200 protein-coding genes and 3 pseudogenes (2 of these 203 only partly in view) are annotated in these 230,686 nt (G+C 45.4%); 176 read left to right on the forward strand and 27 right to left on the reverse strand.

What is annotated here, in order from left to right:
• From C6P39_RS13635 to araA, 11 genes are all read left to right on the forward strand, one after another.
• Positions 1-221, forward strand: partial view of a GTP pyrophosphokinase gene (locus tag C6P39_RS13635; RefSeq protein WP_095172223.1) — the end only. The gene continues 370 nt to the left of window position 1, outside the view; the window shows 221 of its 591 coding nt (coding positions 371-591); its start codon lies beyond the left edge, outside the window; its stop codon occupies positions 219-221.
• Positions 222-644: 423 nt separating this feature from the next.
• Positions 645-1,136 carry a SpoVA/SpoVAEb family sporulation membrane protein gene (locus C6P39_RS13640; protein ID WP_242987043.1) on the forward strand — a complete coding sequence of 164 codons (492 nt, stop codon included), beginning with the start codon at positions 645-647 and terminating at the stop codon, positions 1,134-1,136.
• Positions 1,133-2,158, forward strand: coding sequence for a stage V sporulation protein AD (locus tag C6P39_RS13645; RefSeq protein WP_095172222.1), 1,026 nt, complete (start codon positions 1,133-1,135; stop codon positions 2,156-2,158). The genes C6P39_RS13640 and C6P39_RS13645 overlap by 4 nt, the downstream gene beginning before the upstream one ends.
• Positions 2,159-2,183: 25 nt before the next feature.
• The gene (spoVAE, locus tag C6P39_RS13650) at positions 2,184-2,540 is read left to right on the forward strand and encodes a stage V sporulation protein AE (RefSeq protein WP_065543208.1); all 357 of its coding nucleotides are present in this window, start codon (positions 2,184-2,186) and stop codon (positions 2,538-2,540) included.
• A gap of 175 nt (positions 2,541-2,715) precedes the next feature.
• Entirely contained in the window at positions 2,716-3,483 is a 768-nt protein-coding gene (locus C6P39_RS13655) for a tRNA threonylcarbamoyladenosine dehydratase (protein WP_095172221.1), read from the forward strand.
• 72 nt (positions 3,484-3,555) lie between these two features.
• Positions 3,556-4,467, forward strand: a complete 912-nt coding sequence (murB, locus tag C6P39_RS13660; RefSeq protein ID WP_095172220.1) for a UDP-N-acetylmuramate dehydrogenase — start codon at positions 3,556-3,558, stop codon at positions 4,465-4,467.
• A gap of 24 nt (positions 4,468-4,491) precedes the next feature.
• The gene (rapZ, locus tag C6P39_RS13665) at positions 4,492-5,382 is read left to right on the forward strand and encodes an RNase adapter RapZ (protein WP_095172219.1); all 891 of its coding nucleotides are present in this window, start codon (positions 4,492-4,494) and stop codon (positions 5,380-5,382) included.
• Positions 5,361-6,320: a DNA-binding protein WhiA gene (whiA, locus tag C6P39_RS13670; protein ID WP_065543204.1), complete on the forward strand. Its 960-nt coding sequence runs from the start codon at positions 5,361-5,363 to the stop codon at positions 6,318-6,320. The genes rapZ and whiA overlap by 22 nt, the downstream gene beginning before the upstream one ends.
• Complete coding sequence (locus C6P39_RS13675) at positions 6,317-6,571, forward strand: HPr family phosphocarrier protein (RefSeq protein WP_018597868.1); 255 nt, start codon at positions 6,317-6,319, stop codon at positions 6,569-6,571. Before whiA ends, C6P39_RS13675 begins: the two co-directional genes overlap by 4 nt.
• Positions 6,572-6,674: 103 nt before the next feature.
• Positions 6,675-7,928, forward strand: coding sequence for a BTAD domain-containing putative transcriptional regulator (locus C6P39_RS13680; RefSeq protein ID WP_104804149.1), 1,254 nt, complete (start codon positions 6,675-6,677; stop codon positions 7,926-7,928).
• A 136-nt stretch (positions 7,929-8,064) separates the two neighbouring features.
• Entirely contained in the window at positions 8,065-9,561 is a 1,497-nt protein-coding gene (araA, locus tag C6P39_RS13685; protein WP_104804150.1) for an L-arabinose isomerase, read from the forward strand.
• A 508-nt stretch (positions 9,562-10,069) separates the two neighbouring features.
• On the opposite strand, the gene C6P39_RS13695 is transcribed toward araA, so the two are convergent.
• The 4 genes from C6P39_RS13695 to C6P39_RS13710 all read right to left on the reverse strand — a co-directional run bounded on the left by C6P39_RS13695 (position 10,070) and on the right by C6P39_RS13710 (position 12,834).
• Complete coding sequence (locus C6P39_RS13695; protein ID WP_104804152.1) at positions 10,070-10,594, reverse strand: hypothetical protein; 525 nt, start codon at positions 10,592-10,594, stop codon at positions 10,070-10,072.
• 131 nt (positions 10,595-10,725) lie between these two features.
• Positions 10,726-11,298 carry a hypothetical protein gene (locus tag C6P39_RS13700; protein WP_095172213.1) on the reverse strand — a complete coding sequence of 191 codons (573 nt, stop codon included), beginning with the start codon at positions 11,296-11,298 and terminating at the stop codon, positions 10,726-10,728.
• On the reverse strand, positions 11,291-11,923 hold the full coding sequence (locus tag C6P39_RS13705) for a TetR/AcrR family transcriptional regulator (protein WP_104804153.1): 633 nt from the start codon (positions 11,921-11,923) through the stop codon (positions 11,291-11,293). Before C6P39_RS13705 ends, C6P39_RS13700 begins: the two co-directional genes overlap by 8 nt.
• Positions 11,924-11,988: 65 nt before the next feature.
• Positions 11,989-12,834, reverse strand: coding sequence for a GNAT family N-acetyltransferase (locus C6P39_RS13710; RefSeq protein ID WP_330407073.1), 846 nt, complete (start codon positions 12,832-12,834; stop codon positions 11,989-11,991).
• 154 nt (positions 12,835-12,988) lie between these two features.
• Here C6P39_RS13710 and C6P39_RS13715 point away from each other — a divergent pair, with 154 nt between their 5' ends.
• The 8 genes from C6P39_RS13715 to C6P39_RS13750 all read left to right on the forward strand — a co-directional run bounded on the left by C6P39_RS13715 (position 12,989) and on the right by C6P39_RS13750 (position 26,096).
• Complete coding sequence (locus C6P39_RS13715) at positions 12,989-14,836, forward strand: cache domain-containing sensor histidine kinase (RefSeq protein WP_242987044.1); 1,848 nt, start codon at positions 12,989-12,991, stop codon at positions 14,834-14,836.
• A gap of 12 nt (positions 14,837-14,848) precedes the next feature.
• Complete coding sequence (locus C6P39_RS13720) at positions 14,849-16,366, forward strand: response regulator transcription factor (protein ID WP_095172211.1); 1,518 nt, start codon at positions 14,849-14,851, stop codon at positions 16,364-16,366.
• Positions 16,363-17,619, forward strand: coding sequence for an ABC transporter substrate-binding protein (locus C6P39_RS13725; RefSeq protein ID WP_104804154.1), 1,257 nt, complete (start codon positions 16,363-16,365; stop codon positions 17,617-17,619). The genes C6P39_RS13720 and C6P39_RS13725 overlap by 4 nt, the downstream gene beginning before the upstream one ends.
• Positions 17,620-17,725: 106 nt before the next feature.
• Positions 17,726-19,123 carry an extracellular solute-binding protein gene (locus C6P39_RS13730; RefSeq protein ID WP_095172401.1) on the forward strand — a complete coding sequence of 466 codons (1,398 nt, stop codon included), beginning with the start codon at positions 17,726-17,728 and terminating at the stop codon, positions 19,121-19,123.
• Positions 19,124-19,225: 102 nt separating this feature from the next.
• Positions 19,226-20,110: a carbohydrate ABC transporter permease gene (locus C6P39_RS13735; protein WP_095172209.1), complete on the forward strand. Its 885-nt coding sequence runs from the start codon at positions 19,226-19,228 to the stop codon at positions 20,108-20,110.
• Between the two features lie 13 nt (positions 20,111-20,123).
• Entirely contained in the window at positions 20,124-20,945 is an 822-nt protein-coding gene (locus tag C6P39_RS13740) for a carbohydrate ABC transporter permease (protein ID WP_095172208.1), read from the forward strand.
• A 24-nt stretch (positions 20,946-20,969) separates the two neighbouring features.
• On the forward strand, positions 20,970-24,113 hold the full coding sequence (locus C6P39_RS13745; protein WP_104804155.1) for an alpha-mannosidase: 3,144 nt from the start codon (positions 20,970-20,972) through the stop codon (positions 24,111-24,113).
• A gap of 612 nt (positions 24,114-24,725) precedes the next feature.
• Complete coding sequence (locus C6P39_RS13750) at positions 24,726-26,096, forward strand: aminopeptidase (RefSeq protein WP_104804156.1); 1,371 nt, start codon at positions 24,726-24,728, stop codon at positions 26,094-26,096.
• Positions 26,097-26,244: 148 nt separating this feature from the next.
• Here the strand turns inward: C6P39_RS13750 and C6P39_RS28750 are convergent, their stop codons facing one another.
• Positions 26,245-26,355 (reverse strand): DUF6783 domain-containing protein, encoded by a 111-nt coding sequence (locus C6P39_RS28750; protein WP_369861327.1) that lies wholly within the window; start codon positions 26,353-26,355, stop codon positions 26,245-26,247.
• Positions 26,356-26,357: 2 nt separating this feature from the next.
• Between C6P39_RS28750 and C6P39_RS13755 the strand changes: the two genes are divergently transcribed.
• The 47 genes from C6P39_RS13755 to C6P39_RS13990 all read left to right on the forward strand — a co-directional run bounded on the left by C6P39_RS13755 (position 26,358) and on the right by C6P39_RS13990 (position 63,088).
• Complete coding sequence (locus C6P39_RS13755) at positions 26,358-27,524, forward strand: sortase family protein (RefSeq protein WP_104804157.1); 1,167 nt, start codon at positions 26,358-26,360, stop codon at positions 27,522-27,524.
• 551 nt (positions 27,525-28,075) lie between these two features.
• Positions 28,076-28,453: a hypothetical protein gene (locus tag C6P39_RS13760; RefSeq protein WP_104804158.1), complete on the forward strand. Its 378-nt coding sequence runs from the start codon at positions 28,076-28,078 to the stop codon at positions 28,451-28,453.
• A 58-nt stretch (positions 28,454-28,511) separates the two neighbouring features.
• Positions 28,512-29,456: an L-lactate dehydrogenase gene (locus tag C6P39_RS13765; RefSeq protein WP_104804159.1), complete on the forward strand. Its 945-nt coding sequence runs from the start codon at positions 28,512-28,514 to the stop codon at positions 29,454-29,456.
• A gap of 767 nt (positions 29,457-30,223) precedes the next feature.
• Positions 30,224-30,541: a 30S ribosomal protein S10 gene (gene rpsJ / locus C6P39_RS13775; RefSeq protein ID WP_018597892.1), complete on the forward strand. Its 318-nt coding sequence runs from the start codon at positions 30,224-30,226 to the stop codon at positions 30,539-30,541.
• Positions 30,542-30,680: 139 nt separating this feature from the next.
• The gene (rplC, locus tag C6P39_RS13780; RefSeq protein WP_095172201.1) at positions 30,681-31,316 is read left to right on the forward strand and encodes a 50S ribosomal protein L3; all 636 of its coding nucleotides are present in this window, start codon (positions 30,681-30,683) and stop codon (positions 31,314-31,316) included.
• 29 nt (positions 31,317-31,345) lie between these two features.
• Complete coding sequence (rplD, locus tag C6P39_RS13785; protein ID WP_095172200.1) at positions 31,346-31,966, forward strand: 50S ribosomal protein L4; 621 nt, start codon at positions 31,346-31,348, stop codon at positions 31,964-31,966.
• A complete protein-coding gene (gene rplW / locus C6P39_RS13790) occupies positions 31,966-32,265 on the forward strand; it encodes a 50S ribosomal protein L23 (RefSeq protein WP_033143882.1) in 300 nt (99 codons plus the stop codon). Before rplD ends, rplW begins: the two co-directional genes overlap by 1 nt.
• Before the next feature lie 131 nt (positions 32,266-32,396).
• The gene (rplB, locus tag C6P39_RS13795) at positions 32,397-33,242 is read left to right on the forward strand and encodes a 50S ribosomal protein L2 (RefSeq protein ID WP_104804161.1); all 846 of its coding nucleotides are present in this window, start codon (positions 32,397-32,399) and stop codon (positions 33,240-33,242) included.
• Between the two features lie 14 nt (positions 33,243-33,256).
• Positions 33,257-33,538 carry a 30S ribosomal protein S19 gene (gene rpsS, locus C6P39_RS13800; protein ID WP_018597897.1) on the forward strand — a complete coding sequence of 94 codons (282 nt, stop codon included), beginning with the start codon at positions 33,257-33,259 and terminating at the stop codon, positions 33,536-33,538.
• A 23-nt stretch (positions 33,539-33,561) separates the two neighbouring features.
• Positions 33,562-33,948 carry a 50S ribosomal protein L22 gene (gene rplV / locus C6P39_RS13805; protein ID WP_018597898.1) on the forward strand — a complete coding sequence of 129 codons (387 nt, stop codon included), beginning with the start codon at positions 33,562-33,564 and terminating at the stop codon, positions 33,946-33,948.
• A gap of 11 nt (positions 33,949-33,959) precedes the next feature.
• A complete protein-coding gene (rpsC, locus tag C6P39_RS13810) occupies positions 33,960-34,616 on the forward strand; it encodes a 30S ribosomal protein S3 (protein WP_065543187.1) in 657 nt (218 codons plus the stop codon).
• Positions 34,617-34,618: 2 nt separating this feature from the next.
• On the forward strand, positions 34,619-35,056 hold the full coding sequence (gene rplP / locus C6P39_RS13815; RefSeq protein WP_018597900.1) for a 50S ribosomal protein L16: 438 nt from the start codon (positions 34,619-34,621) through the stop codon (positions 35,054-35,056).
• Positions 35,046-35,258, forward strand: coding sequence for a 50S ribosomal protein L29 (gene rpmC / locus C6P39_RS13820; protein WP_033143878.1), 213 nt, complete (start codon positions 35,046-35,048; stop codon positions 35,256-35,258). Before rplP ends, rpmC begins: the two co-directional genes overlap by 11 nt.
• 16 nt (positions 35,259-35,274) lie before the next feature.
• Complete coding sequence (rpsQ, locus tag C6P39_RS13825; protein ID WP_033143877.1) at positions 35,275-35,529, forward strand: 30S ribosomal protein S17; 255 nt, start codon at positions 35,275-35,277, stop codon at positions 35,527-35,529.
• Between the two features lie 21 nt (positions 35,530-35,550).
• On the forward strand, positions 35,551-35,919 hold the full coding sequence (gene rplN, locus C6P39_RS13830) for a 50S ribosomal protein L14 (protein ID WP_018597903.1): 369 nt from the start codon (positions 35,551-35,553) through the stop codon (positions 35,917-35,919).
• 11 nt (positions 35,920-35,930) lie between these two features.
• Positions 35,931-36,242, forward strand: a complete 312-nt coding sequence (rplX, locus tag C6P39_RS13835) for a 50S ribosomal protein L24 (protein WP_018597904.1) — start codon at positions 35,931-35,933, stop codon at positions 36,240-36,242.
• 22 nt (positions 36,243-36,264) lie between these two features.
• Positions 36,265-36,804, forward strand: coding sequence for a 50S ribosomal protein L5 (gene rplE, locus C6P39_RS13840; protein ID WP_095172199.1), 540 nt, complete (start codon positions 36,265-36,267; stop codon positions 36,802-36,804).
• Between the two features lie 18 nt (positions 36,805-36,822).
• Positions 36,823-37,008 (forward strand): type Z 30S ribosomal protein S14, encoded by a 186-nt coding sequence (locus tag C6P39_RS13845; RefSeq protein ID WP_018597906.1) that lies wholly within the window; start codon positions 36,823-36,825, stop codon positions 37,006-37,008.
• Between the two features lie 90 nt (positions 37,009-37,098).
• Positions 37,099-37,500 (forward strand): 30S ribosomal protein S8, encoded by a 402-nt coding sequence (gene rpsH / locus C6P39_RS13850; protein WP_104804162.1) that lies wholly within the window; start codon positions 37,099-37,101, stop codon positions 37,498-37,500.
• A 223-nt stretch (positions 37,501-37,723) separates the two neighbouring features.
• Positions 37,724-38,263: a 50S ribosomal protein L6 gene (gene rplF / locus C6P39_RS13855; protein WP_018597908.1), complete on the forward strand. Its 540-nt coding sequence runs from the start codon at positions 37,724-37,726 to the stop codon at positions 38,261-38,263.
• A 17-nt stretch (positions 38,264-38,280) separates the two neighbouring features.
• The gene (gene rplR, locus C6P39_RS13860; RefSeq protein ID WP_033143872.1) at positions 38,281-38,649 is read left to right on the forward strand and encodes a 50S ribosomal protein L18; all 369 of its coding nucleotides are present in this window, start codon (positions 38,281-38,283) and stop codon (positions 38,647-38,649) included.
• Positions 38,650-38,668: 19 nt separating this feature from the next.
• The gene (gene rpsE, locus C6P39_RS13865) at positions 38,669-39,178 is read left to right on the forward strand and encodes a 30S ribosomal protein S5 (protein WP_065543182.1); all 510 of its coding nucleotides are present in this window, start codon (positions 38,669-38,671) and stop codon (positions 39,176-39,178) included.
• Between the two features lie 12 nt (positions 39,179-39,190).
• Positions 39,191-39,373, forward strand: a complete 183-nt coding sequence (rpmD, locus tag C6P39_RS13870) for a 50S ribosomal protein L30 (protein ID WP_095172198.1) — start codon at positions 39,191-39,193, stop codon at positions 39,371-39,373.
• Between the two features lie 23 nt (positions 39,374-39,396).
• Positions 39,397-39,837 carry a 50S ribosomal protein L15 gene (gene rplO / locus C6P39_RS13875; protein WP_018597912.1) on the forward strand — a complete coding sequence of 147 codons (441 nt, stop codon included), beginning with the start codon at positions 39,397-39,399 and terminating at the stop codon, positions 39,835-39,837.
• Entirely contained in the window at positions 39,837-41,153 is a 1,317-nt protein-coding gene (secY, locus tag C6P39_RS13880; protein ID WP_095172197.1) for a preprotein translocase subunit SecY, read from the forward strand. Before rplO ends, secY begins: the two co-directional genes overlap by 1 nt.
• A gap of 280 nt (positions 41,154-41,433) precedes the next feature.
• Positions 41,434-42,078, forward strand: coding sequence for an adenylate kinase (locus C6P39_RS13885; RefSeq protein WP_095172196.1), 645 nt, complete (start codon positions 41,434-41,436; stop codon positions 42,076-42,078).
• A 3-nt stretch (positions 42,079-42,081) separates the two neighbouring features.
• Positions 42,082-42,837, forward strand: a complete 756-nt coding sequence (gene map, locus C6P39_RS13890; protein WP_095172195.1) for a type I methionyl aminopeptidase — start codon at positions 42,082-42,084, stop codon at positions 42,835-42,837.
• 8 nt (positions 42,838-42,845) lie between these two features.
• A complete protein-coding gene (locus tag C6P39_RS13895; RefSeq protein ID WP_104804163.1) occupies positions 42,846-43,121 on the forward strand; it encodes a KOW domain-containing RNA-binding protein in 276 nt (91 codons plus the stop codon).
• 3 nt (positions 43,122-43,124) lie between these two features.
• Entirely contained in the window at positions 43,125-43,343 is a 219-nt protein-coding gene (infA, locus tag C6P39_RS13900) for a translation initiation factor IF-1 (RefSeq protein WP_003022750.1), read from the forward strand.
• 1,438 nt (positions 43,344-44,781) lie between these two features.
• On the forward strand, positions 44,782-44,895 hold the full coding sequence (gene rpmJ, locus C6P39_RS13905; protein ID WP_003022746.1) for a 50S ribosomal protein L36: 114 nt from the start codon (positions 44,782-44,784) through the stop codon (positions 44,893-44,895).
• A 323-nt stretch (positions 44,896-45,218) separates the two neighbouring features.
• The gene (rpsM, locus tag C6P39_RS13910; RefSeq protein ID WP_095172193.1) at positions 45,219-45,590 is read left to right on the forward strand and encodes a 30S ribosomal protein S13; all 372 of its coding nucleotides are present in this window, start codon (positions 45,219-45,221) and stop codon (positions 45,588-45,590) included.
• A 97-nt stretch (positions 45,591-45,687) separates the two neighbouring features.
• Complete coding sequence (gene rpsK / locus C6P39_RS13915; RefSeq protein ID WP_018595061.1) at positions 45,688-46,080, forward strand: 30S ribosomal protein S11; 393 nt, start codon at positions 45,688-45,690, stop codon at positions 46,078-46,080.
• An 18-nt stretch (positions 46,081-46,098) separates the two neighbouring features.
• Positions 46,099-46,692 carry a 30S ribosomal protein S4 gene (gene rpsD / locus C6P39_RS13920; protein WP_065543176.1) on the forward strand — a complete coding sequence of 198 codons (594 nt, stop codon included), beginning with the start codon at positions 46,099-46,101 and terminating at the stop codon, positions 46,690-46,692.
• 26 nt (positions 46,693-46,718) lie between these two features.
• Entirely contained in the window at positions 46,719-47,678 is a 960-nt protein-coding gene (locus C6P39_RS13925) for a DNA-directed RNA polymerase subunit alpha (protein ID WP_018595063.1), read from the forward strand.
• Positions 47,679-47,769: 91 nt separating this feature from the next.
• A complete protein-coding gene (locus tag C6P39_RS13930) occupies positions 47,770-48,306 on the forward strand; it encodes a bL17 family ribosomal protein (protein ID WP_095172192.1) in 537 nt (178 codons plus the stop codon).
• A 650-nt stretch (positions 48,307-48,956) separates the two neighbouring features.
• Positions 48,957-49,877, forward strand: a complete 921-nt coding sequence (locus C6P39_RS13935) for a diacylglycerol/lipid kinase family protein (RefSeq protein ID WP_095172191.1) — start codon at positions 48,957-48,959, stop codon at positions 49,875-49,877.
• 61 nt (positions 49,878-49,938) lie between these two features.
• Complete coding sequence (locus tag C6P39_RS13940) at positions 49,939-50,493, forward strand: manganese efflux pump MntP (protein ID WP_065543173.1); 555 nt, start codon at positions 49,939-49,941, stop codon at positions 50,491-50,493.
• A gap of 332 nt (positions 50,494-50,825) precedes the next feature.
• Complete coding sequence (locus C6P39_RS13945; protein ID WP_095172190.1) at positions 50,826-52,940, forward strand: glutamine synthetase III family protein; 2,115 nt, start codon at positions 50,826-50,828, stop codon at positions 52,938-52,940.
• A 279-nt stretch (positions 52,941-53,219) separates the two neighbouring features.
• Entirely contained in the window at positions 53,220-54,140 is a 921-nt protein-coding gene (locus tag C6P39_RS13950) for an AAA family ATPase (RefSeq protein WP_095172189.1), read from the forward strand.
• Entirely contained in the window at positions 54,137-55,918 is a 1,782-nt protein-coding gene (locus C6P39_RS13955; protein WP_104804164.1) for a cobaltochelatase CobT-related protein, read from the forward strand. Before C6P39_RS13950 ends, C6P39_RS13955 begins: the two co-directional genes overlap by 4 nt.
• Positions 55,919-56,063: 145 nt before the next feature.
• Positions 56,064-57,224, forward strand: a complete 1,161-nt coding sequence (gene rlmD, locus C6P39_RS13960) for a 23S rRNA (uracil(1939)-C(5))-methyltransferase RlmD (RefSeq protein WP_104804165.1) — start codon at positions 56,064-56,066, stop codon at positions 57,222-57,224.
• 652 nt (positions 57,225-57,876) lie between these two features.
• Positions 57,877-58,542, forward strand: coding sequence for a hypothetical protein (locus tag C6P39_RS13965; RefSeq protein WP_104804166.1), 666 nt, complete (start codon positions 57,877-57,879; stop codon positions 58,540-58,542).
• Between the two features lie 57 nt (positions 58,543-58,599).
• Entirely contained in the window at positions 58,600-59,607 is a 1,008-nt protein-coding gene (locus tag C6P39_RS13970; protein ID WP_095172186.1) for a PDDEXK nuclease domain-containing protein, read from the forward strand.
• 544 nt (positions 59,608-60,151) lie between these two features.
• Positions 60,152-60,523, forward strand: coding sequence for a hypothetical protein (locus C6P39_RS13975; RefSeq protein ID WP_104805931.1), 372 nt, complete (start codon positions 60,152-60,154; stop codon positions 60,521-60,523).
• Between the two features lie 62 nt (positions 60,524-60,585).
• Positions 60,586-61,017 (forward strand): GNAT family N-acetyltransferase, encoded by a 432-nt coding sequence (locus C6P39_RS13980; protein ID WP_104804167.1) that lies wholly within the window; start codon positions 60,586-60,588, stop codon positions 61,015-61,017.
• A gap of 75 nt (positions 61,018-61,092) precedes the next feature.
• Entirely contained in the window at positions 61,093-61,245 is a 153-nt protein-coding gene (locus C6P39_RS28755; protein ID WP_408608522.1) for a GNAT family N-acetyltransferase, read from the forward strand.
• A gap of 151 nt (positions 61,246-61,396) precedes the next feature.
• The gene (locus C6P39_RS13990) at positions 61,397-63,088 is read left to right on the forward strand and encodes a methyl-accepting chemotaxis protein (protein WP_104804168.1); all 1,692 of its coding nucleotides are present in this window, start codon (positions 61,397-61,399) and stop codon (positions 63,086-63,088) included.
• Here C6P39_RS13990 and C6P39_RS13995 read toward each other — a convergent pair.
• Positions 63,082-64,527: a GntR family transcriptional regulator gene (locus tag C6P39_RS13995; RefSeq protein WP_242987045.1), complete on the reverse strand. Its 1,446-nt coding sequence runs from the start codon at positions 64,525-64,527 to the stop codon at positions 63,082-63,084. The genes C6P39_RS13990 and C6P39_RS13995 overlap by 7 nt on opposite strands.
• 256 nt (positions 64,528-64,783) lie before the next feature.
• Here C6P39_RS13995 and C6P39_RS14000 point away from each other — a divergent pair, with 256 nt between their 5' ends.
• From C6P39_RS14000 to C6P39_RS14025, 6 genes are all read left to right on the forward strand, one after another.
• On the forward strand, positions 64,784-68,629 hold the full coding sequence (locus C6P39_RS14000) for an ATP-binding protein (protein WP_104805933.1): 3,846 nt from the start codon (positions 64,784-64,786) through the stop codon (positions 68,627-68,629).
• Positions 68,630-68,755: 126 nt separating this feature from the next.
• Positions 68,756-70,807: a methyl-accepting chemotaxis protein gene (locus tag C6P39_RS14005; RefSeq protein WP_104804170.1), complete on the forward strand. Its 2,052-nt coding sequence runs from the start codon at positions 68,756-68,758 to the stop codon at positions 70,805-70,807.
• A gap of 24 nt (positions 70,808-70,831) precedes the next feature.
• Positions 70,832-71,974, forward strand: a complete 1,143-nt coding sequence (locus C6P39_RS14010; protein ID WP_104804171.1) for an aldo/keto reductase — start codon at positions 70,832-70,834, stop codon at positions 71,972-71,974.
• 46 nt (positions 71,975-72,020) lie between these two features.
• Positions 72,021-72,656, forward strand: a complete 636-nt coding sequence (locus C6P39_RS14015) for an endonuclease III domain-containing protein (RefSeq protein WP_095172181.1) — start codon at positions 72,021-72,023, stop codon at positions 72,654-72,656.
• Between the two features lie 2 nt (positions 72,657-72,658).
• Complete coding sequence (locus C6P39_RS14020; RefSeq protein ID WP_104804172.1) at positions 72,659-73,363, forward strand: hypothetical protein; 705 nt, start codon at positions 72,659-72,661, stop codon at positions 73,361-73,363.
• Positions 73,279-75,159: a sensor domain-containing diguanylate cyclase/phosphohydrolase gene (locus C6P39_RS14025; protein ID WP_158661568.1), complete on the forward strand. Its 1,881-nt coding sequence runs from the start codon at positions 73,279-73,281 to the stop codon at positions 75,157-75,159. Before C6P39_RS14020 ends, C6P39_RS14025 begins: the two co-directional genes overlap by 85 nt.
• 21 nt (positions 75,160-75,180) lie before the next feature.
• Here the strand turns inward: C6P39_RS14025 and C6P39_RS14030 are convergent, their stop codons facing one another.
• The 3 genes from C6P39_RS14030 to C6P39_RS14040 are packed head-to-tail and all read right to left on the reverse strand — an operon-like array spanning position 75,181 to position 79,378.
• Positions 75,181-77,358, reverse strand: coding sequence for a transglutaminase TgpA family protein (locus C6P39_RS14030; protein ID WP_104804174.1), 2,178 nt, complete (start codon positions 77,356-77,358; stop codon positions 75,181-75,183).
• A complete protein-coding gene (locus tag C6P39_RS14035; protein WP_095172178.1) occupies positions 77,355-78,443 on the reverse strand; it encodes a DUF58 domain-containing protein in 1,089 nt (362 codons plus the stop codon). The genes C6P39_RS14030 and C6P39_RS14035 overlap by 4 nt, the downstream gene beginning before the upstream one ends.
• Complete coding sequence (locus C6P39_RS14040) at positions 78,440-79,378, reverse strand: AAA family ATPase (RefSeq protein ID WP_104804175.1); 939 nt, start codon at positions 79,376-79,378, stop codon at positions 78,440-78,442. The genes C6P39_RS14035 and C6P39_RS14040 overlap by 4 nt, the downstream gene beginning before the upstream one ends.
• A 202-nt stretch (positions 79,379-79,580) precedes the next feature.
• Here C6P39_RS14040 and C6P39_RS14045 point away from each other — a divergent pair, with 202 nt between their 5' ends.
• From C6P39_RS14045 to C6P39_RS14085, 9 genes are all read left to right on the forward strand, one after another.
• Positions 79,581-80,573, forward strand: coding sequence for an alpha/beta hydrolase (locus C6P39_RS14045; protein ID WP_104804176.1), 993 nt, complete (start codon positions 79,581-79,583; stop codon positions 80,571-80,573).
• 142 nt (positions 80,574-80,715) lie between these two features.
• Positions 80,716-81,417 carry a WecB/TagA/CpsF family glycosyltransferase gene (locus C6P39_RS14050; protein WP_095172175.1) on the forward strand — a complete coding sequence of 234 codons (702 nt, stop codon included), beginning with the start codon at positions 80,716-80,718 and terminating at the stop codon, positions 81,415-81,417.
• Position 81,418: 1 nt separating this feature from the next.
• Positions 81,419-82,291: a YitT family protein gene (locus tag C6P39_RS14055; RefSeq protein ID WP_095172174.1), complete on the forward strand. Its 873-nt coding sequence runs from the start codon at positions 81,419-81,421 to the stop codon at positions 82,289-82,291.
• A 225-nt stretch (positions 82,292-82,516) separates the two neighbouring features.
• Positions 82,517-83,605, forward strand: a complete 1,089-nt coding sequence (locus C6P39_RS14060) for a PucR family transcriptional regulator (protein ID WP_065544814.1) — start codon at positions 82,517-82,519, stop codon at positions 83,603-83,605.
• 40 nt (positions 83,606-83,645) lie between these two features.
• Positions 83,646-84,332 (forward strand): cell division ATP-binding protein FtsE, encoded by a 687-nt coding sequence (ftsE, locus tag C6P39_RS14065; protein ID WP_018595098.1) that lies wholly within the window; start codon positions 83,646-83,648, stop codon positions 84,330-84,332.
• Positions 84,322-85,233, forward strand: coding sequence for a permease-like cell division protein FtsX (gene ftsX / locus C6P39_RS14070; protein ID WP_095172173.1), 912 nt, complete (start codon positions 84,322-84,324; stop codon positions 85,231-85,233). The genes ftsE and ftsX overlap by 11 nt, the downstream gene beginning before the upstream one ends.
• Before the next feature lie 267 nt (positions 85,234-85,500).
• Positions 85,501-86,682, forward strand: a complete 1,182-nt coding sequence (locus C6P39_RS14075; RefSeq protein ID WP_095172172.1) for a S41 family peptidase — start codon at positions 85,501-85,503, stop codon at positions 86,680-86,682.
• Positions 86,683-86,742: 60 nt separating this feature from the next.
• On the forward strand, positions 86,743-87,612 hold the full coding sequence (locus C6P39_RS14080) for a DegV family protein (RefSeq protein ID WP_104804177.1): 870 nt from the start codon (positions 86,743-86,745) through the stop codon (positions 87,610-87,612).
• Positions 87,613-87,828: 216 nt separating this feature from the next.
• Positions 87,829-88,881: an HD-GYP domain-containing protein gene (locus C6P39_RS14085; RefSeq protein ID WP_104804178.1), complete on the forward strand. Its 1,053-nt coding sequence runs from the start codon at positions 87,829-87,831 to the stop codon at positions 88,879-88,881.
• A gap of 74 nt (positions 88,882-88,955) precedes the next feature.
• Here C6P39_RS14085 and C6P39_RS14090 read toward each other — a convergent pair whose 3' ends face one another.
• Complete coding sequence (locus tag C6P39_RS14090; protein ID WP_104804179.1) at positions 88,956-89,930, reverse strand: AraC family transcriptional regulator; 975 nt, start codon at positions 89,928-89,930, stop codon at positions 88,956-88,958.
• 215 nt (positions 89,931-90,145) lie between these two features.
• Between C6P39_RS14090 and rhaB the strand changes: the two genes are divergently transcribed.
• The 7 genes from rhaB (at position 90,146) to C6P39_RS14125 (ending at position 100,482) form a co-directional block, all read left to right on the forward strand.
• On the forward strand, positions 90,146-91,546 hold the full coding sequence (gene rhaB, locus C6P39_RS14095; protein ID WP_104804180.1) for a rhamnulokinase: 1,401 nt from the start codon (positions 90,146-90,148) through the stop codon (positions 91,544-91,546).
• A 46-nt stretch (positions 91,547-91,592) separates the two neighbouring features.
• Positions 91,593-92,846: an L-rhamnose isomerase gene (locus C6P39_RS14100; protein ID WP_104804181.1), complete on the forward strand. Its 1,254-nt coding sequence runs from the start codon at positions 91,593-91,595 to the stop codon at positions 92,844-92,846.
• 68 nt (positions 92,847-92,914) lie between these two features.
• On the forward strand, positions 92,915-93,742 hold the full coding sequence (rhaD, locus tag C6P39_RS14105) for a rhamnulose-1-phosphate aldolase (RefSeq protein ID WP_104804182.1): 828 nt from the start codon (positions 92,915-92,917) through the stop codon (positions 93,740-93,742).
• Positions 93,743-93,907: 165 nt separating this feature from the next.
• Entirely contained in the window at positions 93,908-97,186 is a 3,279-nt protein-coding gene (locus C6P39_RS14110) for a hybrid sensor histidine kinase/response regulator (RefSeq protein WP_104804183.1), read from the forward strand.
• Positions 97,187-97,227: 41 nt separating this feature from the next.
• Entirely contained in the window at positions 97,228-98,262 is a 1,035-nt protein-coding gene (locus C6P39_RS14115; RefSeq protein WP_104804184.1) for a Gfo/Idh/MocA family protein, read from the forward strand.
• Positions 98,263-98,479: 217 nt separating this feature from the next.
• A complete protein-coding gene (locus tag C6P39_RS14120; RefSeq protein WP_095172396.1) occupies positions 98,480-99,409 on the forward strand; it encodes a DUF2156 domain-containing protein in 930 nt (309 codons plus the stop codon).
• Between the two features lie 8 nt (positions 99,410-99,417).
• On the forward strand, positions 99,418-100,482 hold the full coding sequence (locus C6P39_RS14125; protein WP_104804185.1) for a GNAT family N-acetyltransferase: 1,065 nt from the start codon (positions 99,418-99,420) through the stop codon (positions 100,480-100,482).
• 90 nt (positions 100,483-100,572) lie between these two features.
• On the opposite strand, the gene C6P39_RS14130 is transcribed toward C6P39_RS14125, so the two are convergent.
• Complete coding sequence (locus C6P39_RS14130; protein WP_104804186.1) at positions 100,573-100,962, reverse strand: desulfoferrodoxin family protein; 390 nt, start codon at positions 100,960-100,962, stop codon at positions 100,573-100,575.
• A gap of 136 nt (positions 100,963-101,098) precedes the next feature.
• Between C6P39_RS14130 and C6P39_RS14135 the strand changes: the two genes are divergently transcribed.
• The 16 genes from C6P39_RS14135 (at position 101,099) to C6P39_RS14205 (ending at position 124,031) form a co-directional block, all read left to right on the forward strand.
• Positions 101,099-102,193 (forward strand): 2-oxoacid:acceptor oxidoreductase family protein, encoded by a 1,095-nt coding sequence (locus tag C6P39_RS14135; protein WP_104804187.1) that lies wholly within the window; start codon positions 101,099-101,101, stop codon positions 102,191-102,193.
• Positions 102,193-104,418, forward strand: a complete 2,226-nt coding sequence (locus C6P39_RS14140; protein ID WP_207657130.1) for a thiamine pyrophosphate-dependent enzyme — start codon at positions 102,193-102,195, stop codon at positions 104,416-104,418. Before C6P39_RS14135 ends, C6P39_RS14140 begins: the two co-directional genes overlap by 1 nt.
• Positions 104,419-104,620: 202 nt before the next feature.
• Entirely contained in the window at positions 104,621-105,574 is a 954-nt protein-coding gene (locus tag C6P39_RS14145) for a calcium/sodium antiporter (RefSeq protein WP_104804189.1), read from the forward strand.
• A gap of 109 nt (positions 105,575-105,683) precedes the next feature.
• Positions 105,684-107,591: a DUF975 family protein gene (locus tag C6P39_RS14150; protein ID WP_242987047.1), complete on the forward strand. Its 1,908-nt coding sequence runs from the start codon at positions 105,684-105,686 to the stop codon at positions 107,589-107,591.
• Positions 107,592-107,762: 171 nt separating this feature from the next.
• On the forward strand, positions 107,763-109,142 hold the full coding sequence (locus C6P39_RS14155; protein ID WP_104804190.1) for an MFS transporter: 1,380 nt from the start codon (positions 107,763-107,765) through the stop codon (positions 109,140-109,142).
• 439 nt (positions 109,143-109,581) lie between these two features.
• A complete protein-coding gene (locus tag C6P39_RS14160) occupies positions 109,582-110,469 on the forward strand; it encodes a DUF4007 family protein (protein WP_104804191.1) in 888 nt (295 codons plus the stop codon).
• A gap of 1 nt (position 110,470) precedes the next feature.
• Positions 110,471-114,031: a hypothetical protein gene (locus C6P39_RS14165; protein WP_104804192.1), complete on the forward strand. Its 3,561-nt coding sequence runs from the start codon at positions 110,471-110,473 to the stop codon at positions 114,029-114,031.
• A 12-nt stretch (positions 114,032-114,043) separates the two neighbouring features.
• Entirely contained in the window at positions 114,044-115,693 is a 1,650-nt protein-coding gene (locus tag C6P39_RS14170; protein WP_104804193.1) for a phosphoadenosine phosphosulfate reductase domain-containing protein, read from the forward strand.
• A 34-nt stretch (positions 115,694-115,727) separates the two neighbouring features.
• Positions 115,728-116,870 (forward strand): aminotransferase class V-fold PLP-dependent enzyme, encoded by a 1,143-nt coding sequence (locus C6P39_RS14175; RefSeq protein ID WP_158661569.1) that lies wholly within the window; start codon positions 115,728-115,730, stop codon positions 116,868-116,870.
• On the forward strand, positions 116,851-117,051 hold the full coding sequence (locus tag C6P39_RS14180; RefSeq protein WP_104804195.1) for a putative Se/S carrier-like protein: 201 nt from the start codon (positions 116,851-116,853) through the stop codon (positions 117,049-117,051). Before C6P39_RS14175 ends, C6P39_RS14180 begins: the two co-directional genes overlap by 20 nt.
• 18 nt (positions 117,052-117,069) lie before the next feature.
• Positions 117,070-118,521, forward strand: coding sequence for a DEAD/DEAH box helicase family protein (locus tag C6P39_RS14185; RefSeq protein ID WP_104804196.1), 1,452 nt, complete (start codon positions 117,070-117,072; stop codon positions 118,519-118,521).
• On the forward strand, positions 118,514-118,663 hold the full coding sequence (locus C6P39_RS27495; RefSeq protein ID WP_158661570.1) for a hypothetical protein: 150 nt from the start codon (positions 118,514-118,516) through the stop codon (positions 118,661-118,663). Before C6P39_RS14185 ends, C6P39_RS27495 begins: the two co-directional genes overlap by 8 nt.
• Positions 118,660-120,621: an AAA family ATPase gene (locus C6P39_RS14190; RefSeq protein ID WP_104804197.1), complete on the forward strand. Its 1,962-nt coding sequence runs from the start codon at positions 118,660-118,662 to the stop codon at positions 120,619-120,621. Before C6P39_RS27495 ends, C6P39_RS14190 begins: the two co-directional genes overlap by 4 nt.
• Complete coding sequence (locus tag C6P39_RS14195; RefSeq protein ID WP_158661571.1) at positions 120,618-121,163, forward strand: hypothetical protein; 546 nt, start codon at positions 120,618-120,620, stop codon at positions 121,161-121,163. Before C6P39_RS14190 ends, C6P39_RS14195 begins: the two co-directional genes overlap by 4 nt.
• 30 nt (positions 121,164-121,193) lie before the next feature.
• Positions 121,194-121,994, forward strand: coding sequence for a hypothetical protein (locus tag C6P39_RS14200; protein ID WP_104804199.1), 801 nt, complete (start codon positions 121,194-121,196; stop codon positions 121,992-121,994).
• Positions 121,995-122,036: 42 nt separating this feature from the next.
• On the forward strand, positions 122,037-124,031 hold the full coding sequence (locus C6P39_RS14205) for a DUF262 domain-containing protein (protein WP_104804200.1): 1,995 nt from the start codon (positions 122,037-122,039) through the stop codon (positions 124,029-124,031).
• A 422-nt stretch (positions 124,032-124,453) separates the two neighbouring features.
• Here C6P39_RS14205 and tnpC read toward each other — a convergent pair whose 3' ends face one another.
• The 4 genes from tnpC to C6P39_RS14225 all read right to left on the reverse strand — a co-directional run bounded on the left by tnpC (position 124,454) and on the right by C6P39_RS14225 (position 126,749).
• Positions 124,454-125,401, reverse strand: a complete 948-nt coding sequence (gene tnpC / locus C6P39_RS14210) for an IS66 family transposase (RefSeq protein ID WP_242987048.1) — start codon at positions 125,399-125,401, stop codon at positions 124,454-124,456.
• Positions 125,373-125,732 (reverse strand): IS66 family insertion sequence element accessory protein TnpB, encoded by a 360-nt coding sequence (gene tnpB / locus C6P39_RS14215; protein ID WP_104804201.1) that lies wholly within the window; start codon positions 125,730-125,732, stop codon positions 125,373-125,375. Before tnpB ends, tnpC begins: the two co-directional genes overlap by 29 nt.
• Positions 125,722-126,117 (reverse strand): IS66 family insertion sequence element accessory protein TnpA, encoded by a 396-nt coding sequence (tnpA, locus tag C6P39_RS14220; RefSeq protein WP_104804202.1) that lies wholly within the window; start codon positions 126,115-126,117, stop codon positions 125,722-125,724. The genes tnpB and tnpA overlap by 11 nt, the downstream gene beginning before the upstream one ends.
• Before the next feature lie 164 nt (positions 126,118-126,281).
• Positions 126,282-126,749: a helix-turn-helix domain-containing protein gene (locus C6P39_RS14225; protein ID WP_104804203.1), complete on the reverse strand. Its 468-nt coding sequence runs from the start codon at positions 126,747-126,749 to the stop codon at positions 126,282-126,284.
• Positions 126,750-127,189: 440 nt separating this feature from the next.
• Between C6P39_RS14225 and istA the strand changes: the two genes are divergently transcribed.
• The 7 genes from istA to C6P39_RS14260 all read left to right on the forward strand — a co-directional run bounded on the left by istA (position 127,190) and on the right by C6P39_RS14260 (position 135,488).
• Positions 127,190-128,749: an IS21 family transposase gene (istA, locus tag C6P39_RS14230; RefSeq protein ID WP_104804204.1), complete on the forward strand. Its 1,560-nt coding sequence runs from the start codon at positions 127,190-127,192 to the stop codon at positions 128,747-128,749.
• A gap of 6 nt (positions 128,750-128,755) precedes the next feature.
• Positions 128,756-129,532 carry an ATP-binding protein gene (locus C6P39_RS14235; protein WP_104804205.1) on the forward strand — a complete coding sequence of 259 codons (777 nt, stop codon included), beginning with the start codon at positions 128,756-128,758 and terminating at the stop codon, positions 129,530-129,532.
• A gap of 243 nt (positions 129,533-129,775) precedes the next feature.
• A complete protein-coding gene (locus C6P39_RS14240; protein WP_242987049.1) occupies positions 129,776-130,654 on the forward strand; it encodes a helix-turn-helix transcriptional regulator in 879 nt (292 codons plus the stop codon).
• A 352-nt stretch (positions 130,655-131,006) separates the two neighbouring features.
• Positions 131,007-131,933 (forward strand): sugar phosphate isomerase/epimerase family protein, encoded by a 927-nt coding sequence (locus C6P39_RS14245; protein WP_104805936.1) that lies wholly within the window; start codon positions 131,007-131,009, stop codon positions 131,931-131,933.
• A 35-nt stretch (positions 131,934-131,968) separates the two neighbouring features.
• Complete coding sequence (locus C6P39_RS14250; protein WP_104804206.1) at positions 131,969-133,132, forward strand: Gfo/Idh/MocA family protein; 1,164 nt, start codon at positions 131,969-131,971, stop codon at positions 133,130-133,132.
• Positions 133,133-133,151: 19 nt separating this feature from the next.
• On the forward strand, positions 133,152-134,072 hold the full coding sequence (locus C6P39_RS14255) for a sugar phosphate isomerase/epimerase family protein (RefSeq protein ID WP_104804207.1): 921 nt from the start codon (positions 133,152-133,154) through the stop codon (positions 134,070-134,072).
• Positions 134,073-134,096: 24 nt separating this feature from the next.
• Positions 134,097-135,488: an MFS transporter gene (locus C6P39_RS14260; RefSeq protein WP_095172146.1), complete on the forward strand. Its 1,392-nt coding sequence runs from the start codon at positions 134,097-134,099 to the stop codon at positions 135,486-135,488.
• A gap of 125 nt (positions 135,489-135,613) precedes the next feature.
• On the opposite strand, the gene C6P39_RS14265 is transcribed toward C6P39_RS14260, so the two are convergent.
• Positions 135,614-137,299: a methyl-accepting chemotaxis protein gene (locus C6P39_RS14265; protein WP_104804208.1), complete on the reverse strand. Its 1,686-nt coding sequence runs from the start codon at positions 137,297-137,299 to the stop codon at positions 135,614-135,616.
• A gap of 248 nt (positions 137,300-137,547) precedes the next feature.
• Complete coding sequence (locus tag C6P39_RS14270; RefSeq protein WP_104804209.1) at positions 137,548-139,020, reverse strand: GntR family transcriptional regulator; 1,473 nt, start codon at positions 139,018-139,020, stop codon at positions 137,548-137,550.
• Between the two features lie 208 nt (positions 139,021-139,228).
• Between C6P39_RS14270 and C6P39_RS14275 the strand changes: the two genes are divergently transcribed.
• From C6P39_RS14275 to C6P39_RS14285, 3 genes are read left to right on the forward strand one after another with little or no spacing between them, the layout of a single operon-like run.
• A complete protein-coding gene (locus C6P39_RS14275; RefSeq protein WP_104804210.1) occupies positions 139,229-139,831 on the forward strand; it encodes a substrate-binding periplasmic protein in 603 nt (200 codons plus the stop codon).
• A 38-nt stretch (positions 139,832-139,869) separates the two neighbouring features.
• Positions 139,870-141,426 carry an ATP-binding protein gene (locus tag C6P39_RS14280; RefSeq protein ID WP_104804211.1) on the forward strand — a complete coding sequence of 519 codons (1,557 nt, stop codon included), beginning with the start codon at positions 139,870-139,872 and terminating at the stop codon, positions 141,424-141,426.
• 4 nt (positions 141,427-141,430) lie between these two features.
• Positions 141,431-141,964: a response regulator gene (locus tag C6P39_RS14285; protein ID WP_104804212.1), complete on the forward strand. Its 534-nt coding sequence runs from the start codon at positions 141,431-141,433 to the stop codon at positions 141,962-141,964.
• A gap of 100 nt (positions 141,965-142,064) precedes the next feature.
• On the opposite strand, the gene C6P39_RS14290 is transcribed toward C6P39_RS14285, so the two are convergent.
• Together C6P39_RS14290 and C6P39_RS14295 are read right to left on the reverse strand one after the other, a co-directional pair.
• Complete coding sequence (locus tag C6P39_RS14290; protein WP_104804213.1) at positions 142,065-143,438, reverse strand: MFS transporter; 1,374 nt, start codon at positions 143,436-143,438, stop codon at positions 142,065-142,067.
• Positions 143,439-143,460: 22 nt separating this feature from the next.
• Positions 143,461-145,473, reverse strand: coding sequence for a right-handed parallel beta-helix repeat-containing protein (locus C6P39_RS14295; RefSeq protein WP_104804214.1), 2,013 nt, complete (start codon positions 145,471-145,473; stop codon positions 143,461-143,463).
• 143 nt (positions 145,474-145,616) lie between these two features.
• Between C6P39_RS14295 and C6P39_RS14300 the strand changes: the two genes are divergently transcribed.
• The 22 genes and pseudogenes from C6P39_RS14300 (at position 145,617) to dnaJ (ending at position 176,282) form a co-directional block, all read left to right on the forward strand.
• The gene (locus C6P39_RS14300) at positions 145,617-146,735 is read left to right on the forward strand and encodes a helix-turn-helix domain-containing protein (protein ID WP_158661572.1); all 1,119 of its coding nucleotides are present in this window, start codon (positions 145,617-145,619) and stop codon (positions 146,733-146,735) included.
• Positions 146,736-146,955: 220 nt separating this feature from the next.
• Positions 146,956-148,332, forward strand: a complete 1,377-nt coding sequence (locus C6P39_RS14305) for a Wadjet anti-phage system protein JetA family protein (protein WP_104804216.1) — start codon at positions 146,956-146,958, stop codon at positions 148,330-148,332.
• Between the two features lies 1 nt (position 148,333).
• Entirely contained in the window at positions 148,334-148,963 is a 630-nt protein-coding gene (locus C6P39_RS14310; RefSeq protein WP_095172387.1) for a DUF4194 domain-containing protein, read from the forward strand.
• A complete protein-coding gene (locus C6P39_RS14315; protein ID WP_104804217.1) occupies positions 148,917-149,603 on the forward strand; it encodes an ATP-binding protein in 687 nt (228 codons plus the stop codon). Before C6P39_RS14310 ends, C6P39_RS14315 begins: the two co-directional genes overlap by 47 nt.
• Positions 149,604-149,618: 15 nt before the next feature.
• Positions 149,619-152,156 (forward strand): SbcC/MukB-like Walker B domain-containing protein, encoded by a 2,538-nt coding sequence (locus C6P39_RS14320; protein ID WP_104804218.1) that lies wholly within the window; start codon positions 149,619-149,621, stop codon positions 152,154-152,156.
• Positions 152,143-153,369 carry a Wadjet anti-phage system protein JetD domain-containing protein gene (locus C6P39_RS14325; RefSeq protein WP_158661573.1) on the forward strand — a complete coding sequence of 409 codons (1,227 nt, stop codon included), beginning with the start codon at positions 152,143-152,145 and terminating at the stop codon, positions 153,367-153,369. The genes C6P39_RS14320 and C6P39_RS14325 overlap by 14 nt, the downstream gene beginning before the upstream one ends.
• A 557-nt stretch (positions 153,370-153,926) precedes the next feature.
• Positions 153,927-154,610 (forward strand): annotated as a pseudogene (locus C6P39_RS14330) (PDDEXK nuclease domain-containing protein); the annotation flags it as partial.
• 163 nt (positions 154,611-154,773) lie between these two features.
• A pseudogene (locus C6P39_RS28505) lies at positions 154,774-155,043 on the forward strand (DEAD/DEAH box helicase family protein); the annotation flags it as partial.
• A 464-nt stretch (positions 155,044-155,507) separates the two neighbouring features.
• On the forward strand, positions 155,508-156,761 hold the full coding sequence (locus C6P39_RS14340; protein WP_104804220.1) for an ATP-binding protein: 1,254 nt from the start codon (positions 155,508-155,510) through the stop codon (positions 156,759-156,761).
• Between the two features lie 483 nt (positions 156,762-157,244).
• A complete protein-coding gene (locus tag C6P39_RS14345) occupies positions 157,245-157,868 on the forward strand; it encodes an ISAs1 family transposase (RefSeq protein WP_278278000.1) in 624 nt (207 codons plus the stop codon).
• Positions 157,869-158,164: 296 nt separating this feature from the next.
• Positions 158,165-159,340, forward strand: a complete 1,176-nt coding sequence (locus C6P39_RS14350) for a hypothetical protein (RefSeq protein ID WP_242987051.1) — start codon at positions 158,165-158,167, stop codon at positions 159,338-159,340.
• An 11-nt stretch (positions 159,341-159,351) separates the two neighbouring features.
• Positions 159,352-161,070, forward strand: coding sequence for an ATP-binding protein (locus tag C6P39_RS14355; protein WP_104804222.1), 1,719 nt, complete (start codon positions 159,352-159,354; stop codon positions 161,068-161,070).
• 11 nt (positions 161,071-161,081) lie between these two features.
• Positions 161,082-162,668, forward strand: coding sequence for an ATP-binding protein (locus tag C6P39_RS14360; protein ID WP_104804223.1), 1,587 nt, complete (start codon positions 161,082-161,084; stop codon positions 162,666-162,668).
• Complete coding sequence (locus C6P39_RS14365) at positions 162,665-164,545, forward strand: hypothetical protein (protein ID WP_104804224.1); 1,881 nt, start codon at positions 162,665-162,667, stop codon at positions 164,543-164,545. The genes C6P39_RS14360 and C6P39_RS14365 overlap by 4 nt, the downstream gene beginning before the upstream one ends.
• Positions 164,546-165,321: 776 nt before the next feature.
• Complete coding sequence (gene uvrB, locus C6P39_RS14370; RefSeq protein ID WP_104804225.1) at positions 165,322-167,322, forward strand: excinuclease ABC subunit UvrB; 2,001 nt, start codon at positions 165,322-165,324, stop codon at positions 167,320-167,322.
• Positions 167,323-167,566: 244 nt separating this feature from the next.
• Entirely contained in the window at positions 167,567-169,078 is a 1,512-nt protein-coding gene (locus tag C6P39_RS14375) for a Na+/H+ antiporter NhaC family protein (protein WP_104804226.1), read from the forward strand.
• A gap of 205 nt (positions 169,079-169,283) precedes the next feature.
• On the forward strand, positions 169,284-169,802 hold the full coding sequence (locus C6P39_RS14380) for an RNA polymerase sigma factor (protein WP_095172386.1): 519 nt from the start codon (positions 169,284-169,286) through the stop codon (positions 169,800-169,802).
• Positions 169,799-171,001 (forward strand): DUF4179 domain-containing protein, encoded by a 1,203-nt coding sequence (locus tag C6P39_RS14385; RefSeq protein WP_104804227.1) that lies wholly within the window; start codon positions 169,799-169,801, stop codon positions 170,999-171,001. The genes C6P39_RS14380 and C6P39_RS14385 overlap by 4 nt, the downstream gene beginning before the upstream one ends.
• Positions 171,002-171,271: 270 nt before the next feature.
• A complete protein-coding gene (hrcA, locus tag C6P39_RS14390; protein WP_207657131.1) occupies positions 171,272-172,309 on the forward strand; it encodes a heat-inducible transcriptional repressor HrcA in 1,038 nt (345 codons plus the stop codon).
• Between the two features lie 17 nt (positions 172,310-172,326).
• Entirely contained in the window at positions 172,327-173,001 is a 675-nt protein-coding gene (grpE, locus tag C6P39_RS14395) for a nucleotide exchange factor GrpE (protein ID WP_104804229.1), read from the forward strand.
• 146 nt (positions 173,002-173,147) lie between these two features.
• Positions 173,148-175,025, forward strand: a complete 1,878-nt coding sequence (dnaK, locus tag C6P39_RS14400; protein ID WP_095172132.1) for a molecular chaperone DnaK — start codon at positions 173,148-173,150, stop codon at positions 175,023-175,025.
• Positions 175,026-175,112: 87 nt separating this feature from the next.
• On the forward strand, positions 175,113-176,282 hold the full coding sequence (gene dnaJ / locus C6P39_RS14405) for a molecular chaperone DnaJ (protein WP_104804230.1): 1,170 nt from the start codon (positions 175,113-175,115) through the stop codon (positions 176,280-176,282).
• Between the two features lie 74 nt (positions 176,283-176,356).
• Here dnaJ and C6P39_RS14410 read toward each other — a convergent pair whose 3' ends face one another.
• Genes C6P39_RS14410 through C6P39_RS14420 form a run of 3 tightly spaced genes read right to left on the reverse strand, consistent with a single transcriptional unit; the run spans position 176,357 to position 180,371 of the window.
• Complete coding sequence (locus C6P39_RS14410) at positions 176,357-176,785, reverse strand: MarR family winged helix-turn-helix transcriptional regulator (protein WP_158661574.1); 429 nt, start codon at positions 176,783-176,785, stop codon at positions 176,357-176,359.
• Between the two features lie 5 nt (positions 176,786-176,790).
• On the reverse strand, positions 176,791-178,644 hold the full coding sequence (locus tag C6P39_RS14415) for an ABC transporter ATP-binding protein (RefSeq protein WP_104804232.1): 1,854 nt from the start codon (positions 178,642-178,644) through the stop codon (positions 176,791-176,793).
• On the reverse strand, positions 178,644-180,371 hold the full coding sequence (locus C6P39_RS14420; RefSeq protein ID WP_104804233.1) for an ABC transporter ATP-binding protein: 1,728 nt from the start codon (positions 180,369-180,371) through the stop codon (positions 178,644-178,646). Before C6P39_RS14420 ends, C6P39_RS14415 begins: the two co-directional genes overlap by 1 nt.
• Before the next feature lie 278 nt (positions 180,372-180,649).
• On the opposite strand from C6P39_RS14420, the gene C6P39_RS14425 reads away from it, so the two are divergent.
• The 4 genes from C6P39_RS14425 (at position 180,650) to C6P39_RS14440 (ending at position 186,617) form a co-directional block, all read left to right on the forward strand.
• Complete coding sequence (locus tag C6P39_RS14425) at positions 180,650-181,645, forward strand: GntR family transcriptional regulator (RefSeq protein WP_104804234.1); 996 nt, start codon at positions 180,650-180,652, stop codon at positions 181,643-181,645.
• Positions 181,642-182,670 carry a FadR/GntR family transcriptional regulator gene (locus tag C6P39_RS14430; protein WP_104804235.1) on the forward strand — a complete coding sequence of 343 codons (1,029 nt, stop codon included), beginning with the start codon at positions 181,642-181,644 and terminating at the stop codon, positions 182,668-182,670. The genes C6P39_RS14425 and C6P39_RS14430 overlap by 4 nt, the downstream gene beginning before the upstream one ends.
• Positions 182,671-183,105: 435 nt before the next feature.
• On the forward strand, positions 183,106-185,067 hold the full coding sequence (locus C6P39_RS14435; protein ID WP_104804236.1) for an oxidoreductase: 1,962 nt from the start codon (positions 183,106-183,108) through the stop codon (positions 185,065-185,067).
• Positions 185,068-185,261: 194 nt separating this feature from the next.
• Positions 185,262-186,617, forward strand: coding sequence for an APC family permease (locus C6P39_RS14440; RefSeq protein WP_104804237.1), 1,356 nt, complete (start codon positions 185,262-185,264; stop codon positions 186,615-186,617).
• Here C6P39_RS14440 and C6P39_RS28760 read toward each other — a convergent pair.
• A pseudogene (locus C6P39_RS28760) lies at positions 186,598-186,684 on the reverse strand (DUF6783 domain-containing protein); the annotation flags it as partial. The gene C6P39_RS14440 and the pseudogene C6P39_RS28760 overlap by 20 nt on opposite strands.
• A 142-nt stretch (positions 186,685-186,826) precedes the next feature.
• The gene (locus C6P39_RS14445) at positions 186,827-187,669 is read right to left on the reverse strand and encodes an AraC family transcriptional regulator (protein ID WP_104804238.1); all 843 of its coding nucleotides are present in this window, start codon (positions 187,667-187,669) and stop codon (positions 186,827-186,829) included.
• 255 nt (positions 187,670-187,924) lie between these two features.
• Here C6P39_RS14445 and C6P39_RS14450 point away from each other — a divergent pair, with 255 nt between their 5' ends.
• From C6P39_RS14450 to thiI, 10 genes are all read left to right on the forward strand, one after another.
• Positions 187,925-189,220: an ABC transporter substrate-binding protein gene (locus C6P39_RS14450; RefSeq protein ID WP_104804239.1), complete on the forward strand. Its 1,296-nt coding sequence runs from the start codon at positions 187,925-187,927 to the stop codon at positions 189,218-189,220.
• Between the two features lie 67 nt (positions 189,221-189,287).
• Positions 189,288-190,175: a carbohydrate ABC transporter permease gene (locus C6P39_RS14455; RefSeq protein ID WP_104804240.1), complete on the forward strand. Its 888-nt coding sequence runs from the start codon at positions 189,288-189,290 to the stop codon at positions 190,173-190,175.
• Positions 190,176-190,187: 12 nt separating this feature from the next.
• Positions 190,188-191,015: a carbohydrate ABC transporter permease gene (locus C6P39_RS14460; protein WP_104804241.1), complete on the forward strand. Its 828-nt coding sequence runs from the start codon at positions 190,188-190,190 to the stop codon at positions 191,013-191,015.
• A 91-nt stretch (positions 191,016-191,106) separates the two neighbouring features.
• Positions 191,107-193,185, forward strand: coding sequence for a glycoside hydrolase family 36 protein (locus C6P39_RS14465; RefSeq protein WP_104804242.1), 2,079 nt, complete (start codon positions 191,107-191,109; stop codon positions 193,183-193,185).
• 16 nt (positions 193,186-193,201) lie between these two features.
• Complete coding sequence (locus C6P39_RS14470; protein WP_104804243.1) at positions 193,202-194,464, forward strand: MFS transporter; 1,263 nt, start codon at positions 193,202-193,204, stop codon at positions 194,462-194,464.
• 368 nt (positions 194,465-194,832) lie between these two features.
• The gene (locus C6P39_RS14475; protein WP_104804244.1) at positions 194,833-195,750 is read left to right on the forward strand and encodes an AEC family transporter; all 918 of its coding nucleotides are present in this window, start codon (positions 194,833-194,835) and stop codon (positions 195,748-195,750) included.
• Between the two features lie 47 nt (positions 195,751-195,797).
• Positions 195,798-196,751 (forward strand): 50S ribosomal protein L11 methyltransferase, encoded by a 954-nt coding sequence (prmA, locus tag C6P39_RS14480; protein WP_104804245.1) that lies wholly within the window; start codon positions 195,798-195,800, stop codon positions 196,749-196,751.
• A 12-nt stretch (positions 196,752-196,763) separates the two neighbouring features.
• On the forward strand, positions 196,764-197,501 hold the full coding sequence (locus tag C6P39_RS14485) for a 16S rRNA (uracil(1498)-N(3))-methyltransferase (protein WP_104804246.1): 738 nt from the start codon (positions 196,764-196,766) through the stop codon (positions 197,499-197,501).
• A 1-nt stretch (position 197,502) separates the two neighbouring features.
• The gene (locus tag C6P39_RS14490) at positions 197,503-198,657 is read left to right on the forward strand and encodes a cysteine desulfurase family protein (protein WP_104804247.1); all 1,155 of its coding nucleotides are present in this window, start codon (positions 197,503-197,505) and stop codon (positions 198,655-198,657) included.
• Positions 198,658-198,676: 19 nt separating this feature from the next.
• A complete protein-coding gene (thiI, locus tag C6P39_RS14495; protein WP_104804248.1) occupies positions 198,677-199,855 on the forward strand; it encodes a tRNA uracil 4-sulfurtransferase ThiI in 1,179 nt (392 codons plus the stop codon).
• A gap of 118 nt (positions 199,856-199,973) precedes the next feature.
• On the opposite strand, the gene C6P39_RS14500 is transcribed toward thiI, so the two are convergent.
• Positions 199,974-200,210 (reverse strand): HPr family phosphocarrier protein, encoded by a 237-nt coding sequence (locus tag C6P39_RS14500; protein WP_018596059.1) that lies wholly within the window; start codon positions 200,208-200,210, stop codon positions 199,974-199,976.
• Positions 200,211-200,373: 163 nt separating this feature from the next.
• Between C6P39_RS14500 and mtaB the strand changes: the two genes are divergently transcribed.
• The 9 genes from mtaB (at position 200,374) to C6P39_RS14545 (ending at position 207,365) form a co-directional block, all read left to right on the forward strand.
• Complete coding sequence (gene mtaB, locus C6P39_RS14505; RefSeq protein ID WP_104804249.1) at positions 200,374-201,678, forward strand: tRNA (N(6)-L-threonylcarbamoyladenosine(37)-C(2))-methylthiotransferase MtaB; 1,305 nt, start codon at positions 200,374-200,376, stop codon at positions 201,676-201,678.
• A gap of 106 nt (positions 201,679-201,784) precedes the next feature.
• Positions 201,785-202,057 (forward strand): IreB family regulatory phosphoprotein, encoded by a 273-nt coding sequence (locus C6P39_RS14510; RefSeq protein WP_018596061.1) that lies wholly within the window; start codon positions 201,785-201,787, stop codon positions 202,055-202,057.
• Positions 202,058-202,059: 2 nt separating this feature from the next.
• Positions 202,060-202,494, forward strand: coding sequence for a Holliday junction resolvase RuvX (gene ruvX / locus C6P39_RS14515; RefSeq protein WP_033142399.1), 435 nt, complete (start codon positions 202,060-202,062; stop codon positions 202,492-202,494).
• Positions 202,495-202,594: 100 nt separating this feature from the next.
• Complete coding sequence (locus tag C6P39_RS14520) at positions 202,595-202,861, forward strand: DUF1292 domain-containing protein (RefSeq protein WP_104804250.1); 267 nt, start codon at positions 202,595-202,597, stop codon at positions 202,859-202,861.
• A 23-nt stretch (positions 202,862-202,884) separates the two neighbouring features.
• On the forward strand, positions 202,885-204,552 hold the full coding sequence (locus tag C6P39_RS14525) for a ribonuclease J (RefSeq protein ID WP_029470224.1): 1,668 nt from the start codon (positions 202,885-202,887) through the stop codon (positions 204,550-204,552).
• A 4-nt stretch (positions 204,553-204,556) separates the two neighbouring features.
• Positions 204,557-204,895 carry a YlbF family regulator gene (locus C6P39_RS14530; RefSeq protein WP_018596065.1) on the forward strand — a complete coding sequence of 113 codons (339 nt, stop codon included), beginning with the start codon at positions 204,557-204,559 and terminating at the stop codon, positions 204,893-204,895.
• A 16-nt stretch (positions 204,896-204,911) separates the two neighbouring features.
• Positions 204,912-205,451: an endolytic transglycosylase MltG gene (locus tag C6P39_RS14535; protein WP_104804251.1), complete on the forward strand. Its 540-nt coding sequence runs from the start codon at positions 204,912-204,914 to the stop codon at positions 205,449-205,451.
• Between the two features lie 14 nt (positions 205,452-205,465).
• A complete protein-coding gene (locus C6P39_RS14540) occupies positions 205,466-206,107 on the forward strand; it encodes an O-methyltransferase (protein ID WP_095172110.1) in 642 nt (213 codons plus the stop codon).
• A gap of 16 nt (positions 206,108-206,123) precedes the next feature.
• Positions 206,124-207,365 (forward strand): peptidase U32 family protein, encoded by a 1,242-nt coding sequence (locus C6P39_RS14545; RefSeq protein ID WP_104804252.1) that lies wholly within the window; start codon positions 206,124-206,126, stop codon positions 207,363-207,365.
• On the opposite strand, the gene sigK is transcribed toward C6P39_RS14545, so the two are convergent.
• Positions 207,333-207,959 (reverse strand): RNA polymerase sporulation sigma factor SigK, encoded by a 627-nt coding sequence (gene sigK, locus C6P39_RS14550; RefSeq protein WP_065543105.1) that lies wholly within the window; start codon positions 207,957-207,959, stop codon positions 207,333-207,335. The two genes, C6P39_RS14545 and sigK, sit on opposite strands and share 33 nt — an antisense overlap.
• A gap of 98 nt (positions 207,960-208,057) precedes the next feature.
• A complete protein-coding gene (locus tag C6P39_RS14555; RefSeq protein WP_095172108.1) occupies positions 208,058-208,282 on the reverse strand; it encodes a helix-turn-helix domain-containing protein in 225 nt (74 codons plus the stop codon).
• A gap of 129 nt (positions 208,283-208,411) precedes the next feature.
• Between C6P39_RS14555 and C6P39_RS14560 the strand changes: the two genes are divergently transcribed.
• The 17 genes from C6P39_RS14560 to C6P39_RS14645 all read left to right on the forward strand — a co-directional run.
• Positions 208,412-209,260, forward strand: coding sequence for a helix-turn-helix domain-containing protein (locus C6P39_RS14560; protein WP_095172107.1), 849 nt, complete (start codon positions 208,412-208,414; stop codon positions 209,258-209,260).
• 201 nt (positions 209,261-209,461) lie between these two features.
• The gene (locus tag C6P39_RS14565) at positions 209,462-210,988 is read left to right on the forward strand and encodes a YifB family Mg chelatase-like AAA ATPase (RefSeq protein WP_104804253.1); all 1,527 of its coding nucleotides are present in this window, start codon (positions 209,462-209,464) and stop codon (positions 210,986-210,988) included.
• Between the two features lie 5 nt (positions 210,989-210,993).
• On the forward strand, positions 210,994-211,872 hold the full coding sequence (gene dprA / locus C6P39_RS14570; RefSeq protein ID WP_104804254.1) for a DNA-processing protein DprA: 879 nt from the start codon (positions 210,994-210,996) through the stop codon (positions 211,870-211,872).
• A 1-nt stretch (position 211,873) separates the two neighbouring features.
• Entirely contained in the window at positions 211,874-213,964 is a 2,091-nt protein-coding gene (topA, locus tag C6P39_RS14575) for a type I DNA topoisomerase (RefSeq protein WP_095172104.1), read from the forward strand.
• Between the two features lie 735 nt (positions 213,965-214,699).
• Complete coding sequence (gene codY, locus C6P39_RS14585) at positions 214,700-215,491, forward strand: GTP-sensing pleiotropic transcriptional regulator CodY (RefSeq protein WP_018596076.1); 792 nt, start codon at positions 214,700-214,702, stop codon at positions 215,489-215,491.
• Between the two features lie 394 nt (positions 215,492-215,885).
• Entirely contained in the window at positions 215,886-216,170 is a 285-nt protein-coding gene (locus C6P39_RS14590; protein WP_065543099.1) for a co-chaperone GroES, read from the forward strand.
• Positions 216,171-216,240: 70 nt separating this feature from the next.
• Positions 216,241-217,866, forward strand: coding sequence for a chaperonin GroEL (gene groL / locus C6P39_RS14595; RefSeq protein WP_095172103.1), 1,626 nt, complete (start codon positions 216,241-216,243; stop codon positions 217,864-217,866).
• A 102-nt stretch (positions 217,867-217,968) separates the two neighbouring features.
• Positions 217,969-218,472, forward strand: coding sequence for a DUF6106 family protein (locus C6P39_RS14600; protein WP_095172102.1), 504 nt, complete (start codon positions 217,969-217,971; stop codon positions 218,470-218,472).
• 58 nt (positions 218,473-218,530) lie between these two features.
• The gene (guaB, locus tag C6P39_RS14605) at positions 218,531-219,985 is read left to right on the forward strand and encodes an IMP dehydrogenase (RefSeq protein ID WP_095172101.1); all 1,455 of its coding nucleotides are present in this window, start codon (positions 218,531-218,533) and stop codon (positions 219,983-219,985) included.
• A 250-nt stretch (positions 219,986-220,235) separates the two neighbouring features.
• Positions 220,236-220,985 carry a peptidoglycan recognition protein family protein gene (locus C6P39_RS14610; RefSeq protein WP_104804256.1) on the forward strand — a complete coding sequence of 250 codons (750 nt, stop codon included), beginning with the start codon at positions 220,236-220,238 and terminating at the stop codon, positions 220,983-220,985.
• Between the two features lie 16 nt (positions 220,986-221,001).
• Positions 221,002-222,867, forward strand: a complete 1,866-nt coding sequence (locus tag C6P39_RS14615) for a cache domain-containing sensor histidine kinase (RefSeq protein WP_104804257.1) — start codon at positions 221,002-221,004, stop codon at positions 222,865-222,867.
• Positions 222,842-223,582, forward strand: a complete 741-nt coding sequence (locus C6P39_RS14620) for a response regulator transcription factor (protein WP_104804258.1) — start codon at positions 222,842-222,844, stop codon at positions 223,580-223,582. Before C6P39_RS14615 ends, C6P39_RS14620 begins: the two co-directional genes overlap by 26 nt.
• Before the next feature lie 218 nt (positions 223,583-223,800).
• The gene (locus C6P39_RS14625; protein ID WP_104804259.1) at positions 223,801-225,201 is read left to right on the forward strand and encodes an ABC transporter substrate-binding protein; all 1,401 of its coding nucleotides are present in this window, start codon (positions 223,801-223,803) and stop codon (positions 225,199-225,201) included.
• 101 nt (positions 225,202-225,302) lie between these two features.
• Positions 225,303-226,196, forward strand: a complete 894-nt coding sequence (locus C6P39_RS14630; RefSeq protein ID WP_104805938.1) for a carbohydrate ABC transporter permease — start codon at positions 225,303-225,305, stop codon at positions 226,194-226,196.
• Between the two features lie 2 nt (positions 226,197-226,198).
• Positions 226,199-227,071, forward strand: a complete 873-nt coding sequence (locus tag C6P39_RS14635; protein ID WP_104804260.1) for a carbohydrate ABC transporter permease — start codon at positions 226,199-226,201, stop codon at positions 227,069-227,071.
• 44 nt (positions 227,072-227,115) lie between these two features.
• Positions 227,116-229,182, forward strand: a complete 2,067-nt coding sequence (locus tag C6P39_RS14640) for a glycoside hydrolase family 31 protein (RefSeq protein WP_104804261.1) — start codon at positions 227,116-227,118, stop codon at positions 229,180-229,182.
• A 157-nt stretch (positions 229,183-229,339) separates the two neighbouring features.
• Positions 229,340-230,686 carry the 5' portion of a glycoside hydrolase family 31 protein gene (locus C6P39_RS14645; protein WP_104804262.1) on the forward strand. The gene runs 645 nt beyond the window's last position, so only the first 1,347 of its 1,992 coding nucleotides appear in the window; its start codon is at positions 229,340-229,342; the stop codon falls past the right edge of the window.

Raw genomic sequence — 230,686 nt, forward strand, 5'->3', positions numbered from 1 at the left:
TTCTGGGCATTCAGGTCTGCACCATTGACAGCACGGAATATTATCCGGTGGAAGTGCAGATCAGGACTATTGGTATGGATTTCTGGGCCAGCATGGAGCACCGGGTGTGCTATAAGCAGGAGCGTGATGACAAAGAGGAAATCCAGAAAGAACTTCTCAGATACGCGAAAATTTTAAAAGAGATTGAAGAAGGATTTGAGCAGTACAATGACAGGCGCTGACTGCCCGGAAACATTGACTGCGTAAGAAATACTGACGATCGCTGTGTTGAGGCAAATCTGCATATCCGCGGATTTGCCTTTCTTTTTTCATGATCGGTTAAGGTGTCAAAACGCATACTCTGCTTACTCGTTAATTTTCCAGGACATCCGATCAATATATAGCGAATACACCTCCGACACACCTACTATATATTGACCGGATGTCCTGAAAAATTTTCTGCGAAATCGAAGTATGCGTTTTGACAACTTAATCATAATTTTTTCCCGCACATATTTTTATCATAACATTCTCATACTATCTGAAAGCGTAATCATTCAGTAAAGGCCTGGTGTTCCGTTTCGTCCGGTTTCGGGCCGGATGGAGCACTGGACCGGCTGGATGGTTACAAGCAGCTTCTATGATCATGAAGCAGGAAAAAAAGGATGGTGAAAGTTATGGCAACTGCAGCGGAGCAGGAAAAACAGAAAAAAGCCAAAGAATATGAAAAATATGTAAAACAGGTGACACCCACCCACAACCTCTTTAAAAACATGTGCCGTGCTTTTCTATGCGGCGGCGCAATCTGCGTACTGGGTCAGGGGATCATGAATATCTGTATGAGCCAGGGACTGGATAAAGAGATCAGCGGCGGCTGGACCTCTCTGATCCTGGTACTTTTAAGCGTACTTTGTACCGGTTTCAATATTTATCCCAAAATTGCAAAGTGGGGCGGTGCCGGAACCCTGGTGCCTATTACCGGCTTTGCCAATTCTGTGGCAGCACCGGCCATTGAGTATCAGAAAGAGGGACAGGTATTCGGGATCGGCTGTAAGATTTTCGTTATTGCAGGTCCGGTGATCCTTTATGGTATCCTGACTTCAGCAGTATTGGGAGCCGTCTATTATGTTCTTAAATTATGGGGGATCGTGGGATGACAGAAGTGAGAAAACAGACAATCGGCAAACAGAGTATTCAGTTTGAACATGCGGTTCATATTTTAAGCGGAGCATCCATTGTAGGAAAGAAGGAGGGGGACGGCCCTCTGGGAAAATGCTTTGACGTCATAGGCGGCGAGGACGGCATGTTCGGATGCCAGTCCTGGGAGGAAGCGGAGAGTGTCCTGCAGAAGGAGGCTGTCACCATGGCAATCGGGAAGGCAGAGCTGGAGAACTGGCAGATCCGCACCATTTACGTGGGGGACCTTCTGGCCCAGACCATTGCCTCCTCTTTTGGTATTATAGGGTTTGACACACCCGTTTACGGGCTGTATGGAGCCTGCGCCACTATGGGGGAGGCACTGTCCCTGTCCTCCATGGCTGTGGCGGCAGGATACGGCGACTATGTGGTGGCTGTCACCTCCAGCCATTTCGGCAGTGCGGAGAAAGAATTCCGTTTTCCTCTCGGATACGGAAACCAGCGTCCCCTGTCCGCCACCTGGACGGTAACGGGAAGCGGAGCCTGTGTCTTGGGAACAAAAGGGGGAAAGGCCCGGATCACCGGCATTACCACAGGAAAGATCATTGATTTCGGCCTCAAGGATTCCCTGAATATGGGAGCCTGTATGGCCCCGGCTGCCTGTGACACCATTTACCAGAACCTGATGGACTTTAACCGTATGCCTGAGGATTACGACAGGATCATTACAGGTGACCTGGGTGAAGTAGGGCAGCATATCCTCTTTGACATGCTGAAGGAAAAAGGCTTTGACATTGAGAAGCAGCATATGGACTGCGGCATAGAGATCTATGACAAGGAATCCCAGGACACACATGCAGGCGGAAGCGGCTGCGGCTGTTCAGCCGTAACCTTTGCGTCTTATATTCTCCCCAAGATCGAGAAGGGGGAATGGAAACGTGTACTTTTTGTCCCCACAGGAGCGCTTTTGTCCAAAGTCAGTTACAATGAGGGAAAAAGTGTGCCGGGAATCGCCCAGGCTGTTGTGGTGGAGCATTGCTAAAGCAGGATAACAGGAGGCAGTTAATATGGATTATATCAATGCATTTTGGGTCGGAGGGCTGATCTGTGCCCTAGTTCAGATACTTTTAGACAAGACAAAGCTGCTGCCGGGCCGCGTTATGGTACTTCTGGTATGCACAGGAGCTGTTCTGGGGTCAGTGGGAATCTATGACAAGCTCATGGATTTTGCCGGCGCAGGCGCCAGCGTTCCCCTTCTCGGATTTGGAAATCTTCTCTGGAAAGGCGTAAAAAAGGCCATCGGAGAGCAGGGATTCATTGGAATCTTCATGGGAGGCTTTACTTCCAGCGCTGTGGGAATCTCCGCAGCCCTCATATTCGCATACCTGGCCAGCCTTATTTTTAAGCCAAAGATGAAAAACTAGTTCTATACAATTAAGGGATTTAATAGTATAATGAAGAATAACGGCGAGCCCGCGAAGCGAGCCGTTATTCGATACGGCTTGACTTAGGTCAAGGCGGTACATGAAAGAAGCGGCGAGCCCGGGAAGCGAGCCGTTATTCGATTAAAATAGTTTTTACTTAGGAGGAACCGCAAGTATGCTGCATGCATTTTCCCGTTCAGAAGGATTAATAGGAAAAGAGGGACTGGAGATCCTTGCCGATTCCAAGGTCGCAGTGTTTGGCCTGGGCGGTGTGGGGTCCTATGTGGTGGAGGCACTGGCAAGAGCCGGTGTGGGGAACCTGATCTTGGTGGACCACGATGAAGTTGCAGTAACAAACCTGAACAGACAGCTGGTAGCGCTTCGTTCTACGATCGGAAGAAAAAAAGTACAGGTAGCAAAAGAGCGCATTGCTGATATCAATGAGGACGCAGTGGTTCATACCTATGAGACTTTTTTTTCTGCTGAGACAGTCAGTTTATTTGATTTTTCCAGTTATGATTATATTGTTGACGCAGTGGACACGGTCTCTGCTAAGATCCTTCTCATAGAGAGGGCAAAGGCCTGCAATAAGCCGGTCATATCCTGTATGGGGACCGGAAACAAGCTGGATCCGTCCTGTTTTCAGATCGCGGATATTGCGAAGACCAGTGTATGTCCCCTGGCAAAGGTCATGCGGACGGAATTGAAAAAAAGAAAGATAAAGAAGGTTAAGGTGCTTTTTTCCACAGAGCTTGCGCCGAAAGAAAAAAAACGCCGGATGGGCCTAAAAGAGGAAAAGGTACAGACACAGGAGACCAGGCCGTCCACAGGAAGGCCGGTGCCCTCCAGTATATCCTTTGTTCCGGGAGTTGCCGGACTGATGATCGCCGGAGAGGTGATAAAAGATTTAATTGGGATGCGACAGAAGACAGACAGAAAATAAAATTTCTGTCTGAAACTGTTTTTGCTGTGTCATTTGGATTTATATAATATTATCAGAGCAAGAGGTAAGAGAGTGAATAAAAAAATAGAAAATGAGTTTTGTCAGTGTCTGGGCAGTGACAATGTCAATGTCTATGAACCAATGAAAAAACATACAACATTTCGTATTGGAGGACCGGCGGAATATTACCTTCGTCCTCACAGCGTGGATGAACTGCGGAAGATTTTACATATCTGTAAAAGGGAGGATCTGCCGTTTTTCATTTTAGGAAATGGGAGCAATCTCCTTGTGAGCGACAAGGGGTATAAGGGCGTTGTCATTCAGCTCTGGAAGAATATGAGTGATATTGAAGTCAGCGGTCAGGTCATACGGGCTAAGGCGGGGGCACTCCTCTCCAAGATCGCAGCGGTGGCTCTGGACCACAGTCTGGCCGGGTTTGCATTTGCAAGCGGTATTCCGGGGACCCTGGGAGGCGCTGTTGTTATGAATGCAGGTGCTTACGGCGGAGAGATGAAGGATGTCCTGGAGGAAGTCACAGTCATGGATGCAGAGGGCAGTGTGATATGCCTGAAGAGAGAAGAACTGAATCTGGGGTACCGGACAAGTATCGTAAAGGAAAAAGGATATATTGTACTGGAAGCAGTGCTCAGGCTGAATAAAGGCGAGGCAACCCACATTAAGGAACAGATGGATGACTTCAAAGAGCGCCGTACCAGCAAACAGCCGCTGGATATGCCAAGTGCAGGGAGCACCTTCAAGCGGCCCGAGGGGTATTTTGCAGGTAAACTGATCATGGATACAGGCCTTCGCGGTTTTCAGGTGGGCGGGGCGCAGATTTCTGAGAAGCACTGCGGATTTGTTGTCAATACCGGAGATGCCACTGCCGAGGATGTGAAGAACCTAATAGAGGAAGTACAAAGGAGAGTCCGGGAGAAGTTCGGCGTTACCCTGGAGCCGGAAGTGAAGTTCCTGGGCGAGTTTTAAAGTGGTTACCAGAGAGGATCTTATATGCGTTTTGTAATTGTGACGGGAATGTCAGGTGCCGGTAAGAGTACGGCCTTGAAGATGCTGGAAGACATGGAATATTTTTGCGTGGATAATCTGCCTATACTCTTAATAGAAAAGTTTGCGCAGCTTGTAAAGGACGGAAGTTCAGGAGAGATCGAGCGTGTAGCCGTGGGTGTGGATATCAGGAGCGGCAAAGCTTTATCGGAACTGGAACACGTTTTGGAGCGGCTGCGGCTGCCGGGGTTCCAGCCTGAAATCCTTTTTTTAGATGCGGACGACAAGACTCTTGTAAAACGATACAAAGAGACGCGGCGTTCCCATCCGCTTTCCGGCAACGGCAGGGTGGATGAAGGGATCAAGCTGGAGCGGTCCAGGCTGGCATTTCTGCGGGAATTTGCGGATTATATTCTGGATACCAGCCAGCTCCTTACCAGGGAGCTGAAGGAAGAGCTGGAGAAGATCTTTGTGGAGAACCAGAAGTTCAGAAACCTGATGATCACAGTTCTGTCCTTTGGGTTTAAGTACGGGATCCCCGGGGACTCTGACCTGGTGTTTGATGTGAGGTTTCTGCCGAACCCCTATTATATAGAAGGAATGCGTTTTCTGAGCGGCAACGACAAGCCGGTCAGTGACTATGTGATGGGATTTGAACTGGCACAGGAGTTTTCTGATAAACTGGAGGATATGCTGCGTTTTTTGATCCCCAATTACATATCCGAAGGGAAATCTCAGCTTGTGATCTCCATTGGATGTACCGGTGGTAAGCACCGCAGTGTGACTCTGGCCAATGAGCTTTACAGACGGCTTAAAAAGTCAGAAGAATACGGAATACGGATCGAACATAGAGATATAGAAAAGGATGCGAAGAAATGTCATTCTCCGGAAGCGTAAAACGTGAGCTGGAGCGCTTGGTCAGCCCTGCGCGGCATTGCCAGATAGCAGAGCTTTCGGCCATTTTCAGCTTTTGCGGTGAGATACAGAGGACAGAGAAAGGCGATGCGTTTCTCTGTTTTTCTACAGAAAATGAAAGTGTTATAAGAAAGTGCTTTACTTTATTGCAAAAAACATTTAAAATAGATAGAGAAATTTCTATAGATAAACGTTTAATAAAAAGAAACAACAGATTTGTGATTGAAGTACGAGGTCAGGAAGATACCGTGAGAATTTTGCAGGCAGCAAAGTATCTGACAGCAGACAGGCAGCCAATGCCCTGTGCCGCTCTTGTGAACCCTCTGGTTGTCCAGAAGAGCTGCTGCAGGAGAGCATTTTTGCGGGGGGCATTTTTATGTGCCGGATCCATCAGTGACCCAGAGAAGTTTTATCACTTTGAAATCGTATGTTCCACATTGTCAAAAGCTCAGCAGCTTCAGGAACTGGTGCAATCCTTTGAAGTGGATGCAAAAGTTGTAAGCCGCAAGAAGCACGAAGTTGTTTATGTAAAAGAAGGCGCACAGATCGTAGAAATTTTAGGCCTCATGGGGGCCAATGTATCCTTGATGAATCTTGAGAATGTCAGGATACTGAAAGAAATGCGCAACAGCGTGAACCGTAAGGTTAACTGCGAAACGGCGAATATTAACAAGACTGTAAATGCTGCAGTAAAACAAATGGAGGATATAGCCTATATCCGTGACACCATTGGGTTGGAACGGCTTCCGGATAATCTGGAAGAGATCGCACAGATAAGGCTGGAATATCCACAGGCTTCTTTGAAGGAACTTGGCATGTTATTAACACCGCCAGTGGGAAAATCAGGAGTCAATCACAGACTGCGGAAGATCGGCAGCATAGCAGAGGAGCTCAGAGGGAACAAGGAGGAACAGATATGATCAGTAAACCAATTACCATCGGTATTTCAAACGGCTTGGAAGCAAGACCGATTGCATTACTCGTGCAGGTAGCTAGCCAGTATGCCAGCAATATCTATCTGGAGAGTCAGGAAAAGAAGGTAAATGCAAAGAGCATCATGGGTATGATGAGTTTGGGATTAGACGCTGGTGAGAGCGTGACTGTATCAGTTGAAGGCGAAGACGAAGTCGAAGCTATGAAAAGTATCGAGGAATATTTGAGCAACAAATAAATATGGAACATTTAAGGAAAAAAGAGCAGATATGAAAAAGAGAGGCCGTCCTGGATGAGGGGCGGCCTTTTTTACGGCACACAGATTGCAGGAGATATAAAAGATGGAGAGAGAAAGAAATACCGGAATTATGAGGGTCCGGATGCTGGGTGGTTTTTCTATTTCTTATGAGGGGGCTGCCGTTGTTTTCGACAGGAGCAGCCCGGCAAAATTTGTCCAGTTGTTTCAGCTTCTTATGCTGCACCTGAAGGATGGGATAGGCAAGACAGAACTGATTGATAATCTTTATGGCAAAAATGGTGTGGAGAATGGAAACAGCAGCCTCAACAACACCATTTTCAGACTCCGCAGACAGCTCAAAAAAGCAGGTATGCCTGATGATCCCTACATCACCGTGCAGAGAGGCGTCTGCAGGTGGAATGAGCATATAAAGGCAGTCGTGGATGTCCATCAGATGGAGGCATTGATCGAGGAGGCCCATACCGCAAGCGGTGAGAAGAAGGAGGAGCTTTTAAAGGAGGCCTGCAGTCTTTATAAAGGGGAATTTTTATCCACCGTCACCTCAGAGGCATGGGCAGTGATCGCGGGTGTAAAGTATAGGGACCTTTATTTTAATTGCCTGCGGGAGCTTTTTTCTATTTTGAAAAACCGGAGGGAATATGAGGAGATTTTGTATATCAGTACCCGGGCCGCTTCTATTTATCCCTATGAGGAGTGGCAGCTTTGGCGGATCGACAGCCTGCTGGCCCTATACCGGCATAAGGAGGCGCTGAAGGTCTATGAGGAGACGGCATCCCTGTATTATAACGAGTTTGGACTGACCCCATCGGATAAAATGCAGGAGCGTTTTCATGCCATGAGCAGCCAGATCCGGGGCGTTACCTCTGATATGTGGGAAATACGCAGAGAATTAAAGGAAAAGACAAAAGGGAAAGGGGCTTATTTCTGCTCCCTGCCCAGTTTTATTGATACATACAGGATCATTGTACGCATGACAGAGCGAACGGGGATGTCGATTTTTCTCATGCTGTGCACACTGACAGACAACACGGGTACTCCCATTGAAAATGAGGAGAAGATCAGTAAGGCAGCGGAAAAATTCCAGACTGCCATTAAACTGTCCCTGCGCCGGGGAGACTTATATACCCGGTATAGTTCCTGCCAGTTTCTGGTCATGCTTCCGGGCATTACGCAGGAAAACTGTTTCCGCGTGGCGGAACGTATCAGCCGTCTGTTCAAAGATGCAGGGGGCGGAAGCAACAGGATCAAATGTTATGTCAGTTCCCTTATTGATGTAAATGAGGAGCCGGGGGATTTTGCCCACGGTTTTTCCTCCCCGGGAAACTGGTTCAAGTAAAGGCGTACAACTAAAAAACTTGTACCCTTCCTGTGAATACAACTTGTAAAGATAACCGTACAAGCTCTATGATAAAAGAAAAATATCATACATTTGAAGAATAACAAGTGAAGACATTAACAGGAGGGTGATATTAATGAAAACAGGCAGAAATTACAAGTTTTGGTTTGCCACAGGGTCTCAGGATCTGTACGGGGATGAATGTCTCAGAAAAGTGGCTGAACATTCCAGGATCATCGTAGAGGAATTAAATAAATCGGGGATGCTTCCTTATGAAGTGATCCTGAAACCGACTTTGATCACAAATGAAATTATCAGAAAAACATTCAATGAGGCAAATGCAGATGAAGAATGCGCAGGTGTTATCACATGGATGCACACCTTTTCACCGGCTAAGTCCTGGATCCTGGGTCTGCAGGAGTACAGAAAACCGCTGATGCATCTGCATACACAGTTCAATCAGGAGATCCCTTACGATACTATTGATATGGATTTCATGAATGAAAACCAGTCTGCTCACGGAGACCGGGAGTATGGCCATATTGTGTCCCGCATGGAAATTGAGCGGAAAGTGGTGGTCGGCCATTGGAGTGACAAAAAGGTACAGGGCAAGATTGCGTCCTGGATGCGCACAGCAGTGGGTATTATGGAGAGCAGCCATATCCGTGTCATGAGAATTGCAGATAACATGAGAAACGTAGCTGTGACAGAAGGGGACAAGGTAGAGGCCCAGATTAAATTCGGCTGGGAAATTGACGCTTATCCGGTGAATGAGATCGCAGAGGCAGTGGAGGCTGTGTCAAAAGGTGATACAGACGCGCTGGTGGAAGAGTATTATGACAAATATGAGATCCTTCTGGAGGGAAGAGACCCGGAGGAGTTCAGACGTCATGTGGCAGTCCAGGCCCAGATTGAGATTGGATTTGAAAGGTTCCTGGAGGAGAAGGATTATCAGGCCATTGTCACTCATTTTGGCGATTTAGGCTCACTGAAACAGCTTCCGGGACTGGCAATCCAGAGATTGATGGAAAAAGGATACGGATTCGGCGGGGAAGGTGACTGGAAGACAGCTGCCATGGTTCGTCTGATGAAGATCATGACAGCCGGGATGGAAGGCGCCAAGGGTACTTCTTTCATGGAGGATTATACTTATAACCTGGTTCCGGGTAAGGAAGGGATCCTGCAGGCGCATATGCTGGAGGTATGCCCTACCATTTCGGATGGTCCGATCAGTATTAAGGTGAACCCTCTGAGCATGGGGGACAGGGAGGACCCGGCTCGTCTTGTGTTTACGGCTAAGACAGGTCCTGCCATAGCAGCTTCTTTGATCGATCTGGGGAATCGGTTCCGTCTGATCATTAATGATGTGGACTGCAAGAAGACGGAGAAGGCTATGCCTAAGCTGCCAGTGGCTACGGCGTTCTGGACACCAAAGCCGGATCTGGCTACCGGTGCGGAAGCGTGGATCCTGGCCGGAGGAGCGCATCATACGGCGTTTTCTTATGATATTACGGCGGAACAGATGGGTGACTGGGCTGCGGCTATGGGAATTGAGGCGGTTTATATTGATGGGGATACTCGGATTCGGGAGTTTAAGAGGGATTTGCAGTTAGGGGGGTTGTTTTTTCGGTAGGGTGAGTTAGAAGGGGGACGGCGGAACAGTGGATGGGAAGGCGGGGGACCGGTTGGTGTGGAGCGAAGCGTTCCGCTGCCCGGGAGCTAACCTGCTCCCAGTCACTAAGTTCATCGCGAGAGCGCTCTTCACTAAGTGTCTGGGGCAGGTGGATCTCCCGGGCGCTCCACGAACATCGCTCCACACCAACCGGTCCCCCGCCTTCCCATCCACTGTTCCGCCTGACGTTCTAATGCGGTTGTGGATGAAAAAGATGTGAAAGAAAAAAATGTTAAAGAAAAAAAGACTTAGAAGAAAATAAGACTTAGAAGAAAATAAGACTTAAAAGAAAAAAGATTAAAGAGAAAAAAGATTTAAAAGATTAAAATTAAATTTTATATCTAATTTTTGATTATCCTCATAAATACTATACTTTCGATTGAATGATCCTTGATATGACACTAAAACAATATGGGAGATAGCACAAAACATCTGTCTATCTCCCGTTTTTCTTAATTTTACTTACCACTTAATTAGTATTATCTTTTTCTGATTGTTCTTGAACAAATTTAATACTATTTTGAATATATTTTTTGTCTTTTTCTGTTGCAACTTCTTCTAATTGTTTGAATAAAGCAATGCATTCATTTCGTTTACCTAATACATTAAATGCAGTTGCAATATTGAGATACCATGTCATTTCATCATTCATATCTTTTGGTTTCATATCCATTGCAAGTAGTTTTTCTAAAAAGAGTTCTCCATTTTTGTTTTCGTGATATTCTCTTACAATATCGTTGTTCATTTTTCTGAACTGACGTCCTCTCCGCATTAAAACATAGAATACAGTAAAGAAATAAATAATAGTAATAACGGCAATACCACCAACAATAATACCTAAAAAGCCAATTGTTGATTTTACATAGGGAATTACTATGTTCACATAAAGGAATAACAACACTGCCCAAAATAAAAATGCTAATCTAATGAGCCATTTATCTCTTTTTTCATACATTGCTTTTTTATTTTTTAGATTTTCGGGTTCGTAAATCATTTTATTTCACTCCTTTATTACCACATCAATCAGAATTTGTTTCATTGTTCTGATTTTGTTTCTTAGGAAGGATTTGTCTGATAAATGTTATATCTCTTTTGAGGGGATATCGGGTGGTTAATGGAGGGTGTTTATTGGCGGGGGTGGGAGTGGTTGGCGGCGGTGGTGATTAGGCCTATCAGGAGGAAGAGGGCGGCGGCGGAGAAGTAGAGGAGGGGGTAGTGGTCGGAGAGGCGCCAGGACTCGTTTAAACCTGTGAAGGCATCTATTTGGTTGTTGGTGTAACGTTCTGCAAAGTAGAAGGCAAGGATAAAGCAGCCGGTTGTCAGGAAAGCGTTGGCGTGTGTCAGGGCTCTGAGAAGGGCGGTGACTGCAAGGGCGGCCAGCCAGGCAAGGCTTATGGGGATGCCTAATTTTGTGACCCAGTAGATGGGCTGGGGGATGTAGAGGTTGGCTGTGTATTCTGTGATGTACAGGAAGGGGATCAGCAGGATACAGATGACCAGGTAGGTGAGAAGGATGCGGTGTTTTCCGCCGAATATCAGGGTGTATAGTGCCAGATAGCCGAAGAGACAGCTTGCGGCTACCAGCAGAGACCAGTTAAATTGCTGCTCCAGGGCGAAGTTTACGATGAAACAGGTTAAGACTGCAAGGATAAATGGGATTGCAAGGATGATGCTCCAAAAGTTTCTTTTTTTAGTCATTTGGTTCCTCTTTTCTGGTTGATGGGGGTTTTAGGAGTTGGTCTAATACGGAAAAAATAATGGCCCTGGATACTTCCGGTTTTTCGGAGGAGACCAGGAGATTCTGAAAGGCCAGGCCGTCGATGGCTCCTGTGATGAATTTGGACAACTCCCCGGCAGGTAAGTCGGAATGGAACTCGCCGCTGTGGAGGCCTTCTTCCAGCAGGGCTGTGATGAGGGAATTGTATCTTTCATAGCCGTTTTTGACGAGGGTCTTTACCGCATGGCTTTCTGAGTAGGAGTCCAGGTAGAATTTGATGGGAAACACGCACATCAGGGCAGCCTGAAGAGTATCCTCCTCCCCCAGGACTATCAGCCTGAGTTTCTCATAGGAACTCAGATCGCTGCTGCTTATTTTTTCTATGTATCCGATATAGGTGTCGTAAATGTTTTGGACAACCTGGTCAATCAAAGCGTTTTTGTTTGGAAAATACCAGTAGAGGGCAGCTTTGGACAAACCCACCTTCTCTGCCACATCTGTCAGGCTGAAGTCTGTTATACTGCCTTTTACCATGAGCTCTATAGCAGCCGTTATAATGCCCTGCCTCATTTTTTCGTAATTCTCCGGTATCTTTTTTCTTGCCATAGGACCGCCTTCCGTAATTAATTGACTTATCGTTTAATTAATTATTGCATAGAATGGGTCTGGCGTCAACCCCGGGAAATTGTGTCGGGATATTTATCCTGGGAGAAAGGCCGGCAGCTTTCCTGCCGGAACCAATAAGTATAAAAATATGCAAATCCCAGCCGCTCATAAAGTTTCCGCGCCCCCACATTGCCTTCCACAACCTGGAGATAGGCTTCCGTGGCCCCTTCGTCGATGGCTGAATTTAAGATAGACCTGCATATGGACTCTCCTAAATGCTGCCGCCGGTATTCTTCCGCCACATGTATGGCGTATATCCCCACATGATCCCTGTCTAATATGCCCAGACCTGTCCCTATGATCTTTCCCCCGTCATAAATGGACGCAAATATGGTGTCTTTCGGAATGGCCCTGTACATAGAGGGCACGATCTTTTTATGTATCTCATTTTCCGTTCCCTTTAAAGAAAACAGTCCGTTCAGCCAATCCGGTGATATTTCCCGGCTTAAGAATACGGGCCTTAATGGTTTCTGCACCATGTACTTCTCCAGGTTCATGGTCATGACCTCTGTAGTGTGGGCAATGTGATACCCGCGCTCCATGAGCTTTTGGTCAAAGGAACTGTCCATCAGGGGATTGATCTTAAAGATGGTGGGAGTTCCCCATCTTGCATAAATCTCCTCGCAGTATGCGATCTTATCCATGAGTGGAATGGCAGACGGCCCAATCTGTTCCACACAGTTGGTCCTGTGGGTGTAAAAATAAGAAAACCGGAGGATCCATCCATCATAGATCTGCATCTGATGTGAGGGCCAGGCATTCAGGGAAAGGTCTTCGATAATTTTAATCTTGCTGTTCATATGCGTTTCCGCCTTATCTTCAAAAGATACCACAAGGGGCATCTCTGTCATTTTATATCTCTCATTATATATAGATTACTCCCCAAAAGTCAAATATCTCCACCTTGGCACAGGATAAAACATACTGTAAAATGATAAAGTATCTCATTATGGGAAAATCTGCATTTTTTTAGCCGGCAGAGAGGATCGCCCATGATGTACAGATATGATCCTGACAGCAAAGACAAAGGAGGAGAAGAGAGAGATTTTGAAAAAAAGACTGCAGAGACTGGGGATTGGCAGGCGGATGCTTATGCTTCTTTTAGGTGTTTCCCTGGTCCCGATCATATTTGTCCTGCTGATCTCTTACAAACAGAGCGCAGCTACCATAACCAGGCAGACCGGAGAGCTGATTGAAGCCAACCTGGAACAATCCTCCGGAAACGTACAGAATTTTCTGGATACCTTTGAGAATCTGATCCAGGATATCTATACGGACCAGACATATGTGGATAACCTGAAGCCTATTAATATCTGGGACAGCAGCAGATATTACTTGGCAAAACATAAGATAGAGGAAAATCTGCAGAATATCGTATACATAAATAAAGATATACTGGGGATCGCCGTCACCGGCATTTACGGGGATGTATGTTTTTATGACAGCATGACCTTGTCCGGTGCAGAGAGCTTCTGTTTTGACCTGGATGATATCAGAAACAATGAGATGGTCAAACAGGCCTATGCCGAGAAACAGACGGTCTATTCCAAGACGTATCATAAGCTGGACACCAGATATGGGGAGAAAGATTATTTTTATGTAGCGCATCAGCTCACAGACTTTAATGATTACGAAGAGGGACCTGTGGGATGTATCCTGCTGTGTGTGGATGAGAAGGCGCTGTGCGACGTGTACAGGCAGGGCAGCACAAAGTCAAACATTACGTTCGTTGTGAACCGGTACGGGGATATTATCTCCTACCCGGAGGGGAATTACGGGGAGAGGAATATATTTGCCGGGGAGGAGAAGAAGGAGCGGGGGAAGAAGGAAATAGAGCAGGCAGCCCAGAAGTTTGTGGAGGACAACCGGTATCCCGGGGGCGCAAGCCTGTCCGTGCGCAGCAAAGGGGTACAGGATCAGGAGTTTTATGTGGTGAATGTGCGGGATCTGAATTATGTGCTGAAAGACCTTCATAACCTGGCATATCTCATTGTGCTGGTGGGCCTTCTGGCCGGTGTGATCTGTGTGCTGATAGCAGTATCCTTCTCAAAAGAGATGGACCGTTCCGTAAAACCGATCCTGAATGCCATGGATAGGGCCAACAATGGGGATATGGATGTACAGGTCCCGGAGGAGGGCATGGATGAGTTTGCAAGGATCGGCAGACACTTTAACAGTATGCTTCGGCAGATCCGCTCGTCCAATGAGCAGGAAAAGGAAGCCCTTGTACGGGAAAAATATGCGGAGATAAAATCCCTGGAAGCGCAGATAAACCCCCATTTTCTGTACAATACTCTGGATGCCATCAACTGGGTCGCCATTGACCGGAAAGAGTACAGCATCAGTAAAATGCTAACCAGCCTGGCCCTGATCCTCAGGTACAGCATCCACAAAAGCAATGAGATCGTGGAAATCCGGGATGAACTGGAATACCTGAAAAAATATGTGTATCTGCAGCAGCAGAGATTTGAATATTCTTTTATCTGTACAGTGGAGGCTGACGAGAATCTGATGAAGTGCAGGATCCATAAGCTGCTGATACAGCCCCTTCTGGAAAACACCTTAGTCCACGGTTTTCCGGGAAATACGGGCATGGATGAAATCAATATCTGTCTGACAAAAGCCGGGGAACACAAAATATCCATTGTGGTGAAAGATAACGGAAAAGGTATGAGGGAGGAGCAGGCGGAGTATTTCAATCATTTTGACTATAAGAAAGAGCGCATAGAATCCAGTATCGGCGTGCGCAATGTCATAACCAGGATCAAACTTTATTACGGGGAGCATGGAAGCTTCCATGTGGAAACAAGCCAGGAGGGGACTGTTATAACCATTCTGATTCCCTATGAGTAGGAGGAATACAATATGAAGATAATAGTAGTAGAGGATGAACCGAAATCCAGAGAAGGAATCTTAAATATACTCGCCAGGAATACAGAGTATGAGGTGGCAGCAGTCTGCGGAAACGGAAAAGAAGGGCTTGAGGCCGTGAAAAAATACAGGCCGGATCTGGTCATCTCTGACATCAAGATGCCGGTCATGGGCGGCCTGGAAATGCTGGAAAAGATCCTGGAGGAGGGAATAAATGTCCAGGCCATTCTTCTTACAGGGTATTCTGAATTTGAGTATGCAAGAAGGGCGCTAAAACTCCAGGTGGTGGAGTATGTGCTGAAGCCTCTGGAGGTGGAAGGATTTCTGGAGGTGCTGCAGAGGGCAGAGGGAAACATTAAGAAAAACAAGGTGGAGAAAGTATCTGCGGAACAGCTTCTGTGGACGTACTTCACAGGTACGGATATGGACAGGCAGCAGACAGATCCTATCCTCAGAGAGACCCTGCAGGTGGATGACAGGACGCAGATCTCTCTTTTCCTGATCTATCCGTGCAGTCTTGCCAATGAGACGGGAAGCGAGCTGCAGAAGCACACCACAGAACTGCTGGATTCTCTGTGCATGGAAAATTATTACGTCATGTCTCTGCCCAGACAGCAGGGGTTTTTAGTGATGCTCACCGACACGGAGAGAAATAAAAACCTGTTCAAGATCTTCAAGACCAGAATTTACCACTCTCTCTGCCAGATCACGGAATGCCACTGCAGTTACGGGATACTTTACGGATTTGCCGGGCTGAACGAAAGGCTGGCAGAGCTTAAGGATATGATGCAGTACGCATTTTCCCTGCCGGAGGAAACCATTCTGAGCCGGGAACTTGTGGATTCCGTTACATACAAAGAACTGGAATACCCGGATTATCTGGAACAGAGCATTTACAGGGAAATACGCAGCGGGCGCTATGAAAAAGTGCGCATGATCGGGGAACAGTTTGCCAAAACCGTCATAGACAGTGAGGGAAGGCCTGCCTGTATCCGGGAATATGTCCTTAGGTTTGCGGCGGGGATCCTTCGGGTGGCAGGGGAGACCAGGGGCAGTCTGGAAGCGGGGGAGGATACCTCGTATATCATGGAAAATATAGCCAGAAGCACTTCAAAAAGAGAGGTGAGGTATCAGTTTGAAAAGATCATGAATGCGGTTGCCAGCAGCAGGGAGACCCTTGATATTACAGAAAACGGCATGATACTGAATGTGATCGATTTTATCCGCAGCAATTATCAGAGAGATATCACCTTGTCTGAGGCTGCTGAGGGGTGTTGTGTCACGCCGGAATATTTAAGCCGTATTTTCTGCAGGGAGACCGGGGTGAATTTTACCTCCTTTCTGCAGAATTTCCGGGTCAGCACAGCCAAGCGTCTGCTGCTCTCGGGAAATTATAAGGTATATGAGGTGGCGGAGATGGTGGGATTCCATGACCAGAAATATTTTGTGAAGGTATTTAAGAAGCTTTGCGGGGTCACACCTTCTGAATACAAAAGGGAGAATGCGAAATGAAAAAGAAATGGTGTTTTGCCGCCTTTTTTCTGTGCGTGGGCCTTGCAGCGGCGCTCCTCTTTTGGCAGGGGGAGGAGGGAAAGGAAGTACAGGAAATAGAGGAAGAGCAGAAAAAACAGATCTATGTGCTCTGTGCCTATGAGACGAAGCTGCATCAGCAGATCCTAAATGAGGTGGCAGAGTATTACTCAAAACGCTCCGGATGTGCTGAGGTGCATATGGAGTTCATCCCGAAGGAGAATTTTAAAAAAGAGATCTGCCTCCGTATGGATAACGGAAAAACCGCGGATTTGATCATCTGTGACAACGGGATGATGCCTGCCCTGATCGACATGGGGGTGTTTGCGGATATCTCAGCGTATGTGGAGGAGCATTGTCAGGACAGCATGAACTTCCAGAAGCTGTGGAATACAACCATGGATGACGGAAAATATTATGGGATTCCCTTTACCTGCGATCCTTATGTACTGTTTTACAACCGGGATGTCTTTACGGAGAAAGGCCTGTCCGCTCCGGAAGACTGGGACGGGCTTTTAGATACCTGCAGTGCCCTGCAGGACAGCGTTGGGGACAAGTTTGGATTCGCGGCAAAGCGGCCGGAGGAGATTTACGCCTTTTACAGGGCACTGCTGTACGCCTGCGGGGGGAGCCTTAATACCATGGACCAGGAGGGCGGGGTTAAGGCAGCCCATATACTGGAGGAACTGAAAAGGAGCCGGTACATAGGAAAGCAGACCATTAACCTTACGGAAGCGGATGTAGCCCGCTCTTTTGCCGAGGGAAAAGTGCTGATGATGGCAAACAGGCTCAGTGCCTCCACCATTCTGCGCAGCTCCAGAATGGAATTTTCAGCAGGCATCATACCGCTGCCCGGGGATGTAAGGGAATCCCTGATGCTGTCAGGGGAGAACATCGGAGTGACAGAGTATGCGGACCGGGAAGCCTATCGTTTTCTCACCTACCTTTACCAGGATGATATCCAGGAAAGGATCTGCAACGCCATGGACACCCTGCCCGTAAAAGCAGCAGTGCCCTACCAGTCAAAACGCATAGGTCCGGATGAAGGCACCGGGTTTCTCAACCGTTACATTAATGAGGGATGGTGTGCCGAGACCAATAATTCCTGGTTTGAGATCGCCCAGCAGGTATCAGAGAGCCTCTATAACCTGCTGGAGGTCAGAGGGACCAAGCCAGAAGATACATCGGAAGAACTTCAGAATGCGGTAAAACTCATTATTATAAAAAAACGTTAAGGGGTGGTCAAAAATGCCCCCCTTTTTTAAATATGTGGAATATACCCAACCGGGAAAAAATGATATTCTTATTTCATCAAATAACACCGAAAAGGAGAGAACGAGTATGAAGATGAAAAAAGTGATGGGCCTGTTTCTGGCAGCTGTAATGGTTGCGGGGCTGACAGCCTGCGGAGGAGGAAATGACAAAGAAGCCCAGGCGGACGGCGGCGGCAAAAAGGAAGCGGACAGCGGAAAGAAAACCATTACCTTCTGTTTCAGGGATGACGGTCAGGGCGAGGACGGTGCGCTCTGGAAATGGATACAGGACGGATATGACACCTGGGACAAAAAAGATACGGTGGAACTGAATATTGCCCCAATCGTAGCGCAGGAGGGCGATTATTTCACAAAGGTGGCTCTCCAGCTTGCGGATAAAAAGACATGCCCGGACCTGGTTTGTGAGGATACTTTCCAGCTTCCCAATGATGTGAGCGCAGGCTATCTGACAAAATTAGATGATTATGTGAAGGATTATGAGGACTGGAACACATCCTACTATGAATCCATGAAAAAAGGCGTGACCGGCTCAGACGGCTCTGTATACGGCATTCCGTACTGTACAGATACAAGGGGCCTGTGGTACAACAGGGACATTCTGGCACAGGCCGGCGTGATCAGTGAAGGACAGGACTGGGAGCCGAAAAGCTGGAATGACATTCTGGACGCCTGCAAGGCTGTGAAGGAAAAATGCCCGGATGTAGTGCCGTTCTGGTGTAACTCCGGTGTGGCAACCGGTGAGGCAACTTCCATGCAGACATACGAAATGCTGCTCTACGGAACCGGAGAGAGACTTTTGGATGATGACGGGAAATGGATCGTAAAGAGCCAGGGTATCCTGGATTCCCTGAATTTCCTGCAGGATATCTACACCAACGGATACGGACCTGACCTCTCCCTTGTATTAAACGGACAGGCTTCCAACACATCCGCCAGAGAATACCTGCCGGAAGGCAAACTGGCTATCTCTCTTGACGGAAGCTGGGTGACCGGAAACTGGGCAGATACAGGCGCAGCACCGTGGCCGGAGGCGAAGGACGTGCTGGGATTCGCAGCTATGCCTACCTCTGAGGGACAGGACCCGGGAACCATTACCCTTGCAGGGGGCTGGGCATTATCCATTCCGGAGAATGCAGATGCCAAAGATGAGACTTTTGAGTTCATCAAACATCTTATGGACCCTGAGGTTTACACAGACGCTGTCATTGCACAGGGAAATATTGCCACCAGACAGGATGTAGCCACCGATGAAACCTATTCCGCACAGCCCTTCAAACAGATTGCCACAGAGTTCCTGGAGAGCGCTGATTTCAGACCGCAGAATGATAAATACTCCACTGTCACCACCAGCATTCAGACTATGGTGGAATCCGTGGTATCCGGCACGTCTCCGGAAGATGCCATGACACAGTACGCTACCGATGTGGCACGTGCTGTGGGGGATGACAATGTAACTGAGAAATAAAAGGCTGTCCGGAGAAAATCCGGCATGATCAGCAACTGGGCGGTTTTGGCACCGTAAAGTGCCGCCGCCCATATTTTTTCACGATTGAAGGGAGGGTGCTTTATGGCAAGACCAAGCCGTGCGGCTGTCATAAAAGATGAGGCCAAAAAATCTATCCTGCTGCTTCCGGCAGTGCTGCTGCTTTTATGCTTTTTTATCATACCGATCGTACTGACCGTATATTATTCCTTTACCAATCTGGCCCTGAGCGGTGCCAATGCCAAGAATGTGGAATTTATCGGTTTTGAAAATTATAAGAGAATGCTCACAGACCCCAGTACCATGACCAGTATCAAAAACACACTGCTCTTTTTGGTGGGCAGCCTTTTGGGGCAGAGTGTCCTGGGATTTTTGATCGCCTATTTCATGAAAGGAAAACCCAAGGGTCTGCGAAGCTTTGTGGGACCCTGTATCCTGGCGGGATGGGTTATGCCGGAGATTGTGGTTGCCCTGTGCTGTATGGCATTTTTTAAGGACAATGGAACCATGAACATGATTCTGGGGGCTGTACATATTCCGGCAGTTTCCTGGCTGTTCAAGCATCCTATGATGACCGTGGTGATCGCCAACGTATGGCACGGAACTGCGTTTTCCATGCTGAACTTCCAGTCAGCTCTTGACAACGTGTCAGGGGATATTGAGGAGGCTGCCAGGGTGGACGGTGCCAATCGTTTCCAGACACTTATCCGTATTATTGTGCCCTGCATCAAGGACACCATTGCAACCAATACCATGCTGAACACGCTGTCCACACTGGGTGTTTTCGGTCTGATCTATGCTATGACAGGAGGAGGGCCGGGTTCCTCAACCACAACTCTTCCTATATTCATGTATAATCAGGGATTGAAAGGGCTGCAGTTAGGATACGGCACCGCCATCGGTATGCTGATATTGATCGTAGGCGCTGTGTGCAGTGTGATCTATACAAGAATTTTGAAGGACCAGTAAGGGAGGGAGTCTAATGAGTGAAAAAATGGTAAAGAGCCTGCATTGTGTATTCCTGGTGATCGTGGGAATCGTGTTTATCCTTCCCCTTCTGTGGGTGGTGATCGCATCTCTGGATACAAATGCGGGTGAGGCATTAAAGTGGCCCACACAGTGGACCTTCAGCAACTACAGTGACGTACTGACAAACTCGGATAACCTGAGAGGCTTTGGCGTGGGGCTTGTGATCTCCTTTGCCCAGTCCCTGATCGTGGTACTGATCTCAGGGCTTGCCGCTTATCCTTTATCCAGATATCATTTAAGCTACAAAAAAGGTTTCATGTATGTTATTCTGTTTATGACAGCGCTTCCGATGATCGCCGTCACGGTACCTGTATATAAGATCTTTCTCAGTGTGGGGCTGCTGGACAGCATTCCGGGACTGGTGCTGTTTCTGTCCGCATCATCCCTGCCCTATGGAATCTGGCTCATGAAGAACTTTATGGACGGAGTGCCCGTGGAACTGGAGGAAGCTGCCTGGGTGGATGGCGCCACAACCATGAAATCCATCCGTAAGATCGTGGCGCCGCTTATGTTTCCGGGAATCTGTGTGGTATTTATCTATACCTTTTCCGGAAGCTGGGGGAACTTCTTTATTCCCTACATATTGTTAAGTTCACCGGAGAAGATGCCGGCATCGGTAATGCTGTACCAGTTTTTCGGACAGCACGGAACCATCCAGTACGGCCCTCTTGCCGCATACTCCGCGATTTATGCACTGCCTTCCATCCTTCTGTATATTCTCTCACAGAACTATATGTCAAAAGGATTTACCATGGCAGGTGCAGCAAAAGGATAACGTGAAAACGGGAGGAATTTTTACATGGTGTTAATGAGAGAACGGATCGGCAAACTGCTGGAATACCTGCAGGAGCAGATTTATCCCAGGTCCTTTCAGATCCAGGACTACAGGATGACGAAGACGGAAAAGAGGTTCACCGATTTAGAGAATCTGGATACCGCCGGCTGGGACATGCTGACAAGAGAGCAGCTTTGGGGCGGTCACAGGGAGTATTACTGGTTTGAGACAAAGGTTACGATTCCTGCGGATTTTGACGGGGAGTGCGTGGTCTATGAGCTGATGACCGGCAGAGAAGGGGAGTGGGATGCTACCAACCCGCAGTTTTCTGTGTTTGTAGACGGAAAGAGGATCCAGGGGCTGGACGTGAATCACAGGGAGATCATCCTTACGGAAAAAGCCTGCGCAGGCCGGGAGTACCGCATAATCCTGTCAGCCTTCACAGGGGACCAGAACTTTGCCCTCAGGCTCTGCTCCGCCATCAAGGTGCTGGACAGAAAGACAGAGAAATATTTTTATGATCTATCGGTTCCCTTTGAGGTGGCAAGGCTTCTCCCTGAGGATGACAAGGCATACCTGACCATCCTGGGCTGCCTGAATGAATCCCTGAACCTGCTGGATCTCAGGAAAGAGGGGTCAAAGGAATACTATCAAAGCCTGGATAAAGCACAGGAGTATATTACCCGGGAATTCTATGAAAAACACTGCGGGGACAGTGACGCTTATATTTACTGCGTGGGCCATACTCATATAGACTGTGCCTGGCTGTGGACTTTGAAGGTCACGGAGGATAAGGCTGTGAGGAGCTTTTCCACTGTTCTGGAGCTTATGCGCAGGTATCCGGAGTACATCTTCATGTCCAGCCAGCCGCAGCTCTACAAATATGTAAAGAAAAATGCACCGGAAGTATATGAGGAGATCAAGGAACGTGTGAAGGAAGGCCGCTGGGAAGTGGAGGGCGGCATGTTCGTGGAGGCTGACTGTAATATTGCCTCCGGTGAGGCTTTGGTCCGCCAGTTTGTGCACGGGAAACGTTTTTTCAGGGACGAGTTCGGGAAAGACAATGAGATCCTGTGGCTGCCGGATGTGTTCGGCTACTCTGCAGCCCTGCCGCAGATCATGGAAAAATGCGGTATCCGCTATTTCATGACAACAAAGATAAGCTGGAATGAATTTAACAAAATGCCCTGCGACACGTTTGAGTGGGAAGGCATTGACGGCACCAGGATACTGACTCATTTTGTGCCCACCAGGGATTACAACAAAGGGGCAGTGGAGGGCGGTTTCGAGACAGAACATTTTACCACTTATAACGGATATATCAACCCGTCCCAGATGAAGGGCGCATGGAAGCGCTACAGCCAAAAGTATCTGAACGATGAAGTCCTGTGCAGCTTTGGATACGGGGATGGCGGCGGCGGTCCCACAAAAGACATGCTGGAAAACCAGAGGCGTCTGGCAAAGGGGATCCCTGGCTGCCCCAAAACGGTCATGAGCACTTCCCGGGAGTTCTTCCATGTGCTGGATGAGAACGTGAGAGGAAAGAAATATCTGCCTTCCTGGGTGGGAGAACTCTATCTGGAGTACCACAGAGGAACCTATACCTCCATGGCCAGAAATAAAAAGTACAATCGAAAGTCCGAATTTGCTTACCAGAACATGGAGCTGTACGGCATCCTGGGAGAACGGCTTCTTAAAGAATCCTATCCTGACCAAGAGATACATGAGGGCTGGGAAGTGATCCTGAGGAACCAGTTCCACGATATTCTGCCCGGGTCATCCATCAAAGAGGTTTACGATGACTCCAAGGAGGAATACGAGGCGATCCTCTGTGCAAACAGGGCCTATACGGACAGGAGGCTGGGCAGCCTGGCAGAACAGATCGACGCGCCGAAACATTCCGTTGTGGTTTACAACCCGAACAGCATGGAGGCTGAGGATGTGGTGTGTTTCCGGTGCCCGGAGGACCTCCTGCACCCTGCAGTGAAGGCCGGGGAGGAGATCCTTCCTGTACAGAAAAAGGATGACGGTACCTGTATATTTACCGCAAAGGCTGTTCCCTCAAAGGGATACCGGACCTTCCTGCTGGAAGACAATGAGGAGAAATGCGAAGCCGAGATCCGGGTGACAAAAAACCATATGGAGAATGGATTTATCTCTATTGACCTGAATGAAAAGGGACAGTTCATCAGCATATATGACAAGAAGGCAGCCCGTGAGCTTCTGCCCGAAGGCCAGGCAGCCAATGTACTTATGAGTTATGAGGACAGGCCCCACAACTATGATGCCTGGGATCTGAACAATTATTATACGGAAAAATCCTGGGAGATTGATGATGTGGCAGAGATTCAGGTAGAAGAGTGCGGTCCGGTGCGTGGCTGCCTGAAGGTTACCAGGAATTATCTGGATTCCGTTATCAGCCAGTATATCTGTATTTACCAAAATACGGCCCGCATTGATATTAAGAATGAAATTGACTGGAAAGAGCATCAGATTTTTGTGAAGGCTCTGTTTCCGGTGGACATTCACACCGGTGAGGCATCTTTTGAGATCCAGTACGGTAATGTGAAGCGCCCCACCCATGCCAATACCTCATGGGATTTTGCGAAATTTGAGGTATGCGTGCACAAGTGGATGGATGTATCGGAGGATGGCTATGGAGTCAGTGTTTTAAATGACTGCAAGTACGGCTGCAGTGTTCGGGACGGTGTGATCGGTATCTCCATGCTGAAATCTGCCGTCTATCCAAATCCTGATGCGGATAAAGAGCACCATAGCTTTACCTATTCCATCTATCCCCACAGGGGAAGCTGGAAAGAAGCGGGAACTGTGGAACAGGCATATCTGCTGAACAATCCTCTGGAGGCATCTGTGAAGGGGAATGAGGGCGGCACTCTGCCGGATACCTACTCCTTTGTCACCTGCAGCCAGGAGAATGTGGTTGTGGAGGTTGTGAAAAAGGCCGAGGAAGAGGATGCGGTAATTGTCAGACTCTATGAATGCTTTAACAGAAGGACAGATGTTACCCTGACATTTGCGGAGGACATTAAGACCGTCTGCGAATGTGATATGCTGGAAGCTGATATGGAGGAACTGAGACCTGAGGGAAGAAAAGTGTCCTTCCGGATGAGGCCCTTTGAGATCAAGACCCTGAAACTTAAATTTTAAGCTATTATAATAAGAAGAAAAACAGTCAGGCCGGGATTTTGGCAGACAGCGCCTCTTCAGGTGCCATGCCGGATTCCCGGCCTGATACTGTTTGTTTCTCTATGAACGTTACGGTTCACTCCGTGACCGGCAACACGCTTCGCGATGCACAGATATGGAGCATTCTGCCCCATATCGCGCAGGCTGCCTCGGGAATTTCGTGCTTCCGGCATGAAAACGCCTCCCGCTGCCCCATATCGCGCAGGCTGCCTCGGGAATTTCATGCTTCCGGCATGAAAACGCCTCCCGGTACAGTGGCCTGTGTACAGTAACCGTGAACAGTTACTGTACACTCCGTGACCAGTAACACGCTTCGCGATGCACAGATATGGAGCATTCTGCCCCATATTGCGCAGGCTGCCTCGGGATTTTCATGCTTTCAGCATGAAAACGCCTCCCGGTACAGTGGCCTGCGTACGGTAACCTGTGAACATTCCTATACTGCCTGTGAAGCGAAACAATCTTGCATTTCCGGTCTTTGTGTAGTAATCTTTAATAAGAGAAAGGCAGAGACACGGTATCCGTGAAGGTACGAAACAGCTGTGTTGCCTGTATGGAAAGGTGGTTAATCAATTGACAGAAAATGCTTGGAAGAAATATGAGGACAAAAGTGAGATCTTCGCTTTCTGTGAGGATTACAGGAAATTTATATCTGACTGCAAGACAGAGCGTGAATGTGTTGCCTGGATGGTCCGGAAAGCCAGGAATGCAGGATTTAAAAATCTTGACGATATTGTGGAGGCCGGGACAGAACTGAAGGCCGGCGATAAGGTATATGCTGACAATATGGGAAAAGCCCTGGCTCTTTTTGTGATCGGGGAAGAACCCATGGAGAAAGGGATGCGCATCCTGGGAGCCCATGTAGATTCCCCCAGGCTTGACCTGAAACAGAATCCCCTCTATGAGGAGGCAGAGCAGGCCCTCCTTGACACACATTACTATGGCGGCGTGAAGAAATACCAGTGGGTGACACTGCCCATGGCACTGCACGGTGTGGTGGTAAAAAAGGACGGTACTGTGCTCCCCATAGTCATCGGTGAAGATGCAGAGGACCCGGTTGTGGGAATCTCAGACCTGCTGGTGCATCTTTCCGGAAAACAGATGGAGAAGAATGCCAGGGAAGTCATTGAAGGGGAGAGCCTGAATGTACTTGTGGGCAGTATTCCGCTTAAAGGGGTGGAGACTGAGGCGGTAAAGGCACAGATCCTTTCTATATTAAAGGAGAAGTATCAGGTGGAGGAGGAGGATTTTATCTCTGCCGAACTGGAAGTGGTCCCTGCGGGGGCAGCAAGAGACTTTGGCCTGGACCGCAGTATGCTTATGGCATACGGGCATGATGACAGGGGGTGCGCCTATCCCTCCTTTGAGGCGATTGCGGCTGCAGAGAAGGTGAAGTATACCTCTGTATGCCTGCTGGTGGATAAAGAGGAGATTGGCAGTGTAGGTGCAACCGGGATGCAGTCACGTTTCTTTGAGAACACAGTGGCAGAGGTCATGAACGCCTGCGGGCAGTACAGCGAACTGCTGGTCCGCAGGGCGCTGAGGAATTCCAGGATGCTGTCCTCAGATGTGAGCGCAGCCTTTGACCCGAATTACCCGGAGGTAATGGAGAAGAAGAATTCAGCCTATCTTGGACATGGGATTACCTTCAATAAATATACCGGTTCCAGGGGAAAAAGCGGTTCCAACGATGCCAATCCCGAGTATATAGCACAGCTCCGCCATATTATGGATGAGAACAACGTATCGTTCCAGACAGCAGAGCTGGGTAAGGTAGATGCAGGGGGCGGCGGAACGATTGCCTACATTCTGGCCAACTATAATATGGAAGTCATTGACTGCGGCGTGCCTGTGCTGAATATGCATTCCCCCTGGGAAATAGCCAGCAAAGTGGATATCTATGAGGCCTATCAGGGATATTTGGCATTCCTCAGAAACTGCTGAAATGCGGGCGGACCCGGGATTCTGTGCTTGGGCGCAGGGGACCCTGAGACTTGATCCTGTCCGGGTTACCGGTCATGGAGTGAACAGTGACCTGCTTGACCGGGTTAAAATTTTTGCGATTTCCTATGTACATCTCAGCCGGAAAATGTTAATATAAAATATGCATGGACTTCAGCAAAAAATCAGAGTGTGTTTGAAAATTGCTTTCGGCAAGCTGTATATCACACTCTAGCACGAGATTACGAAATGAGGAATACACACATGTCTAAGTTTTTGAAATTTATTGTGAATCTGGTTGTGATCTGCGCAATACTTGTGGCAGCCGCCCTGCTCGTTCCTCCCTTTGCAGGGGTCAACACAGTAATGAATGACAACAGCAGTAAGGAGACAAATCTTCCGGTGGGTTCTGTTGCCTACGGAAGAGAGATAGAAGCCGCAAATCTGAAAAAGGGCGATAAGATTATTTATACCAGCAACAATAAGGCATATGTCTATAAAGTTACGGATATGGATTCCTCCGCCGGTTCGTACAAAGTAAAAAGCGTGTACGACAAGAATGCCAAAGAGGAGACTGTCCAGCTGATCAATAATGCGGTGAAAGTCGTTGTGGTAGTTCCCTACATTGCATATGCGGCCATTGCCCTGCAGAGCAAAGAAGGGCTGATCGTAGTAGGTCTTGGTGTGATCTTTCTGATCATTCTCTTTATCCTGGCCGAGTTATGGCGTAAGGATGAAGCAGATGATGATGACGACGAAGAGGATGAAGACACTTCGGATGAGGATGACAGCGAGGAAGACGAGGATGATGACGAAGAAGAAAAGCTGAGCCGCAAGGAGCGTAAGCGCCTCAAAAAAGAGGAGAAGCGCCGCAGAAAACTTGAAAAGAAGGGTCTTCTGGATGAGGAAGAGACAGAAGAGGAGGAGGAAGCTCCCATTTTGAAAGCTGCTCCCATACCGGAAAAGCAGCCTGATGAATATGACAGCGCTATGAAAGATGCCATGGCATCTATTGCAGAGAGTATTGCAAAGGTACAGAGTGGAGAGATTGAAGCACCTGAGGAGGTACAGGAAACTGTAGTGCCCCAGGAGACTGCGGAAATCCTTCTGAACATGGATGAGGCGGAAGAAGCGGGAGTTTCGGAGGCTTCTGAAATGGAAACGGTATCTGATGACAGCGCTGCTTTGGAGACAGCAGATGAGGAAGCTATGCAGCCGCAGGAAGAAACGGCTGCCGAAGAAGAGGTACAGCAGGAAGAGGAGATTGAACCTGAACCTGAGGAGGTGCCTGTAGTGGATAAGGAAGCCGTACTTCCTGCCCCGTCTGTGACTGAACTGCTTTCTAAGGCAGAGGCAGCGGGGGAGACGCCGGAAGTGATCGAGGATAAGGATAATGAGGTGACACTTCTGGATTATTCTAAATTGATATAGACTAGATTGAAAAGGGATGACGTTCGTTTGGGCGTTGTTCCTTTTTTTTCGATGCGGACGGGATGGAGGGGGAGGCTGCAGTTCTCTTTTGGCAGCCAGCTTCGTTCCCCTTCAACTAAGCCCTAACTGCGACTAAGACGCTCAGTAAAGACTTCGCGCCTAAGTCTCCGTAAGGGCTGGATTTTCAGGCTCACTATCGCAATGTCTGCCAAAAGAGAACTGCAGCCTCCCCCTCCATCCCTGGTTTTCGCTCCGGTAGGTAAGGATAGGATCTCGCCATTTTATTTGGAGAAAAAAGATATTTCGCTATTTACTCATTGTCACTGTATCTGGAACGGAAGGTGTTTGTTTCAACGAAATATTGTGGGACAGTGTAGGATAGGAAGAGGGCGGGAGCGGGTCTTCACCTCCTCTGGTCCGTTCCCGTTTTCTTTTGTCCGTTTTCAACAAATCTTTTGTACGCTCTGTCCGAATAAAGTGTTGAAAAAATCAAGGGTCTGTATTATGATGGAACTGTATTTTGAAAATATGGTAGCGGAGAAAGCACATAGGTGAAAAGAATAAAAAAGAAGACAGGTACCGTTCTGAAACTGCTTCTGATTCTGGCTGTGGTCCTTTCTGGGATTCTGGGGACATATGCAGAGCAGGAAGTGCGGTGGGATCCACTGGAGGAGAAGACTGGGGTTTCTGTTGAACATCAGGTTTTTCATTATAAAAATGACTGTATTACGAAAGAATCTTCCCGGGACAGCCTTCACAGGCAGGAAAAAAGAAAGGTATCGTTGTTGTCCTGGGGGCTTCCTGTGTCTGCAGTGTGTGCGGCTTTTGGGCTGTACTTTAAGAGGGAAAGTGTCTGCAGGGAAGCTGCGGATGGCTGTGAGAGGAGATATGCCCTTTGGAAGAGGCGGGGGCCTCCGTTGTCTGTCTGAAATTTTAGGAGAACATAAAAACATATACTGAATATAACATTTCAGACAGGAGAATAAGATGAAAGAATCCCATAGAGACAAAATTGTAGTGATAGGTGCAGGTAATGTAGGTGAGGCTATTGCGTATACTTTGATGGTGCGTGTGCAGGCAAATGATATCGTGCTGGTGGACTTGAATGAGGAACGGGCACAGGGGGCGGCTCTTGATATTGCCCATGGAACCAGCTTTTTTAAGCAGGTTTGGGTCAGAAAGGGCGGATATGAGGAGTGCGCTGATGCGAAGATCATTATTATCACAGCGGGAATTGCCAGGAAGCCGGGGCAGACACGGCTGGACCTTGCAAAGACAAATGTTTCAATTGTAAAGAGTATTACGCAGAATATTATGAAATATGCCAAGAATCCGCTGATCCTGGTAGTGTCTAATCCTGCGGATGTGACAACCGCGGCAGTGTATAAAGAGTCGGGGCTTCCCTCCGGGCGGGTGATCGGCAGCGGTACGTCCCTGGATACGGCACGGTTCCGCCATATTTTAAGTGAGAAGCTGCATGTTAATGTTGAGGATATCAATGCCTATATTTTGGGAGAACATGGTGACAGCCAGGTGCCAATCTTCAGTTCTGCCAATATTGGCGGATTTCCGCTTTATGATTATGCACAGCAGGTTGGCATCACATTGGATGAGGAGGAGATCGCCCGCAGGACAAAGGACGGCGGTGCGGAGGTGATCAAGCTGAAGGGTGCCACTTTCTATGGGATCGCCATGGCGGTTTCCAACATTGTGGAGACTATTATGAAGGATGATGATGCCATACTTCCGGTTGCCCATGTACTGGATGAGAGCTTTGATGCGTGGTGTGGAGTGGCTGTTTCTCTTCCGTGCAGGATTGGATGGGAAGGGATCGAGCAGACGCTGCGTATTCCCATGAACGAGAAAGAGAAGACAGACATGGATAAATCCGTAGGTATTCTGAGAGAATTTACGGAGCAGGTGATCGGATAGAAGCGAGGCGGGGAAATGGATAAGAAAGAACAGGCACTGCGGCAGCATGAGGAATGGCACGGAAAGATCGAAGTGGTGAGCAGGGCAAAGCTGGAGACACCGGAGGATTTATCAATTGCCTAGACTCCCGGGGTGGCAGAGCCCTGCCTGAAGATCGCAGAGGACAGAGAACTTTCCTATTAAGGAATTACCCCATCCTCTTTCCCATGGCGAATCCGGTGCCGGAAATCATGCCTGACCTTGCCAGGAAGGATCTGAATCCTGATTATATTATCCCCCAATCCTTTTGACAGCAGGGTGGCAAAAGCAGTTGCCGCAGCCGTGGCAGAGGCGGCCAGAACGTCAGGAGTGGCGGAAAAGTAAGAGATATCGGTAAAGACAGACAGCAATATGGCGGCACATTTTCCAAAAAAGCGGAAATGTGCCGCTGATTCCGGTATTTATAGGAGAAAAAAACCGTGTACGGGAAAAAATGCAAACTTTTTTCAAAAAAAGAAAAAAATACCTTGCATTCTGGAAAAACATCCTGTATACTAACTAGTGCTGTGACATTGATAGCTGTGAAGCGTGAGGTTGCTGCCGAAATGGCAGGTTTTCCGTGGAGCGAATGTCAAGTTAGGAAACTGACGACAAGTCACTGTACAAAATCTTGAAGACTTACCACGGGAATGTGGGAGTGTGTGAAACGTTAGATGACACACACGGGAATGTGTACAGTCGCCGCTTGTCGTACTACTTATAAGTGCGAAAAGGAGGAGACTTTTTTTATGGCAAGTCAGGTAATGAGAATCACATTAAAAGCTTACGATCATCAGTTGGTAGATGCTTCCGCAAGCAAGATCATCGAGACTGTAAAGAAGAATGGAGCAACTGTTAGCGGACCGGTGCCGCTTCCCACTAAGAAGGAAGTAGTAACTATCCTGCGTGCGGTACACAAATACAAAGACTCCAGAGAGCAGTTCGAGCAGAGAACTCATAAGAGACTCATTGATATCATCACACCAACTCAGAAAACAGTTGATGCCCTGTCTCGTTTAGAGATGCCGGCCGGTGTTTACATTGATATCAAAATGAAACAGAAATAAGTCTTACTTAACGGGGGCTTCCCGGTAAGAGATGAGATTATCCTTACAAGGTTGATATATAGTCTATATTGACTGTCTGTCTAGGATGATTGCACAACGCAGTGTAATCCGCTGTAGATTCACAGGAGGTAAAGAAAAAATGAAGAAAGCGATTTTAGCTACCAAAGTCGGAATGACTCAAATCTTCAATGAAGACGGAGTTTTAACTCCCGTAACAGTGCTGCAGGCTGGTCCTTGTGTAGTAACACAGGTTAAGACACAGGATAACGACGGCTACAGTGCAGTACAGGTTGGTTTCGCAGACAAGAGAGAAAGCCTTGTCAACAAACCACTGAAAGGACACTTTGACAAAGCTGGTGTTTCCTGCAAGAGATTTGTAAGAGAATTCAAATTAGACAGTGCAGAAGAAATGGCACTGGGCCAGGAGATCAAATGCGATGTTTTTGAAGCAGGCGATAAGATTGACGCTACTGCGATCAGCAAAGGTAAAGGATTCCAGGGCGCGATCAAGAGACACGGACAGTCCAGAGGACCTATGGCTCACGGTTCCAAATTCCATCGTCATGCAGGTTCCAACGGTGCAGCATCTGATCCGAGCAAGGTATTCAAAGGCAAAAAGATGCCAGGCCAGATGGGACATGTAAAAGTAACAGTTCAGAACCTGGAAGTTGTTAAAGTTGATACTGACAACAACCTGCTCTTAGTAAAAGGCAGCGTTCCGGGACCGAAGAAATCCTTAGTGACAATTAAAGAATCTGTTAAAACCGTGAAATAAAGTTTTTCTGGGAAAGGAGGACCACACAGATGGCAAACGTATCTGTTTATAATATGGAAGGCAAAGAAGTTGGAACAATGGAATTAAACGATGCAGTGTTTGGCGTTGAGATCAACGACCATTTAGTGCACCTGGCTGTTGTTCGTCAGCTTGCAAATAAACGTCAGGGAACTCAGAAGGCAAAAACCCGTTCTGAAGTAAGCGGCGGCGGAAGAAAACCGTGGAGACAGAAAGGAACCGGTCATGCAAGACAGGGTTCAACAAGATCTCCGCAGTGGACAGGCGGCGGTGTTGTATTCGCTCCGGTTCCAAGAGATTATGAGATCAAAATGAACAAGAAAGAAAGAAGACTTGCTCTTAAGTCCGCTCTGACAAGCAGAGTACAGGAGAACAAGCTCATCGTTCTTGATGACCTGAAATTAGATGAAGTAAAAACCAAGGCAATGCAGGCAGTTTTAAAGAACCTGAATGTTTCCAAAGCAATGGTAGTGCTGGCTGACAATGATCAGAATGTAGTATTATCCGCAAGAAACATCCCGGATGTGATCACAGCATTACCGAACACCATTAATGTATATGATGTTCTGAAATACAATACGGTGATCCTGACAAAATCTGCTGTAGCTTCAATTGAGGAGGTATACGCATAATGGCAAACGTACAGTATTATGATGTAATCCTGAAACCGGTTATTACCGAGAAGAGCATGGCTGCTATGGGCGAGAAGAAATATACTTTCTTAGTTCATCCGGAAGCAAATAAGACCATGATCAAAGAAGCTGTTGAGAAAATGTTCGAGGGAGCAAAAGTGAAAACCGTCAACACCATGAATTTAGATGGCAAGACAAAAAGACGCGGAATGACCTTCGGCAAAACAGCAAAGACCAAAAAAGCTGTTGTTACTTTAACTGAGGACAGCAAAGATATCGAAATCTTCGAGGGACTTTAATCAGCCCTTAACCAATAGTAACTAAGCGCAGTCAAGAAAAATTAATCCGATATTTGACTGCCGGCATGAAAACGCCAGGATGCGTTGTGAACACAACGCTTGCGGCGTGGAGAATGAAAGGAGAGACAGAAATGGGAATTAAATCCTATAGTCCATATACACCTTCCAGAAGACACATGACAGGTTCTGATTTCTCTGAGATCACTACTGCAACACCTGAGAAGTCTCTGGTAGTGTCCTTAAATAAAAACGCTGGACGTAATAACCAAGGTAAAATTACAGTTAGGCACCGCGGCGGCGGAAGCAGAAGAAAATACAGGATCATCGACTTCAAGAGAAGAAAAGATGATGTTCCGGCAACAGTAAAAACAATCGAGTACGATCCGAACAGAACTGCAAACATTGCGCTGATCGCATATACAGACGGTGAAAAAGCATACATCCTTGCTCCGGAAGGATTAAAGGTTGGCATGAAGATTCAGAACGGCGCAAACGCCGAGGTTCGTGTAGGCAACTGCCTGCCTCTGTCAGAGATCCCGGTTGGTACTATGATCCACAACATTGAGCTGTACCCGGGCAAAGGCGGCCAGTTAGTTCGTTCCGCTGGAAACGGTGCACAGTTAATGGCAAAAGAAGGCAAATACGCAACCCTTCGTCTGCCGTCAGGTGAAATGAGAATGGTTCCGATTAACTGCCGCGCTTCTATCGGCGTAGTAGGTAACGGCGAGCACAGCCTTATCAATATTGGTAAAGCAGGACGTAAACGTCACATGGGTATCAGACCTACAGTTCGTGGTTCTGTTATGAACCCGAATGACCATCCGCACGGTGGTGGTGAAGGTAAGACCGGTATCGGCCGTCCGGGTCCGTGTACACCATGGGGCAAACCGGCTCTTGGCTTGAAGACAAGAAAGAAAAACAAACAGTCTAACAAGTATATCGTAAGAAGAAGAGATGGTAAAACATTAGCGAAATAAGGAGGTAAGGCTAAATGGCTCGTTCATTAAAAAAAGGACCGTTCGCAGATGAAAGCTTACTGAAAAAAGTAGACGCTCTGAATGCGGCTGGAAATAAAACAGTTATCAAAACCTGGTCACGTCGTTCAACAATCTTCCCGTCCTTCGTAGGACACACATTCGCTGTCCATGACGGAAGAAAACATGTGCCGGTATATGTAACAGAGGATATGGTAGGACACAAACTCGGTGAGTTCGTTGCTACCAGAACCTACAGAGGACATGGCAAAGACGAGAAAAAATCAGGTGTTCGTTAATATTTTAGAAGGAGGCTTTTATCATGGCTAAAGGACATAGAAGTCAGATTAAAAGAGCAAGAAATGCTAATAAAGATACAAGACCGTCTGCGAAGATATCCTACGCTAGAATGTCCGTACAGAAAGCATGCTATGTACTGGATGTGATCCGTGGGAAAGACGTTCAGACTGCTCTTGGTATCCTGACATATAACCCAAGATACGCTTCAAGCGTGATCAAAAAATTACTGGAATCAGCAATCGCAAATGCTGAAAACAACAATGGTATGAACCCGGAAAACCTTTATATCGCAGAGTGCTACGCAAACAAAGCTCCGACTATGAAGAGAATCAAACCGAGAGCACAGGGCAGAGCTTACAGGATCGAAAAGAGAAACTGCCATGTTACCGTTGTGTTGGATGAGAGATAAGGAGGACAATCATGGGACAGAAAGTTAACCCACATGGACTGAGAGTCGGCGTTATCAAAGATTGGGATTCCAAATGGTACGCTGAAGGCGACTTCGCTGATAACTTAGTGGAAGATTATAATATCAGGACATTCCTGAAAAAGAAATTATATAGCGCAGGTGTTTCTAAGATCGAGATCGAGAGAGCATCTGACAGAGTAAAAGTGATCATCTATACTGCAAAACCGGGCGTTGTTATCGGTAAAGGCGGTTCAGAGATCGAAAAAGTGAAAGCTGAATTACAGAACTACACAAACAAAAAACTGATCGTTGATATCAAAGAAGTAAAAAGACCGGACAAAGATGCTCAGTTAGTAGCTGAAAACATCGCATTACAGTTAGAGAACCGTATTTCCTTCCGCCGCGCCATGAAATCTACAATGCAGAGAACCATGAGAGCCGGAGCAAAAGGAATCAAGACTGCTGTATCAGGACGTCTTGGCGGTGCAGATATGGCACGTACAGAATTCTACAGCGAGGGAAATATTCCGCTGCAGACACTTAGAGCAGATATCGATTACGGTTTCGCTGAAGCAGATACCACCTACGGCAAAGTTGGCGTTAAGGCATGGATCTACAATGGCGAAGTACTTCCAACTAAAGGAACTAAGGAAGGGAGCGATAAATAATTATGTTAATGCCTAAAAGAGTTAAACGTCGTAAACAATTCCGCGGATCCATGAAAGGAAAAGCATTAAGAGGAAATAAGATCAACTATGGTGAGTACGGTTTAGTATCAACTGAGCCGTGCTGGATCAAATCCAACCAGATCGAGGCAGCCCGTGTTGCTATGACCCGTTACATCAAACGTGGTGGTAAAGTTTGGATCAAGATTTTCCCGGATAAACCAGTAACAGCAAAACCAGCAGAAACACGTATGGGTTCCGGTAAAGGTGCCTTAGAATACTGGGTAGCAGTTGTAAAGCCAGGCAGAGTAATGTTTGAAATCGCAGGTGTGCCAGAAGAGACAGCACGCGAAGCGCTGCGTCTTGCTATGCACAAGTTACCATGTAAATGTAAAATCGTTTCTCGTGCAGACTTAGAAGGCGGTGATAACAGTGAAAATTAAAAATTATGTAGAAGATTTAAAAACAAAATCAGCTGCAGAATTACAGGAAGAATTAGTAGCTGCTAAAAAGGAACTCTTCAATTTGAGATTTCAGAATGCAACCAATCAATTGGACAATACAAGCAGAATCAAAGAGGTTCGTAAAAATATTGCCAGAATTCAGACACTGATTGCCCAGAACAAGGCAAAAGCAGCAGAGTAATAAGGGAGGCATAACCGTGGAAAGAAATCTTAGAAAAACACGTGTTGGTAAAGTTACAAGTAATAAGATGGACAAAACCATCGTTGTAGCTATCGAAGATCACGTTAAACATCCTCTTTACAAAAAAATTGTGAAGAGAACATATAAATTAAAAGCGCATGATGAAGAAAACACATGCAATATCGGTGACACTGTAAAAGTTATGGAAACAAGACCTCTGTCAAAAGACAAGAGATGGAGACTTGTTGAAGTAGTTGAAAGAGCCAAATAATTCGTAAGGAGGAATCCAAGCATGATTCAACAGGAAAGTAGACTTAGAGTCGCTGACAATACAGGTGCAAAAGAAATCCTCTGCATCCGTGTTATGGGTGGTTCTACGAGAAGATATGCTAACATCGGTGATATAATCGTTGCTACTGTTAAAGATGCAACACCAGGTGGTGTTGTTAAAAAAGGTGATGTTGTGAAAGCCGTTGTTGTTCGTACTAGAAAAGGCGCTCGTCGTAAAGACGGTTCCTACATCAAATTCGATGAGAACGCTGCAGTCATCATCAAGGATGATAAGACTCCGAGAGGAACCCGTATTTTTGGACCAGTAGCCAGAGAGCTTCGTGAGAAACAGTTCATGAAAATTGTTTCCTTAGCTCCCGAAGTATTATAGGAGGTAACCTGATGTCAACATTTAAGATTAAAAAAGGTGATACTGTTAAAGTGATCGCCGGTAAAGATAAAGACAAAGAAGGAAAAGTAATCTCTGTTAATCCGAAAAAAGGTGCTGTTCTGGTTGAAGGCGCAAATATGGTAACAAAGCACACAAAACCTTCCATGGCTAATCAGCAGGGCGGTATTGTAGAGAAGGAAGCATGGCTGGATGTATCTAACGTTATGTTAGTACATGAAGGCAAAGCTACCAGAGTCGGCTTCAAGATGGAAGGCGACAAGAAAGTGCGTTTCGCCAAAGCTACAGGCAAAGTAATCGATTAATAAGAGAGGAGGCCATTTTAAAGTGAGCAGACTGAGAGAAGTATACAAAAATGAGATCGTAGATGGTATGATCAAAAAGTTTGGTTATAAAAATATCATGGAAGTGCCGAAACTCGACAAAATCGTTGTGAATATGGGTGTAGGCGAAGCAAAGGAAAACGCAAAACTGTTAGATGCAGCTGTTGCTGACATGGAATTAGTCACAGGTCAGAAAGCTGTAACAACGAAAGCGAAAAACTCCATTGCTAACTTCAAACTCCGTGAAGGCATGCCGATCGGTTGTAAAGTAACCTTAAGAGGCGAAAAAATGTATGAATTTGCTGATCGCCTTATCAACTTAGCACTGCCCCGAGTACGTGACTTCCGCGGCGTTAACCCTAACGCATTCGATGGAAGAGGCAACTATGCACTCGGTATCAAAGAGCAGTTAATTTTCCCTGAAGTGGAATACGATAAAGTCGATAAAGTAAGAGGTATGGACATCATTTTCGTTACAACTGCTAAGACAGACGAAGAAGCCCGCGAATTATTGACATTATTTAACATGCCATTTGCAAAGTAATTATAGGAGGGAAAATTCATGGCTAAAACAGCAATGAAATTAAAACAGCAGCGCAAACAGAAATTCTCTTCAAGAGAATATAATCGTTGCAGAATTTGTGGCCGTCCACATGCTTACTTAAGAAAATACGGAATCTGCAGAATCTGCTTCCGTGAATTAGCATACAAAGGCCAGATTCCGGGAGTTAAGAAAGCATCCTGGTAAAAAGCCCGCACATTATTTTGTGCGCAGTGAATCTAATCAGTTCATCCGCCATTGCGGATATGGGATAAAGAATAGAAGGAGGAAACTCTAATGACAATGAGTGATCCAATTGCAGATATGCTTACAAGAATCCGTAACGCTAATACTGCAAAACATGATACAGTAGATGTTCCGGCATCTAAAATGAAACTTGCTATTGCAGATATCCTGGTTAAAGAGGGATATATTGCAAAATACGACGTTCTGGAAGACGGCGCATTCAAAACAATCCGTATCACCTTAAAATACGGTGCGGACAAGAGCGAAAAAATCATCACAGGTCTGAAAAGGATTTCCAAACCGGGCTTACGTGTATACGCAGGCAACCAGGAGATTCCGAGAGTTCTGGGCGGACTGGGTATTGCGATCCTGTCCACAAACCAGGGTGTTATCACAGATAGAGAAGCAAGAAAGCTGCACGTTGGCGGCGAGGTATTAGCATTCGTATGGTAGGCTGAAAGCAGCTTAGTGAAGTCGAGCCGTCAGGTGAAAACTGAACTTAGTGCGAAGCCGTTCGCGAACCTTAACGAATCCGAGCCGCAGGCGACAGATGAGTTTAGATGAGCGAACATACCCCTTCTTTACGGAACGGGGATACTGTGTAGATAGAGATACTGAAAACAGAAAGGAACCATAATAGGCCTTTCCGAAAATTTAAGTAAGGAGGACAACAGGTATGTCACGTATTGGAAGACAGCCAGTAGCTGTTCCGGCAGGCGTAGAAGTTAAAATTGCTGAGAACAATTTTGTGACCGTAAAAGGCGCAAAAGGAACACTTGAAAAAGCGTTACCAACAGAGATGTCAATCAAATTAGAGGATGGTCAGGTAGTTGTTACAAGACCAAACGATTTAAAGAAAATGAAATCTTTACACGGTTTAACAAGAACACTGATCCAGAACATGGTGATCGGTGTAAGCCAGGGATATGAAAAAACTCTGGAGGTTAACGGTGTAGGTTATAAAGCTGCAAAACAGGGTAAAAAACTGGTTCTCTCCTTAGGATATTCACATCCGGTAGAGATGGAAGATCCAGAAGGACTGGAATCTTCTGTAGACGGCAATAAGATCGTCGTAAAAGGAATTGATAAAGAAAAAGTTGGCCAGTACGCTGCTGAAATCAGAGATAAGAGAAGACCGGAGCCATACAAAGGTAAAGGTATTAAGTATGCTGATGAAGTTATCAGACGTAAAGTTGGTAAAACTGGTAAGAAATAATTAAGGAGAGTGTAAAAATGGTTAGTAAAGTATCAAGAGCGAAAGTTCGCGCAAAAAAACATAGAAGATTACGTAATCATCTGAGCGGCACCGCTACAACTCCACGTTTAGCAGTTTTCCGCAGCAATAATCATATGTATGCTCAAATTATTGACGATACCGTTGGAAAAACTCTGGTTTCCGCTTCTACCACTCAGAAAGAGGTAAAAGCAGAATTGGAAAAAACCAATAACGTTGATGCTGCAGCATATTTAGGAACTGTGATCGGTAAGAAAGCTATCGAAGCAGGCATCAAAGAGGTTGTCTTTGACAGAGGCGGCTTTATATATCACGGAAAAATTCAGGCATTAGCAGACGCAGCACGTGAAGCTGGGTTAGAATTCTAATAAGGGAGGAAATGAACACATGAAACGTTCTATCATTGATGCTAGTCAGTTAGAATTAGAAGAAAAAGTAGTGTCAATCAAGCGTGTAACAAAGGTTGTTAAAGGTGGTCGTAACTTCCGATTCACAGCTTTAGTTGTTGTAGGTGACGGTAATGGTCACGTAGGCGCTGGTTTAGGTAAGGCAACTGAAATTCCCGAAGCGATCCGCAAGGGAAAAGAGGATGCTATGAAGAAACTTGTAACAGTAGCAAGAGACGAAAACGGAAGTATCACACATGACTTCATCGGAAAATTCGGAAGTGCTGAGATGCTGCTGAAGAAAGCTCCGGAAGGTACCGGTGTTATCGCCGGCGGCCCGGCCCGTGCGGTGATCGAGCTTGCAGGCATCAAAAACATCCGTACCAAATGTATGGGTTCCCGTAACAAACAGAACGTAGTTCTGGCTACCATCGCAGGTTTAAGTCAGTTAAAGACTCCGGAAGAAGTAGCAAAACTTCGTGGAAAATCTGTTGACGAGATTTTTGCGTAGGAGGATTGAAAAATGGCAGATAAATTAAGAATCACTCTGGTGAAATCTACAATCGGTGCTGTTCCGAAAAACAGAAAAACAGTAGAAGCTTTAGGCTTAAGAAAACTGAACAAGACAGTGGAAATGCCTGACAATGAAGCCGTTCGCGGTATGGTTCGCCAGGTAAGACACTTAGTGAAAGTAGAAGAGATCTAATCATTGAAGAAGGAGGTGCAGTCATGGATTTATCAAATTTAAAACCAGCTGAAGGCTCCAGACAGAGCGACAACTTCAGAAGAGGCCGTGGTCACGGTTCAGGAAACGGTAAGACCGCAGGTAAAGGCCATAAAGGACAGAAAGCCCGTTCCGGAGCTAAGAGACCGGGATTTGAAGGCGGTCAGATGCCTTTATACAGAAGACTTCCTAAGAGAGGCTTCAAATGCAGAAACTCCAAAGACATCGTAGCGATCAATGTCAGCGAGTTAAACAGATTCGAGGATGGAGCAGAAGTAACACCGGCAGCTTTACTGGCATCCGGAGCTATTTCCCGTCTTGGTGACGGCGTTAAGATTCTCGGAAACGGTGAGATCACAAAGAAGATTAATTTAAAGGTTAATGCTGTAAGCGAAACCGCTAAAACTAAAATCGAAGCTGCAGGTGGAACAGTCGAGGTGATTTAATGCTTGAGACTCTTAGGAACGCTTTTAAAATAAAAGATGTAAGACGTCGAATTTATTATGTATTGTTAATGCTGGTTATTGTCCGGATTGGCTCTCAGCTGCCAATTCCGGGCGTAGACAGGGACTTTTTTAAGAACCTGTTTGCTAGCCAGTCTAATGATGCGTTCAATTTCTTCAATGCATTTACAGGCGGTTCATTTGAACAGATGTCTATCTTTGCGTTGAGTATTACGCCATATATCACATCATCTATCATCATTCAGCTTCTGACAATTGCCATTCCGAAATTGGAAGAAATGCAGCGTGACGGAGAAGAGGGCAGGAAGAAAATGACTGCCATCACCCGTTATCTGACTGTAGGTCTGGCTCTGTTCCAGTCTGTTGCTATGGTAATCGGATTCGGTAACCGCGGCTGGCTGACAGAGATGAATTTCACCAGTATTGTAGTTGCGGTGGTAACGTTAACCGGCGGTTCCGCAATGCTGATGTGGATTGGTGAGCAGATCACTGAAAAAGGTGTGGGCAACGGTATCTCTATTGTCCTGATGATCAACATTGTATCCAGAATTCCCAGCGATCTGGCATCCCTGTTCGAGAAGTTCGTAAAAGGGAAAACCATCGCCAGAGGCGGTCTGGCAGCTATCATTATCATGGCCATCATTGTAGTGGTAGTGGTACTGGTACTTATCCTGAACGGTGGAGAGCGGAAGATTCCGGTCCAGTATTCCAAGAAGATGGTAGGAAGAAAAATGATGGGCGGACAGTCCAGTGCGATTCCTTTAAAGGTAAACACTGCCGGCGTTATCCCCATTATCTTTGCATCCTCCCTTATGTCTTTCCCGGTAGTCATCGCAAGCTTCCTGGGTAAGGGCGGCGGTACGGGAATCGGAAGCAAGATTTTAAAAGGTCTGACTTCAAGCAACTGGTTCAAGCCAGAGGAGCCGGTTTATTCCGTTGGTCTGGTAGTTTATATCGTTCTTGTTATTTTCTTTGCTTATTTCTATACGTCCATCACCTTCAACCCGATGGAAGTTGCGGATAACATGAAAAAACAGGGCGGTTTTATTCCGGGTATCCGTCCCGGTAAGCCGACACAGGAGTATCTGGAGAAGATTTTAAGTTACATTATCTTCATCGGTGCCACAGGCCTGGTAATTGTAGCCGTCATCCCATTCTTCTTTAATGGTGTGTTCGGTGCAAATGTTTCCTTCGGCGGTACATCCATCATCATTGTGGTGGGCGTTGTCCTGGAGACGATCAAGCAGGTTGAGTCCCGTATGCTGGTTCGTAACTACAAGGGATTTTTAAGTGAATAAGCATATATGATTTAAGTGTACCCACTTTTGTGGGTGCACTAAAATGCTATATAAGGACATCACCCTTCGGGGGGTCTGCACAGTGTCTCATGGGCATATGCCGCAGAGCGGCAGGGGCATTGTAATACGGGCTTGTTTATGACAGACTGGTTTTTAAAGCAGTAAAATTCCAGCCTTTTAGAGAAATGCCGGGGATCTTGCCTGTGGTACAGATTTAGCAGCGCGGGGATTCTTCGGTATACTCTTAAGGATACAGGGTATTTACGAAAGGGGAAAAAGTATGAAGATTATTATGTTAGGCGCGCCGGGCGCAGGAAAAGGAACACAGGCCAAAAAGATTGCCGAGAAATACCAGGTTCCGCACATCTCCACGGGAGATATCTTCCGTGCAAATATCAAGAACGGAACAGAGCTGGGTAAAAAGGCAAAAACCTTTATGGATCAGGGACTGCTGGTTCCGGATGAACTGGTTGTGGACCTGGTAGTGGACAGAGTGGCACAGGATGACTGTGAGAATGGTTATGTGCTGGATGGATTCCCCAGAACCATTCCCCAGGCAGAGAGTCTGGACGCAGCACTGGCTAAAGTAGGCCAGAAGGTGGATTATGCCATTGATGTGGATGTTCCAGATGAGAATATTGTGAACCGTATGTCAGGCAGAAGAGCGTGTGTAGGATGCGGCGCTACTTACCACATCAAGTACAATCCCCCGAAAACAGAGGATGTATGTGATATCTGCGGTGAGAAGCTGATCCTGAGGGATGATGATAAACCGGAGACTGTTTTAAAACGTCTCACAGTATATCATGACCAGACACAGCCCCTGATTGACTACTATACCAAGTCCGGTGTATTAAAACAGGTTGACGGAACCGTTGATATGGAAGATGTGTTCCAGGCGATCGTCAAAATATTAGGAGCGTAAAAAATGTCAGTATCGATAAAAACTGCCAACGAAATTGAACTTATGAGAGAGGCCGGAAGGCTTCTGGAAAAGGTACACGACGAGCTGAGGGATTTTATCCGTCCGGGTATTTCCACACTCGACATTGACCAGTATGGAGAAAAGCTTATCCGTGAGATGGGCTGTATACCGAATTTCCTCAACTATAACGGATATCCGGCTTCTATCTGTGTCTCTGTCAATGATGAGGTAGTACATGGGATCCCGCGCAAGGACCATATTCTCCAGGATGGGGATATTGTGAGCCTTGACGCCGGATTGATCTACAAAGGATACCACTCAGATGCGGCGCGTACTCATGCGGTGGGTGAAATCGCACCGGAGGCACAGAAGCTCATAGATGTGACCAGACAGAGTTTCTTTGAAGGAATCAAGTATGCCAGGGCAGGACAGCATTTATATGAAATCTCCGCAGCCATCGGCGCATATGCGGAGAAATTCGGTTACGGTGTAGTCAGGGATTTGGTCGGACATGGAATCGGCACAAGCCTGCACGAGGACCCGCAGATACCGAATTTCCGTCAGAAGCGCAGAGGGCTGAGACTTCAGGCAGGTATGACTCTTGCGATCGAACCGATGATTAATGAAGGCAGAGCCGATGTGGTTTGGCTGGATGATGACTGGACTGTGGTGACAGAGGATGGTTCCCTGTCAGCTCATTATGAAAATACCATTCTCATCACAGACGGCGAGCCGGAAATACTGACCTTGAGTGAGTAGGTGACCCTATGAGCGAGGTAAGAACAGGAATGGCAGCCGTTTCCATGGCTGGCCATGATACCGGCAGATATTATATCATCGTCAGGGCGGAGGACGGATATGTCTATCTGGCTGACGGAACGCTTAGGACTTGTGAGCATCCCAAGAAGAAGAAATTGAGGCATGTCCGGATTCACCGCAGGATTTCCCCGGAAATTGAGAGGAATCTCAGTGAGGCTGGGGAGTTGAAGAATGAAATTATCAAGAGAGTGATCAAAGAATATAGGAGTAAACAGGAGGTTTGATTTATGTCAAAGGCAGATGTAATTGAAGTAGAAGGAACAGTGCTGGAAAAGTTGCCGAATGCTATGTTTAAGGTGGAATTGGAGAATAAGCATGTGATTTTGGCGCATATCAGTGGGAAGCTGAGGATGAATTTTATTAGGATTCTTCCGGGTGATAAGGTTACGATTGAGATGTCACCGTATGATCTGAGTAAGGGCAGGATTATCTGGAGAGACAAGTAGGAATAGTTTCGGAATTGGAATTGGAGTGGAGATGCGGGCTTCTGATGGGAGGCGTGTCTCTGCTTTTTTGTATTTAGGGGGGACGGGGAGAACGTTTTTTGGGTATAGGGCGGACGGGGAGAACGTTTTTTGTATTTAGGGCGGACGGGGAGGCCGTAGGAGGCAGGGGAGGGAGAGGGATTGGGGGGAGCGGCGCACTGCGCTTGTCAGGGAGCTAACCTGCTCCCATTCACTAAATTCATCAGCAGTGGCTTCTTCATTAAGTGACTGGGGCAGGTGGATCTCCCAGACGCTCCGTGAAACGCCGCTCCCCCCAATCCCTCTCCCTCCCCTGCCTCCTACGGCCTCCCCTGGTGTTCTCTGATGCGATAGTATTAAGAAGAGACTGGCTATTGTTCTCTGGTGTGATAGTATAAGAAGGCGGCGGTCGCTCTCAGAAGAGACAGTATACGGAGGTGGCTGTCGCTCTCAGAAGAGGTAGTATAAGAAGGTGGCTGTCGCTTTTAGAAGAGATAGTATAAGAATGCGGCGGTCGCTCTCAGAGAAGATAGTATAAGAATGCGGCGGTCGCTTTCAGAAGAGATAGTAAAAGAAAGCAGCGGTCGCTCTCAGAAGAGATAGTATAAGAAGGTGACTGCCGCTCTCAGAAGAGGTAGTATAAGAATGCGGTTGTCGCTCTCAGAAGAGGTAGTATAAGAAGGTGACTGTCGCTCTCAGAAGAGGTAGTATAGGAAGGCGGCGGTCGCTCTCGGAAGAGGTAGTATAAGAAGGCGAGTGGTGCTCTTAGAAAAGGTAGTATAAGCAGGCGGCTGTCACTCTCGGAAGAGGTAGTATAAGAAGGCGGTTGTTGCTCTCAGAGGAAATAGTATAAGAAGGCGGCTGGTGCTCTCAGAAGAGGTAGTATAAGAAGGTGGCTGTCGCTCTTGGAAGAGGTAGTATAAGAAGGCGGTTGTCGCTCTCAGAGGAGATAGTATGAGAAGGCGGCTGGTGCTCTCAGGAGAGGTAGTATAAGAAGGTGGCTGTCGCTCTCGGAAGATGTAGTATAAGAAGGCGATTGTCGCTCTCAGAAGAGATAGTATAAGAAGGCGGCGGTCGCTCTTAGAAAAGGTAGTATAAGAATGCGGCTGGTGTACTCAGAAGAGTTAGTATAAGATGATGGTCGACGTTCTTGAAAATTAGGATATAGGTTGTTTGCAGTGAAGTTGGGGGGCCGGAGGGGTTGGGAAGCGATGGAATATAATATAGAAGGAATGGGTTTTTGGGGAGGTTTTTTGGAGAAGATTTATAGGGGAGTGAATAGGGAGAGAAAATGGGGTTAAAATTTAAAAAAGTGCTTGCGTTCTTGTAAAAAGAGTGTTATCATTAAAAACGTACTTTTGTGCTCGTACGTGGACTTTTTATGCCCATGTGCAGAGAAATTCAGAAAGGAGGGTTATCCGTGAAGGTAAGATCATCTGTAAAACCGATTTGCGAAAAATGCAAGGTCATCAAAAGAAAAGGCAGTATCAGAATTATCTGTGAAAACCCGAAACACAAACAGCGTCAGGGTTAAGCATGAGACTCTTATGGAATGCCTGTCAGATAGGTGTGAGATTAGAGTGAATGTTTGATGGATGTGATTTGTGTGAATTATTTTAGTGCGGCTGCAGTATGAAACGCGCGGTTGCGTTGTTCGTACTGATCAAATATAGTAATATATCACGTTTGTCGTCCTGCCGAGAGGACGATTGCAGAATATTGCTTAATACCGTCACACTGCCGTGACGGAAAGGCTGCGTAAAATTTTATTTTGCGGCTGGATGCATAGAGACCCGTCATTTTTATGTGTCCCAATTAGGAACAATATTTATTTAAGAACAATGGAGGAACAAGTACATGGCTCGTATAGCTGGTGTAGACTTACCAAGAGAAAAACGTGTTGAAATTGGTCTGACTTATATCTACGGAATTGGTAGAACAAGTGCTGACCGTATCTTAGTAGAGGCAGGTGTAAACCCTGACACTCGCTGCAGGGATTTAACTGACGAAGAAGTAGGAAAGATCCGTGATGCAATCGATGAACTGAATATCAATGTAGAGGGTGATCTGAGAAGAGAAATCGCTCTGAACATCAAGAGATTACAGGAGATCGGATGCTACAGAGGAATCCGTCACAGAAAAGGACTTCCGGTTCGTGGACAGAAGACTAAGACAAATGCTAGAACCAGAAAAGGCCCGAAGAGAACTGTTGCTAACAAGAAAAAATAATTTATGACAATGGAAAGAACGCCCGGCGTGCTTTCTGCGGTTGATATAAGAAACATGATAATTTTTTGATTAAGTGAGAAAGTAGGTTAGTTTAAAAATGGCTAAAGTTACAAAAAAAGTGACAAAAAAGCGTATTAAGAAAAACGTTGAACGCGGACAGGCACATATCCAGTCATCTTTCAACAACACGATCGTAACATTGACAGATGCTGAAGGAAATGCTTTATCATGGGCAAGTGCCGGTGGTCTGGGATTTAAAGGTTCAAGGAAATCTACTCCGTATGCAGCACAGATGGCTGCAGAGACTGCTACAAAAGCAGCGTTAGTTCATGGTCTGAAGACTGTTGACGTTTTCGTAAAAGGACCGGGATCAGGAAGAGAAGCAGCAATCCGTGCGCTCTCAGCTTGTGGTCTGGAAGTTACAAGTATTCGTGACGTAACACCGGTTCCGCACAACGGATGCCGTCCACCAAAACGTAGAAGAGTCTAATTAGGAGGTTAAGAAATCATGGCAGTAAATAGAGTACCAGTTCTGAAAAGATGCAGATCCCTGGGTCTGGATCCGGTATATATGGGAATTGACAAGAAATCCACCAGACAGTTAAGAAGAGCAAACAGAAAAATGTCTGAGTACGGACTTCAGTTAAGAGAAAAACAGAAAGCTAAATTCATCTACGGCGTTCTGGAGAAACCTTTCCGTAACTACTATGTGAAGGCTGACCAGAAACAGGGCCAGACAGGTGAAAACCTGATGATCATGCTGGAGACACGTCTGGACAATGTAATCTTCCGTATGGGATTAGCAAGGACCAGAAGAGAAGCAAGACAGATCGTTGACCATAAACACGTAATGGTAAACGGCAAACAGGTAAACATTCCGTCTTACCTGGTAAAAGCCGGAGATACAATCGAAATCAAAGAAAAATGCAAATCTTCTCAGAGATATAAAGACGTACTGGAAGCAACAGGCGGACGTCTTGTACCGGCTTGGTTAGATATGGACCAGGAGAATCTGAAAGGTGAAGTAAAAGCACTTCCGACAAGAGAGGAAATCGACGTTCCTGTTGACGAGATGTTAATCGTCGAGTTGTATTCTAAGTAATATGCACGTAGCAAGGAGGGCTTTGCATGTTCGATTTTAACAAACCCAAAATTCAAATCACAGAAATGTCTGATGATAAGAGATATGGGAAATTCGTTGTGGAACCACTGGAGAGAGGATATGGTATCACTCTTGGCAACTCTTTAAGAAGAATTATGCTTTCTTCTTTGCCGGGTGCTGCAGTGAGCCAGGTCAAGATTGACGGCGTTCTGCACGAATTCAGTTCGATTCCGGGTGTAAAAGAGGATGTGACACAGATCATCATGAATCTGAAAAACCTGGCGATCAAGAACACAAGCGACAGCACAGAACCCAAGACCGCTTATATCGAGTTTGAAGGCGAAGGTGTTGTCACAGGCGCAGATATCCAGGTAGACCAGGATATCGAAGTCCTGAACCCAGAACAGGTAATTGCCACCTTAAACGGCGGCACAGGATGCAAATTCAATGCAGAACTGACAATTACCAAGGGTCGCGGATATGTCAGCGCTGACAAAGGAAAAACAGACGATATGCCGATTGGTGTGATTGCTGTTGATGCAATTTATACTCCGGTAGAGCGTGTGAACATGACTGTTGAAAATACCCGTGTCGGTCAGGTTACTGACTTTGATAAACTGACACTGGATATTTACACCAATGGTACCCTGGACGCCGATGAGGCAGTCAGCCTTGCGGCTAAAGTACTGAGCGAGCATTTAAGCCTCTTTATTGACCTTTCTGAAAGTGCAAAGACTGCAGAAGTCATGATCGAGAAGGAAGATGACGAGAAAGAAAAAGTTCTTGAGATGAATATCGATGAACTGGAGCTGTCCGTTCGTTCCTACAACTGCTTAAAACGTGCTGGTATCAATACAGTAGAAGAACTTTGCAACCGTACTTCTGAGGATATGATGAAGGTCCGTAACCTGGGTCGTAAATCTCTGGAAGAAGTGCTTGCGAAGCTGAAAGAATTGGGCTTACAGTTAAATCCCAGCGAGGAGTAAGCCTCTGATAAGAATTTATGGGCAAAAAGCAGTATGTCAGTAAGACCGAAGAAGCATGGCATATTGTTCCACAAATGGAGGAAATATTGAGATGGCAAAATATAGAAAATTAGGCAAGACATCTGATCAGAGAAAAGCATTACTGAGAAATCAGGTGACAAACCTGTTATACCACGGAAAAATCGTTACCACTGAGACCAGAGCGAAAGAAGTTCGCAAGATTGCTGACGGATTGATCGCTATGGCAGTGAAAGAAAAAGACAACTTTGAGACAGTTAAAGTTATGGCAAAAGTTCCGCGCAAAGATGCTGACGGAAAGAGAGTAAAAGAAGTTGTTGATGGTAAGAAAGTTACCGTATATGACGAAGTGGAAAAGGAGATCAAAAAAGATGCTCCTTCCAGATTACATGCAAGAAGACAGATGTTAAAAGTTTTCTATCCTGTAAAGGAAGTTCCGGCTGCAGCTGCTGGTAAGAAGAAGAATACCAAGAATGTGGACATGGTTGAGAAAATGTTTACTGAGATCGCTCCGAAGTATGTTGATCGTAATGGTGGTTATACCAGAATCGTTAAGATCGGACCGCGTAAGGGCGATGCTGCTATGGAAGTTGTATTGGAATTAGTTTAATATGGATTTTTGGGCCTCTGGGGGAACCTGGGGGTCTTTTTTTGTGTGTGGGGGGGACGGGGAACCCGCGGCAGGGTGTGGCAGAGGTAATATCCTGTGAACGGTGCACTGCGCTTGCCAGGGAGCTAACCTGCTCTCATTCGCTAAATTCGTCAGCAATGGCTTCCTCATTAAGCGACTGAGGCAGGTGGATCTCCCAGGCGCTCCGTGAACACCGTTCACAGGATATTACCTCTGCCACACCCTGCCGCGGGTTCCCCTGAGAGCGTCGCGCGGGGGGAATAGATGTTGAAAGGGTGTCGTGTTGGAGAAGAAATGTTGAAAGAGCGTCGTGCGGGAGGAATAGATGTTGAAAGGGCGTCGTGTTGGGCAAGAAATGTTGAAAGAGCATCGTGCGGGAGGAATAGATGTTGAAAGAGCATCGTGTTGGGGAATAGATGTTGAAAGAGCGTCGTGCGGGGGAATAGATGTTGAAAGGGCGTCGTGTTGGGCAAGAAATGTTGAAAGAGCGTCGTGCGGGGGGAATAGATGTTGAAAGAACGTCGTTTGGGGAAAAGTTGGGGGAGGGAAAAGATGGTGGTGGGAAATGTGGGTTGTATATTTGGGGGTTCGGTAGTAAAATAAGCTGAGATGGAAAGGGAGGATTGGTTATGGGTAAGAGGATGTTGTTTATTTTTAATCCTAGGGCTGGGAAGGGGAGTATTAAGAACCGGCTGGTGGATATTTTAGATATATTTGTGAAGGCTGGGTATGAGGTGACCGTGCATCCTACGCAGGCTTACAGGGATGGACAGAGAGTGGCCCGGCGTAAGGGCGGGGAGTATGATCTGCTGGTTACCAGCGGAGGAGATGGGACCCTGGATGAGATTGTGACGGGAATCATGGAAGGGGGGCATTCTACGCCGGTGGGGTATATTCCTGCGGGGAGTACGAATGACTTTGCTAACAGCCTGCATGTGTCTAAAAATATGCTGGAGGCGGCTGTGGATATTGTGGAGGGAAGGGCTCACGCTTTTGATGTGGGGAAGTTTAATGATGACTTTTTTGTGTATATTGCGGCGTTTGGGCTGTTTACAGATGTTTCTTATGAGACGAACCAGGATCTGAAGAATATTTTGGGACATGCGGCTTATATATTAGAAGGAACGCAGAGGTTGTTTAATATCAGATCTTATAATATGAGGATTGAAAGCCGGGAATGTGCCATGGATGGGGAGTTTATTTTTGGGATGGTGAGTAATGCTACCTCCGTGGGCGGATTCCGGAAGCTGACAGGGCCGGATGTGATGCTGGATGACGGGGTGTTTGAGGTTATGCTGGTACACAGACCTAAAAATATATTGGAACTGAATGAGATCATTGCATCTCTGCTGGGGGGAGCGGATACAAAGCTGATCGAGTCGTTTAAGACGTCATCACTGAAAATTTCCTGCGAGGGACCTGTTTCCTGGACTCTGGATGGGGAGTTTGGAGGCGAACACAGGGAGGTGGAGATTACAAATATGAAACATGCGGTACAGATCATGATCGCGGAGGATGATACGGTTCCTCTGATCAATACGCAGGTATAGGGATACCATTTCTGCACACACCGGAATACTATAATAGAAACAGAAACTAATCAGGTGTGCAATGAATTCTCTAGCTGTTTTAAAGGGTATATTGTTGATTCTTGCACTGACCATGGATTCTTTCGTGGTCAGTTTTGCTTATGGGGTTAGTAAGACTAAAATGCCTTTGGGTATTGTGGTTTGTATGAACCTGCTGATGAGTACGATCTTAGGTACAGCCATTTTTATGGGAAGCCGTCTGGCTTCGCTGCTTCCGGAAGGAGTTACGGGGAGGCTTGGGTTTCTTCTGCTGTTTGGTATTGGATGTTACAGGCTTTTCTCCTATTTTTTGAAGAAAGGGGAAGCGGAGTCGGAAAAGGTGAAGGCGCTGAATCTGCTGGAAGGTCTGGGGCTTGCTTTTATATTGTCCCTTGACAGTATTGCAGTGGGGATTGGGACCGGGCTGGTGCAGTCCGGGCAGGTGCTGCTGGTTATTGGCTCTTTTCTGGCAGGTATTGTTGTGATGGAGGCCGGCTGGATGCTTGGGCACGGAACCCGGCACATTTTGAACCGGGATCTGTCCTGGCTCAGCGGAGTGTGTCTTCTTTTGCTGGCTATTGGCTCCCTGCGTGGCTAAATCATAAATTTTTTCTTGATTTTTGGCTGTTTTTGCGGTATCGTAGAAACAGTTTCAATGACTAGTACAGCATTGCGTAAGTTTCGCTGATAGAGTGCCTGATATTTTCATCAGTGCAAGGCGCCGAAGCGACGGCGTAGCGGTTCCTACGACTAGCTTCGGCAACGCGGCACTGGCGTAAATAGCGGGTGCTTATATCACTGAAACTTATGCAACGCTGTACTAGGTATCTCCGCGGCTCTCAGGTGCGGGGATGTATGGCTTATAAGGGAAAAAATATGGGGCCTGGGAGAGATGTAGTAGGGGCAACACAGTAAGGAAAGGAAAAACATATGAGCGAGTATACAAACGTAGCTGAAATTTTCGGAGAGGATGTGTTTAATGACACGGTCATGCAGCAGCGTCTTCCGAAAAAGGTTTACAAGGATTTGAAACAGGCAATCCTGGAGGGAAAAGAACTGTCCCCTGAGATCGCGGATGTGATTGCCCATGAGATGAAAGAATGGGCTATGGAAAAAGGGGCAACACATTATACTCACTGGTTTCAGCCGCTGACGGGCGTGACTGCTGAGAAACATGATTCTTTTATTACTGCGCCGCTTCCTAGCGGGAAAGTCCTGATGAGTTTTTCAGGCAAAGAGTTGATCAAAGGGGAACCGGACGCGTCTTCCTTTCCGTCCGGCGGACTGCGCGCCACCTTTGAGGCCAGAGGATATACGGTTTGGGACTGTACTTCTCCGGCGTTTGTAAGGCATGATGCGGCAGGTGCCACACTCTGTATTCCTACAGCGTTCTGTTCCTATACAGGGGAAGCCCTTGATCAGAAAACCCCGCTGCTGCGTTCTATGCAGGCTATTAATAAACAGGCACTGCGCCTGATCCGCCTTTTCGGTGATACAACGGCCAAGAAAGTTACCCCCTCCGTGGGAGCGGAGCAGGAATATTTTCTGGTGAGTGATAAGAATTTTATGCAGAGAAAGGACCTGACCTTTACGGGACGCACGCTTTTCGGCGCTATGCCTCCGAAGGGCCAGGAGATGGATGACCATTATCTGGGAACCATCCGGCAGAAGATATCTGCATACATGAAGCACGTAAATGAGGAACTGTGGAAACTGGGTGTTACTTCCAAGACACAGCATAACGAGGCAGCTCCGGCACAGCATGAGCTGGCACCTATCTATGCGGAAGTCAATGTGGAGGTTGACCACAATCAGATCATTATGCAGACATTGAAGCGCATCGCTTCCCAGCACGGAATGAAATGCCTGCTCCACGAGAAGCCTTTTGCCGGTGTGAATGGTTCCGGTAAGCACAACAACTGGTCTCTGACTACAGATACCGGAGTGAATCTGCTGGACCCGGGCATTACGCCCCACCAGAATATCCAGTTTCTTCTTGTTTTAAGCTGTGTGTTAAAGGCTGTGGACAGACACGCTGCTCTGCTTCGGGAATCTGCTGCGGATGTGGGAAATGACCATCGTCTGGGGGCAAATGAGGCTCCCCCGGCTATTATCTCGGTATTTTTGGGTGACCAGCTTACGGATGTTATGAATCAGTTGATCACAACAGGTATGGCTGACCACAGTATTGAGAGTGAGAAGCTGGAGACAGGCGTGAAATCTATTCCTGAGTTTATGCGTGATACCACAGACAGGAACAGGACCTCACCCTTTGCATTTACCGGCAATAAGTTTGAATTCCGTATGGTTGGTTCCAGGGATTCCATTGCCCCTGCCAATATGGTGTTGAATACCATTGTGGCCCAGTCCTTCAAGGAAGCCTGTGATGTGCTTGAAAAGGCGGAAGACTTCGATATGGCGGTCCATGACCTGATCAAGAGGAACTTCACCCAACATCAGAGAATCGTGTTTAACGGCAACGGATATTCTGAGGAATGGGTGGAAGAGGCAGCAAAGAGAGGCCTTCCAAATATCGGATGCATGGTGGAAGCTGTGGAGGCTCTGACTTATGAGGAGTCTGTGAGTCTGTTCGAGGAGTTTGGCGTCTTTACAAAGGCAGAGCTGGAGTCCAGAAAAGAGATTAAATACGAGACATATTCCAAAGCCATCAATATTGAGGCCAGGACTATGATAGATATTGCCAGCAAGCAGATCATCCCCGCAGTGATCAGATATACAAAGAATCTGGCAGATTCCATCAATGCCGTGGTTTCCGCAGGAATCCTGGATGTGGATGTGCAGACAGAGCTGCTCAGGGATACATCTGCCCTTCTGAAGGATACCAGAGATGCTCTGAATCATTTAAAAGAGGTGGCAAAAACAGCCGCAGCCATGGAGGAAGGAAAAGAACGTGCCTTCTATTACCGGGAGAAAGTAATGCCCGCAATGGAGGCTCTGCGCCGTCCGGTGGATGAGCTGGAAATGATCGTGGATAAAGATATGTGGCCAATGCCTTCTTATGGGGATTTGCTGTTTGATGTATAATTCAGAAAAGGTGTTCCGGATGCAGATTCGGAGCACCTTTTGTGTTATAATAAAAATGCGGTGTTGCAGATGCAACAGACGGCTGTTAGTTGAAATGCTATAATTAGATAAAAGCGAAGGTGCCATATTAGATATAGGAAGTGTATGATAATGATGCGGATGCGTGTTAAGAGAAACCGGAATCGTGTCAGTGAACAGCAAGAATGAGTTATTATTTATAAAAGCTGCGCTTTGGGCAGAGTAAGCAAGAGAAGAATGAGCAGACGAGAGGAATTGAAAATGGATAAAGAATTGGAATTTTTACGGGAACAGGGTGTGGACCGCGGCCTCATTGACGGGGTGGAGGAATTTCGGTCAAGGTATGACGTGGCGGAGGAGGCGAAAGGGCGCGTGATCTGCCCGGACATGCCATTTTACGGCAGAGAAGTGCTGGAAATGGGTATTGCCGCACTTTTGGAGGGGGAGAACCTGCTTCTGACAGGTCCTAAGGCTACAGGGAAAAATATGCTGGCAGAGAATCTGGCATGGATTTTCGCCAGGCCGGTATACAATGTTTCCTTCCATGTAAATACCAACAGCGGTGATCTGATCGGCACAGACACCTTTGTGAATAATGAAGTGGAACTGCGCAAGGGAAGTATTTACCGATGCGCGGAATTCGGCGGCTTTGGGGTTTTGGATGAGATCAACATGGCAAAGAATGATGCGGTTTCTGTTCTTCACGCTTCTTTGGATTACAGGCGCTGTATTGATGTGCCGGGATATGACAAGATAGATCTGCATGACGCCGCACGTTTTATCGGAACCATGAATTACGGATATGCAGGTACAAAAGAGTTGAACGAGGCGCTGGTTTCCCGTTTCCTTGTGATCGACATGCCGCCTCAGAATGAGGAGACCCTGGAATATATATTCCGCAGAAAATTTCCACAGATCAAAGAAAATGCGCTGAAGCAGTGGATCGGACTTTTCATGGATTTACAGACAAAGGCAGGCAACAGTGAGATCACCACAAAGTCTTTGGATCTGCGGGGAATGCTGGGAGCATTGAAGGCAGTTTCCTGTGGACTCCATCCGGCGCTTGCGGTGCGCATGGGTGTAGTTAACAAATGTTTTGATGTGTTTGAAAAAGAGATTGTCCAGGATGTGGTCATGACACGGATACCGGAATCCTGGACCACAGGGGATGTATTTCAATGAGAGAAGAGTTTGAGCTGGAGCTGGAAAACAGAATACGCAACTTGATGTGGACAGTAAGCGGGGATTATACCCTGGATGTAAAACCGGATTTGGAGAGTTTCCGGCGTTCCAGGTATATCGCCCTTTATGACGGCATCAAACAGGGCGCCTTTGCCCGCTATTTTGACAGGGAAGAGCTTTCCCTGTATCTGGTTAAGAAAATATACCTTCACGCCCAGGAAGGGGAATTGATCAGCCTTGCACAGCTTTGTATTGAGTGGGCGGTCTGTGACCGCATCATGGAGGAGAGGGAAGGCGTAGGGGAGATCAGGACAAAAGCTTTTGAGGACACCTTGGAGCTGGATTTTTCCCAATTAGTGGGGTATGAGGCAGGCCGGTTGAAAATATCCCTTTTTAAGGAAGCTCTGAATGGGGAGGAACCGGCCACAAACAGACTTCGGGGTTTTATGGAGAGAGTTTATGAGCTGAAAAATGCTGTGGACACCATGGAAGTCATACGGACAGTGGATTTTCTTTATAATGAGATTGTGGACCCTCAGTTTGTAAAGCAGCACGGTTCTCTGGAGCGCGTGCTGGCTGTCACTTTGGAGGAATTGACAGAGTTTTCCTGGAAAGATTATCTGGAGGAGGAGGCTTTGGAGGAGACCTTTTCCGCTTATCTGGATAAAGTGACGGAAAGCATGACAAACCTGGACATGATGGAGCAGGCAAAACAACAGGAACAGGAGGAGGACAGGGAAGAGGAGAGCACCAATAAGAAAAAGGTTCTGCTGGTTGATGAAAAAGCCCTGGAACGTATGTACAGTTATGTACAGAGAAATTACGGGAAGACCTATTTGACCGAGCCGGAGGAAAAACGCCTGAATTATTTATTGTGCAGAGGTATCCACGCGGACTGCAGCCTGTATTTTACGGAGGGGGTTTTAAAGAATCCCGTTCTCCGCAATTACCAGTATGAATACGCCAAAAAGCAGAAAGATAAAAATCTATATGCTTACCACAACAATCACAGGATGGTGAAGAATAATATCTGGACACTCACCGATATGCTGAAAAAGGCATTTACCATGCGGGATGAAACAGATGAAGTGCTTTCAGACAGAGGAAAGATCATTCCCTCCCGTCTGTGGCGGATTGGCAGGACACAGGACGCAAAATTTTTTGTGCGGGAGCTGAAGCAGGATAACAGTGATTTTGTGGTAGATGTGTTGATTGACGCCAGCGGGTCTCAGAGAAGCAGGCAGGGACAGGTTGCCATGCAGGCTTACATTTTAAGCGAAGCACTGAGTAATGTGAATATTCCTCACCGGGTCATGAGTTTCTGTACTTTTTGGGACTACACTATTATGCAGCGTTTCCGCAGTTATGAAGATGACAGGAGTGCAAACAGCAACATTTTTGAATATATTACATCCTCCAACAACAGGGATGGTCTGGCTCTGAAAGCCGCGGGTCACGAATTGCTGAACCGGGATGAGGAGCATAAGGTACTGATCGTGTTAAGTGACGGGCGGCCATACGATGTGATCCTGAACCGCCCAAACGCCAGAAATCCGCAGCCATACCAGGGAAAATACGCCATATCGGATACCGCTTTTGAGGTGCGGAGGCTGAGGAACCAGGGTGTGTGTGTACTCGGTGTTTTTGCCGGGGAAGAAAAAGATTTGCCGGCAGAGAAGAAAATCTTTGGAAAGGATTTTGCTTATATCCATGATGTGAACGGATTTTCAAAAGTTGTGGGAAGATATCTGATACGGCAGCTGGAGAAAGAGGAGTAGTGCAGACGGCAGGGGCCTTCGGTGATACGGAGGAATCTGCCGTTGTTTTATATGGACGCGGACAGTATTAACAGATATAATAGATGGAAAGCAGCAGGGATGTGAACTGCGTGGTGAAAATCAAAGGAAAGAAAGGTTATTATGTATGGCAAATAAATTGGAGATCAAAAAATGTCCTGTAGTGAAAAAATGCGGAGGATGCAGTTGCAAGGGGACTTCTTATAAAGAACAGACAGATATGAAAGAAAAACAGGTGCGGAAACTTTTAAAAGGAATCTGCAAAGTGGAGCCTATTGTAGGGATGGAGAATCCTTATCATTACAGGAATAAGATACATGCTGCGTTTGCGCATCTTCGGGACGGAAGTGTTGTTTCCGGAAAATACGCAGAGGGAACCCACAGAGTCGTGCCTGTGGATGACTGTCTCATCGAAGATGAGAAAGCAGACGCCATTGTGAGGGATATCCGGGGGCTTCTGAGGTCATTTAAAATCAAGATTTATAATGAGGACAGCGGATACGGGCTTCTGCGGCATGTCATGGTGCGCAGGGGATTTACAAGTGGGGAAATTATGGTGGTTTTAGTATTGGTCTCACCTATTTTTCCATCAAAGAATAATTTTGTGAAGGCTCTGAGAAAACTGCATCCGGAGATCACAACGGTTGTTTTGAATGTGAATGATAGGCGGACAAGCATGGTGCTGGGGGAGAGGAACATTACCATTTACGGAAAGGGATATATTGAGGATGAGCTCTGCGGCTGTATTTTCCGCATCTCGCCTTCTTCTTTTTATCAGGTGAATCCTGTGCAGACGGAAAAACTGTATGGGAAAGCTGTGGAATTTGCGGGCCTTACAGGCAAAGAGCGGGTGATTGACGCATACTGCGGTATTGGTACCATCGGCCTGATCGCATCTAAACATGCGAAGGAAGTGATCGGTGTGGAATTAAATAAGGATGCAGTGCGCGACGCGGGAATCAATGCAAAGAGAAATGGCAGTAAAAATTTCAAGGTATTCCAAGGAGATGCCGGGGCATTCATGGTGCAGATGGCCGCAGAAGGAAAGCGGGCAGACGTGGTTTTCATGGACCCGCCCAGAGCTGGCAGTGATGAAGCCTTTCTGTCTTCCGTGGTGAAACTGGGGCCGGAAAAGGTGGTGTATATCTCCTGTAATCCGGAGACCCTGGCAAGGGATCTGCGGTATTTGGTAAGGAAGGGGTATGAGGCGGTGAGGGCGGTGCCTTATGATATGTTTGCTTGGACGGAGCATGTGGAAACCGCCGTGCTTCTCGTGCGGAAAGGTTGATTCTAGGCGGGGTTGCGGGATTATATGAGAAAATGGAATTGTGTTTTTACGGGAAGTGAGATGGATAAGTTTCCCCATAAGTGGGGACGAGGATAACGCCGGAGAGTTTGAAAATGAGGGTTTTGTTGGACAAAAGATACAATCCGGCAGAACCTTTACTATTTGGCAAAAGAACAAACTGTATAGCAAATAAAATCAAAAAGAAAAGGTGGGAGGTATAAAAAGTGTTCTTTTAATAAATCTGTATTTACTTATAGTCGTTCATTGATTTGCTAGAATATTTCAATTTCTCTAAACAGAAAAACATCACTAATGATTATATATAAAGCTATTAAACCTATTGAATTTTATTGTGAAAGTGATATAATAAAAAATGTCAGGAGAAATACCCATACCCCTGTGGATTGAAAAAATAGTTTTATTTATATTGAATGAGGATAGTTGCCTGATCTATTATTGTGATAATAATATCAGGCATCTTCATTATCATTTGATAATAATTAGATTTCTAACATCTTGGCTTGATGTAGAATATTTCTTTGTGTTAATCGAGATAAAATATTAAACGCTATATTTTAATGCCTAGAAGTTTGAATTGTGTAAACAATAGAGGTAATAAATAGAACATATAAGGCAAAGGGGGATAAATAGGGTGGAACCACATATTGACCAGTATTTATTATCAACATGTTTATTTATTATAGATGATTTAAATACTTCATATCAAAATTATAGTAAGAAGGATTTAAAAGAAATTGCTGATACGAAATTTAATGAGATGGATATAATTGTAAGGATTGGATATCCATTTAAGCAAATGGTGCATTACACTGTTGGAGAAGGATGTAAAGGTATTTCAAAAAAAGTTAACCATGATTTATGCATTGAGACAAAAAAATTTAAGATAGAAGTAAAATATTTGAAAAATTGGAAGGGGACTTCGGGTAAATATTCTGCAAGCAAGAGATGGAAGGAATATCAAGATGATTTTGATTGGTTATTAACTGAAATTGATAATGGTAATAAGGGGAAAGTGGCGTTTATCTTAGGATGGTTTAATTGTGTGAGATCAATTTCAAAAATAATCCAACTCGGTATCGGAAGTGGAGGACATCCTCTTGTAAATGAAAGCAGATTATGCTATTTTCCTTTTTTACATAGACCAAAGATTCCCACCTATAGTTCTGATTTGGAATACAATTATGGATTGGCTTATCAAAAACTCCCATATAGTCCTATAGGTTATAAAAAAGAAGAATATAATTGTATGTTTTTAGGAAATGAGAAAGACTGTTTCCATTTTGCAATTTATTTTTAGAGAGTTTATCATATCTTATACAAAGAATAAAGATAGAGTTTGATAAAAGGAGAAGCCATGGAACAACAATTCTATGAACAAATTAAAAAAATTCTTTTAGAAGCCAGAAACAAAGTATATCAAACAGCAAACTTTGCAATGGTGGAAGCATATTGGAATATAGGGAAAAGTATCGTGGAACAGCAGGATGGCTATGAAAAAGCAGAATATGGGAGTAGATTAATAGCGGAATTATCCAAACAAATGACTGTAGATTTTGGTAAAGGTTTTACACCGACTAATCTTAAATACATGAGACAGTTTTATCTGACATTTCCAAATAGTCACGCACTGCGTGACGAATTGAGTTGGACACATTATCGTCTGCTTATGCGTGTGGAAAATAAAAACGCGCGCCAGTTCTATATAGAAGAGGCAATAAAGTCAAATTGGAGTACACGGCAGTTGGAAAGGCAAATTAATTCTTTCTTTTATGAAAGGCTGTTATCCAGCCAAAATAAAGAAAAAGTTTCGGAAGAAATCCAGAAATTGGAGTCTGCAAAAGTACTAGAGGATATTATCCGCGATCCATACGTCTTAGAGTTTCTGGGATTGAATCCAAAAGACGATTTTTATGAGAGTGATCTTGAAGAAGCATTGATAACGCATTTGCAAAAGTTTCTCTTAGAATTGGGGAGAGGATTTTCTTTTGTTGCCAGACAGAAGAGGATTACATTTGATGGCCGGCATTTCCGAATAGATCTTGTTTTTTATAATTATATTTTGAAATGTTTTGTATTAATTGATTTAAAAATCGGAGATTTGACACATCAGGATTTGGGACAAATGCAGATGTATGTCCATTATTACGAACGTGAATTGATGAATGAGGGGGATAATCCACCGATAGGAATTGTACTTTGTGCGGATAAAAGTGAATCTGTAGTAAAGTATACATTGCCAGAAAATGAAATACAGATTTTTGCGTCAAAGTATAAGCTATACCTTCCAAGCGAAGAAGAGCTGTTACAGGAATTGCAAAGAGAGTACAGAGCATTGGAATATGATAAAGAAAAATCAAAATAACTTTACTTAAAGAAAGTGTGATTTTTGTGGGAGGGTTATTGAAAGGGACAAATTTATTAATAAAGGGGTGATTTTCGTTCAAAAGGGGTAAGAGGGGTAAAATTGATGAAGAAATTTATCCCACCATTATGTAATGGAAATACTTTTGCCATGTAGTATAAAATATACGTTCCACCGCACGTTGAAACCGCCGTGCTTCTCGTGCGGAAGCCTTGATTTTTGCGGGGTTGTTTGGAGAAAATGGAGTTGTGTTTTAACAAATTATTCAAAATGATAGAGAAAAACTGCGCAAAATTTGTCACTCATATTTGAACTGATTCAATCACAATACGGTTTGGTAAATGATAATTCCCCCGAATATCAGTGCACATATAATTTGATAAGGGATGCTTTACTGAGGGATGAAAAAATACTGACTTTGTTTCAGCAGCATGGATTGAGTAAAGATTTTATTGATTCATGTCGTGATATTAAAGAGGATTAAGCAATCTGGAAGATAATAATTCTATGCAAAAGCTATGATTCATAAATGAGGTATAAAAAATTGAAAAAGAAAATCATAACCATAAGCACTATATGTATAATTATTCTTATAACAGGCATTTACCTACTGACCCGCCCGAAATCATTAGGCAACATAAATGGCAATTATACAGAGCAGGAAACCATAACTTCCACCATTTCATTTTCAGGGAAGGCAGGGGATAAAATAAAATTCTCCTTGGCATCTAATGTAAAGGAGGGGAAATTGGAAATGATCCTGCATGATTCCGAGGGCAGGGAAGTATACCGATTAGATAAGGCAAAAGAATTAGAAACGTATTACACCCTGAAAAAAACAGATACCTATACATTAAATGCACAGTGTAATAATTTTACCGGAAAATTCAAAATCAAAGTCTACAAAGTAAAGTAAAATATACTACATACAGCTTGCTGCGTATCACTCAGCAGCAGAATCAGAAAGCAGGTAAGAAAATGATCAGATATGCGGTAAAGAGCGATGAAAGTCAAATATTATCCATGATGGAACTGGTAAAAGATGACTTCGCCGGGTACAAAGAAAAGGAATTTTTAGAGGCAGTAAACAATGCTGTCAGCAATGAGGAAGCAATCGTGGAGACGGAAGACGGCAGGATAGCAGGTCTGCTTATGTGTTCTAAAAAAGAAAAAGAACTGACTTTTCTTGCTGTCCATCCCAAGTACAGAAAAAGGGGTGTGGCGAAAAGGCTGATTTCGGAAATGTCACGATGGTTTACAGCGGGAGATATCATTGAGGTAATCACATTCCAGGATGGAGATCCCAAAGGGATTCCTGCAAGAGCTTGTTATCATGCCTGCGGGTTTACGGATGATGAAAAATTGACAGTATTCGATTATCCGTGCCAGAAACTAATACTTCGTCTGTAGCTTCATAGATTTACATAACATGGAGCTTTGCGGTCCGGACAGAAACAAGATTTATCTAAATGAATCCCAGCTGCCATTAAGCCGCATCCACATCTCTACGTCACTGATCAAACATCACCTACCCTATTAAGGAGCTTCTACCGTCATCTGGGATTCACAGATACGGATTCGGAACAAATCACCCACGGAATAAGATATACGCCGATGGAATCACATATTCTCCGATAATTGGCAGAAAAACAAACCGGAACTACAGAAGAATCAAACAGGAACCATGGTAAAATGTTGCTATTTTTACCATGGTTTGTTATACTTAAAATAATATTTATGTATATGAACAAAGATGGGGACAATTGTTTTTAGCTCGGGGAAGGTGAAAATGAAGAACTTAAGAATCAGTAAAAAGTTGGTTATATCTTATGTTGTTATACTTCTGTTCCTTATTACAGGAATGGCCGTCAGTATTGTGAATCTTATAGATTTCAGCAAACAGATTGAGTCATTTTATGACGGGCCGTTTCTTGTAAAAGGCAGCGCGAATAGAATCAACTCCAATTTTGAGAGAATGCAGAAAGCGGTGTACCGTTCAATCGCCAATGAGGATGAGGCGATTACCGGTGAGGCCATAGAAAATGCCAAAGAGTCAGCCAAGATAATACAGGAACAGCTTCCTATTGTTAAGGAACATTTTATTGGCGACAAACAGATCATAACCAGGCTGGAGGCGCAGTTCACCAAGCTGGCCCCTATGAGACAGCAGGTCCTGGAACTGGCATCTCAGAATAAAACAAGGGAAGCGGCAGAGTATATGGAGGCAAACAATATTCCCACCATAAAAGCGGCCCAGGAAGAACTGGATCTTCTGATCGAGAATGGCGATCTCAAAGCAGAGGAGCTGATAGAAAACATACGTGCAGACCAGAGGAATGCTATAATTATGCTGAGTTTTCTGGGAATCTGCAGTATTTTGATCAGTATTCTGTTCGGCAGTTATATTACCAGGGCTATCACTGTGCCGGTTTCGGAACTGGAACAGGCTGCGGATAACCTGGCCCGTGGAAACCTGAGAGCTGCAGCTATCGGTTATACGGCAAAAGACGAACTGGGCCATTTGGCTGACAGTATGCGCAGTGTGGTGGATTCACTTTTGACCATCATACAGGATGAGGGTAACATGCTGGGAGAAATGGCAGACGGTAATTTTAATGTGCGGTCAAAAGCGGAGGAAAAGTATGTAGGGGACTTTGGAAAAGTGCTGGAATCTATTGAACGGATCAAAACCTCATTAAGTGATACATTGATGCAGATCAATCTGTCTTCTGACCAGGTATCATCGGGAGCTGACCAGGTGTCATCAGGAGCACAGGCTCTTTCGCAGGGGGCAGCAGAGCAGGCATCCTCCATCGAAGAACTTGCAGAGACCATCAGAGGCATTTCCAATCATGTAAAACATAATGCAGACTACGCGGAAGAGGCAAACCAGCGGGCAAATGCGGCGGGGAGCGAGGCAGGTGAGAGTAACCGCAGGATGCAGGATATGGTATCAGCCATGGCGGATATAAGCACCAGTTCCAGAGAGATCGGTAAGATCATTAAGACAATTGAAGATATTGCGTTCCAGACCAATATCCTTGCACTCAATGCGTCAGTGGAAGCAGCCAGGGCCGGGGAAGCAGGCAGAGGATTTTCCGTGGTTGCAGCGGAAGTCCGCAATCTTGCCACAAAGTCAGCGGCAGCATCCAAAGACACTGCCGCATTGATCGAGAATTCCCTGAATACCGTCAAGAGCGGTACACGTATTGCGGATGAGACAGCCAACTCACTTGACGCGGTGCTGGAAAGTGTCGGGCTTGTGACCGAGATCATTGGGCAGATCACAGCGTCCTCCATAGAACAGGCAGATTCCATCCTTCAGATAGAACAGGGAATTGAACGGATCTCTGAGGTGGTGCAGACGAATTCCGCTACAGCGGAAGAAAGCGCGGCTGCCAGTGAAGAGCTGTCAGCGCAGGCACAGCTTCTGAAAGATCTGACCGGACAGTTTCGTCTGGAGTCAGACGCCTGTCAGTGAGCAGGGATCAGAAGCTCTTCCGCTTCTTTTATTCCTGATCGGACCAGATTGCTGATCGTGAAATGAAACTCATGCATCAAAAGTTCTTCCAGTTTCTCGGAAAAACAGACGGCGTCTGTTTCTTTCAGGGAACGGCTGAAGGTTTCAAAGCAGGAAATATACAGATCCTTTTTATCATCGCTCTTTTTCCATATACTATAGAGTGTGTATCCCCAGAAAAGCTGCTGCAGCAGCTCCGTGTAAACGGTACGGACAGCCTCATAAGGGGAATATTGTCTCAGCATATCCAATGTGGCATAAGTGATCAGCTCATACTGCTGACGTTCTTTCAGTCCGGACAAGCGTTTCAGACAATCCTGTATGGCATCGGTATCCAGCGAGGATATGGTGATCTCCGAAACATCCCTGCAGGATAAGGCCAGGATCTGCAGGCTTTGTGCCATATCTAACATCCGTTTTCGGACAGCAGGTTTTGTAAAATCACAGTTTTTCGCTGTATCCTTGTAAGACAGCACTTTAGTTCCGATCCGCTTGAAGGATTTGGTGGCACCTACGCCGTTGAGCAGGGAAAGTGCCCTGCGGACCGTGCTCACAGATACATTTCTCTCTTTGGAAAGCTGACTCAGAGAAGGGAGGAAGGTGCCTGCAGGATACTGGCCCCGGCTGATGGAGGTGAGAAGGTCCATTGCCAGTGAGTAGCATATTTGTGATGCCTTTTTATACGGGCTCCATGTGAACGGGATCTCCTGGGACGGCCCGGGCATGGTGATCCTCTCTTCATAAAACCGGCATAGGGACAGGGAAATGGAGTCCTGTGCGCTGCGGATGGATCCACGCAGAGAATCCCAGTCTTTTTTCAGGCAAAATTCTAAAGAGCGCGGTGCATATTCCGTGACAACTGACATATGCCAAGGATTTTTGGGTGTACTGAAAAAAGGTGCCTCAAAGAAGGTAAAGATCTGCCACAGCAGCCGAAGGAGAAGATCATTTCCTAATGACGCATATGCTGTCATAATGTAGTCGAACGCAAAAGTCGGAGGATATGTATGGTTGGCATCCGACAAAGGCGTACTGTTTAGCATCTTTGCAGGCGCATTTTTAAGTCCGAGCCACTGGGCATGACCTGTCAGCGGTCCTATGGATTTACTTAAATCGATCAGGGCATTTTTTCTCTGGGAAAAGAAGAGCTGGACATGGTCTTCTATCTGCTGTTCACTGTAATCCTTTATGACCACAGACCCTACATTCTGGGAGATGGTAATATAGCCGTCCTTCTGCAGGCGCAGATAAGCCCGGCGTATGGTATCCAGTGAGACAAAAAAGCTGCCTGCAGCATGTTCCATTGTGGGAAGCGCATCGCCATAATGGTAGACCCCGAATTGAATGTGTGTTTTTAACACACCATAAACTACGTTGCACAGTTCTGTATCATCTTTCACAAGTCTTACCTCATTTCCTTTTGTTTCCATCAGTATTTTAAATCAGTATAGCATGAACATAAATATTTTACCACAGGATCAAGCTGTGCGCCATGCAGAGATTCCGTGCACATCCCCCCGGAATATTGCTATTTTTCGCGTATTTTGTTATACTTGCAATAGTATTTTTATGTATGTGAACAAAGGATGCATAAGTATTATATTATTTGATTAGACGAGGAGGTATCCTGCTGTGACGGAAGATGTGATTCTTTCCATGGGCCAGCTTGAGTCCATACTTGATAACTCACCCACATCTGTTATTATAAGTGCCCTGGATGACAGGGAGCTTCTCTATGCCAATCAGGCGGCCAGGACCATGATTTCCCCAAAATACAGAGGAAAGCGGATGACCTGCTATCAGGCATTTGGTTATGATACGCCCTGTAAAGCATGTCCTGCGGGAATGGCGGGAGATGAACCGGTTCTCCGTGAACTGTTGATTCCGGAGAATGGGCATACCTATCGTTTTACGGGCAGGGATATTGACTGGGCAGGACGTCCGGCGCATATTGAGTATATTGCGGATATCAGCCGGCAGAAACAGGTGGAGTGCGAGCTGGACCACCTGGTCAATTCTATTCCCGGAGGGATTGCCAGTTACGAGATTAAGGGGAGCCGTTTTATCCCTCTTTATTATTCAGATGGTGTTATGGAAATTTCAGGTCATACCAGGGAAGAATATGAAGAGATGATAAAGCATGACGCGTTGGATGTCATTTATAAGGCTGACAGGGAGCGGGTGCTTTCAGCCGCCTTGCGGGCGTTTGAGACAGGGGAAGTCTTAGATGTATCTTACCGGATGCGCCATAAAAACGGCAGTCTGATCTGGATCCATTTAAATGGCCGGCGCATGGGAACGGGTACGGACAGCACCCGGTTCTATGCGGTCTTTACCGGAATGTCCTCTGAGAGCCGACTGTTCCAAAATATTACCAATGAGACGGCAGACGGCATTTATGTTATAGCAAAAGACAACTATGAACTCCTTTATATAAATGAAACAGAGGGACTTTTTTCACACAAGCCCAACTGTCTGGGGGAAAAATGTTACACTGCACTGTATGGAAAAAATGCACCCTGTGAATTCTGCAGTATGACAAAAGGAAAGATGGAAGGGGAGGAGCATGAGAAAAAAGAAGACGGGACCGAGCAGATCTTTCAGGCATACTACCGGGAAACAGACTGGAACGGTATTCCCGCTTATGTAAAATATATGCGGGATGTTACGGAGTCCGTTCAGACACGCAGAGAGAAAGAGCGCCTGGACCTTTATTTCAGAAGCATGGTGGAGCAATTTCCAGGAGGTATCTCCATGATGACCTATCAGCCGGACGGTGCCATGAAGCTGGAATTTATTTCCCGCGGTTTTGCTGCCATGATGCAGCGGACAGTGGAGGAGGCAAAAGCGCTGTATGATGAGAATATCTTTGCGGGAATTTATCCTGAGGATATAAAAGAAAACCGGAGCAGGCTGCAGCACTTTTTAGCGGGAAAAGAAAAATCCTGTGAACTTATTGCCCGCATGGAGCGGAAGGATGGGAGCTATATCTGGGTCAGCAGTACGCTGTCAATGCTGCCATCGGAAGGCAATGTCCGCAGAATATACATTGTTTATACGGATATCAGCAAAACCATGGAGGAAAAGGGGCGGCTGCAGCGCCAGTATGAAGAACAGCTTCTGGAGCATTACCACAAACCGGGGGCCAATGAACTGATCCTTGGCCACAGCATTATATCCAAGGACAAGGTGGTGGAGATACGGGATTCCACGGATTCCGCCCTCCTGAAGCGGTTCGGAACATCCAGGAAAGCACTCTATCAGGGACTTGCAGGGCTTATCATAAGGGAGAAGGACCGAAGCGAATTTTTAACCCTTTTTTGGAATGATGCAATGCTGCGCGCATTTGCGGAAAATAAGACAGAGCAGACCATGGAATGCTTTATCCGTCTGCCAAAGGAAAAACACGGGCGTTATGTCCGGTTTAAGGTAAACCTTCTGTCTGGGCCGGATGGGGGAGAGGTCATTGGGATTCTTACGGTTACGGATATTACAGAGGAAACCATCTCCAAACGAATCTTTCGGCAGCTCACAGTCACAAGCTATGATTATGTTATGGATGTGGATCTTCTTCATGACACGTACACCGTTCTGACACGCAGAGAGGGTGCTGTGGGGGCCCCTGCACTGAGCGGCTGCCATTCAGAGAGAGTGGCCTATATGGCTGGATCGGTGGTACTGCCAAAGGACAGCAGATCATATGCGGAGGCTTTGAAGGCAGATGAGATCCGCAGGACGCTGAAAGAGGGACCTTATACTTTTACTTATTCTATAACAGACAGCAATGGAAATATCCGCATTAAGAGAATGACGGCTGCTTCCGTGGAGCCGTGGCTGGAGCGTTACTGTCTTGTGTGTACCGACATAACGGATTCCGTCAGGGAACAGCAGGGGCTTTTGAATATGCTTGCGTACACCTTTGAACTCATGGGATTTCTGGATGTGAACAGCGGTAGTTTTACCATGTATACCAGAAAAACAGTTTTGGAAAATCTGCCGCCGGAAGTGATCGAACAGTATGCCGATGCCATTGCGCTTTTTGCCGGTTCCTCTGTTTTGGAGGAATCCGAGGAGACACTGCAGACACAGCTTCGGCTGACCTCCGTCCTTGCCCGTCTGGAAAGAGAACCGTCAGGTTATGATTTTGTGGCTTCCTATGAGATGGACGGCAGTATTCGCTATAAGCAGTTTAATGTACTCTGGGGAAACCAGAATCACAGTATAGTCTGCGTGGTCCGGGCAGATGTGACAGATATGATCGCAGCAGAGCGCAGTACAAAGAAAGAACTGGAAGAAGCACTGCGTTTGGCGGAGGAGGCCAATCGGGCAAAAAGTGATTTCCTGTCCGCCATGAGCCATGATATCCGGACACCCATGAACGCCATTGTGGGCATGACCACTCTGGCAGAGGCACATATGGATGACCGCAGCCGTATAGAGGACTGTCTGCAGAAGATCACGGTTTCCAGCAGGCATTTGTTAAGCCTTATCAATGATGTTTTGGATATGAGCCGGATCGAACAATCTCAGATAACCTTAAACCGTATGAAGATCCACTTATCTGATCTGCTGGAACAGCTTACAGCTATTATCATGCCCCAGGCCGGAGAGCAGGGTGTGCATTTATCCGTCTGCAGGAAAAATATAGTTCATACTTTTTTCTATGGAGATCCCCTGCGGATCAACCAGGTTTTGATCAATCTGCTTGGAAATGCCGTTAAATTTACTCCGGCGGGGGGCAGCGTAGATTTCCTCATAGAAGAGAGGAGCCCTGAGAAGCAGCCGGGGTATGTCAGATACCGGTTTACTGTTAAAGATACAGGGATTGGAATGACAGAAGGATTTCTGGACCGGATCTTTGAACCGTTTATCCGTGAGCAGGCAGTGGGAAACCTGGAGGGGACCGGCCTGGGACTCAGTATTACAAAACGCCTGGTAGATTTAATGGAAGGCAGACTTTCAGTAAAGAGCAGGAAAGAGAAAGGGTCTCAGTTTGTTGTGGAACTGGAATTTGAGAGGGCGGAAGACGCTGGGGGAGAAGAGGAGAGGATAACCGGGCTTTCAGGCAAGGGAAAGACGAAGATATTGGAGGGACGTCATTTCCTGATCGCGGAGGATAATGACATAAACGCGGAAATTTTATGTGAGCTTCTGCAGATGCAGGGAGCCTCCTCTGACCTGCAGCCGGATGGCCTTCAGACAGTGGAGGCATTCAGGCGGGCAGCGCCGGGAACCTATGACGCCGTACTGATGGATATCCGGATGCCGAAAATGAATGGCTATGAAGCCACCCGCGCGATTCGGGATCTGGACCATCCGGATGCAAAGAAAATTCCCATCATTGCCATGACTGCCAATGCATTTGCGGAGGACATCAAAGCGGCATTTGAGGCAGGGATGACGGCCCATGTGGCGAAGCCCATTGACATGAAGATGCTGCAGTCTGCATTGGCAGAAGCATTCAGCCGGCATTTTGGCGATGACGGGGAATACACGGATTGACACCGGAATCTATTGGCCTTTTGTTGGGCACATGGTATAATACTTTGTATGTAAGTTAAATATTCTGACTGGAATTGAGCTGCTGTCCGCAAGGACCGGCCGATGCCATAATCTTGGAGGAGAACAATGTCTGATATTTCAAGTAGAGAAAATAAATATAGTAATGAGCCTGTGAAAAAGAGAAAAAAATCTGTTTCCGGGAAGATCATCAGGAGCCTGCTGTTGGTGCTGACGCCGTCACTGGCTATTTTAATTGTTATTTCCTGCATAATGGCAGCGGGTGCTATCTCAGACCTTAATGAAAAACTTTTGGATGTGCAGACAGATTATGCGGTTTCTGTTGTGGATGATTTTTTCAGCAGTAAAATTGCGTCAGTCAGTATGTTTGAGGAGAATGCTGTTTTACAGGATTACTTTGAAGCCGTGCATACGGCGGAGGATATCGACCGGTATGAGGGTAGAGATGTGGTGATAAAAGAACTATCAGGGGCATTGGAGCGTATGTCTGACCAGATGGTTATGCAGGTATGGGCCGCGGACGAGAGGACGGACAGCTACTTTCTTTCAAGCGGTGAGACAGTGGATGCAAATCTGGAAAACGTCATATGGCGCCAGTCCCTGCTTGACGGGAAGAAAACTGTGGTGTCAGAGCCTTACTTGGATCCCGCCTCAGGAGAATCGATCGTGTCTGTGGTTTCGCCGGTTTTTTCTGAAAACGGTGTGGATATTGCAGGTTATGCAGGTTTCGATGTCTTTGTGAGCAGTCTGTCACAGCTTCTCTCAGAGATAAAGGTGGGGGAAGAGGGATATCTGGAGGTGATCTCCGACGATTCAGATTACATATACAGCGATGACCCCACAGCAATGGGAAAAAATGTGGAGGAACTGGACATCTCCAATGACTACAAAGAAAAAGTAAAAAGCAGTTACAATGGAGTTGTGGATTTTCATTACAGTGATACTGCCTATATCTCCATGTTCAGAAACTGCGAAACAACAGGCTGGCTGGCCGCTGCCACACTGCCTTTGTCAGAGGTCAATGCAACCAGGAATCATCTGATCGCTGTACTTGTGCTGCTGTCTGCTGTCATACTCGGACTCCTGGCAGTTATTGTGATAGCCGTTACCAGCAGGATGATGAAGCCCCTTGCGGAGATCAGCAGCAATATGGAGGAGTTTTCCGCCGGGAATCTGGAGGTTACGATCAAAGAATACGGCAATGATGAGATTGGACGTATGGCTGGCAGCATCCGTTCCTCTGTCAGTACGCTGAAAGAAATGATACATGATATCACTCATATTTTGAGTGAGATATCACATGGCAATCTGGATGTGACGGTAAATGGCAGTTACATCGGTGATCTGCGGTTCATCCGGGAGGCGCTGGAACAGATCATTGAGTCACTGAATGTAACGCTGGGGCAGATCAATGTCTCCGCGGAACAGGTGTCCTGTGGTTCAGAGCAGGTTTCAGAAGGTGCCCAGTCCCTTGCCCAGGGCGCGTCGGAACAGGCGGGCGCAGTGGAAGAGCTGGCAGAGAGTATCGGGGAGATCTCCGCACAGATCGCCGCTAATGCGGAGAGCGCCGCAAAGGCCAGCCAAAGAGCTGCGGATGTGGGCCGGGAGGCGGCTGCCAGCGACACCCGTATGCAGGAAATGCTGGCGGCAATGCAGGAGCTGAGAGAATGTTCACGGGAAATAGGCAATATCGTCAAGACGATTGAGGACATTGCGTTCCAGACCAATATACTGGCGCTGAATGCCGCTGTGGAGGCAGCCAGAGCCGGGGAGAGCGGCAGGGGATTTGCTGTAGTTGCAGGGGAGGTGAGAAACCTTGCCAACAAGAGCGCGGAGGCATCCAGAAACACCACGGTGCTGATAGAGAGTTCCTTGAGAGCTGTGGAAAATGGAGCGGTGCTTGCGGACGAAACCGCAAAGACACTGAAACGTGTGGTAGAAGGAGTTGGCGGGGTGGCTGACGCCATTGACAAGATCTCAGAGGCATCCGGTGAGCAGGCCCATTCCGCAGAACAGGTATCACAGGGGATAGAGCAGATTTCCGGCGTGGTTCAGGTAAACTCCGGTACCGCGGAGGAGAGTGCTGCCGCCAGCGAGGAGCTTTCCGCCCAGGCGCAGATCTTAAAAGAACTGATTGGAAAATTCAGTATCAAAAAATAACATCAGAAGGAAAGGGAGGATAAGATGAGATACAGAGAACTTGGGAGCACAGGACTAAAGGTCAGCGAGATAGGCCTGGGTGCAGAGTGGCTGGAGCGGCATAATGCCCGGGAGGTAAAAGAGGTGGTCCTGCACTGTGAGGAAGCGGGAATCAATATTCTGGACTGCTGGATGTCAGAGCCGAATGTAAGGTCAAATATCGGCGCAGCAATCAAAGGAAGGAGACAAAACTGGATCATCCAGGGACACCTGGGCTCCACCTGGCAGGGCGGCCAGTATGTAAGGACCCGTGACCTGGCGCAGGCTAAGGCTGCTTTCAGCGACCTGCTGGAGCGTCTGGGAACAGATTACATAGATTTAGGCATGATCCATTTTGTGGATGAGGAAGAAGAATTTCATCGAATCATGGATGGGGAATTCTACGTATATGCCGGGGAACTGAAAGAAAAGGGGATGATCCGGCATATTGGAATGAGCACCCACAACCCGGCAGTTGCAAAGCTGGCTGCCGTGAGCGGTAAGATCGAAATAATCTTATTCAGCATCAACCCGGCGTTTGACATGCTTCCCGCAAGTGAGGACATGACTGAGTATTTTAAAGAAAGCTATGATGAAAAGTTGGGAGGCATTGCACCTGAGCGGGCGGAACTGTACAGGATCTGTGAAAAGAACGGTGTAGGCATTACGGTCATGAAAGGGTATGCGGGCGGACGTCTGTTTTCCGCTGAGACATCCCCGTTTCAAGTGGCGCTGACACCGGTGCAGTGTCTGCACTATGCCCTGACGCGTCCGGGAGTTGCCAGTGTCATGGTGGGATATGACACGCCTGAACATGTAGACCAGGCGGTGGCGTATGAAACAGCCTCAGAGAAAGAAAAGGATTATGCCACAGTGCTTGCCAATGCCCCGGCACACGCTTATTATGGACAGTGTACCTATTGCGGGCACTGCGCACCGTGTCCCTCCGGAATCGACATTGCCATGGTGAACAAACTGTATGACCTGGCAGTGATGCAGCCGGAGGTTCCTGCGGCGCTGAAGGCCCATTATGAAGGCCTGACTGCAAATGGGAAGGACTGCGCGGAGTGTAAAAGCTGTGAGGATAACTGCCCCTTTGGCGTGGCCATCACAGAAAAAATGAGAAAAGCGGAAAAACTATTCAAATAGCCCCATCTTATGCAGCCTGAACAACGATTAGAAAGGAAAAGAGACTATGACGAAAGAGAAACTGGCACTGGAAGTAGTGGAACGGTTAAAAAAGGAATACCCTGATGTGGGATGCACCCTGGATTATGACCAGGCATGGAAGCTGCTTGTCAGTGTCCGTCTGGCAGCCCAGTGTACAGATGCCAGAGTCAACGTGGTAGTACAGGATCTATACGCAGAATATCCGGATGTGAATGCACTTGCGGAGGCAGATGTGGAGGATATTGAGCGGATCGTGAAGCCCTGCGGCTTGGGAAAGAGCAAAGCCAGGGATATCAGTGCCTGCATGAAAATATTGAGGGATGAGTACAGCGGCAGGGTGCCCTCTGACTTTAATGCCCTTCTGAAACTGCCGGGAGTGGGGCGCAAAAGCGCCAATCTGATCATGGGGGATGTGTTCGGGGAACCGGCGATCGTGACAGATACCCACTGTATCCGCCTGGTCAACCGCATAGGTCTTGTGGACGCCATAAAAGACCCTAAGAAAGTGGAGATGGCCCTTTGGAAGCTGATCCCCCCTGAGGAGGGCAGCGATTTCTGCCACAGGCTGGTGTTCCACGGCAGAGATGTGTGTACAGCCAGAACAAAACCTTACTGTGAAAAATGCTGCCTGCAGGATATCTGTCAGAAGAATGGTGTGTGAGGATGAGCAGTTTTACGATTGTACCGATCATTGCGCTGTTCTGTTACCTATTTTTGCTGATATCCTTCTTGGCAGCAAAGAAGGATGCGGCGATCTACGCTTTTATGGAACTTTTGCTGACCATGGTCATATGGGCCAGCGGTTCCCTCTTTATGAGGCTTGCCTATTGGCCCTCCGAGGGTTTCTGGTTTCATGTTTCCCTCACGGGGCTTTTGATGATTCCGCTTGTTTTCTACCGCTTTCTGAAAAGATTTCTGCGTGTTGAAAAGTCGTACCATATCCATTTCTGGACGGCAGCGATCATTCTCATGCTGTTGGTGAATTACAAATACAGTATTTTTGTGCAGCCCCCGGAGGTCCTGAGCCTGGGAAACGGCGGCAGTGCCTATGTTTACCATTTGCGCTGGCAGGTGGTGATCCCGTTTCTGGTGGAGGGCGGGGCTTTGTTTGCATGCAGCCGTATGGTATATGAGAACAGCAGAGAAAATAAATTTGCAGGAAAAAGTTTAAGGCCGGTGTGGTTGGGAATCGGGGCGCTGGCACTGGGACAGATAGGGATTGCCCTTCCGGTGTTTCGTGGTTTTCCCATTGATATCTGTTCTGGTATTGTCTTGCGGTCTGTGTGTATTATGCGTTGTATCAAAAGCGCCTGTTCCGTCTTGACCTTCTGGTGTCAAAAGCTAACTGTTTTGTGGCAGCCTTTGTGATCTCTACGCTCATTTTTTATAGTTTCATCCCGAATTATAACGCGGCTTTAGAGAAATATTTTGGATTTAAAGAGACGCAGCTTACCATGGTCGCAGCACTCAGTATGGTCCTGGCAGCAGTATTGATCTATTTTATCATCAAGGCAGCCCTTGATACCGTCTTTGAAAAGGATGAGATCACGCAGTCCAGGTGTATCGGAGAATTCAGTACAGGGGTCTCCTATCTGACAAATGTGGGAGAGATCCTGGGACAGCTGATGCAGACCATAGAAAAAGCAGTGCCGGCTGAGGCGGTTCTTATTTTCCTGAAAGATGAAGCCGGGGATTATGTGCTGACACAGGGAAACCAAAAGACAGAGGAAATATCCTGTGTCATACCAAAGGATGAGAAGGTTTTTGGCCTGCTGAGAGAATCCGGGGGATGCATTCTTTCAAGAGAGCACAGGAATACACCGGAATATAAAAAATTCATGGCTGAGATACGCAGAAAAATGCCCAAATATAAGATTGAGTGTATTGCCGGAATAAAAGATGATGAACAATATCTGGGACTGATCTTTCTGACCGGGAAAAAGAACGGGGAGAAATACACTGCCGGAGACCTGAATTTCTTTGAATCAATTAGCTCAGTAGCGTTTATCGCCATACAGAATTCCAGGCTTTATGAGAAAGCGTATCAGGAGGCCAGGAGGGATTATCTGACCGGAGCAGCCAACCGCAAATATTTTTATGAGGTGCTGGAACAGTGCTGTGAGAGCCAGACCTATGCCTTTGGCTCCATCATTATGATTGATGTGGATGATTTTAAGCTGTACAACCAACTCTACGGCACGGGGGCGGGGGATGATGCCCTGAAGCGGATCGCAGAGATCATCCAGGCAGAGGTGGGAAAAAAGGGAATGGTGGCCAGATATTCCGGTAAAGTTTTTACCGTCATGCTTCCCGGGACCACGGAGGAGGAGGCAAAGGCGGTTGCAGACAGGATATCAGAGCAGGTGCGGGAGATGAATTCTACATCCGGTGAAAATGCCATGAAGATCCTCACCGTGAGCTGCGGGATTGCTTTGGGGGTCTGTCCCATCCACGATTTCCACGATCTGATCGGCCATGCAGACACGGCGGTCTATTATGCAAAGAAGGCCGGGAAAAACAGGACAGTCATTTATAAGGAAGGCAACGGCGGGGAGCGCCCTTCACAGATGGGGTACCAGCCGGGTGTTTATTCCGACTACGCGCCGACCATCTATGCGCTGACAGCTGCCATTGATGCTAAGGACCACTATACCTTCAGCCATTCGGAAAATGTGGCTTATTACGCAAGGGAACTGGCGAGAGCTTACGGTATGAATGAGGAGGGGCTTAAGATCATCTATGAGGCAGGGCTTCTTCACGATATCGGCAAGATTGGGATTGAGGAGAGCGTTTTGAATAAGCCGGGCAGGCTTACCCCCGAAGAATATGAGAAAGTGAAATCCCATGTGGAACTTTCCATCGGCATTATCCGGCACCTGCCCTCTCTGGACTATGTAATACCGGCTGTGATAGGCCATCATGAGAGATATGACGGAAAAGGGTATCCACGAGGCATAAAAGGGGAAGAGATTCCCCTTATGGCCAGAATTCTGTGTGTTGCGGATTCCTTTGACGCCATGGTCACTGTGAGAAGCTACAAGCCCGGAATAGAGGTGGAGGATGCCCTCCGCAATCTGGAGGAGGAATCCGGCAGACAGTTTGATCCCAGGCTTGTGCCTGTTTTTGTCAGATGTGTCAGGGACGGTATCATTGAGATCCGCTGAGTGAGCGGATGGATGCCGTACCTACCGCAGGCGGTACAGCATCCGGCCTGTGCGGGAGCAGTTGTTTATATACTGCTTTTCCAGGGAGCGGATATAGGCTTCCATATATAATACGGTTTCCGGTGAAGCCTTCTGTCCTCCATAGCGGATTTGGCGGAAGATCCGGAACAGATCAGTCAAGGCTGCATCGGGCGCATCAAGGGCACCTGCGGCCTTTTCTTCATATTCCAGAAGGGTTTCTCCCTCCTGGAATGGCAGGTTCGACAGTTTTCCAAGCCGGAAGAGTTTATCCATGAGGAAAAGTATCTTTTGGTAGTCATCCATAGAGGCATAGGCTCTGTGCCGCATGAATTTCCGGAACAGGAGAACAGCAGTCCCAAGAACACAGGCAGCAGCCAGAAGGATAAAAATGGGCAGGAGCTTTAAAAGTGTGCGCAGAAATCCTTTGTATAGGCCTGCTGCTGTCCGGGGCTCATCCGCAGGGGTGTCCTCTTCTCTGTTCTGTGCAGGGGAACCATCCATACTGCCGGGCGTGCCTGGAGATGAAGGGGAAGAAGCGTCCTCGGGGGCATGCTCCTCCCAGCCGGAAGCCGTGTCCGAAGAATATCCGGGGGTGGGGTCAAAAGGCACCCAGCCTATTGGCTCCAGATAAGCTTCGGCCCAGGCATGGGCACTGGACCCCCCAAGATGTATCTGGGTGTTTTCCGTGTCACAGGTACGGTCTGTGGCAAATCCCTCCACGTATCGGGTGGGAATGCTGCGGCAGCGCCCAAGTATGGCCATGGCTGTGGCAAAGGAAGTACAGTAGCCGGTCTTTGTGTCAAAGAGAAAGACATCTGCAAAATCCCTGCCCTCCTCAGGAGAGTCCACAGTGGTGGTATATTGATAGCTGCTCAGGTATGTGCGGATGGCTTCCAGCTCTTCGTAGGGAGTCCCGCAGCCGCGGGTGATCTCTTTGGCCAGATCGTAAACCCGTAAAGGAAGGTCTTCGGGAAGGGCAGTACAGGATCTATCGCTGTGAGAGGCAGGGGCCTCTGTCAGTAGTTTTCGGAAATCGTCACTTTTATAATTGATTTCCAAAAACTGCACTTCATAGGTAAATCCAACCCCTTTGGCCTTGGGAAGAAGAATGGTGCCCCCAAAAGTGTCCGGTTCCAGCGCGTCCGGCAGATGAAACCGCCAGGTATTCGGCGCGTGGAACAGGCTTTTTGTTTTCAGTCCCTCGAATTTTATTTCCACTGTACACAGATGGGTCAGAGAGCGGATCTCCTCATCTGTCAGCCCGGAAGTGGTCAGTGCTTCGTTTATCTGCCTGTATTGTTCCCGGTATTCTCTCGTGCCGTTTTTGGGGGAGAGGGGGCCTTGTTCCCAGGAGGTTCCCGTGTAAGTGTCGTAGACCGTTCCCTTCAGGTACAGGGGCGATTTGGTCCGGTCCCCGGCAACGGAGATCTGGGCTTTATTGGATTGGACCAGACTGCCGCCAAGGTTTCCCTTAGAACTGTATCCGGTATGGGCCAGGGAATAAGTGCCTGAGGTGCCGGAGAAGAGATAATCCAGGCTTACGATCAGGGCGGCGGCTTTTTCCTGTACTGCGTCCGCCGCATTACGGATCCTCTCCCAGCGGATGGGGGTATCCTTTACAGGGAGCAGGCTGAGCAGAAGAAGAGATGCCAGAAAAAGCGGGGCAAGGAAAAACACATCCTGTTTTCCCACTCCCTTTTTCCGGCCTGCAGCTTCCGCCAGAAACAACATACAGCAGAAAAATATCAGGCAGATAGTCCACTTTGACAAAGGAATTCCTTCCACCCCGTAATAAATAAGGCAGGCCAGTTCTGACGCAAGGAGAGGCAGGGCCAAATACAGGCGGCGGACTGCAAAATAACAGTAAACGGACGCGGCGATGCAGGCGGTTTCCATTGCCAGGAAGGGCAGGAAAAGCTGCGGATCCCTGTGGGTGAAATGGAAAAAGAGCAGAACCCCAAAATGAAGGATGACCAGAAGAAGACCGGCAGGAATGACAGCCTCTTTCTGAACCGCATAGTGGAGAAGAAAACAGAAAAGTACGGCACACACAGTCAAAAGCAGTGAAGGCCAGTTCAGATCCCAGAAAGAATCAGCCAGCAAAAGAAAGCCTGTACAGAGACAGGCTCCATGGAGACTTTCATGATATCTTCCAATCAATTCACGGTATCTTTTCATAAACGCAACTCTCCTGCATTAATACACAGCACTTCGTTTCCAAGCAGGCGGCTCTCCCGGGCAGCCTCTGTAAGAGCCGGTGTCAGGGAGGCGGTGATGAGAATGTATGCCCCGGTACCTGCCAGGCGGGCGGCATACCGGCTCCACACTTGTTCAAGGGGAAGCGGGGACTCAAAGGCCATATCTGCGCATTTTTCATAAAAGGCGTCGAAACCGGAGCGGACATCTATGAGTAATTCCCTGAGCTCCGAATCCATATAGACCACCCGGACCGGGATCTTTTTCAGATAACAGTCCTGCAGAAAGGAGAGGGCAGCTTCCAGTATATTGTCCTCTGTCTGCAGCCGTTTTTCCGTATCCCCTTGGATTGGATATAAATCCAGTATAACGATCGTTTCAAACAACTCCTCCGGCATCTGTTTTCGGACAAGAAGTTCTCCGGTCCTGGCAGAATTTTTCCAGTGTATGTATTTTTTGGAGTCCCCGCTTTGATAGCGGCGTACTTCATAGTCGGGCAGGTTCTGCAGACGCGTGGTGGGGAACAGCGTGTTTTTCGGGTCCTTTTTCTGCAGTGCCAGATTCAGGCGCTCCAGAGGAAGAATGCGTGGTTTAGCGGTCAGGCGGACCTGGGACATCATAGGATAAGTGATGGTAAAAAGACCCAGAAAATCCGTGACCGTGACACTTTTCACACCAACGGGATAGGTGCCTCTGTATTTACAGTACATTTTCGTATCCATCTGTTTCTGCGTATGGGGGAGAAGACAGAGATGGTCCATTTTTTGTTCTGAGCTGTCATGCTGCATTCTGACCATATCCGTATAAAAGTGCAGGGTAATATCGGTAAATGGCAGAAAGTCCTCATTGCCGAGAATAAGGCGGTAGGGTACTTTCTCTCCTTTTACCACAAGGTGTGATACATCCTGTACGATCTTAAAGCGGTAATACACATAGGCAGAGTAAAGCAGGGCCAGCAGCGGCAGCAGCAGGGCAAAGTAGAAGAGCAGATAGGAAACTGCCTTGCCCTGAAAGCTGACCAGCACGGTGCTGCCTATGAGAAAAAGCAGATAGGCGGCTTTTTTCACAGGACAGGTACATGAGCTGAGCGCATGGCTTCCTGCAGCATCTCCTTTTCCTTTTTTCCCTCCAGCCTGGCCTCGGAAGACAGGATCAGCCTGTGCAGGAGCACCGGAGGCGCCAGAGCCGCAATATCTTCAGGCGTGGTATACATGCGCCCCTCCAGATAGGCACGGCTTTTGGCAGCCCGCACCAGGGCAATGGCGGCTCTGGGGCTTGCACCCAGGGATAAATATCTGCTTTTTCTGGTATTTCTGGCAATTTCTACCGCGTAAGCCATCACATCATGGTGTACGGTGACTGTTTTGATCTCCTCTTTGATACTTATAAGTTCCTCCCTGGTACTAACCGGGCCGAGCTTTTTCAGGGGTTCTCCGTTTACCATGCGCCGCACAATATCAGCCTCGTCTGCAGGGGTCTCAGGATATCCCATGGAGATCTTCATCATAAACCGGTCAAGCTGTGCCTCCGGCAGACGGTAGGTGCCAAGCTGTTCCACAGGATTCTGTGTGGCGATCACCATGAAAAGCTCAGGCAGTGCATATGTGGTGCCATCCACTGTGACCTGCTGTTCCTCCATGGCCTCCAGAAGACTTGCCTGGGTCTTGGGGGAGGTGCGGTTGATTTCGTCGGCCAGCAGGATGTCATTCATTACAACACCGGGAACATAACGGAATTCCCCGGTCTGCATCTGGTACATGGACATGCCGGTCACGTCCCCCGGCAGGGTATCAGGGGTAAACTGGATTCTGGCAAAACTGCACTGAATAGACTGGGCAAGCGATTTTCCCAAGGTTGTCTTTCCCACTCCGGGTACATCCTCCAGAAGAAGGTGGCCGTCGGAAAGTAGGGTGACCAGTGCCAGTTCTATGACCCTGCGTTTCCCCACAATGGCAGATTCCATGTTGTCCATGATCTTTTTCAATATTTCTGACTGAGGCATATAAGATCCCCCCTTGTTTTTCGTATAGTATTATAATAACAAAGTAAAGGAACAGTGTAAATGTTCAAAAAAGCTTTTATCTGCCCATTATTGCTTATTGTCCGCGGGCTGCCCTGTGAAGCGCAATGGTTATTGCGCAGCAGAAAAAAAACAGGTATAATGTATAAAATATGACAAAATACTACAAGGTGACAGTAAAAATATGCGGAAGAAAAAATGGATAAAAAGACTGGCTGTTGTGTTGGTCATACTGCTTGTGCTGTTGGTGTTTGCAGCGAATATCGTGGTGGATCTGGCATTGGTTCCGGAGAAGATGGAACAGACCCAGGCTTTTGAAGATATAACCAAGGACAGTTACGAAGCCCTTGTCCAGACAGATGACATTGAACAGAACAGGATGTCCAGTCTGGAGAAAGCAAACCAGTGGGCGCAGACATCTGAAAGCCAGGAGCTGTCTGTGACAACGCAAGACGGATACCGTCTGATCAGCAGGGCGTTTTACCAGGAAGGTGAGAGCCATAACTGGGTCCTGCTGCTCCACGGTTATACCGGATGGAAAGAGGAGATGTACCCCATTGCCTATGAGTATGCCAAAAGAGGATATCAGGTCCTGGTGCCGGATATGCGGTGCAGCGGTGAGAGCCAAGGCGATTTCATCGGTATGGGATGGACCGACAGACTGGATAATCAGCTGTGGCTTGAGATGATCCTGGATATGGATGAGCGTGCACAGATAGTCATACACGGACAGTCTATGGGAGGTGCCTGCGCGCTGATGATGGCCGGGGAGGAGCTTTCGGAACATGTGATCGCGGCAGTATCCGACAGTGCGTATACGGATGCTTACAGTATTTTTAAAAAGCAGTTAAAGGACTGGTTCCATATCCCCGGATTTCCCCTGGTGGACGGTGCCAGCCTCATGCTGCAGATGCGCGGGGGCTATAGTCTGAAAGAGGCCTCTGCCCTGGAAGCCGTGAAAAAAAGTACCATTCCCCTTTTGATCATTCATGGGGAGGAGGATGCATTTGTACCTGTGGAGATGGCTTATGAACTGTACGATGCGGCGGACTGTGAAAAAGAAATCCTGATCGTGGAGGGCGCGGGCCATGCACAGGCACCCGACAAGGCACCAAAAGAATACTACGAAACCGTATTTTCTTTTCTGGAAACGCATGGAATGACCGGTTTTGGCTGAAAATACAAAGTGTAGGAAAAGGGAAGGGAAGAATCCCTGGATGTGCGGCTTGAAAAATCTCTGCCTGTCTGCTATAGTAGGTAGATAAAGCGCGTGTGAGGTGCTGTACAAGGTGCTGTAATAAGATTACTGGAGAAATATTATGCATGAAAGAATAGAGGTACTGGGCATTTCCGTGGAGAAATGTTATGTGGAGGACGTGATGGAATACGTCAATGAGAACTGGTTTAACGAGACGCTTTCCACTTATGGTGTTATCAATATGAAGCTGCTCATGGCTGCCCAGGAGGATGAGAAGCTGAAAGAATATATTGGGATCCTGGACAAGGCGGTAGTGGATGAACCGGAGGTTTTAAAAGCGGCAGGGGTTGAGGACCAAAGGCTTGAGGAGGAGGCTGCCAAGCATGGCTTCTTTTCCACACTGTTCTGGTTTTTGTCCCATTATAAGAACCAGGTCTTTTTACTCGGAGAGACCGAGGAGGATACGGAGACATTCTATCATTATGTGAAGGATAAGTATCCTGATATTGTGATACTGGGAAAAGACAGTCTGGAGGAGGCTCATGCGGACCAGGTAGACAGGATTATCAATGAGATCAACTCTTTCAGTCCCCAGGCGGTCCTGACTTGTTCCAGAAACATGGGGATCGAACGTTTTGTGGCGGATAACAGGAAGATGATGAACACAAAGATCCTGTTCTGTCTCGGGGAGCGTCAGGAAATCCAGAAAGAAGTCGGATTAAAAAAGGGCTGGCTGGGAAAACTTTTGGAAAAGAGTACATTTAAAAAGCTGGTCTCACAGTATAATGAGGAGAATGAGGACTCGGGAAAAGGAGAAGAGTAACATGCTTGCTGAGAAAAAAGGAAATTGGCGGGCATATGTGTATATACTGATTGGGACGGCTGTGATGGCCGTCTCAATCACTTCTATTTACGACCATATGCAGATGGTGACCGGGGGCTTTTCCGGTTTAGCCATCATTATAAAATCTTTGACTGAGAATCTGATGCCCGGCGGGATCCCCCTGTGGCTCACCAATGCGGTACTGAATGTCCCCCTGTTTTTCCTTGGGGTGAGCATCAAGGGATGGGGATTTACAAAAAAGTCTATTTTCGGCGCCCTGGCTCTGTCCCTCTGGCTTTTTCTGATACCGGAACTTCCCATCATACCCGATGATATGCTGCTGGCAGCCTTGTTCGGGGGTGTGATCATGGGTGTGGGGATCGGTTTTATTTTCCTGGGACAGGGTACCACAGGCGGAACCGATATGGTATCCGCGCTGATACAGCACAAGATGCGCCATTATTCCATTGCACAGATCCTCCAGGTGGTGGATGGGGCTATCGTCATACTGGGCGTGTTTATCTTTGGGCTGCAGAGGGCACTCTACGCGGTGATCGCTATTTTTGTCACCACGAAAGTGACTGACGGCTTCCTGGAAGGTATGAAATTTGCCAAGATCGCATTTATCATCACTGACCTGCACACAGAGATGGCAAATAGCCTGATGGAGGAACTGGAGAGGGGCCTGACCGGCATATCTGCCAGAGGCATGTATTCCGGTGAGGAGAAAACCATGCTCTTCTGCGTGGTCGGTAAGAAGCAGATCGTGCGCTTAAAAGAGCTGGTGACCAAGACAGACCCCAAAGCCTTTGTTATCGTGACCGATGCCCGTGAGGTGATCGGGGAAGGATTCCACAGCGGGGAGGAGATGTAAGGAATCCTTCCAGAAGCCGCTTCCACAGGGGGATTTGGGCGTAAACAGAGTTGTGAAAAGAAAAGGGAAAATGTGAACAAAATGTTACATTTTGAAAAAAAGATGTAATATTTAACATTTTCTCTTTATTTTTTTTCGATTCTGTATTAGTATATAGTGTAGGGTTTTTTGTTTTTATGGGATGGAAACAGAGAAGAACACTATATAATGAAAGAAGGAAAGAGAATGATATCAAACCAGGTACTACAAAACACTCTGGACGGGCTGAAAAGCATATCCAGAACAGACTTCTACATCACGGACATGGAAGGGAAAGTGATGGCATCTACTTTTTCTGAGAATGTTTGTGCACAGGAGGAAGTCCTAGCTTTTGCAAATTCCCAGGCAGACAGTCAAGTGATTAAAGGATATCAGTTCTTTAAAATCTACGATGACCATCAGCTTGAGTATGTGCTGGTTATCAATAGCGCCGGAGACGATGTCTATACACTTGGAAAGCTTGTGGTTTTCCAAATCCAGGGACTGCTGACCGCATACAAAGAGCGGTTCAATAAGGATAACTTTATCAAGAACCTGCTTTTGGACAATCTGCTTTTGGTGGATATCCATAACCGCGCGAAAAAGCTGCATATCGAAGTGGATGTGCGCAGAGTTGTATTTATTCTGGAAACAAACCAGGATAAGGATTACGGCTCCCTGGAAAATATTAAAAATCTATTGGGCGGCAAAACCGGGGATTTTGTCACTGCTGTAGATGAGAAGAGTATTATCATTGTGAAAGAGCTGACTGCTACGGATAATTATCCGCAGGTGGACAAGATCGCTAATATGATCCTGACCACTCTCGGTATCGAGAAGGACGGCAGGACCCACATTGCCTACGGTACCATTGTGAAGGAGTTAAAGGAAGTATCACGCTCCTACAAGGAAGCCCGCATGGCTCTGGACGTTGGTAAGATTTTCTTTGGAGACAGAGAAGTGATCGCTTATAGTTCCCTAGGCATCGGCCGTTTGATCTACCAGCTGCCGATTCCTCTTTGTAAAATGTTTATCCGTGAAATTTTCGATGGAAAATCACCGGATGACTTTGATGAGGAAACACTGACCACCATCAACAAATTCTTTGAAAACAGCCTGAATGTCTCAGAGACATCAAGACAGCTGTACATACACAGGAATACTCTGGTATACCGTCTGGATAAGCTCCAGAAGAGTACCGGCCTTGACCTGCGTGTGTTTGAAGATGCCATAACATTTAAGATAGCCCTGATGGTGGTAAAATATATGAAGTATATGGAGACACTTGATTACTGATATCCGGGGAAGCGGGTGTCAGGAACACAGGAGGATATTTATGATTGATTTAAAGGGCGTGAGTAAAGCATACAGTAAGGGCCAGCCGGCTCTTAACAATGTGTCGCTTCACGTAGAGAAGGGTGAATTTGTTTTTATCGTGGGCAACAGCGGTTCGGGTAAATCCACTCTGATAAAGCTGCTTTTGAAGGAACTGGATCCCACAAGCGGGTCCATCACGGTAAACGGACAGCGCCTGGATAAGTTAAGACGGAGAAAAGTGGCAAAATACCGCAGGGGAGTCGGTGTTGTGTTCCAGGATTTCCGTCTGCTTCGTGACAGGAATGTCTATGAAAATGTAGCATTTGCACAGCGGGTCATTGAGCGCCCCACACGTGTCATTAAAAAGCGCGTGCCTGAGGTGCTCACCTTAGTGGGCCTGGCTGAAAAATACAAATCCCGTCCGGACCAGCTGTCCGGCGGTGAACAGCAGAGGGTTGCCCTGGCAAGGGCACTGGTGAACCGTCCAAGCATCCTGCTTGCGGATGAGCCAACCGGTAATCTGGACCCTAAGAACTCTTTTGAGATCATGAAGCTGCTGGAAGAGATCAACGAGCGCGGTACAACCGTTCTTGTCGTTACACACAACAGGGAAATCGTAAACGCATTCAAGAAGCGGGTGATTACCATGAAGAAAGGCGTCATTGTAAGCGACGAACAAGAAGGTGGATATCAGTATGAGAATTAGTACAATAGCATACATATTAAAACAGGGTGTGAAGAACATCTGGAGAAATTTAAGATTCTCCCTTGCTTCTATCGCCACCATGTCCGCATGTATATTCCTGTTTGGACTGTTTCTTGCACTGGTAATGAACTTCAGATATATCGTCCACACAGCGGAGGAAGGCGTAGCAGTTGTTGTATATTTTGATGAGGGAACAAAACAGGAACAGATTGATGATATCGGAAAGAAGATCCAGGCCCGTGATGAGGTTGCGGAAGTAAAATACATCTCTGCTGACCAGGCATGGGAAGAGTTCCGCGATGACTATCTGGGCGGCGACGAGGCACTGGCAGAAGGATTCAGAAACCAGGATAATCCTCTTGCCAACTCAGCAAACTATCAGGTATATCTGAAAAATGTTGAGGAGCAGAGCCAGCTTGTAGAGTATATTGAATCCCTTGACGGTGTGCGCAGTGTCAGCCAGTCACAGTCAGCCGAGAAGACCCTCTCCACATTTAATAAGCTGATCGGTTATGTGTCTCTGGGAATTGTATTTATCCTGCTGGCAGTTGCCTTCTTCCTGATCAGTAATACCATCACCATGGGTATTTCTGTACGCCAGGAAGAAATCGGGATCATGAAACTGATCGGAGCGACCGACTTCTTTGTAAGAGCACCTTTCGTGATCGAGGGTATTTTGCTGGGTGTTGTAGGGGCAGCGATCCCTATGGGAATTCTCTATGTGCTCTATAACAGAGTCATAGAGTTTGTAATGACAAAATTCCATTTACTGTCAGGATTCCTTCAGTTTTTGGATGTATCCCATGTGTTCCAGATCCTGCTGCCGGTAGGTGTGGGACTTGGTATCGGCATTGGTTTCATTGGTAGTATGATTTCCGTAAGGAAACATTTAAGGGTATAAGTTATAAAGTACAGAAGAGATGCTGCTGAATGTATGTTTCCTCCCGCGTTAGCGGGAGGATCTGTTTGGCAGTGTCTTCTTTTTGTTTTGACAAAGACAATTTTATAAGGAAAGGAGTAACTGTTCAGTACCCTCACAGTTGCAGGCAAAAATCCATGCAAGATCGCCTTTGGCGATGGGATTTTTGCTTGGCCGTGGTACACTTTCTTACGGCCAGCGCAGTGAATGCGCAGACCTACTGAATAGTTACGGAAAGGAACTGAAAGCGTGGACAGAAAGAAATATATCAAAGGTTTTCTGCTGGGTGTTCTCTGTACAGCCCTCATAGGCGGCGGAGTGCTGGGGTTTCTGTGGTTTCAGGACCAGCAGGGTGTCTTGAATGGTTCTACAGTGAAGAAGGCAAAAGTGATCGAGGACATCATAGATGAGTATTATCTGGAGGACATTGACGAGGAAGAACTGGAATCCTATCTGTATAAAGGACTGGTGGCAGGACTGGGTGACCCTTATTCCGGATATTACACCTCTGAGGAGTACGCCAAGCTCAACGAGAGCACAGAAGGTGAATATCTGGGTGTGGGCGTGGTGCTGCAGCAGGAGGCGAGAACAGGTATCGTCACCATCACCAGATGTTACGAAGGAGCACCAGGAGCCAAGGCAGGGCTTCTGCCGGGGGATGTGATCTACACCGTAAATGGGGAGACGACCACAGATAAGGAATTGTCAGAAATCGTTAAATTGATCAAAGGTTCAGAGGGTGAGACCGTCCGTCTGGAGATCGCCAGAGAAGGAGAGAGTGACTATGTGAGCCTGGATATTCCTTTGGAACACGTGGAAGTGCCCATGGTGGAGCATGAGATGCTGGAGGACCATATCGGATATATCCAGATCTATGAATTTGCGGAGGTGACGGCTGCCCAGTATGAATCCGCATTCCAGGATCTGCAGAGCCAGGGGATGGAGCGCCTGATCGTGGACCTGCGTGATAATCCGGGCGGTCTGCTCATCTCCGTGTGTGATATCCTGGAGCAGATCCTGCCAAAAGGACTGATCGTTTATACCGAAGATAAGAATGGGAACAGAAAGGAATACACCTGTGACGGGGAAAATGAACTGCAGATTCCGCTGACAGTGCTTGTCAATGACAACAGTGCCAGTGCGGCGGAAATTTTTTCCGGTGCAGTACAGGATTATGGAATCGGAAAACTGGTAGGCACCACCACTTACGGAAAAGGGATCGTACAGATGCCCATTCCCCTCACAGACGGAAGCGCAGTAAAGCTCACCATTGCCAAGTATTATACACCGAATGGCCGCAACATCCACGGTACGGGAATCGAGCCGGATGTGGAAGTGGAGCTGGATGACAGCCTCCGCCAGCAGGTGACAATAGAGAAATCCCAGGACAATCAGCTTCAGAAGGCCATAGAAGTGGTAAAGGGAATGTAGTTGAAGAGACGGTCAATCCGTGGTAAACTGTTAAAAATGGGAAAGTGAGGGAGACAGCGTATGAGTGAATATGTAATTATGACGGATAATACAGTGGATATGCCCTTGTCATGGTTTAAGGAACATCAGGTGGATTATCTCTGTCTGTCCTGTAACATGGACGGAGAAATCTACGACAAAGAGCATGTTATAGAAGATAAAGAGTTTTACAGGCGTATGAGAGCGGGCTCCATGCCCACCACATCACAGGTAAATCCCACAGCAGCGGAGGAGATCTTTGAGTCTGTACTCAAAGAGGGCAAAGATGTCCTGTATCTGGCATTTTCATCCGGCTTAAGCGGAACCTATAACAGCTGCCGCGTTGCCGCAGAAGAGTTAAGGGAATCTTACCCTGACAGAAAGATAGAGGTGATTGACACCCTGGCTGCATCCATGGGGGAAGGCCTGCTTGTATGGTATGCCGTAAAGATGAAAGCGGAAGGCAGGTCCATGGAGGAAGTGGCACAGTGGGTAAAGGAGAACATCCTTCACACCTGCCATGTCTTCACCGTAGATGATTTAAACCATCTCTACCGGGGCGGACGTGTCTCAAAAGCCACAGCGGTACTGGGGACTCTGGCCAATATCAAACCAATGCTCCATGTGGATAACGAAGGGAAACTGATACCTGTGGGAAAGGTCAGAGGACGTAAAAAATCACTGGCAACCCTGGTTTCCATGATGGAGGACCGGATTGGAGATTACAGGGGTAAAAATGAGATCGTCCTGATCAGCCATGGTGACTGTGAGGAAGACGCAGCGTACGTGGCAAAGCTTGTGGAGGAAAAATTTGGCATTACCAATGTGATGATGAACCCCATAGGCGCCACCATAGGCGCACATGCCGGCCCGGGCACGGTAGCTCTGTTTTTCCTTGGGGAGTACAGATAGTCCTACGGTTAAGGACAGTGGCCTGTGTACAGTAACTTGTGCGGTTACAAAATTTGTAATATTGGAGATAGTGCTTGACAGTTTTTAGCAAGAGAAGTTAAACTGATAGAAGTGAAGGATTTACCAAGGAAAAAGTGTATGAAAGGATATATGCACGATGGAGAATAGACATGGGAGTTCTTCTGGGATTTTTCGGGAGGAGGCATTGGGGCGTTTATGAACAGCAGACAGACAATTCTGATTGTAGATGATGTGGAAATGAATCGTGCGATTCTGGACGCTACTTTTTCGGAAGATTACAGAATTTTAGAAGCTGAGAACGGAAAGCAGGCCATGGAGTTTATCATGGAGCAGCAGGACAGGCTTGCAGCCATACTGCTTGACGTAGTTATGCCGGTTATGGACGGGTTTGAAGTGTTGGAAGAAATGCAGAAACTGGACCTTACGCATAAGATCCCTGTCTTTTTGATCACAGCAGAGAACTCTCAGGAGGTTCTGAAGAGAGGATATGAACTGGGTGTTGTGGATATTATCGGAAAGCCTATCATTCCTTTCTTTATCCGTCGGCGTATCGGCAATGTGATACGGCTTAACAACATTGTGAATGAACAGGAAGCTCTGCTCAGGGAACAGGCACAGGAGATCAGGGAACTGAACAGTTCCATCATTGAGACCCTCTCCACTGCCATTGAGTTCAGAGACTGCGAATCCGGGGAGCATGTTACCAGAATCCGGGATCTGACCATGATCCTTTTGCATGTCATCAAAGATCTGGACCCCTCCTGCAGGATCGAGGAGAATGATCTGCCTATGATAGCAGACGCGGCAGTCATGCATGACGTTGGCAAGATTGCCATTCCTGACGGTATTCTCAACAAGCCGGGCAGGCTTACTGCTGAAGAATTTGAGATTATGAAGACACACACCGTACGGGGATGTGAGCTTCTGGACAGTGTACCGCGGTTCCGTGAGAACCCTGTATACAAATATGCGTATGATATCTGCCGCCATCACCATGAGCGATGGGACGGACGCGGGTATCCGGACGGACTGAAGGGTGATGAGATCTCCATACAGGCGCAGGTCGTGTCTGTGGCGGATGTCTATGATGCCCTGGTCAGTGACCGTGTATACAAAAAGGCATATCCTCATGACACGGCCTATGAGATGATACGGAATGGGGAATGCGGCTGTTTCAGCCCCCTTCTGATGGAAGGACTCAGCAAAGCAAAGGATAAGATGAAAGCTCTTTATAAGAGAGAAGGATAAAAAGGTGCATCCGCACCGGCGTTGGATGAATGGACGCCGGGGGATGCACCTTTTTTGATAGTGCTGCCGTAAGGTCAGCGGGATTCCGGTTCTCTGGTCAGGCGGTAGCAGCGGGGGGACATTCCAAAGCGGGCTTTGAATATCTTATAGAAATAACTGAAATTGTGATATCCCACGTTCAGTCCGATATCTGTTACGGACAGGGAAGTATTTTGAAGCAGGTAGGCAGCCTGATTCAGCCTTTTATCCTGCAGCAGGTCCTTGTAATTTTTCCCTGTGTGCCGCTTGATGACACGGCTCAGCCAATAAAGGTCATAACCCAGTTCCCCTGCAAGCTCTGACAGTTCCCCGTCACTGTAATGTTCCTCTATGTACCGGAAGACCGTGAGCAGCAGTTCCTGTTCATAGTTTTCCTGGCCGATCTCAGCCTTGTCGATGTAATTCATGAGCTGCAGAAAGAGGAGTCCCATGGTGACCTGATTGGAGCTGCGTTTGTTTGGCTGTTTGTTGTGCAGAGTCCAGATGAGATTTTCCACCAGATTCTGGATGGGCAGAATGTCTGCCACTTTAAAATGAAGGTAATTTACATTCTGGCTGCCGGTCTTCAGACATTCAATGATGAAGGTGCGCAGCATATTGTCCTCTGTGCCTATCATATCTAAGGGCTGCCCGAAAAACTCAGGCAGTATGATAAAATTGACGGCGATATCATCGTACCCTGCTGGATAGATTTCCTGGGTGGCAGTCTGGCTTAAAAAGAGAAGCTCCCCGGTGCCCAGCAGAACTTCTGCGCCGTTAATGATATGACGGGTGCTGCCTGAGCACATATAGATCATTTCCACGTAATTGTGGTTGTGTTTTGGGAAATGTACGAACCGGGTGTGAGGACGGATCTGCAGGAGTTTTCCGTGCTCCAGAAGTTTTTTGTTGTCAATAGTCATGGAGTGTTCCAGATTATAAATGGAGGGATTGATCTGCTTCTGCCCGTTCAGCAGGGCCTGTTCCTCCGCCGTAATTTTTTTCAATTCTCTTAACAAATCCTGGTTCATGGTTTCCTCCGTTTTTTTTCTGCTGTCTGCCCATAGAGAGCAGTTCTATGTTTTTCGGTAACTGTGAAGGTACTGAACAGCTATATTTATAGTAATACGGCAGAGAAAATAATGCAATCGGCAGACTGCAAATAAGGTTATAAAATTATGCAAACGGTGTACTTTTTCTTTGTCCTCTTTTCCGATAAGATGAGAATATAAGGAGGTCGGAAATCATGACAGAATATTATCTGGCGGTGGACATCGGCGCGTCCAGCGGCCGTCACATTCTGGGACATATGGAGCAGGGCCGCATGGTGATGGAGGAGATGCACCGTTTCTATAACGGACTGACCGTAAAAGACGGGGAAGCCTGCTGGGACCTGGAACAGTTGTTTGAGGAAATCAAGATTGGTCTTAAAAAGTGTGGAAAGGCCGGGAAGATACCTGTGAGCATGGGGATTGACACCTGGGCTGTGGATTTTGTGCTTCTGGACGGGAACGATCAGGTCCTTGGAAACACGGTGGGATACAGGGATAAAAGAACAGAGGGGATGGACAGGCTTGTCCGCCGGGTTATTTCCGAAAAAGAGCTGTATGGAAGGACCGGGATCCAGAAACAGATATTTAACACCATTTACCAGCTTATGGCTGTAAAAGAAAAACATCCCTATCATTTGGAAAAGGCAGAGGCCATGCTGATGGTACCGGACTATTTTCAGTTTTTGCTCACCGGTAAAAGGGCGTCAGAGTATACCAATGCCACCACAACTCAGCTTGTAAGTCCAAAAACAAAGGACTGGGATTTTGAACTGATCGAAATGCTGGGGTATCCGAAACATATTTTTCAGCCTATTAAAAAACCGGGTACCGTGCTGGGGACGTTCACGGAAGAGATGCGGAGGGAAGTGGGCTTTGACTGCCAGGTCATTCTGCCTGCCACCCATGACACAGGCTCCGCGGTCCTGGCTGTGCCTTCCAACGAGGAAAACGCCCTGTACATAAGCTCAGGGACCTGGTCTTTGATGGGAGTGGAACGAAAAGAGGCAGACTGTACGGAGGAGAGCCGCAGGCTGAATTTTACCAATGAGGGCGGCTATGATCACCGGTTCCGTTATCTAAAAAATATTATGGGGCTGTGGATGATCCAGTCGCTGAAGAAAGAACTGCAGGATGCGTATTCTTTTGCGGAGCTATGTGAAATGGCATCCCAGGAGAGTATCCCCTCCCTGGTGGACTGTAATGACAGCCGTTTTCTGGCCCCGGAATCTATGACAGAGGCAGTGCAGGGATACTGTAAAGAGACAGGGCAGCAGGTGCCCGCAGCCCCGGCACAGCTTGCAGGCGTTATATATAGAAGTCTTGCGGACTGCTACGGCAAAACGGTGCAGGAGATTGAGACGATGACAGGGGTACGGTATAAAAATCTCCACGTGGTGGGAGGCGGCGCAAACGCAGCGTATCTCAATCAGCTCACAGCCGCCAGTACCGGAAAAACAGTCCTGGCGGGTCCCACAGAGGCCACGGCCATCGGCAACCTGATGGTGCAGCTCATGGCAAAGGGTGTGCTGGCAGACTTAGAGGCAGCCAGGCAGTGCGTCTATGACTCATTTGAGATTAAAATATACGAACCGTAAATAAGAGATGCAAAAGGATTAAATGTAAAGTCAGGAGGAAAAGAATATGACTACAGCGCAGAGATATGAATCCGCAAAGGAAATCTACAAAAGTATAGGGGTTGACACAGACAAAGCAGTGGAAACACTGAAGGACATCCACATTTCCATGCACTGCTGGCAGGGGGATGATGTACAGGGATTTGACCACGAGGGACCATTATCCGGAGGGATCCAGACAACAGGCAACTATCCGGGAAAAGCCGGGACACCGGAGGAGCTTATGGATGATATTGACAAAGCCCTAAGCCTGATCCCGGGTAAGCATAAACTGAATCTCCATGCAAACTACGCCATTTTTGAGGAGGGACAGTTTGCAGACAGAGATGCCCTGGAGCCTGTGCATTTCAGGAAATGGGCAGAGTTTGCGAAAGAGAGGGGGATGGGAATTGATTTCAATCCCACATTCTTCTCCCATGAAAAGGCAGAGACCTTTACACTTTCAAGCCCGGATGAGGAGATCCGCCAGTTCTGGATTCGCCATGGACAGGCCTGCATCCGCATCTCCCAGTATTTTGCAGAGGAGCTGGGACAGCCCTGTGTGATGAATATCTGGATTCCCGACGGCTATAAAGATGTGCCGGCTGACCGTCTTGCACCAAGAGCCAGGTTCAAGGACTCCCTGGATCAGATATTATCCATTGACTATGACAAGTCAAAAGTATATGTCTGCCTGGAATCCAAGGTGTTTGGCATTGGCATGGAGTCCTACACGGTGGGGTCCAGCGAATTTTGTATTAATTATGCTGCCAATAACGGTATTTTGAGTCTGATGGACAATGGACATTATCATCCCACAGAGGTGGTTTCCGATAAGATCCCGGCTATGCTTCTGTTTAATGAGAAACTGGCTCTGCACGTGACAAGACCGGTGCGCTGGGATTCCGACCATGTAGTGTTGTTTGATGATGAAACAAAAGAGATCGCAAAGGAAATTGTGAGAAATGATGCCATTGACCGGGTATTCTTAGGACTGGATTTCTTTGATGCCAGCATTAACCGGATCAGTGCCTGGGTGGTGGGAATGCGCAATATGCAGAAAGCTTTTCTGTTTGCACTTCTCCAGCCAAATGATAAACTGAAAGAACTGCAGAATAACAGTGAATTTACAGAACTTATGATGCTTCAGGAGGAGCTGAAGCTGTATCCGTTTGGAGATGTGTGGAATTATTTCTGTGAACAGTGCAAAGTCCCCCAAAAAGAGGACTGGTTTAAAGAGGTACAGCAGTACGAAAAAGAGGTGCTGAGTAAACGCGCATAGCAAAGAGCGCGTGGTACGCTGCAGAAGACATGGATATCCGTAAGGGATGATAGAAAGGAACAGAAAAAATGAGAGTTTTGGAAGCGAAATTTGTACAGGGTTTTATGAGAATGGCAGATGACGGCTGGCAACAGGGATGGCACGAGAGAAACGGCGGAAATCTGACCTACCGTATAAAGAAAGAAGAGGTGGATCTTGTCAGAGAAGATCTGTCGGCAGACGGCGCGTGGAAGGAGATCGGCACAGCGGTACCGGCCCTTGCCGGGGAGTATTTTCTGGTGACAGGAAGCGGGAAATACTTCCGCAATGTCATGAGCGACCCGGAAGACTCTATTGCCATCATAGAACTGGATCACAAGGGGGAGAACTACCGCATCTGCTGGGGGTTGGTAAACGGCGGAAGACCTACCAGCGAGCTGCCCTCCCATCTGATGAACCATGAGGTGAAAATGCAGGCAACAGGCGGGAAGCACCGGGTGATATATCATGCGCATACCACCAATATCATTGCACTCACCTTTGTCCTGCCCTTAAAGGATGAAGTGTTTACAAGGGAGCTGTGGGAAATGGCAACAGAGTGTCCCGTGGTATTCCCGGATGGTGTGGGCGTTGTGGGCTGGATGGTGCCGGGGGGAAGTAAGATCGCGGTTGCCACCAGTGAGCTGATGAAGAAGTATGATGTGGCAATTTGGGCGCACCATGGCATGTTCTGTTCAGGGGAAGATTTCGATCTGACGTTTGGGCTGATGCATACCGTGGAAAAGTCAGCCGAGATCCTTGTGAAAATGCTGTCCATGAGACCGGATAAGCTGCAGACCATCACAGCGCAGAATTTCAGGGATTTGGCGGTAGATTTTCATGTGAGTCTGCCGGAGAAGTTTTTATACGAGAAATAGGGTGCGGGGGCAGAGGTCTGTGCACCGGGGATCCGGCTTCGTTTTCCGTAAAATCGGCGAACGGGGCCGGATTTTCTATGGTATCCTGCAGAATTAAATGATACAATAGTAACAATAGGGATATTGGGACAAGTCAAAGTGCCGATTCTGTAAGGAGATTATAATATGTGTAAAGAGATGCTGCAGAGAGTGGAAGGGTTTGCTTCCCTGATACTGAGAAGATATTTTTGTGAATCCGACGTGGAATTTCTCATATCTACATTTGATGAGGATATCGTCTGGCTGGGGGCAGGACCTCAGCAGCAGGCAGAGGGGAAGGAGGCAGTGGCGGCTTGTTTTTTGGAGGGCAGGGAGGATTTGGCACCCTGCCATATGTATGGGGAGAAGTACGTGACCAGGGCGCTTTCGGGAGACTGTTTTTTGTGTGAGGGGGACAGCTGGATCCAGCCCAGGGAGGAGACCGGACTGTATTTTAAGACACACCAGAGGATCACTTTTATCTTCCGGCTGACAGGGGATGCGCTGAAGACGGTTCATATCCATAATTCCGTAGATTTTTCCGATATCCAGGAAGGTGAACTTTTTCCGGTGCAGGCCGGAAAAGATGCATACAAAAAACTGGAAGAAAGCCTGGCCAACAGAGACAGGCAGATAGAACTGATGCTGTCCCAGCTTCCCGGCGGAATGATGATCTGCCGCAGAGATGACCGGTATTCTACGAAATGGATCAGTGATACCCTGAGTCATCTTCTTGGCTATATAGGTGCGGAGGAGTACGTTGAATTTACCGGGAACTGCTGCCGGGGTTTTATAGTTCCGGAGGATTATGCAGCGATGCAGGTGCAGGCGGAAGAAAGTCTGAGGGAGGGGGATCTCTACTATGTGGAATACCGGGTTCTCAGAAAGGACGGCACCTGGTTCTGGGCATCGGATATGGGGAAAAAGGTTATTGACCAGGATGGGGAGGAAGTGATCTACTGTTTCATTGCGGATATATCTGAGAAAAAGGAACGGGAACAGCAGGCAGAGCTGGCGGGAAGAGAAGCTGCCCGGCAGACACGTTTTCTGACCCAGCTCTACGATTCCATACCCTGCGGGATCCTTCAGTTTGAGCCGAAATTCCCATACCGCATTGTGAATTTTAACCGGAGTGTTTGGGAATTCTATGGGTTTTCCTCAGAGAAAACGTTTCGGGACGAAATACAGAACCCTCTCATAATGGTCTTGGAACATGAGCGGGATCAGATCGAGGCAAAAATCCGGGGCCTGCATGTGGGGAGCGGCACCATCACATACACAAGGCAGAGCAGGAAAAAGGATGGCGCTCCCATGTGGATCAGTGTGATCATGGAACGTCTGGTCAACGCGGACGGCGCAGATGTGGTGCAGGCTATCTTTACGGATGTGACACAGATGCATCTTCTGCAGGCTGCGCAGGAACAGGAGCAGAGGATTGAAAACCAGTGTCTGCGCGCAGCTACCTGTACGGCGTATCCCCTGATCATGAGCATCAATCTTACGAAAAACACGTACAACTGCTTTATTGAAGAGCAGAAATCTCCGTATGAGAGGCGTGGGAATTACGATGAAATGCAGAGCAGGGCGCTGCCTGACGTCTACCCTTCTTACAGGGAGGATTTTGAAAGATTTGTTTCCAGAGAACAGATGAAGAAAAGATTTAAAAACGGTGAGCGGGAACTTTACATGGAGCTGCAGGAAAAAGGCTATGACGGGAAATACCACTGGATCTCCATACAGCTTATCTATGTGGACAATCCTGTGGGAGCAGACATGCTGGCCATCGAGCTGGTAAAAGTGCTGGACAGCCAGAGGGCGGAACTGGCCAGGCAGGAACAGCTTCTGCGGGATGCTCTGGCGGCGGCAAAAGCAGCCAATAGTGCCAAGTCTGATTTCCTCTCCAGGATGAGCCACGATATCAGGACTCCCATGAATGCCATTATCGGAATGAGCACCATCGGACAGATGAAATTAGAGGACACACCCAGGGTGCAGGACTGCTTCAGGAAAATAGACGCCTCATCCAGATATCTGCTTTCCCTGATCAACGATATTTTGGACATGTCCAGAATAGAGACAGGAAAAATGGAGATCAACAGCAGAAAATTTAATTTTGCCGAGCTGTATGAGGAGATATCTTCCATCATCTATCCCCAGGCTTTGGAGGCTATGATTGAATTTGAAGCCCGTCAGACGGAGCCTATGGAGCATTATTATGTGGGCGATGCCCTGAGGATAAAGCAGATCCTCATGAATTTACTGTCAAATGCCCTGAAATTCACACCTGCCGGGGGAAAGATCGTGGTAAATACCCAGGAGGAAAAACGCACCAATGGATATGCCTATGTGCGACTTACAGTTGAGGATAACGGGATTGGCATGTCCGAGGAATTTCAGGATCGCATTTTCCAGCCTTTTGAACAGGAAAGCGCGGAGAGTGCAAGGAACAATGTGGGTAGCGGTCTTGGACTTTCCATTGTCTATAATCTGGTCCAGCTTATGGGCGGAAAGATCCGGGTGGAGAGCAAAAAGGATATGGGAAGCAGATTTACCGTTTCCATCCCGCTGGGCCTGATGGAGGACGACGAGGAGGAGGAGTGCAGACGGAAGACAAGGGAGCTTATGAAGGATGTGGAAGTCCTGGTGGTGGATGACGATGAACTTGTATGTGAACAGACATCAGCCATATTGGAGGAGATAGGCGCCCATTCCATATGGGTGACATCCGGCCGTGCGGCGGTGGAGCAGGTGCGGACTGCTGTCTCGGAGGGTAGGATCATAGATGTGGCTATGATAGACTGGCGGATGCCGGATATGGACGGGGTGGAGACAACCCGCCGCATCCGGGCGCTGACCGGGACGGAAACCATGATCATCATCATATCAGCGTATGACTGGAGCAGTATTGAGGAGGAGGCCAGACAGGCAGGGGCTGATTTCTTTATCTCTAAACCTCTTTTCCGCTCCACTATCTTTGATACGTTTTCAAAGCTGGGAACCGCCTGCGGGGCCGGCAGGGAAGCCGAGATGGAGAAGCAGGACTTTGCGGACCGCCGGGTGCTCCTGGTGGAGGACAATGACCTGAACCGGGAGATCGCCCAGTCCCTTCTGGAGATGCATGGGATTGGGACAGATACGGCAGAAAACGGGGCCGAAGCTGTGGATATGTATGCAAAAGCTTCCAAAGGGTATTACTCCGCGGTCCTGATGGATATCCGCATGCCTGTCATGGACGGTCTGGAAGCCACAAGAAGGATCCGGAGTCTGGAAAAGAAGACAGGGGGAGAGACACCGATCCTGGCGATGACGGCAAATGCGTTTGACGAGGACAAGTCCCAGGCCTATGAAGCCGGAATGACCGGATATCTGGTGAAACCGCTGGAAGTAAAGGCTCTATTGGAGGAACTGCAGGCAATATGGCAGTAGAACAGAAGGAATAAAGATCATATCAAACAGGAGGTAAATTTATGGAGATGAAGCAGATCAGAATGGGTATTGTAGGGGCTGGCACCTGGGGACAGACACACGCATCCATTTACGCGGAGCATGTCTGTGCCTGCCCGGTGGCCATTTGCGACAGCAGGGAGGAACGTGCCAGGGAGATCGCAGACAAGTATGGGATTGAGAAGGTCTACACAGATTATCACAGTCTGGCCGCGGACCCGGATGTGGACGCTGTGGCCATCGTGACGCCGGATTTTGCCCATGCGGATATTGCGGTGGCAATGGCAAATGCAGGCAAGGATATTCTGATAGAAAAGCCACTGGCAACCACCAGGGAAGATATTGAGAGGATCTGCAAGGCTGTCCGGGAAAATAAGGTGCGCTGCATGGTGGACCTGCACAACCGCTGGAACCCGCCCTTCAACACGGCGAAGCAGGAGGTGGAGTCCGGAAAACTGGGCATCCCATATACCGGATATATCCGGCACAGCGATGTAAAATGGGTGGCAACCGATATGCTCTCCTGGGCTTCCCGGTCTTCCATTCTCTGGTTTTTGGGGAGTCACAGCCTTGACACCCTGCGGTGGATCTTCGGAGATGAGGTAAAACGTGTCTATGCGGTCAAGCGGAAAGGGATCCTGGAGGAAATGGGCGTGGATACGGACGATATTTACCTCACTACCATTGAGTTTGCACACGGGGGCGTTGCACACATGGAAAACGGATGGATCACGCCAAATGGAAATACCAATGTGAATGATTACAAATTCAGTGTTCTCTGCACAAAAGGCATGATCAATATGGATCTGTCCAGCCATAACCTGATTCAGGAGGTGACAGAGGTAAATACCAGCACCCCGGACATTCTGGTGTCCAACCGTGTATTTGACCGCTGTAAAGGATTGTCTTATGAGAGTATTCGGGATTTTATCGACCGGCTGGTGGATGGCAGGGAATTCCGTGTCTCCATGGAGGATGCCAGAAGAACGGCTATAGCCATCCTGGCGATCATGGAATCAGCGGAAAAAGGAATGCCTGTGGATGTGAATTATGATTAAAATGTGACGAAGTCCCTTTCCATATTTCTGAATATAGTATATAATCTGAAAAAAATGTTATACCATAAATAGTATGGCATAATAAAAAGATAACGATCCGGTGTATTTTACGGTCAGCGCTCAATGCGCCGGCCTGCCGGACCGTTATGTGAAAGGCACACCATGCGTGCCGTCTCATGTATGGACAGAGATACAGATTTCAGATATGGAGGACAGAATGAATTTACAATTTAAACCGGTAGAAGCAGAAGATATAGACAGACTGACCCCTCTTTTTTGCAGGCGGCCAAATAAGACCTGTGACAGTGTGTTTTTGGACAGTTTCATATGGAGCAAGCTTTACGGCGTACAGTTTGCTGTCAGCGATGGCAAAGCGATCCAGTGGCTCATGGACAATGAAGGTGTGGCCGGGACTGCCATGCCGATCTGCAGCCAGGAGGATTTGGAGCATTATTTCAATGAGATCACAGAGTATTTTAATACCGTGCTGCAAAAGCCTTTATATATCCATCTCGCCGACGAGGAGGCAGTTTTGGCTCTGGGATTAATGGAGCAGAAGGAGCGGTTTCTTGTGACAGAACAGGAAGATTTAAAGGATTATCTCTATGACGGGGATGCCATGAGAAGTCTGTCCGGAAAGAAACTGCATAAAAAGAAAAACCATCTCAATGGATTTAAGAGGGCCTATGAGGGCAGATATGAATACCGCCGTCTCTGCTGCTCCGACAGAGGTGATGTGTGGAAGTTCCTGGATCACTGGAGAGAACAGAAAGGGGAAGAGGTGGAGGAACATCTTGACTATGAGGTGGAAGGCATACACGAAATCTTGAAAAACTGCTCCAACCTTCAGGTCCGCATGGGCGGTGTCTATATTGATGATAAACTGGAGGCGTTTACCATCGGAAGCTTTAACCCGCTGGAAAATATGGCGGTGATCCATATAGAAAAAGCCAATCCCGAGATCCGGGGACTGTATCAGTTTATTAACCAGCAGTTCCTTCTGGCTGAGTTTCCGCAGGCAGCTCTTGTGAACCGTGAGGACGACCTGGGCATAGAAGGGCTGAGAAAAGCAAAGATGTCCTACAATCCTGTGGGGTTTGCCAGAAAATACGAAGTCAGACAGATTGATTTCAAACCGGAAGTGTGAGGTGTACCATGGAAGTACGGTATCTGAGCAGTTCTGAGAAAGAACGGTGCCGAAGCCTTTGGGAGGAAGCTTTCCCGGAGGATTCCCCGGCCTTTCTAGAGTATTATATGAAAGAGAAAACAAAGGACAACCAAATTCTGGTCCTGGAGGAAGATAGAAAAATCCTTTCCATGCTCCACAGAAACCCCTATGATATCTGTGTGGGAGACCGGATGTGGAGATGTGACTATATTGTAGGTGTTGCCACAGCAAAAGAGGGACGCCGCAGAGGATACATGCGCAGGCTTATGGAGAGAGCTTTGTCAGATATGAGGGCAGAAGGGATGCCCTTTTGTTTTCTCATGCCTGCGGCAGAAGCGATTTATCTTCCCTTTGGATTTACCTACATTTTTGACCAGCCCAAATGGGAGCTGCCCGAGATGCGTACCCAGGACAATACGCTGGCAGTCCGCCGGGTCAGCAGTCTGGATGCGGGGGCTGTTGTGGAGAGGGCAGCCGGATGGATGAATGCCTGGCTGAGGCAGAGATATGAAGTTTTTGCCAAGCGTGATACAGAATATCTGAGGCGCCTTTTAAAAGAGATGGAGAGTGAGAACGGAATCCTGGAAGAGATCCGAAAGAATGGGAAAACAGCCGGTTTTCTGGGAACATGGGGACTTGAGAAGCAGGAGCAGCGGCTGTTGTTTTCAAAACCGCCTCTAATCCGGGAAAAGGACGGGGGAGAGCCGGCTGTCATGGGGCGGATCGTGAGCCTTCCGGATTTTATGAAGGCTATCCGACTGAAAGAGGAGACACCTGTAAAGTGTATGACGTTCTATATCAAAGTTGAGGACGAACTGCTGGAGGAGAATCAAGGAGCGTTTTACTGGACCGTTGACAGGCATTCCTCTGCGCTTGAACAGGTGTCCGCGGGAGAACAGGCAGAAAGAAAAGGTGAGATCTCAGGGGTGATAAATATTCACATCCGGAGACTGACCGCCTGGCTTTTCGGCTATGGTATGCCTGAAGAACTTCCGGCTGCAGCAGAATTCATCCGTCCCATTCAGGGTGTGTTTCTGGATGAAGTGGTATGACGGTGATGGGAATTATCAAGAATAAAACCTCCGGTTCAAAAGGGTTGTCCTTTTTGAACCGGAGGTTTTTGCATCGGCAGGAATGATCGTCTAGCGGATCTCTGTCTTCCAGAATCCATGCAGGTTACAGTACGCATAGGCTGCAACTGGCTTGTCTCCCTCTGTGAGGGCAAAGTAGGCTTTGGGGTCTCCATCTGCTTTTAAGGGAACTCTCTGCAGGCCTTTTTCCGTCTCCAGGCAGATAAATCCAATGCTGTGCTCCTCTGTCATAGGATGTGCAATGCTGCCTACATTAACTGTGACCGTATTTCCATTCTGTTCCACAACCGGGAGGTGTTTTTCAGAGGCACCCTCCGATGTGTTGGCTTTCAATTCCGTCAGCTCTTTGCCGCAGCAGGAAAAACTTGCTCCCGGGTCTGCGCTGATGACTTCGATCAGTGTGCTGCATCCTTCTTTGCTGTAAAAACGCGGTTCATTCATAATCTATTACCTCCTTGTCTGCCTTATAGTCATTCCCACAGAATGTAAGGTTTATGTGTATATCGGGACATACTCTGCATAAGTTTTCTTATTTTATGGATAATAAATGGTAACAGAGATGAAGGAGAAAATGCAAATGGATGAAAAAATAAATCTGCCCATTGTCAATGAGGAGGGCTGCTTTGAGATTCGTCTGGAGAGTATAGGCGGTCTGGGAGCAAACCTGTGCGGAAAGTTATTGGGAGAGCTGGGAGCATCCTATCTGGGGCTTAATGCATCCAGTTTTTCCAGCTATGGTTCTGAGAAAAGAGGTTCACCGGTGAAAGCGTTTATCCGCTGGTGTGAGCCTGACAAGGAAATCCGCATCAGCAGTCCGGTGGAGAAGCCACACATCCTGGGGCTTTTTCATGAGGCGCTGGCAGGCAAGCTGCCGGTTACCGCTGGTGTGTGGGAGGAGACCAAGATCGTGATCAACTCCCCTGATCCCCCCAATGACCTGAGAGAGAGGCTGGAGCTTTACGGGGGAAGTATCTATGCAGTGGACGCCCTGAAGATCGCCATGGAGAGCAAAAGCCGTGTGAATATGGTCATGCTGGGGGCGGTTGTAAAAGCTGCGGGGTTCATACCTCTTGAGCGGGCATATGACCTGGTAAGGGATACCATAGGAAAGAAATATCCCGCGCTTTTGGAACGGAATCTGGAGGGCGTGAAGCGAGGATATGAGGCGGCCGGGGAAGAATATTTTGCACCTGACGGCAGATATGAAAAGGTCCCCTACAAGGAAGCTGAAAATCAGTGGGGATATAAAAATGCTCCTTACGGCGGTGTCAATACCCGTTATGGAAGTACGGTATCCAATGACCTTTCCGCATCAAGAGAAGGCTACATTCCCCTGTTTATCCAGGACAGATGTATAAACTGCGGCCTGTGTGATTCCACATGCCCTGATATGGTCTTCCGGTTTGAGAAGGGAGAGTATAGGGGGAAAGAGGCAATGGTAAATAAGGGACTTGATTATCACCACTGCAAGGGATGCCTGCGGTGTGTGGATGTCTGCCCGGTGAATGCGCTTGTACAGGGTATTGAGAGAGAGCATCCTGACAAAAAATGGTTTGTGAGAAATAAGGATTTGATCGTGGACCACCTGGAATTTGAGGATGCAGGGGCAAATTCCTGGGTCACAAGTGATTCTTATCTGGAAGAGCGGAGAATAGACGGAGGGCTGGTTTGATGGAAAAGCAGAAAGTATTATTTGAGAGCGGAAATGAACTGGCTGCCTATGCGGCGAAACAGATCAATTATCATGTGATGGGGTATTATCCCATTACCCCGTCCACACAGATCGCGGAGTTCCTGGATCTGATGAAGGCGGAGGGGGAGCATGATATTTCCCTGATCGCAGCGGAGGGGGAGCACAGTGCGGCAGGTATCTGCTATGGCGCGTCAGCCGCGGGGGCAAGGGTTTTCAATGCCACCAGCGCCAATGGTCTTTTGTATGCGCTGGAACAGCTTCCGGTCCAGTCAGGGACCCGGTTTCCCATGGTGCTGAACGTGGCCTGCAGGACCGTGTCCGGCCCATTGTCCATCAAAGGGGACCACAGTGATATTATGTACACACTGAATACGGGATGGATCATCCTTTTTGCGGATACACCACAGGCTGTCTATGACATGAACCTGTGTGCTCTCAGGATTGCAGAGGCAGTCAGACTTCCGGTAATCGTGGCATTTGACGGCTTTTTTACCAGCCACCAGAAGAAGAAGTGCTATGTGTTTGAGGATGAAAAAACAGTGGGGGATTTTATTGGGACGTATAATGCGGAATATTCCGTTCTGGATTTGGAACATCCGGTATCCATCGGCTCCTATATGAACGAACCGGATACCTTGAACAATAAATACCAGCTTCATCTGGCTATGGAACAGGCACGTACAGTGATCCCCCAGGTGTTTGCAGAGTATGAAGCCCTGTCAGGAAGGAAATATCCTCTGGCGGAGGGATATAAAAATGAGGATGCGGAAGTGATCTTATTTCTGCTGGGTTCTTCCTACCACACAGCCAAGACCGCGGCTGACCGGATGCGGGAGGAGGGCATCAAGGCAGGCGTAGTGACCCTGCACGCTCTGCGGCCGTTCCCGGCAGAAGAACTGTACGAGCTGTGCAAAAGCGCAGTGACCATACTGGCAGCGGACAGACAGGACAGCTACGGTGCCGGAGGGGGAAATATGACCCTGGAGCTGAAGGCAGCTCTGAAGGACCGCAACAGCAGGGCAAGGGTCCTGAGCCGTATTTACGGACTGGGCGGAAGGGACTTTTATGTGCAGGATGCATTGGAACTCTTCCGGCAGTGTCTGGACGGCAAGGCATCTGCATTTGATTATCTGGGTGTTTATCCCGGGGATGAAAGCCTGCAGATACAGCAGTATTTTAACCCCATCAGCAAAGAGGAAGCCAGTCCGGGCTATATATCCGTAAAGGCGGATGAAAACGGTCAAATGAAGGTGTCCGGGGGAAGAGTGAATGAGAGCACAGTCATGCCAAAACGTCTGGCTCCCGGACACGGCGCCTGCCCGGGCTGCGGAATCCCGGTAAATGTAAACCTGTTGTTAAAAGGAATTGAGGGAAATGTGGTACTTCTGTTTCAGACCGGCTGCGGCATGGTGGTCACCACCTCTTATCCCAAGACAGCGTTCCGTGTTCCCTATATCCATAATCTGTTCCAGAACGGCGCCGCAACGCTTGCAGGTGTCGTGGAGGCCTTTCAGCAGCGGCGCAGGCGTGGGGAACTGCCCGACGAAGCCATTACTTTTGTCATGGTCAGCGGTGACGGCGGTATGGATATCGGCATGGGCTCCGCGTTGGGAACGGCCCTCAGAAATGACCATCTGATCCTATTCGAGTACGACAACGGGGGCTATATGAATACCGGGTACCAGTTATCCTATTCCACACCCAAAGGCGCCAAAAGCGCCACCTCCCATATCGGAAAAGAACAGTACGGAAAAACATTTTTTCACAAGGATATGCCTATGATCATGGCTGCTACAAACCTGCCGTATGCGGCAACGGCAGCAGAGTCCAACCCGGCGGATTTTATAAAAAAAGCGGCAAAGGCCAAAGCGTATGCATCACGTTTCGGAACCGCATATATCAAGACACTTTCCGCCTGCCCCTTAAACTGGGGAGATAAACCTAATACGGAGCGGAGAGTCATAGAAGCAGCCGTGAACTCCTGCTATTTTCCACTTTATGAGATAGAAGACGGGATCACCACATTGAACTATGATCCGGAAAAAAGCAAGAAAAGGATTCCGGTTACAGACTGGCTTAAACTTATGGGCAGAACACGCCATCTGACGGAAGCATCCTACAGCGGTGTGGCAGAGGAGATCCAGGCAGAGGTGGACCGGCGCTGGGAACGCCTGAAAGCAAGAGCGGAACATCCCCTTCTTTAGTCCTTGACTGGGAGGGAGATTCATCATATTATAGGTAATGATGGAATTTTGTGACAAAAATTGTAAGAGATCAGTATCTTCACAGTTGCAGGCAAAAATCCATGCAGAATCGCCTTGGCGATGTGCGGTCAGCGCAGTAGAGGCACGGACCGATCCAATGGTTATCCCAATTTTACAAATTAAGAAAAGAGGAAAAAATAATATGATGTATCTATGGCTGCTGCTGGGCTTTGTATTCCTGGTGAAGGGAGCTGATCTGTTTGTGGACGGATGTTCTTCCATCGCAAAGACACTGCGGGTTCCATCCATTATCATCGGTCTGACGATCGTGGCGTTCGGGACCAGTGCACCGGAGGCTTCCGTCAGTATCATGGCCTCCCTGTCAGGTAATAATGATATTGCCATCAGTAATGTCATTGGCTCCAATCTGTTTAACAGTCTGGCTGTTATCGGCGTCTGCGGTGTCGTCCTGCCTATGAAAATACAGGGCGGGCTGCTGAAAAAAGAAATGCCTTTCTCTATCCTTGTCACAGGACTTCTGCTTTTATTCTGTATGCTTTCCGTTGGAGGGACAAAGGGAGTTCGGCAGATTGGACGTCTGGAGGGGCTGATACTGCTTCTGCTGTTCGCCGGATTTTTGTATATGCAGATAAAATCAGCGCTGAAGACGCGTACCGTTAGGCCTGAGGAGGAAAATATCGGGAAAAAGCTGACCCCTGTCAGGAGCATTGTATATGCTGTTCTGGGTATTGCCATGATCATTATAGGCGGGGAATTAGTCGTTGACAGCGCCAGTGAAATTGCTGCCGCTTTTGGCATGAGCCAGACACTGATCGGACTGACCATTGTGGCCATCGGCACCTCCCTGCCGGAGCTTGTGACCTCTGTGGTGGCATCCACAAAAGGCGAGAACGATTTGGCTATGGGTAATGTTATTGGCTCCAATATATTCAATATTCTGCTGATCATCGGCGCATCAGCAGCAATATCCCCTATGGCTATCCGTATGGAGTCTATCTATGACGGAGCGGTGCTGCTGCTCATGAGTATCATACTTTTCGTCCTGGCGAAAAAGGGAGAAAAGATCAGCAGAGGAGAAGCCATTGCGCTTCTGGTGCTCTATGGAGGATATACGGCTTATATCATTATGCGGTGAGGACAGTAAATTTAATCCGGGATTTTCTTACGGCAGCAGGGCATAAAAAGGCCATGCTGCTGTTTTTTTTGCGCTTTCGAGGTTGTGATCACATCTGGCGGATGCTATAATGAAAAACAGATTGTTCCGCAGAGAGTGGAGGATTTATGCGGACAGTACAGGACAAAGGGTGAGGGAAGAAAATATGCTGACAAGAAAAGAGATGAAGCAAAAAGCCAGACAGTCTCTGCGGAAGCATTATCTGATGTTTGTGACAGTCTGCGTTGCTGCGGCTATACTGGGAACTGAGTTTTCCGGTTCTCTGGATGGGATAAAGATCGAATCCAGAGAGGAGCGCAGCCCGGAGACAACGGTTACAGGGATTGTGGGCAGACAGCCCAATCTGTCAGATGTGGTGCTGGATGCACTGCAGGGGAATGAGGAGGAGAGCCGGGAGCTGTCAGAAGAACTGAAAGAACAGGCAGTGCAGAACACAAAGGAAGGCAGAGGCAGTGCGGCTCTGGGAAGGAGCAGAGGTGTCCTGGCAGGGTTTGTGAATTCCGTTACATCGGGTTCTATCCTGGTTACGCTGATCGCTGCCGTGAATTCCATGGTGGGATCAGCGGGAATCACGGTCTTTCTTTTTATTGTGCTGAGTCTGCTGCTGGCCCTGGGGGCCTGGGTCTTTTTGTTCAATATGTATACCGTGGTATCCAGACGTATTTTTCTGGAAGGCCGTGTGTATGAGAAGCTGACTATCCAGCGTTTTGCCTTCCTGCTCAGGGTGAAGAGATGGACAAAAGTGTCTCTTACCATGGCTTTGGCATCCCTGTATCAGATGTTGTGGGCATTGACGATCGTGGGCGGTATCATCAAACGGTATTCTTATTTTCTGGTACCATACATTGCAGCCGAAAATCCAGATATTTCCCCTAAAAAAGCTGTCAATCTCTCAAGAAAGATGATGCATGGGCATAAATGGGAATGTTTTGTCTTTGAACTTACTTATTGGGGCTGGGATGTGCTGGGGAGTCTGACCTTTGGCCTGACTGCCATTTTTTACTCCAACCCTTACAAGACAGCAGCGTTCAGCGAATTTTATGTCCAGATGAGAGATTTGGCAAAGGAAAAGAAAATAGAGGGCTATGAGCTACTGAATGACAGGTATCTGTTTGAAAAGGCTGATGAAGATGTGATTTTCGAGGCGTATGGGGATTCCCTTGCTTCCGTTTGGGAGGAAGAGGAGCAAGAGCCTGAGAAACTGAGAGGGGTTGCAGGATTTCTTGCAAATGTTCTTGGAATCACAGTCATCAACAGGCAGGATGAGCGTGCTTACGAAGAATACCGGAACGGACAGGCAAAATATCAGATGATAAAAGCAGCGGTGGAAGGGGTGGTCTATCCTGAAAGACTGTTTCCCATCCCGGAGGCAGGGAAGCGCCAGAAGCTGGAGACCCTGCGTTATATGCGCCGCTATTCCGTGTGGTCTGTGATCCTGCTGTTTTTTGCATTTTCCTTAATGGGATGGGTGTGGGAAGTGAGCCTGCATCTCATAACAGACGGTGTATTTGTGAACCGGGGAGTTCTGCATGGTCCCTGGCTGCCTATTTATGGAACCGGAGGCGTTATGATACTGGCGGTTCTGAATAAATTTAGGGAAAAGCCTCTGGTGGAATTTCTCTTGACCATTGTGCTGTGCGGCTGTGTGGAATACTTTACCTCCTGGTTTTTGGAGATTACCCACAATGGAGAGAAGTGGTGGGATTACAGCGGATATTTTCTCAATCTGAATGGGAGGATCTGCGCGGAAGGCCTTCTGGTCTTTGGACTGGGAGGAATGGCTATTGTCTATGTGGCTGCGCCGCTTCTGGATGATCTCATTAGGAAAATACCCTATAAGATACTGATCCCTGTGTGTATCACCCTGCTGGCTGTATTTGGAGCCGATGAGGTTTATTCCAACCGGCACCCAAATACGGGGAAGGGGATCACGGACTATACAGGTGCGTGGATAGAGGAGCAAGAAGTCCGGACATGAGAGGTGTGTCCGGGCTTTTTTTGTGGTAAAAAGGCAGGGATGAGGCGGGTTTGGGGTTGTAGGATTTGACTGAAAATTATATAATGGTAATAAGTATTAACAGATATTATGGCGTGATTTACAAGGAGGAACCAGTAAAAGGAGAGAGAACCAAAGAGGGGAGGAAAATTTATGGGTAATATGTCAGCAGATGAAAAGACTTTTATCCGGAAACAGAGGGGAAGTTTTGGAGCGGTGGCGTTCGGCAGTAAGATGCTGTCGTTTCTTACAGCAGCTGGTATGATGTCATATATGATGGAGAACACGGAAATTTCCGGGGATGCGGCACGGGCCATAATGGTAATTGGTTTGGCAGGGGCTTTTTTTGCTGCTTTTATTTTAAGTCTGGTCATAGACAGAACCAGGAAAAAATCGGGACGCAGTAAACCCTGGATATACACAGGGATTGTTTTAGTGGCTGCAAGCACACTGATGAGCCTGCATGTGCCAAGGGCTGCTGTGGGGATTGAAACGGTATATGTGGGAATCATATTTTTTGTATGGTGTTTTGGTATGAAATTGCTGCTCTTTCCTGCAGATGCGCTGCTGGCAGGGATGACCCAAAATGCAGCAGAGCGGACGAATCTTGCCTCGGTGAAAGGGGTTGCTGGAGGAATGGCTGTGATCTGCACCGGTTTTATTGTTGGCAGCTTCACAGCTCCGGGGCTTCAGGGGGGTGACGGCGGCAGAAAATATGTGCTTGTTTTTACGGCAGTGATTTTGGCTTCTATGCTGCTTGGAAGCATATTTTTGAGAGAGACATATCTTCCCCCTGTTCCGGACAGCCAGAAAATGAGCATAAAAGAATGCGGAGAAGATTTGAAGGCATTTTTTAAAGACCGATACTTTTGGCTCCTGCTGCTTTATGGGGGAATGCTGATGTTCGCTGTCTCTGTTTTTTCCTTTCTTAAAGGAGAATACGCATACTGGGTTTTGGGGGAACCTGCAAATGCTGATTTTGTAAAGGCTGTTACATACGGTGTGCCCCCAGCGGCATATCTGGCGGTACCGTTTCTGACCGGAAAAATGACAAAAAGGCAATGTGCACTGCTGGGCACAACAGTCTATGGGGCGGCCTGCATTCTGATGCTTGTCAGTTTAAAAATGCGGCCTGCCTATTACCCTGCGCTTGTAATGGAGGGGATTGGCAGCGGATTTATGTGGGCAATGCTTTGGGCTATGGAGCCGGATGTTTTTGACCATGTGGACCATTTTACGGGAAGGGCGCGCGCGGTATTTCCTGTGACAGTTATCTCGGCAGTCATAGCGGTGGGAGCCAGTTTAGCAAGCGTGGTAAGGCAGAACCTGGCAGCGCTTGCAGTAAATCCGGGAAAACTGGCTGAGACTGCTGCGCAGATGGCTGGCCGGAAACCGTTTATAGCGCTTGAGTTTATTTTGATTCCCCTTGCTGTGTGCGGGGGGCTGGCAGTTGTGCTGCGGTTTTATAGGCTGGATGAGGAATATCCTGAAATCAGGGTGGGGCTGGACAGAAGATATGAAAAGGAAAGATAAAGTAACCTGAGAATAGGATATAGAACAAACATTCGGTTTGCTATATACTTTTGGGAGATATTTTGCTATAATTCTTTAGTAAGTATAGGGATAGTTGTTTATTATAAGCATTTTATTGTATAATAAATTACGTCAGAGTAAGTAAGACGGTTCGGTTAAACAAAGTTTATTTATATAGTTGTAGGAACTATTAAAACGTGGTAAATTGATCACAATGACAGGATATGTGAATTGATGAAAGCCTCAGATTTAGAGTTTGCAGCTAAATTTATAATAGAAATGTATGGTAAATGAGAAAAAATGAAATTGCCTGTAGATAGTTTGTATAAACTGATTAGAATGAAATATGTATAATTGATTTTGGGTATAATTTTAGAAGATAAATAGTTCTAGAATATTTAGTGTGAATTTATATTACAAATGGATAAGGACAAGAAAAATGATAATAAATAAACATTCAAGTTTTTATATAAGAAACGGATGGCCTACGAAGATAATAGATGCAATTATGACTGAAAAATATATATTTTCACCCAATTATGAATTGGACGCAGTCGATGAAATTGGTGTCGGACGAGTTATGGTTCGTGCAATGCGTTATTGGGGCGGGGTTTTGGGCCTTATGGAGGAAGTGAAAACGCCTACAGGAATTGCGTGTCAACTGACAGAACTAGGAGAATTCATTAACCAACACGATATTTTTTTTCAACGAAAAGGTTCTCTTTGGCTTTTGCATAGGAATTTAGCTAGAAATGAAGAACTTGCAACGGCTTGGTATTGGGCCTTTAATGAATTTCATAAAAGAGAATTTAAAAAAAGTGATTTTGTCGAAGCATTTTATCTCTATCTCATGCGGAATCAATATATGTACAAGAAACCCGCAATTGGGAAAGAATTTGACTGTTTTAAAAATACATATGTGAGTGACAGTGGATTTGATTTCAAGAGTATAATAGAGGAGGATACAATTCCATTTTTTGCACCGTTAGGCTTGATTGAATATCAGGGAGCAGGTATTTTCAAAAAAGCAGCAGTCAAGATGAGAGATATACCAAAAGAGATATTGTATTATTCAATTCTAAAAGATAATGAGCAACTATTAAAGGAAAATCGACAGATAGATATCGAAACACTGCTGAAAGATAAAAAACAAATTGGTAGGTATTTTTCTCTTTCTTACGTTGAATTGTTGGAAGCTTTGCAATTATTGGAAAATCGTAAATGGATTCGTCTTTTTAATAATTTTGGAAATCGTTATATTGAAGTGCGGAAAATAGATAGTGATGCATTATTAAAACGATATTATACTACAATGGGAGAAGAATAAAATGTCTTATCAAGACCTTATTTTACAAGAAAGTGAATTTACATATTCGGCAAATATTCAGTTTGATGTTGAGAATGATAGAAAGCTTGCACAATTTATTCCTAATGAAGCAATGCTTTCATTATTAAAAGAATTTTTTGTTGACATAATTAGAAGTAAACCGATTATACATTCTAGGATATTGTATGGATCTTATGGAACTGGGAAATCACATTTTTTAACGATTTTGAGCCAGTTACTAGGAAAGAGAAATCTGAATGGTAATGGATATACAAATTTTATTAATAGAATATCGGATTATGATATGGAGCTTTCTAATGATATACAAAATTTTGTTATTGATTCTGCTAAAAAACCATATTTAATAGTTCCAATTGTATTTGACTTTGATGATTTTGAACGATGTATATATTTTTCATTACAGAAAGCCCTTGAGCGGGCTCAAATAAAAGTAAATTTTAAAATTTTTTATACACAGGCATCTCAGTTATTGGAGCAGTGGGAATCGTCAGAAGAATCTAGGGAGCGTTTATTATATTCTTGCGAAAAAAATGGTATAACACTTTCTGAACTAAAAGATTCATTAAAATTAATGGAAAAAAATTCAGAAGGAATTTTTCAAAAGATTTTTGCAGACATAACGTTTGGTGTGAAATTTATTTATGAAACTGCAGACATTATCGAGATCCTTCAGCAAGCAAATCATGAAATTGCAGATAGATATAGTGGAATTATATTTATTTTTGATGAATTTGGGCGCTATATGGAAGATAATATTAAAAATATACGGATAATTTCGGTACAGCGTATAGCTGAATTTTGTGATCATAGCGCTTGGAATAATCATATTATTTTAGTCTCACACAAAGAAATTGCGCAATACACAGTAGGATACAATAATCTTATTAGTGACGAATGGAAAAAAGTCGAGGGGCGTTACAAGGCTATATCAATCAACGATAAGGACGAGCAGTGTTTAACTCTTTTGAAACATATCCTTATTAAGCATGAGCCGAAATGGACTCAATTTAAGAAACAATTCTCTAAACAGTTAGGGAAATTGGCTTTAGAAAATGTTGACTTTAAAGGGTTTCTATCAAATCTTTCTGGAACAGAAAATATATGTGAAGACTGTTTTCCACTTCACCCAATATCATTATACGCACTGGACAAGTTGTCTAAGCATGTAGCGCAAAGTGAAAGAACTTTTTTTACGTACCTTGCCAGCAATAACGAAAATAGTCTTTATCAATTTTTGCAGAAACATGATTTAAGTACTTTTCATTTTGTCGGGCTAGATGAAATATATGATTATTTTGAACCCAATATTCAATCGCTGCAGAGTGACCCTGTTTATGATTGGTATCGGAAACTTCAAGCAGCATTGGCTAAAGCAGGGAAATCAGAATCTGATTGCAATACAGAAGTGAAAATTTTGAAATCTATTGCACTGATAGGTATTTTAAATGAAACGGAAATATTGACAGCTGATAGAAAAACACTCATAAATGTAATAGACGACGAAGAAAATGCGATTGGAAAGGCTATTGATTGGCTTTGTGAGAAACGCATTATCCGTTACTTTGGGTTTTACAATTGGTACGAGTTTTATGATACCAGTATTTTCAATATCGATGATATGTTGAATGAAGAACTTTCTCATGTGAATGACGAAGCAATGCTTAAGGTTATGAACGAGGAGTTAATTGATTTTGTAATCTATCCTCGTCGTTATAATCGGGACTATAAGATATCTCGTGTTTTGGTTCCAATATTTATTACAGTTGAAGAAATAAAAAAACAATCATTTTCTAGCCAATTGAATACTAGCTATGATGGTTATATAATTATGCTTATGGGGGATGACGATACATCGGAAGAAGAGATACTTCTTCTGTCATGCCAGTTTCAGCGAGCTATAATATTTTGTAGACGAAATTGTAAAGATCTGAGAGAGGCTGCCAAAAGATATGTAGCTCTTCACTATTTGGAAATAGATAAAGATAAATACGTAGAAAAAGATCCTACGTTTGAAAAAGAATTGGATTTTCATAAAAATGAATTATCTTCGGAGATTAGCCAATTAATTAAAATATGGAGAACAGATTTAAAAGAAGATAGTATAATCGGTATATATGGAAAAAAATGTTGTGTTTATAATGAGGCGGAATTAAATGAATGTGCAAGTCAATTGATGTATGATATTTTCCCTGACACATTGATTGTTAATAATGAGTTGATTAATAAAAATATTATTTCTGCGACTATTCAAAGTGCAAAAAGAAATGCAATTCAGTCTATTTTAACAGGAGATGAGGAACAGAAGTATTTTGGGCTCCCTTTTCTTTCTCCGGATTTTATTGCTGTTCGTTCTGTTTTAACTAAAAATGGATTTTATGGTGAAACAGAGTTCGAGAACAAACTGACAAATGGCAAGTGTCCGCAAATCGAAGTGAAAAATATGCTAGATAATTATTTGCAAAAGGCCAAGAGTGCATTTGTAGAACTGGAGGATATTATAAATGGATTAAAGATGCCTCCGTTTGGGCTGCGTGAAGGATATCTTTCCTTACTTTTAGCATACTGGTTTTCTCCCTTCAAAAAATCTTTGTTAATTGATAGCCATGGAAAGGAACAGGAAATAACGACAGAATTATTTGAAGAGATAGTGAGACGCCCGCATGATTTTAGAATATACATTAGTTCTTGGTCAACAGAGCAGCAACAGTATTTGGAGCGGCTCGAAGAGTTATATGGGGATTATTTAGATGAAACACTTGTTAATAAGAATCGATTAAAAGCAATTTATGAAGCAATGTTTCTTCATTTTAAAAGTATCTCAAAATTTGCTCGAATGACAGAAATGTTTGTGTCGGATCAAAGTAAAAGATATCGGACATTAATGAGTAAAAGTTATACAAATTATTCACAATTTTTATTTCAAGATTTAAATGCTTTGACAGGAAATTATTTATCTTCTATAGAATTGATTTGTAATATAAAAGAAGAATTAGAAAGTGTTACTGATAAAATGGAAATATTATTGGAACGAGAAATCCGAGGAATCTTTATACTAGGAAAAGAGGTTTCACTTTCTCAGGCATTTAAGAAATTAAATGAGGAGCGTTGGGGCAGCAAGCAAGATAAAGTATTTGATTATTATACAAATGCAGTTTTGGATATTATTAGAAATTTATCCGGAAAAGAAGGACGTCATGAAGTTATTGCTGCACTTTCAAAGAGCATTACTGGATTTGCTATAAATTATTGGAATGATGCTCATAAAGCAGAGTTTATCGAAAAGCTTGTTATTGTAAATGAAAAATTGGAAAAGGAACAATCGACACAGGATTTGCATGAAAATGAGACTAAAATGGTTTTAAGTTCTTCAGCAGGGGAAGAATACTCTGTAGTTTTCGATAAAACAGAACTATCAGATTTAGGAAAGGTAATGAAAAATAAGATTGATTCTACATTAAATAATTTTTCTCAAGGAGTGGTATACGAGGAAAAGATACAAGTATTGCTTACATTGTTAAAGGAACTGATTCACTTAAACTAAAATGGAGGAAAAATGGTATACTGGTGCGAGCATTGTGCGATTCCCATTATAGGCAAGGAGATATGCCCGATTTGTTATGGAAAGGGAAAGCTGATTTCGGCAAATGGTGTCTGCAACCCTGTTTTTAGACAGGAAAAAAAATTGCTATCATTGATTTGGGGGATGGACGTTAGCGAGAGTTTTGTATGGTATCTAGGAGCAGGTTATTATCTATTGAATGGAAAAAGAAAGCGTCTTCCTTTTGGTGATTTTTATAAGAGAAAGCATCACATGGAAATTGCAGAAATTCTACGTGGTGATATTGATAAAGGCGATTCTATACCAAATCAGGAGCAATTTCTACATGCTAATGAATCATATATTATAGATAAAATATTTGAGGCGGAAAATTATGTAAAACAACTCTATGAAGATATTGCAAGAAATCAAAAACATCCATATATGCCTACCGTTTCTTTTTCTGGTGGAAAAGATTCCACGGTGGTAAGCCGTATTGTTAGGGATGCGCTTCAGTCTGAAACGATTATTCATTATTTCGGTAATACTACTTTGGAATTTCCAACTACTTATCAATATGTAGAATCAGAATTCAGGAATGAAAATCCATTTACGCCCATGCTGCCGAGTGAGACGGAGAATGACTTTTTTAAACTATGTCAAGTATTTGGCCCTCCAAGTAAATTTGAACGTTGGTGTTGTACGATTTTTAAAACCAGTAATTTAAATTCAGAATTACAGAATTTAGAGGGGGATAGTCTGTCATTTTTAGGTATCCGGCGTAGTGAGTCAAGAGAACGGCAGAATTATGAGAGGACACAAAAAGACTCAAAGATTGGTTCGCAAATTAATGCTATGCCTTTAATTGATTGGAAAGATTGTGATGTCTGGCTTTATATTTTATATAAAAGTTTAATATTTAATGAAGCGTATCGGTGGGGATATAAAAGAGTTGGATGCTTCTGCTGCCCCAATAACTCTGATTGGTCATCTATGCTTACAGAAATATATTATCCAGAACTTTCGGATAAATGGAAGAAAGTCCTTTATAACTTTGCAGAAAAAACTGGAAAAACAGAAGCGGAAGATTATGTAGAAAATGGAAAATGGAAAACGAGAAAAGGGGCAAGCGGTTTGACGACGCGAAATGTTGCAATTGCGGATACTGCTTGTAACCTATCAGAGAGAGCAAGAAATATTATAATTAAGAAAAAATTATCAAGAGACGTTTTAGAGTTTTTCAAGCCGTTTGGTAAATTAGATGTGTTTGATAAAGAGGATGCGACTTATATTACGATACAGGAAAAGGATATTATTAGTCCAGATGGCATGGTTCTTCAACCGGGGAGAAAACTTTGCCAAATAATTATTGCATTTGGTACAAATATCATCAAAGTGTTACCTGAAAAAGGTATTGATGCATTATTGCTGATAAATCGAATAAAATGTCAAATGCGTAAGTATCAATTCTGTATTCGTTGTACAGCTTGTGATTCTGTTTGTCCATATGGTGCAATCACGACGACTGGAAATGAGCGGTACCATGTGGATGCAGTAAAATGTAAACAGAACATGTCAGCTTGTTCAAAATGTATTGCTAAGTTTTATAATGGGTGTATTACATGTCAGGTATTGGCAGGAAAAAAAAAGTATTTCCGCAGATGAGAACATTGATATGTAAAAAATGAAAGGTGGAGATATGATTTACTTTGATAATGCAGCTACTTCACGTATGAAACCGGAATGTGTTTTTGATGCCTATATGTATTATTTGAAAAATATTGGAACAAGCCCAGGACGGGGAAGTTACAAATTAGCAATAGAGGCATCTCGAATGCTTTATCAAGCGAGAAAAACAATAGCAAAATATTTTGGGGTTAGAGAACCATCCAATGTGGTATTTACAAAAAACTCCACAGAAGCAATCAATTTGTTTTTGAGGGGGTATTTGAAAAAGGGTGATCATGTACTGATAAGTCCATTAGAACATAATGCTGTTTTAAGGCCATTGCATGCATTAAAGGAAAAAGGTATTATATCCTATACAGTATTACCTGAAGATGTTTTTTATAAAGAAACAAAACAGATTGACCAATTTATTTTACCGAATACACGATTGGGAGTTTTCACTTTGGCAAGTAATCTTACTGGTCAACTTGTTTTTTCCTCAAAAGTAGCATTAGAGTTAAAGAAAAGAGGGATTGATGTCTTTGTTGATGCTTCGCAAGGAGGCGGTAAAGGATTTTTGCATATGCAAAAAGATGCAATTGATTATTTGGCATTTACAGGTCACAAAGATTTAATGGGACTTCCTGGAGTAGGAGGATTATGTTCTCTCCGAGAACTAAAAATAGAACCTTTGATTCAAGGAGGAACCGGGATTCGTGGTGATAGCTATCTTAATCCAGAAATATTTCCAGAAGCATATGAATCGGGTACATTGAATATGCCCGCTATTTGGGCGTTAAAGGTAGCAGTCGATTATGTTTCTGAGAACCAACATTGGATAAATAAGACAGAGGCTGAACTAATGGAGTATTTAATCAAAGCCCTTGTTAGAATACCTGAAATTGAAATTTACCGGGTGGAAAAAGAACGTGTATCTACCATTTGCTTTAATGTAAATGACATCAAGTCTAGTGAAGTTGTGGAACGTCTAAGCAAAAAGGACATTTGCGTCAGAGGTGGAATTCATTGTGCAATACTTGCTCATGAAACTTTAGGAACAGTAAAGACAGGAGCAATAAGAGTAAGTTTGAATTCTTTTAATACCAAAAAGGAAATTAAACTATTTATAAATGCTTTAGAGGAGATTATAGCAGATGTATCTAATATTTTATAAAACAAGCGATGTTTTTGCAGCCGAAGAGTGTTTAAAAGAAAATGGGTATATTCCGGAGGTGGTACCGACTCCAGTGCAGGATAGGGCTTACTGTGGTGTGTGTCTTAAAGTGGGAGAATGTGATAAAGGTATTTTTGATAAATATCTTCCACAATTAGAATATAGTATTCTGGAATCCTAATAAGTAAAAGGGGATAATATGTATCAGACTTCTAAAAAAAAGGGAGAGCCATATCTGCCGGAGAGTGTAAAACTTCATGATTTTCAGAAAGAAGCGATAGAAAACTGGGTAAAACAAGATTATAGAGGAATTTTTGATATGGCAACCGGAACTGGCAAAACTTTTACTGGTTTGGGAGCTATTGTACGTTTGTTCAGGGAAAAAGAACATTTAGCGGTATTTATAGTTTGTCCATATCAGCATCTGGTGGAGCAGTGGGCAGAGGATGTAAGAAGGTTTCATATGTACCCAATAATTGGTTATTCTGCGTCCAGACAGAAAGATTGGAAGCAGCGACTGAAATATGCAATCTTAAATTTCAAAAGGGGCAAAATCAGTATAATGTGTTTTATCACAACAAATGCTACATTTGCTTCAGCGTTTGTCCAGGAACAGATGGAGGAATTAGATGGAGATGTAATGCTTCTTGTAGATGAAGCGCATAATTTTGGTTCAGCACAGTTAAGTAATACTCTGAAAGAAAATGTCCAGTATCGCTTGGCGTTATCTGCAACATTAGAGAGATTTAGAGATTCTTATGGTACTCAAGTTTTGTATGATTATTTCGGAAAAAAATGTATTGAGTATGGTCTTGAACAAGCAATACGTGAGGAAAAACTGACACCATATTATTATTATCCTAGAGTGGTTTATCTGACAGATGAAGAATTAAACGGTTATCGTGATCTGTCAAAAAAAATTGCAAAATATTGTCGTACAGCATCTGATGGAACAATGGAGATTAGTGAGAAGGGAAAAAGACTTCTCATTGAACGTTCAAGGATTGTGGCAGGGGCTTCAGGAAAAATACAATTGTTGAAAGAATTAATGTATCAATATAAAAATGATTCTCATATTTTAATCTATTGTGGTGCTGCGAGAGAGTACAATTCATCAAGAGAAATTTCTGAGCCGGACAGGGAAGAGGAGCGACAAATTGTGGCAGTATCAAAGATGCTTGGACATGACTTAGGAATGAGAGTAGTACATTTTACTTCAGCGGAGTCTATGAAAGAGAGAGAGCAGATAAAGGAGCGTTTTAGTAAAGCTGATCCTTATCAGGCAATTGTGGCCATTAAATGTTTGGATGAAGGGGTAAATATTCCTGGAATTAAAACGGTATTTATCTTGGCAAGCAGTACAAATCCTAAGGAGTATATTCAGAGAAGGGGAAGGGTTTTAAGAAAAGCATCGGGGAAATATTATGCGACAATTTATGATTTTATTACATTGCCCAGAACATTAAGCAGCGTAGACAGTTTACAGGAGGAGGTTCGAGCTGATTTGGGATTGGTAAAAAAAGAGATTAAACGAATGCGGGAATTTGGTGAATTGTCCAAAAATCCCTCAGATGCAGACCGGCTAATAAATGAACTGACTGACGCATATGGATTAAATCGAATTGCAGAGGGAGGAAATTATTATGAATGAGCATTTAGATGAGCGAAAACTAAATCGTATAAAAGTGAAGGTAATAGAGTTAGAGAAAGAGAATGGGATTCGAAAAAAGTCTAATGATGAAATGGTGGAGAAGATCAGAAAGTATATCGAAAGGGTGGTTGAGGGAAAATGAGAATAGAGAAGTTAACCTTATATAACTTTCGGCAATTTATTGGTGAACAGACAATTCATTTCTCTTCCAGTGAAGATAAAAATGTAACTGTAATAATAGGGGAGAATACATCAGGAAAAACAACTTTGATACGTGCTTTAGAATGGATTCTTTACGGTGATGTTAAATTTACAGATAAAACGCTTCTAAACAAAAGTGTTGTGGATAATCTTATGGCAGATGAAACTCAAGAGGTCCGTGGAGAAATCTGTTTGGAGCATAACGGAACAGAATACAAGATTCAGAGAAGACAACAATACACATGCATCGGCGAAGGTAAGGTAAGAGGGACGCGTAAAGAACAACAAATTTTATACACTCAACCAGATGGACAAACAAAGACAATTGTAAAAGGTGATTTTAAAGAAAATATAGAGCGGATTTTACCAGAGGAATTGTCTAGTTACTTTTTTTTCGGAGGTGAACGGTTATCTGAGATTACAGATAGTAAAGATATTGCGGACTCGGTAAAAGGATTGATGGGACTAAACGTCCTTAATAGTGCAGTCACTCACCTGAATGGTGTAATAAATAAACTAAAAAAAGGGTTAGATTTATCAAAGGATAAAGAAGCGGAGGAGACACAAATTCAGCTGGGTGTGGTTGAAACAGAATTACAGCAAAAGGTAATGGATCTGAAAAACGTAGATGTACAACTGCAGTATTATCGCGATGAAAAAGAAAGGTATGCGGCTCAGCTGAAAGCAAATGAAAATATCGCAGAGGAACAAAATAAAAGGGAGTATTTGGAAGTAAGAATAAAAGAACTCGAAGAACGAATTCATCGCGCAGAAAATGAGTTTATTTCTGTGTTTAGCCGGGATGCGTTTGCATTTTTTGGTATGCCATTACTAAGAGAGGCAATAGAAATGCTGCATATGTCACAGGATATTGTAGAAAGTGTGCCTGATATGACGGCATCTTCAATTGATTATTTAATCAACCGCGGATATTGTATATGTGGGGAGAAAATTGAGAAGGGTTCTTCCTTGGAGTCCAGTTTGTTAAAAGAGAGAGCAAAACAACCTCCAGAAGCAATAGGGGCATTGGTACATCGTTTTAGGGAACAGGCGTTAGAATATCTTGCAGTTGGTGAACAATATGAGGCGGGAGTAAATGTAAAGTATGAAGATATCATTGCGCTCAAATTGGAGTGGGGATATAGTATTGATGAGAAAGAAGACTTGGATAATCGTTTAAAAGATAAAATTAAGATTGCTGATTTGGAGCTAAAATATAAAAATGCAGAATCCAGGATTGCAGAGTACGAAAAAGAAAAAGGGAAAATTCAGGAGACTATAGGTGTATGTAAAAGAGACATAAATAATTTAGACGAAACATTAAAGCATTACATATTAAATGATAAGAAAAACGCTAAAATTTCTTTACAGATAAATTATGCTAGTGAGGTTCAGGAATGGGTTCTGAAAGCGTATAAAGAAAGAGAAAAAGTAATACGCGAGAGTCTTGAAGAAAAGGTAAATGGGAATTTTCAAAAAATATATCATGGTTCTAGAAAGATTATGATTGATGAAAAGTATACAGTTAAGTATTATGATGTGACAATAGATGAATCAGACGGTTTAAAAGCTGTAAAAAATCTGGCATTTGTATCGGGATTGGTAGAGCTGGCAAAAGAAGTTCTTGAATTGAATAGTACCGTTGATATAGGTCCTTTATACTATCCTCTTGTAATGGATGGACCATTCTCAAATATAGATAAGGAGCATATAGAAAATATATCTAAAATACTTCCAGAAGCTGCAGAACAGATAATTATTGCTTTGATGGAAAAGGATTGGGAGCACGCAGAGTTAATAATGAAACCATATGTTGGGAAAGTTTATAAGATTGAAAAAAGTAAAGATTTTGCAGGTAAGGATTTAGAGACAATTTCCTATATTAGGGAGGTGCAATGATGTTTGACAAAGATATACAGATAAGAGGAAAACATGCTACTTATTGGAAAGCATTGAGCAAGGGACCTGCTAATGCAAGGGATACTAGTAAAAGTTTTAAGGTTTTTGAGAATTATATATATGTATATATGTTGGCACCAATTATTGGTATCGTCTATGGACACAGAGGAAAGATTGATTCAACCAATAGTAAAGATACAGCAGGTATGTTAGCTGAAATATTAATTAAAAATCAGAGTAAGCTAAAATACATTTACCGCCTCATCATGTTATTAGATGACTCGGAGGGACTAACAAAAGAAGAGAAACTAAATAGGGCTTTTCACGAAGATGATAATGAAGAATCGACAAAGGCAGGATTGGCAGTTTTTCATTCCTATTTTCTTGGTGGCTTAGAAATATTATATGAAAATTTTGTAGAGCGGTGTATAACAGATGAAGATTACATTCAGCGTATGTACGAATTTGTAGAAGAATTTAAACGAGAGCAAAAGATTGACGAAACTCCTCTTGATATTAATGAACTGTTGAAAAGCAGATAAAGAGAAATATTATTGTGAGAGGTAGCTTATATGAACAAAAATACTGAAGATAAATTTGGGGATTCAGAGGAAGTTTATGTAGAAGAACTGATGGATAAATTGAGTGAAGAAGCTTTTTTAGATGCTAGAATCATGCTTGAGCAGCTAACGAGATTAGAAAATCAGAATAAAAAGGATCTCCATACTTCAACATTTACACATGAGACTGTAATCTTTGATAAGTCTGATGAAAAGTTAATATCCCATACTGAATTGATTAGAATGGTTGATGTTCAAGCTGAAACAATTATGCGCTATTTAAGAGAAGGAAAATTGTTGCCTGATTATGTTAAAGAAGATTCAAAGCCTTATTTTACTATTGCCAGTACGAAGGCATATGCAGAAAAGTACGGTTGGAATTTAATTTTAAATGAACGTTTGAATGCAGTATTTTATGATGTTTTATCAGGGAAAAGGATGTGTTATTCATATAAACCAGTATTGATAAAGGCAATGTTAGAATATGCATCACCTTCTGATGGGGAATGTAGTATGGATGATATTATTACATACTTTAGGGCCTTTTATGCAGATAGACGTTCTAAGAATTTGTTTGTTGAAAAAGAGCGAAGTGTTTTTGCAAGAAAAGAATACACTGACCAGGAAGCCAGAAAAGTGATATTGCACTATCCTTATAAGAGATTTGCGGACATGCAGTTGATGCATTATGAAAGAGGACGCCAAATTATTGGATTCCACCCTTATTTATGGAAAGGGTTTACTGATGAGGAAAAAATAAGAATCATAAGTGTTTGTGATAATAATTTACAACAGTATTATGCAAAGTTTTAAATTGTGCTAGGGTTTAACGGAAAGATAAAAAGAGGTGCGGGTATGGAAGCCAGATCGATATCGCTTCATAGGCTAGGGGACAATAAGATACAGAAATTAGTTGTTCCTTTTTTTCAAAGACATTACATATGGGAACAGGAGAATTGGGAAAAACTTTATAATGATTTTACAACTCCTGAAATAAAACCTTTTTTAGGCTCTATTATACTAAAAGAAGTATCAACAAATTATAACGTAGCTGAAATGAATATTATAGATGGGCAGCAGCGCTTAACTACAGTTTCTGTTTTAGCTAAGGCAATCTTTGATAGTTTACCTGAAGAGGTAAAGAAGGATCACGACTGTGGAATCCGAAGAGATGTGCAAGGTATATTATTTTATAGGGAAAATGCAGCAGACAATTTCAGTGATAGCAGGATTAAAATCGAACCTTCCAAGGCGGATGAAAAAGCATATACTAAGATTATCAGAGCTGAGATGTTTGATGAAAAAATTAATTTAGATTCTATTGACGAGGCTAGCTCTTTAATAGAACAGTGTTACAGATATTTTCGCGAAAGGCTTTCAGGAAAAACAGTAAAGGAGCTCACAGAACTTTATAATAACATTTTTAGTGACAATAAACGTGTACTTGTTATGATAACTTTGCAATATGGGGATATTAATGAGCAGACAATTTTTGATACTATAAATCGAGCAGGAGTGAAATTAAGCGTAGCAGATATCATTAAAAATAATCTGTTTAAGGCGTGCTTAGATAAAGCAGGAGATAGTGAGGATAGAAAGAAAGCTGTTATTAATGAATATGAACATGTCTGGGAAGAAGCATTCTATAAAAGTCAAGAAAATGTAAAACTTTGGGAGCAAGAGCGGATCCTGGATGATGTTAATAGAAATAATCTGGAGCTTTTATTATATTGTGTAGCCCAAATTCATTGGGGAGATGAGGCGCATCTATCAGTTAATTTGGAAAGAGTTTACGAGGAAAAGATAAGAGAATATGGATATCATGAGTTAATGGAGTTTATTACGGAGATATGTGAATATGGGGTGATATTAAAAGAATTTGTTCTTGATTTTCATTTAGGAATAAAAGAGGAGACGATTTTATTTAGATTTAAAGATCATATATCACGTTTATTTTTAATATTAGATAGATTAGATATATCTGTTTTTTATCCATATTTATTAAAGAGGCTTAAGGAATCAAAACTTGATATCACTGATAAGGAACTTGTAGATGATTTTAGAATTTTAGAATCTTTTATTATACGGAGCAAGATTTCTAAAAAAACAAATATAAATTATTCTAAAATTTGTAGTCTGCTTTTGAAAGAGGGGACTGAAGCGCTAATTGAAAAAGAAATAATGATTAAAGGTGAAGGATTGACAGATGAGGCTATTTACTCACATCTTTTTTCTGTTTCAGATGATATGGCTAAAATTTTATTGTTTTGTATTGAATTATACCGTTGCAGAGATGAGAGAAAGGATATTGCTTCTTTAGAATATCGTTATTCATTAGAACATATTATGCCGGTGAAGTGGAATAGGTATTGGAATGAGGTTGCAATCATCCGTGAAGGAGCCGTACTAGATTCAAGATCAGAATTAGGTATATGTTTTAGAGATGCCAGAATTCAGGCATTGGGTAATAAAACATTATTGACATCAAAACTTAATTCCTCCCTTCAAAATCAATCTTTTTGGGATAAAATTGAGAATAAAGAATCACGCCGTCCCGGTTATCGATCACATACATCACTAAGCATAACAAGAGAAATTGTTGAACAATTTGATAAAGGCGATTGTATATGGGATGAGGAACATATAGAAAGTCGTACACAACAACTCTTTAAAGAAGTAATAGAGATATGGCCCAGGTTTAATGAAAAGATTGCTGAAGTAAAAAAGAAGAAGGAAGAGGAAAGTGAAATAGTAATAAAATCTGATCCTGAGTTAGAGAAGTTTTCTGAAGAAGAATTAGCTGATCCTATAAAATTAATATCTGTTGTTGGTGAGCCAAGTAAACAATAATAAGTTGTTAAAGTTGACTTTTACAGTATACTGAACAAAAGAATTATATAGCATGAACATTGATTACCAGTACCTTTTCTCTTGAAATAATATAAATGTAATTTATCTTCACCCGGAGCTGAAAGAATAATATAAGTGCTGGGGATATCAGTTACAGCAGAATTAGCATTTATACCTGATGAATAAAATAGAGCCGGGGGGGAACGGTCACTTTCATAAACAATAAAAATATACATCTACATACAAAGAATAGTTCCTTCTCCAGTTAATGAAATTAGCCCTATAAACAAATGTGTTTTTTACTATTAAGAAATAATCTTCCGCTGGGCAGATTAATATGGAGACATACGCGAAAAGATTATAGGTATACGGTAAACCATGAGTACTGGCTTTTTTTCGACCGCCGTTTCCGGCGGCCAGGTCTACACATTGGTTGATTTAGACTTGCTCCGGCAGATCTCAGGTAACTGATCTGACCAGGGAAGTAGTTCTTCTATAAAGCTGTAATCCGTGTTATCCTGATGGTCTTTCAAAACTGTCAGGACATGGGCCAGATAACGGAACGGATTCAGGTTATTCGCCTTTGCTGTTTCCGTTATGCTATAGATGATCGCGCTGGATTTCGCGCCATCGATACTGTCGATCAGCTTCCACGCATGTTTATGCAGACAGAAGCTGCGGAGCGCTCCTTCTGTTACGTTGTTGTCAAGAGGGACTTCACCATCATTCAGGAACACTCTCAGGGTCTCTTCCTGATCGATACAGTAATTGATTCCTTCCAGTGTTTTCCCTTTGGAAAGACGACCAGAGGATTGAACCTCTTTTGTCCACGCAAAGAAAGCCTCCACCAGAGGTTGGACTGTGATCTGCCGCTGTTTCTTCCGATCATCCGGTTTCAGATCAGATAATTGATTGTCCAAATGATAGATGGCTCCAATCCGCTTTAGTGCCTCATATGCAACAGTATCTTTTGCGGTTTTTTGTGCCGCTTTCGGAAGGGCTTTTAAAGCATCCGGGAAATACCGTCTTGTATGTGTCCAGCATCCGGCAAAAATAATATCCGGATTTTCCCGATCCAGCTTCCTGTAAGCGGAATAGCCGTCGCAGACAACCACGCCTGCGAAGCCCTTCAAAAATCCTCTTGGGTGGTCTGCTTTTCGGGTACGCTGATATTCGTACAGGATGATCGGCGTGTCTGTGTAGATCTTACCGGTGCGGTAGACCCACATATAGCTCTTGCTGTTTGCGGGGCGTCCGTCTTTCGATACCATGACCGGCGTCTCGTCCGCCTGCAGCACATGGAAATGATATAACTCTTTATGGAAATAATCATAAAGGATACTACAGGAGAGCCTTGGGATGTACTTCATGAATCGGATGTCTGGAGACAATCTCCAGCCCCTGCATCAATGCCTGATATTGTTCCGGTGTGATCTCCAGTGCTTCTTCTTTTGTACGGGGCCAGCTGAAACCGCCAAGCTCCAGCCTTTTGTAAAGGAGAAGAAATCCGTCACCTTCCCATACAAGCCCCTTGATACGGTCACTGCGTCTGCCGCAGAAGAGAAAAAGAATATCCTTTTCATATGGATCCAGCTGAAAGTTGAACTTAACAATGGATGCCAGTCCATCGATTCCGCGACGTAAATCTATGTATCCTGCAGCAATATAAATGTTTCGAAATCCGGTTGCATTATTCAGCATCCAGGATGCCTCCAATCCGTGAAAGGAGCTCGTCTGAAACGGAATTCGATATTTCCAGGACGATATCTCCTTTTCGGATTACGAGATCCGTATGGAAAACCGGAGCTGTGTTCTGAGGAGATGATGGAAGCTTGATCTCGGTAAAAGATACCGTCCTCTGAGTTGCCGGCACTAGCGCCAGATCCGGTCCGACAATTCCCGGCAATGATGCATTCTGGGAATTCTCGAAAGCTTCCCTTCGCAGGATCCTCTGCCAATAGAAGAACTGCTTTACTGAAACCCCATTAGCTCTGCACCAGGCAGTTTTAGGCATCCCGCTGTTTATGCATTCATTCATGATTTTGGTCCAGTGCTCTGCACGGACCTGATGTGTAATCTTATCCATAGGGACAACTCCTTTATAAAACTTGTAGTTTTCTGGAGTTATTATCTCATGGATAGATAAAACTAGCACGGTACTAGTGATTTACCGTATACGCATGCAGAAAAATCATACTGCCGCATATAAGGCCGCTATTGCATGGCCTCATATGGCGGCAGCGTGATTTTCTATTTTTGTCTGGAAAATCCAATCACTATCACAAAAACTCCAACCAGCATTTCCCCGATAGACAGTCCCATCAATAATCCGGAAAAGAAATCCTTCACATCACTTCCTCCGATAGAGAAATGGACCGCAAAAAGAGCGATTCCCATGGTCATTAATATAATACCGTACAGTGATACTTTCTGATTCTCCAGATTTTGTATCCTTTTGATCAGATCCAAAACCTGGTTATCGTCATAAACACGTATACTGTCAGGTTCCGTCTCTTCTCCGTCGATCAATTCTGACACTGTGATCTCCAATTCCTTACATAAAGACTGGATAATGCCATAGTCTGGCATACATTTCCCTGTTTCCCATTTTGATATGGTCTTGTTGGAAACACCCAGTTTCTCGGCAAGCTGTGCCTGTGTGAAATTCCTTTCCTTTCTTTTCTTTGCAATAAACATTCCGATTTCTAACTGATCCATTATGTGAGCCTCCTTCTGTATCTCTTAAACACAGAATACCGTTTTTTGAGCCGTTTATACATCCCCTGTCGGTAGAATTTGAGGGGAAGTTTTGTAAAGTACGGTGATTCCATGACTGATGACTTATTTCCGGGTATTTTGCCCTTTGTTTTGTTGCAATAAACTTAAAGATATAATACCAGAACTACGGAACCATAAGCAACCGGATTCATCCCTTTGGAAGGTAGGAAACTGAATGATGTGAAGGAGCTGTTGGGACAGATGAGTATTCCGGGCGTTTTTAAACCGCCATTCCGGAGGCACAGTACCGCGAATCCGGTTTGGTGGATACCGCCATTCCGGGCATTGGATACCGAGATTCCAGCTAAATGATACCGTTTCCTTTATAATGTATCTATGCGCTTTGAAGCGTAAATACATTTCAAAGGAGGTCACCTCTTATGACCAAGTATCGTGAGATCATCCGACTGTCTGGATTAGGTCTCAGCCAAACCAACATTGCTCTCAGCTGCAGCGCATCTAAAACAACAGTCAATAAAGTACTGAAGGCCGCAAGAGAGCAGGGCCTTTCATGGCCTCTGGATCCTAAGCTGACGGATCCAGTCCTTAACAAACTGCTTTTTTCTGATGCAAAAGAAAAACCTGCCACATCAAAGCGGATGCCTGATTATAATCACATCCGCAAAGAGCTTCTCCGTAATGGAGTGAACAAGAAACTCCTTTGGACAGAGTATCTTGAGGAATGCCGTCTTGCCGGAGATGAGCCACTTATGTACTCTCAATTCTGCTATTACATCCAGCAGGATGAACAGAGACGCCGTGCTACCATGCATATCAATCGCAAGCCTGCAGAACAGGTTGAGGTAGATTGGGCCGGAGATCCGGCGCATATCATTGATCCAGATACTGGCGAGATCCTGGATGCTCACATTTTTGTAGGAGTAATGACCTACAGCCAGTACCCATACGTAGAAGCATTCAGGGATGAAAAGCAACCGTCATGGATCGCTGCACATGTCCACATGTATGAGTACTTTGGCGGTGTTGCAAAGATCCTCGTGCCGGACAACTGTCGTACTGCCGTGGATCACAACAAGGGCTGGAAAGACCAGCGGATCAATGCTGTTTATCAGGAAATGGCAGAGCACTATGGCACAGCTATTATTCCAGCCCGCGTCAGGGCCCCTAAAGATAAGCCAAATGCCGAGGGCAGTGTAGGTAATATTTCCACCTGGATCACAGCTGCCCTGCGTAATGAGCAGTTCTTTTCTCTCAGCGAATTAAACCAGGCAATCCGTCAGAAACTGGACTCTTTCAGCCGCCGTCCCTTCCAAAAAAAAGAGGGCAGCCGATACGAAATCTTCCGCGATGAAGAACTGCCATTGCTGACACCGTTACCTGCTACCCCATATGAACTGGCGGAATGGAAACATGCCACCGTTCAATTCAATTATCACATATCTTTTGCCGGAATGCTATACTCAGTCCCTTATGAGTATATAAAACGCAAAGTTGATGTGAGGGTTACAGATAAAACTATTGAGATTTTTTACAACCATAACAGGATCGCGTCCCATCGCCGGCTTTACGGCCGCAAGGGACAATACAGCACAGTTACAGAGCACATGCCGGCTTCCCACCAGCAATATCTGGAATGGAACGGTGATCGTTTCCGCAAATGGGCAGAGCGGATCGGCTCCAGTACCTATCAGGTTGTAGATGCGGTCCTTACCTCCAAACGTGTAGAACAACAGTCCTACCGCAGCTGTATGGGGCTTTTAAAACTGGCCGACAAATATTCTGTAGACCGTTTGGAAGCTGCCTGCCGGAAGGCACTCTCTTTTACGGCAGCTCCCAGCTATAAGAGTATCAAGAACATCCTTGATACCGGAAATGACCAGCCAGAGAAGTTGGACAAAGAGCCGACAACTGGCAGCCATACAGAACCAGCAAAGAGCAGCCATGCGCTTACAAGAGGCGCTGATTACTACAGGAGGTAAGGAATCATGACTACACAAAGCACCATAGATAAGCTCATTGAAATGCGCCTGACTTCTATGTCAGATGCATTCCGTAACCAGATGGAAGACCCCCGGATGAAAGAGATTCCTTTTGAGGATCGCTTCGGGATGCTGGTGGATATCGAATACAGCAACCGTAAGAGCAACAGTCTGAAACGTCTGATCCGCAATGCCGGGTTTGATCAGCCGGACGCATACATAGGCAATATCAATTATACTTCCGGGCGAAAGCTGAACCAGCCACTGATCGAACGGCTTGCAACTTGTGAATATATCGTAGAGCATAGGAATCTCTTTATCACAGGAGCTACCGGGAGTGGGAAGACCTATCTGGCCTGCGCGTTCGGGATGGAAGCCTGTAAACAGCGCTACAAGACGAAATATATCCGTCTTCCGGATCTGCTCCTCGAATTGGAGATGGCACGCAATGACGGCACATATAAGAAAGTCCAAGGGAAATATGCCAATCCAGTCTTGCTGATCATCGATGAATGGCTTCTGCTGAAGCCTACAGAATCGGAACAGCATGACATTCTGGAACTACTCCATAGGAGACGTAGGAGGTCATCCACCATCTTCTGTTCCCAGTATGATCCCAGTGGATGGTACGATCAGTTGGGCGGGGATGACAGCCCTCTTTCGGAAGCAATTTTGGACCGCATCAAACATGATGCATACAAGATCAACATCATCCCGACAGATCCGGCGAATTATAGATCCATGCGGGAAGTATACGGATTAGATCCTGCATTAAGCGAGTAAACTCGCAGGTAACAATCTGCTAAGTATGGTATCTCTGTTCCGGACTTGCGGTATCATAGTCCCGGACTTGCGGTATCCGTTCCTCCGGAACAGGGGTACATTTTCATCGTAATATACAGACAGACGGCTTATTTTGCAGGCCGGTGCGGTTTGGGGCTTGACTAAATCCTCTTTTTATCTGTCTTCTTTTCTGCTATACTTTCTGTAATACAGTATTTATGGAAGAATAGAAAGGAGGCAGATATGCTCTATCCGGATACGAACTGCAGGATCAGCACAGCCTTTGAAAGAGGCCAGATGCCCACCATGGTCTATGTCAACAGACAGAGCCATGCCAGGAAAACCATCCAGCGCCCCCTGCACAGACACGATTCCATCTGTGAGTTATTGCTGGTGTATAAGGGAACAGGAAAATATTATGTGGACGGGAAGTCCTATCCCCTTTCCGAAGGCAGCGTCATCTATTACAATCAGGGAGACTTGCATGAAGTGGTCTCAGAGACAGAGAATGAGATAGGTGATTACTGTATAGGCATTACAAATCTGCATAAGCGCGGCCTTCCCCCTAATTGCCTTACATCTCCAGGTGAACCAAGTGTCAGGCAGTCGGGACACCTGTTTCCCATGCTGCGATCCATGTGTGAACAGATGTTTGAACTGGAAGGCACCAATACGGAAGGCAAGCTTGCGGCACAGCTTTTGTGTTCCGCTTTTATTGTGCTGACAAGCCAGTTGGACAGCTTTCCGCTTATTGACGCAGAAAAATCAGAGGAGGAGCAGATGGTACTGCGGATCAGGAACTATCTGAACGAACACTTTATGGAAGAGGTTACGCTGGACATGATAGGAGATGCCCTGGGCTGTTCCGCTACATATGTATCCCATATATTTAAGAAGGCCACAGGGAGAACACCCATCCAGTACATCATCCGCAGGAGGATCGGACATGCCCAGACTCTGCTCATATCAACAGATCATTCCGCCACCCGTATTGCTTCGATCGTGGGGTATGACAATACGAATTATTTCAGCACCTTGTTTTCTAAGGTTGTGGGAATGTCGCCGATCAGATACAGAGAATTTTATAAGGAAGAAATGAAAGGCATACAGGACCAGTCATAAGAATTTCATGGCAGGGCTTGTATAAATTTAAGAAATGGACTGCAAAACGGTAATGGAGATCACCGGATTGCAGTCTTTTTTTATCGCGCAGGAAGATGGCCGTAAGGAGCCGCACTTTGGCGCGCGAGTCCGCTGAACCGGACCCATTGTTTTGTTTCATCAGGCATATTGTACAGGATAGTGAAGTGTTGGTGCGAAAATGATGAAAAAATTGCCATATTTATATAAAGTTTTGGCTTTTTTATACAGCATAGTGAAGGCAGAGAGGAAAAAAATAACTATAATTAAAAGTATCAAAGGCAACACGAACAATACCAGGACAGCAATTAAAAATGGATTTAAGGAGGAAAGTATGGGTATGAATATTTGCGGAGCACCCTGCTGCTGGGGTGTGGATGATGTCAAGAATCCCTATCTCCCATCATGGAAGAGAGTATTAAAGGAGGCAGGCGAAGCAGGATACCGGGCCATTGAATTAGGACCTTACGGTTATCTGCCTATTGACGTGGAGGCAGTGTCAAAGGAGCTTGATAAAAACGGTTTGTCTATTGTGGCAGGCACTATTTTTGATGATCTGGTGGATGAAAGGAATTACGAAAATCTGTTGAGACAGACAGAGGATATCTGCTCCCTCATCACAAAACTTCCGCCTCTTCCGGTACATAAAGGGCAGCATTATCCTACGCCCTATATGACGATCATGGATTGGGGACATGATGAAAGGGATTATGCGGCAGGACATTCCCATAAGGCCCCCCGTCTGTCAGATGAGCAGTGGTCAGGAATGATAAGTCATATAAAAGGAATCTGTAAAAAAGCGGCAGAATACGGAGTACGCCCGGTGATCCATCCCCATGCGGGAGGATACATTGAATTTGCAGATGAAATTGAGAGAATCCTAAGAGATATCCCTTATGAACTCGCAGGCCTCTGTCTGGACACGGGGCATCTGTATTACTCCGGTATGGATCCGGTCGAATGGTTGAAGAAATGCGCATCCAATCTGGATTATGTCCATTTCAAAGATGTAGACGAGAAGGTCTACCGGGAAGTGTTAGGGGAACGGATCCGGTTTTTTGAAGGCTGCGGGAAAGGCGCCATGTGCCCGATCGGCAAAGGGACGCTGGATTATCCCGGGATCAAGGAAGCACTGGAGCAGATTGGCTATAACGGATATATTACCATCGAGCAGGAGAGAGACCCCAGGAATTCAGATACAAGCCTGCGGGATGTAAAAGAAAGTGTTACATATTTAAAAAGCGTAGGATATGAGATATAGATTAAAAAAAAGAAAAATAGCAGGAGGAAATGATCATGTATTACGGAGAGAAGAAAATTGAAAACCCGATCCGCTGGGCAATGGTAGGCGGAGGAAAAGGCAGCCAGATTGGTTATATCCATCGTTCCGCGGCATTGAGAGATTTTAACTTTGCATTGGTGGCAGGAGCCTTTGATATTGATCCGGAAAGAGGGAAAGCCTTTGGGAAAGAGCTTCATGTGGCAAAAGACAGGTGTTATCCGGATTATAAAACTATGTTTGCCGAGGAAGCAAAGAGAGAAGACGGCATCCAGGCTGTATCAGTAGCAACTCCAAACGGAACCCACTTTGAGATCACAAAGGCCGCTTTGCTGGCAGGACTTCATGTGGTATGTGAAAAACCGCTGTGTTTTACCACAGAGGAGGCAGAAGAATTAGAAGCGCTGGCAGAAAAACAGAAAAAAGTTGTGGGTGTAACATATGGATATGCGGGACATCAGATGATCCAGGAGGCAAGGAAGCTGATAGAGAAAGGAATGCTGGGAAAGATCCGTATTGTAAACATGCAGTTTTCCCATGGCTTCCACAATGTGGCGGTGGAGAAAAATACCGCTTCCACCAAATGGAGGGTAGACCCTAAGGTTGCGGGACCATCCTATGTTTTGGGCGATGTGGGGACGCATCCCCTGTACCTCTCCGAGGTGATGCTGCCGGATATGAAGATCAGGCGTCTGATGTGCAGCCGCCAGTCCTTTGTAGAATCCAGAGCGCCGCTGGAGGATAATGCAATGACCATCATGGAATATGACAACGGTGCCGTCGGATATGTTTGGTCAAGCTGCGTGAACTGTGGTTCCATGCACGGACAGAAGGTGCGCGTGATCGGAGAAAAAGCATCCCTGGAATGGTGGGATGAGAGACCAAACCAGTTAACCTATGAGGTACAGGGAGAACCGGTCCGTGTACTGGAGAGAGGAATGGATTATCTGGATGATTCCTCCTGTACAGAGGACCGGATCGGCGCGGGACATCCGGAAGGTTTGTTTGAGGCATGGAGTAACCTGTACAGCAGATTTGCACAGGCTATGGATGCGGCAGATAAAGGGAAAAAAGCGGACTTCTGGTATCCTGACGTACATGCGGGAGCAGAAGGTGTGCGCTGGGTAGAGAACTGTGTGCGTTCTGCGGATCATGGGGCAGCGTGGGTAGATTACAGATAAACGGAGGGAGGAGAAAGGAATGAAAATTGCATTTGATGTAGACGTTCTGGCAAAACAGATGGATATCAACAGCATGGTACACCAGGTGGCCGACTGGGGATATCAATATATCGAACAGTCTCCCCACCCCAGGATCAATCCTTTTTATAAGCATCCGCTGTTTTCCAAAGAATGCGAGGCAGAGTACAGAAAGGCACTCCGGGAAACCGGAGTGGAGATTTCCTCCTTCATTGTCGTATACAGATGGTCAGGACCCACGGAAGAACAGAGAAGATTTGCGGTGGATAATTGGAAACGGATGATCCGGATTGCCGGAGACATGGGGGTTAAAGTCATTAATACAGAACTCTCAGGTGACCCGAACCAACAGGAGATCTGTAACGGCATGTGGTTCCGCTCCATGGAAGAGCTTCTGCCTATCATGGAACGTGAAGGCATACGTGTGGAGATTCAGTCCCATCCCTATGATTTTTGTGAATTAAATAATGAAACCTGTGATATGGTGAAATCCTTCCGCTCAAGAAATCTTGGATATGTCTATTCCTCTCCCCACGGATTTTTCTATGACCAGGGAAAGGGAGACGTGCGCTCCATGCTGCGGTATGCAGGGGAAGAGCTGACACATGTTTTGTTTGCGGATACCTTTAACCAGACCTTAGACTGCCGTTATATTGCCAATCCGCCGTGGCTGAACGGCAGAGGAAAAGCGGATGTGACGATCCATCAGCATCTGGCGATGGGAGAAGGGGATGTGGATTTTGAGGGTATCTTTGAAACACTGAGAGAAATGGATTTCGCTCATGCCCAGTTAAAAGAAGATGCTCCAAAAGCAGGCGGCGATACGATTGCCTGCGTATCCATGTTCGGATTCCCCGAAAAGATGGAAAAACAGGCACCCGAGGCAAGAGAACGGATTGAAAAAGAACTGCTTGGGGTTTAGGCAGGGACAGGAAAGGAAGCGGAGATGAAAAATATGAACGGGGAGTCTGTCAAAAACGGCAGACTCTCATGGAAAACGCGATTTGCATATGGCTGCGGTGATACGGCATGTAACGTAGTCTTTGGTATGATCAGCACGGTACTTACGTTATTTTATACAGATTATGTGGGGGTAAGTGCCGCAACGGTAGGAATGGTCATGTTACTTTCACGTCTCTTTGACGGATTTTCTGATGTTGTGATGGGATTCATTGTAGAAAAGACGAACTCAAAATGGGGAAAGTCAAGACCCTGGATCTTATGGATGAGTGTTCCTTACGCAATTTCAGCGGTTTTATTGTTTACCGTACCACATTCCACAAATATGGTACAATTTCTTTATATGTTTGTCACCTATAACTTTTGCACCACGATCTGTTATACAGCGATCAATCTTCCCTATGGAAGCCTTTCGGCTATGATGACAAGAATATCCGGGGAGAGGGACATGTTGAGCATTGTGAGGATGGGAATGTCCCCCTTCGGACGTATCCTGGCTGTTACCTGCACACTCCCTCTGGTGAAGCTGTTTGGGGATACACAGTCAGCCTGGGTCATGACAATGGCTCTGTGGGCAGCCGTTGCATTGATCCTGCTTCTTGTTTGTTTTAAGAATTGTGAGGAGACCGTTCATATTGAAGCGCAGCAGAATCAGGAGAAGATCCCTGTGAAAAAGGCATTTAAAGCGCTGATAACAAATCAATATTTCTGGGCAGTCCTCATATTATGGATGATGCAGAACGTGATCTACGGCATTACGGGAACGATCCTGCCTTATTACTGTAAATATATATTTGGGAATGACACCTGGATGTACAGCGCCCTTTATCTGACAGAGACACTTCTGATCGTGGCCGCTACCTTCTGCTGTCCGGTCCTGTTAAAACGTTTTGGAAAAAGGAACATGTCGCTGGCAGGAGCCTGTCTTGCACTGGCAGGCCAGATCATCTTTTTCCTGAATCCCACCAGTTTTGCCTGGATGGCCCTCAGCTGTGTGATCAGAGCCATAGGGCTTGCACCGCTGAATTCCATTGTCTTCGGCCTTTTAGGGGATGTGGTGGAATTTGGACAGTGGAAAACACATCTCAGGCAGGAAAGCCTTATATTTGCAGGCGGTTCCGTAGGGACAAAAATCGGTTCGGGGTTGGCTTCCGCCGGAATGACCGGTCTGTTGTCACTGGCCGGTTATATCAGTTCCACCACAGGTACAGCGGTCCAGCCGCAAAGTGCCATTGATATGATCATGAATATCTATAAATTAGGCCCGGTGATCGTATGGGTGGTTGTGATCATTACCTTGTCCTTGTATAAGCTGGATAAAAGGTATCCTGCGATCATGGAGGAGCTGGCGGAACGTGAATTAAAAGGGGAATTATAGGAAGCGGTCAGATTTAAATGGGTTTTGCCGTATAAAAAATTATCTCCGGCAAAACCCATATATTTTTGCAATAATGCTCATTGTTCAATTTAAAAGAAGGTTAGACCCGTTTGGAATTTGTCTGTTCAAATGTCATTCAGTTTAAATTGATTGACCAGACTTTTTAACATTTCCGCCTGACTGGACAGCTCCTCGCTGGCAGCGGCACTTTCTTCTGCTGTGGCAGAATTCGTCTGTACAATATCTGAAATCTGTTCCATTCCTTGTGTTATCATGGTGATGGTGGACGCTTGTTCGCCCGCAGCACTGGCTATCTTCTCAACTGTTTTTAACACGGATTGTGTATTATCGACCACCTGTGTCAGCGTTTCTGCAGTCCTCTCGGCAATTCCAACACCTTTTTCTATAGCATAAATGGAGTTTGCTATTAGAACCGAGGTACTCTTAGAGGCTTCCGCAGATTTTACCGCAAGGTTACGGACCTCGCTGGCCACAACCGCAAATCCTCTGCCATCAGCACCGGCACGGGCTGCCTCTACGGATGCATTCAGTGAGAGGATATTAGTTTGGAATGCAATATCTTCCAGTTTTTTTGTGATCTCACCGATTTCCTTTGCAGTATGGTTAATATCAGCCATAGCTGAGATCATTTCCTGCATTTGCATATTACAATCTGCAGCCTGTTGGCCGGACTGTATACTCTGCTGACGGGCTTTTGCTGTATCCCGGGCAGTTTCTGCTACCTGCGAGGAGATGTCTGAGATTGCAGCGGTGAGCTCCTCAATAGTAGACGCCTGTTCCGTGGCACCTATTGCAAGTGTCTGTGCTCCCGCTGATACTTGTTCGGAACCTGATGATACCAGTTTGGCTCCATGATTGATCTGAATAAGAGTAGAGTTAAGTGTATCTTTTAATGTTTCCATAGAGCAAAGGATTCCGGAAAAATCGCCCACGTAGCTGTCCGGAGTTTGGGTATGTAAGGTAAAATCACCTGTTGCCATACTGCTGAGCAGAAAATCAATATCCCCAATGATATTTTTCAGGCTCAGAACTAAGGTGCGCATATTATCTGACAGACAGCCAAGCTCATCCTTAGATTTATATGCGATTTCAGTGTGGCCAAGTTCTCCCTTAGCCATATTTCCGGCGGCAAGTTCTATCTGCCGAATGGGATCACGGATTCCTTTGGCTATGACCAGTGCAAGAAGCAGTGCTAAGATTGTGCCAAGGATCATAATAACAAAGATGATGAAAGTAGCAGCATTCTGTGCCTGATTCCCCTGCGCTACCATTTTTTCCGCATTTTCTCCTGCCACTTCCGCAATTTCGTATAAGGCGTCAGCCATGCTGTCAAGTAAGGGGACATAGCTTTCCTGCATGAGTGAGAGTGCTTCTTCCTTTTTAGCAGCACGTGCCAGTTCAAAAACCTGGTCACGGACAACTACGGCATCTTCCAATATGGTCTCCGCCTGGTCAACCAGTGTTATATCGCCCTGGAATAATTTACGGATGGTCGGAAAAGTGTCACGCATAGTGGCAAGATGTGTGGAGGCCGACTCAATGGAATCTTCCACTTTCTTCTCATCCGTTTCCAATAAAGACATCAGCAATTCCGAGCGGGCATATTGCATTTCCCGGCGGGCTACCCAGACATTCACAGTGACCGTGTAGTTTTTATCATAAAAACGATTTAGGTTGTTGCCTATTTTATTCAGCATAACAAGAGCTACAATGCCTGCTACTGTACAAAATACGATAATTAGAACATAAGATAGTATGAGCTTTAACTGTATTTTCATGTTTTTTATCATAATGGTCCCCTCATTATATGTTTTTTGCCGTTTTAATGTTACCTTGTTCATTTGCTTATTTATTTATTATATCGCATTATACAATAAATGTGTAGTTATTTTTTAAATTCATATAACAGCTTAAATAAATCTACTTAGCGGAAAGATGGAACCGGGAAATGAACGAAAAACATATTAGATTTTAAAGCTGAAATGAGACGGCTGCAAATGGGGATCTGCAGCCGTCTCATGATATGGGACTGTTGGATTTACATTTTGTCGTTTGTATCCTCTATACACGGGAAGTTAAAAAGAGACTCAGCCTCCGTTATCCCTACGTCAGCCAAAATACTGGAAATCGCCCTCATCCGTGTGAGCAGTAGTTCTTCCAGATATGCGGCAAATCCTGAGGCGTCCAAACTTTTCAGACAACAGATCATCTTCTCATAATAGGCAAGATAAGAGGCATTTATGGACTCCCGGGTACCGATTTTGCTTTGTAGCGGATAGCCCCAGAAGGATTGTCCGTACAATATTGAGTAAACAGTCCTTAAAAAGGAAGAAGGTGCGTAGACGGCCAGAAAACTAAAGGAATAGGAAGTTATTAGATCCAGTTTATTGATTTTTTTGATTGTTTCCAGACCTTTTATGCATTCATTAACTTCATCTTGATTCATGGAATTGATGGTAAGTTCGGCAATCTCCCGGCAGGAAAAAACAAATATTTGCATAGAAAATGCGAATTCAAGGAGACATTTTTGTACCTTCCGATCTGTCCATTTACAAGAGGTCTTCATCTGTTCTACGCTTAGGACCTTAGTCCCCACACCGTTAATGGATTTTGTTATGCCCGTGGTGTTTAGTAAAGCTAATGTACGGCGGATTGTGCTGACTGAGACATTCTTTTCTGCGGCTAGTTTTTCAATAGAGGGCAAAAAAGTTTCCACCGGATAGTGGTCATTGACGATCAGTTCGCAGAAATCCAATGCCAGAGAATAGCAGATCTGAGATGAATTTCTGTGAGGGTTCCATGAAAAGGTCAATTGTTCATCAGGAATGGGAATGGTGATTCTATTTTCGTAAAGACTCGTGATGGCACGTAAATATTGTTTTGTTTGATCGATCCAGCTTTCATGCAGTTTGTCCCATTGCTTCTCACGGCAGAGCTGGACCCTGGTTGATGTGATATCGGGTTTCATAAATAAATAGTGGCTCCAGTCCTGTAAATTATAGAACGGGAATAGGAAAGTGATGATCGTGTTCCGCATGAGGTGTGAAAGTGACTCATTGCCAAGAGAACCGTAAATTAACTCGGTGTAATGCAGTATGATATAGGATGTATACGCCCGGTTCTTTGTTATGAGCATATCCAGTTTATCTAAAGTTTCAGAAGATAGCTTTTTCCAGGCAAGCATCTCTAACTTTTCGATCAGGTAAGGCATGGTCCGGATAAAATCAAAGAACATTTTTTTACGCGGAGCAAAATACGATTGGATATTCTGATCAATCTCTTGTTCGCTGTAGTTTACCTTTATCTTAGAACCGCCTTTTTTGGTAAGGGTGATATAGCCTTCCCGCTGCAGGCGGTAATACGCCTTTCGCACAGTATAGACAGATACTAAAAGCAGGTCACAGGTGTCTTCTATTCGCGGTAAAGTATTCCCATAACGGTAGGTGCCAAACTCTATCTGCATTTTTAGAATATCATATATAATATATTGTAATTCAGATTCTTTATCCATTCAGGATCTCTCCCTCTATTTTTTTACAATAAATTTTAAACCTATTCGGATACTTTTTTATTATAGCATTTTTTGCCTGCAGATTCTATCGTTATCTATTATATCTAAAATAGGTTGCGGCCTGTTTTAAAGGCTGATATAATATATTAGTATGTGAACATGATGGCGCACTTGATCAAACTTATGAAATCATTGCAGAGAGGTCGAAATGATGATACAGCAAATGGAAAAAAAGATGAAGATGCTGTGCAGTATAACTGTTATTTTGTTCTTATTTATGGCATCGGCAAGTACAGTATCTGCAAAAACGGATGTGCAGGGGCATCAAACATTAAAAGTGGCCTTTCCGCAGGTGAAAGGACTCACCGAGACAGATCAAAACGGAAAACGGCATGGTCTTGTGGTAGATTATTTAAATGAAATAGCAAAATATACAGGATGGGAATACCAATATATTGACATCCCCGTCGATGAGCTGATGGAGGAGTTTTCAGAAGGAAAGTTTGACTTGATGGGAGGCACTTACTATATACCGGGCCTGGAGGAGGAGTATGCATATCCGGATTATAACATGGGCTATAGTAAGGCAGTGCTTTTGGGGGACAAGCGTGACAACAGTATCAGAAGATATGACCTGAACAGTATACAAGGAAAGACCATCGGTGTATATGAGCGAGCCACTGAGAATATTCGCAGACTGCAGGAATTCCTGGATATGGAGAAGTTGATCTGCTGCTGGGCAATGGATTTGAGAGTGATGATGATTTATGTCCGGTTGTCACATTTGATTCACAGCCATATTATATTGTGACGGCCATAGGTAACCGGGATATATTAGACGGATTAAATATGGCATTAAAGAAAATCATTGATTCCGATGGTGATTTTGGGGCCAAATGTTATGAGGCAAACTTTCCGGAGGGGGAAGAAAAAAATATCTCGTTTACGGAGGAGGAAGAAGCATTTATCCGGCAGAAAGGTTCGGTTACGGTAGCTTTACAACGTGACGTCCATCCGCTGTCCTGTAAAAAGACAGAGGATACCCATTCTGGTATCACTACAGATTTTATGGAGGAAATATCCGGTTTTTCAGGTCTGCAGTTTACCTGTGTTTATACAGATACATATAAAGAGGCCGTAACAATGGTCCGGCAGGGCGATGCTGATGTGCTTGGTTTTTATCTTGGAAATGATCAAAACTCGCAAGAACAGGGTTTGTCACTTTCCATGCCCTATGTAAATTTGAACAGTATATTAGTGCGAAATAAAAAGTCCACTTATCCATCAGAGGGACTTATAGGTGCAGTAATTGACGGACGTGAACTTCCCGAGGGGATACAGACATCCCAGGTCCGTTATTTCAGTCAAATGGAGGATGGACTAAAAGCAGTGGATAGTGGGGAAGTGGATTTTATCTTTGGCCTGTCCGCCCGGTTAGAACGGGATATGCAGCGCTATCATTATTCCAATCTGCTTCCGGTGACTTTGGTGAATGACCGTAATGATATCTGTTTTGCAGTTCCACGCCCGGCAGAGACTGAGCTTCTTACGATCTTAAATAAGTCTATCAACAGCATTTCTGCCGAAAGAAAAGCAGAGATCATGGATCAAAATATGGTCTCTATAGGAACCTCCAGACTGTCTTTAAAAGAGTTTGTATATTCAAATCCGGCGTTTTTTATAGGGATGCTGTTGGTCCTTTTTCTTATTTTTATTGTGACTGCGCTGCTCATCATCCGTTCGAGGCTGAAAGCTGCTGAAATACAGATAGAGCTTGAAAAAGCAGAAACGCAAAACCGATTGAAGGGCGAGTTCTTATCTAAAATGAGTCATGAGATACGCACGCCTATGAATGCGATCATGGGACTTGCGGACTTGACCTGCAGGATAGAAAATATACCTGAGAATATACAGGATAATCTTAAAAAAATCCATTCTTCTTCAAGGTATCTTCTCAATCTGCTCAATGATATTTTAGACATGAGCCGCATAGATAATGGGAAGCTGGATCTCTGCAGGGAACCGTTTTCTTTGAAACAGCTGCTGGATAGGATAGAGGATATGCTGGGGGGAGAAGCCCAGCGCCGGGGAATCATCTACACCATAGAAAAGGAAATGCCGCACAGTGCAGTAAGTGGAGACAGTGTTCGGTTACAGCAGGTTTTGACCAACTTGATCTCCAATGCTTTTAAGTTTACACCTCACGGAGGTACTGTGGTTTTCCGAGTGACAGAAACTGCCTGTGATAACAGCAACGTTACCTGCAGATTCGAGGTGACAGACAATGGCATTGGCATACCGAAAGAAGACCAGCAACGCATTTTTGAGTCATTTGAACAGTTGGGGGCAAACAGTTCCAAAAGTCAGGGGACGGGACTGGGACTGCCTATCAGTTATAACTGTTAAAGCCATGGGCGGAGAATTAAAAGTTGACAGCCGGCCGGAGCGTGGAAGCACTTTTTATTTTACCGTCAGTTTCCCGTTGACAGGGGAATTGGACGAAACTCCAAAAGAACAGAAGCCCTATGTAACAGATGATTTTTTAAACCATGTGAATATTTTATTAGCAGAAGACAATGAACTGAATGCGGATATCGCTACAGAGCTGCTGGAGATAAAAGGGGCAAAGGTGTTGCGTTGTGAAGATGGACAACAGACATATGAGTGTTTTACGCAAAGTGTTCCGGGTGAATTCAGTATCATCCTTATGGATATTCAGATGCCGCGTATGAATGGACTAGAGACGGCCCGGGCGATTCGGGCTCTGAACCGTCAAGATGCAGTTACAATACCGATTGTGGCAATGACTGCAAATACTTTTAAAGAAGATGTTGACGCGGCGATGAATGCCGGAATGGATTATTTTGTAAGTAAACCGTTAAATATAGAGTCGCTTTACGGAATATTATATGAGATTATCAAAGGAAAAGAAGTGGATAATTAGTATATTTCAAAGATAAATAACAGTGGACAGAAAAGATGCCTCACAATCACGGGCCCGTGATCGTGAGGCATGTTTTTTTGGATAAGTATTATGGTATGTTTTAGTTCATAACATGGTCCTTTTCAGCGCGAAGTCTTGTATTCGCCTTTTCTACATCAAGTTTGAAGTAAATAAAGACGATGGCTGCAGTAATGATCACAGGTATTCCCGCGAACATGAAAGTCAGCATATTCGAGCACCCGGCACTTTGTGTCAGCGCAGAAGCATCGAATTTGGCAGCAGCCAGTAACCAGCCGCTGAGTGCGGAGCCAATTCCGCCACCCACCTTCATGCCAAAGGAGGTACAGGAGTACATAGAACCATCCAGACGTTTTCCGGTTTTGAGAAAACTGTAATCCGCTGCTTCAGATACAAGGGCGTTGAAGGTTCCGCCAAGTGTACAGCATGTCAGAGAGACCAGACCATACATCCCCACAAGGACAGGCGCGTTATTTGAAATGGCAAATACCATGTATATGATACGCACAACGAGATTTACCAGGAAAAATCCAAGGTTTATAATGCGGATGCTTTTGAATCTTTTAACAAGAGATGGTGCCAGCAATAACCCTATGATACTTGCAATGGAAGACATGGATACCATTTTGCCAAAGAAGTTTGCGTCGCCGCAGTTGTAAGTGAAGTAATAGATGGCGGCTCCCATGGACACACCCATCATAAGATAGAACAGGAGATACAGCATAGCAAGCATATCAAAATATTTGTTTGAGAGCAGGAGCTTCAAAGTCTCCAGGAATCCGATCTTTTCTGTACCGGATACCTTGACACCGTCCATAAGTTCCTCCTCGGGAAGCTCTTTGACAGAGAATACGGAGATCGTGTTCACAACCAGACCAATGACCGCAAAGATAATTGCTGTTGTTTTCCAGCCCGCAGCCCCTCCACCGAATTTTTCGACCATAACCAGAGTGTAGTTAGAGACCAGGACATTGCCCAGTGTGGCACCAATAAAACGGAACGTACCCATCTGCACGCGCTCATTACTGTTTTTGGTGATCAAGGAAGTAAGGGCAGAATATGCAATATTATTGGCTGTATAGAAGACCGCGTTCAATAAAGTATAGGCAATAAAGAAGTAAATATACTGAGCATTGGCGCCAATACCTGCAGGGATTGCAAAGAGGGCGATCAAAGCCACAGAATTACCGATATAGGAGCACAGCATCCAGGGACGGGCTTTTCCCATTTTTGTATGGGTTCTGTCCAGTATACTTCCGAAGATGATGTCACTGATACCGTCAGTCAGTTTGGAAATTAATATAAGGGTACCGATGATGCCGGCAGCCATGCCAATGGTATTGGTCAGGTAGATCATTACAAAACTGGAAACCATACTATAGACCATGTTTGCGGCAAAGTCGCCGCTTCCATAGCCGACTTTATTAAATAAATTTAAATACTTTTTCTCTTCCATCTTTTTTATCCTTTCTGAATGACTATAGATCGATCACGGCAGCAGCATTTGCGAAGGGACCGGGAATAGCGTTTAAACTCCGGAGATTCCCGCAAAAGTCGCGGTTAAAGACAATTGTACTGCCGTCGGGATTTTCAAAACGCTGTTCAGGCTCAAAGGCTTTGCCTAAAACATCACTGTTGATGATACCGGTGGACCAGCCGTCAAGAAGATCGTAAACATTGGTCTCAATTGTATAGCTGCCATCTTTTTCAATTAGAGTAACATATGCTTTAGGGGTATCCAGGGTATATTTGTCCGTTTCCTGTTTCCAGCTTTTTGCACCATTGAAGTACGCATTACCACTCACCCACACAGGAAGTTTTCCAAAGTGATGATCCTGCATGGTAAACATATCAGGCTGGGGATTGTCCAGCTCAAAGGGAACGATCCATTCCTCATAAGTGGGAAAATCATCAAAAACGCTGGTTCCCTGAATTTGGTTGTCACGCATGATGAAGCCCATATCTTCTTTTGTTTCCGTAGGTTTTACAGGCCAGTTCTGAATAAAAATATTATTATATATACGGTCATCTCCGTGAAGGAAGGTCATCATCCCGGCTACTTCTGTTCTATGCGGAATGTGATAAGGGGTGTATCTGGGAGCCATAGTACCGTTTGCCAAGAGCATATCGGAACCGCTGCCAATGGAACTTAAGGGCCCCAGGCAGAGATTATGCACGATAGCGCATCCCTGTGATGCCAGTTTAAAAGAAATCCTGGAAAGAGAGATATTATTATCGATCAAAGTGGGCCCATGGCTAACCTCAACGAATACGTCGCAGCTTGACATGCCTCCCGGAACCAGGGGGATATTTTCACTGGGAGCATTGTTATCGTGAAACAGATTTTGTGTGATGCGTGTGCCCTGGGCTTCCCAGTCGCACCAGATTCCCATGGTGGTATGGTGGATATGGTTCCTCCTCATGGTGACATCAATTGCCGCATGAAGCTTGATGCCTGCAACTTCCGCACCGGCCAGCTCCTGCATACAGTTGATATGGTGGATATGGTTATCTTCGATGGTGGAGAACACACATCCTAACCGGCCCACGATACCGGTCTGTTCACAGTGATGAATGTGGCAGCGGCGCACAATGTGAGAGCCGATACGCTCTTTGGTCCAGCCGTGATACTGACCGCGGCAGACGGCATCCCGTTCCATCTGCGTTGCGCTTTTTACATGTCTGTTGGTAAAATAGTGGTCATTCTCAGGATCATAATATTTACCCAGAGAGATACCGCAGCATTTGCTGTTGCTGATCTCGCAGTCTTCAATGATCCATCCTTTTGACCAATGCGGTCCGATCATGCCATCCTGGTATGCTGCAGGCGGAGCCCACGTAGTTGCTGCTTTATTGATGTCAAAGCCGCTGACGGTTATGTAATCCACCCCTGTTTTGGAGGGCATAAAACAGTTGCGCCGTACACTTATGTCTACATCCTCCTCATTTGGATCTTTTCCTTGAAAATTTGCATAGATAACAGTTTCATTTTTTTCTGTATCCTGCTCGGTATACCATTTATATACAGACCATTCCGGTTCCCAGGAATGGATATATACATTACCTTCCAGACATTCCTCTAAAGTTTGTGTTTCATAGAGCTGCCGGTCATTCAGATAAACGGCACCGGTATGCCTGACAAAGGGTCCGAAGTACCAGTCACCTTTAATAAGAGTCGTATAGGGATTGTAATTGCCGAATGTATTGTTGTTCACACGGAACACCCAGACATTGCCTTTATAGTGTTTCCAGCCGATAGCTTTTTCTGCACCTGTGATCACCGCACCCAGCGGAACCCGGCTTCTGTAAGTGATGCGTTTGGTTTCAAGACCGGCATGTAACGGGTTGACATATTCCCGGTAAATACCAGGGGCCACAATGACCTCATCCCCCGGTTTAGCAGCCTGAGCCGCATCGTTAATGTGCTTAAACGGGTTTTGTTCTGTACCGTTGCCATCTCTACATGCATGGATGTCTACATAAATGATCATGAACCTTTTCCTCCTTCGGATCTTTATATCCGGTACAGCACTGTACCGGTGTGATAAATGAAATGTACTTGTGATGCTTGTAAATTCATTATATAATGTGGAGAGAATATGAAAATATCGAAAATAGAGAAGGAAAACCTAATATGTATCTAAAAACGACTTTTTCAAAGAATTCCACCGATTATTTTCAGGAGCGTCCTGCCGAAAGAGAAATTATGCAGTCAGAGGATATGAACGGTTCCCATCTCATTCTTTTTGATGAGAGTAGTTCCGTATATCAATATTTTGACATTAATATGCCGTATCTGGTCATATACGAGTCACTGAATATTGGGGCGGATCTTATGGTTTATCAAGAATTCAGTGAAAACAACAGGATATTAAAAGAGAGACAGTATACGGAGTTTACCCAGCAGTCCAGAAAACTTCATTCCCATAATTTCTACGAATTGACGTTTGTGCTCTCCGGGCAATTAACTATGAGGATCGAAGATGAGAATATTATTTACAATCAAGGAGACTGCTGCATTTGCAATAGGAATATACATCATATGGAACTCATGGAACAAGATACGGAGATCGTTCTTTTTCTTATCAAAGAAGAGTACATACATGATGCGTTTGATACAAATTATTACTATGACCGAAAGGGCAGACCCCATTCCATAGGAACTGTTTTTGATGTATTTTTTTCCGAGAATAAGAAAAATCCATTGTATGATGCCAAGGTATATGCGGATTACCGAATTTTATATCAGGATTCCATAGAACCCCTTTTAGAGATCATGAATCAAATGATCACAGAAATCTCCGGGACACATTCAGGGAAAAGTCATATGATGAAAGCATTACTCTGCCATTTTTTTGAAATGCTGGAGAACGATTCCATCTATAAGGAGGAGATCCATTGGGCAAGACTGTCCAATGAGGAGCAGATCATATATCAAATTACCGAGGCGTACAAAAAAAAGAATGGAATTTTTTCACGGACAGATATAGAGAAGATTACAGGCTATAACGGGGACTATGTGGAACGTATTGTGAAAAGACATACAGGAAAAACGCTTTCCGCATACGGCAGAGACTTCCTAATACAAAAGACAGCAGAATTGCTGCGGGATACGGATCTGAGTATTGCAGAAATATGTGAGCGGCAGGGGTATTCCAACAGGTATTATTTTAATAAGATATTCGCGGAGAAATATGGAATGAAGCCATCTGAATTCCGGCGGCAGTGTTACTGTTCACTCCGTGTCCGGTAACACGCTTCGCGATGCACAGATATGGAGCATTCTGCCCCATATCGCGCTGGCCGCCTCGGGATTTTCATGCTTCCGGCATGAAAACGCCTCCCGGTACAGTGGCCTGTGAACAGTAACGCGGCAGTACCGCAGCAAAGATACCTCTATACGTTTATCCTGTTAAATGGAAATGATGTGTAGTATAATGAAGTATAAATAAATAGGATACGGTGAGTGATCTATGTTTAATATTTTACCGGGGAATTTTTTTGCTCCCCTGGCATCTCCGAATAAAATTGTATACTGGGAATGTATCTGTAAGCTGTTTTCCACTATGGATCATCAGCTTTCTTTTGGCGTGGAAAGAGAAATTCTGGTGGACGAGCTGCAGTATTATTTTGACCAGTCAGCTTCGGCTGAGGTGGTAGAGGAGGACTTTGCCCAGTCCGACAGCAGAGGAAAGGCAAACGGCATCCTGAGAAGGCTGGAAAACTATGGCTGGATCGAGATAGAGACAGATAAGAGTTATGTGCAGCGAGTCAATTTCAAGGAGTATTCTGTGCGCCTTATCAAGACACTCCTGGAAATTGAAGAGGGAAAGCAGACAGAGTACCAGGGATATATATATACCATATATACACTTGTCAGAAGCAGTACGGATAATCCGGGGATCGTACTGATGCAGATCATGGAAAATACAGACCTCCTGATCACAGGACTGAAAAATTTGAATTCCAATATCAAGCATTATATTGACGAGTTGACAAAACACAAGACAGTGTCTGAAATTATGGATGCTCTTTTTAACGATTACATAACCAATATTGTGGACAAGGCCTATCACCGGCTGATGACATCCGACAATGTATCCAAGTTTCGGCCGGAGATCATTGAGCGGCTGGAGGCAAAGAGCAGAAGCAGGTCGTACATGGAAAAGACATCCGCTGAGATCGCAGGGCTTCAGGAAATATCACAGGAGGAAGCAAGGGAGGCAGTTTACCGCTTCCTGCATGAGATTATAGAGGCTTTCCGCAATATGGATGAAATTCTCACGGAGATCAATCAGAAGAATACCCAGTATCAGAGGGCAGCCATCAACAGGGCGAAGTTTCTCTTGTCAGGAAATGAGGACGTAAGAGGGCAGTTAAAAGAAATCCTGATCGGTATAAATGAGATCATGAATCAGGAGCAGATGGAACTTGGCGGCATCTATCAGGTGGGATTTCTGGAAAACCTGATCCGCATCTATAGCTGTAGTTTTCTGGATGAGAATTCTTTTTATTCACCCATAGAAGGGCGAAAGGAGTTTATCCCTCAGCAGTTGGAAATCCCTGAGCCGGATATGGGACAGCGCCAGGAAAAAATGAAGAAAATGATGGAAAAGATGCAGAGGATCCTGAGTCCTGAAAAGATCGGGAACTATATAGACACGCAGATGGGCGACAAAAAGGTACTCCCGGCGTCCGAGCTGCCCATGGACAGTGTGGAAGATTTTGTGAAAGTTATCTATGTCCGGCTCTATGGCCAGCGAAAGAATATGAATTACCGGATAACAGTGGAAAATGAGACGGAAGTGAATGGATTCCGATTCAAAGATTTCAAAATATGGAGGAAATAACGTGGATTTACTGGAAGGGATGCTGCAGAGAGAGAAAGAAGAGTTTAAGCGCATCGGTAACCGCCTGCTTAGCTGCTGCTTTTTATGCAAAGGAAATATAACAAACAAATCGGATTATTATTTTGTGCTCAGGCACAGGGAAAAATATCAGGAATTTCTGGGCGTTCTGGGATACAGACTGGAGATCAATGAGGAGTATGGAGTGGTGCAGCTGGTGAACCCGCAGAATTATAACCGCCAGAACCTCAAACTGTTTGAATCGGTGATCCTGCTGATCCTCCGTATTCTCTATGATGAAAAAAAGAGAGAACTGTCGGTAAGTGATGAAGTCATTGTTAATCTGGGGGATATACAGGACAAATTCCTGAGCCTTGGGATCCGGGAGAAGATGATAGATAAGATGACCATGCGCAATACCCTGAATCTGTTCAGAAGATTCCAGCTGATTGAACTGCTGGACAAAGATTTGGGAAATGAGGAATCCCGGCTGCTGCTATACGACTCCATTCTGATGGCGGTTAGGGTGGAGGATATTAAACAGACATACGAGAAATTGGAAATTTACAGGAAAGGGAAACAGGCCGATGAAGAAACTGACGAGAATGAAGCTGATAAACTGGCACCGGTTTAGTAACTGTACCATTGATTTCGGCGGATCCACCCTGATCTCAGGGGAAAACGGCGCCGGAAAGTCCACTTTGCTGGATGCCATTCAATTTGTTGTGACCTGTTCGGCCAATGCATTTAATAAGGCTGCTCATGAAAATGGTAAGCGGAAGCTGACCGGCTACATCCGCTGCAAGACAGGAAAAGAAAACCAGCCCTATGAGCGGACGGGACAGATCAGCGCCCATATTGCCCTGGAGTTCTACGAGGAGAGCAAAAAGAAATACTTTGTGGTAGGTGCAGTCATTGATTCATCGTCAGAAGGCCAGGAGACCACAGCCCGCTACCTGATAGATGGCGTCCGTCTGACCGAGGATATGTTTTTTCGGGGTAAGACACCCCGTTCCATTACGGAATTCCGTGCTGTGAATAAAAAGATTAAAATCTGGTGCAAGACACAGACAGAAGCCAAACGGATGATCAAGGCCAGGTTTGGAAGGATCGAGGATAAATTTTTCAGCCTGATACCGAAAGCTCTGGCATTTAAGCCTATCAATGATATTAAAGATTTTGTATATTCCTATGTGCTGGATGAAAAAGAAGTGAATATTGACATTCTGCGGGAGAATGTCCGCAGTTACCAGGATTTAGGCCGGACCCTGTAATAAGTAAAGAAAAGAATGGCTAGGCTGGAGCAGATAGAGAAGTATCATGAGGAAGCTCTGGACTGTCTTCACAAAGATAATATGTACGAATACTTCCTGTCACAGGCAGAGCTGGACATCACAGGGGAGCGGCTTAAATCCCTTCAGAGTGAGGAAAAAGCCGAGGAATACAGGCTGGAAGAGACTAAACGGGAATTAAAGTCCGCGACAGAAGAAAAGGAACAGAAACAGGAGATAGAGACAGCTCTCCGTGTAGAACTGAAACAGAAAGCGGAATTCCGTGCTCTGGAAGAACAAAAAAAAGAACTGGATAAATTAAAAGACCGGGAGCAGGAGTATCTGGAAGAAAGACGAGTGCTGCAGGGCAGCGTTAAGAAAGCCCTTGATAAGGCATATAAACTGCTGCAGGTCAGTGATGTGGACAGATGCGTGGAGGAATACGCAAAGCTTTTTGAGCGCCTTGAGAACATTCAGGATGTTGTCTATGCAAAGGAAGTGGCAGAAAAAGTTATCCGCTATAAAGGGGAAATGTACCAGAAGATCCAGCATAAAAAAGCGGAGATAGAAATTCAGCTAAATGAAAAGAAGATACAGAGAAAAGAACTGGAGCAAAAGATTGCGGACCTGGAACGCAGAAAACTTTCTTATCCGGAGGCAGTGAACCGCCTGATGGAGGCGATCCGGACGGAATTTGCCAGGATCGGAAGGAAGCCGGAACCATATGTACTTTGCGAGACATTGGAGATCGCTGACGAGAGCTGGAGAAATGCGGTGGAAGGCTATCTGAATACCCAGAGATTCTATGTATTGGTGGAGCCTGAAAACTTTGATATCGCTCTCGGTATCTATGACCGCCTGAAAAGAGACGGAAAAGCCTTCGGCGTGGGTTTGATCAATACACAGAATCTGGAACCCTATGATAACGCACCGGCAGGAACACTTGCTTCAGCCGTCACATCCGGCAATAAATACGCCAGGCGTTTTATCAATATGGTACTCGGAAAAGTACAGATGTGTGAGCGGTATGAAGAATTGAAGAAATACCCCACATCCATCACAAAAGGGTGCATGAAATATCAAAACAGAGTGGCAAGCGCCATCAAACCGGAGATTTTTAAAGTGCCATTTATCGGGAAGAATGCGTTCAGAGTACAGTTGAAACTGGCAAAAATGCAGTGGGAAGAACTCTGTGGGGATATTGATGCTAAGAAGAAAAAACTGCAGGCTATCGAATCTGTTCAGGAGCCATTGTCTACAGACGATGATGTGGATATCAAATACCGTGTGGATGTATTATCAAAATTGTCTCTTGTGCAGATGTCCATAAAGAAATGCAGGGAGAACATAAAAACGCTGGAGAAGAACGCAACCTTAATCCAAAAGCAGATCCAGTTAGATGCATTGGAAAAGGCGAGAAAAGAACTGGAATCCCAGATTGGAAAATATAATCAGAAGATTGGAAGGATCGGCGAGAACATCATCTCCAAAAGAGCGCAGGCAGAAAATCTGACTCTCAGCCAGGCCGGCCAAAGTGCTGCGGTTGCACGGCTTGCAGCCGGAGCTGGGGATACTTTCGTCATATGGAAGAAGGAATACGAGAAGCAGACATCCCAGAAATCTTACGACCAGTTCCGGGAGAATTATGACAGACGGCGGAAAGCCAATAATACCAATAGGGAAAAGGCCGAGAACCAGATGACAGAGGAGATGCTTGCGTATAAAACGGAGCATGACTTTGGAGCCGCACCCACCATGGCCGGATTTCCTGAATTTGCAGCAACCTATGACCGTCTGAAAACGTCTGAACTTCTGGCATATGAGGAAAAGGTGGAGTCTGCCAGGAAGGCCGCCGAGGAGGAATTTCGGGAGCAGTTTCTTGCAAAGCTGCAGGAAAATATGAAACAGGCACAGGGAGAGTTTAAAGAACTGAATAAAGCACTGAAGGATATTGCATTCAGCAATGAAAAATACGAATTTCTCTATATGCCCAGCAAGCGCCACCGAAATTATTATGAGATGATCATGGATGATTTCAATGCCGTTTCGGGAGAGTCTATATTCAGCGGAATGTTCCATGAGACCCATAAAGAGGTCATAGACGAGTTGTTTGAACGGCTTGCCCTGGATAATGATAATAACGAAAAAGCCCTGGAAGAGTTTACAGATTACCGTACTTATATGGATTATGACATCAAGATCATCCACAGCGACGATAATTATTCTTATTATTCAAAGGTGTGTGAGGAAAAGAGCGGCGGAGAGACACAGACACCTTTCTATGTGACAGTGGCGGCATCTTTTGTGCAGTTGTACAGTAATAACATAGGTGGGGAAGCAGCGGGGCTTGTTATGTTCGACGAAGCATTTAATAATATGGATGATGAGAGGATTGGCGGGGTTCTGGAGTTTTTAAGACGCCTTCCGCTGCAGATCATCATCGCAGCACCCCCGGATAAGATTCAGTACATAGGACCTGCCATGGAGGAGACGCTTCTTGTCATGACCGACGAGAAGACAAGTTATGTGGAGGAGTATTATAATGGCGCTGTATGAAAAGCGGATCCTGCATGCACTTCTGGATTCCTACGAGAACAGTCTTCTGTCCAGAAAGGAAAACAAAGTGGCAGTGCATATTTGTTTTCCTGTTACGAAAAAAACAATGCCGGAATATTTTGACGAAAGCTCTCTGGCTTATGAAGATATCCATGCCTGTGTCCGGGAGATGGAATGCAAAGGCTTTGTTACAGTTCAGTGGAAGAAAGGGAAAGAAGATCATATTTTGCAGAAGATTTTGTTAAGGGAAGAAAATGTAGATATTATATACAGATATGTGGGGAGAATTCCCAGAATAAAGCTGGAGAACAATACGATTAAGCTTTTGGCAGATTTAGAAGAGAAATACAAGACACCCACAGCCACCGCTTTTCTCCAATACCTCACTGCACGTATTTCCGGTGGCCAGTCGGTAAAGGAATATATAGATTTGGAAGATAAGCAGAGAATACACAGGCTCATCAAGGCAGTGTCAGCGATTGAAGCGAATGAAAAGACTTGCTATATCCGGGAGTTTTCAATACGTCTGTTTGGAGATTCCAAAGAAATGGAGTCTCTTTTAGGCGTAACCGGAAAAATATTCAGGCGTTTCGGAGGAAAAGAGGGGGAAACGGATAACTATTCTATTTTAGCAGACTATTCCATTTACCACACCCCTGATTATGTATATCTGAAAGGGGAGGGAACCCTGTATTTCGGGGAAAATGACAATACAGGACTGGAACTTTCCCGTCTCCGCCAGGGTATCGGAGTATCGGGTGAGGATATCGGCACACTGCGAATCCGGAGTAAGCCAACCACCCGGAAAGTGATCACAATAGAAAATCTGACTACCTTTTTTGGCTGGGCGGAGGAAGACAGTATTATCATTTATCTGGGAGGTTATCACAACACCGTCAGAAGGAAACTCCTGCAATCCATCCACCAACATATGCCCACAGCCCAGTATCTGCATTTCGGAGATATTGATGTGGGAGGTTTTGAAATCTATGAGGATTTATGCAGAAAGACACAGATCACTTTCCAGCCATATCATATGGGAATTGAAGAATTGAAAACTTATGCCCGATATGCAAAGAAACTGACAGTAAACGATAGAAAAAGGCTGGATGAGCTGATAGAGAAATGTACGGAGAACTGTGAATACCCGGATGTGCTTGATTATATGAAAGAAAAGGGAATAAAGCTGGAGCAGGAGTGTGTGCAGCGCTGATACAGGTTTTATGCGGAGAATGTGCTTGGTCAATATGAAATCGGAGAATACTCTTTTAGTGATCCGAATTCTACAAATCATATAGAGACAACCCTATTGTCCCTGTTCCCATGCTGTCTAAAAATAATAAATTAGAGAAAGACAGAATCGTCGCTTCTTAGGAAACGGCGATTTTTATATTTGAGAAGCTGAAAATGCCTGTGGGACATTTTGATGATTAAAAATAGATGGATTAACTAATGCTAAGGCAAATGCAGAGGTTTCACGTGTATTTTATTTAAAAGATAAAAATAGAAAAGAACAAATGTTCCGCTTATGTCTATACTTTTCAATCGGACTATGCTATAATTTATGACAATTATGAATCCCTGTACATAGTGCAGAGGATTGTTTTATGTATATCCTATATCGTTTTAAGCTGAGTATTAGATTTGTTTCCCTAATGTTTTTTTACGATTGATGAAGCTAAAGAGATTGTGCATGAGGCTGATCCGGTAATTAAAGATGTATGTGCGGAATGCAACAATTGCAAGTCAATATCGAAAGGGTGTGAATGTATGGATAATATTCAAAATGAAACTTTTTATAATAAAGTCATAGAATTATTTCTGAGTGCGAAGAAAAATTTGTCGGCAGCAGTGAATATGACAATGGTATATTCCTATTATGAAGCAGGGAGAATGATTATCGAGGAAGAGCAAGGTGGTAAAGAACGTGCAGCATATGGAAAGTATATATTAAAAGAATTATCAGGGAGATTAACACAAAAATTTGGAAGAGGTTATTCGTATGATAATTTAAAATTAATGCGGAAATTTTATTTGGTTTATTCTAAGGACTCAATTGGGGAAACGTCGTTTCCCCAATCTGAAAAGTTAACAAATACAAAAGAAGGACGTAAATTCTATTTGAGTTGGTCACACTATCTTATTTTAATGAGAATAACTAATATTGAAGAACGCCATTTTTATGAAATAGAAGCATATAGAAATGGATGGAGTAAAGATGAACTGGCACGCCAGTATGGAAGTTCTCTGTATGAACGACTTGCCTTAAGTAGAAATAAGGATGAAGTAATGAGCCTTGCAACAGAAGGACAGATGATTGAGAAACCTGAAGATATATTCAAAGATCCATATATTTTAGAATTTACAGGGCTTCCAGAATTGGTTACTTATTCTGAAACAGAGTTGGAAAATAAAATTATAGATAATTTGCAGAAGTTTTTATTAGAATTAGGTGTATTCCGTTACGACTATTATTTTTGTGACTTTTATATTTTCAACTCGTAAAGTTCACTATAAGACACAACTTTTTTATATTTTTGAGGATTTCATTACGAATCACAGCGCAGGAGTATGGCTGACTGTGAACGTATCAAAAGTCACAAAGGAGGTTTTAACCATGAATAAATTTGATTTAAAAGCCCCATATCAGCCAACTGGTGACCAGCCGCAGGCTATAGCAGAACTGGTAAAAGGATTCAGGTAAGGCAATCAATGCCAGACTTTACTAGGGGTCACAGGCTCCGGCAAGACTTACACCATGGCCAATGTCATCCAGGAAGTCCAGAAGCCGACCCTCATTATTGCCCATTATAAAACCCTTGCTGCACAGCTCTACGGGGAGTTCAAGGAATTCTTCCCGAATAATGCGGTGGAGTATTTCGTCAGTTAAGAGTATAAAGTTGGAAAAAACTATTATATTGTGTCCATGTAGTTGTATATATACCGGATATAGTGGATTATATGGACTGTATGGAATAAACATAAATAGAAAAATTATATGGACAGGTGACTTTTGTCGTGTAATGATTTTACAGATTACTATTAGTCTGGGATTGAAAACTGTGTATAAATATTTAAAGATGCAAAAGAAATTTTTGTTTCAATATTTGATATAAGAGGTAAATTCTTGAGAAAAGTCCCAAGAAGATCAATAAAATGATAGCTTTGTGAACCGGAAAGGCATTTGCTGCATTACTGCGGTATTGTTTTTGAAAAAGCTTTAATATAGCAGAGATTAAAAATTTTATGACCGAAAGCACATAGAAAAATCAATCGTATTTTTTTATGATTGATTTTATGCGTGCTTTTGCATATACTATAAGTAATAAAATTGGAAAAGGAGAACAATGTATGCGTGAAACAAGAACAACAGAGTTTAAAGAAAGGATTACAAATACATTTTTAAAAACAGTAAGTGCCTTTTCGAATTACGATGGTGGAGAAATATTTTTTGGCATCGATGACAACGGGAATGTCAAAGGTCTGTCAGATGTAAAACAAGCATGTCTGGATATCGAAAATAAGATTAATGACAGTATTACTCCGCAGCCCGATTATACACTGGAATTGCAGAATGACGACAGAACGATAAAACTGACTGTAAAAAGCGGGATGCAAAAGCCTTATTTATATAAATCGAAGGCATATAAGCGAAATGATACTGCAACCATAGAGGTTGACACACTGGAGTTGTCAAGACTGATTTTAGAAGGAAAAAATATCAGATTTGAAGAAGTACGGTGTGAGGAGCAAGAGTTGACATTTGATACACTATGTCAAAAATTAAAAGAATGTATCCAGATTGAAACTTTTAATCAGGATACCTTGAAAACGTTGAATTTATACAATAGTACGATTGGATATAATAATGCGGCCGGTATCTTGGCAGATAAAAACCATTTTCCGGGAATTGATATGGTAAAGTTCGGTGAAAACATCAGTGTGATCCATAAGAGGGCAACCTTTGATCATGTATCCATTTTAGAAGTCTACGAAAAGACAGCAGAGGTGTTTAAGGATTATTATGAATATGAAGAAATACAGGGCACTGACAGGAAAAAGATAGAAAAGATACCGGAGGCTGCCTTTCGAGAAGCAATTGCAAACGCACTGATTCACAGAGCATGGGATATGGATTCACAGATCAAAGTTTCGATGTTTGATGACAGAATAAAAATTATTTCTCCGGGAGGACTGCCTTCTGGAATAACAGAAGATGAATATTTATCGGGGAAACTCTCGGTCTTGAGAAATAGAAATCTTGCAAATGTATTTTATAGATTGGGGTTTGTCGAAATATTCGGTACAGGAATAACAAGGATAAAACAGCTCTATAAAGAAGGCTTGATGCAGCCGGATTTTGAAGTGTCGGAAAATACAATCAAGATCGTACTTCCGGTTTTTGAAAAAAACCTGAATTTAACGGAAGACGAAAGAATAATATATAAGATTTTGAGCAGGACAATGCTGAAATCAATCAGTGAAATTGCTCCTTATGCCCCGTTTGGCAAATCAAAGACAACACAGTTACTGAAAGATATGGGGAAGAAAGGTGTTGTAAAAATTGAAGGCAGGGGAAGAGGTACTAAGTATATGATAAAGTAATTGCCATGACAAAGAGCAATGATGTAAGCTTGGAATATATAGATATTTTTGGAGGGATAATTGTTTCACATATAAGGTGATATGCAAACATGATTAAAGAGCTATTCGTATGCCATGACGATATCTTGTAAAATTTCAGAAAAGCATACAAACTCAATAGTTTCAAGAAAAAAACTTATTACAATATTTTAAAAGAATCTTGATGTGATAAAAAACATTAGATGTTTTATTTTTATATGACATAAGATGTTATTTGAAATTAGTTATATTTCGAATCAGTACAGGTAATTCAGGGTATTTGTAAGATGTTTGCTTTGTTTTTGGAGTTTGTATTAGAGTATAGAGGGACACGACAAACGCATGAGTAAATAAATTATGAACAAATGCCCTTTTTCTGGTATGATAGAAAAAAGGGGGATTTGACATTATGGAAGAATTACTTGAGTGGCTGGAATATATATAGGATGTTAACTGCTGGATAAGATACAGATAAAAGGGCAGATCATAACGATCGATGCGATGGGGACACAGAAAGGCATTGCGGAAAAGGTACGGAAAAAACGGGCAGATTATGTACTTGCGCTAAAGGGGAACCAGATGGGGATATATGAAGATATAAAGCTGTATTTGAGCGATCCGGAAGTGCAGCAGGAGATACGAAAAAAGGGAGATTACCTGTGTACGGTAGAAAAAGCGCATGGACAGCTGGAAAGAAGGAAATATTATCAGACCGGCGAGATAAAATGGCTGTCCGGGAGGAAGGAATGGAAAGGGCTGAAAAGTATCGGAATGGAAGAAAAAGGGGAGAGGAAAGAAAACCGTTATTATATCAGCAGCTTATCTCCTGAGATAGAGAGTTTCAGACGTGCAGTGAGAGGACATTGGAGCGTAGAAAGTATGCATTGGCATTTAGATGTAACATTTCGAGAAGATGCAAATACAACGTTGGATAAGCAGGCAGCGCAGAATCAGAACATAATCCGAAAGTGGAGTCTAAGTATCTTAAAGATGGTAGAAGTGCTAAAGCCAGGATTATCTATGAAGAAAAAGCGTTTTGCGATCAGCCTGTGTCCGACCAAGTATCTGGAAGAAGTTTTGTCTTTTTAAAAAATGATAGTTATGGGAATAGCGAAAGAAAATCGTTCATGCGTATGTCGTGATAGAGGGAAGATAATTATTGGTAAATTTACAGTTGTATGATATTATTATTCTGAATGCTTGTATAGAGATATGATATAGCTGTTACTCATATGATAGTAAAAGATATTATAAAGGCTAAACTAATGAAATAGATTGGTATTTTCGAAAATATCATTAAGAGAGTTAAGACGGGGAAGTATACTGCACTTGATGTTAAATCAAAAGATATTTTGAAAGTTGTTCAACTGAGGGAGATGAGGAAAATGTCTGATAAAATAATGTCTATATTGGCAGAGGTAACGGGCGGCAAAAGCTATAAAGCTCATAAGTATGGTCTTGACCATGCAGACAGACCATTCATTGATTACGGTGAAGATTCTATTGTTTGGAAGAAAACGGCAGAAACAGATAAGACAAATAGAAAGTATGTGTCTTTAGAAGTGTTAAGTAAAAAATTGTCTGCAAGAGAAGAACAGTTGCTTACTTATTTTTTAGATGGTTCTCGCAGAGTTTTTAAAGTTGATGATATAGCATATACAAAATCAGGAGGAAGAAGTGTAATATATCCCGTTGTTGCAGGACAGATAGGTGTGGGGTGTTGCAAAAGGGAAAACAAACATATGATTCCAGAAAAAGATAAGTTTAAAAGAGAGTTTATCCTTTCAATTCCAGATATTGCAAATGCGGATGGGAAAGCAGGCTTTTTTCCTGCAACTGCCCGCAAATTGAATGAATCACCAGAGCTAAAGAGACTTGGAATTGAATTTTCAACAATTATTCCGTATCGTACTGCAAAGAATGCGGAGAAGAAGTTTGAAGATCTCGGCACAGCATGTATTCAAGGCAGGATGTTGCAACGAGAAAAGGAATTGGTAGCTGAATTGGTAAGAGAAGGGAAATTAAATCAGGACAATTATCTTGTAAAAGATGGATCTTTAGAATATCGTCCAACGAAAGATGATAGGTCAGATAAAAGAAAGTATCAAACTTTTAAAAATAATTATAATTGGGTTCTTGGTGTTTCAAAAAATTTCAACCCAGAAGTTTGTGTGGATATTAATGGAAAACCAAATCCAGGTTTTATTGCAGATTTACCTTTGTATTATAGAACTCCGGTGGCTTGTTTTAAAAATCCGGCTTGGTTTGGAGACACAGAGTTTGCAGTATGGTATATAAGGATTAGAGATAAGAAACGTACACGTACACCGTTTGATGGCATTATTAAAGTTGAGAAGATACTGGTCACACAAGAAGAAATTGAGGATGGAATTGATAGTACGCTTGTCGATCAGTTGAGTGCTTATCTTATTAATGAGAGGAATCCTGTATGTTATGGCTCGGATTTACGGTGGGCAAATCATATATATCCTATCTATCTTACAGAAACATATGTCAAATCAAGATATCTTAGTGCAGAAAGTTTTTTGCATTTATTTTAAGGAGGGGAAACATGAAAAAACCTATAGGAAGAATCATAGCGACTGAAAAAGTACCGACAACTATGGACAAGTTTACGTTTTGGACAGATGCGGACTTGAAACTACATGCGTTTGATATCGTAAAAGTTAAGCATATTGATGATTCGTATTCTTTCGGCGTAATAGAAAACATTTCCCATATTACTGATGCGCAAAGTTTTCTAACAAGTTTTATATCAAGCGATTTCGGAGATGTTACTGTAGATGACCCTACACTTAGAGTGGGTATGAATTATGTGGAAGCTTCGGTTTCATATAACAGCAAAAATCTTTATACGCCGGTGCATAATAATGCACCAGTATATTTAGCGTCTGCAGATGAAATAATTATGGCACTTGGATTGGATAAAATTCAAAATCCGCTTGTGTGCGGTTCGTTAAAAATGTACGAAGGTACATCGGAAGAAATTACACTTCCAGTGAATTTGAATTCTAAGTTTATTCTTGGACCAGAGGGTGCCCATCTCAATATTTCTGGTATTTCTGGTTTGGCATCGAAAACTTCGTATGCGATGTTTTTGATGAAAGCTGTTCAAGAACAATATTTAAAAATGCCTGTGGATAGCGAGGAAAGTGTTGCTTTTGTGATTTTTAATGTCAAGGGAAAAGATTTAATGGCCATTCATAGTCCTAATGATTTTAAAAAGGGTAGTGAGGGAGAAAAGGAGAGAGTTTATCAGGAATATAAAGACTTGGGTTTAAGCACAGAACCATTTAAACAAGTCAAATATTTTATTCCTTATTCCAGTAATGCTTCTGCAAAGCAAAGTACATATTTGCCCAAAGAAGATATAGAAGAATATATTAGAGAAGGGCAACTACAGAAATTTAAGTATTCATATGAGGATGATAAAGAAAGTTTGGAAATGTTATTTGCAGATGTAGATGATCCTCAGCAGACTATGGAGGCAATTATAAGTAAGATAATTGATACTACCGATCCTGATTTTGGAGGCGATCAGGTAAATACATGGGAAGGATTTAGAGAGAAAGTTGATGAATTATCACAAAAGTCACAGACACAGGGACGGGGAACACAGCGTACTTCTAATGAAATATCTGTATTAAGCTGGCGCAAATTTAAACGTATTGTTAATAAGGCGATAAAAAACGATGATATGTTTGCAAATCGTGCAGATAGTAGTAGACACGAATGTCGGCTTGCTGATGCAATTAAGCATATTTCTAATAATGACGTTTATGTTATTGATGTTGCAAAACTTCCAGAGGATAAGCAGGCGTTTGTATTTGGAGATGCTGTGCGTACTATTTATAACCTTAAACTTGGAGAATACGATGGCGAAAACGGAATAAATCCGCCTTCTCGTATTATAGTTTTTATTGATGAATTGAATAAATATGCTTCTAAAGAAACACCGAAGTCCTCGCCTATTTTGCGAGAGATACTAGACGTTACAGAAAGAGGACGTTCTCTAGGAGTAGTTTTATTTGGGGCGGAGCAATTTCGTTCTAACATTCATCAGAGAGTTACAGGAAATTGTTCTACGCATGCTTATGGAAGAACAAATTCTATAGAAACATCAACAAAAGATTATGGTAGTTTACCAAGTACATACAAAAATATGCTTACACGATTGGAACAGGGAGATTATCTCATTCAAAATCCAATTTTTCGTTCTTTGTTGAAAATACGGTTTCCAAAACCAATCTATAAGCAATTTAAGAAATGAGGGCCAATACAATGAGAGAATACATTTTTGGCGCAAATATACTGGAAAATTTAACTACAGGAATGTATCAAGATTCTAAAGTTATATATCGTGAGTACATTCAGAACGCCTGTGATCAGCTAGATAAGGCTTACGACATGGGACTTTTATATCCAGGTAATCCGAACAGGTTGAGTGATTTAGGAAGTGGTCGTATCGATATATGGCTTGATGCAGAAAAACGAACTATCAGCATAGAGGACAATGCTACTGGTATTTGTGAGGCGGATTTTGAAAAGACTCTTGCTGATATTGCAAATTCTGATAAGAAGATTGGCGAGAATAAAGGATTTCGTGGTATAGGGCGTCTTTGCGGTCTTGCATATTGTAAAGAACTTGTTTTCACATCTACAGCAGAAGGAGAAAATACTATTTCTATTATGAGATGTGACGCAATTAAGATGCGTGAATTAATAACTGCAAGTGAAAATGGGAAAAAATATACTGCTAGTGAAGTGCTTAGTAGTATCTATGAATTTGATTCAAAGAATACAGTAGATAAGGAGTCACATTGGTTTAAAGTGGAAATGATAGGGATAAACGATGAAAATACGGATTTGCTGGATTTTACTCAAATTAAAGAGTATCTGTCTTTTGTTGCGCCGGTTCCTTATCAAAACACCTTTATTTATCGTACCGAAATATATAAACATTCAAAAGAAATAGGTTGTAATATTGATGAATACAATATTTTTTTAAATGGTGAGCAAATATTTAAGAAATATAAAACTGCATTTAAAACCAGCAAAGGTGAAGATGAGGTTTTTAATCTTGCATTTAAAGAAATATATGATTCACATAATAATTTATTGGCATGGCTGTGGATAGGAGTATCTCATTTTAAAGCTGTAATATCAAAAGAATGTAAAATGAGAGGGCTGCGTTTACGTAAAGAAAACATTCAGGTTGGCAGTGAAGATGCTCTTCAGAAATTATTTAAACAGGATCGGGGGCACCACTATTTTATTGGGGAGGTTTTTGCTGTTTCAAAGGATTTAATACCTAATTCGCAACGAGATTATTTCAATGAAAATGTTACTCGAGTGGAATTTGAAAGAGAAATGCGTCAATATTTTAATGGAGAACTTTCTAAGATATATTATGAAGGGTCTGCAATTAACAGTGCGTTTAGTAAAATTGACAGCTATAAAAAGAAAGAAGCTGAATTGCAAAAGAAAAAAGAGCGAGGAGATTTTGTAGACGAAAACCATTTTCAGAACGCACTCGCGGAAGTTGAAAAGGCAAAAGCACAAGCAGAAAAGGCAACAAAAGAAATAGAAAAGAAGAAAATAAAGATAGAAAATGAACCGGATTCGGTAGTTGGGCAGGTTATTACGCGTATTGAAAAGGAGCGAGAGCAACGAGAAACAATAAAGGTAGAAAAACCGATTAAAGAGCCTAAACAATCAGCTTTGATAAGTCGGCGTGTAGACAAATTGTCGGCATATAAGAAAAGTGAACGAAAGCTGATTTCTAAAATATTTGGAATTATTGTTTCGGCTACTGACGAAAAAACTGCTGAAAAGATAATACGGAAAATAGAGGATGAATTACAATGAATCGTAAAGTATTATTAATTGAGCCTAATTATAAAAATAAATATCCACCTATGGGGTTAATGAAAATTGCGACATATTATCGGAAATGTAATGATGATGTACGTTTTTTTAAAGGTGACTTGAAAAAATTTGCGGCTCAGTTGCTTTGTGAAGAATTTTGTGCAGAAACAAGAGAACCTTCTTTTAAAAAATACTTCTCTAAACTTACTGAATATATAAAAATTGGAAAATATTCATATCTTGATATGATTCCTGATTTTCGAGGAAGTGAATATGAAGAAATAATTAAAACATATCGTCGAAAATATAAGAATAAAGAATTTCCGCAATTTGATGTTGTGGGAGTAACAACGCTGTTTACATTTTATTGGAAGCAAACGGTAGATACGATAAATTACGCCAAAAATTTTTGTAAAGCAGAAGGAAAAATGCTCGTTGGTGGTATTGCATCTACTATAGTTCCAGACTATATATATGAGGAAACCGGAATTAAACCACATAAAGGACTTCTTGATAAAGAAGGTGATCTTGATGAAGGCAATACTGATATTATAGATGAGCTGCCATTAGATTACTCGATTCTAGAAGAAATTGATTATGAATATCCGGCAAAAAATGCTTATTTTGGATATATGACAAGGGGATGCCCACGTAATTGTACGTTTTGCGCTGTAAAAACATTGGAGCCAAAATACAAAAATTATATAGGGATAAAGCACCAGATAGAATATGTTGATGAAAATTTTGGCGCACAGAAAGATTTGTTGTTGATGGATAATAATGTATTTGCGTCTAATTGTTTTGAACAAATTATTGATGAAATTAAAGAGTGTGGTTTTGGAAAAGGAGCTACATATATTCCGCCAAATGAATATGAGGTTGCTATAAAAAATTTGAAGGCGGGCTATAATCTTAGAGCATATATTAAAAAGATAATAAAACTTTATGATAAAATTGCGGAGAAACTCCCAGAGGAGGAATCTGGCCAGTTTTATTTACGTAGAGAAGAACGTGGGCTTCTATATGTGGAAACGGCAACCTGCGAGGAGATATGTAAGTTCGACGAAATAATTCGACCTTTGTACGATAAACTTTTTCATAAATCTAAAAGGACAAGGTACATCGATTTTAATCAAGGATTAGATGCAAGACTGGCAACTAAAGAAAAAATGAAAAAGCTTTCAGAAATTAATATTAGACCATTGCGCATTGCGTTTGACCATTGTGATTCTAAAAGTGTTGACTTTTATATTAATGCTGTAAAGAATGCCGCAGAATGTGGGATAACGGAGTTGTCAAACTATCTTCTTTATAATTTTGAGGATGAACCAAAAGAACTCTATTATCGAATGAGAATTAATATTGACCTTTGCGAAGAACTAGGTGTTACGATATATTCATTTCCAATGAAATATCATCCAATTAACGATCCGGAATATTTTAAGAACAGAAACTATTTAGGGGTACATTGGAATAGAAAATTCATTCGTGCGGTGCAGGCAGTTTTGAATTCCACAAAAGGGAAAATAGGGAAAGGAGTTGAATTTTTTGAAGAAGCTTTTGGACGTGATTTGAATGAATTTTATAAAATTTTGTGGATGCCTGAAACTTTTATTATATATAGGAGAAAATATGATCAAGAATTGAGAGAACGGCTTGCGGATAGATACAAAAAACATTCAAGTGAAGATTGTGATTTGGCAAATGAGTGGTGGGCAAAATTTTGTTCACTTTCTGCTAAAAAACTCGAGATTGCTAAGTCTATTATTTCTTTAAATAAGTTTAAAGAAGGAGATTATGAATGTACAGATAAAGAAATTCTTGATGTATTATCATATTATAGCATTACGCGAGATATTGCGAAAGGGAGTACCTAAGTCGGCGTACATTGGTAGAAATAATACAAAATATTAAATAGAAAGAGTCTAGAATAGATGAACATCTCAAATGGATATAAAGGTTTTCAGAATTGGTCAAAAAATAAAGATATGTTTCTGCAAATAATCGAAAGGCGGAAACAGCTATGAATCAAATCGAAAGAATAGCTCACAAATAATGAATTTCCTTTTCCTATGAGCCAGAAGGTAATTGCAAACAAGTCAAAGAAAGCGTGTTTTATTTGCAAACCAGATGCAGAGCATGCGAATATTTAAAGGGTTTTGACTAGCTGTACTCCCAAATTTAAGGGAATTATACTTGTGCGATAAAATTGCGACTGCTTTGATATTGACATGCAATTTTAAACTTTATAAAATGATAGAGTAATATTTATATGTTGCGAAGAGAGATTTCATCATAATGCATATAGGTGTAGAGGACAGTCAGAAAGGCTGTCCTTTTTCTTCCTAAATTTACGGATAGAGAATTATAGTATCATAAGATACGATGATAGGATGAATACTACTTTATATGCTTTTGTGAAAACCCTGACAGGGCAGCAGAAAATAATCTTAAAAAGAAAAATTGACACGAAATAGAACATAAGATAAAATAAAAGCAGAACATTTGTTCCTGAGAAACAACGATAAAAATAGTCGTTTTACAACCAAAAGTGTGTTTTACGATTTTTATTAGAAAAAAGATATTCTGATTACACGAAAAATTCGTGTAATTACTATTTAAGTATTCAAAAACAGCAGAAGGAGAAACCTATATGAGTGAAGAAAAAATCTTTAAATTAGTATCTCCATATAAGCCAACCGGCGACCAGCCGCAGGCCATCGAACAGTTGGTAAAAGGATTCAAGGAAGGCAACCAATGCCAGACTTTACTAGGGGTCACAGGCTCCGGCAAGACTTACACCATGGCCAATGTCATCCAGGAAATCCAGAAGCCGACTCTCATTATTGCCCACAATAAAACCCTTGCTGCACAGCTCTACGGAGAGTTCAAGGAATTCTTCCCGAACAATGCGGTGGAATATTTCGTCTCTTATTACGACTACTACCAGCCCGAAGCCTACGTCCCCTCATCCGACACCTATATAGCAAAAGACTCCTCAGTCAACGATGAGATCGACAAGCTCCGTCTCTCCGCTACATCCTCCCTGAGTGAGCGGAAGGATGTTATCATTATTTCCAGTGTTTCCTGCATTTACGGCATTGGAAGCCCCAAGGATTACCAGAACATGATCATCTCTCTCCGTCCGGGTATGGAAAAGGACAGGGATGACGTGGTGCGGGAGCTGATCGACATCCAGTATGACAGAAATGACATGGACTTTCACCGCGGTACCTTCCGCGTGCGCGGGGATGTGCTGGAGATCTTTCCGGCGGATTATACAGACATGGCAGTGCGGGTGGAATTTTTCGGGGATGAGATTGACAGGATCACACAGATTGACACCCTGACTGGTGAGATCAAGTCCCAGCTCAATCACATTGCCATTTTCCCGGCCTCCCACTATGTAGTTCCCATTGAGCAGATACGGAAGGCGGCTGTGAATATTGAGGAGGAGTTAAAAGAGCGGGTGGACTATTTCCGCAGTGAGGACAAACTGCTGGAAGCACAGAGGATTTCCGAGAGGACCAACTTTGATATAGAAATGCTGAAAGAGACGGGATTCTGTTCGGGGATCGAGAACTATTCCCGCCATTTATCCGGTCTGGAACCTGGGGAGGCACCCTATACCCTCATGGACTATTTCGGGGATGACTATCTGATCATTGTGGATGAATCCCACAAGACCATTCCCCAGATACGAGGTATGTATGCAGGTGACCGCTCCAGGAAGAGCACACTGGTTGACTACGGTTTCCGCCTGCCGTCAGCCCTTGATAACCGCCCACTGAATTTTGAGGAGTTTGAGAACAAAATAGACCAGATCATGTTTGTATCTGCCACGCCAGGGGACTATGAGGCGAATCATGAACTGCTGCGCGCAGAGCAGATCATCCGGCCCACAGGACTTCTGGACCCCATGGTGGAGGTGCGCCCTGTTGCTGGACAGATCGACGACCTTGTTGGGGAAGTTAACAAAGAGGTGGAAAAAGGCAATAAGGTTCTCATAACCACCCTGACCAAGCGGATGGCAGAGGACCTGACGGATTATATGAAAGAACTGGGCATCCGCATTAAATACCTGCATTCAGATATCGACACCCTGGAACGTACGGAAATCATCCGTGATATGCGGTTAAATGTGTTTGATGTTCTGGTAGGTATTAACCTCCTCCGTGAAGGGCTGGACATCCCGGAGATCACCCTTGTGGCAATCCTGGATGCGGATAAAGAAGGATTCCTGCGTTCTGAGACATCCCTGATCCAGACCATTGGACGTGCGGCCCGTAACTCAGATGGGCGTGTTATTATGTATGGCGATAAAATAACGGACTCCATGCGCCTTGCCATTGACGAAACCATGCGCCGCCGTAAGCTGCAGCAGGAGTACAACGAGGCCCACGGCATCACACCGCAGACGATCAGGAAGGCGGTCCGTGATCTGATCAGCATCTCCAAGAGTGTGGCAGAGACGGAGAACAAGCTGATGAAAGATCCGGAGTCCATGAACAAGAAAGAGCTGAAGAAGCTGATTCAGGATGTAGAAAAACAGATGCGGGCAGCAGCAGCAGATTTGAATTTCGAGATGGCAGCAGAGCTGCGTGATAAGATGATAGAACTTAGAAAAAATCTGGAAGAGATTTCAGAGGATTGATCCGTCTAAGCCAGCATGTGTCTGAAAAGTCATTCCGGCAAATAGTGACGCGCCGTTTGCCGAACTCAATTTTCAGACACTGCGGGGCAGATATAAAATAAATTTCTTGTAAATTTATTCAGAATATTGTAATATTACTCATGGACTGTCCCCGGGCGGGACGGTAATACAGGACCGTGGCTGTTTAAAAATATCCAGCCAAGGCCTTTTCTTATGTGAAAATATTATTATTGGGAGGAAACCTATGAATTACGGTATTTTAAGTTTACTGCCGCCTGTCATAGCCGTTATCCTGGCGATCAAAAGCCGAAATGTGATTCTTTCCCTTTTCTGTGGAGGGCTTACCGGTGTATTGATCTTCAGCCATGGTAATCCGTTTTTGGCTGTGAAATCCATGATTGGTGATTATTTATTCGTGCAGCTTACAGACAGCTATAACGCAGGTGTGATCGTACTTGTTGTTTTTATCGGCGGATTTATCAAACTCATGGAAAAGTCAGGAGGGGCACAGGCTTTTGGACAGAGCGCATACCGCTATGTGAACACAAAGCTGAAAGCACAGCTCTGCGCCTGGGCCGGGGGCATCATTATTTTCTTTTCGGATTTGGGCACCCCGCTTCTGGTAGGGCCTGTGTTTCGGCCTCTGTTTGACAAACTGAAGATTTCCAGGGAAAAACTGGCCTGGATCCTGGACTCCACGTCCTCACCGGTGGCTATTTTGATTCCTTTTATCGGCTGGGGCGTATACATTATGGGGCTTATCCAATCAGAGTTTGATAACCTGGGGGTAAAAGCATCGGATTACACTACATTTGTCCGGGCAATTCCCTTCCAGATCTACGCCATCCTGGCTATCCTCATGATTCCGCTCATAGCCTTTACAAAAATAGACTTTTTCCAGATGAAAAAAGCAGAACAAAAGGCTGAAAAAGAAAAGGCGGATTACAGCTTTGAAGAGCATGTGGAGAAAGAGGAGAACACCGGAGCATATTCCAAAAAGAACGCAAAACCCATTATGGTGATCCTTCCTATTGTAGTTGTATTCGTAACATTGTTTGCTACGCTGGCGCCATTGGGATTTCCCTTTAAAAAAGTGGACGGCAATGAATTCAGGGTTGCGCTTACCATGGGATACTTTTTCGGGGCATTGGTACTGATCCTTATGATATGCCTCTTTAAGGTTATGAACTTCAGTGAGACCTTCAAAGTATATGTGGGCGGTATGAAAGGCATGACGGACGTGGCCATCACCCTGATCCTTGCCTGGTCTCTGGGAAGCATGATCAGTGAGCTGGGTACGGCACAGTTCATTGTGGATGTGCTGAAATCCATGAGCTTTTCCGCAGCGCTGGTTCCTGCGGCTATCTTCCTGTTTGGGGCATTTGTGTCCTTCTCCACAGGCAGCTCCTGGGGAACTTTCGCAATTATGATGCCTCTTGCCATACCAATGGCCCAGGCATTCTCCATACCGTTTGCCATAGCAGTGGGCGCGGTTCTCTCCGGCGGCCTGTTCGGAGACCATTGCTCCCCGATCTCTGATACCACCATTCTGTCCTCCACAGGTGCAGAATGTGATCTGGTGGAACATGTAAGGACCCAGCTTCCCTACGCGCTGGTGAACGGTGTGATCGCTCTCATTGCTTTTATTATCGCAGGGGCAACGAAAAGCGCCGCTTCCCTGGGATTTGCCGTTGCGGTGCTGGTTATCGTGGTATTTGTTATCAATAAAGTATTTAATAAAAAAGCAGCAGTATGATATACGGCTGGCGCATCGTTTCTAACGGTCCGCCGGCTGTTTTGTTATACAGAAAAGTCCGCCGGGCGGAATGGGCGCACGTCATCAAATCTTCCTGTTTTACAAAATATCAAATAGTTTGAAACATTTCCGGCAAACTTCCTGTCTAATAAGCAGAAACATGAAAAACATGTGGAAACGTACGTGCGGAAGAAAGGAACCTGATATGAATGATCTTATAAAAAAAGCGCAGGAGCGGGATGCGGATGCATTCACGGAACTGATGCAGTCCCAGATGCAGAATATGTATAAAGCTGCGCGTTCTCTGCTTTCCAATGAGGAGGACGCAGCTGACGCCATCTCGGAAACCATCCTCACCTGCTGGGAAAAAATAGACCGGCTCAGGGAAGAGAGGTATTTTCGTACCTGGATGACCAGGATCCTGATCAACAAATGCAAGGATATACGGAACAAAAAAGAGAACCTTTCTTTCACGGAGGAGATGCCCGATGTAGAGATAAATGAGGAGGGATACAGCAATCTGGAGTGGAACGAAGCACTGGGCATTCTGGATGAGAAGTACCGCACAGTGGTCATCCTGTATTATGTGGAAGGCTTTAAAATGTCGGAGATCGCCCAGATCCTGGATATCCCGGAGGCAACGGTTAGGACCAGGATCGCCAGGGCCAGAAAAACCATGGCTAAGGAATATTATCCGGAAGCGGAAAGGAGAAGATTGATATGAGTATGAGAGAAGAGGATATATTTGAAAAACTCAGACAGGATGTACCGATTCCTGAAACAGTACAGAAAAAAGCAGAGGATGCTTTTGCTTCTATAAAAAAGGATGCGCAAAAAAGACGCATGGAAGGGAAAATGGCAGTGAAAAGATCATCAGGCAGAATGCCGAAAAAGAAGATATGGATTCTCGTGGCAGCGGCTGTTCTTGCTTTTGGAACGGTTACAGCGGGAGCCGCAGTCTATATGCAGTGGAGCCATGGGCTGTCAGAGGGTATGAAAGCGGAACAGGAACAAATGCATAAACTGGAAGCAGATAATATGGCGTCACCTGTGAACCAAAGTGTTAGCGAGCAGGGGATAAAAGTCACGGCTCTGCAGAGTATTGTGGATAACTATTACGTGCATCTGGCATTCAAAGTAGAAGGATATGAGCCTGAGGCGGGAAAACAGCCGGATTTTGAAGATGTGCAGATCCGTATTGACGGTCAGGACGCCTCTGACGGAGATTTCAGTATTTCGAGAGGGTTCTACAACGGTCTGGTTCGGGGAAATGACGGCAAAGCCGTATATGCGGATGGGACGCCGCTCCCGGAGGAAGGACCTTTGGAAAAATATGTCCGGGAGGACGGCAGCCTGGAGTACGAGATCACACTGGCAAAAGAAAATGAAAAGGGATATTTTATCGGGAAACCGATTTCTGTTGAACTGAAAAACCTGGGGGAGATCACCATAGACGGTCATATACCGGATATAGAGGATACCTGGAGCTTTACCTGGACCTTGGGTGGTTCGGACCAGGTGCGGGAATGCAGTCCGGATCAAGAGCTGGGGGACAGCAAAGCCATTGTAAAACAGGTTGAAATATCTCCTATCTCCATGAGAGTCGTATATGATTTTCCAAGACAGGAGATAGAAGAAAAAGGATATAATGAATCCGGTGAAGAGATCATTTCCAAAACATATGCGGAAGCTCCGTGGCTGACAGGCGTAAGGATGAAGGATGGAACCACTTACATGTACCTGTACCGGGGACCGGGCAGTTCCGGGTATTTGTCAGAGGACAGTGATGCGTACGCGCTCACGTATGGGATTGACCGGATTCTGGACCCGGATCAAGTGGAAAGCCTTCTGTTTGTAAAATCTTATCCGGAAGGTGACAAGCTGCTCACAGAGGATGATCTCTACGTGGTACCCATTGAATAAATGACCACCGGCAAAAATTTCTGATATATTATAACAAAACAGAGGGAATGCTGTTAAGTATATACAGCCCCTCTGTTTTTTGTATGCCGTTTCTACTTTACCTATTGTTGCAGATTCTGAAACTTTCTAAAAAAAATATAAAGCCCTTGACAAATAAACACGCTGGTGCTATCTTTAGAACATAGATGTTAGCACTCCACACAAACGAGTGCTAACAACACCGGAAAAGAGATCCGGCCCTATCAATGCAGAAGCAGAAAGGAGATAATAATGGACAGTGAACTGGATGAGCGGAAACGAAAGATATTAAAAGCCATTATCCAGACATATCTGGAGACCGGCGAACCGGTTGGTTCGAGAACGATTTCAAAATACACTGACCTGAATCTCAGCTCTGCAACCATCCGGAACGAGATGTCAGACCTGGAGGAACTGGGGTATATAGTACAGCCCCACACTTCAGCAGGACGGATTCCCTCAGACACAGGCTATCGTCTCTATGTGGATGAGCTGATGCGGGAGAAGGAACAGGAAGTTTCGGAGATCAAGGAAATGATGATCGAGCGGACCGACAAAATGGAGAAGGTGCTCAAACAGGTGGTGAAGGTTCTTGCATCCAACACCAACTATGCAACCATGATCACAGGCCCGACCTATCACAGAAACAAATTAAAATTCATCCAGCTTTCCAGGGTTGCTGCTATGCAGCTGCTGGCGGTTCTGGTGATTGAAGGAAATATCGTTAAGAATCATATGATCACCCTTCAGGAGCCTATGGATGATGACACAATATTGAAGCTGAACCTGCTTCTCAATACCCAGTTAAACGGCCTCACCATTGAGGAGATCAACCTGGGCATGATCACCAAGATGAAAGAACAGGCAGGCATCCACAGCGCTGTTGTGGGAAGCGTCATTGACGCGGTGGCCAATGCCATTGCAGTGGATGATGATGAGGTGGAGATATATACCAGCGGCACCACGAATATTTTCAAGTATCCGGAGCTGGCGGACACCTCAAAAGCCAGTGAACTGATTTCCGCCTTTGAGGAAAAGCAGGAGCTGGTAGATCTGGTAAAAGATACTATGAATTCCGAAGAAAATACCGGCATTCAGGTATACATTGGAAATGAAACCCCTGTAAAGACTATGAAAGACTGCAGCGTTGTGACAGCAACATACGATCTGGGAGGCGGGATGCAGGGTACCATCGGTATTATCGGCCCCAAGCGTATGGATTACGAGAACGTAGTGGACAATTTGAAAACGCTGAAGACGCAGTTGGACAATATATTTAAGAAAACCTAGAAAGGCGGTACGGATTCGTGTCAGAAGAAAAGGAATTATATGAAGAGATGCAGCCGGATGCGGCTTCTGAAGAGAAAGCAGAAGAAATATTAGAGGAAGACGACAAGGCTCTGGCAGAGGAGGCCACCTGTGAAGAGGCCTGTGAGGCTGATGACCGGTCTGCGGAGGAATCAGAAGAGCAGACAGACGGGCAGGCTGACCAGGGAAAAGGAAAGTCAACAGAGAAAAAAGGCCTGTTTGGTAAAAAGAAAAAAGATAAAAAAGATGAAAAGATAGAAGAACTCACCGATATGGTAAAACGCCAGATGGCAGAGTTCGACAACTTCAGAAAGCGCACGGAGAAGGAAAAAGCATCCATGTATGAGATCGGTGCGCGTGAAGTGATTGAAAAGATCCTTCCGGTGGTTGACAACTTTGAAAGAGGTCTGGCAGCAGTTCCGGAGAATGAAAAGGAAAGTCCTTTTGCTGACGGTATGACAAAGATTTACAAGCAGATGATGACCGTCTTTGAAGAGATTGGCGTAAAGCCAATCGAAGCAGTAGGACAGGAATTCAATCCGGATTACCACAATGCTGTCATGCATGTGGAGGATGAAGAAGCCGGGGAGAGTGAAGTAGTTGAAGAATTCCAGAAAGGCTATCTTTACAAAGACCACGTAGTGAGACACAGCATGGTGAAGGTTGCTAATTAGTTTCAGAAGGTGCGCCTGAGGCGCAACTCAAATTCTCCGGCGGAACAGTCCGTTGGATTTTATCTTATAGATGAGACGCTTTGGCGGAGCGAAAAACCGCTGTGAACAGAAAAAGTAATTGATTTTAAATTCAGGAGGAATTTATCATGGGTAAAATTATAGGTATTGACTTAGGTACAACAAACAGCTGTGTAGGTGTTATGGAAGGCGGACAGCCGGTAGTGATTGCCAATGCAGAAGGCGCAAGAACCACACCGTCTGTTGTGGCTTTTACAAAATCAGGAGAAAGACTGGTAGGTGAGCCGGCAAAACGTCAGGCTGTTACCAATGCAGATAAAACCATCTCTTCCATCAAGAGACATATGGGAACAGATTACAGAGTGACCATTGACGATAAAAAATATTCTCCGCAGGAAATTTCCGCAATGATCCTTCAGAAGCTGAAAAGCGATGCAGAAAACTACCTGGGTGAGAAAGTGACAGAGGCAGTTATCACAGTTCCGGCTTATTTCAACGACGCTCAGCGTCAGGCAACAAAAGATGCCGGTAAGATTGCAGGTCTGGAAGTAAAACGTATCATCAACGAGCCTACGGCAGCAGCACTTGCTTACGGACTGGACAATGAGAAAGAGCAGAAGATCATGGTATACGACCTGGGCGGCGGTACTTTCGATGTTTCCATCATTGAGATTGGCGATGGGGTTATCGAAGTATTATCCACAGCAGGTGACAACCGTCTGGGCGGTGATGACTTTGACCAGAAAGTTGCAGATTACATGATCGCTGAGTTTAAGAAATCCGAAGGTGTAGACCTTTCCGCAGATAAAATGGCAATGCAGAGAATCAAAGAGGCTGCAGAGAAAGCGAAAAAAGAACTTTCCTCCGCAACCACGACCAACATCAACCTGCCGTTCATCAGCATGAACAGCAACGGACCTCTGCACTTTGATATGAACCTGACAAGAGCAAAATTCGATGAGCTGACACATGACCTGGTAGAGAGAACAGCAGAGCCGGTCCGCCGTGCGCTGTCTGATGCAGGCCTGAATTCTTCCGAACTGGGCCAGGTACTGTTAGTAGGCGGTTCCACACGTATCCCGGCTGTACAGGATAAAGTAAAACAGCTCACAGGCAAAGAGCCGAGCAAGACCCTGAATCCGGATGAGTGTGTAGCTCTGGGTGCTTCCGTACAGGGTGGTAAGCTGGCAGGCGATGCAGGCGCAGGCGATATCCTTCTTCTGGATGTTACTCCGCTGTCCCTGTCCATTGAGACCATGGGCGGTATCGCTACAAGACTGATTGAAAGAAATACTACGATCCCTACCAAGAAGAGCCAGATCTTCTCCACAGCAGCTGATAACCAGACAGCAGTGGATATCAACGTGGTACAGGGTGAGAGACAGTTTGCAAGAGACAACAAATCCCTCGGACAGTTCCGTCTGGATGGAATTCCGCCTGCAAGAAGAGGTGTTCCGCAGATCGAGGTTACCTTTGATATTGATGCCAATGGTATTGTAAACGTATCTGCAAAAGACCTGGGAACAGGAAAAGAACAGCACATTACCATCACTGCAGGTTCCAATATGTCCGATGATGATATTGATAAAGCAGTAAGAGAAGCTTCTGAGTATGAAGCTCAGGATAAGAAGAGAAAAGAGGCTGTAGACACCAAGAACGACGCTGACGCTATGGTATTCCAGACAGAAAAAGCGCTGGAAGAAGCAGGCGACAAGCTGGATGCCAATGACAAGACTGCAGTGGAAGCAGATCTGAACGCATTAAAAGAACTGTTAAACAGCTGTGCAAACACAGACGAGATCACAGATGCTCAGGTTGCTGACATCAAAGCCGGCAAAGACAAACTGATGGAGAGCGCACAGAAACTCTTCGCTAAGATGTATGAGCAGGCACAGGCTTCCCAGGGAGCACAGGCAGGTCCGGGTCCGGACGCAGGCGCCGGTACCCAGGGAGGAAATGAAGCATACGGTGATGATGTGGTTGACGGAGACTACAGAGAAGTATAAAATAGCTTTGTCAGTAAATGACTTGGATGGCATGGGGTGTTTACAGCACTCCATGCCTGACTGTATGTTTAGAAAGGAATAAGACCAATGGCAGATAAAAGAGATTACTATGAAGTCTTAGGCGTGGACAAAGGCGCTGACGACGCCACGATCAAAAGCGCATACCGTAAGCTGGCAAAGAAGTACCATCCTGATGTAAACCCCGGAGACAAAGAAGCGGAGAAAAAATTCAAGGAGGCTACAGAAGCCTACGGCATTTTGAGTGACCCGGATAAGAGAAGACAGTATGACCAGTTCGGCCATGCGGCCTTTGAAAACGGCGGTGCCGGCGGAGCTGGAGGCTTTGGAGGCTTCGGCGGATTTGACGGTGCCGATATGGGTGATATTTTCGGCGATATTTTCGGTGATTTATTCGGCGGCGGCGGAAGAAGAAGGGCCAACAATGGCCCTATGAAAGGTGCCAATGTGAGGGCATCTGTGCGCATTACTTTTGAGGAAGCAGTGTTCGGATGTGAAAAAGAGCTGGATCTGAATCTGAAGGAAAACTGTAATACATGTCACGGAACAGGCGCAAAGCCGGGAACATCCCCGGAAACCTGTCCGAAATGCCACGGGGAAGGCCAGGTGGTATACACCCAGCAGTCCATGTTTGGTATGGTGAGAAATGTACAGACCTGTCCGGAGTGTCACGGAACCGGTAAGGTGATCAAGGATAAATGCCCGGACTGCCGCGGAACCGGATATGTGAACCAGAGAAAGAAGATCCAGGTATCCGTACCGGCAGGTATAGATAACGGACAGAGTATCCGTATCAGGGACAAGGGCGAACCGGGAACCAATGGCGGACCAAGAGGAGATCTGCTGGTGGAAGTTGTGGTGTCCCGTCACCCGATCTTCCAGAGACAGGATATGAACATATTCTCTACCGCTCCCATTACATTTGCCCAGGCCGCTCTGGGCGGCGAAGTGCGCATCAGCACAGTGGACGGGGACGTGATGTATGACGTGAAGCCCGGGACCCAGACAGATACCAAGGTGCGTCTGAAAGGCAAAGGTGTGCCTTCTCTGAGAAATAAGAGTGTGCGCGGCGACCACTATGTAACACTGGTGGTTCAGGTGCCGACCAAGCTGAACGAGGATGCAAAGGAAGCGCTCAGAAAATTTGATGAGGCCTGTGGCAACCGTCCGTCCGGCAGCACAGAGAAAAAGAAAAAAGGATTTATGGACAAACTGAAAGAGACCTTTGAGGACTCATAAAAACAAGGCGCTGTGGAGAATACTCCACAGTGCCTTGTTTTTTGTGGTAAATATGCCTATGACTTTTGAAGGCTTTAGTCATCCTTAAAATTTTTCATGATTTTCTGGAGTGTATGATACAGCACTTCCATTTCGTCTTCTGATATTCCCTGCCATATCTGTTCATCCAGATCGGAAAATATTTTTTGCACACTGGCAGCCTTTTCTTTTCCTTTTTCCGTGATACAGACCAGGAAGGATCTTCTGCAGGAGGGGTTGACTGTTCTTAACAGATATCCGGCTCCCTGTAATTTGTCCAGGGTTCTGGACATGGTCGTCACATCCAGCATACACTTGTCTGCGAGCTGGCGCTGTGTCATGCTTCCCTGCTCCAGGAGACATTTCAGGATCTTGGCCTGCCCTTCGCCCACAGTGAGGCCCAGCTCCTGGAATTTTGGCCTTACTATTTTTCTGCGTTCTATGTCCATACCGTGCAGTATTTCTCTGATCTTACTCTTTTCCATCTCCATCACTCCAATTCAAATTGTCCTGTATACAGTTGATAATAGCGTCCCTTTTGTTCCAGCAGTTCATCGTGGCTGCCCCGTTCAATGATCTGCCCTTTTTCCAGTACCAGAATGGCTTTGGCATTGCGCACGGTGGACAGCCTGTGCGCGATGACAAATACGGTCCTGCCTTCCATAATTGCATCCATTCCCTTTTCGATCAGCCGTTCTGTCCTGGTATCAATGGAACTGGTGGCTTCATCCAGGATCAATACAGGTGGTTTGGCGATGGCAGCCCTGGCAATAGCCAGAAGCTGCCGCTGTCCCTGGGATAAGTTGCTCCCATCACCGTACAGCATGGTGTCATACCCTTCAGGAAGCCTCCTGATAAAAGAATCTGCGTTGGCGATCACAGCCGCTTCATGGACTTCCCTGTTGTCTGCATCCAGTTTTCCGTATCGGATGTTCTCTGCAATGGTTCCTGTGAATAAATGCGTATCCTGGATGACCATTGCCAGGGAACGCCTTAGATCATCCTTCCGTATCCTCTTAATATCAATACCATCGTAGGTGATCACGCCTGACTGGATCTCATAGAAACGGTTAATAAGGTTAATGATGGTTGTTTTACCTGCGCCGGTGGAACCGACAAAGGCAATTTTCTGTCCCGGTTTTGCGTACAGGGAGATATTGTTTAAAATTATTTTTTCCTGGCCATATCCGAATACAACATTCTTAAACTTCACATCGCCTTTCAGCAAAACCAGATTTGCCCCTTCCTTTCCGGGGACTTTCCAGGCAAATTGTCCGGTATGCCGGCTGCATTCTCTCAGTATGCCCTGTTCTGTTTCTACATTGCAAAGGGTGATGTCCCCCCGGTCGATTTCAGGGGCTTCCTCCATCATATCAAAGATCCGTTCTGCACCGGATAGGGCTGACAACAAGAAATTCACCTGCTGTGTGAACTGGTTTAAGGGCATGGCGCTCTGCCTTACATAGACCAGATAAGAGGCGAGGCTTCCGATATCCAGCATACCGAATACGGTGAACAGACCGCCCACACAGGCAGAGACCGCATAGTTTACATAGGATAGGCTTACGATGGTAGGCACCATCAGGCCTGCGAATGTCAGGGCGTTTGAGGACTCCTTTCTCAGGGACTCATTCATTTCACAGAAAGTCTGAAAATCCTTTTCCTCATGGTTAAACACTTTTTCCACTTTCTGTCCGGCCATCATCTCTTCCACAAATCCATTGATCCTGCCAATCTCGGCCTGCTGCCTCTGGAAATATTTTTTACTTTTGCTTCCGTTAAATTTGATAAACACAAACATAAGAAGAAGGAAAAAAACTACGATCAAGGAAAGCCTCACGCTTAAAACCATCATCATGACAACCGTACCGGTAAGCATCATAAAGCTTTGTATTATCATGGCAAAACTGTTATTCATTGCTTCCTGGACGGTATCCACATCGTTAGTAAAGCGGCTCATCAGTTCACCGTGGGTATGGGCATCATAATACCGCAGCGGCAGTTTCTGGACATGGGCAAACAGATCTGCCCGGATTTCCTTGATCACCTTTTGGGATGATTTTATCATTAATTGGTTATATCCCAGGGTTGCCAGCGCCCCGCATCCGTACATGGCGCCCATGGCTGCCACTGCTTTTAGAAGTCCCCGAGTGTTTCCGGGCAGGATAAACTGATTGATGACCGGCTTCAACAGATAAGTTCCCATAATATTTGCACAGGTGCTTATAAGTACCAGGAGGGCCACCAGGACAAACAGCCATTTATGCATTCCCAGATAATGAAAAAGGTTCAGCAATGTCTTCCCGGTGTTTTTGGGTCTTTTATATCCTACAAATTTTGCCATTACAGATCCGCTCCTTCCTTTTGGGATTCATATATCTGTCTGTAAATCTCACTGCGCTGCAGAAGGTCACGGTGCGTTCCGATATCGCTGATACGGCCGTCATCCAGAATGATGATCTGGTCAGCATGTTTTACGGAAGATATCCTCTGGGCAATGATGATCCTGGTCATATCAGGAAGGAATTCCTGCATCCGCTGCTGTATGAGCCCTTCCGTGGCAGTGTCCACCGCGCTGGTTGAATCATCCAGGATCAGTACCCTGGGCTTTTTCAGTAATGCCCGGGCTATGCAGATCCGCTGTTTCTGCCCTCCGGAGACATTCACGCCTCCCTGCCCCATCTCTGTTTCATACCCATCTGAAAGGCGTTCCACAAATTCGTCCACGCAGGCAATCCGGCAGACCTCTTTTACATCCTCCATGGAGGCGTCTTCTTTTCCCCATTTTAAGTTGGAGAGAAGCGTGCCGGAGAACAGGGTGTTTTTCTGTAAGACCACAGCCACGGCATCACGCAGGTGTTTGAGGGAGTATTCCCGGACCGGGATGCCGTCTATCATAACAGCCCCCTTTTCCACATCATAGAGCCTGGGAATAAGCTGGATGAGCGTTGTTTTGGCAGCACCGGTCTGACCTATGATCCCAACCGTCTGTCCCGGTTGGATATGGAAAGAGATATCCGTGAGCACGTATTCCTTTGCCTCTTTCTTGTATTTAAACCATACGTGCTGAAATTCAATTTCTCCTTTTTTGACCTGGATATCCCGGGCGTTTTCATCCGTAATATCAATTTTTTCGTCAATGACCTCCAAAATACGTGTTCCGGACGCCACGGAGCGTGTGAGCATTAAAAAGACATTGGATATCATCATCAGAGAGTTGAGGATCTGCAGCACATAACTTAGAAACCCGGTCAGCTCACCAACCTGCATCTCACCGCCTTTTATCAATCCACCTCCAAACCAGAGGATGCTTAAAATAGTCCCGTACATGACAAACTGCATTGCCGGCATATTCAGCGCGGCTAACCGGAAGGCGTGTTCAGACTGAGCTTTCAGGTTTTCGTTCCCCTTTTCAAACTTTGAGATTTCATAGTCCTCTCTCACACATGCTTTTACTACCCGGATAGCGGTCAGATTTTCCTGGATGATCCGGTTCACTGTGTCCACAGCCCCCTGCATTTTGGTGTATAAGGGTCTTACATGGGAGATGATCAGGAACAGCAGAATACCCAATACCGGCAGAGCTACTAAGAAGACCAGGGCAAGCTTTTTGTTGATAGAAAACGCGACTCCGGTGGCTGCCACAAGCATTACGGGACCCCTGCAGAAGGGACGCAGGCCTGTGGAGACGGAATTCTGGATATTTGTCACGTCACTGGTCAGGCGGGTGACCAGTGAGGATACCCGGAAATGGTCAATGTTAGCAAAGGAGTATCCCTGCAGTTTTTCATATTCCGCCTTCCGGAGTTCCGCCCCCAGTCCCTGTCCTGCAAGCGCGGAAAACCTTGCGCTTCCGATTCCGAGGACCAGGGCTATGGCAGCGCAGATCACCATCTGGATCCCTTTCATATAGATATAATTCTTGTCACCTGCCGCCACTCCCACGTCCACTAAATCTGCCATAATAAGGGGAACGATCAATTCAAAGACAGATTCCGCGGCAACACAGAAAATGGCAAGGGCCGCGAACTTCTTGTATTGATGCATATAAGAAAACAAGCGCCTCAACATTATTTGTTGTACCTCCAATTATTGTATATACAACAATTGTATGCTCCGCACTATGATAATGTCAAGAACTCTTTTTTTACTTGGGGGGATATGATACAATAAATTTATTGTAACGGTTCAGTACCCTCACAGTTACAGGCAAAAATCCATGCAGCGCCTTTGGCGATGGGATTTTTGCTTGGCCGTGGTATACTTTCTTGTGGTCAGCCCAGTGAATGCGCAGACCTACCGAATAGTTACAATTTATTACAGATAAAAGAAAGTTTAAGGTTGTTGAAATGGAAAAAATAGAACTGGATAAAAGCAGTGCCGTACCGCTGTATCTTCAACTTGCGGGGCAGATAGAACAGCAGGCAGCGGAGGGCATTCTGGTACCGGGTGAACGTCTTCTCTCGGAAGTCAGAATGGCAGAGGCAGCCGGATTATCGGTAGGCACGGTGAAAAAGGCATATACTTGGCTGCAGGACAGGGGTGTTGTGCAGAAGGTCCGGGGCGGAGGGGCCTATGTGCAGGAAAGGCTGCAAAAAGGCGTGACACAGGAAAAAGATCCCGCCGCTATTGTGGAGGAAATGTTCTCAAAAGTGGCGGAAAGCGGTATGCCCATGAATAAGCTGTTTCTTCTGGCACAGCAAAAGCTGGTCAGCCGTTTTCAGGAAAGACAAAAAATCTGCGCGGCACTGGTGGAATGTAATATCGAAACCCTGCACTCCATCGCTCCGGTGGTGGAGTCTATCCCAAATCTGACGGTGGAGACGTATGTACTGGAGGATCTGCTTTCCGGGAACAGGGTGATCAGCTCCAGATGTAACCTGGCGTTTATCTCCCAGAGCCATTACCAGGAATTTATAGGGTATGCGGATGCCATCAGAATTCCAACGGAGACCTTTGCATTGGTGGAGAGCAGGGAAACAATAGCACGTCTGGCTACCATACCGGAGGGGCAGCCCATATGTATCTTATACAGAAGTGCCACATTTTTAAAAAATGTTCAGAGGACCCTGCATTTTCTGGGGAAAACGAACCGGCAGATTTGTTCCAGCGAGGAAGAAATGAAGGAGGACATTGATAAATACTGCCTTCAGGGTATGCCCTTGATCATTTCGCCCGATTACATAGAATACGCAAGCGCGTGGACACTGCAGGTGGTATCAAGGGCCAGAAAGAGTAAGTGCAGGATCATTCCCATGGAATATGAGATTGACCAGGGTTCCTGGATGCACATGGTGGAAGTGGCAGAGAAGATGGACAGACAGAAGGGGAATGAGGAAATATGAACTGGATACCGGAAGAAAACGGAAAAGTGCCCGTATATCTGCAGATCGCACAAAAACTAATGGCAGAGATTGAAGACGGCACCCTGAAAGAAGGGGAGCGGCTTATGCCTGAACGGAAGCTCAGTGAGACTCTGCATGTGGCCCGCAACACAGTGAAACAGGCCTATGAAGAATTGTGCAGGGAAGGCTATGCTGCCACGAAAAAGGGGAGCGGAACCTATGTTGACACCAGTCGCCGGGCAGAACTGGACGATAAAGTATGCGGGATCATGGAGGAGGTTATAGATAAACTGGCCTCCATGGGCAAGGGGAGAAGAGAGATTGAGCGGATGTTCATGGAGAGCGCCTGGCAGCGCATCCCTGACAGGGAACGTCTGAAACTTGCGTGGATAGACTGCAGTGAGGAGTTTTTGCAGGATACGGCGGAGGAGATCGCAAGATTCTGCAATGTAGATGCAGATGCGTATCTCATTGATGAGATCAGGGAAAATCCCGGGATATTAAACAGGGAAAGATATGATCTGTTCGCAACCACCATCAATCATCATGATGAGGTCTGGGCAACTGTGAAGCATGTGGTGGAAGGCGGGGATGAAATACCTGTGGAGAAGGTGGTCCTCTCCGTATCCAATGAGACGATCAGCAACATTGCCAAACTGCAGGGGGAAAAACCGATTGCAGTGATTTACGGCAGCGAATGGTACCGCTTCAGTGTGGAATGTTTTTTGAAGGAGTTCGGAGTGGTCAGCCCTTACGCATATATTCCCGTTAAAAGCTGTATATACGAGCTGGAGCGCAATTCCAACAGGTACCAGGCTGTCATTCTGCCCCAGAATCCTTCCTACAAGGACGGACTGATAGAAGAGATACAGCTTCTGTGCGAGAAGAAGGAAATCTGCAGTTTTCCGTTTCACCAATATGCGGACCAGGGATCATTGTTCCATCTGCGGGGGCAGGCCTTTAAAAGATGGCTGGAGAAAGGAACAGGGGAATCCCCCTTGGCGGAGGGGAGAAAAACGATATAACACGATAAAGGATGGGGCAGTTACTAAGAACATGCTGCCTCCGGGCTGTGCCCATTTAAGAGCTGCTGCACCTAATATTGGTGCACAGCTCTTCTTTTCTTTCCCGGGCAAGTCTTCTTTTTTATAGATTGCGGAATATATATGTTGTAAGACGAAAAAACTTCTGGAAAAAGAATCTGGTATAGCTTAATAACATGATGCGTATTTGGTATATATTAAAAAATAAATTGGAATATATTAGTGCACCGCCACCAATATGATTGATTGTGAAAAATATACAAAAATATGATTATAAAATTAACTTTAATGCTGAAAAAATAAAAAGATATTGATTAACCACCGGGTTTATGCTAGTATCAGTATAAGCCAATCGGAAAGGTTGACACGGTATGAAAACAATTAATATATACCAATTAAGAGAAATGAGGTGCTATTATGTCAACTAACTATCCACATTTATTCAGCCCGTTACGAATCGGAAACGTAACCCTGAAAAACCGTATCGCAACTGCTCCTATGGGATCAGAACCTAACACATCAGGATTCTTATCCGAGCAGAACCTGGCAGCTTTTGAAAACCGCGCAAAAGGTGGTGCTGCCATTGTCACAAGAGGTGAGACCCTGGTCCATGCCCATACAGGAAGTGCTCACGGCAATCTCTGTAACCTGGACAATGAGGGATTTATGCCGTCACATCTGCAGCTGACAGACAGGATCCATCAGCACAATGCGCTGGCCAATATTGAGATCTTACATAGCGGTGCCCGTGCCCATCCCCAGTATACCAACGGAATCATCTACGGGCCAAGTGCACAGCCCGGTGTATACGGCGTGGATGTAACACCTATGGATGAAGACATCATGAACGAGATCGCAGATGCCTTTGCACATGGTGCATATGTAGCTAAATTCGGCGGATTTGATATGGTTATGGTTCACGGCGGCCACGGATGGCTGCTCAGCGAATTCTTATCTCCGCTGTACAATACAAGAACAGACAAATACGGCGGTTCCATTGAAAACCGTGCTAGATTTCCGCTTATGGTCATTGACCGTATCCGAAAAGCAGTAGGACCGAACTTCCCCATTGAGATCCGTATCTCAGGTGATGAGTTCATGGAAGGCGGTTACGGTATTGATGATGCTGTTGAATTCGCCAAGATGCTGGACGGAAAAGTGGATTTGATCCATGTATCCGCTACTTCCTTCCGCGATGTGAACTCCGGATGCCGTATGTTCCCGTCAGCATTCCTGCCTCACGGTGTCAATGTATACCTGGCAGAGGCTATCAAGAAACATGTAAAGACACCCATCGCAACCGTAGGCTCCCTGTCCGATCCGGCAGAGATGGAAGATATCATCGCATCCGGCAAGGCAGATGTGATCTACGTGGGCCGCCAGATACTGGCAGACCCGGAATTCCCAAACAAGGCAAAAGCAGGACGCTTCGACGAGGTACGCCCCTGTGTGAGATGTAATCACTGTCTGTCCCTGGATTTCGTTCCTTATGTAGATATGTGCTCCGGCATTTCCCAGTGTGTGGTGAACCCGGAAGTGGGACGCGACTTAAAAGAAGGCATGTATCAGCCAAAACCCATGCCTAAGAAAGTATTGGTGATCGGCGGAGGCCCTGGCGGAATGCAGGCGGCTCTGAAGGCTGAGGAGCAGGGACACGAGGTCATTCTGATTGAAAAAGCAGACCGTCTGGGTGGTATGCTCAATGTGGCTGTCCATGATGTTTCTTTCAAAGAAGACCTTGGAAAATATATGCAGTATCTGATCCGCATGGTGGAGAGAAAAGCCATCCAGGTACGATTGAATACAACTGCCACGCAGGAACTGATTCAGGAAATCGCACCGGATACCGTGGTATGTGCAGTGGGTGCAGAACCTATTATCCCCAGGATCCCGGGAGTTGACAGAGAAAATGTGGTAAAAGTTACCCAGCTCCGCGATCCGGGTCTGGAATTCGGAGAAAAGGTAGTAGTGATCGGCGGCGGTCTTGTGGGATGTGAGGAAGGCCTGGCCCTTGCTATGGAAGGAAAAGATGTTACGGTTCTGGAAATGCAGGAAAAACTGGCGCCCGATGCACCGATCCTGCATCTGAAAGCCATGATGCTGGAATACGAAAAACGCACAGAGAATTTACATCCATATACAGAAGTTACCGTTACCTCCATTGAGGATGACGGAGTACATGCAAAAGACAAAGACGGCAAGGAAGTTATCTATCCGGCAGACACAGTATTGTTGTCTGTGGGTATGAGATCTAAGATTGACGAGGTGGAGAAACTCCGCACCAACGATGCTGAATTCATTACCGTAGGTGACTGTATCAAACCGGGCAAGATCCTGCAGGCAGTAAGCGGCGGATATTTTGCAGGGAAAAACGCGTAACGGCAGGACATAGACATAACCCTTGTAACTGTTCATTACCTTTACAGTTACACCCTCTTTTCTGATGTACTGCCCCCGGGGAGCGTAAAGCTCTCCCGGCAGGGTGGTACATAGAGGAGTTTTGCACCCGCTTGATTTAGCGATGTGCAGTTATGTCTATATGCAATATTAGTTTGTAAAAGAGGAGGGAATATATGTCTGAAGTTGCTTCAACCAAAGAACTAAAGAGAGTTTTAGGCAGAAAAGAGCTGCTGTCCATTGGTATCGGACAGACGATCGGCTCCGGTATCTTCGCTATGGTTGGTATCGGTATAGCCATGACGGGAAGGTCAGCCAGCGTTTCCATGCTGATCGCCGCCATTTTCACGATTTTCACCAATATTCCATTGATATTTGTAGCCGGTACCGTTCGTCTGAGAGGTGGTTTTTATACACAGCTTGCACTTCTCGGCAATGATGTCAGTGCGGGATTTTTCGTTATTGTCCATATCCTGTCCTGGACGGCCCTGGCAATGTATGCTTTGAGTTTTGCAGATTACATGCTGGGCCTGATTCCAGCTCTGGCCACCAATGGTTTCGTGCGCCAGCTTATCGCGCTTATTGTGCTGACCGTCTTCTATGTGACAAACCTGATGGGAATTGAGGGGGCAGCCAAACTGCAGAACGCCATGATGCTGATCATGATCCTGGCACTTACGGCATTCATCGTATTTGGATTACCCCATGTAACCGCAGATTACTTTAAACAGCCTGAATTTATGACTCACGGTGTGAAATCCATGCTGTCGGCAGGCGCGCTCTTTACTTGGGCAGTGGGTGGTGCAAACGTTGTGATCCATCTGGGTGCGGAGTGTAAGAATCCCACCAAGGATGTCCCGTTTGTTATTATTGTGGCTACCTGTATCATCGCTGTTTTCTATGCAGGCCTGGTAGTGGTTGCATCCGGTGTTCTTCCGGTTGCGGAAGTTGCCAATCAGCCGCTGACACTGGTATCCGCGGAAGTTCTGCCGTATCCGCTGCATGTGTTCTTTATTGTCGGCGGTGCTATGTTCGCCCTGTCCACAACACTGAACTCTGCTCTTGGCTGGGTTACAAAGCCAATCCTGCAGGCAGCAGTTGACGGATGGTTCCCGCCTAAGGTTGCCACCATTCATAAGAAATACAAGACTCCTACCGTTATCCTGACCATGTTCTATGTGGAATGTGTGATCGTTATCCTGTTCAATGTTCCGATCTCCACGATCGGCAACATGGCAGTAATTCTGAACAATGTATTCTTCGCCATACTGGCATTTACTTCTTACAACATGATCAAGAAGATTCCGGATGTGTGGAAGAAATCCAGGTTCCATGTAAGCAACGGCATGCTGCTGTTCTGGGCAGTCGTGGGCGGTATTTCCCTGATCTTGCAGACACTGCTTCTGTTCAGTGATCTGAAACCATGGGAATTCGTAGCCAATATAGTGGTACTGGTCTTCGGTCTTGCCTATGCGTATTTCCGTAAAAAATCAGGCAAGGTCCATATGGAAGTCAGCTACGAAGAGGCATAGGCGCCAATACGTTAGCGTGTGTCTGAAAATTGCTTTCGGCAAGCTGTGAGTCACACTTTGTGGGCGGCTTGGCCCGGTCATTTTACTTTCAGAATTCAATGCAGAGATATAATCTTTTTAGGGGATTATATCTCTGCTTTTTTTGTCTGGATCATGGAGGGGGAGCAGCGTGTGATGCACTGTTTCTGAGGGGGATCATCCAATTTACTTTAAGACTTTTTGTGGATCCGTTTGTATTCGGAAGGTGACATACCGTATATTTTTTTGAACAGGAGATAAAAATTTTGTCTTGAATTGATCCCTATCATCTCATCAATATCCCCTATAGGGATGTCAGAATTACAAAGCAGATATGCCGCTTTATCAAGCCGGAACCGGGTGAGATAATTCCAGAGCGTTGTGCCGGTTTCCCGCTTGAAGATTTTCTGCAGATAGACCTTGTTCAGCGCGGCGAAGTCTGCGATCTCGTCAATATCTTTTATACTGAAATAATGGTAATGGATATAATTCTTTACTTTTTCCACATAAATCTGTGCGGGAGTGGGGTCCGTGGTGGACATCTGCTTCTGTATGAGGATAAGCACATTGTTGAGCAGCAGATTCATATAATAAGGGTCTTTGCCATGACCAAATTCATGAAAGATGAGCTGCATCAGCGGGTATATATTTTTGGCATTGGGGAGTATAATGCCTGTTTTCAGGCTGTCCAAAACAGAAGTTAGCGCCGGATAAGCTGTGGTCAGATCACACAGTGTACCGAAATTGGGTGAAAGTGTATGTTGATAGCAGTTGATGCTCATATTGATACAGGGGGATGTACAGATGAGTTTGTGGGGGATATGTCCGTTTACAAGTATCAGGCTTCTTTTTTTGACAGGGAAAATCTCACTGTCAATGTCATAGAAACATTCACCGTCTACTATATAATTTAATTCCACGGACCCTGGGGCATGTACATGATATTCCATATCATGGTGGGTCAGATTGAGATAAAATATCTCTTCCGGCAAAAGAACGTTTGCCGCATCTAGAATCTCATATTCATAATTCATATCCTTATCCTCTCCTTTTATATGAAAAATATACAAATTAACGAAAAGCCTTGTGTTTAAATATATCATTTGAGAAAGCAAAAGTATGTCATAGATAATAGCTTGTTATATTTGGCAATATGCAATTTTTGAAGGTAGCAAAAAGAGAGGCTACAATATTATAATTCCATACATAAGCAGCAGGAAATACATATACCGTGTGTGCACAGCGGGCAGCAGCAAAAACGAAAAAAATAAAGGAACAGGAGAAGAATCATGAAGAATAAAAAGTATGGGAGTTTCTTATTGGCAGCACTTATGGCAGGTTCTCTGTGTGCGTGCGGCACAGGCAGCAGCGATGCAGGGGTAGGAGAAAAAGAGAAGACAGGGGGCAGCAAAGACGGTGTGACGCTCACCTATGCAACGTGGAATGAAAACCAGAAGGATTCCATCCAGGCCACCATCGACGGTTTCAATAAGGTATATCCGGACATCAAAGTGGAGATCCAGATCACCCCCTGGGGCGAATACTGGACAAAGCTGGAGGCGGCTGCCACCAGTGGAAACATGGCAGATATTGTAACCATGCACACCAATACCATTGCTAAATATGTGAATGGGGATAAGCTGGCGCAGCTTGATGACCTGGCGGAGATAGACGATACCTTCAGCTATGACAACTACCCGGAAGGGATCACCAGGCTTTTCACAACGGAGGATAAACACTACGGTGTTCCGAAAGATAAGGACTGCGTGATACTGGTATATAATAAAGAAATTTTTGATAATGCCGGGGTGGCATATCCGGATGACTCCTGGACCTGGGCTGACTTAGAGGAAGCAGCGCAGAAACTTACCGACAAAGAAAAAGGGATTTACGGATTTAATGCCTACAATAACAGCCAGGAGAGCTGGGGAAATCTGCTCTATCAGAACGGCGGAAGCATCATTGACGAGGCAAAGAACGTATCAGGCCTGGACAATCCCAAATCTATTGAGGCTATGGACTTTTTCGTAAAGCTGCAGCAGTATTCTCCGTCCCAGGAAATGCAGGCGGAAGTGGATTATATCAGCATGTTTGCCACCGGAACCGTTGCCATGCAGTTCCAGGGAAACTGGCAGCTCAACAATTATACGGACAATGAGATTATGAAAGACAAGTTCGCCATTGCACCGCTCCCGGCCGGACCGGAAGGTGTGAAAGCCACCCAGAGTAACGGAATCGCCTTGTCCATACCAAAGAACTGCAAAAATATGGACGCGGCTAAGAAATTCGTGGCATATGCCAGCAGCGAACAGGGAATGAAGGATGCCGTAAACGGTCCTGCGATCCCGGCTTTTAACGGTGTGGAAGAAGACTGGAGCAAGGCACATGAAGCGGAGTACGATACAAAAGTTATTCTGGACGGCCTGGATTACGGTGTGCAGTTTGTGGGCACAGAGTCAAAATCCCAGTGGGAGGCAGTGATGAATGACTATGTGGCAAAGATCCTGAACGGAGAGATCTCTCCGAAGGATGGATTCATAGATGCGTCCAAAGAAATGAATGAGATACTTGCAAAAGAAAAATAGACTCTGATAATGGGGCTGCCTTCAGCCGGGTGTGCTGGGCAGCCCTGTTCTAATGGAGGGTGAAGAGATGAAAAAAAGAAAAGTAAAGAAATGGCTCTGGGGGTATTTCTTTATCGCGCCGACCATCATCGGCCTGCTGATTCTGAATATTTATCCTATTATCAAGACCATGATCCTAAGCTTTTCCCAGAGTACAGGATTTGACGAGTATATATTTACCGGACTTCAGAATTATATCCGGGTATTCCAGGATAGGGAAGTGTGGATCGGCCTCAGAAACACATTGATATTCTCGGCTCTATCGGTGCCGGGAGGGATATTTATCAGTCTGTTGCTTGCATGGCTTATGAGCAAAAAGATCAGGGGGACCGGTGTGTACCGGGTGATCTATTTTACGCCTATGGTGGCAGCTCCCGCGGCGGTGGCCATGGTATGGTCCTGGCTTTATAATACAGAGTTCGGAGCTTTGAACCAGCTTCTGGGAGGACTGGGATTCCGGACCCATTCCTGGTTAAATGATCCGAAATACGCCATGCTGTCCATTGTCATTATTGCCATCTGGGGAGGAATGGGGCAGCAGATCATCATTTTGATCGTGGCGATCACAAACGTGCCGAAAACCTATTATGAGGCGGCAGCCATTGACGGCGCCAATAGTTTTGTAAAGCTTTTTAAGATAACTGTGCCGCTTATCTCACCCAGTGTATTTTTCCTGACAATAACAGGATTTATCGGTTCTCTGACCCAGTTTGACCTTATTTACATGCTGTATGGAAACAACACATCAAAAGCTATGGACTCTGTGCGGACCATCATGTTTCAGTATTACAGGGAGGCGTTTGTGGTACAGGATAAGCCCTATGCCTCCGCCATCTCCATTATCGCCCTCTGTGTGATCATGATATTTACAGCAGTACAGTTCGCAGCCCAGAAAAAGATGGTGCATTACGATTAGGAGGAAAAAAGTATGCAGAAAAAGAGACAAATACATGTAGGAACACATGTTATTTTGATAACCGGCAGTATCATTATGCTTTTTCCGTTCTTCTGGATGGTTTTGTCTTCCTTTAAAACAGTGGGGGAGCAGATGATGATACCCATGCGGATCTTTCCGTCCAGTTTTGAAAATACAGAGAATTTCCGCCAGGCTCTGGACGCTGTGCCATTTCTGCGGCTGTATGGAAATACGCTGCTGATGATAGCGGGGCGAGTGCTGTGCGCGGTGATCTTTTCAAGTATGGCCGGCTACGGGTTCGCCAGGCTTCAGTTTCCTTTTAAGAACCTTCTGTTTGGGATCGTGCTGCTGCAGATGATGGTGCCGGGACAGATCTTCATTGTTCCCCAGTATATGATGCTGTCCAAGATCAATATGCTGAATACCGTATTTGCCCTGGTATTCCCGGCTCTGGTCAGTGCTTTTGGAACCTTCCTGCTCAGGCAGCAGTACATGTCACTGCCAAAGGAACTGGAGGAAGCCGCTATACTGGATGGTTGTAATCCGTGGCAGACCTTTATAAAGATCATGGTTCCTATCACAAAATCCACCATTGCATCCCTGGCTATTTTTACGGCCCTGTTTGCCTGGAAAGATCTGATGTGGCCCCTGATCGCCAATAATGATCTGAATCACATGCCCCTTTCCGCAGGCCTGAGTGTTCTGCAGGGTGTGTGCCACACCAACAAGGGGGCCATGATGGCAGGCAGTGTCATTGCCACGGTGCCCATGCTTGTCATCTACATTTTGTGTCAGAAACAGTTTATTGAAGGAATTGCCCAGACGGGGATCAAGGGCTGATATACGGCTTGAGCATAGTGGGAAAACACACACGTTCCCGCCGGGGTGCTTTTGCCCCCACCATTAACTTAGAATAAAGGAGAAAACAACAATGCAGATTGCTGAAAACGGCATTTATATGAATTTGGTACTGGAAAAAGGAAAGGCGGCAGCGTTCACCCACTTTTCCCGCTGTCCGGAGAGGACAGAGACTGCGCAGGAGGACCTGCATGTCTGCACACTGGCAGAGATGCAGGCCAGCGGATTTGACCAGTGCGACCATCACGGAAATAAACACACGGGCAGCAGCCCGTCCCTGCTTATGAAATATGAGACCCATACGGATCATGAAAATGAATATGGCAGGAAGCTGGAGATACAGCAGGACTATGAAGGATTGAAACTGATCACACATATGCAGTTCTACAACGATATTCCTGTTGTGAGGTGCTGGAACGAGCTGAAAAACCGAGGGAAAAGAACCTACCCGGTGGAGTACCTGTCCTCCTTTGCCTTTACGGGCCTTTCCGGTGGATGCCAACAGCCCCGCGACAAGAATGGGCTGCTTTACATTCCCCATAATACATGGTTTGGGGAGGCACAGTGGAAAAAATATACATTAAACGAACTGGGATATGACGTTGTAAATACTTTTTCCATGAAGCGCATCTCCTACAGCAAGACAGGAAGCTGGGGATGCGACGAATTCCTGCCAATGGGCTGTTATTACAACACAGAGACGGATACATCCATGACCTGGGAGATAGAGACCAGCGGCTCCTGGCACTGGGAGATCAGCGATATTAATGAACAGTTGTATCTCCAGATCGCAGGACCCACGTTCCAGGAAAACGGCTGGATGATAAACCTGCGTCCGGGGGAAAACTTTACCTCCGTTCCCTGTGCGGTTGCCATGACAGGCGGGGAATTCCAGGAGAGCATAGGAGCCATGACACAGTACAGGAGAAGGATCAGGAGGCAGAACAAGGACAATGAGACGCTTCCGGTTATCTTTAATGATTATATGAACTGTCTGATGGGCGACCCCACAACAGAGGTGTTAAAGCCCCTGATCGACGCGGCGAAAGAGGCGGGCTGCGAGTATTTCTGTGTGGACTGCGGGTGGTATTCTGACGGTCACTGGTGGGATGGCGTGGGAGAATGGCTGCCCAGCCTAAAAAGGTTTCCGGGAGGTATCGGGGAGGTCATTCAATATATCAGAAGCCGTGATATGATACCCGGTCTGTGGCTGGAGCTGGAGGTCATGGGAACCAAGTGCCCTATGGTGGATAAGGTGCCAAAAGACTGGTTTTTCCAGAGAAACGGGCAGGCCATTATTGACCACTGCAGATACCAGCTGGATTTCAGAAATCCCCAGGTACAGGAGTACGCCATGGGCGTGATCAAACGTCTCGTGGAGGAATACGGGGTTGGCTACATTAAGATGGACTATAACATAGACTGCGGTGTGGGTACAGACCGGGATGCAGACAGCGCCGGCGCGGGACTGCTGGAGCACAACCGCGCATATCTGGCCTGGCTTGACCGGGTGTTTGAAACCTATCCGGATCTGATCATCGAAAACTGCAGCAGCGGCGGTATGCGCATGGAGTATTCCATGCTCTCCAGGCAGAGCATCCAGTCCGTCACAGACCAGACAGATTATATTAAAATGGCAGCCATTGCAGCAAACTGTGCTACAGCGTGTGCGCCGGAACAGGCTGCAATCTGGTCCTATCCTCTCATCCGGGGAACAGACGAGGAGGCTGTCTTCAACATGGTAAATGCCATGCTTCTGCGCATCCACCAGAGCGGGTATCTGGGACAGATCGGGGATAGCAGGATGCGCCATGTGACGGATGGGATCCGCTTATATAAAGAGATACGAGAAGACATTAAAGAAGGCCTTCCCTTCTGGCCCACAGGGCTTGCATCCTTTTCTGACGAATACCTGAGCTATGGAATGCAGTGCGGGGACAGATGCTACCTGGCTGTATGGAGGACCAAAGGTGAAGGGGAAAAAGAATTCCGCATTCCCCTTCAGAAGAATGGCTGTCAGGTAAAAGATGTTAGATGCATGTATCCCGTGGATATGAAAACCGATTACAAATATAAAGCGGATACGGAGTGTCTCCATATTAAATTAGAACCTAAAACAGCAAGAGTATTTACTTTTAGCCGCATGGGCTAAGTGAGGCATTTATGTAGTGAAAAGAGAACACAGCATAAAAAGAAAAATCAAATATGTGCTGGGGGGAACCGCGCTGGGGCACCATTACTACCAGTTCCTTCTGGTACACACCCTGTTCCTGGTATTTACCAGAATACCCGGCATCTTTATCAATACACTGCTGATGAACCAGACAGGGAGCATCAATTCCACTCTGTTTTACAATGGCGCGATCTTTGCTGCCTGCGCCGTCATGATGCTTTTATCTGCCCACATCATGCACCGGACACAGAGCAAAGTCACAGCCGTCATCGGTATTCTGGGATACAACCTTCTGTATCTGTGCTACATCCTTTTTCAGGACCGGGTGGGGCAGTATTATATGCTGTTTGGGCTTGCCAACGGCATGGCAGACGGATTTTATTACATCAGCTACGGCAGGATGATCCTGTCCTGCACAGAGACCTGGAACAGAGACAGCGGCATGGGAATCATCAGCATTTTCAGCGCAGCAGTCAATCTGCTGGTCCCCCTTTTCTCAGGAAGCCTTATCTCTCTTATCGGAGGTGTAAAAGGCTATGTGGTTGTTTTCATAGTGGCTTTCCTGGTGGCGTTCGCAACACTGCTGGCAGTTTTCCGGCTTCCAAATGAAATCCGTCACCGGGAAAAGCCCGGAGTACACTATCTGAAATTCCTGAAGCTGATCTGCCAAAAACGCCAAATACTCTACGGCCTGCTGGGAGAGACCATGAAAGGTGTCCGGGAGGGAACCTTCATGTTCATCCTCAACATGATCCTATACCAACTGGTAAAAAACGAGTTTCTGATCGGGTGCAATTCCTTTCTGAGCGGCGCGGCCTCCATTCTGTGCTTCTGGTTTATGAGCCATTTTATACGGCCTGACAATAGGCAGAAATACATGGTGGCCGCTATCTGCATCCTAACCGGCGTTTCCCTGATAAGCCTATGGGCCGTCAATCCGGTGATGGTGGTAGTGTTTGCCGTCATCAATGCATTTTTCGCGGGTATGATAGAAATATCCTGCTACACAACCTTTTTTGACATATCCCAAAGCGTACCGGAAGCAGAGCAGTACACACCCGAACTACTGGCATTCCACGAGGTATTCGTGGTAGTGGGAAGATGTGCGGGACTCTTCGCCTTCGCTGTGGTCAACACCATTTTCCACGGTGCACTACAGGCACAACTCGCAAGCCTGCTCCTACTCACCGTATTCCAGTTTTTCACTGTCCTTCTCTGCAGAAAAGCCAGAGTAACAGCAAAAAGAATATCCGGATAACAGTAACAATATGATTTTTTTAAAATACTATCTACCGCCATAGAAAACCAGGAAACAGGGCAGGAAGGGGCCGGGGATGTATCTTTGCAGCAGCGAGGTTAAGTGGAAGGTTCTGTGAAATCCACCAATTACGGAGACTTAGGCGGGAACCCTCTGGTGACCGTCTTAGCCGCAGTTATTGGTTAGTTCACAGGTTCTGGAACGTCGAGCGGCTGCAAAGATACATCCCCGGCCCCTTCCTGCCCTGTTTCCGTCCCCCCTTGATTCTAAATCGCAATTCTAAAACCCAATTCTATTTATCATTGCAATCCTCAAATTTTTTATATATAATAGGAATATTGAATACAAAAGCGGAGAGTGTATAAAAAATGAGCGGTCTTGTAGTTATGAAGCAGATGATAATAATATTCGCATTGATCATGGCAGGTTTTTTCCTGCACAAAAGGCGCATTATATCTTCCGCTGCATCCAAAGACATGTCAGCACTGGTATTAAACCTCTGCTCCCCGGCTCTGATCATTTCCAGCATGTTCAGTGACCTGACCTCCATATCCAGAAAAAATGTGGGCCTGGTTGCCCTGATCGGCATTCTTTGCTTTGCCTTTCTCATAATACTGGGATATACTCTGACAAAAATCCTGCGGGTGCCTGTTTCCCAGAGAGAGGCATACATTCTGATGACCGTATTCGGCAATCTGGGTTTTATCGGACTGCCGGTGGCGTCTGCAGTGCTTGGGCCGAAATCCATGGTGTATGTGATCGTCTTTAACTTTCTGTTCAATGTGGTGATCTTCACCTTTGGGATCATGCTGGTGAAAAAAGGCGTAGAAGGGGTGGAGCAGTCCTGGACCGACATCTTCAGCCCCGGATTTATTGCCTGCATCCTTGCATTCATTATCTATTGGTTCAATATAAAGATCCCGGCGGATCTGCAGTCACTGGTAAATTACTGCGGCAATGCCTGCACCCTTTTATCCCTGCTCGTGATCGGCATGTCTCTGGTGGGAATGAATCTGGGCAGTGTGTTTAAAAACAAAAGGCTTCTGCTTTTTACTGCCATCCGTTTTATTGTAGTGCCTATAGCCCTGGCCCTGCTGTTAAAACCGTTTTTGCCGGATTATATTATGAGGGCTTCCATTGTACTTATGATGTCTCTGCCGGTGGCGAACATGCCCATGATGATGGCAGAGCAGTATGGGAAAGAAACAACGACCATATCCGAGGGAATCATTTTGTCTACCGTGCTTTCGGCAGCCACGATCTCCCTGGTGTTTTTATTTGTATAGTTTGATCTCACGGACTGCAGAGGCAGCCGGAAAGGAGAATATGATATATGAAATGGAATAAATTCACACTGAAAACAAGAACCGACGCGGAGGACATTATTATATCCACACTGGCGGATATCGGCATTCAGGGTGCGGAGATAGAGGATAAACAGCCTTTGACCGAGGAGGATAAAAAACAGATGTTTGTGGATATCCTGCCGGACATGCCGGAGGATGACGGGGTGGCCTATCTGAACTTCTATCTGGATGAGGATGAAAACGTGGAGGAAATGCTGCAAAAAGTGGAAGCTGAATTAGAGGAACTTCGCAATTTTGTGGATATCGGAGAGGGAACCGTAACCACCTCCCAGACAGAGGACAAGGATTGGATCAACAACTGGAAACAGTATTTCAAACAGTTCTATGTGGATGATATCCTGATCATTCCTTCCTGGGAAGAGGTGAAGGATGAGGACAAAGACCGCATGATCATCCATATTGATCCGGGTACTGCATTTGGCACGGGGATGCATGAGACCACACAGCTCTGCATCCGTCAGCTCAAGAAATATGTGACGCCCGAGACAGAACTTCTGGATGTGGGCACCGGAAGCGGCATCCTTTCCATCGTAGCCCTGAAACTGGGAGCAAAACACGCTGTGGGGACAGACTTGGACCCTTGTGCAGTTCCCGCTGTGGAGGAAAATAAGGAAGTAAATGATATTCCGCCTGAGAGCTTTGACATGATGATCGGAAACATCATTGATGACAAAACCGTCCAGGACAAGGTGGGGTATGAAAAATACGATATTGTGGCTGCCAATATTCTGGCCGATGTGCTGGTACCCCTCACTCCGGTCATTCTGAACCAGATGAAAAAGGGCGGCATTTATATCACGTCAGGAATTATTGATAATAAGGAAGAAACTGTGGTGAAGGCAGTGAAGGATGCCGGCCTTGAGGTCCTGGAGGTGACCTATCAGGGCGAGTGGGTGTCTGTGACCGCCAGAAAGAATTAAGGAGTGTGATCCATGTACCGTTTTTTCGTAGAGCCTTCCCAGGTGGAGGAGCATACCATCCGCATTCAGGGCAGTGATGTGAACCATATAAAAAATGTGCTGCGCATGAAGACAGGTGAGGAGATCCTCATAAGCTCCGGGGATAATCTGGAGTATGCCTGTTACATTGAGGAGATGGGAACAGAGGAAGTCCTGGCGCATGTGATGTATGTGCAGGAGGCCGGTTATGAGCTGTCTTCCAGGATTTATCTGTTTCAGGGTCTTCCCAAAGGTGATAAGATGGAGCTGATCATCCAGAAAGCAGTGGAACTGGGCGTGCATGAGATCATTCCCGTGGCGACCAGGCGGGCCGTGGTTAAGCTGGAAGGCAAAAAAGAAGAGAACAAGATCCGCCGCTGGCAGGCCATTGCAGGCAGCGCGGCGAAGCAGTCAAAACGCATGTATGTGCCGGAAGTAAAACCTGTCATGCGTTTTAGCCAGGCGATAGAACAGGCAAAGGAACTGGACATTGTGCTTCTTCCCTATGAGCTGGCGGAAGGCATGAGAAAGACCAAGGAGATCATTGCTCAGATAGAACCGGGCGGGTCTATCGGCATTTTCATTGGACCGGAGGGCGGGTTTGACGAGGAAGGGGTGCGTATGGCAGTGGAAATGGGAGCAAAGGCCATCACACTGGGAAAAAGAATCTTGCGGACAGAGACAGCAGGGCTTACAGTCCTCTCTGTCCTGATGTTTGCATTGGAGGAATAACATGGAAGCGTATCTGGACAACTCAGCCACCACAAAATGTTTTGATGAAGTAAAGGACATTGTGGTGAAGACCATGACCGAGGATTACGGCAACCCGTCAGCTATGCATTTAAAGGGCGTGGAGGCGGAAAAGTATGTGAAGGAAGCAGCAGCAGCCATTGCCAAAACTCTGAAAGTACAGGAAAAGGAGATTTTCTTCACTTCCGGAGGAACAGAATCAGACAACTGGGCTTTGGTGGGCACGGCACTTGCCAACTGCCGTCAGGGTAAGCATATCATTACCACATCATTTGAGCACGCAGCGGTTTCGGCACCTCTTGACTGGCTGAAAGGGCAGGGGTACGATCTGACCGTGATCCCCGTGGATGAGAAAGGAAATCTCTCCATGGAAGAGCTGGAGGCGGCCATCCGGCCGGATACCATCCTGGTATCCACCATGTATGTGAATAATGAAGTGGGAGCCGTAGTGCCTGTGGAGGCCGTGGCAAAGCTGGTGCATGAGAAGAATCCAAAGACGGTGTACCATGTGGATGCCATACAGGGCTATGGAAAATACAGGATTTATCCCAAACGCGCGGGGATCGACCTGCTCTCTGTGAGCAGCCATAAAATCCACGGGCCAAAGGGTGTAGGATTTTTATATGTCAGTGAAAAGGTGAAGATCCAGCCCCTTATTCTGGGCGGCGGCCAGCAGAAAGGGATGCGTTCCGGTACGGATAATGTGCCGGGGATTGCGGGACTTGGAATTGCAGCACGCATGGTATATGAAGATCATGAGGAAAAGATAGAAAAGCTGAGAGCACTCAAATCCTATCTGGCAGAAAACCTGTCTGCCATGGAGCGGGTAGTCATCAACGGGCCTGCACCCGAGGACGGGGCACCCCATATAGTGAACGCCAGCTTCCTGGGGGTGCGGAGTGAAGTGCTTCTGCATACCCTGGAGGAAAAAGGTATCTATGTGTCCGCGGGAAGCGCCTGTTCCAGCCACAAGCGGGCTGCAAGCGCCACTATGACTGCTATATCCGCGGACAAGGAACGCAGAGAGTCCGCCATACGTTTCAGCCTCAGTGAGTTTACCACAAAAGAGGAGCTGGATCATACACTGGAGGAGATCAGAACCGTACTGCCTGTGCTTCGGAAGTATGCAAGGCATTGATAAGGGAAAGGAATAAGTTATGTATAAAGCATTTTTAATAAAATATGCAGAGATAGCCATCAAAGGAAAGAACCGGTATATCTTTGAGGACGCTTTGGTGGACCAGATCCGCCGTGTGCTGAAAAGTGTGGACGGGTCCTTTGATGTGGTGAAGGAAAGAGGCAGGATCTATGTATTTGCCCGCAGCGAATTTGATTATGAGGAGACTGTGGAGGCGCTTGCGCGTGTGTTTGGTATCTACGGCATCTGTCCTGCCGTTGTATTGCAGGATGAGGGGTATGACCAGCTTGCAGAGGCTGTGGTTTCCTATACAAAAGAAGTATACGGCAGCAAAGACATGACTTTTAAAATGAATGTGAGAAGAACCAAGAAAAGTTATCCCATGAATTCCATGGAGCTGAACGCAGAGCTTGGCGGAGCCATCCTGGATGCGTGCCCGAACATGAAAGTGGATGTGCACAAGCCGGATGTGTTTATCCATGTGGAGATCAGGGATAGGATATATCTGTACTCCCAGGTGATCCCGGGACCGGGGGGAATGCCTGTGGGAACCGGTGGAAAGGCAATGCTCCTTCTGTCAGGCGGTATTGACAGCCCGGTTGCCGGATACATGATCGCAAAGCGCGGGGTTAGTATTGACGCTGTGTATTTCCACGCACCGCCGTACACCAGCGAGCGTGCGAAACAGAAGGTCGTGGACCTGGCCAAACTGGTGGCACGCTACAGCGGTCCCATCCGTCTGCATGTGGTCAATTTCACGGATATTCAGTTATATATTTATGAAAAATGCCCTCATGAGGAGCTGACCATCATTATGCGCCGTTATATGATGAAGATTGCGGAGGCATTTGCCGAGAAGGACGGCTGTCTGGGATTGATCACAGGGGAGAGTATCGGCCAGGTGGCAAGCCAGACCATGCAGAGTCTTGCCGCTACAAATGAGGTATGTACCATGCCTGTATTCCGTCCGGTGATCGGCTTTGACAAGCAGGAGATCGTGGACGTGGCGCTGAAGATCAACACTTATGAGACATCTATCCTGCCCTTTGAGGACTGCTGTACCATATTTGTTGCCAAACATCCTGTTACAAAGCCAAGTTTGAAAGTGATCAAACGCTCTGAGGAAAAGCTTCAGGAGAAGATAGAAGTGATGATGGAGGAAGCTGTGAGTACAGCGGAGACGATCATCTGTGAATAAGAACAGCGGTGCCGGGATGTGGGATTCCGGCATCTGCCCCAAAGGGTTTTCCTTAGGAATGAAAAAAAGGACTGCCCTCAGGCAGCCCCGGTTGTTGCTTTGTCGGAATGAATCTCGATTAGTCTACTAAATATGGTTTTAACACAGTTAAGATGTCATCTAAAGCGCCATCAGCTGCATGGATGTTCAAGTCAATAGCTTTTGATAAATCTAAGCTGAAGATACCCATGATAGACTTAGCGTCGATAACGTATCTTCCGGATACTAAATCAAAATCATAATCAAATTTTGTAATTTCATTCACGAATGATTTTACTTTGTCGATAGAATTCAGTGAAATTTTTACTGTTTTCATTGGAAAAATCCTCCCTTACCTATTCCGTTTTTTGCTTCTTACAAGACTTATGTTACCGTTTATGGCAAAAAAAGTCAATATAAAAAAGGGAGAAATAAAATACAAAGAATCTGACGACTATTCGTCAAAACGCTTAACGAATTTTATGATAAAGAGGATTAGGATGAAAATGAAAGTAGCATTGCACAATCTGGGCTGTAAAGTCAACGCATACGAGTTAGAGGCCATGCAGCAGATGTTGGAACAGGCAGGGTACGAGATCGTGCCTTTTGCGCCCGGAGCGGACATATATATTATCAACACCTGCACAGTCACAAACATTGCTGACCGCAAATCAAGACAGATGCTCCACAAGGCAAAGAAGATGAACCCGGATGCCATCGTGGTGGCAGCAGGCTGTTATGTACAGGCCAAAAAAGATGAGGTACAGATTGACCCGGCCATAGACATTGTGCTGGGCAACAATAAAAAGCAGGATTTACTCACAGTGCTCAGGCAGTACGACAGGGAAAAGGGCCAGGATAAAGAACTGATCGATTTAAAGAGACCGGTGGAATACGAGAATCTGCAGCTTTCCTCCACAGGGGAGCACACCAGGGCCTATCTGAAAGTGCAGGACGGGTGCAACCAGTTCTGCAGCTACTGTATTATCCCTTATGTGAGAGGGCGGGTGAGAAGCCGCAGAAGGCCGGAGATCGTGGACGAGGTGAAGCGGCTGGTGGAGAACGGATACCAGGAGTTTGTCCTTACAGGCATCCATTTAAGCTCCTACGGCGTGGACTGTGAGGATTCCCTTCTGCAGCTCATTCTGGCTGTCCATGAGATCGAAGGTGTGAAAAGAATTCGCCTCGGATCTCTGGAACCCCGTATTATTACGGAAGAATTTGTCAAAACTATAAGCAGCTTATCTAAAATATGTCCTCATTTCCATTTGTCCCTGCAGAGCGGCTGTGATGCCACCTTAAAACGCATGAACAGAAGGTATGCAGCACAGGAATATCTGGATGGCTGTGCACTGCTGCGGAAATATTTTGAACATCCGGCTCTCACCACGGATGTGATCGTTGGATTTCCACAGGAGTCGGAGGAGGAATTTGAGGCATCCAGAGCTATGATAGAGAGCGTGGACTTTTACGAGACCCATATCTTCAAATATTCCAGAAGGGAAGGCACCCGGGCCGACCAAATGGAAGGACAGATACCGGAACAGGTAAAAGCAGCCAGAAGCCATATTCTGATCGATCTGGGAAGACAGCAGAAGCAGAAGTTTATGGAATATTATCTCGGCAGAAACGTGGAGATCCTCTTTGAGGAACAGGCTGAGATCCGTGGCAAAACATACTGGATCGGGCATACCAGAGAGTATTTAAAAGTGGCAGCCGATACAAAAGAAAACCTTGAGAATTGCATAAAAATTGGCAAAATTGGCGGATTTGTCGAAGATGGCGTTTTTATTTGCGCAATATAATGGTTGAATTTCCCTTCAAGATATATTAGAATAAGGGTATGGTTTAGAGAACTATCCGGCGGCAGCTTCCGAATAGTTATAAGTTTAGATAAGGGCGTGAGAGATTATGGAGAATAATTTAGGAAATACACAGTATTTCAAAGTTAAGACAGAACCGGAAGTCCGGGTAAAGGAAGTCCTGGACCTGGTGTACAATGCCATGGCGGAGAAAGGATATAATCCGGTAAACCAGATTGTTGGCTACATCATGTCCGGCGATCCGACTTATATCACCAGCTACAAAGGTGCCAGAAGCACCATCATGAAAGTAGAACGTGATGAGTTAGTGGAGGAGCTTTTGAAGGAGTATATCAAAAACGAATCCTGGAAGCGTGACTGATGATGAGGATCATGGGACTTGACTATGGCTCTAAGACAATAGGGGTGGCGATCAGCGACCCTCTGGGTCTTACTGCCCAGGGAATCGAAATTATCCGTCGGGAAGATGAAAATAAACTTAGAAAATCCCTTCGCCGGATTGAGGAGCTTGTAAGCGAATATCAGGTGGAAGAGATTGTTCTTGGATTTCCCAAGAACATGAATAACACCATAGGAGAACGGGCGCAGAAGTCTCTTGAGCTGAAGGAAATGCTGGAGAGAAGATGCGGTCTGCCTGTGATCATGTGGGATGAGAGGCTGACTACTGTTGAGGCCAACCGTACGCTCATGGAAAGCGGTGTACGGCGAGAGAACAGAAGTAAATACGTGGATATGATAGCTGCAGTGTTTATTTTGCAGGGCTATCTGGATGCAAAAGCAAACCCGGGTACAGTTTGATTTCAGCTTGATACCGTATTTGGATTATTGAGGGAAAGAAGGCTCGTTTCCGGGTTTGGGCGTTTATGCACGTGAAAAGAACGACAGAAAGGAAGAATGTATGGAGACAATTATTTTTGATGGAGAAGACGGAACAGAATTGGAGTTAGGGATTCTGGAACAGACAAGAGTGAACGGAAGCGTATATCTGCTGGTAGTGGACCCTGAGGATTCGGACGATGAAGGGGCAGCGGCATATATTTTAAAGGACATTTCAGAGGATGGCGACGAAGAAGGCTGCTACGTGTTCGTGGAGGACGATACGGAATACGATGCGGTTTACAAAGTCTTTGAGGCCATGTTAGAGGACATTGAATTTAAAAATTGAACGGAGAAATTGGAGGAATTAACTTGAAAAAAAACAACAACTCAAAATTGAAGATCATTCCTTTGGGCGGGTTGGAACAGATAGGAATGAATATTACTGCCTTTGAATATGAGGACAGTATTGTCGTAGTGGACTGCGGTCTGTCATTTCCCGAGGACGATATGCTGGGAATTGACCTTGTGATACCGGACATCACTTATCTGAAGGACAATATTGACAAAGTCAAAGGATTCGTTATCACCCATGGTCACGAGGACCATATCGGTGCACTTCCTTATGTAATGAAGGAGATCAATATACCCATCTATGCAACAAAGCTGACGATCGGATTAATCGAAAATAAATTTAAAGAGCACAATTTGCTCAGAAGTACCAAGAGAAAAGTGATCAAACATGGACAGTCCATTAATCTGGGCTGCTTTCGTATAGAATTTATCAAGACAAACCACAGCATCCAGGATGCGTCCGCACTGGCGATCTATTCCCCTGCGGGAATCGTGGTGCACACCGGTGACTTTAAAGTGGACTATACTCCTGTATTCGGAGATGCCATTGACCTGCAGCGGTTTGCGGAAATCGGAAAGAAGGGTGTACTGGCACTGATGTGTGACAGTACCAATGCGGAGCGCAAGGGATTTACCATGTCTGAGCGCACGGTTGGAAAGACCTTTGACAATATATTTGCAGAGCACAAGAATACCAGGATCATTATCGCGACCTTTGCCTCCAATGTGGACAGGGTGCAGCAGATCATCAATTCTGCATACAAGTACGGCAGGAAGGTGGCTGTGGAGGGCCGGAGCATGGTAAACGTTATCGGCACGGCCTCTGAGCTGGGGTATCTGAAGATCCCGGACAAGACTTTGATCGAGATTGACCAGCTTCGGAATTATCCGGATGAGAAAGTTACGCTGATCACCACGGGAAGCCAGGGAGAATCCATGGCAGCCCTCTCCAGAATGGCAGCCAGCATTCACAAAAAAGTGACCATTAAACCGAATGATACGATCATTTTCAGTTCCAATCCCATTCCGGGCAATGAAAAGGCAGTATCCAAGGTTATCAATGAACTGAGCATGAAAGGTGCGGACGTTATCTTCCAAGATGCCCACGTATCCGGACATGCCTGCCAGGAAGAGATCAAACTGATCTATTCCCTGGTAAAACCCAAATACGCCATTCCGGTGCACGGTGAATACCGTCATCTGAAAGCCCAGGCAGGACTTGCCCTGGATTTGGGGATCCCCAAGGAAAATGTGTTTATCCTGCAGTCCGGCGACGTGCTGGAGCTGAATGAGGAGGAGCCGGCCAAAGTTACAGGCAAAGTGCGCACAGGAGCCATCCTGGTTGACGGACTTGGCGTGGGCGATGTGGGAAATATCGTGCTGCGTGACCGCCAGCATCTGGCAGAGGATGGTATCATGATCGTGGTGCTGACTCTGGAGAAGCGTTCCAGCCGTCTTCTGGCAGGACCGGATATTGTCTCACGGGGATTTGTGTACGTGAGGGAATCCGAAGATTTGATGGATGAGGCCAGGATTGTGGTGGAGGACGCCATAGATGTGTGCCTGGATAAGCATATAACAGACTGGGGCAAAATCAAGAATGTCATCAAGGACTCCCTGGGTGAATTCTTATGGAAGAGGACTAAGAGAAACCCCATGATCCTGCCGATCATCATGGAGGCTTAGGAAAATGAGTATAATCGACGTCTGCGTGGACAAGCTGGTACATGCGATCAAGAACGGCGTTGTCTACAAGCAGTATTGCACGGCTCTGGAGGAGATCAAGGCAATCCCGGGGCTGAAAGAACAGGTAGATGAACTGCGCAAGCTGAATTATCAGATTCAGGCGGAAGGCGATGAGATCAATCTCTATGATGCGATTGATGATGTAGACAGCAAGATGGATGAGCTGTGCAGGATACCGGAGGTGAACCGTTTTTTAGAAGCGGAGCTTACGCTGTGCAGACAGCTTCAAAGTATTGATGCGTCCATCCATCAGGGAATACAGCTGGATATTCCGGATCTTTAAGAATAAGGAGAACAACATGGCAAAAGGAATCAGAAAACAGGGTGCGGCATCTATTATGGCGAGTGGTTTTTTCAGGCTGGCAGTTTATGCCTGTATTGTATTTGCCGTCATTTTTGTGGGCAAATCTGCCTATGATTTCGGATATGCGATCTTTAATGAAGTTCCTGTGGCTGAGGGGGAGGGAACAGACATCACGGTAGTGATCAAGGATGGTTCCTCTGTTTATCAGATTGGCAAGATCCTGAAGAAAAAAGGGCTGATCGAGGATGCAAAGGTCTTTGTGGTGCAGGAAAAGCTGTCCAATTATAAGGACAAGCTGCAGGCAGGTACCTACATTCTGAATACCAATATGACGGCAGATGATATGATGGCGATCCTGTCCCGTGAAAATGTGGACGGCCAGCCTACCCAAGGCTCCGGTACAGACGGCAATTCCGCTGTGCAGGACACCTCCAAGACGACCGGAGAAGACGGCACAGAGCCGGAAAGCGAAGATGCCGGGGAAGGTGAAGATGCCGGTACCGGTGAAGGACAGGAAGGCCAGCAGGCAGAATAGCAGAGGAAGTAAAAGTGATAGTTGACGAGAGAATGGTAACTTATATCAATTCCCTGGACCGGGGCAACACCCCCTTTCTCAATGAACTGGAGAGAAAAGCCAGGGAGGACAGGGTGCCCATTATCCGCAGGGAGATGCAGAGTTTCCTGAAAGTACTGCTTCAGATAAAACGTCCCCGCCTCATTTTAGAGGTGGGGACTGCTGTTGGGTTCTCCACACTTCTGATGAGCGAATACGCGCCGGCAAAGTGTGAGATCACCACCATAGAGAACTATGAGAAACGGATCCCCATAGCACGGGAAAATTTCAAACGGGCCGGAAGAGAAGAGCAGATCACCCTGCTTTGCGGGGATGCTGCCCAGGTGTTGAAAACCCTTGAGGGGCCGTTTGATCTTATTTTTATGGATGCTGCCAAGGCACAGTATATCCATTTTCTGCCCGAGGTGTTAAGACTTCTGCCATCCGGGGGAATCCTGGTATCTGACAATGTGCTTCAGGATGGGGATTTAATAGAGTCTCATTTTGCCGTGGAGCGCAGGAACCGTACCATTTATAAGCGGATGCGGGAGTATCTCTATGTGCTGAAGAACCATGAAGAACTGGAAACATCCATTCTGCCTCTGGGAGATGGAGTGACTTTGAGTATAAAGAAATAAAAACAGGATGAGGAAAATGAGAAAAAAACCAGAATTACTGATTCCCGCCAGCAGCCTGGAAGTCCTGAAGATCGCTGTTATCTACGGCGCGGATGCCGTATATATCGGTGGTGAAGTATTTGGACTGAGGGCAAAAGCCCGGAATTTTTCCATGGAGGATATGGCAGAGGGGATCACGTTTGCCCACAGATATGGGGTGAAAGTGTATGTGACTGCCAATATCCTGGCCCACAACAGGGACCTGGAGGGTGTGCGGGAATATTTTGAAGAATTAAAAGAGATAAAGCCGGATGCGCTGATCATTTCAGACCCCGGTGTTTTTATGATTGCAAAAGAAGTCTGCCCGGAAATCGAACGGCATATCAGTACACAGGCCAACAATACCAACTATGGTACTTACCGGTTTTGGCATGAGCTGGGAGCAAAGCGCGTGGTATGCGCAAGGGAACTTTCCCTGGAGGAGATCCGGGAGATCCGTGCCCATATTCCGAGGGATATGGAGATAGAAACCTTTATCCATGGAGCTATGTGTATCTCTTATTCGGGAAGATGCCTGCTGAGCAACTTCTTCACAGGAAGAGATGCGAACCAGGGGGCATGTACCCACCCCTGCCGCTGGAAATACTCCATTGTGGAGGAGACCAGACCGGGAGAATATATGCCTGTCTTTGAAAATGAGAGAGGGACTTATATCTTCAATTCCAAAGATTTGTGTATGATCGAGCATATGGATGATATACTCACAGCGGGAATAGACAGCCTGAAAATAGAGGGGCGTATGAAGACAGCCCTGTATGTGGCAACGGTGGCAAGGACCTACCGAAAAGCCATTGATGACTATTTTGACAGTTCGGAGCTTTACAAAAAGAATATGCCCTGGTACCGGGAACAGATCATGGGTTGTACCTACAGGCAGTTTACCACAGGATTTTTCTATGGAAAACCGGATGAGACAGCGCAGATATATGACAGTAATACCTATGCCAAGGATTATACCTATCTGGGATATCTGGAGGATAAGACTTCGGAAGGGCTGTACCGCATCACCCAGAGGAATAAATTCCTCGTGGGAGAGACGATAGAGGTCATGAAACCGGACGGAGAGAACCGCCCGGTGACTGTGAAGGCCATATATGATGAGGAAGGGAATTCCTGTGAGAGCGCCCCGCATCCCCGGCAGATCCTGTATGTGGACCTGGGTGAAGGGCTTGATCTGTACGACATTTTAAGACGGAAGGAAGCAGTTCCGGAGCTTTAGGACAGCATTTTTTTCAATACGGGAGACATAAGAGCGGCTGATATTCAGCCGCTTTGCTATTTCCCTCTGCGTCAGTTCCTTTTCTCCGTAGAGTCCGTACCGCAGTTTCAGAACCTCCAGTTCACGTTCGTTCAAGACCTGGTCCAGGAGGCTGTAGAGCTTTTTGATATCCTCTTTCAGGGAATAATGATCCACCACGTCTACAGGTTCATTCTCGATCACGTCCAGAAGATTTATCTCATTCCCCTCTTTGTCTGTTCCGATCGGTTCGTAGAGGGAAACTTCTTTATTGGTCTTTTTCTTGGAACGCAGCAGCATAAGCAGTTCGTTGTCAATACAGCGCGCAGCATAGGTGGAGAGACGGTTGGATTTCTCTCCATTGAATGTATGAATGGCTTTGATAAGCCCAATGGTTCCAATTGAGATCAAATCATCTAAATCTTCCTCAACCCCTTGATATTTTTTCACAATATGTGCAACAAGGCGCAGATTGCGCTCTATGAGAATATTTTTAGCTTCCTGGCTGCCCCTTTTGTATTCTTGAAGATAATATTTCTCTTCTTCGGAAGTCAAGGGCTTAAGAAATGTTTTCAAGCAGCTTTACCTCAAAGGGATTTAATTATAGTCTATGTGCAAATCCGTCAAATTGTGCTTTTCCCACTCATTTAGGGACGGGTAGGCTGCCAAAAAATTCAGTTTGTGCTTCTTGGATAAGGTTTTTTATCGTCTGTAAGGCCTGCCAGATAGTCCATACTGGTATCCAGTGCCAGGGCGATTCGTTTGCATTGTTCAAAGGTATAGTAGCGTTTTCCGTTTTCAATTTTAGAGTAGTCACTTTGGTCAATGCCGGTCAGATGCTGCATTTTGATCTGTGTATATCCTTTTTCCATTCTTAAATCTTTTAATCTGGATTTCATTGATACACCTCATTTCTTTCTATTAATGGCTTTCCATTGATAATCAATTATGGCGTTGTGACCTATTGACTCTAGGGTGAAATTGACCTATAATCTTAGGAAAAAGAGTAGAGGCAGAGGGCTGTTTATATGGGCGGAAATAACAAAAGTCAGCAGCAGGGCAAAGACTGTGTACAGGGCAGCATAAGTCTGCGGTCTGTGGAATGGAACTGCCTGGGGCAGGGCATAGAAACGTACCGGACAGGAAGCGGGGAATACGCTTTATATATCATAACCAAAGGGCGCGGAAGTATAACGGCAGGTGGAATAGAATATGAAGCGGCCGAAGGAAATGTGCTGGCTGTCTTCCCGGAAACGGATGTGAAAGCCGCAGGGAATGCGCAGGATCTCTTCTATTATATCCGTCTTTGTTCCTGTGGTGCCCAGGTGGCGGAGTGCGCCCGGGAGGCAGGTTTTTTTGAGGACGCTCCGTACCATCTCGTCAATGGTATGGCAGAACTGATAAAAACCGTGCGGAGTATGCTGGAATCAGAAGATGACGGGTATGTGGAATGTCTGGAACAGAGCTGCCGCATAACGAAAATATGGATCGACCTGATCGAAGACCACAGGTATTCAAAGGGGCAGTTTCCGCACGCGGCGGGAAATGACAGGTTAAAGAAAATGCAGGAGATCGCTGCATACATGAAGGAACATATGGAGCAGGATCTGAAAGTCGAGCAGATTGCTAAAAAATACGGAATGAACCGGAGCGGCCTTACCAGGCAGTTCCGAAGTGCAATAGGATGTCCCCCTCAGCAGTATCTTCTCCAAGTGAGATTGGACAGGGCAAAGGAACTGCTGCGGGATACAGAGTATACTATCGGGGAGGTGGCTGCCCGGGTGGGGTACAGGGATGCACTGGCATTTTCCCATATTTTTAAGGAGAAGTGCAGTATGGGACCGAGAGAGTACAGGAAAAGTTGTATCAAAAAATAAGGAGGGGGGAGATTCCTCTCTTCTTTTCGTTGCACAGGAAGAAAAAATGTGATACAGTAAGGATAAGTCAGAAAGCGGGTTCCCGCATTTCTTTCCAGGTGATTCCACCGATATTTCAAAACTTATATTTTAAAATTGAAAATGTTTATACCCGCACCGAAAGGGGTATTTCTGCCTGCTGCGGGGGAAAGGAGTATCTGTATGTTCAGCAGTGTGATGTCGGCAGCAATCTGCGGGGTGGACTGCGTCCCGGTACGGGTGGAGGCGGATGTGAGCAGCGGCCTGCCTGTATTTAACATGGTGGGGTATCTGTCCTCCCAGGTAAAGGAGGCTCAGGAACGGGTAAGGACAGCGATCAGGAATACAAAGATCAGCCTGCCGCCCAAAAGGATCACGGTGAATCTGGCGCCAGCGGATGTGAGGAAGGAGGGGAACCGGTTTGACCTGCCTATTGCGGCAGCACTTCTGGCAGCTTTTGGCTTCATAGAGAAGGAGAAACTGAAAGGGGTCATGCTGGCCGGTGAACTAAGTCTGGACGGCAGGGTGAACCGGGTAAGAGGAATCCTTCCTCTGGCGGAGACGGCGGCACAAAAGGGATGCTGGCTCTGCATTGTGCCCAAAAGTAACTGCAGGGAGGCGCTGACAACAGGAAAGATAAGGGTTCTGGGGGTGGAATCCCTGCAGGATCTTCTAGACGCGTCAGGAAAAGAGCGTTGGGGTGTCAGGGAACAGATGCCGTATGGGAACCAGGAGTTGTCCGAACCTGTTTACAATGTGGATTTTGGAGAAATACAGGGACAGGAAACCGTGAAACGCGCGGCATTGATCGCGGCAGCCGGGTTTCACAATTTACTTCTGACCGGTCCCCAGGGGGCGGGCAAGACTATGATCGCCCGCAGGATCCCCACCATTATGCCAAAGCTTTCCAGGGAGGAGAGTCTGGAAGTTTCCAGAATCTACAGTGTTGCAGGGCTTTTGTCGGAGGACCAGCCCTTTATGTCCGCAAGGCCTTTTCGTTCCCCTCATCATACCATTACTCCCCAGGCGCTGGCCGGAGGCGGCAGGATCCCAAGGCCGGGGGAGATCACACTCTCCCACAGAGGGGTTCTTTTTCTGGATGAAATTCCCGAGTTTTCCCACAATTCTATTGAAATATTGAGACAGCCTTTGGAGGAGCATAAGGTGATGATCGCCAGAACCGGAGGCTCTTATGAGTTTCCGGCGCACTGTATGCTGGTGGCTGCCATGAACCACTGTCCCTGCGGCAGGTACCCGGATCTGAAGCGGTGTACCTGTACAGACAGGGATATCAGCAGGTATGCGGGGAGATTAAGCGGCCCCATACTGGACAGAATCGACCTCTGCGCAGAAGCGGCCTGTATGACTTACCGGGAGATTTCCGGCGGGAACACAGGCCGGAGTTCGGCAGAGCTTATGAAAGAGGTAGAAAAAGCGTTTTTGGCACAGCAGGACCGGTATCAGGGGCTGGGTATCTGCTATAATTCGGAACTTTCCGGGAAACAGGTGGAAAAATACTGCAGTGTCAGCCGGGAAGGCCGGCGTCTTTTGGAAAAAGCTTACGAAATGATGAATTTAAGTGCCAGGGCTTATCATAAGATTTTAAAGACAGCACGTACCATTGCAGACCTGGACGGTGAGGAAGAGATCAAGGAGGCACAGATCAGTGAGGCAGTCTGCTACAGGGGCCTGGAGAAAAGGAAGGTATAAAGTACATGGAAAAAGAGAAAATCTTCTGCTGTCCGAAAACGGGCAGGGCATATCCGGAGAAGCTCAGATATTTTGAGGACATGCCGGAATATTTATATGTGAAGGGAAAGCTTCCTGACAGCCAAAAAAAGAGTGTGGCGATCGTGGGAGCCAGGCGGTGCAGCAGTTACGGCAGTTCCCAGGCATATTATTTTGCAAAAGAGCTGTCACGGTACGGGATCCAGATCGTAAGCGGTATGGCCAGGGGTGTGGACGGCTGGGCACACAGAGGTGCCCTGGACGGGGGCGGGGAAACATTCGCGGTTCTGGGTAGCGGGGTGGATATCTGTTATCCCAGGCAGAACATGGATATATATAGAAGGATTCCAATTCAGGGAGGCATACTTTCAGAGTATGAACCCCAGACGCCGGCCCTTCCCTATCATTTCCCCAGAAGGAACCGGATCATTAGCGCGCTGGCGGATCTGGTGCTGGTCATAGAAGCGGGAAGGAAAAGCGGTTCCCTGATCACTGTGAACTTTGCACTGGAGCAGGGGCGCAGCGTCTATGCCCTTCCCGGGCGCCTGGGAGATGCCCTCAGTGAGGGATGCAACAACCTGATCTTTGAAGGTGCAGGCATTGCAAATTCCGTAGATATTATTCTAAATGAACTTCAGATCTCAGATAAATTAAAAGCAGATTTGGAAGCAAAATCAAACTTTAGGCTTGCAAGCCGGGAAGAAATGGTGTATAGTTGTCTGGATTTGAGGCCAAAATATCTGGAAGAGATTTTCCTTCAGGTAGAACTAAATCCTGGGGAAATTCAGGAAATATTATTGAAACTGGAATTGAAGGGGCTTGTAGCAGAGCCAGTCAAAAATTATTATGCCAGAACGGGAGGTTGAGATGGCGAAATATTTAGTGATTGTGGAATCACCGGCGAAAGTGAAGACAATCAAGAAATTTCTCGGTTCAAATTATGAGGTCATGGCGTCCAACGGACATGTGCGGGATCTTCCCAAAAGCCAGCTTGGAATCGACGTGGAGAATGATTACGAACCTAAATATATAACGATCAGAGGAAAGGGGGATATCCTGGCGGGGCTTCGCAAGGCGGCTAAAAAGGCGGACAAGGTATATCTGGCAACTGACCCTGACCGTGAAGGGGAAGCCATTTCCTGGCATCTGTCCAAAGCGCTGAAACTGGACGAGAAGAAAATGCGTAGAATCACATTCAATGAGATAACCAAGACTGCAGTAAAAGCTTCTATTAAAGAGGCCCGCGATATTGACATGAACCTGGTGGATGCACAGCAGACCAGAAGAATGCTGGACCGTATGGTTGGTTACAGGATCAGTCCCGTACTCTGGGCAAAAGTAAAAAGAGGCTTAAGTGCAGGCCGTGTACAGTCCGTGGCCCTGCGCATCATCGGTGACCGGGAGGATGAGATCAATGCATTTATTCCGGAGGAATACTGGACACTGGACGCAGAATTTGCCGTAAAAGGGGAAAAGAAACCGCTGATCGCCAAATTCTATGGAAATAAAAGCAAAAAAATGAGCATCGGTTCCAGGGAAGAGCTGGACAAGATACTGGAAGGACTTGAGGGCGTCAGTTATGAGGTGGCTGAGGTAAAGAAGAGCGAACGGAGCAAAAAACCGCCTCTTCCATTTACGACCAGTACCTTACAGCAGGAAGCGTCCAAGGTGCTGAATTTTTCCACACAGAAGACTATGCGCCTGGCGCAGCAGCTCTATGAAGGCATTGACATTAAGGGGAACGGTACCGTGGGTGTTATCACCTATCTGCGTACAGACTCCACCAGAATCTCTGAGGAGGCTGAATCAGCCGCCCATGAGTACATTACTTCCCAGTACGGGCCGGATTACACACTGACCCAGGAGAAGAAGGATGACAAAAAGAAAAAAATCCAGGATGCCCATGAAGCCATCCGTCCCACAGATATTACAAGGACGCCGGCTTCCCTGAAGGAATCCTTGAGCAGGGACCAGTTTAGGCTGTATCAGCTGATCTGGAAACGGTTCACAGCCAGCAGAATGCAGAATGCCAAATACGAGACTACGTCTGTGAAGATCAAGGGCGGGGAGTATTATTTTACGATGGCTGCCTCCAAGTTGAAATTTGACGGTTTTATGGCTGTCTATGTGCAGGAGGATGAGGAAAAGACAGAGAACGCTTTTCTGGCTAAGGGATTGGATGAGAGTACAGAGCTTTCTTTCCAGGGCTTCCATGAGCAGCAGCATTTTACACAGCCGCCGGCACATTATACGGAGGCTGCCCTTGTAAAAGCGCTGGAGGAGCTGGGAATCGGACGCCCAAGTACCTATGCGCCCACCATCACCACCATTATTGCCAGGCGTTATGTGGCAAAGGAAAATAAAAATCTGTATATGACGGAGCTGGGCGAAGTCGTTAACAATATTATGAAGAAATCTTTCCCCAGTATTGTGGATGTGTATTTTACTGCCACCATGGAGGAGCTGCTGGACAGTGTAGGGGAAGGGATCGTGCAGTGGAAGACTGTGATACGGAATTTCTATCCTGACCTTGAGGAGGCAGTGCAGACGGCTGAGAAGGAACTGGAGGAAGTCAAGATAGAGGATGAGGTGACAGATGTGATCTGTGATCTGTGCGGGCGGAATATGGTGATCAAATATGGCCCTCACGGGAAATTCCTGGCGTGTCCCGGATTTCCGGACTGCAGGAATACAAAGCCCTATCTGGAGAAGATTGGAGTTCCCTGCCCTGTTTGCGGGAAGGATGTGGTACTCCGCAGGAGTAAGAAAGGGCGCCGGTATTATGGGTGCGAGAATAATCCGGAATGCGAGTTTATGTCATGGCAGAAGCCTTCTAAGGAGAAGTGCCCGAATTGCGGAGGGTATATGCTGGAGAAGGGGAATAAGATTGTGTGTGCGGATGAGCATTGTGGGTTTGTGATGGTGCGTAAGAAAGAGGAGGTGCAGCAGGAGGCATAGGAATTAGGGGCTGAATGTTGTTGAATGAGGTATGTGGCTGGGCGGGTGGTTGTCTAAGGCGGACGATACCTGCCGCACAAAGTCCCTGGAGGCCAGTCGGCAGATGGGGATGGACTAATGGAAAAAAGCGGGAAGAATGGGTGAACCGGATAGAACCGCAGACAAAACTGATGTTTTGTCTGCTCAACTATCCTTAGAATTTGCTTTTGTGAAGCAAATTCTATCACCCATTCTTCCCGCTTTTTCCCATAAGTCCATCCAGCCATCTGCCTCCAATGCCCTCCAGGGACTTTGTGCGGCAGGTATCTGGTAGTGGGAAAAACCTGCGGACGTAGAGTAGTGAAAAAAATTGCGGATGGGGGAGTGGCAGGATAAGGCGGCAGGTGTCTGGCAGTGAGAAAAGGCCTGCAGAGGGGGAAGTGATATAATAAGGCGGCAGGTGTCTGGCAGTTAGAAAAGGTCTGCGGATGGAGGAAGTGGTGGGATAAAGTGGTGTGTGTTTGGTGGGGGAAGAGTTGGAGAAAAGGGGAAAGTATTTGACAGGCGGGGAAAGAAAGGGAAGTCGGGGAAATTTCAATTGTTTTGAAAGTTAAGTTTGTGGGAAAGAGATAAATAGACAGAAAATAAAAAAATCATGCATTGATTTCAGAATAATTGTGTGTTAAAATAAAAAAGGATATAGAGAATAGAAATTAGCGGTTATATTCTGTAGGAATAGAGTGAAAGGAGGTCGCTATGAGCGTACAGTTATTGGATAAAACCAGAAAGATTAACAAACTGCTTCATAACAACAATTCTTCTAAGGTGCTGTTCAACGATATTTGTGAGGTGATGGTGGAGACTTTAGACTCCAATATCCTGGTTATCAGCCGGAAAGGAAAGGTGCTTGGTGTGGGTACCTGTCCGGGTGTGGAGGAGATTACGGAATTGATTGACAGTGAAGTGGGCGGTTATATTGATAAACTGCTCAATGAGCGTCTGCTTGGCGTGCTGTCGACAAAGGAGAATGTGAATCTTCAGACATTAGGATTTGAAGGAGAGAACATCAGTAAGTATATGGCAATTATCAGTCCGATCGATATTGCAGGTGAGAGGCTGGGTACCCTTTTTATGTACAGAGATCAGAAGGGGTACGATATCGAGGACATTATTGTGAGCGAGTATGGCACAACCGTTGTGGGTCTGGAGATGATGCGCTCTGTACATGAGGAGAATGCAGAGGAGAACCGGAAGATTCAGGTAGTGAAATCTGCATTCAATACGCTTTCTTTCTCAGAATTGGAAGCGATCATCCATATTTTTGATGAACTGGATGGGGACGAGGGGATTTTGGTGGCAAGTAAGATCGCCGATAGAGTGGGGATCACCCGTTCTGTGATCGTCAATGCACTGAGGAAGTTTGAGAGTGCAGGAGTGATTGAATCCAGGTCTTCAGGCATGAAGGGAACCTATATCAAAGTGCTCAATGAAGTGATCTTTGATGAGCTGGAAGAGATCAAAAAGCGCAAGCTGGTAAAAAAGCAGTAATTAAACAGTGATTTAGGGCAAGAAAACCGGAGGTTATTCATATAGTAGGAAATAACCTCCGGTTTTCTTTGGGTTTTTATATTTTTCCGGGAAAGACTGTATGCAGAGGGCGGGTTTTGGCTAAACTTTTGCTATGGATCATCCCTTTGGAAGGGGATTTCATGCGGAAATATAAAGATTCTAAAATAAATATAAAATTCAATGAAAATTAAAAAGATGAGAAAACAAGAGAATAATCGAGTAAAAATAAGAAATAATTAGTATTGACTTGATTATTCGCAGATGAAAGAAGTTGCAGAAATGCGCCGGATTCACTAATATATGACTAACGGTTAGCACTCGAATCAAATGAGTGCTAATAACAAGCAGAGAATTTTAAAAGGAGGCAATAGATATGAAATTAGTACCATTAGGAGACAGAGTTGTATTAAAACAGTTGGTTGCAGAAGAGACCACAAAATCCGGGATCGTGTTACCGGGCCAGGCACAGGAAAAACCGCAGCAGGCAGAAGTGGTAGCAGTAGGACCGGGCGGAGTGATCGACGGCAAAGAAGTTAAAATGGAAGTAGCTGCAGGCGATCAGGTGATCTACTCTAAATATGCCGGCACAGAAGTGAAGCTGGACGATGAAGAGTTCATCATCGTGAAACAGGGCGACATCCTTGCCGTTGTAAAATAACAGGCAGCAGGGGAAGAATAAAACTAGAAAACAGAAATAGACATTTTTTAATTTCAGGAGGAATCGAATCATGGCAAAAGAAATCAAATACGGTGCAGAAGCAAGAGCTGCCCTTGAAAGTGGTGTAAACCAGTTAGCTGACACTGTTCGTGTAACTTTAGGACCGAAAGGAAGAAACGTTGTTCTGGATAAATCTTTCGGCGCTCCGCTTATCACAAACGATGGTGTGACTATCGCAAAAGAGATCGAGCTGGCAGACGGATTTGAAAATCAGGGCGCACAGCTGATCAAAGAAGTTGCATCCAAGACAAACGACGTAGCTGGTGATGGTACTACAACAGCAACCGTTCTGGCACAGGCAATGGTAAATGAAGGTATGAAGAACCTGGCAGCAGGAGCTAATCCTATCATCCTGAGAAAAGGTATGAAAAAAGCAACAGAAGTTGCAGTTGATGCCATTCAGCAGATGAGCGGTAAGATTGAAAGAAAAGACCAGATCGCACGAGTAGCAGCTATCTCCGCAGGTGATGATGAAGTGGGAGAAATGGTTGCAGATGCTATGGATAAAGTAAGCAACGACGGTGTTATCACCATCGAAGAGTCCAAAACCATGAAGACAGAGCTGGACCTGGTAGAAGGTATGCAGTTTGACAGAGGATATATCTCCGCATACATGGCTACAGATATGGATAAAATGGAAGCAGTTCTGGACGATCCGTATATCCTGATCACAGACAAGAAAATCTCCAACATCCAGGATTTACTGCCTGTATTAGAGCAGATCGTTAAATCTGGTGCAAAACTGCTGATCATCGCAGAGGACATTGAGGGCGAAGCTCTGACAACTCTGATTGTAAATAAATTAAGAGGAACCTTCTCCGTAGCTGCTGTAAAAGCTCCGGGATATGGTGACAGAAGAAAAGAAATGCTGCAGGATATCGCAATCCTGACAAATGGTACAGTTATCTCCGACGAACTGGGTCTGGAATTAAAAGACGTGACCATGGAGCAGTTGGGTCGTGCAAAATCTGTAAAAGTGCAGAAAGAAAACACAGTTATCGTTGACGGCGAAGGAAACAAAGCTGATATTGATGCAAGAATCGCTCAGATCAAACATCAGATCACTGAGACAACATCTGAATTCGATAAAGAAAAATTACAGGAAAGACTTGCAAAACTGGCTGGCGGCGTTGCAGTTATCCGTGTAGGTGCTGCTACTGAGACTGAGATGAAAGAAGCAAAACTGCGTATGGAAGACGCTCTGAACGCTACAAGAGCAGCGGTTGAGGAAGGTATCATCGCAGGCGGCGGATCTGCTTATATCCATGCATCCAAAGAAGTTGAGAAACTCATCGCCGGACTGGATGGAGACGAGAAGACAGGCGCAAGAGTAGTTCTGAAAGCTCTGGAATCTCCTCTGTATCACATTGCAGCAAATGCAGGCCTGGAAGGTTCTGTGATCATCAACAAAGTAAAAGAAGCTGAGACAGGTGTAGGCTTTGACGCATTGAACGAGAAATACGTGGATATGGTAAAAGAAGGCATCCTGGATCCTACAAAAGTTACAAGAAGTGCACTGCAGAACGCAACAAGTGTTGCAGGTACTCTGCTGACAACTGAAGCTGTTGTTTCCAACATCAAAGAAGAAACACCGGCTATGCCGGCAGGCGGTGCTCCTGGAATGGGAATGATGTAATATATAATAGAAAATTCACATTTCTTATGCCGGTGTCATATGGACACCGGCATTTCTTTGTGATAGACTTATAAGCAAAAGCTGATACCTAAGGAGGAAAACATGAACGACGCGTACTCAGAACTGCTCGTGAAAAAAGAGCAGACCATAAAGGAGAAAGCAATCAAGGTACTGGTTATCGCATTGATCGTACTGGCAGCAGTTGTCGGTATTTTATTTACGCCCATTGCCCTGGTTGTAGCTGTAGTGCTGGGAGTGGCTGCGTATTTTCTGCTGCCGAACCTGGACCTGGAATTTGAATATCTCTATGTGAACGGAGAGCTGGACATTGACAGGATCGCTTCCAGAGCAAAAAGGAAGAGGATCAAGAGCCTGGATCTTTCAAAAATGGAACTTATGGCTCCCGTGCAGTCACACCGCCTGGACTACCAGAACCACAATAAAAATATTAAAGTTTACGATTTTTCATCCGGAAATCCATCCCATAAGATTTATGCAATGATCATCCCTGACGACAAAGAAGTCTGTAAAGTGCTGATCGAGCCGGACATGGAACTGATCAAAAATATTGAAAAAAGCTGTCCGAGAAAAGTTTTTACGGATTGACAGGTTTGTCGTAATTTGTTATATTATTTTACTATAAACAAACGAAGGGAGAACGAAAATGGGTAAGATTATTGGTGAAGGCATTACTTTCGACGATGTGCTGCTGGTTCCGGCATATTCTGAAGTGATCCCCAATCAAGTTGATTTGTCGACTAATCTGACAAAAAAAGTGAAGTTAAACATTCCGATGATGAGTGCAGGGATGGATACCGTTACCGAATACCGTATGGCGATCGCCATGGCGAGACAGGGAGGTATCGGTATCATCCATAAAAATATGTCTGTGGAAGCACAGGCGGACGAGGTGGACAAGGTAAAGCGTTCCGAGAACGGTGTTATCACAGATCCCTTCTACCTTTCACCTGAGCATACCCTGGAGGATGCCAACAATTTAATGTCGAAATTCCGTATTTCCGGTGTTCCGATCACAGAGGGCAGGAAGCTGGTGGGAATCATCACCAACCGCGACCTGAAATTTGAAGAGGACTTCAGCAAGCAGATCAAAGAAAGCATGACATCAGAGAATCTGGTCACAGCCAGAGAAGGCGTAACTTTAGAGGAAGCGAAAAAGATCCTCGCAAAATCAAGAAAAGAAAAACTTCCGATTGTCGATGAAAACTTCAACTTAAAAGGTCTTATTACCATTAAAGATATAGAGAAACAGATTAAATATCCGTTATCCGCAAAGGACGAGCAGGGAAGACTGCTGTGCGGTGCCGCAGTAGGCATCACAGCCAATGTTATGGCCCGTGTGGACGCATTAGTGGAGGCACAGGTTGATGTCATTGTTGTGGATTCTGCACACGGACATTCTGCCAACATTCTCAAAGCTGTCAGAGAGATCAAAGCAAAACATCCGAATCTGCAGGTAGTTGCAGGCAATGTGGCAACCGGAGCAGCAACAAAAGCCCTGATCGAGGCCGGTGTGGATGCTGTGAAGGTTGGTATCGGTCCCGGTTCCATCTGTACCACACGTGTGGTTGCAGGTATCGGCGTACCGCAGATCACGGCTATTATGGAGTGCTATGCTGTAGCAAAAGAGGCGGGCATTCCGATCATAGCAGACGGCGGTATCAAATATTCAGGAGATATGACAAAAGCCATTGCAGCAGGGGCCAATGTCTGCATGATGGGCAGTATCTTCGCAGGATGTGACGAAAGCCCCGGAGACTTTGAGTTATACCAGGGAAGAAAATACAAAGTTTACCGCGGTATGGGCTCCATCGCCGCAATGGAGAACGGCAGCAAGGACCGCTACTTCCAGCAGGATGCTAAGAAACTGGTTCCGGAAGGCGTAGAAGGACGAGTTGCTTATAAAGGCCATGTGGAGGATACAGTCTTCCAGTTAGTGGGTGGTCTCCGTTCCGGTATGGGTTACTGCGGAGCAAAAGATATTGAGACTCTGAAACAGACAGGACAGTTTGTGAAGATCACAGCTGCGTCTCTGAAAGAATCTCATCCGCACGACATTCACATTACAAAAGAAGCACCGAATTACAGTGTAGACGAATAATAGGAAGCACGGGCATTGTGTATCTCCTATAGATACAAGAACAGAGGCTGTTGCTAAAGTGGCAACAGCCTTTTGCCTTTTGCAGGGGAAGTCAGCCGTGAAGAGAAACGTACACCCCGCTGTATAGTGGGGAGAAACAGTTGCGGGAAAGGTACATAGATAGTGGGGACAAACAGTTGCGGGAAAAGTACATAGATAGTGGGGACAAACAGTTGCGGGAAAAGTACATAGATAATGGGGAGAAACGCTTATGGGACAAAGGAGAGGTCATAGCAGGAGAGATTACAGAAGGGTAAACAGAAGGAAACAGAGAAACAGAAGGCTTATGCTTTTTGGCCTGGTTCTTCTGGGGATTATTTTTGCAGCAGGGGTCATAAAAATTGTGACAGGGAAGGCAGAGGATGCCAGGCTGGATAAGCTGGAGGCACAGGTTACGCAGGAGAACGGCAGTTTTATAGGGGCGCCGCCTTTTGAGGTCAATCTGCTGGATGTGAATGAATACTCAAGGCCCGGTATCCCCCTGAAGAAGATAAAGGGTATCGTAGTGCACTATACGGCCAATCCGGGAAGTACGGCAGCGGAAAACAGAAACTATTTTGAAGGACTGAAAGACAGCCATGAGACAAAAGTAAGCAGCCACTTTGTCATAGGCATTGAGGGGGAGATCGTCCAGTGTATCCCCAGCTCAGAGATTGCCTATGCATCCAACTCACGCAATGATGATACGCTGTCCATTGAGTGCTGTCACAAGGACGAGACCGGTGAATTTACGGAGGCAACATATGATTCTCTGGTCAAACTGGTGGGATGGCTCTGCTACCGTTTCGGCCTGGAGAGCAGTGATGTTATCCGCCATTATGACGTGACAGAGAAAATCTGCCCCAAATACTTTGTAGACCATCCGGATGCCTGGGAACAGTTCAAAAAGGATGTGGACGGGCAGATCCTGGTGGTGCAGAAAGAAGTAGACGAGGCATTGAAGGCAAAAGGGGACAAATGATTAGGGGGAAAGAAATGTGGAAAGGGAGCACGTGTTTAAACGCATAATTCGTTACTACAGGGAGCATATGTGGTGCCCATTTGCACTTATTATTTCAGCATCCACATTGCTTATCATTCTTGTGCTGATGGGTTATCTGAAAAATGAGTATTACCAGTATCTTCTGGATAACACCTATGATACGGAAAAAGCCTTGCTCTATTCGGTGAATAAAAATATTGAAAACCAAATGGAAAATTTCGTCAGTATTGGTTCAAGCATTGTAGTAGACGGAAGTTTGGTAGAGGAGATAGAACGTTACGTTGGGACAGAGAATGTGGATGCCTCTGATACTATGCTTATGAGGAGTGCACTTAAAAGTGCTTCCCACAACTCAAGCTCCATTGCAGGGCTGGCGATTGTAGATGATAACGGACTTTTATTCCAGTTTGACAGAAATGAGGTGGGATCGGCAAAAAGCAAGGGCATATGGAATGAGGAGAACAGGGAAAATATCACAGACATTTTTCAGGATGTTAAGGTACGCAATGCGGATAACAAACTTCCCCGTTATAGTATAGTAACAAAACCCACCCTGCATCCCAATATTAAGGATCAGGGACTGATACATATTGCGTTTCCACTGAAAAACGGATATGATTATAAAAATATGAAGTATATGCTGGTGATTTCCTATTATAGTCAGCCGCTTCAGGCTCTTCTGAAACAATTGAACCAGGGACAAAGGGATGAATCCATACAGGGATTTATCCAGGATAATGAAGGGAAAATCCTGCTTCACACAAATGAAGAGTATCTGGAGGAAAGTGCTGCCCGGTTGTTCGGAGAAGCCAATTTTATTGATTTGGAAACATCCGTGGGAACTTACGGATGGACTCTGCACGGTATTATAGATGAGGATATTCTGAAGGCAAAAGTAAATTCCATGTATTATAAAGCAGTCCATCTGAATATTCTGGGCATTGCAGTGATATTGGGTATTCTTATCTGGACCACTAGAAGAACGCTGAAGCCTGTGGCGGTAATCAGCCAGTCCATCAGTCGGGTAAAAAGCGGTGATATGCGAGAGAAAATAGAGATTGAGGGAACAAACGAAATCTGGCAGCTTGCCCAGGAATATAATGAAATGCTTCATTCTATCCGGGTAGCCAATGCAAAGGTAACAGAACAGCATGAACAGATGATAGAATCCATGAAGATGAAGCAGAGGGCGGAAAGAGAGGCCCTGGAGTCTCAAATTAATGCACATTTTATCTGCAATACCCTCAATGCCATTAATTATGAAGCTATTGACAGTGGGAATTATAAGGTTTCCGTTCTGCTCAAGAAACTTTCTAATATCCTCCGGTATACCTTTGACCAGAAGCATCAGAATGTTTACATGTTCCAGGAAATCACCTGGATAGAGCAGTATCTTTTTCTTCAGAAGGAGAGACTGGGAAATGTATTTGATTACCAGATAGATTTTGACTCAGACTATGACAATTGGCCTTGCAGAAAGCTGATGCTCCAGCCCTTTGTGGAGAATTCCATCCTTCATGGATTTGAAGGTATGAAAGAGGGTGGGTTTATTCACATTACAGGAGAAGGATATCAGGAGTATCTGAAGATTACCATTGAAGATAATGGATGTGGAATGAGTCGTATGCGCAGTGCAGTGATCAATGAGATTATAGAAAATCCCATGGTGGCTAAGGAAAAAGAGGTTGGTATTGGAATTTCCAATGTCATTACCAGAATGAAAATGCATTATGGGGAAGGGATGCAGATGAAGCTTGAAACCGCGGAGGGAAAGGGCACAAGGCTGACTTTTATCCTTCCGGAGCCGGAGAAAGCAGAGAAAGGAGAAATCCGTAATGAGAGTGTTGATTGCAGAGGATGAGGAACGTGCCAGAAGAGGCCTGAGAACATTGCTGATGTCTATATCAGACCAATATGAGGTTGTGGCAGAAGCTTCTGACGGGAAGCAGGCATTGGAACTGATTCAGATAGTGAAGCCGGATGTAGTTTTTACAGATTTAAAGATGCCGTATCTGGACGGCATGGGGCTGATTAAAGCGGCAAGTGCTGCCGGCATTATGGTGAAATATGTGATTGTGAGCGCTTATGAGGATTTTGATGTGGCCAGACAGGCTATAAGCCTGGGGGTTAAGGAGTATTTGGTAAAGCCAATCACTTATGATGAAGTGAAAGAACTTATGGAACGGCTGGACAGCTCTAGAGTAGACTTTGGCGTGCACGAAGAAAAAAATTTGAGGGAGCGTTATCCCGATGTACATCCTTTGGTGCGCAAGGCATTAAGTTTTATTGAAAATGGATATGCCTCCAAAATCAGTCAGAAGGAGCTGGCCGAGAACCTGGGAATATCTCAGGAATACCTTTGTTATCTATTTAATAAGGATGTGGGGGAAACATTTTCCCATTTTCTTAAAAACTACAGAATAGAGGTGGCAAAGAAGCTTTTAGTGAGCGGAGGCGTTCCAAAAGAAGAGATACCCTACAGCGTAGGATTCTCAGATCCGAAGTACTTTAATAAAGTATTCCGGGAAGTGGTAGGGTGCGGAACGACGGAATATATCAGAAATAATAAAAGATGATTATACAATGTGACGGGAGAATGGTGTGCAAAACACAGAAATGTGGTTAAAATGTATGCTGTTCTTCCGTTTTTTTGGAGTTATATTAAAAAATTACTCCAATCTTAAAATCCTATCCTAAGATTTTACCCCAAATCTTAAAATTGTGAGTTACTAAAATGGCAGGTTGATTTTATAATAATATCATCCTAAATCGGGAAATAAAGGAGGAAATAGGTATGAAGAAAAGATTCCAGAAAATCGCGGCTTTATTGCTCATAGGTGCTATGGTAGGAAGCCTGGTTACGGGCTGCGGAGGTAGCAATGACACAGCCTCCACAGATACCAAGTCTGATGACAAAACATCTGCTGATGACACCACTGCAGATGATGATGCCGAGGAGACAAAAACTTCCAGTGAGTCAAATGGCGGTGCTGAAGTGACACTTTGGCATTATTTTGAGCATGAGGCTCCGGACTTGGAGGCTGTTGTGGAGAAATACAACCAGTCCCAGGACAAGATTAATATTACTTGTACTTATGTGTCACGTGAGGAACTTATGAACCAGTACACCATCGGTGCAGTTTCAGGAGAACTTCCTGACATTGGAATGGTGGACTCTCCGGATATGGAATCCTACATATCCCTGGGAGTTTTTGAAGACATCACATCAGACATTGAGGGATGGGAAGACTTAGAGCAGTTCTATGAGGGACCCCTTTCAAGCTGTAAAGATGCAGATGGAAAATATTACGGACTTCCTAACAACTCCAACTGTCTGACACTTTGTTGCAATATGGACGTTTTGAATGCAGCAGGTATTGAAAACCCGCCCACGACATGGGAAGAGTTTGAAGCGGCCTGTAAAGCAACTACCAATTCAGCAGACGGTGTGTACGGATTTGCAATGAGTGCTATTGGTACAGAGGAAGGTACATTCCAGATTCTTCCGTGGATCTATTCTGCAGGCGGAAACATTGATGATCTGACAAGCCCGGAGGCTACAAAGGGTGTTCAGTTCCTGGCAGATTTGGTTAAGAACGGTTATATGAGCAAAGAAGTGGTTAACTGGCAGCAGTCTGAAGCTTACAACGCTTTCTGTGCAGGGAAAGCAGCGATGTTTGAATCCGGTACATGGCAGTTAGCTGATATTGATGAGAAGATCAACGGTGCATTTAATTACAAATATACTCTTCTTCCAAAAGACAAAGAATATGCTTCCACAATCGGTGGTGAGAATTTTGGTGTTTGCACAGGCACAGAGTACAAAGCTGAATGTGTTGATTTCCTGAAATTCCTTATGAATCCAGAGAATAATGCAGACTTTACTGCAGCGGCAGCAAAACTTCCTGTTCGTAAAGACGCAGTTCCTCTGAAAGATTTGTGGACAACAGATGAGAGATATGTGGTATTCAATGACGCTATGAACTATGCAAGAGCACGTGGACCTCACGCTCAGTGGCCTACTCTTTCCGAAGCTCTTTACACAGCTACACAGCAGGCTCTGTTAGGTGACAAATCTGTAGAAGACGCTTTGAAGGAAGCCGACAGCAAGATCGCACCCATTGTAGCAGAAGACCCGCTTCCGGAATTATCAACAGGCGGCGGAGTTGCAGAAGACGTTAAGTCTGCCGAATAAGAGTGGAACAGGAGTCTCAGAATCAGTCTGGAATCCGACTGGATTCTGGGACTCCTTTGTTGATATATGAGGATTACAAAAACGGAAAGGGGTGCGTGGAAATGAAACTCGACATGGCCGCAAAGAAGAGAAGAGAGGCTTATATTTTTATTCTTCCCGGTTTTATCTATTTGCTTGCAATCTGTGGTTACCCGTTGATTTATAATGCGATTTTGAGTTTTAAAAATGTAAATGTGAAGAACCTGGCCTCAGGAGCTTCAATTTTCGTTGGTTTTGACAACTATAAACAGTTATTTGCAGATCCTACCTTCCAGCTGGTATTTAAAAACACAATCGTGTTTACACTTGCCTGTCTGCTGGTACAGTTTACCATTGGATTTTTATTTGCATTATTCTTTTCAAAGAAATTTACCTTTGCCGGACCTATCCGTGGTCTGGTGCTGGTGGGATATATGATGCCTATGTCCGTAACAGCTCTGCTTGGCAAGAACCTGTTCCTGCTGGACGGCGGTGTTATCAATGACCTTTTGATGAAGCTGCATATTATATCAAGTCCAGTGGACTGGCTGGTGAGCGGAGGAACTGCTCTGGCGGCAGTCATTGCAGTAAACTGTTGGGTAGGTATTCCATTCAATATGCTGCTTTTGACATCAGGTCTTACGGGAATCTCCAATGATATCTATGAAAGTGCATCCATTGACGGTGCTAATGCATTTCAGCGATTCCTTTATATTACGTTGCCGCTTATGAAACCAGCTATGCTTTCTGTACTTATGCTTGGTTTTATTTATACCTTTAAAGCCTTTGACCTGATGTTCATCATGACTGCCGGAGGCCCGTTCAATTCCACAGATGTACTGGGAACCTATGCCTACTCCAAAGCTTTTACACAGTATGAATTTTCACAGGGTTCTGCAATCGCTATGGTATTGTTTGTATGCCTGTTCCTGGTAGGTATCTTCTACCTGAGATTATTGAACAAGGAGGATGATTAGATATGAGTAATGAAAATGCTAAATCTGCAAGAATTGCATATCTGAAATCCAAAGAGGGACGTAAGAATGTACTGAACTGTGTGATAGCGGTTTTGATAGCAATCTTCTTCCTGTTCCCCATTTACTGGTTGATACAGATGTCTTTCAAGACAGACCTGGAAAGCTTTGGAAAGCTGGTAACTTACTATCCCCATGAATTTACCATTGATCCGTGGCTCCAAAACCTTCAGGATAAGGATTTTGAAACATCCCTGAAAAACAGTGTATGTATTGCCACCTGCGCTATGTGCCTGTCACTCTTGTTCGGTATCCCAGCTGCGTATGGTATGGGGCGCTATCAGGTAAAGGGAACCAAGTCCTTTATGCTTACTTTCTTGGTTACCCAGATGCTTCCGGCTTCTGTAATGCTGACACCTATGTACCTGATTTTTTCTAAAGTGCATCTGCTGGGAACATATATGGCTCCGGCACTGGCAGTTTCGGCTGGTTCTGTACCATTTATTGTTGTGACCCTGCGGCCTTATTTCAAGAGTATTCCTGTGTCTCTGGATGAGGCGGCCCGAATAGACGGATGTAACGTATATCGTTCTTTCTTCAAGATTATGATCCCCACCATCAAGACAGGTATTATCACGGTAGTGGTTATTGCCTTCTTGAATGGCTGGAATGATTTGATTTACTCTATGACCTTTAATGTAAAGGCAGACATGAGACCTTTGACTGCAAACATCCACAAATTCCAGAGTAAGTACGGGACAAAATGGAACTGTATCATGGCATACGGTGCTATTTTGGTTATCCCTGTTATCCTGGTGTTTGTATTCCTTCAGAAATATATTGTAGGTGGTTTGACAGCAGGTGCAGTAAAAGAATAAGAAAATATAATCAAAAATAATCAATCAGAAAGGAAAATTTAATTATGCCGGACTTTGCAAAAAAAGAGGGAGCTCCCAGTGGAGATTTTCGCTCAGACAACAATTTTTTATTAGGGTATTTTGAAGAAAAAGAAAATGCGTTATACTATCGTTATGATGCAGAACGGGTAATTGTGGAGCCTTGGGGGGCCAACAGCTTTCGGGTAAGAGCTTCCAAGATGTCCCAGATGCCGGATGAGCTGTGGGCGCTGGATGGAAAGCCTGCGACTAATGAGGCGAAAGTGACAATTCATGAATATTCTGCTGAAATTGTAAACGGAAAAATCAAAGCAGTCATCAATAATATCGGTAAAATCACATTTTACAACCAGAAAGAAGAAGTTCTTCTGGAAGAGTATGTCCGTAACAGAGAAGATATGTTTGCAGACACCTGTAGCTCTCTTGAGGTGGAAGCAAGAGAATTCAAGCCTATTATTGGCGGAGATTATCAGCTGACCATGCGTTTTGAATCAAATCCAGATGAGAAGATTTACGGTATGGGACAGTATCAGCAGAAGTTCCTGGATGTAAAAGGTGCTGAGCTGGAGCTGGCTCACAGAAATTCCCAGGCAAGCGTGCCTTTTGCCCTGTCATCACTGGGATATGGTTTCCTTTGGAATAATCCGGCTATTGGCCGTGTCAGCTTCAACAAGAATATCACCACCTGGGAAGTACAGTCTACCAAGAAACTGGATTACTGGATTACTGCAGGTGACACTCCCGCAGAGATTGAAGAAGCCTATGCGGATGCCACAGGTAAAGTTCCCATGATGCCGGAATACGGCATGGGATTCTGGCAGTGCAAGCTTCGTTACCAGACCCAGGAGGAGCTTCTGGAAGTGGCCAGAGAGTACAAGAGAAGGGAAATCCCTGTGGATGTTATTGTAGTGGATTTCTTCCATTGGCCAAAACAGGGTGACTGGAGATTTGACGAAACTTACTGGCCGGATCCGGATGCCATGATTGCAGAACTGAAAGAGATGGGCATTGAGCTGATGGTTTCTATCTGGCCCATGGTGGACTACAAGAGTGAGAACTTTGAGGAGATGAAGGCAAAAGGTCTTCTGACCAGAGTAGAAAAAGGTGTCCGCATTGACAATGTTTACATGGGAAATACCATCCAGTACGACCCCACCAACCCGGAAGCCAGAGAATATGTCTGGGGTAAGGCGAAAAAGAATTATTATGACAAAGGCGTAAAAATCTTCTGGTTGGATGAAGCAGAGCCGGAATACACGGTTTATGATTTTGAAAACTACCGTTATCATTTGGGACCGAATGTACAGATTGGTAATATTTATCCGGCTATGTATGCAAAAACTTTCTTCGATGGAATGAAGGAAGAGGGGCAGGAAAATGTAGTAAATCTGCTTCGCTGTGCATGGGCCGGATCTCAAAAATATGGGGCCCTAGTATGGTCCGGGGATATCCATTCAACCTTTGAGAGCCTTCAGAATCAGTTTGCAGCAGGTTTGAATATGGGGATTTCCGGTATTCCGTGGTGGACTACAGACATCGGCGGATTCTTTGGAGCTAATATTTATGATGAGGATTATCACGAGGTTCTGGTGCGCTGGTTTGAATATGGAACGTTCTGTCCGGTTATGAGACTTCACGGCTACAGAATGCCTTATCAGCCTCAGTACGGAACCACAGGCGGTGCAGAGTGTGTATCAGGAGCACCAAACGAAATCTGGTCCTACGGTGACAAGGTATATGAAATCTGCAAAAAATATATCAATCTGCGTGAGTCCATGCGCACCTATCTACGCAGGCTGATGGAGGAAGCCCACGTAAAAGGAACACCGCTGATGCGGCCATTGTTCTATGACTTCCCAGAAGACAAGGCTTGCTGGGAAAATGAGACATCTTATATGTTCGGTCCAGATGTTCTGGTATCACCTGTTATGGAAAAAGGACAGAGTAGCAAAGAAGTATATCTTCCTGCAGGAAGTGTATGGACCGATGCGTGGACAAAAAAGATCTATGAAGGCGGACAGAAGGTGTCAGTGGAAACACCTTTAGATAAGATTCCTCTGTTCACCAGAAACGGCTACACATTAGAAGTATAAAATAGACCAGATATGGTAGAAGGCAAAGCGTGTCAGGATATATTTCAAATACGTTTTCGGGGAAAGGGCTGCCGATTTAGCAGGCAGCTCTTTTACTTAAAACATAATCCTTTTGTCTGATATACGAAAAGAAGGGAAATAGCAGGAGGAGCTATATATGATAAAGCAAGAAGGCAATAAAGTTTACAGACGTTTTGATAAAGAATTGCTGTGTGTGGAACCTTGGGGGGAAAACAGTTTCCGTGTAAGAGCTACGCAGAGACATGAATTCAGTCCGGAGGATTTGTCTGCTTTACAGCAGCCTAAAGACAGTCAGATAAAGGTCTATGAAAGAGAAGAGTATACAGTTATAGAGAACGGAAAAATCCGCTGTGAGATTACCCCTACAGGAAAACTTCGCTTTTTTAACCAGAATGGTAAATTGTTGTTGGAAGAATTTGAGAGAATCCGTGCGGACTACAGGAAAGAATATAACAGTGCTCTGGAAATTGAGCCAAGAACCTTTGAACCTCACCAGAATACAGATAATTATAAACTGACAGTACGCTTTGAACCAGTGGATGGGGAGAAGCTTTACGGAATGGGACAGTATCAGCAGCCATATCTGGATGTAAAGGGGTGCTGTCTGGAACTGGCACAGCGTAATTCCCAGGCCAGTGTTCCCTTTGCCCTTTCCAGCAACGGATATGGGTTCTTATGGAATAATCCAGCCATCGGAACGGTTACTTTTGGAAAAAATGTAACAGAATGGGTGGCAAATTCCACAAAACAGATGGATTACTGGATTACAGCGGGAGACACTCCGGCTGAGATTGAAGAAGCTTACGCAGATTCCACGGGAAAAGTTCCCATGATGCCGGATTATGGCACTGGTTTCTGGCAGTGTAAGCTGCGTTATATGTCCCAGGAAGAGATTCTGGAGGTTGCCAGAGAGTATAAGAGAAGAGGACTTCCTATTTCTGTTATCGTGGCAGATTATTTCCACTGGCCGAACCAGGGTGACTGGAAATTTGACCCGGATTTCTGGCCGGATCCCAAGGCTATGGTGGATGAACTCAAAGAGATGGGAATCGAACTTATGGTTTCTATCTGGCCCACAGTGGAGGAGACCAGTGAAAACTATCAGGAGATGGAGGAACTGGGCTATCTCACACGTTCTGAATACGGAAAACGTCTGGGCCAGCTCAATGTAGCCAGCCTCATAGACACCACTAATCCGGATGCAAGGAAGTATGTGTGGGAGAAAATAAAGAAAAATTATTATGATGCTGGTATTAAAATCTTCTGGCTAGATGAGGCTGAACCAGAGCTGACATCATATGAATTCAGCCATTACCGTTATTTCCGCGGTACAGATATGGAAGTGGGAAATATGTATCCTAAGGAATACGCACGTATGGCCTACGAAGGGATGGAAGAAGAAGGGCAGGAGAACATTGTGAATCTTTTGCGCTGTGCCTGGGCAGGTTCCCAGAAGTACGGAGCTTTGGTATGGTCCGGTGAC

This window comes from Blautia marasmi, from assembly GCF_900258535.1.
GTDB classification, from domain to species: domain Bacteria; phylum Bacillota; class Clostridia; order Lachnospirales; family Lachnospiraceae; genus Blautia; species Blautia hominis.

Coding starts and splice junctions, on each gene's coding strand:
- C6P39_RS13640 (WP_242987043.1), top strand. CDS start 645: ATGGTGAAAGTTATGGCAACTGCAGCGGAGCAGGAAAAACAGAAAAAA.
- C6P39_RS13645 (WP_095172222.1), top strand. CDS start 1,133: ATGACAGAAGTGAGAAAACAGACAATCGGCAAACAGAGTATTCAGTTT.
- spoVAE (WP_065543208.1), top strand. CDS start 2,184: ATGGATTATATCAATGCATTTTGGGTCGGAGGGCTGATCTGTGCCCTA.
- C6P39_RS13655 (WP_095172221.1), top strand. CDS start 2,716: ATGCTGCATGCATTTTCCCGTTCAGAAGGATTAATAGGAAAAGAGGGA.
- rapZ (WP_095172219.1), top strand. CDS start 4,492: ATGCGTTTTGTAATTGTGACGGGAATGTCAGGTGCCGGTAAGAGTACG.
- whiA (WP_065543204.1), top strand. CDS start 5,361: ATGTCATTCTCCGGAAGCGTAAAACGTGAGCTGGAGCGCTTGGTCAGC.
- C6P39_RS13675 (WP_018597868.1), top strand. CDS start 6,317: ATGATCAGTAAACCAATTACCATCGGTATTTCAAACGGCTTGGAAGCA.
- C6P39_RS13680 (WP_104804149.1), top strand. CDS start 6,675: ATGGAGAGAGAAAGAAATACCGGAATTATGAGGGTCCGGATGCTGGGT.
- araA (WP_104804150.1), top strand. CDS start 8,065: ATGAAAACAGGCAGAAATTACAAGTTTTGGTTTGCCACAGGGTCTCAG.
- C6P39_RS13695 (WP_104804152.1), bottom strand. CDS start 10,594: ATGATTTACGAACCCGAAAATCTAAAAAATAAAAAAGCAATGTATGAA.
- C6P39_RS13700 (WP_095172213.1), bottom strand. CDS start 11,298: ATGACTAAAAAAAGAAACTTTTGGAGCATCATCCTTGCAATCCCATTT.
- C6P39_RS13705 (WP_104804153.1), bottom strand. CDS start 11,923: ATGGCAAGAAAAAAGATACCGGAGAATTACGAAAAAATGAGGCAGGGC.
- C6P39_RS13710 (WP_330407073.1), bottom strand. CDS start 12,834: ATGACAGAGATGCCCCTTGTGGTATCTTTTGAAGATAAGGCGGAAACG.
- C6P39_RS13715 (WP_242987044.1), top strand. CDS start 12,989: ATGATCCTGACAGCAAAGACAAAGGAGGAGAAGAGAGAGATTTTGAAA.
- C6P39_RS13720 (WP_095172211.1), top strand. CDS start 14,849: ATGAAGATAATAGTAGTAGAGGATGAACCGAAATCCAGAGAAGGAATC.
- C6P39_RS13725 (WP_104804154.1), top strand. CDS start 16,363: ATGAAAAAGAAATGGTGTTTTGCCGCCTTTTTTCTGTGCGTGGGCCTT.
- C6P39_RS13730 (WP_095172401.1), top strand. CDS start 17,726: ATGAAGATGAAAAAAGTGATGGGCCTGTTTCTGGCAGCTGTAATGGTT.
- C6P39_RS13735 (WP_095172209.1), top strand. CDS start 19,226: ATGGCAAGACCAAGCCGTGCGGCTGTCATAAAAGATGAGGCCAAAAAA.
- C6P39_RS13740 (WP_095172208.1), top strand. CDS start 20,124: ATGAGTGAAAAAATGGTAAAGAGCCTGCATTGTGTATTCCTGGTGATC.
- C6P39_RS13745 (WP_104804155.1), top strand. CDS start 20,970: ATGGTGTTAATGAGAGAACGGATCGGCAAACTGCTGGAATACCTGCAG.
- C6P39_RS13755 (WP_104804157.1), top strand. CDS start 26,358: ATGTCTAAGTTTTTGAAATTTATTGTGAATCTGGTTGTGATCTGCGCA.
- C6P39_RS13765 (WP_104804159.1), top strand. CDS start 28,512: ATGAAAGAATCCCATAGAGACAAAATTGTAGTGATAGGTGCAGGTAAT.
- rpsJ (WP_018597892.1), top strand. CDS start 30,224: ATGGCAAGTCAGGTAATGAGAATCACATTAAAAGCTTACGATCATCAG.
- rplC (WP_095172201.1), top strand. CDS start 30,681: ATGAAGAAAGCGATTTTAGCTACCAAAGTCGGAATGACTCAAATCTTC.
- rplD (WP_095172200.1), top strand. CDS start 31,346: ATGGCAAACGTATCTGTTTATAATATGGAAGGCAAAGAAGTTGGAACA.
- rplW (WP_033143882.1), top strand. CDS start 31,966: ATGGCAAACGTACAGTATTATGATGTAATCCTGAAACCGGTTATTACC.
- rplB (WP_104804161.1), top strand. CDS start 32,397: ATGGGAATTAAATCCTATAGTCCATATACACCTTCCAGAAGACACATG.
- rpsS (WP_018597897.1), top strand. CDS start 33,257: ATGGCTCGTTCATTAAAAAAAGGACCGTTCGCAGATGAAAGCTTACTG.
- rplV (WP_018597898.1), top strand. CDS start 33,562: ATGGCTAAAGGACATAGAAGTCAGATTAAAAGAGCAAGAAATGCTAAT.
- rpsC (WP_065543187.1), top strand. CDS start 33,960: ATGGGACAGAAAGTTAACCCACATGGACTGAGAGTCGGCGTTATCAAA.
- rplP (WP_018597900.1), top strand. CDS start 34,619: ATGTTAATGCCTAAAAGAGTTAAACGTCGTAAACAATTCCGCGGATCC.
- rplN (WP_018597903.1), top strand. CDS start 35,551: ATGATTCAACAGGAAAGTAGACTTAGAGTCGCTGACAATACAGGTGCA.
- rplX (WP_018597904.1), top strand. CDS start 35,931: ATGTCAACATTTAAGATTAAAAAAGGTGATACTGTTAAAGTGATCGCC.
- C6P39_RS13845 (WP_018597906.1), top strand. CDS start 36,823: ATGGCTAAAACAGCAATGAAATTAAAACAGCAGCGCAAACAGAAATTC.
- rpsH (WP_104804162.1), top strand. CDS start 37,099: ATGACAATGAGTGATCCAATTGCAGATATGCTTACAAGAATCCGTAAC.
- rplF (WP_018597908.1), top strand. CDS start 37,724: ATGTCACGTATTGGAAGACAGCCAGTAGCTGTTCCGGCAGGCGTAGAA.
- rplR (WP_033143872.1), top strand. CDS start 38,281: ATGGTTAGTAAAGTATCAAGAGCGAAAGTTCGCGCAAAAAAACATAGA.
- rpsE (WP_065543182.1), top strand. CDS start 38,669: ATGAAACGTTCTATCATTGATGCTAGTCAGTTAGAATTAGAAGAAAAA.
- rpmD (WP_095172198.1), top strand. CDS start 39,191: ATGGCAGATAAATTAAGAATCACTCTGGTGAAATCTACAATCGGTGCT.
- rplO (WP_018597912.1), top strand. CDS start 39,397: ATGGATTTATCAAATTTAAAACCAGCTGAAGGCTCCAGACAGAGCGAC.
- secY (WP_095172197.1), top strand. CDS start 39,837: ATGCTTGAGACTCTTAGGAACGCTTTTAAAATAAAAGATGTAAGACGT.
- C6P39_RS13885 (WP_095172196.1), top strand. CDS start 41,434: ATGAAGATTATTATGTTAGGCGCGCCGGGCGCAGGAAAAGGAACACAG.
- map (WP_095172195.1), top strand. CDS start 42,082: ATGTCAGTATCGATAAAAACTGCCAACGAAATTGAACTTATGAGAGAG.
- C6P39_RS13895 (WP_104804163.1), top strand. CDS start 42,846: ATGAGCGAGGTAAGAACAGGAATGGCAGCCGTTTCCATGGCTGGCCAT.
- infA (WP_003022750.1), top strand. CDS start 43,125: ATGTCAAAGGCAGATGTAATTGAAGTAGAAGGAACAGTGCTGGAAAAG.
- rpsM (WP_095172193.1), top strand. CDS start 45,219: ATGGCTCGTATAGCTGGTGTAGACTTACCAAGAGAAAAACGTGTTGAA.
- rpsK (WP_018595061.1), top strand. CDS start 45,688: ATGGCTAAAGTTACAAAAAAAGTGACAAAAAAGCGTATTAAGAAAAAC.
- rpsD (WP_065543176.1), top strand. CDS start 46,099: ATGGCAGTAAATAGAGTACCAGTTCTGAAAAGATGCAGATCCCTGGGT.
- C6P39_RS13925 (WP_018595063.1), top strand. CDS start 46,719: ATGTTCGATTTTAACAAACCCAAAATTCAAATCACAGAAATGTCTGAT.
- C6P39_RS13930 (WP_095172192.1), top strand. CDS start 47,770: ATGGCAAAATATAGAAAATTAGGCAAGACATCTGATCAGAGAAAAGCA.
- C6P39_RS13935 (WP_095172191.1), top strand. CDS start 48,957: ATGGGTAAGAGGATGTTGTTTATTTTTAATCCTAGGGCTGGGAAGGGG.
- C6P39_RS13940 (WP_065543173.1), top strand. CDS start 49,939: ATGAATTCTCTAGCTGTTTTAAAGGGTATATTGTTGATTCTTGCACTG.
- C6P39_RS13945 (WP_095172190.1), top strand. CDS start 50,826: ATGAGCGAGTATACAAACGTAGCTGAAATTTTCGGAGAGGATGTGTTT.
- C6P39_RS13950 (WP_095172189.1), top strand. CDS start 53,220: ATGGATAAAGAATTGGAATTTTTACGGGAACAGGGTGTGGACCGCGGC.
- C6P39_RS13955 (WP_104804164.1), top strand. CDS start 54,137: ATGAGAGAAGAGTTTGAGCTGGAGCTGGAAAACAGAATACGCAACTTG.
- rlmD (WP_104804165.1), top strand. CDS start 56,064: ATGGCAAATAAATTGGAGATCAAAAAATGTCCTGTAGTGAAAAAATGC.
- C6P39_RS13970 (WP_095172186.1), top strand. CDS start 58,600: ATGGAACAACAATTCTATGAACAAATTAAAAAAATTCTTTTAGAAGCC.
- C6P39_RS13980 (WP_104804167.1), top strand. CDS start 60,586: ATGATCAGATATGCGGTAAAGAGCGATGAAAGTCAAATATTATCCATG.
- C6P39_RS13990 (WP_104804168.1), top strand. CDS start 61,397: ATGAAGAACTTAAGAATCAGTAAAAAGTTGGTTATATCTTATGTTGTT.
- C6P39_RS14000 (WP_104805933.1), top strand. CDS start 64,784: ATGGGCCAGCTTGAGTCCATACTTGATAACTCACCCACATCTGTTATT.
- C6P39_RS14005 (WP_104804170.1), top strand. CDS start 68,756: ATGTCTGATATTTCAAGTAGAGAAAATAAATATAGTAATGAGCCTGTG.
- C6P39_RS14010 (WP_104804171.1), top strand. CDS start 70,832: ATGAGATACAGAGAACTTGGGAGCACAGGACTAAAGGTCAGCGAGATA.
- C6P39_RS14015 (WP_095172181.1), top strand. CDS start 72,021: ATGACGAAAGAGAAACTGGCACTGGAAGTAGTGGAACGGTTAAAAAAG.
- C6P39_RS14020 (WP_104804172.1), top strand. CDS start 72,659: ATGAGCAGTTTTACGATTGTACCGATCATTGCGCTGTTCTGTTACCTA.
- C6P39_RS14030 (WP_104804174.1), bottom strand. CDS start 77,358: ATGAAAAGATACCGTGAATTGATTGGAAGATATCATGAAAGTCTCCAT.
- C6P39_RS14040 (WP_104804175.1), bottom strand. CDS start 79,378: ATGCCTCAGTCAGAAATATTGAAAAAGATCATGGACAACATGGAATCT.
- C6P39_RS14045 (WP_104804176.1), top strand. CDS start 79,581: ATGCGGAAGAAAAAATGGATAAAAAGACTGGCTGTTGTGTTGGTCATA.
- C6P39_RS14050 (WP_095172175.1), top strand. CDS start 80,716: ATGCATGAAAGAATAGAGGTACTGGGCATTTCCGTGGAGAAATGTTAT.
- C6P39_RS14055 (WP_095172174.1), top strand. CDS start 81,419: ATGCTTGCTGAGAAAAAAGGAAATTGGCGGGCATATGTGTATATACTG.
- C6P39_RS14060 (WP_065544814.1), top strand. CDS start 82,517: ATGATATCAAACCAGGTACTACAAAACACTCTGGACGGGCTGAAAAGC.
- ftsE (WP_018595098.1), top strand. CDS start 83,646: ATGATTGATTTAAAGGGCGTGAGTAAAGCATACAGTAAGGGCCAGCCG.
- ftsX (WP_095172173.1), top strand. CDS start 84,322: ATGAGAATTAGTACAATAGCATACATATTAAAACAGGGTGTGAAGAAC.
- C6P39_RS14080 (WP_104804177.1), top strand. CDS start 86,743: ATGAGTGAATATGTAATTATGACGGATAATACAGTGGATATGCCCTTG.
- C6P39_RS14085 (WP_104804178.1), top strand. CDS start 87,829: ATGAACAGCAGACAGACAATTCTGATTGTAGATGATGTGGAAATGAAT.
- C6P39_RS14090 (WP_104804179.1), bottom strand. CDS start 89,930: ATGAACCAGGATTTGTTAAGAGAATTGAAAAAAATTACGGCGGAGGAA.
- rhaB (WP_104804180.1), top strand. CDS start 90,146: ATGACAGAATATTATCTGGCGGTGGACATCGGCGCGTCCAGCGGCCGT.
- C6P39_RS14100 (WP_104804181.1), top strand. CDS start 91,593: ATGACTACAGCGCAGAGATATGAATCCGCAAAGGAAATCTACAAAAGT.
- rhaD (WP_104804182.1), top strand. CDS start 92,915: ATGAGAGTTTTGGAAGCGAAATTTGTACAGGGTTTTATGAGAATGGCA.
- C6P39_RS14110 (WP_104804183.1), top strand. CDS start 93,908: ATGTGTAAAGAGATGCTGCAGAGAGTGGAAGGGTTTGCTTCCCTGATA.
- C6P39_RS14115 (WP_104804184.1), top strand. CDS start 97,228: ATGGAGATGAAGCAGATCAGAATGGGTATTGTAGGGGCTGGCACCTGG.
- C6P39_RS14120 (WP_095172396.1), top strand. CDS start 98,480: ATGAATTTACAATTTAAACCGGTAGAAGCAGAAGATATAGACAGACTG.
- C6P39_RS14125 (WP_104804185.1), top strand. CDS start 99,418: ATGGAAGTACGGTATCTGAGCAGTTCTGAGAAAGAACGGTGCCGAAGC.
- C6P39_RS14130 (WP_104804186.1), bottom strand. CDS start 100,962: ATGAATGAACCGCGTTTTTACAGCAAAGAAGGATGCAGCACACTGATC.
- C6P39_RS14135 (WP_104804187.1), top strand. CDS start 101,099: ATGGATGAAAAAATAAATCTGCCCATTGTCAATGAGGAGGGCTGCTTT.
- C6P39_RS14140 (WP_207657130.1), top strand. CDS start 102,193: ATGGAAAAGCAGAAAGTATTATTTGAGAGCGGAAATGAACTGGCTGCC.
- C6P39_RS14145 (WP_104804189.1), top strand. CDS start 104,621: ATGATGTATCTATGGCTGCTGCTGGGCTTTGTATTCCTGGTGAAGGGA.
- C6P39_RS14150 (WP_242987047.1), top strand. CDS start 105,684: ATGAAAAACAGATTGTTCCGCAGAGAGTGGAGGATTTATGCGGACAGT.
- C6P39_RS14155 (WP_104804190.1), top strand. CDS start 107,763: ATGGGTAATATGTCAGCAGATGAAAAGACTTTTATCCGGAAACAGAGG.
- C6P39_RS14160 (WP_104804191.1), top strand. CDS start 109,582: ATGATAATAAATAAACATTCAAGTTTTTATATAAGAAACGGATGGCCT.
- C6P39_RS14165 (WP_104804192.1), top strand. CDS start 110,471: ATGTCTTATCAAGACCTTATTTTACAAGAAAGTGAATTTACATATTCG.
- C6P39_RS14170 (WP_104804193.1), top strand. CDS start 114,044: ATGGTATACTGGTGCGAGCATTGTGCGATTCCCATTATAGGCAAGGAG.
- C6P39_RS14175 (WP_158661569.1), top strand. CDS start 115,728: ATGATTTACTTTGATAATGCAGCTACTTCACGTATGAAACCGGAATGT.
- C6P39_RS14180 (WP_104804195.1), top strand. CDS start 116,851: ATGTATCTAATATTTTATAAAACAAGCGATGTTTTTGCAGCCGAAGAG.
- C6P39_RS14185 (WP_104804196.1), top strand. CDS start 117,070: ATGTATCAGACTTCTAAAAAAAAGGGAGAGCCATATCTGCCGGAGAGT.
- C6P39_RS27495 (WP_158661570.1), top strand. CDS start 118,514: ATGAATGAGCATTTAGATGAGCGAAAACTAAATCGTATAAAAGTGAAG.
- C6P39_RS14190 (WP_104804197.1), top strand. CDS start 118,660: ATGAGAATAGAGAAGTTAACCTTATATAACTTTCGGCAATTTATTGGT.
- C6P39_RS14195 (WP_158661571.1), top strand. CDS start 120,618: ATGATGTTTGACAAAGATATACAGATAAGAGGAAAACATGCTACTTAT.
- C6P39_RS14200 (WP_104804199.1), top strand. CDS start 121,194: ATGAACAAAAATACTGAAGATAAATTTGGGGATTCAGAGGAAGTTTAT.
- C6P39_RS14205 (WP_104804200.1), top strand. CDS start 122,037: ATGGAAGCCAGATCGATATCGCTTCATAGGCTAGGGGACAATAAGATA.
- tnpC (WP_242987048.1), bottom strand. CDS start 125,401: ATGAAGTACATCCCAAGGCTCTCCTGTAGTATCCTTTATGATTATTTC.
- tnpB (WP_104804201.1), bottom strand. CDS start 125,732: ATGCTGAATAATGCAACCGGATTTCGAAACATTTATATTGCTGCAGGA.
- tnpA (WP_104804202.1), bottom strand. CDS start 126,117: ATGGATAAGATTACACATCAGGTCCGTGCAGAGCACTGGACCAAAATC.
- C6P39_RS14225 (WP_104804203.1), bottom strand. CDS start 126,749: ATGGATCAGTTAGAAATCGGAATGTTTATTGCAAAGAAAAGAAAGGAA.
- istA (WP_104804204.1), top strand. CDS start 127,190: ATGACCAAGTATCGTGAGATCATCCGACTGTCTGGATTAGGTCTCAGC.
- C6P39_RS14235 (WP_104804205.1), top strand. CDS start 128,756: ATGACTACACAAAGCACCATAGATAAGCTCATTGAAATGCGCCTGACT.
- C6P39_RS14240 (WP_242987049.1), top strand. CDS start 129,776: ATGCTCTATCCGGATACGAACTGCAGGATCAGCACAGCCTTTGAAAGA.
- C6P39_RS14245 (WP_104805936.1), top strand. CDS start 131,007: ATGGGTATGAATATTTGCGGAGCACCCTGCTGCTGGGGTGTGGATGAT.
- C6P39_RS14250 (WP_104804206.1), top strand. CDS start 131,969: ATGTATTACGGAGAGAAGAAAATTGAAAACCCGATCCGCTGGGCAATG.
- C6P39_RS14255 (WP_104804207.1), top strand. CDS start 133,152: ATGAAAATTGCATTTGATGTAGACGTTCTGGCAAAACAGATGGATATC.
- C6P39_RS14260 (WP_095172146.1), top strand. CDS start 134,097: ATGAAAAATATGAACGGGGAGTCTGTCAAAAACGGCAGACTCTCATGG.
- C6P39_RS14265 (WP_104804208.1), bottom strand. CDS start 137,299: ATGATAAAAAACATGAAAATACAGTTAAAGCTCATACTATCTTATGTT.
- C6P39_RS14270 (WP_104804209.1), bottom strand. CDS start 139,020: ATGGATAAAGAATCTGAATTACAATATATTATATATGATATTCTAAAA.
- C6P39_RS14275 (WP_104804210.1), top strand. CDS start 139,229: ATGATGATACAGCAAATGGAAAAAAAGATGAAGATGCTGTGCAGTATA.
- C6P39_RS14280 (WP_104804211.1), top strand. CDS start 139,870: ATGGCATTAAAGAAAATCATTGATTCCGATGGTGATTTTGGGGCCAAA.
- C6P39_RS14285 (WP_104804212.1), top strand. CDS start 141,431: ATGGGCGGAGAATTAAAAGTTGACAGCCGGCCGGAGCGTGGAAGCACT.
- C6P39_RS14290 (WP_104804213.1), bottom strand. CDS start 143,438: ATGGAAGAGAAAAAGTATTTAAATTTATTTAATAAAGTCGGCTATGGA.
- C6P39_RS14295 (WP_104804214.1), bottom strand. CDS start 145,473: ATGATCATTTATGTAGACATCCATGCATGTAGAGATGGCAACGGTACA.
- C6P39_RS14300 (WP_158661572.1), top strand. CDS start 145,617: ATGTATCTAAAAACGACTTTTTCAAAGAATTCCACCGATTATTTTCAG.
- C6P39_RS14305 (WP_104804216.1), top strand. CDS start 146,956: ATGTTTAATATTTTACCGGGGAATTTTTTTGCTCCCCTGGCATCTCCG.
- C6P39_RS14315 (WP_104804217.1), top strand. CDS start 148,917: ATGAAGAAACTGACGAGAATGAAGCTGATAAACTGGCACCGGTTTAGT.
- C6P39_RS14320 (WP_104804218.1), top strand. CDS start 149,619: ATGGCTAGGCTGGAGCAGATAGAGAAGTATCATGAGGAAGCTCTGGAC.
- C6P39_RS14325 (WP_158661573.1), top strand. CDS start 152,143: ATGGCGCTGTATGAAAAGCGGATCCTGCATGCACTTCTGGATTCCTAC.
- C6P39_RS14340 (WP_104804220.1), top strand. CDS start 155,508: ATGCGTGAAACAAGAACAACAGAGTTTAAAGAAAGGATTACAAATACA.
- C6P39_RS14350 (WP_242987051.1), top strand. CDS start 158,165: ATGTCTGATAAAATAATGTCTATATTGGCAGAGGTAACGGGCGGCAAA.
- C6P39_RS14355 (WP_104804222.1), top strand. CDS start 159,352: ATGAAAAAACCTATAGGAAGAATCATAGCGACTGAAAAAGTACCGACA.
- C6P39_RS14360 (WP_104804223.1), top strand. CDS start 161,082: ATGAGAGAATACATTTTTGGCGCAAATATACTGGAAAATTTAACTACA.
- C6P39_RS14365 (WP_104804224.1), top strand. CDS start 162,665: ATGAATCGTAAAGTATTATTAATTGAGCCTAATTATAAAAATAAATAT.
- uvrB (WP_104804225.1), top strand. CDS start 165,322: ATGAGTGAAGAAAAAATCTTTAAATTAGTATCTCCATATAAGCCAACC.
- C6P39_RS14375 (WP_104804226.1), top strand. CDS start 167,567: ATGAATTACGGTATTTTAAGTTTACTGCCGCCTGTCATAGCCGTTATC.
- C6P39_RS14380 (WP_095172386.1), top strand. CDS start 169,284: ATGAATGATCTTATAAAAAAAGCGCAGGAGCGGGATGCGGATGCATTC.
- C6P39_RS14385 (WP_104804227.1), top strand. CDS start 169,799: ATGAGTATGAGAGAAGAGGATATATTTGAAAAACTCAGACAGGATGTA.
- hrcA (WP_207657131.1), top strand. CDS start 171,272: ATGGACAGTGAACTGGATGAGCGGAAACGAAAGATATTAAAAGCCATT.
- dnaK (WP_095172132.1), top strand. CDS start 173,148: ATGGGTAAAATTATAGGTATTGACTTAGGTACAACAAACAGCTGTGTA.
- dnaJ (WP_104804230.1), top strand. CDS start 175,113: ATGGCAGATAAAAGAGATTACTATGAAGTCTTAGGCGTGGACAAAGGC.
- C6P39_RS14410 (WP_158661574.1), bottom strand. CDS start 176,785: ATGGAAAAGAGTAAGATCAGAGAAATACTGCACGGTATGGACATAGAA.
- C6P39_RS14415 (WP_104804232.1), bottom strand. CDS start 178,644: ATGGCAAAATTTGTAGGATATAAAAGACCCAAAAACACCGGGAAGACA.
- C6P39_RS14420 (WP_104804233.1), bottom strand. CDS start 180,371: ATGTTGAGGCGCTTGTTTTCTTATATGCATCAATACAAGAAGTTCGCG.
- C6P39_RS14425 (WP_104804234.1), top strand. CDS start 180,650: ATGGAAAAAATAGAACTGGATAAAAGCAGTGCCGTACCGCTGTATCTT.
- C6P39_RS14430 (WP_104804235.1), top strand. CDS start 181,642: ATGAACTGGATACCGGAAGAAAACGGAAAAGTGCCCGTATATCTGCAG.
- C6P39_RS14435 (WP_104804236.1), top strand. CDS start 183,106: ATGTCAACTAACTATCCACATTTATTCAGCCCGTTACGAATCGGAAAC.
- C6P39_RS14440 (WP_104804237.1), top strand. CDS start 185,262: ATGTCTGAAGTTGCTTCAACCAAAGAACTAAAGAGAGTTTTAGGCAGA.
- C6P39_RS14445 (WP_104804238.1), bottom strand. CDS start 187,669: ATGAATTATGAATATGAGATTCTAGATGCGGCAAACGTTCTTTTGCCG.
- C6P39_RS14450 (WP_104804239.1), top strand. CDS start 187,925: ATGAAGAATAAAAAGTATGGGAGTTTCTTATTGGCAGCACTTATGGCA.
- C6P39_RS14455 (WP_104804240.1), top strand. CDS start 189,288: ATGAAAAAAAGAAAAGTAAAGAAATGGCTCTGGGGGTATTTCTTTATC.
- C6P39_RS14460 (WP_104804241.1), top strand. CDS start 190,188: ATGCAGAAAAAGAGACAAATACATGTAGGAACACATGTTATTTTGATA.
- C6P39_RS14465 (WP_104804242.1), top strand. CDS start 191,107: ATGCAGATTGCTGAAAACGGCATTTATATGAATTTGGTACTGGAAAAA.
- C6P39_RS14475 (WP_104804244.1), top strand. CDS start 194,833: ATGAGCGGTCTTGTAGTTATGAAGCAGATGATAATAATATTCGCATTG.
- prmA (WP_104804245.1), top strand. CDS start 195,798: ATGAAATGGAATAAATTCACACTGAAAACAAGAACCGACGCGGAGGAC.
- C6P39_RS14485 (WP_104804246.1), top strand. CDS start 196,764: ATGTACCGTTTTTTCGTAGAGCCTTCCCAGGTGGAGGAGCATACCATC.
- C6P39_RS14490 (WP_104804247.1), top strand. CDS start 197,503: ATGGAAGCGTATCTGGACAACTCAGCCACCACAAAATGTTTTGATGAA.
- thiI (WP_104804248.1), top strand. CDS start 198,677: ATGTATAAAGCATTTTTAATAAAATATGCAGAGATAGCCATCAAAGGA.
- C6P39_RS14500 (WP_018596059.1), bottom strand. CDS start 200,210: ATGAAAACAGTAAAAATTTCACTGAATTCTATCGACAAAGTAAAATCA.
- mtaB (WP_104804249.1), top strand. CDS start 200,374: ATGAAAATGAAAGTAGCATTGCACAATCTGGGCTGTAAAGTCAACGCA.
- C6P39_RS14510 (WP_018596061.1), top strand. CDS start 201,785: ATGGAGAATAATTTAGGAAATACACAGTATTTCAAAGTTAAGACAGAA.
- ruvX (WP_033142399.1), top strand. CDS start 202,060: ATGAGGATCATGGGACTTGACTATGGCTCTAAGACAATAGGGGTGGCG.
- C6P39_RS14520 (WP_104804250.1), top strand. CDS start 202,595: ATGGAGACAATTATTTTTGATGGAGAAGACGGAACAGAATTGGAGTTA.
- C6P39_RS14530 (WP_018596065.1), top strand. CDS start 204,557: ATGAGTATAATCGACGTCTGCGTGGACAAGCTGGTACATGCGATCAAG.
- C6P39_RS14535 (WP_104804251.1), top strand. CDS start 204,912: ATGGCAAAAGGAATCAGAAAACAGGGTGCGGCATCTATTATGGCGAGT.
- C6P39_RS14545 (WP_104804252.1), top strand. CDS start 206,124: ATGAGAAAAAAACCAGAATTACTGATTCCCGCCAGCAGCCTGGAAGTC.
- C6P39_RS14555 (WP_095172108.1), bottom strand. CDS start 208,282: ATGAAATCCAGATTAAAAGATTTAAGAATGGAAAAAGGATATACACAG.
- C6P39_RS14560 (WP_095172107.1), top strand. CDS start 208,412: ATGGGCGGAAATAACAAAAGTCAGCAGCAGGGCAAAGACTGTGTACAG.
- C6P39_RS14565 (WP_104804253.1), top strand. CDS start 209,462: ATGTTCAGCAGTGTGATGTCGGCAGCAATCTGCGGGGTGGACTGCGTC.
- dprA (WP_104804254.1), top strand. CDS start 210,994: ATGGAAAAAGAGAAAATCTTCTGCTGTCCGAAAACGGGCAGGGCATAT.
- topA (WP_095172104.1), top strand. CDS start 211,874: ATGGCGAAATATTTAGTGATTGTGGAATCACCGGCGAAAGTGAAGACA.
- codY (WP_018596076.1), top strand. CDS start 214,700: ATGAGCGTACAGTTATTGGATAAAACCAGAAAGATTAACAAACTGCTT.
- C6P39_RS14590 (WP_065543099.1), top strand. CDS start 215,886: ATGAAATTAGTACCATTAGGAGACAGAGTTGTATTAAAACAGTTGGTT.
- groL (WP_095172103.1), top strand. CDS start 216,241: ATGGCAAAAGAAATCAAATACGGTGCAGAAGCAAGAGCTGCCCTTGAA.
- C6P39_RS14600 (WP_095172102.1), top strand. CDS start 217,969: ATGAACGACGCGTACTCAGAACTGCTCGTGAAAAAAGAGCAGACCATA.
- guaB (WP_095172101.1), top strand. CDS start 218,531: ATGGGTAAGATTATTGGTGAAGGCATTACTTTCGACGATGTGCTGCTG.
- C6P39_RS14610 (WP_104804256.1), top strand. CDS start 220,236: ATGGGACAAAGGAGAGGTCATAGCAGGAGAGATTACAGAAGGGTAAAC.
- C6P39_RS14620 (WP_104804258.1), top strand. CDS start 222,842: ATGAGAGTGTTGATTGCAGAGGATGAGGAACGTGCCAGAAGAGGCCTG.
- C6P39_RS14625 (WP_104804259.1), top strand. CDS start 223,801: ATGAAGAAAAGATTCCAGAAAATCGCGGCTTTATTGCTCATAGGTGCT.
- C6P39_RS14630 (WP_104805938.1), top strand. CDS start 225,303: ATGAAACTCGACATGGCCGCAAAGAAGAGAAGAGAGGCTTATATTTTT.
- C6P39_RS14635 (WP_104804260.1), top strand. CDS start 226,199: ATGAGTAATGAAAATGCTAAATCTGCAAGAATTGCATATCTGAAATCC.
- C6P39_RS14640 (WP_104804261.1), top strand. CDS start 227,116: ATGCCGGACTTTGCAAAAAAAGAGGGAGCTCCCAGTGGAGATTTTCGC.